This window comes from Amycolatopsis pretoriensis (assembly GCF_900107925.1).
GTDB classification, from domain to species: Bacteria; Actinomycetota; Actinomycetes; order Mycobacteriales; family Pseudonocardiaceae; genus Amycolatopsis; species Amycolatopsis pretoriensis.
This window is the reverse complement of sequence record NZ_FNUJ01000009.1, coordinates 111,725-338,825: the sequence shown is the minus strand read 5'-3', so window position 1 is coordinate 338,825 and position 227,101 is coordinate 111,725. Positions and strand designations below refer to the sequence as shown.

The 227,101-nt window shown below is 71.4% G+C and carries 218 protein-coding genes and 1 pseudogene (2 of these 219 cut by a window edge); 101 read left to right on the top strand and 118 right to left on the bottom strand.

All coding sequences use genetic code 11. The features are described from left to right. The 3 genes from BLV96_RS37205 to BLV96_RS37195 all read right to left on the bottom strand — a co-directional run. Positions 1-300: the 5' portion of a M16 family metallopeptidase gene (locus BLV96_RS37205; protein WP_086671929.1), read on the bottom strand. It extends 993 nt beyond the left edge of the window; 300 of the gene's 1,293 nt are visible here — the first part of the coding sequence; the start codon lies at positions 298-300; its stop codon lies beyond the left edge, outside the window. Positions 301-369: 69 nt separating this feature from the next. Beyond that, positions 370-1,893, bottom strand: a complete 1,524-nt coding sequence (locus BLV96_RS37200) for a DUF2207 family protein (RefSeq protein WP_086671927.1) — start codon at positions 1,891-1,893, stop codon at positions 370-372. Between the two features lie 2 nt (positions 1,894-1,895). Further along, positions 1,896-3,608: a DUF2207 domain-containing protein gene (locus BLV96_RS37195; protein WP_167379869.1), complete on the bottom strand. Its 1,713-nt coding sequence runs from the start codon at positions 3,606-3,608 to the stop codon at positions 1,896-1,898. 177 nt (positions 3,609-3,785) lie between these two features. Here BLV96_RS37195 and BLV96_RS37190 point away from each other — a divergent pair, with 177 nt between their 5' ends. The 3 genes from BLV96_RS37190 to BLV96_RS37180 are packed head-to-tail and all read left to right on the top strand — an operon-like array spanning position 3,786 to position 5,761. Then, positions 3,786-5,225 (top strand): neutral zinc metallopeptidase, encoded by a 1,440-nt coding sequence (locus BLV96_RS37190; protein ID WP_244180751.1) that lies wholly within the window; start codon positions 3,786-3,788, stop codon positions 5,223-5,225. A gap of 24 nt (positions 5,226-5,249) precedes the next feature. Next, a complete protein-coding gene (locus tag BLV96_RS37185; protein ID WP_086684402.1) occupies positions 5,250-5,438 on the top strand; it encodes an SMI1/KNR4 family protein in 189 nt (62 codons plus the stop codon). Further along, a complete protein-coding gene (locus BLV96_RS37180) occupies positions 5,435-5,761 on the top strand; it encodes a hypothetical protein (protein WP_086684405.1) in 327 nt (108 codons plus the stop codon). Before BLV96_RS37185 ends, BLV96_RS37180 begins: the two co-directional genes overlap by 4 nt. Positions 5,762-5,767: 6 nt before the next feature. Here BLV96_RS37180 and BLV96_RS37175 read toward each other — a convergent pair whose 3' ends face one another. Continuing rightward, a complete protein-coding gene (locus BLV96_RS37175; protein ID WP_086684408.1) occupies positions 5,768-6,799 on the bottom strand; it encodes an RDD family protein in 1,032 nt (343 codons plus the stop codon). A 34-nt stretch (positions 6,800-6,833) separates the two neighbouring features. On the opposite strand from BLV96_RS37175, the gene BLV96_RS37170 reads away from it, so the two are divergent. Further along, positions 6,834-7,841: a stage II sporulation protein M gene (locus tag BLV96_RS37170; RefSeq protein WP_167379860.1), complete on the top strand. Its 1,008-nt coding sequence runs from the start codon at positions 6,834-6,836 to the stop codon at positions 7,839-7,841. A gap of 2 nt (positions 7,842-7,843) precedes the next feature. After that, positions 7,844-8,071, top strand: a complete 228-nt coding sequence (locus BLV96_RS37165) for a hypothetical protein (protein ID WP_086684414.1) — start codon at positions 7,844-7,846, stop codon at positions 8,069-8,071. Positions 8,072-8,087: 16 nt separating this feature from the next. On the opposite strand, the gene BLV96_RS37160 is transcribed toward BLV96_RS37165, so the two are convergent. From BLV96_RS37160 to BLV96_RS37140, 5 genes are read right to left on the bottom strand one after another with little or no spacing between them, the layout of a single operon-like run. Further along, positions 8,088-9,380: a DUF58 domain-containing protein gene (locus tag BLV96_RS37160; RefSeq protein WP_086684417.1), complete on the bottom strand. Its 1,293-nt coding sequence runs from the start codon at positions 9,378-9,380 to the stop codon at positions 8,088-8,090. A 1-nt stretch (position 9,381) separates the two neighbouring features. After that, a complete protein-coding gene (locus BLV96_RS37155) occupies positions 9,382-10,347 on the bottom strand; it encodes an AAA family ATPase (protein WP_086684420.1) in 966 nt (321 codons plus the stop codon). Continuing rightward, positions 10,344-11,483 (bottom strand): DUF4350 domain-containing protein, encoded by a 1,140-nt coding sequence (locus BLV96_RS37150; RefSeq protein ID WP_086684423.1) that lies wholly within the window; start codon positions 11,481-11,483, stop codon positions 10,344-10,346. The genes BLV96_RS37155 and BLV96_RS37150 overlap by 4 nt, the downstream gene beginning before the upstream one ends. After that, the gene (locus tag BLV96_RS37145) at positions 11,480-12,121 is read right to left on the bottom strand and encodes a DUF4129 domain-containing protein (RefSeq protein ID WP_086684426.1); all 642 of its coding nucleotides are present in this window, start codon (positions 12,119-12,121) and stop codon (positions 11,480-11,482) included. Before BLV96_RS37145 ends, BLV96_RS37150 begins: the two co-directional genes overlap by 4 nt. Continuing rightward, on the bottom strand, positions 12,115-13,326 hold the full coding sequence (locus BLV96_RS37140; protein ID WP_086684429.1) for a glycerophosphoryl diester phosphodiesterase membrane domain-containing protein: 1,212 nt from the start codon (positions 13,324-13,326) through the stop codon (positions 12,115-12,117). The genes BLV96_RS37145 and BLV96_RS37140 overlap by 7 nt, the downstream gene beginning before the upstream one ends. 250 nt (positions 13,327-13,576) lie before the next feature. On the opposite strand from BLV96_RS37140, the gene BLV96_RS37135 reads away from it, so the two are divergent. Continuing rightward, entirely contained in the window at positions 13,577-14,593 is a 1,017-nt protein-coding gene (locus tag BLV96_RS37135; RefSeq protein ID WP_086684432.1) for a neutral zinc metallopeptidase, read from the top strand. Here the strand turns inward: BLV96_RS37135 and BLV96_RS37130 are convergent. Together BLV96_RS37130 and BLV96_RS37125 are read right to left on the bottom strand one after the other, a co-directional pair. After that, entirely contained in the window at positions 14,586-15,014 is a 429-nt protein-coding gene (locus BLV96_RS37130) for a hypothetical protein (protein ID WP_091390071.1), read from the bottom strand. The genes BLV96_RS37135 and BLV96_RS37130 overlap by 8 nt on opposite strands. A gap of 81 nt (positions 15,015-15,095) precedes the next feature. Beyond that, positions 15,096-16,175, bottom strand: a complete 1,080-nt coding sequence (locus tag BLV96_RS37125; protein WP_086670752.1) for a potassium channel family protein — start codon at positions 16,173-16,175, stop codon at positions 15,096-15,098. Between the two features lie 79 nt (positions 16,176-16,254). Between BLV96_RS37125 and BLV96_RS37120 the strand changes: the two genes are divergently transcribed. After that, positions 16,255-16,623 (top strand): DoxX family protein, encoded by a 369-nt coding sequence (locus BLV96_RS37120; protein ID WP_086670755.1) that lies wholly within the window; start codon positions 16,255-16,257, stop codon positions 16,621-16,623. An 86-nt stretch (positions 16,624-16,709) separates the two neighbouring features. On the opposite strand, the gene BLV96_RS37115 is transcribed toward BLV96_RS37120, so the two are convergent. Further along, entirely contained in the window at positions 16,710-19,952 is a 3,243-nt protein-coding gene (locus BLV96_RS37115; protein WP_086670757.1) for an ATP-dependent helicase, read from the bottom strand. 94 nt (positions 19,953-20,046) lie between these two features. Next, positions 20,047-23,220, bottom strand: a complete 3,174-nt coding sequence (locus BLV96_RS37110; RefSeq protein WP_086670759.1) for an ATP-dependent helicase — start codon at positions 23,218-23,220, stop codon at positions 20,047-20,049. A gap of 172 nt (positions 23,221-23,392) precedes the next feature. Between BLV96_RS37110 and BLV96_RS37105 the strand changes: the two genes are divergently transcribed. From BLV96_RS37105 to BLV96_RS37085, 5 genes are all read left to right on the top strand, one after another. Continuing rightward, positions 23,393-23,716, top strand: coding sequence for an MGMT family protein (locus BLV96_RS37105; protein WP_086670761.1), 324 nt, complete (start codon positions 23,393-23,395; stop codon positions 23,714-23,716). A 28-nt stretch (positions 23,717-23,744) separates the two neighbouring features. Then, a complete protein-coding gene (locus BLV96_RS37100) occupies positions 23,745-24,602 on the top strand; it encodes a siderophore-interacting protein (protein ID WP_086670763.1) in 858 nt (285 codons plus the stop codon). A gap of 72 nt (positions 24,603-24,674) precedes the next feature. Next, positions 24,675-25,100 carry an SRPBCC domain-containing protein gene (locus tag BLV96_RS37095; protein ID WP_086670765.1) on the top strand — a complete coding sequence of 142 codons (426 nt, stop codon included), beginning with the start codon at positions 24,675-24,677 and terminating at the stop codon, positions 25,098-25,100. After that, positions 25,100-25,420, top strand: a complete 321-nt coding sequence (locus BLV96_RS37090) for an ArsR/SmtB family transcription factor (protein ID WP_086670767.1) — start codon at positions 25,100-25,102, stop codon at positions 25,418-25,420. Before BLV96_RS37095 ends, BLV96_RS37090 begins: the two co-directional genes overlap by 1 nt. Beyond that, positions 25,420-26,154 carry a DUF899 family protein gene (locus BLV96_RS37085; RefSeq protein WP_086670769.1) on the top strand — a complete coding sequence of 245 codons (735 nt, stop codon included), beginning with the start codon at positions 25,420-25,422 and terminating at the stop codon, positions 26,152-26,154. Before BLV96_RS37090 ends, BLV96_RS37085 begins: the two co-directional genes overlap by 1 nt. 71 nt (positions 26,155-26,225) lie before the next feature. Here the strand turns inward: BLV96_RS37085 and BLV96_RS37080 are convergent, their stop codons facing one another. Then, complete coding sequence (locus BLV96_RS37080; protein WP_086670771.1) at positions 26,226-27,029, bottom strand: uroporphyrinogen-III synthase; 804 nt, start codon at positions 27,027-27,029, stop codon at positions 26,226-26,228. Continuing rightward, on the bottom strand, positions 27,022-27,990 hold the full coding sequence (locus tag BLV96_RS37075; protein ID WP_086670772.1) for a helix-turn-helix transcriptional regulator: 969 nt from the start codon (positions 27,988-27,990) through the stop codon (positions 27,022-27,024). The genes BLV96_RS37080 and BLV96_RS37075 overlap by 8 nt, the downstream gene beginning before the upstream one ends. 63 nt (positions 27,991-28,053) lie before the next feature. On the opposite strand from BLV96_RS37075, the gene BLV96_RS37070 reads away from it, so the two are divergent. Then, positions 28,054-28,449 carry a DUF3224 domain-containing protein gene (locus BLV96_RS37070; protein ID WP_167379859.1) on the top strand — a complete coding sequence of 132 codons (396 nt, stop codon included), beginning with the start codon at positions 28,054-28,056 and terminating at the stop codon, positions 28,447-28,449. Between the two features lie 9 nt (positions 28,450-28,458). Continuing rightward, positions 28,459-29,562, top strand: a complete 1,104-nt coding sequence (locus BLV96_RS37065; RefSeq protein WP_086670776.1) for a DNA glycosylase AlkZ-like family protein — start codon at positions 28,459-28,461, stop codon at positions 29,560-29,562. A gap of 125 nt (positions 29,563-29,687) precedes the next feature. Here BLV96_RS37065 and BLV96_RS37060 read toward each other — a convergent pair whose 3' ends face one another. The 10 genes from BLV96_RS37060 to BLV96_RS37015 all read right to left on the bottom strand — a co-directional run bounded on the left by BLV96_RS37060 (position 29,688) and on the right by BLV96_RS37015 (position 43,064). Then, positions 29,688-30,785 carry a uroporphyrinogen-III synthase gene (locus tag BLV96_RS37060; RefSeq protein WP_086670778.1) on the bottom strand — a complete coding sequence of 366 codons (1,098 nt, stop codon included), beginning with the start codon at positions 30,783-30,785 and terminating at the stop codon, positions 29,688-29,690. After that, positions 30,782-31,120 carry a nitrite reductase small subunit NirD gene (nirD, locus tag BLV96_RS37055; protein WP_086670780.1) on the bottom strand — a complete coding sequence of 113 codons (339 nt, stop codon included), beginning with the start codon at positions 31,118-31,120 and terminating at the stop codon, positions 30,782-30,784. Before nirD ends, BLV96_RS37060 begins: the two co-directional genes overlap by 4 nt. Beyond that, positions 31,117-33,624, bottom strand: a complete 2,508-nt coding sequence (nirB, locus tag BLV96_RS37050; RefSeq protein WP_086670782.1) for a nitrite reductase large subunit NirB — start codon at positions 33,622-33,624, stop codon at positions 31,117-31,119. The genes nirD and nirB overlap by 4 nt, the downstream gene beginning before the upstream one ends. Before the next feature lies 1 nt (position 33,625). Further along, positions 33,626-35,017, bottom strand: coding sequence for a nitrate/nitrite transporter (locus tag BLV96_RS37045; protein WP_086670784.1), 1,392 nt, complete (start codon positions 35,015-35,017; stop codon positions 33,626-33,628). Continuing rightward, the gene (locus BLV96_RS37040; RefSeq protein WP_086670786.1) at positions 35,014-36,441 is read right to left on the bottom strand and encodes an FAD-dependent oxidoreductase; all 1,428 of its coding nucleotides are present in this window, start codon (positions 36,439-36,441) and stop codon (positions 35,014-35,016) included. The genes BLV96_RS37045 and BLV96_RS37040 overlap by 4 nt, the downstream gene beginning before the upstream one ends. Then, entirely contained in the window at positions 36,438-38,480 is a 2,043-nt protein-coding gene (locus BLV96_RS37035; protein WP_086670789.1) for a molybdopterin oxidoreductase family protein, read from the bottom strand. Before BLV96_RS37035 ends, BLV96_RS37040 begins: the two co-directional genes overlap by 4 nt. A 133-nt stretch (positions 38,481-38,613) precedes the next feature. After that, positions 38,614-39,411, bottom strand: coding sequence for a TIGR02569 family protein (locus BLV96_RS37030; RefSeq protein WP_086670791.1), 798 nt, complete (start codon positions 39,409-39,411; stop codon positions 38,614-38,616). A 132-nt stretch (positions 39,412-39,543) separates the two neighbouring features. Beyond that, positions 39,544-40,719 carry an adenylyltransferase/sulfurtransferase MoeZ gene (gene moeZ, locus BLV96_RS37025; RefSeq protein WP_086670793.1) on the bottom strand — a complete coding sequence of 392 codons (1,176 nt, stop codon included), beginning with the start codon at positions 40,717-40,719 and terminating at the stop codon, positions 39,544-39,546. A 93-nt stretch (positions 40,720-40,812) separates the two neighbouring features. Next, positions 40,813-41,970, bottom strand: coding sequence for a DUF3152 domain-containing protein (locus tag BLV96_RS37020; protein ID WP_086670795.1), 1,158 nt, complete (start codon positions 41,968-41,970; stop codon positions 40,813-40,815). A gap of 80 nt (positions 41,971-42,050) precedes the next feature. Then, entirely contained in the window at positions 42,051-43,064 is a 1,014-nt protein-coding gene (locus BLV96_RS37015) for an alpha/beta fold hydrolase (RefSeq protein WP_086670797.1), read from the bottom strand. Positions 43,065-43,141: 77 nt separating this feature from the next. Between BLV96_RS37015 and BLV96_RS37010 the strand changes: the two genes are divergently transcribed. Next, a complete protein-coding gene (locus tag BLV96_RS37010; RefSeq protein WP_086670799.1) occupies positions 43,142-43,768 on the top strand; it encodes a TetR/AcrR family transcriptional regulator in 627 nt (208 codons plus the stop codon). 62 nt (positions 43,769-43,830) lie between these two features. Here the strand turns inward: BLV96_RS37010 and BLV96_RS37005 are convergent, their stop codons facing one another. Both BLV96_RS37005 and BLV96_RS37000 read right to left on the bottom strand, forming a co-directional pair. Next, positions 43,831-44,742 (bottom strand): alpha/beta fold hydrolase, encoded by a 912-nt coding sequence (locus BLV96_RS37005; RefSeq protein ID WP_086670802.1) that lies wholly within the window; start codon positions 44,740-44,742, stop codon positions 43,831-43,833. Further along, positions 44,739-45,647 (bottom strand): AurF N-oxygenase family protein, encoded by a 909-nt coding sequence (locus BLV96_RS37000; RefSeq protein WP_167379858.1) that lies wholly within the window; start codon positions 45,645-45,647, stop codon positions 44,739-44,741. Before BLV96_RS37000 ends, BLV96_RS37005 begins: the two co-directional genes overlap by 4 nt. A gap of 55 nt (positions 45,648-45,702) precedes the next feature. Between BLV96_RS37000 and BLV96_RS36995 the strand changes: the two genes are divergently transcribed. Together BLV96_RS36995 and BLV96_RS36990 are read left to right on the top strand one after the other, a co-directional pair. Next, the gene (locus BLV96_RS36995) at positions 45,703-46,473 is read left to right on the top strand and encodes a TetR/AcrR family transcriptional regulator (protein WP_086670806.1); all 771 of its coding nucleotides are present in this window, start codon (positions 45,703-45,705) and stop codon (positions 46,471-46,473) included. Continuing rightward, positions 46,470-46,787, top strand: coding sequence for a DUF4873 domain-containing protein (locus tag BLV96_RS36990; protein WP_086670808.1), 318 nt, complete (start codon positions 46,470-46,472; stop codon positions 46,785-46,787). Before BLV96_RS36995 ends, BLV96_RS36990 begins: the two co-directional genes overlap by 4 nt. On the opposite strand, the gene BLV96_RS36985 is transcribed toward BLV96_RS36990, so the two are convergent. The 3 genes from BLV96_RS36985 to BLV96_RS36975 all read right to left on the bottom strand — a co-directional run bounded on the left by BLV96_RS36985 (position 46,784) and on the right by BLV96_RS36975 (position 48,290). Further along, positions 46,784-47,197: a pyridoxamine 5'-phosphate oxidase family protein gene (locus BLV96_RS36985; RefSeq protein ID WP_086670811.1), complete on the bottom strand. Its 414-nt coding sequence runs from the start codon at positions 47,195-47,197 to the stop codon at positions 46,784-46,786. The two genes, BLV96_RS36990 and BLV96_RS36985, sit on opposite strands and share 4 nt — an antisense overlap. An 89-nt stretch (positions 47,198-47,286) precedes the next feature. Continuing rightward, positions 47,287-47,517 carry a DUF3107 domain-containing protein gene (locus tag BLV96_RS36980; protein WP_086670813.1) on the bottom strand — a complete coding sequence of 77 codons (231 nt, stop codon included), beginning with the start codon at positions 47,515-47,517 and terminating at the stop codon, positions 47,287-47,289. A gap of 119 nt (positions 47,518-47,636) precedes the next feature. Continuing rightward, positions 47,637-48,290 carry a ferritin-like fold-containing protein gene (locus BLV96_RS36975; RefSeq protein WP_086670815.1) on the bottom strand — a complete coding sequence of 218 codons (654 nt, stop codon included), beginning with the start codon at positions 48,288-48,290 and terminating at the stop codon, positions 47,637-47,639. 553 nt (positions 48,291-48,843) lie between these two features. Between BLV96_RS36975 and BLV96_RS36970 the strand changes: the two genes are divergently transcribed. Next, positions 48,844-50,319, top strand: a complete 1,476-nt coding sequence (locus BLV96_RS36970; RefSeq protein ID WP_244180749.1) for a DEAD/DEAH box helicase — start codon at positions 48,844-48,846, stop codon at positions 50,317-50,319. A 24-nt stretch (positions 50,320-50,343) separates the two neighbouring features. Then, positions 50,344-51,684 carry an Rv3212 family protein gene (locus BLV96_RS36965; protein WP_208608420.1) on the top strand — a complete coding sequence of 447 codons (1,341 nt, stop codon included), beginning with the start codon at positions 50,344-50,346 and terminating at the stop codon, positions 51,682-51,684. 54 nt (positions 51,685-51,738) lie between these two features. Here BLV96_RS36965 and BLV96_RS36960 read toward each other — a convergent pair whose 3' ends face one another. The 10 genes from BLV96_RS36960 to BLV96_RS36915 form a co-directional block, all read right to left on the bottom strand. Further along, complete coding sequence (locus BLV96_RS36960) at positions 51,739-56,535, bottom strand: hypothetical protein (protein WP_086677211.1); 4,797 nt, start codon at positions 56,533-56,535, stop codon at positions 51,739-51,741. Between the two features lie 57 nt (positions 56,536-56,592). Continuing rightward, positions 56,593-56,991 (bottom strand): hypothetical protein, encoded by a 399-nt coding sequence (locus BLV96_RS36955; RefSeq protein ID WP_143051073.1) that lies wholly within the window; start codon positions 56,989-56,991, stop codon positions 56,593-56,595. A gap of 14 nt (positions 56,992-57,005) precedes the next feature. After that, on the bottom strand, positions 57,006-63,371 hold the full coding sequence (locus tag BLV96_RS36950; protein WP_143051072.1) for an RHS repeat domain-containing protein: 6,366 nt from the start codon (positions 63,369-63,371) through the stop codon (positions 57,006-57,008). Between the two features lie 324 nt (positions 63,372-63,695). Next, complete coding sequence (locus BLV96_RS51495; RefSeq protein WP_341866133.1) at positions 63,696-64,262, bottom strand: hypothetical protein; 567 nt, start codon at positions 64,260-64,262, stop codon at positions 63,696-63,698. Between the two features lie 353 nt (positions 64,263-64,615). Next, positions 64,616-65,467 (bottom strand): RecB family exonuclease, encoded by an 852-nt coding sequence (locus tag BLV96_RS36940; protein WP_167379867.1) that lies wholly within the window; start codon positions 65,465-65,467, stop codon positions 64,616-64,618. A 184-nt stretch (positions 65,468-65,651) separates the two neighbouring features. Beyond that, positions 65,652-68,114 carry an alpha-L-rhamnosidase-related protein gene (locus tag BLV96_RS36935; protein WP_086677215.1) on the bottom strand — a complete coding sequence of 821 codons (2,463 nt, stop codon included), beginning with the start codon at positions 68,112-68,114 and terminating at the stop codon, positions 65,652-65,654. A gap of 137 nt (positions 68,115-68,251) precedes the next feature. Continuing rightward, positions 68,252-68,881 carry a MarC family protein gene (locus BLV96_RS36930; protein ID WP_086677216.1) on the bottom strand — a complete coding sequence of 210 codons (630 nt, stop codon included), beginning with the start codon at positions 68,879-68,881 and terminating at the stop codon, positions 68,252-68,254. Between the two features lies 1 nt (position 68,882). Next, the gene (locus BLV96_RS36925) at positions 68,883-69,746 is read right to left on the bottom strand and encodes a PHP domain-containing protein (RefSeq protein WP_425266208.1); all 864 of its coding nucleotides are present in this window, start codon (positions 69,744-69,746) and stop codon (positions 68,883-68,885) included. Positions 69,747-69,793: 47 nt separating this feature from the next. Continuing rightward, the gene (locus BLV96_RS36920) at positions 69,794-70,354 is read right to left on the bottom strand and encodes a PH domain-containing protein (protein WP_086677218.1); all 561 of its coding nucleotides are present in this window, start codon (positions 70,352-70,354) and stop codon (positions 69,794-69,796) included. A gap of 20 nt (positions 70,355-70,374) precedes the next feature. After that, complete coding sequence (locus BLV96_RS36915) at positions 70,375-70,539, bottom strand: hypothetical protein (RefSeq protein WP_167379843.1); 165 nt, start codon at positions 70,537-70,539, stop codon at positions 70,375-70,377. Between the two features lie 196 nt (positions 70,540-70,735). Here BLV96_RS36915 and BLV96_RS36910 point away from each other — a divergent pair, with 196 nt between their 5' ends. Continuing rightward, positions 70,736-71,149, top strand: coding sequence for an NUDIX hydrolase (locus BLV96_RS36910; RefSeq protein WP_086677220.1), 414 nt, complete (start codon positions 70,736-70,738; stop codon positions 71,147-71,149). Here the strand turns inward: BLV96_RS36910 and BLV96_RS36905 are convergent, their stop codons facing one another. Both BLV96_RS36905 and BLV96_RS36900 read right to left on the bottom strand, forming a co-directional pair. Then, positions 71,150-72,244, bottom strand: coding sequence for a DUF2332 domain-containing protein (locus BLV96_RS36905; protein ID WP_086677221.1), 1,095 nt, complete (start codon positions 72,242-72,244; stop codon positions 71,150-71,152). Between the two features lie 7 nt (positions 72,245-72,251). Next, entirely contained in the window at positions 72,252-72,755 is a 504-nt protein-coding gene (locus tag BLV96_RS36900) for a MaoC family dehydratase (protein WP_043784350.1), read from the bottom strand. Positions 72,756-73,063: 308 nt separating this feature from the next. Between BLV96_RS36900 and corA the strand changes: the two genes are divergently transcribed. The 3 genes from corA (at position 73,064) to BLV96_RS36885 (ending at position 75,806) form a co-directional block, all read left to right on the top strand. Beyond that, the gene (corA, locus tag BLV96_RS36895; RefSeq protein ID WP_086677222.1) at positions 73,064-74,146 is read left to right on the top strand and encodes a magnesium/cobalt transporter CorA; all 1,083 of its coding nucleotides are present in this window, start codon (positions 73,064-73,066) and stop codon (positions 74,144-74,146) included. Between the two features lie 173 nt (positions 74,147-74,319). Beyond that, on the top strand, positions 74,320-74,970 hold the full coding sequence (locus BLV96_RS36890; RefSeq protein ID WP_086677223.1) for a metallophosphoesterase family protein: 651 nt from the start codon (positions 74,320-74,322) through the stop codon (positions 74,968-74,970). Continuing rightward, positions 74,967-75,806 carry a ParB N-terminal domain-containing protein gene (locus BLV96_RS36885; protein WP_091390066.1) on the top strand — a complete coding sequence of 280 codons (840 nt, stop codon included), beginning with the start codon at positions 74,967-74,969 and terminating at the stop codon, positions 75,804-75,806. Before BLV96_RS36890 ends, BLV96_RS36885 begins: the two co-directional genes overlap by 4 nt. Here BLV96_RS36885 and BLV96_RS36880 read toward each other — a convergent pair. From BLV96_RS36880 to BLV96_RS36870, 3 genes are read right to left on the bottom strand one after another with little or no spacing between them, the layout of a single operon-like run. Continuing rightward, a complete protein-coding gene (locus BLV96_RS36880; protein ID WP_086676196.1) occupies positions 75,775-76,536 on the bottom strand; it encodes a hypothetical protein in 762 nt (253 codons plus the stop codon). The two genes, BLV96_RS36885 and BLV96_RS36880, sit on opposite strands and share 32 nt — an antisense overlap. Then, positions 76,536-77,030 (bottom strand): SigE family RNA polymerase sigma factor, encoded by a 495-nt coding sequence (locus tag BLV96_RS36875; protein ID WP_086676198.1) that lies wholly within the window; start codon positions 77,028-77,030, stop codon positions 76,536-76,538. Before BLV96_RS36875 ends, BLV96_RS36880 begins: the two co-directional genes overlap by 1 nt. A gap of 60 nt (positions 77,031-77,090) precedes the next feature. After that, a complete protein-coding gene (locus BLV96_RS36870; RefSeq protein ID WP_086676200.1) occupies positions 77,091-78,590 on the bottom strand; it encodes an MFS transporter in 1,500 nt (499 codons plus the stop codon). A 119-nt stretch (positions 78,591-78,709) separates the two neighbouring features. Here BLV96_RS36870 and BLV96_RS36865 point away from each other — a divergent pair, with 119 nt between their 5' ends. From BLV96_RS36865 to BLV96_RS50060, 3 genes are all read left to right on the top strand, one after another. Further along, on the top strand, positions 78,710-79,375 hold the full coding sequence (locus BLV96_RS36865) for a TetR/AcrR family transcriptional regulator (RefSeq protein ID WP_086676202.1): 666 nt from the start codon (positions 78,710-78,712) through the stop codon (positions 79,373-79,375). An 82-nt stretch (positions 79,376-79,457) separates the two neighbouring features. Beyond that, positions 79,458-80,294: a helix-turn-helix domain-containing protein gene (locus tag BLV96_RS50065; protein ID WP_167379857.1), complete on the top strand. Its 837-nt coding sequence runs from the start codon at positions 79,458-79,460 to the stop codon at positions 80,292-80,294. A gap of 9 nt (positions 80,295-80,303) precedes the next feature. Beyond that, entirely contained in the window at positions 80,304-80,534 is a 231-nt protein-coding gene (locus BLV96_RS50060) for a DUF397 domain-containing protein (protein ID WP_167379856.1), read from the top strand. Here BLV96_RS50060 and BLV96_RS51340 read toward each other — a convergent pair. Continuing rightward, positions 80,527-82,338, bottom strand: coding sequence for a HEAT repeat domain-containing protein (locus tag BLV96_RS51340; RefSeq protein WP_086676203.1), 1,812 nt, complete (start codon positions 82,336-82,338; stop codon positions 80,527-80,529). The genes BLV96_RS50060 and BLV96_RS51340 overlap by 8 nt on opposite strands. 40 nt (positions 82,339-82,378) lie before the next feature. Then, entirely contained in the window at positions 82,379-82,573 is a 195-nt protein-coding gene (locus BLV96_RS36850) for a PspC domain-containing protein (RefSeq protein ID WP_086676205.1), read from the bottom strand. A 285-nt stretch (positions 82,574-82,858) separates the two neighbouring features. Between BLV96_RS36850 and BLV96_RS36845 the strand changes: the two genes are divergently transcribed. Next, complete coding sequence (locus BLV96_RS36845) at positions 82,859-83,722, top strand: hypothetical protein (RefSeq protein WP_086676207.1); 864 nt, start codon at positions 82,859-82,861, stop codon at positions 83,720-83,722. A 62-nt stretch (positions 83,723-83,784) separates the two neighbouring features. Then, positions 83,785-84,280: pseudogene (locus tag BLV96_RS51580) on the top strand (dihydrofolate reductase family protein). A gap of 53 nt (positions 84,281-84,333) precedes the next feature. On the opposite strand, the gene BLV96_RS36835 reads toward BLV96_RS51580, so the two are convergent. From BLV96_RS36835 to BLV96_RS36810, 6 genes are all read right to left on the bottom strand, one after another. Next, on the bottom strand, positions 84,334-85,515 hold the full coding sequence (locus BLV96_RS36835) for an ABC transporter ATP-binding protein (RefSeq protein ID WP_086676208.1): 1,182 nt from the start codon (positions 85,513-85,515) through the stop codon (positions 84,334-84,336). A gap of 2 nt (positions 85,516-85,517) precedes the next feature. Continuing rightward, positions 85,518-86,357, bottom strand: a complete 840-nt coding sequence (locus tag BLV96_RS36830) for a carbohydrate ABC transporter permease (protein ID WP_086676210.1) — start codon at positions 86,355-86,357, stop codon at positions 85,518-85,520. After that, positions 86,357-87,322: a carbohydrate ABC transporter permease gene (locus tag BLV96_RS36825; RefSeq protein ID WP_086676212.1), complete on the bottom strand. Its 966-nt coding sequence runs from the start codon at positions 87,320-87,322 to the stop codon at positions 86,357-86,359. Before BLV96_RS36825 ends, BLV96_RS36830 begins: the two co-directional genes overlap by 1 nt. Continuing rightward, entirely contained in the window at positions 87,319-88,641 is a 1,323-nt protein-coding gene (locus tag BLV96_RS36820; protein WP_086676214.1) for an ABC transporter substrate-binding protein, read from the bottom strand. Before BLV96_RS36820 ends, BLV96_RS36825 begins: the two co-directional genes overlap by 4 nt. Before the next feature lie 245 nt (positions 88,642-88,886). Next, a complete protein-coding gene (locus BLV96_RS36815; RefSeq protein WP_167379855.1) occupies positions 88,887-89,411 on the bottom strand; it encodes a YflT domain-containing protein in 525 nt (174 codons plus the stop codon). 118 nt (positions 89,412-89,529) lie between these two features. Continuing rightward, entirely contained in the window at positions 89,530-90,726 is a 1,197-nt protein-coding gene (locus tag BLV96_RS36810) for an acyl-CoA dehydrogenase family protein (RefSeq protein WP_086676218.1), read from the bottom strand. Positions 90,727-90,859: 133 nt separating this feature from the next. Here BLV96_RS36810 and BLV96_RS36805 point away from each other — a divergent pair, with 133 nt between their 5' ends. Continuing rightward, positions 90,860-91,255: a DUF4190 domain-containing protein gene (locus BLV96_RS36805; RefSeq protein ID WP_086676220.1), complete on the top strand. Its 396-nt coding sequence runs from the start codon at positions 90,860-90,862 to the stop codon at positions 91,253-91,255. Positions 91,256-91,296: 41 nt separating this feature from the next. Beyond that, on the top strand, positions 91,297-91,875 hold the full coding sequence (locus BLV96_RS36800) for a DUF4190 domain-containing protein (protein WP_086676222.1): 579 nt from the start codon (positions 91,297-91,299) through the stop codon (positions 91,873-91,875). Here the strand turns inward: BLV96_RS36800 and BLV96_RS36795 are convergent. Next, entirely contained in the window at positions 91,872-92,756 is an 885-nt protein-coding gene (locus tag BLV96_RS36795; protein WP_086676223.1) for a slipin family protein, read from the bottom strand. The genes BLV96_RS36800 and BLV96_RS36795 overlap by 4 nt on opposite strands. 94 nt (positions 92,757-92,850) lie before the next feature. Here BLV96_RS36795 and BLV96_RS36790 point away from each other — a divergent pair, with 94 nt between their 5' ends. From BLV96_RS36790 to BLV96_RS36775, 4 genes are read left to right on the top strand one after another with little or no spacing between them, the layout of a single operon-like run. Then, the gene (locus BLV96_RS36790; RefSeq protein ID WP_086676225.1) at positions 92,851-93,762 is read left to right on the top strand and encodes an aminoglycoside phosphotransferase family protein; all 912 of its coding nucleotides are present in this window, start codon (positions 92,851-92,853) and stop codon (positions 93,760-93,762) included. 10 nt (positions 93,763-93,772) lie between these two features. Beyond that, positions 93,773-95,050, top strand: a complete 1,278-nt coding sequence (locus BLV96_RS36785; RefSeq protein WP_086676227.1) for a magnesium transporter MgtE N-terminal domain-containing protein — start codon at positions 93,773-93,775, stop codon at positions 95,048-95,050. Next, positions 95,043-95,543 (top strand): DUF1003 domain-containing protein, encoded by a 501-nt coding sequence (locus tag BLV96_RS36780; RefSeq protein ID WP_086676229.1) that lies wholly within the window; start codon positions 95,043-95,045, stop codon positions 95,541-95,543. The genes BLV96_RS36785 and BLV96_RS36780 overlap by 8 nt, the downstream gene beginning before the upstream one ends. Before the next feature lie 10 nt (positions 95,544-95,553). Continuing rightward, entirely contained in the window at positions 95,554-96,699 is a 1,146-nt protein-coding gene (locus tag BLV96_RS36775; RefSeq protein ID WP_167379854.1) for an Mrp/NBP35 family ATP-binding protein, read from the top strand. 9 nt (positions 96,700-96,708) lie between these two features. On the opposite strand, the gene BLV96_RS50055 is transcribed toward BLV96_RS36775, so the two are convergent. From BLV96_RS50055 to sigE, 5 genes are all read right to left on the bottom strand, one after another. Beyond that, entirely contained in the window at positions 96,709-97,743 is a 1,035-nt protein-coding gene (locus tag BLV96_RS50055) for a hypothetical protein (protein WP_158104130.1), read from the bottom strand. Between the two features lie 108 nt (positions 97,744-97,851). Beyond that, positions 97,852-98,286, bottom strand: a complete 435-nt coding sequence (tatB, locus tag BLV96_RS36765) for a Sec-independent protein translocase protein TatB (RefSeq protein WP_086676235.1) — start codon at positions 98,284-98,286, stop codon at positions 97,852-97,854. A gap of 77 nt (positions 98,287-98,363) precedes the next feature. Continuing rightward, on the bottom strand, positions 98,364-99,881 hold the full coding sequence (locus tag BLV96_RS36760) for a trypsin-like peptidase domain-containing protein (RefSeq protein ID WP_167379853.1): 1,518 nt from the start codon (positions 99,879-99,881) through the stop codon (positions 98,364-98,366). Between the two features lie 326 nt (positions 99,882-100,207). Continuing rightward, positions 100,208-100,858 carry an anti-sigma factor family protein gene (locus tag BLV96_RS36755; protein WP_086676238.1) on the bottom strand — a complete coding sequence of 217 codons (651 nt, stop codon included), beginning with the start codon at positions 100,856-100,858 and terminating at the stop codon, positions 100,208-100,210. Continuing rightward, entirely contained in the window at positions 100,855-101,454 is a 600-nt protein-coding gene (gene sigE / locus BLV96_RS36750; protein WP_208608424.1) for an RNA polymerase sigma factor SigE, read from the bottom strand. The genes BLV96_RS36755 and sigE overlap by 4 nt, the downstream gene beginning before the upstream one ends. A gap of 209 nt (positions 101,455-101,663) precedes the next feature. On the opposite strand from sigE, the gene BLV96_RS36745 reads away from it, so the two are divergent. Beyond that, on the top strand, positions 101,664-102,308 hold the full coding sequence (locus BLV96_RS36745; protein ID WP_086676242.1) for an O-methyltransferase: 645 nt from the start codon (positions 101,664-101,666) through the stop codon (positions 102,306-102,308). A gap of 527 nt (positions 102,309-102,835) precedes the next feature. On the opposite strand, the gene BLV96_RS36740 is transcribed toward BLV96_RS36745, so the two are convergent. After that, positions 102,836-104,023, bottom strand: coding sequence for an MFS transporter (locus tag BLV96_RS36740; RefSeq protein WP_091390064.1), 1,188 nt, complete (start codon positions 104,021-104,023; stop codon positions 102,836-102,838). Between the two features lie 62 nt (positions 104,024-104,085). Here BLV96_RS36740 and BLV96_RS36735 point away from each other — a divergent pair, with 62 nt between their 5' ends. After that, positions 104,086-104,988: a LysR family transcriptional regulator gene (locus tag BLV96_RS36735; protein ID WP_091390061.1), complete on the top strand. Its 903-nt coding sequence runs from the start codon at positions 104,086-104,088 to the stop codon at positions 104,986-104,988. 718 nt (positions 104,989-105,706) lie between these two features. Here the strand turns inward: BLV96_RS36735 and BLV96_RS36730 are convergent. Next, positions 105,707-107,161: a leucyl aminopeptidase family protein gene (locus BLV96_RS36730; RefSeq protein ID WP_086681680.1), complete on the bottom strand. Its 1,455-nt coding sequence runs from the start codon at positions 107,159-107,161 to the stop codon at positions 105,707-105,709. Positions 107,162-107,250: 89 nt separating this feature from the next. Continuing rightward, positions 107,251-107,418 (bottom strand): DUF3117 domain-containing protein, encoded by a 168-nt coding sequence (locus BLV96_RS36725; RefSeq protein ID WP_086681677.1) that lies wholly within the window; start codon positions 107,416-107,418, stop codon positions 107,251-107,253. A 197-nt stretch (positions 107,419-107,615) separates the two neighbouring features. On the opposite strand from BLV96_RS36725, the gene BLV96_RS36720 reads away from it, so the two are divergent. After that, complete coding sequence (locus BLV96_RS36720; RefSeq protein ID WP_086681674.1) at positions 107,616-108,410, top strand: enoyl-CoA hydratase-related protein; 795 nt, start codon at positions 107,616-107,618, stop codon at positions 108,408-108,410. Positions 108,411-108,431: 21 nt separating this feature from the next. Here BLV96_RS36720 and BLV96_RS36715 read toward each other — a convergent pair whose 3' ends face one another. Genes BLV96_RS36715 through BLV96_RS36695 form a run of 5 tightly spaced genes read right to left on the bottom strand, consistent with a single transcriptional unit; the run spans position 108,432 to position 110,745 of the window. Continuing rightward, a complete protein-coding gene (locus BLV96_RS36715) occupies positions 108,432-108,995 on the bottom strand; it encodes a DNA-3-methyladenine glycosylase I (protein ID WP_086681671.1) in 564 nt (187 codons plus the stop codon). Beyond that, positions 108,988-109,446, bottom strand: coding sequence for an SRPBCC family protein (locus BLV96_RS36710; RefSeq protein ID WP_086681668.1), 459 nt, complete (start codon positions 109,444-109,446; stop codon positions 108,988-108,990). The genes BLV96_RS36715 and BLV96_RS36710 overlap by 8 nt, the downstream gene beginning before the upstream one ends. Next, a complete protein-coding gene (locus BLV96_RS36705) occupies positions 109,443-109,766 on the bottom strand; it encodes a DivIVA domain-containing protein (protein WP_086681665.1) in 324 nt (107 codons plus the stop codon). Before BLV96_RS36705 ends, BLV96_RS36710 begins: the two co-directional genes overlap by 4 nt. Then, a complete protein-coding gene (locus BLV96_RS36700) occupies positions 109,763-110,431 on the bottom strand; it encodes a permease prefix domain 1-containing protein (RefSeq protein WP_086681662.1) in 669 nt (222 codons plus the stop codon). The genes BLV96_RS36705 and BLV96_RS36700 overlap by 4 nt, the downstream gene beginning before the upstream one ends. After that, positions 110,428-110,745 carry a helix-turn-helix transcriptional regulator gene (locus BLV96_RS36695; RefSeq protein WP_086681660.1) on the bottom strand — a complete coding sequence of 106 codons (318 nt, stop codon included), beginning with the start codon at positions 110,743-110,745 and terminating at the stop codon, positions 110,428-110,430. The genes BLV96_RS36700 and BLV96_RS36695 overlap by 4 nt, the downstream gene beginning before the upstream one ends. 60 nt (positions 110,746-110,805) lie before the next feature. On the opposite strand from BLV96_RS36695, the gene BLV96_RS36690 reads away from it, so the two are divergent. The 4 genes from BLV96_RS36690 to cydC are packed head-to-tail and all read left to right on the top strand — an operon-like array spanning position 110,806 to position 116,095. Beyond that, entirely contained in the window at positions 110,806-111,966 is a 1,161-nt protein-coding gene (locus BLV96_RS36690; protein ID WP_086681657.1) for a cytochrome ubiquinol oxidase subunit I, read from the top strand. A 3-nt stretch (positions 111,967-111,969) separates the two neighbouring features. Next, the gene (locus BLV96_RS36685; RefSeq protein WP_086681654.1) at positions 111,970-112,938 is read left to right on the top strand and encodes a cytochrome d ubiquinol oxidase subunit II; all 969 of its coding nucleotides are present in this window, start codon (positions 111,970-111,972) and stop codon (positions 112,936-112,938) included. 8 nt (positions 112,939-112,946) lie between these two features. Continuing rightward, positions 112,947-114,506 (top strand): thiol reductant ABC exporter subunit CydD, encoded by a 1,560-nt coding sequence (gene cydD / locus BLV96_RS36680; protein WP_167379852.1) that lies wholly within the window; start codon positions 112,947-112,949, stop codon positions 114,504-114,506. Then, positions 114,503-116,095, top strand: a complete 1,593-nt coding sequence (gene cydC, locus BLV96_RS36675; protein WP_086681650.1) for a thiol reductant ABC exporter subunit CydC — start codon at positions 114,503-114,505, stop codon at positions 116,093-116,095. Before cydD ends, cydC begins: the two co-directional genes overlap by 4 nt. Here the strand turns inward: cydC and BLV96_RS36670 are convergent. After that, positions 116,031-116,933: a glucosyl-3-phosphoglycerate synthase gene (locus BLV96_RS36670; protein WP_086681647.1), complete on the bottom strand. Its 903-nt coding sequence runs from the start codon at positions 116,931-116,933 to the stop codon at positions 116,031-116,033. The genes cydC and BLV96_RS36670 overlap by 65 nt on opposite strands. Before the next feature lie 51 nt (positions 116,934-116,984). Here BLV96_RS36670 and BLV96_RS36665 point away from each other — a divergent pair, with 51 nt between their 5' ends. After that, positions 116,985-117,659: a lysophospholipid acyltransferase family protein gene (locus BLV96_RS36665; RefSeq protein ID WP_086681644.1), complete on the top strand. Its 675-nt coding sequence runs from the start codon at positions 116,985-116,987 to the stop codon at positions 117,657-117,659. Here BLV96_RS36665 and BLV96_RS36660 read toward each other — a convergent pair. Together BLV96_RS36660 and BLV96_RS36655 are read right to left on the bottom strand one after the other, a co-directional pair. Continuing rightward, complete coding sequence (locus BLV96_RS36660; RefSeq protein WP_086681641.1) at positions 117,656-118,084, bottom strand: peptidase inhibitor family I36 protein; 429 nt, start codon at positions 118,082-118,084, stop codon at positions 117,656-117,658. The two genes, BLV96_RS36665 and BLV96_RS36660, sit on opposite strands and share 4 nt — an antisense overlap. A gap of 62 nt (positions 118,085-118,146) precedes the next feature. Then, entirely contained in the window at positions 118,147-118,863 is a 717-nt protein-coding gene (locus tag BLV96_RS36655) for an SDR family oxidoreductase (protein WP_086681638.1), read from the bottom strand. A 70-nt stretch (positions 118,864-118,933) separates the two neighbouring features. Here BLV96_RS36655 and BLV96_RS36650 point away from each other — a divergent pair, with 70 nt between their 5' ends. The 3 genes from BLV96_RS36650 to BLV96_RS36645 all read left to right on the top strand — a co-directional run bounded on the left by BLV96_RS36650 (position 118,934) and on the right by BLV96_RS36645 (position 123,318). Further along, positions 118,934-119,785: a LysR family transcriptional regulator gene (locus BLV96_RS36650; protein WP_086681635.1), complete on the top strand. Its 852-nt coding sequence runs from the start codon at positions 118,934-118,936 to the stop codon at positions 119,783-119,785. 90 nt (positions 119,786-119,875) lie between these two features. Next, entirely contained in the window at positions 119,876-120,823 is a 948-nt protein-coding gene (locus BLV96_RS50935; RefSeq protein ID WP_244180745.1) for a hypothetical protein, read from the top strand. A gap of 11 nt (positions 120,824-120,834) precedes the next feature. Beyond that, positions 120,835-123,318, top strand: coding sequence for a DEAD/DEAH box helicase (locus BLV96_RS36645; RefSeq protein ID WP_244180744.1), 2,484 nt, complete (start codon positions 120,835-120,837; stop codon positions 123,316-123,318). Positions 123,319-123,381: 63 nt separating this feature from the next. Here BLV96_RS36645 and BLV96_RS36640 read toward each other — a convergent pair whose 3' ends face one another. The 3 genes from BLV96_RS36640 to BLV96_RS36630 are packed head-to-tail and all read right to left on the bottom strand — an operon-like array spanning position 123,382 to position 126,593. Further along, positions 123,382-123,966: an LOG family protein gene (locus BLV96_RS36640; RefSeq protein WP_086678966.1), complete on the bottom strand. Its 585-nt coding sequence runs from the start codon at positions 123,964-123,966 to the stop codon at positions 123,382-123,384. Continuing rightward, entirely contained in the window at positions 123,966-124,751 is a 786-nt protein-coding gene (locus BLV96_RS36635) for an LOG family protein (protein ID WP_086678967.1), read from the bottom strand. Before BLV96_RS36635 ends, BLV96_RS36640 begins: the two co-directional genes overlap by 1 nt. Before the next feature lie 9 nt (positions 124,752-124,760). Then, positions 124,761-126,593, bottom strand: coding sequence for a glycoside hydrolase family 9 protein (locus BLV96_RS36630; RefSeq protein ID WP_086678968.1), 1,833 nt, complete (start codon positions 126,591-126,593; stop codon positions 124,761-124,763). Positions 126,594-126,742: 149 nt separating this feature from the next. Between BLV96_RS36630 and BLV96_RS36625 the strand changes: the two genes are divergently transcribed. The 6 genes from BLV96_RS36625 (at position 126,743) to BLV96_RS36600 (ending at position 137,545) form a co-directional block, all read left to right on the top strand. After that, positions 126,743-128,035, top strand: a complete 1,293-nt coding sequence (locus tag BLV96_RS36625; RefSeq protein ID WP_091390058.1) for a helix-turn-helix domain-containing protein — start codon at positions 126,743-126,745, stop codon at positions 128,033-128,035. 648 nt (positions 128,036-128,683) lie between these two features. Further along, positions 128,684-130,708, top strand: coding sequence for a M4 family metallopeptidase (locus tag BLV96_RS36620; RefSeq protein WP_091390055.1), 2,025 nt, complete (start codon positions 128,684-128,686; stop codon positions 130,706-130,708). A gap of 74 nt (positions 130,709-130,782) precedes the next feature. Further along, positions 130,783-132,048 carry a helix-turn-helix domain-containing protein gene (locus tag BLV96_RS36615; RefSeq protein ID WP_086680342.1) on the top strand — a complete coding sequence of 422 codons (1,266 nt, stop codon included), beginning with the start codon at positions 130,783-130,785 and terminating at the stop codon, positions 132,046-132,048. Positions 132,049-132,352: 304 nt separating this feature from the next. Continuing rightward, the gene (locus BLV96_RS36610) at positions 132,353-134,617 is read left to right on the top strand and encodes a M4 family metallopeptidase (protein ID WP_208608419.1); all 2,265 of its coding nucleotides are present in this window, start codon (positions 132,353-132,355) and stop codon (positions 134,615-134,617) included. A gap of 100 nt (positions 134,618-134,717) precedes the next feature. Beyond that, complete coding sequence (locus tag BLV96_RS36605; RefSeq protein WP_086680341.1) at positions 134,718-136,322, top strand: M28 family peptidase; 1,605 nt, start codon at positions 134,718-134,720, stop codon at positions 136,320-136,322. 170 nt (positions 136,323-136,492) lie between these two features. Next, on the top strand, positions 136,493-137,545 hold the full coding sequence (locus BLV96_RS36600; protein ID WP_086680339.1) for a chitinase: 1,053 nt from the start codon (positions 136,493-136,495) through the stop codon (positions 137,543-137,545). A 43-nt stretch (positions 137,546-137,588) separates the two neighbouring features. On the opposite strand, the gene BLV96_RS36595 is transcribed toward BLV96_RS36600, so the two are convergent. From BLV96_RS36595 to dapE, 3 genes are all read right to left on the bottom strand, one after another. Further along, on the bottom strand, positions 137,589-138,686 hold the full coding sequence (locus BLV96_RS36595; RefSeq protein ID WP_086680338.1) for an NADAR family protein: 1,098 nt from the start codon (positions 138,684-138,686) through the stop codon (positions 137,589-137,591). A gap of 10 nt (positions 138,687-138,696) precedes the next feature. Next, positions 138,697-139,497: a DUF3152 domain-containing protein gene (locus BLV96_RS36590; RefSeq protein WP_086680336.1), complete on the bottom strand. Its 801-nt coding sequence runs from the start codon at positions 139,495-139,497 to the stop codon at positions 138,697-138,699. Positions 139,498-139,615: 118 nt separating this feature from the next. Next, complete coding sequence (dapE, locus tag BLV96_RS36585) at positions 139,616-140,686, bottom strand: succinyl-diaminopimelate desuccinylase (protein WP_086680334.1); 1,071 nt, start codon at positions 140,684-140,686, stop codon at positions 139,616-139,618. Positions 140,687-140,709: 23 nt separating this feature from the next. Here dapE and BLV96_RS36580 point away from each other — a divergent pair, with 23 nt between their 5' ends. The 4 genes from BLV96_RS36580 to BLV96_RS50050 all read left to right on the top strand — a co-directional run bounded on the left by BLV96_RS36580 (position 140,710) and on the right by BLV96_RS50050 (position 143,428). Next, positions 140,710-141,138 carry a hypothetical protein gene (locus BLV96_RS36580; RefSeq protein WP_086680332.1) on the top strand — a complete coding sequence of 143 codons (429 nt, stop codon included), beginning with the start codon at positions 140,710-140,712 and terminating at the stop codon, positions 141,136-141,138. 28 nt (positions 141,139-141,166) lie between these two features. Next, positions 141,167-142,150: a 2,3,4,5-tetrahydropyridine-2,6-dicarboxylate N-succinyltransferase gene (dapD, locus tag BLV96_RS36575; protein ID WP_086680346.1), complete on the top strand. Its 984-nt coding sequence runs from the start codon at positions 141,167-141,169 to the stop codon at positions 142,148-142,150. Between the two features lie 28 nt (positions 142,151-142,178). Beyond that, entirely contained in the window at positions 142,179-143,108 is a 930-nt protein-coding gene (locus BLV96_RS36570) for a CHAD domain-containing protein (protein ID WP_086680330.1), read from the top strand. Between the two features lie 143 nt (positions 143,109-143,251). Further along, on the top strand, positions 143,252-143,428 hold the full coding sequence (locus BLV96_RS50050) for a hypothetical protein (protein ID WP_167379851.1): 177 nt from the start codon (positions 143,252-143,254) through the stop codon (positions 143,426-143,428). Here the strand turns inward: BLV96_RS50050 and BLV96_RS36560 are convergent, their stop codons facing one another. Next, a complete protein-coding gene (locus BLV96_RS36560; protein ID WP_086680326.1) occupies positions 143,429-144,835 on the bottom strand; it encodes an FAD-dependent monooxygenase in 1,407 nt (468 codons plus the stop codon). A 44-nt stretch (positions 144,836-144,879) separates the two neighbouring features. On the opposite strand from BLV96_RS36560, the gene BLV96_RS36555 reads away from it, so the two are divergent. Beyond that, positions 144,880-145,527, top strand: coding sequence for a TetR/AcrR family transcriptional regulator (locus tag BLV96_RS36555; protein WP_086680324.1), 648 nt, complete (start codon positions 144,880-144,882; stop codon positions 145,525-145,527). Here the strand turns inward: BLV96_RS36555 and dapC are convergent. The 3 genes from dapC to BLV96_RS36540 all read right to left on the bottom strand — a co-directional run bounded on the left by dapC (position 145,521) and on the right by BLV96_RS36540 (position 147,216). Beyond that, positions 145,521-146,612: a succinyldiaminopimelate transaminase gene (gene dapC, locus BLV96_RS36550; protein WP_086680322.1), complete on the bottom strand. Its 1,092-nt coding sequence runs from the start codon at positions 146,610-146,612 to the stop codon at positions 145,521-145,523. The two genes, BLV96_RS36555 and dapC, sit on opposite strands and share 7 nt — an antisense overlap. Further along, positions 146,609-146,929, bottom strand: a complete 321-nt coding sequence (gene fdxA, locus BLV96_RS36545) for a ferredoxin (RefSeq protein ID WP_086680320.1) — start codon at positions 146,927-146,929, stop codon at positions 146,609-146,611. The genes dapC and fdxA overlap by 4 nt, the downstream gene beginning before the upstream one ends. Positions 146,930-147,042: 113 nt before the next feature. Beyond that, positions 147,043-147,216, bottom strand: a complete 174-nt coding sequence (locus BLV96_RS36540; protein ID WP_086680318.1) for a hypothetical protein — start codon at positions 147,214-147,216, stop codon at positions 147,043-147,045. A 64-nt stretch (positions 147,217-147,280) separates the two neighbouring features. Between BLV96_RS36540 and BLV96_RS36535 the strand changes: the two genes are divergently transcribed. Genes BLV96_RS36535 through BLV96_RS51335 form a run of 7 tightly spaced genes read left to right on the top strand, consistent with a single transcriptional unit; the run spans position 147,281 to position 152,023 of the window. Next, on the top strand, positions 147,281-148,063 hold the full coding sequence (locus BLV96_RS36535; RefSeq protein WP_086680316.1) for a GNAT family N-acetyltransferase: 783 nt from the start codon (positions 147,281-147,283) through the stop codon (positions 148,061-148,063). Continuing rightward, positions 148,060-149,049, top strand: a complete 990-nt coding sequence (cofD, locus tag BLV96_RS36530) for a 2-phospho-L-lactate transferase (protein WP_086680314.1) — start codon at positions 148,060-148,062, stop codon at positions 149,047-149,049. The genes BLV96_RS36535 and cofD overlap by 4 nt, the downstream gene beginning before the upstream one ends. Beyond that, entirely contained in the window at positions 148,985-150,379 is a 1,395-nt protein-coding gene (locus BLV96_RS36525; protein ID WP_425266207.1) for a coenzyme F420-0:L-glutamate ligase, read from the top strand. Before cofD ends, BLV96_RS36525 begins: the two co-directional genes overlap by 65 nt. Further along, positions 150,376-150,921, top strand: coding sequence for an NUDIX hydrolase (locus BLV96_RS36520; RefSeq protein ID WP_086680309.1), 546 nt, complete (start codon positions 150,376-150,378; stop codon positions 150,919-150,921). Before BLV96_RS36525 ends, BLV96_RS36520 begins: the two co-directional genes overlap by 4 nt. Positions 150,922-150,948: 27 nt before the next feature. Then, positions 150,949-151,365, top strand: a complete 417-nt coding sequence (locus tag BLV96_RS36515) for a hypothetical protein (RefSeq protein WP_086680307.1) — start codon at positions 150,949-150,951, stop codon at positions 151,363-151,365. Further along, positions 151,362-151,727, top strand: a complete 366-nt coding sequence (locus BLV96_RS36510) for a GntR family transcriptional regulator (protein WP_086680305.1) — start codon at positions 151,362-151,364, stop codon at positions 151,725-151,727. The genes BLV96_RS36515 and BLV96_RS36510 overlap by 4 nt, the downstream gene beginning before the upstream one ends. A gap of 2 nt (positions 151,728-151,729) precedes the next feature. Further along, entirely contained in the window at positions 151,730-152,023 is a 294-nt protein-coding gene (locus tag BLV96_RS51335) for a hypothetical protein (protein ID WP_279627568.1), read from the top strand. 70 nt (positions 152,024-152,093) lie between these two features. Here BLV96_RS51335 and BLV96_RS36500 read toward each other — a convergent pair whose 3' ends face one another. Together BLV96_RS36500 and manB are read right to left on the bottom strand one after the other, a co-directional pair. Next, on the bottom strand, positions 152,094-152,990 hold the full coding sequence (locus tag BLV96_RS36500) for a DNA-3-methyladenine glycosylase family protein (protein WP_086680301.1): 897 nt from the start codon (positions 152,988-152,990) through the stop codon (positions 152,094-152,096). A gap of 3 nt (positions 152,991-152,993) precedes the next feature. Then, positions 152,994-154,073, bottom strand: coding sequence for a mannose-1-phosphate guanylyltransferase (gene manB, locus BLV96_RS36495; protein ID WP_086680299.1), 1,080 nt, complete (start codon positions 154,071-154,073; stop codon positions 152,994-152,996). Between the two features lie 141 nt (positions 154,074-154,214). Here manB and BLV96_RS36490 point away from each other — a divergent pair, with 141 nt between their 5' ends. Beyond that, a complete protein-coding gene (locus tag BLV96_RS36490; RefSeq protein ID WP_086680297.1) occupies positions 154,215-154,691 on the top strand; it encodes a hypothetical protein in 477 nt (158 codons plus the stop codon). Here BLV96_RS36490 and BLV96_RS36485 read toward each other — a convergent pair. From BLV96_RS36485 to BLV96_RS36475, 3 genes are read right to left on the bottom strand one after another with little or no spacing between them, the layout of a single operon-like run. Then, on the bottom strand, positions 154,688-155,548 hold the full coding sequence (locus tag BLV96_RS36485) for a glycosyltransferase family 2 protein (protein ID WP_208608418.1): 861 nt from the start codon (positions 155,546-155,548) through the stop codon (positions 154,688-154,690). The two genes, BLV96_RS36490 and BLV96_RS36485, sit on opposite strands and share 4 nt — an antisense overlap. 54 nt (positions 155,549-155,602) lie before the next feature. Then, positions 155,603-156,733 carry a glycosyltransferase family 4 protein gene (locus tag BLV96_RS36480; protein ID WP_086680293.1) on the bottom strand — a complete coding sequence of 377 codons (1,131 nt, stop codon included), beginning with the start codon at positions 156,731-156,733 and terminating at the stop codon, positions 155,603-155,605. A gap of 46 nt (positions 156,734-156,779) precedes the next feature. Next, the gene (locus BLV96_RS36475; RefSeq protein WP_086680291.1) at positions 156,780-157,871 is read right to left on the bottom strand and encodes a glycosyltransferase family 4 protein; all 1,092 of its coding nucleotides are present in this window, start codon (positions 157,869-157,871) and stop codon (positions 156,780-156,782) included. Positions 157,872-157,880: 9 nt separating this feature from the next. On the opposite strand from BLV96_RS36475, the gene BLV96_RS36470 reads away from it, so the two are divergent. The 3 genes from BLV96_RS36470 to BLV96_RS36460 are packed head-to-tail and all read left to right on the top strand — an operon-like array spanning position 157,881 to position 162,436. After that, on the top strand, positions 157,881-158,816 hold the full coding sequence (locus BLV96_RS36470) for a glycosyltransferase family 2 protein (protein ID WP_167379850.1): 936 nt from the start codon (positions 157,881-157,883) through the stop codon (positions 158,814-158,816). Positions 158,817-158,847: 31 nt separating this feature from the next. Next, positions 158,848-161,358, top strand: coding sequence for a glycosyltransferase (locus BLV96_RS36465; RefSeq protein WP_086680290.1), 2,511 nt, complete (start codon positions 158,848-158,850; stop codon positions 161,356-161,358). Beyond that, complete coding sequence (locus tag BLV96_RS36460; RefSeq protein ID WP_086680288.1) at positions 161,351-162,436, top strand: glycosyltransferase family 4 protein; 1,086 nt, start codon at positions 161,351-161,353, stop codon at positions 162,434-162,436. The genes BLV96_RS36465 and BLV96_RS36460 overlap by 8 nt, the downstream gene beginning before the upstream one ends. Here BLV96_RS36460 and BLV96_RS36455 read toward each other — a convergent pair. The 3 genes from BLV96_RS36455 to rfbB form a co-directional block, all read right to left on the bottom strand. Then, positions 162,430-164,346 carry a restriction endonuclease gene (locus BLV96_RS36455; protein WP_158104208.1) on the bottom strand — a complete coding sequence of 639 codons (1,917 nt, stop codon included), beginning with the start codon at positions 164,344-164,346 and terminating at the stop codon, positions 162,430-162,432. The genes BLV96_RS36460 and BLV96_RS36455 overlap by 7 nt on opposite strands. A gap of 197 nt (positions 164,347-164,543) precedes the next feature. Then, on the bottom strand, positions 164,544-165,434 hold the full coding sequence (gene rfbD, locus BLV96_RS36450) for a dTDP-4-dehydrorhamnose reductase (RefSeq protein ID WP_086680284.1): 891 nt from the start codon (positions 165,432-165,434) through the stop codon (positions 164,544-164,546). Positions 165,435-165,443: 9 nt separating this feature from the next. Further along, positions 165,444-166,433, bottom strand: a complete 990-nt coding sequence (gene rfbB, locus BLV96_RS36445) for a dTDP-glucose 4,6-dehydratase (protein WP_086680283.1) — start codon at positions 166,431-166,433, stop codon at positions 165,444-165,446. A 139-nt stretch (positions 166,434-166,572) separates the two neighbouring features. Between rfbB and BLV96_RS36440 the strand changes: the two genes are divergently transcribed. Both BLV96_RS36440 and BLV96_RS36435 read left to right on the top strand, forming a co-directional pair. After that, on the top strand, positions 166,573-168,099 hold the full coding sequence (locus BLV96_RS36440) for an LCP family protein (RefSeq protein ID WP_086680281.1): 1,527 nt from the start codon (positions 166,573-166,575) through the stop codon (positions 168,097-168,099). Positions 168,100-168,137: 38 nt separating this feature from the next. Continuing rightward, a complete protein-coding gene (locus BLV96_RS36435; protein WP_091390053.1) occupies positions 168,138-169,436 on the top strand; it encodes an LCP family protein in 1,299 nt (432 codons plus the stop codon). A 42-nt stretch (positions 169,437-169,478) separates the two neighbouring features. Here BLV96_RS36435 and BLV96_RS36430 read toward each other — a convergent pair whose 3' ends face one another. Then, positions 169,479-170,309 carry an NmrA family NAD(P)-binding protein gene (locus BLV96_RS36430; RefSeq protein WP_086680277.1) on the bottom strand — a complete coding sequence of 277 codons (831 nt, stop codon included), beginning with the start codon at positions 170,307-170,309 and terminating at the stop codon, positions 169,479-169,481. 108 nt (positions 170,310-170,417) lie between these two features. On the opposite strand from BLV96_RS36430, the gene BLV96_RS36425 reads away from it, so the two are divergent. Next, positions 170,418-171,122, top strand: coding sequence for a TIGR03089 family protein (locus BLV96_RS36425; RefSeq protein ID WP_086680275.1), 705 nt, complete (start codon positions 170,418-170,420; stop codon positions 171,120-171,122). Here the strand turns inward: BLV96_RS36425 and BLV96_RS36420 are convergent. Continuing rightward, positions 171,119-171,559, bottom strand: a complete 441-nt coding sequence (locus BLV96_RS36420; protein WP_091390050.1) for a DoxX family protein — start codon at positions 171,557-171,559, stop codon at positions 171,119-171,121. The genes BLV96_RS36425 and BLV96_RS36420 overlap by 4 nt on opposite strands. Positions 171,560-171,805: 246 nt before the next feature. Here BLV96_RS36420 and BLV96_RS36415 point away from each other — a divergent pair, with 246 nt between their 5' ends. Further along, a complete protein-coding gene (locus BLV96_RS36415; protein WP_086683054.1) occupies positions 171,806-173,650 on the top strand; it encodes an elongation factor G in 1,845 nt (614 codons plus the stop codon). On the opposite strand, the gene BLV96_RS36410 is transcribed toward BLV96_RS36415, so the two are convergent. Continuing rightward, positions 173,647-174,462, bottom strand: a complete 816-nt coding sequence (locus BLV96_RS36410) for a DUF1206 domain-containing protein (protein WP_086683064.1) — start codon at positions 174,460-174,462, stop codon at positions 173,647-173,649. The two genes, BLV96_RS36415 and BLV96_RS36410, sit on opposite strands and share 4 nt — an antisense overlap. A 137-nt stretch (positions 174,463-174,599) precedes the next feature. Between BLV96_RS36410 and BLV96_RS36405 the strand changes: the two genes are divergently transcribed. Next, positions 174,600-174,995, top strand: a complete 396-nt coding sequence (locus BLV96_RS36405; protein WP_086683051.1) for a hypothetical protein — start codon at positions 174,600-174,602, stop codon at positions 174,993-174,995. On the opposite strand, the gene BLV96_RS36400 is transcribed toward BLV96_RS36405, so the two are convergent. From BLV96_RS36400 to BLV96_RS36385, 4 genes are all read right to left on the bottom strand, one after another. Beyond that, on the bottom strand, positions 174,992-175,417 hold the full coding sequence (locus BLV96_RS36400) for a hypothetical protein (RefSeq protein ID WP_086683048.1): 426 nt from the start codon (positions 175,415-175,417) through the stop codon (positions 174,992-174,994). The two genes, BLV96_RS36405 and BLV96_RS36400, sit on opposite strands and share 4 nt — an antisense overlap. Before the next feature lie 68 nt (positions 175,418-175,485). Then, positions 175,486-176,415 carry an esterase/lipase family protein gene (locus BLV96_RS36395; RefSeq protein ID WP_086683045.1) on the bottom strand — a complete coding sequence of 310 codons (930 nt, stop codon included), beginning with the start codon at positions 176,413-176,415 and terminating at the stop codon, positions 175,486-175,488. Between the two features lie 419 nt (positions 176,416-176,834). Next, positions 176,835-177,233, bottom strand: a complete 399-nt coding sequence (locus tag BLV96_RS36390; protein WP_086683042.1) for a RidA family protein — start codon at positions 177,231-177,233, stop codon at positions 176,835-176,837. Positions 177,234-177,298: 65 nt separating this feature from the next. Then, entirely contained in the window at positions 177,299-178,456 is a 1,158-nt protein-coding gene (locus BLV96_RS36385) for an acyl-CoA dehydrogenase family protein (RefSeq protein WP_086683039.1), read from the bottom strand. Positions 178,457-178,566: 110 nt separating this feature from the next. Here BLV96_RS36385 and BLV96_RS36380 point away from each other — a divergent pair, with 110 nt between their 5' ends. Next, the gene (locus BLV96_RS36380; protein WP_208608417.1) at positions 178,567-180,231 is read left to right on the top strand and encodes a class I adenylate-forming enzyme family protein; all 1,665 of its coding nucleotides are present in this window, start codon (positions 178,567-178,569) and stop codon (positions 180,229-180,231) included. Here BLV96_RS36380 and BLV96_RS36375 read toward each other — a convergent pair. Further along, on the bottom strand, positions 180,223-181,230 hold the full coding sequence (locus BLV96_RS36375) for an Lrp/AsnC family transcriptional regulator (protein WP_086683061.1): 1,008 nt from the start codon (positions 181,228-181,230) through the stop codon (positions 180,223-180,225). The two genes, BLV96_RS36380 and BLV96_RS36375, sit on opposite strands and share 9 nt — an antisense overlap. A 108-nt stretch (positions 181,231-181,338) precedes the next feature. Here BLV96_RS36375 and BLV96_RS36370 point away from each other — a divergent pair, with 108 nt between their 5' ends. Next, the gene (locus BLV96_RS36370) at positions 181,339-182,022 is read left to right on the top strand and encodes an SDR family NAD(P)-dependent oxidoreductase (RefSeq protein WP_086683033.1); all 684 of its coding nucleotides are present in this window, start codon (positions 181,339-181,341) and stop codon (positions 182,020-182,022) included. A 4-nt stretch (positions 182,023-182,026) separates the two neighbouring features. Here BLV96_RS36370 and purE read toward each other — a convergent pair whose 3' ends face one another. The 5 genes from purE to BLV96_RS36345 all read right to left on the bottom strand — a co-directional run bounded on the left by purE (position 182,027) and on the right by BLV96_RS36345 (position 187,174). Next, positions 182,027-182,524, bottom strand: a complete 498-nt coding sequence (purE, locus tag BLV96_RS36365) for a 5-(carboxyamino)imidazole ribonucleotide mutase (protein ID WP_086683030.1) — start codon at positions 182,522-182,524, stop codon at positions 182,027-182,029. Between the two features lie 14 nt (positions 182,525-182,538). Further along, positions 182,539-183,723, bottom strand: coding sequence for a 5-(carboxyamino)imidazole ribonucleotide synthase (locus BLV96_RS36360; RefSeq protein WP_086683028.1), 1,185 nt, complete (start codon positions 183,721-183,723; stop codon positions 182,539-182,541). Positions 183,724-183,736: 13 nt separating this feature from the next. After that, positions 183,737-184,945 carry a glycosyltransferase 87 family protein gene (locus BLV96_RS36355; protein WP_086683025.1) on the bottom strand — a complete coding sequence of 403 codons (1,209 nt, stop codon included), beginning with the start codon at positions 184,943-184,945 and terminating at the stop codon, positions 183,737-183,739. Next, entirely contained in the window at positions 184,920-186,269 is a 1,350-nt protein-coding gene (locus tag BLV96_RS36350; RefSeq protein ID WP_086683022.1) for a glycosyltransferase 87 family protein, read from the bottom strand. Before BLV96_RS36350 ends, BLV96_RS36355 begins: the two co-directional genes overlap by 26 nt. Positions 186,270-186,340: 71 nt before the next feature. Beyond that, on the bottom strand, positions 186,341-187,174 hold the full coding sequence (locus BLV96_RS36345; protein WP_086683019.1) for a GGDEF domain-containing protein: 834 nt from the start codon (positions 187,172-187,174) through the stop codon (positions 186,341-186,343). Positions 187,175-187,443: 269 nt separating this feature from the next. On the opposite strand from BLV96_RS36345, the gene BLV96_RS36340 reads away from it, so the two are divergent. From BLV96_RS36340 to BLV96_RS36305, 8 genes are all read left to right on the top strand, one after another. After that, a complete protein-coding gene (locus BLV96_RS36340) occupies positions 187,444-189,639 on the top strand; it encodes a sigma-70 family RNA polymerase sigma factor (protein ID WP_091390048.1) in 2,196 nt (731 codons plus the stop codon). Positions 189,640-189,649: 10 nt separating this feature from the next. Continuing rightward, the gene (locus BLV96_RS36335; protein ID WP_086684607.1) at positions 189,650-190,147 is read left to right on the top strand and encodes a GtrA family protein; all 498 of its coding nucleotides are present in this window, start codon (positions 189,650-189,652) and stop codon (positions 190,145-190,147) included. 38 nt (positions 190,148-190,185) lie between these two features. Then, positions 190,186-190,713, top strand: a complete 528-nt coding sequence (locus BLV96_RS36330) for a GtrA family protein (protein ID WP_167379849.1) — start codon at positions 190,186-190,188, stop codon at positions 190,711-190,713. A 232-nt stretch (positions 190,714-190,945) separates the two neighbouring features. Next, positions 190,946-192,250, top strand: a complete 1,305-nt coding sequence (locus BLV96_RS36325) for an MFS transporter (RefSeq protein WP_167379848.1) — start codon at positions 190,946-190,948, stop codon at positions 192,248-192,250. Then, complete coding sequence (locus BLV96_RS36320) at positions 192,247-193,101, top strand: NAD(P)H-binding protein (protein ID WP_086677050.1); 855 nt, start codon at positions 192,247-192,249, stop codon at positions 193,099-193,101. The genes BLV96_RS36325 and BLV96_RS36320 overlap by 4 nt, the downstream gene beginning before the upstream one ends. Positions 193,102-193,119: 18 nt before the next feature. Then, the gene (locus BLV96_RS36315; protein ID WP_086677051.1) at positions 193,120-193,764 is read left to right on the top strand and encodes a response regulator; all 645 of its coding nucleotides are present in this window, start codon (positions 193,120-193,122) and stop codon (positions 193,762-193,764) included. Between the two features lie 118 nt (positions 193,765-193,882). Continuing rightward, complete coding sequence (locus BLV96_RS36310; RefSeq protein WP_086677081.1) at positions 193,883-194,515, top strand: response regulator transcription factor; 633 nt, start codon at positions 193,883-193,885, stop codon at positions 194,513-194,515. Between the two features lie 3 nt (positions 194,516-194,518). Then, positions 194,519-194,944, top strand: a complete 426-nt coding sequence (locus tag BLV96_RS36305; protein WP_086677052.1) for a Pvc16 family protein — start codon at positions 194,519-194,521, stop codon at positions 194,942-194,944. Here the strand turns inward: BLV96_RS36305 and BLV96_RS36300 are convergent. Beyond that, entirely contained in the window at positions 194,941-196,224 is a 1,284-nt protein-coding gene (locus tag BLV96_RS36300; RefSeq protein ID WP_086677053.1) for an ATP-binding protein, read from the bottom strand. The genes BLV96_RS36305 and BLV96_RS36300 overlap by 4 nt on opposite strands. Before the next feature lie 3 nt (positions 196,225-196,227). Then, entirely contained in the window at positions 196,228-196,923 is a 696-nt protein-coding gene (locus BLV96_RS36295; protein WP_086677054.1) for a response regulator transcription factor, read from the bottom strand. Positions 196,924-196,965: 42 nt separating this feature from the next. Between BLV96_RS36295 and hisN the strand changes: the two genes are divergently transcribed. Both hisN and BLV96_RS36285 read left to right on the top strand, forming a co-directional pair. Further along, positions 196,966-197,751 carry a histidinol-phosphatase gene (gene hisN / locus BLV96_RS36290; protein ID WP_086677055.1) on the top strand — a complete coding sequence of 262 codons (786 nt, stop codon included), beginning with the start codon at positions 196,966-196,968 and terminating at the stop codon, positions 197,749-197,751. A 134-nt stretch (positions 197,752-197,885) separates the two neighbouring features. After that, positions 197,886-201,125, top strand: coding sequence for a GH92 family glycosyl hydrolase (locus tag BLV96_RS36285; RefSeq protein WP_086677056.1), 3,240 nt, complete (start codon positions 197,886-197,888; stop codon positions 201,123-201,125). A 63-nt stretch (positions 201,126-201,188) separates the two neighbouring features. On the opposite strand, the gene BLV96_RS36280 is transcribed toward BLV96_RS36285, so the two are convergent. From BLV96_RS36280 to BLV96_RS36260, 5 genes are all read right to left on the bottom strand, one after another. Further along, a complete protein-coding gene (locus BLV96_RS36280; RefSeq protein ID WP_003105220.1) occupies positions 201,189-201,449 on the bottom strand; it encodes a hypothetical protein in 261 nt (86 codons plus the stop codon). Beyond that, a complete protein-coding gene (locus tag BLV96_RS36275) occupies positions 201,449-202,420 on the bottom strand; it encodes a TNT domain-containing protein (RefSeq protein ID WP_244180740.1) in 972 nt (323 codons plus the stop codon). The genes BLV96_RS36280 and BLV96_RS36275 overlap by 1 nt, the downstream gene beginning before the upstream one ends. Before the next feature lie 103 nt (positions 202,421-202,523). Beyond that, complete coding sequence (locus BLV96_RS36270; protein WP_086677057.1) at positions 202,524-203,453, bottom strand: hydroxymethylglutaryl-CoA lyase; 930 nt, start codon at positions 203,451-203,453, stop codon at positions 202,524-202,526. Then, entirely contained in the window at positions 203,453-204,040 is a 588-nt protein-coding gene (locus BLV96_RS36265) for a PH domain-containing protein (RefSeq protein ID WP_086677083.1), read from the bottom strand. The genes BLV96_RS36270 and BLV96_RS36265 overlap by 1 nt, the downstream gene beginning before the upstream one ends. 85 nt (positions 204,041-204,125) lie before the next feature. After that, positions 204,126-204,923, bottom strand: a complete 798-nt coding sequence (locus tag BLV96_RS36260; protein WP_086677058.1) for a biotin--[acetyl-CoA-carboxylase] ligase — start codon at positions 204,921-204,923, stop codon at positions 204,126-204,128. 81 nt (positions 204,924-205,004) lie between these two features. On the opposite strand from BLV96_RS36260, the gene BLV96_RS36255 reads away from it, so the two are divergent. Together BLV96_RS36255 and BLV96_RS36250 are read left to right on the top strand one after the other, a co-directional pair. Beyond that, positions 205,005-206,027, top strand: coding sequence for a C40 family peptidase (locus BLV96_RS36255; protein WP_086677059.1), 1,023 nt, complete (start codon positions 205,005-205,007; stop codon positions 206,025-206,027). Between the two features lie 33 nt (positions 206,028-206,060). Then, entirely contained in the window at positions 206,061-206,849 is a 789-nt protein-coding gene (locus BLV96_RS36250) for a hypothetical protein (RefSeq protein ID WP_244180738.1), read from the top strand. Here the strand turns inward: BLV96_RS36250 and BLV96_RS36245 are convergent. Then, a complete protein-coding gene (locus BLV96_RS36245) occupies positions 206,812-207,483 on the bottom strand; it encodes a response regulator (protein ID WP_086677061.1) in 672 nt (223 codons plus the stop codon). The two genes, BLV96_RS36250 and BLV96_RS36245, sit on opposite strands and share 38 nt — an antisense overlap. Beyond that, positions 207,480-208,574: a sensor histidine kinase gene (locus tag BLV96_RS36240; RefSeq protein ID WP_086677062.1), complete on the bottom strand. Its 1,095-nt coding sequence runs from the start codon at positions 208,572-208,574 to the stop codon at positions 207,480-207,482. Before BLV96_RS36240 ends, BLV96_RS36245 begins: the two co-directional genes overlap by 4 nt. 186 nt (positions 208,575-208,760) lie before the next feature. Between BLV96_RS36240 and BLV96_RS36235 the strand changes: the two genes are divergently transcribed. From BLV96_RS36235 to BLV96_RS36225, 3 genes are read left to right on the top strand one after another with little or no spacing between them, the layout of a single operon-like run. After that, entirely contained in the window at positions 208,761-209,072 is a 312-nt protein-coding gene (locus tag BLV96_RS36235; RefSeq protein ID WP_086677063.1) for a DUF6223 family protein, read from the top strand. 9 nt (positions 209,073-209,081) lie between these two features. Next, entirely contained in the window at positions 209,082-209,417 is a 336-nt protein-coding gene (locus tag BLV96_RS36230; protein ID WP_086677064.1) for a VOC family protein, read from the top strand. 55 nt (positions 209,418-209,472) lie between these two features. Continuing rightward, the gene (locus BLV96_RS36225; RefSeq protein WP_244180736.1) at positions 209,473-209,871 is read left to right on the top strand and encodes a nuclear transport factor 2 family protein; all 399 of its coding nucleotides are present in this window, start codon (positions 209,473-209,475) and stop codon (positions 209,869-209,871) included. On the opposite strand, the gene BLV96_RS36220 is transcribed toward BLV96_RS36225, so the two are convergent. Further along, positions 209,829-210,872 (bottom strand): alkene reductase, encoded by a 1,044-nt coding sequence (locus BLV96_RS36220; RefSeq protein ID WP_086677065.1) that lies wholly within the window; start codon positions 210,870-210,872, stop codon positions 209,829-209,831. The two genes, BLV96_RS36225 and BLV96_RS36220, sit on opposite strands and share 43 nt — an antisense overlap. Before the next feature lie 64 nt (positions 210,873-210,936). Here BLV96_RS36220 and BLV96_RS36215 point away from each other — a divergent pair, with 64 nt between their 5' ends. Continuing rightward, a complete protein-coding gene (locus tag BLV96_RS36215; protein ID WP_086677066.1) occupies positions 210,937-211,788 on the top strand; it encodes a sigma-70 family RNA polymerase sigma factor in 852 nt (283 codons plus the stop codon). Here the strand turns inward: BLV96_RS36215 and BLV96_RS36210 are convergent. Next, positions 211,772-212,365 (bottom strand): dihydrofolate reductase family protein, encoded by a 594-nt coding sequence (locus tag BLV96_RS36210; RefSeq protein WP_086677067.1) that lies wholly within the window; start codon positions 212,363-212,365, stop codon positions 211,772-211,774. The genes BLV96_RS36215 and BLV96_RS36210 overlap by 17 nt on opposite strands. Positions 212,366-212,555: 190 nt before the next feature. On the opposite strand from BLV96_RS36210, the gene BLV96_RS36205 reads away from it, so the two are divergent. The 3 genes from BLV96_RS36205 to BLV96_RS36195 all read left to right on the top strand — a co-directional run bounded on the left by BLV96_RS36205 (position 212,556) and on the right by BLV96_RS36195 (position 215,329). After that, positions 212,556-213,374 carry a class I SAM-dependent methyltransferase gene (locus BLV96_RS36205; RefSeq protein ID WP_086677068.1) on the top strand — a complete coding sequence of 273 codons (819 nt, stop codon included), beginning with the start codon at positions 212,556-212,558 and terminating at the stop codon, positions 213,372-213,374. A gap of 10 nt (positions 213,375-213,384) precedes the next feature. Next, positions 213,385-213,996, top strand: coding sequence for a TetR/AcrR family transcriptional regulator (locus BLV96_RS36200; protein ID WP_086677069.1), 612 nt, complete (start codon positions 213,385-213,387; stop codon positions 213,994-213,996). Positions 213,997-214,429: 433 nt separating this feature from the next. Next, positions 214,430-215,329, top strand: coding sequence for a LysR family transcriptional regulator (locus BLV96_RS36195; RefSeq protein ID WP_086677070.1), 900 nt, complete (start codon positions 214,430-214,432; stop codon positions 215,327-215,329). Between the two features lie 9 nt (positions 215,330-215,338). Here the strand turns inward: BLV96_RS36195 and BLV96_RS36190 are convergent, their stop codons facing one another. After that, entirely contained in the window at positions 215,339-216,337 is a 999-nt protein-coding gene (locus tag BLV96_RS36190; RefSeq protein WP_086677071.1) for a GlxA family transcriptional regulator, read from the bottom strand. A 71-nt stretch (positions 216,338-216,408) separates the two neighbouring features. Here BLV96_RS36190 and BLV96_RS36185 point away from each other — a divergent pair, with 71 nt between their 5' ends. Continuing rightward, positions 216,409-217,185: an NAD(P)H-dependent oxidoreductase gene (locus tag BLV96_RS36185; protein ID WP_086677085.1), complete on the top strand. Its 777-nt coding sequence runs from the start codon at positions 216,409-216,411 to the stop codon at positions 217,183-217,185. Here BLV96_RS36185 and BLV96_RS36180 read toward each other — a convergent pair. Continuing rightward, entirely contained in the window at positions 217,169-217,909 is a 741-nt protein-coding gene (locus tag BLV96_RS36180; protein WP_086677072.1) for an SDR family oxidoreductase, read from the bottom strand. The two genes, BLV96_RS36185 and BLV96_RS36180, sit on opposite strands and share 17 nt — an antisense overlap. Next, positions 217,906-218,757: an NAD(P)-dependent oxidoreductase gene (locus BLV96_RS36175; protein WP_244180732.1), complete on the bottom strand. Its 852-nt coding sequence runs from the start codon at positions 218,755-218,757 to the stop codon at positions 217,906-217,908. Before BLV96_RS36175 ends, BLV96_RS36180 begins: the two co-directional genes overlap by 4 nt. Positions 218,758-218,839: 82 nt before the next feature. Between BLV96_RS36175 and BLV96_RS36170 the strand changes: the two genes are divergently transcribed. Continuing rightward, positions 218,840-219,205, top strand: a complete 366-nt coding sequence (locus tag BLV96_RS36170) for a winged helix-turn-helix transcriptional regulator (protein WP_208608416.1) — start codon at positions 218,840-218,842, stop codon at positions 219,203-219,205. Here BLV96_RS36170 and BLV96_RS36165 read toward each other — a convergent pair. After that, positions 219,171-220,355: an FAD-dependent monooxygenase gene (locus BLV96_RS36165; RefSeq protein WP_143051071.1), complete on the bottom strand. Its 1,185-nt coding sequence runs from the start codon at positions 220,353-220,355 to the stop codon at positions 219,171-219,173. The genes BLV96_RS36170 and BLV96_RS36165 overlap by 35 nt on opposite strands. An 86-nt stretch (positions 220,356-220,441) precedes the next feature. Between BLV96_RS36165 and BLV96_RS36160 the strand changes: the two genes are divergently transcribed. Continuing rightward, entirely contained in the window at positions 220,442-221,017 is a 576-nt protein-coding gene (locus BLV96_RS36160) for a TetR/AcrR family transcriptional regulator (protein ID WP_086677074.1), read from the top strand. Here the strand turns inward: BLV96_RS36160 and BLV96_RS36155 are convergent. Next, the gene (locus BLV96_RS36155) at positions 221,007-221,567 is read right to left on the bottom strand and encodes an NAD(P)H-dependent oxidoreductase (RefSeq protein WP_086677075.1); all 561 of its coding nucleotides are present in this window, start codon (positions 221,565-221,567) and stop codon (positions 221,007-221,009) included. The genes BLV96_RS36160 and BLV96_RS36155 overlap by 11 nt on opposite strands. Before the next feature lie 78 nt (positions 221,568-221,645). Here BLV96_RS36155 and BLV96_RS36150 point away from each other — a divergent pair, with 78 nt between their 5' ends. Genes BLV96_RS36150 through BLV96_RS36135 form a run of 4 tightly spaced genes read left to right on the top strand, consistent with a single transcriptional unit; the run spans position 221,646 to position 224,670 of the window. Continuing rightward, positions 221,646-222,062, top strand: coding sequence for a MarR family winged helix-turn-helix transcriptional regulator (locus BLV96_RS36150; protein WP_086677076.1), 417 nt, complete (start codon positions 221,646-221,648; stop codon positions 222,060-222,062). A 31-nt stretch (positions 222,063-222,093) separates the two neighbouring features. Continuing rightward, positions 222,094-222,885: an SRPBCC family protein gene (locus BLV96_RS36145; protein WP_086677077.1), complete on the top strand. Its 792-nt coding sequence runs from the start codon at positions 222,094-222,096 to the stop codon at positions 222,883-222,885. Between the two features lie 34 nt (positions 222,886-222,919). Further along, positions 222,920-224,023, top strand: coding sequence for a sensor histidine kinase (locus tag BLV96_RS36140; protein WP_086677078.1), 1,104 nt, complete (start codon positions 222,920-222,922; stop codon positions 224,021-224,023). Further along, positions 224,020-224,670: a response regulator gene (locus BLV96_RS36135; RefSeq protein ID WP_086677079.1), complete on the top strand. Its 651-nt coding sequence runs from the start codon at positions 224,020-224,022 to the stop codon at positions 224,668-224,670. The genes BLV96_RS36140 and BLV96_RS36135 overlap by 4 nt, the downstream gene beginning before the upstream one ends. 43 nt (positions 224,671-224,713) lie before the next feature. Here the strand turns inward: BLV96_RS36135 and BLV96_RS36130 are convergent, their stop codons facing one another. After that, on the bottom strand, positions 224,714-225,496 hold the full coding sequence (locus tag BLV96_RS36130) for a GNAT family N-acetyltransferase (RefSeq protein ID WP_086677080.1): 783 nt from the start codon (positions 225,494-225,496) through the stop codon (positions 224,714-224,716). Positions 225,497-225,551: 55 nt separating this feature from the next. Here BLV96_RS36130 and BLV96_RS36125 point away from each other — a divergent pair, with 55 nt between their 5' ends. Beyond that, positions 225,552-227,101, top strand: partial view of an acyl-CoA carboxylase subunit beta gene (locus BLV96_RS36125; RefSeq protein ID WP_091390043.1) — the 5' portion only. Its footprint extends 88 nt past the window's final position; the window shows 1,550 of its 1,638 coding nt (coding positions 1-1,550); its start codon is at positions 225,552-225,554; its stop codon lies off the right edge, out of view.

Genomic DNA, 227,101 nt, shown 5'->3' with positions numbered 1-227,101 from the left:
TTCGAGCGCGGCGCTCGGCAGCACCTCGAAGTAGTCCGTGTAGTCCGGGTGGGTGGACCCGTTGAAGGTGCCGCCGCTGGACTGGACGTGCCGGAAGTGGGCGAGCTTCTCGAGGCTCTCCGAGCCCTGGAACATCAAGTGCTCGAAGAGGTGCGCGAAACCGGTGCGCCCCTCGGGCTCGGAGCGGAAGCCCACGTCGTAGTGGACACTGACGCCGACCACCGGCGCGGTCGCGTCGGGGGCGAGGACCACCCGCAGACCGTTGTCGAGGGTGTATCGGACGAGCTCGGGATCGGCCATGGCCCCACCCTACGACGACCCACCGGCTGTCGGCTGCCCGGCTCGTGAGTGGTATTTCGGGTTAGAACCCTAATTGCCACTCACGACATCTCGGAAACGGGCGCGGTGGGCGGCGGCGAAGGTGCCCGCCAACGCCGTCGCGAAGGATCCGGCCTGGTCAGGGCTGATGTCGCCGTCGTGCCAGTAGACCGGCGGCGGGTGCTCGAGCCCGTCGAACGCGGCCACCCACGGGCTCAGTTCGCCCAGAGCGAGCGCGTACGGGAGGCCACGCGAGAACACCACTTCACGTTGGGTTTTGTCGAAGTCCTTCGCCCGGGTGGTGGCCAGTTCTTCGGCGACGCCGCGCAGCCGCCGCGCGACCTCGGCGCCCGCGTGCCGGCGCGCGGGCAGCGTCGCCGAGACGACGACGGCGGCGGCCCCGGCCAGCGCGAGGATCACGCCGAGCTGGGCGTACCCGGCGGTCAGCGCCAGGAGCACGGTGAGGAACACGCCGTAGCAGACGACCCGGATCCCGGCCCGCCCGAGCCGCCGCGTCGCGAACCAGCCGCGCCGGACGACGTCGGCGCGCAGCTCGGCCCGGGGGACTTCGACGTGCCGCTGCCGCAGCTCGGCGAGGGTCACCGGCTCCTCGGGCAGGACGGCGTCGAAGACCGCATGCTCGAAGGTCGTCAAGTGCTCGTCGGCGGGGTTGCGGCGGGTCAGCGTGGGGCCGTCGCTCACCCAGAGGTAGTTGCGGACGGCGAGGTCCAGCACGGTCGCGGCCAGGTCGACGGGCCCGGCCCGGTCGTGCAGCAGCAGGCCGACGTGGCCAGGCAGCACCCCGGCCGGCGACGCGAACTCCCCCGTAGCTTTCACGTGAAAGCTCCCACCTGGGGCCGGAGCTTTCACGTGAAAGCTCCGCCGGGCGAGCAGGACCCACGCGGCCGCGGCCAGCAGGAGCGCGCCGAAGCCCGCCCACGCCCAGCCGACCGGGGCCGTGAGCACGAACGCGCCGGCGATCGTCTGGGCGGGAACCAGGACTTCGTTCGCGGGGACCGTGCCGGCGGGCAGTTCGACCGTCGCCGTCATCCGGTCGCCCGCCGCGAGGTTCTGCTGGCTGAACCGGGTCAGCCCGGCGTGGTCGATCTGCGCGGCGCCGCACGGGAAGTCGCCGACCAGGCAGTCCACGGCGGTCGGGATCTCGGGTGCCGCGAACGACGCCCGGATGAACTTGAGGTCGGTGCTCCAGCCGCCGGCCAGTTCCCACGTGACGCGGTCGCCGGCGACGGCACCGTCCACTGTGTACCGGACGACCGACGTGCCGGACGTCAGGTGGACGGTCAGCGCGTCCGCGTCCACCTGGGCGGTCCCGCTGTCTTCGAGGACGACGTCGCGGACGCCGTAGACGCGGTCGCGGTGGTGCGGGGCGGCGACCCGCAGCGGGACCCGGCGGTCCATGGTGACGCCGTTCGGCACCGAGATCGCCTCGGCGACCGAGAGCGAGCCGTCGCGCTCGACCTTGAGCTGGATCTCGGCGCTCTGCGGCACCGTCGGCAGCGGCGGCTGGTCCGGCGCCGCGGCCAGGACCAGCGCCAGCACCGCCCCGGCGAGCACGGTCAGCGGGCGGTGCGGCCGGCCGCGGTGAGCAGCCCGTCGAGCGCGGTGAGGAAGGACGGGAAGTGCGTGCCGAACCGGCGCAGGTCGTGGTCGGCTTCCATGCCGCCGTACCAGTAGAGGCCGGCCGCGCCGTCGGACGCAGGGTTGAGCGCGGCGAAGGCGCCGAGCCAGCGTTCGGTGTCGCCCAGCACGACCGCGTACGGCAGCGAGCGCGAGAACACCATTTCGCGGTCGGCGGGCGGGATGTCCTCGGCCTTCGCGGTGTGCAGGTAGTCGAGCAGGCCGCGGACCTGGCCGACGAGGGCCCGGCCGCGCGCGGTGCGCGAGGGCAGCAGCGCGGCCGCCGCGGCGACGGCGAGGCCGGCCAGCGCGACCGCGACGCCGAGCAGCGCTTCGCCGACCGTGAAGGTGAGGACGGCGGTGGCGGCCGCGCCGAGCGCGAAGATGCCGGCGCCGAGCCAGGTCAGCCGGCCGCGGGCGGTGTCGGGGCGGCGGGAGAACCAGCGCTTGGTGACGACGTCGGCGTACATCGCGTCGCTGATCTTGCGCAGGTCGAGGGCGCCGCGGGCCCGCAGCTGCGACACGAGGACGGCGTCGGTGCCGGCCGGCAGCAGCGTCTCGTAGACGGCGCGTTCGAAGTCGTGGAGGTGCTCGTCCGGCGGGTTGCGGCGGGCGATCTGCCAGTCGGGCCCCGGTACTTCGGCGAGCCAGAGGTAGTTGCGAACGGCGAGGTCGACGACGGTGGCGCTGATGTCGACGACGTCGACGGTCTCGTCGACGACCGTGCCGACCTGGCCGGGCAGGACGCCGTCCGGGCTGGCGAAGAAGACGCGGTCGCCGTCGCGCAGCAGCACCTCGACCCGGCCGGTGGTGGCGGTGAGGGCGCCCGCGTCCTCCTTGCGACGCCGGCGGACGTAGAGCCCGCCGGCGACGAGGAAGACGAGCAGGAGCGCGAAGGCGATCGCGATCAGCGGCGTGAAGGCGAAGGCGGTGGCGAAGAGGCCGACGTCGGCGAACTTCGCGGTGGCCGGGACGGTGTCCGCGGGCAGCCCGACGAGGAGGTCGACGCGGTCGCCGGGGCGGACGTCGTTCTGTTCGAGGCGCACGACGCCGGTGTGGTCGAGCTCGGCGAGCGTGCAGCGCTGGCTCGAGCCGATGGGGCCGGCGAAGCAGTCCACAGGGGACAGTCGCGGCGACGGCGCGAGGAAGGAGGCGGTGAGCTTCGCGAGCGGGGTGTCGAAGCCGCTGGCGACCTGCCAGCGGGCCTGCTGGCGGCCGCTCTGGTCGGCGACGGCGCCGTCGACGGTGTACGTGACGGTGGACGGGCCGCCGCCGAAGGTGAGGACGAGCTGGTCACCGGTCAGCTGGCTGGTCGCGGCGCCCTCGGTCTTGATGTTCCGGACGGCGAAGACGCGGTCCTGGTCGTCGCTCGCGGAGACCTTGAGGGGGACGCGCGAGGTGAGCTGCTTGCCACCGGGGACGGTGACGTGCTCGGTGACTTCGAGGGAGCCGTCCCGCAGGATCTTGAGGGCGACGTCGGCGGTGGCGCCCTCGGGCGGCTGGATGTCCTGGCCGTTCAGTTCCTGGGGTTTCTTGACCTGGTCGGAAGGCGCGTTCGGCAGCACGGGCCCGGCCGACGGCCCCTGCGCGGCGGCGGGCCCCGCGGAGAGCAGGACTATGACGGCGGCCGCGGCCGCCGTCCCCCATTTCATCGACACAGCACCACACCCTAGAGCACTCGATCTATGCTGACGCCCGGAACGGCGAGATCACCGCAGGTACGCCGGTTCCGACGGGGAAATCGCACGGGGGGTTCCGCTTTCATGACGCACGGCCCGCAGGGTCCTGGTTCCGGTCCTGGTCCTGGTCCGCAGGACCCGCGGCGGCCGGTGCCGCCGCCGGGAGCGCGGCCGTTGCCGCCGCCCGGGGTTCGGCCGCTGCCGCAGGGGCAGCCCGGCGGACCTCCGCAGCAGGGCCCGGGCCCCGGCGGGCAGGCGCCCGGCGGCGCTCCCCAGCCAGGCCCCGCACCGCAGTGGCAGGGCGGCGCCCCCGGCGGCCCGGCGCAACCACCGCACACCCAGCCCAACCCAGCGCCCGGCGGCCCTCCGCAGTGGCAAGGCGCGCCCGGCGGGCCGGCCCGAGGTCCGCAGGGCACGCAAGGCTTCCCCGGCCCGCCGTCCGGCCCCTACCCGCGTCCCGGCTTCCCCGCCCGCGCGCCGCTCCCCCCGCCGGCCGCCGCCGCGCCGCCCGTCTTCACCCCGGCCTACGCCGGCCCGCCGCCCGGAGCCCCCTTCGGCCCGCGGTTCGCTCCCGGGTACCGGCCCTACGTCGCCAAGAAGTCGAACACCGGGGTCATCGTCGCCGTCGCGATCATCGGGATCGTCGCCGTGGTCGGGGGGCTCGTCGCGGCCGTCGCGCTGATCGGCGGCAACACCCGGCACGTCGCCGACGCCGGCTACTCGAGCACCTACCCCTCGGACACCTACGAGACCACCTCCGCCCGCGAGACCACCGAAACCACGTCGTCCACCGAGGAAACGACCACCAGCCGGACCACCGAGCGCACGACCCGCACGTCCGAACAACCGAGCGGCCCGCGTTCGGTCGTCGCGACCGGGAACAACCCGATGTTCGCCAGCGCCGACTACGGCCTGCAGAACGTCCCCTGCTCGCTGAGCCGCTGGGCGACCGACCAGGGCAGCGCCACCCGCTTCTTCCAGTCCGGGATCGCCTGCCTCGACGCAATGTGGTCGCGCATGCTCGGCGCCGTCGACCTGCCGTTCCGGTCGCCGAAGCTGTCGGTGCCGCAGTCGCTTTCGGAGTCGTCGACGCCGTGCGGCAGCGGCGGCACGACGACCGGGGTCACGCCGTTCTACTGCCCGTCGAACGACACGATCTACATGCCGATGGACCGCATCGAGATCGACGTGTGGGGCAACCACCCCGGCCCGTACCTGTCGATCCTGGCCCACGAGTACGGCCACCACGTGCAGAACCTGGCCGGCATCACCGAGGCGTACGGCGACCAGCGCTACGACGCGGGCGCCGACTCGGCGGTCGGCCTGGAGCTGTCGCGCCGGATGGAACTCGAGGCGCAGTGCTTCTCGGGGATGTTCCTCGGCTCGGCGTCGGTGTCCGGCGGCTCGGTCGACAAGAACATCTACAACGAGGCGTGGAACGCCCAGGACCGCGGCGACGACTACGCCCGCAACGGCAAGCGCGACCACGGCAGCGCCAGGCACAACATCTCGTGGTGGCAACACGGCGCGACGAAGAACCGCAACCAGCAGTGCAACACGTGGCTGTCGGCTTCGGGAGACGTCTCCTAGCCCGGCGGACGGAAGGGAAGCGCGATGACCGATTTCCGCGCGGTGTTCGGCGACGAGCCGCGAGAGCCTCAAGTCGTCGACTGGGCGGAAGTCGAGGGTTCGCTCGGCATCGGCCTGCCCGACGACTACAAGTCCTACGCCGAGCAGTACCCCGCGCTCTACGTCGGCTCGCTGATCACCATCCTGCACCCGGCCACCCCGACCCCGTCATGAACCTGCTCGCCTCCGGCGAACGGATCCGCAACGCGTGGCGCGCCTTCGGAGCGACCTTCGGACCGCCCGCGTTGTCCTTGGCGATGTACCCCGCCGACGGCGGCCTGCTCCCCTGGGGCTTCGACGACGACTTGGGGCACTACTTCTGGCGAACCCGCGGAGGGCCGTCCGAGTGGACGGTCCTCGTCGAGGAGAGCTCACAGTGGTGGGAGTTCGACGGCGGCTTCGGCGAATTCTGGACCGGCCTGACCAAGGGCGAGATCAGCGCGCCGGTCATCCCCGAAGGCTTCCCGGGCGACGATTACGTCGTCGAAAGGGCTTGAACTCGGTCAGCTCGGCGGCGCGAACGGGTTCTCGGCGGCCGGCGCCGGTGTACCGGACGGCGGGGTCGGCGGATCCACCTCGACCGGGCCGGGAGCCGCCGGTCCGGTTGCCGCGGCCGACCACGGCGAGGGCGCGGGCGGCTGCGCGCCGGTGGCGTAGGCGGCCTCCCCGTACCCAGGCGCGGCCGGCTGCGCGCCGGTGCCGTAGGCAGCCTGCCCGTATCCCGGGCCGGCCGGCACGTTCCCCCGCGCCGCTTCCACCTGCGCCGCGTACGCCTGCATCGCCCGCGCGTGGTCCCGGTTCCGCCGTTCCGCCAGCACCGCCGCCAGGAACGCCCACGGCGGGACCCCCGGCGGCACCGGCGTTCCCAGCGCGTTGCCCACCTGCTGCGCCAGGCTCCAGCCCAGCGCGTGCGCCGCCTCCGGGGCCAGCTGGCCGAACCGGCCCAGGAACTGGCGGCTCGCCAGCGCGAGGTCGTCCGGGAGCCGGGTCAGGTCGAGCTGGGCCGCCCAGCCCTCGAGGCCCGGCGGCATGCCGATCGCCGGGTAGCCCGCGCTTTCCGGGACGCGGTCGCGGATCACCAGCGTGCCCGCCAGGAAGTCGCCCACGCGGCGGCCGTCGGACGAACACAGCGACACGATCACCGCCACCGCCCCGAACACCCCGAGCGCCCAGAAGTCGATGACGAACCCCGCCAGCCCGCGGGTCAGGGCGTGCCGGAAGCGGATCGGGCCGCCGTCGACGCGCACCACGCGCAGGCCCACCGCCATCTTGCCCAGCGACCGGCCGCGCGAGAGCGTCTCGGACAGCACCGGGTAGCCGACCAGGATCAGCACCAGGAACACCAGGATCAGGGTCAGCGCGAGCGATTCGTCCTCGCCCGGGACCGTGAGCGTCAGGACGAAGAACGCGCCGAGCAGCAGCGCGAACTGCACGAGGACGTCCAGCAGCATCGCCAGCGCGCGGCTCGCGAGTTTCGCGACGCGCAGGTCCAGGACGACGGCTTCCCCGGTGACCAGCTCCGATTCCTCGTGCACCAGGCCAGCGTAGCGACCGGTTAGGGTGGTCGGCGTGGATGTGGACGTGTTCGTCGCGACGCACTCGGCGGAGTGGAACCGGCTCGGCGAGCTGACCCACCGCGGCGGCAAGCTGACCGGTGCCGAGGCCGACGAACTGGTGACGCTCTACCAGCGCACCGCGACGCACTTGTCGATCGTCCGCTCGGTCGCGCCCGACCCGGCGCTCGTGAGCCGGCTGTCCGGACTGGTCGCACGCGGCCGGAGCGCGATCTCCGGGTCGCACAACCCCGCGTGGCGCGAGGTCGCGCTGTTCTTCACGCGCCGCTTCCCCGCCGCCGTCTACCTCTCGCGGCGCTGGTGGATCCCGGCGGCGCTGGTGTCGATCGCGGTGATGGCGGTGATCGCCGTCTGGGTCGCGGGCGACCCGAACGTCCGCGCGTCGATCGGCAGCGCGGACGAGCTGAACCAGCTGACCAAGCCCGGCGGCGACGCGGAGGCGTACTACTCGACGGGCCCGGCGACCTCGTTCGCGGCGCGCGTGTGGACGAACAACGCCTGGGTGGCGGCGACGTGCCTGTTCCTGGGAGTCGCGCTGGGCCTGCCGGTGATCGGCGCGTTGTGGATGAACGCGCTCAACGCGGGCGTGATCATCGGCGCGATGAGCGCGGCCGGCCGCGGCGACGTGATGATCGGCCTCCTGCTCCCCCACGGTCTGCTGGAGCTGACGGCGGTGTTCGTCGCGGCGGGCACGGGGCTGAAGCTCGGCTGGACGGTGGTGGATCCCGGCCGCCGGTCCCGTACCGCCGCGTTGGCCGAGCAGGGCCGGTCGGTGGTGGTCATGGCGCTCGGGCTGGCGTGCGTGCTGTTCGTGACGGGGCTCATCGAGGCGTTCGTGACACCGTCGGGCTGGCCGACGTGGCTCCGGGTGGGCATCGGGGTGCTGGTCGAGGTGCTGTTCCTGGTGTACGTGTTCACGCTGGGCCGGCGGGCGGCGAAGGAGGGCGAGGTCGGCGACCTCGATGCCCGCGACGCCGGGGACTTCCTGCCCGAAGCGGCGTAGGTATGACGCCGCGCACGATCAAGACCCGCGAGCCGCTGACGGCGATCTTGCACCTGATCCACCTACTGATCACGCTGGCCACCTGCGGGCTGTGGCTTCCCGGCTGGATCGCGGTCACGATCATCGGCAAGCGGACGACGACCACCGTCACGCCCGTGTGGGGTCTGCCCGAGGAGTTCAACGTCAACGGCGCTTTGTGGCGTTGGGACGGACAAAGGTGGGTCGCTTGACAGGGTCCGAAGCTGCTTAGAGCCGCCCCGCCGCCTTCAGCGCCAAGTACCGGTCCGCCAACGCCGGCGGCAGTTCCTCCGGCACCGCGTCCACCACGCTGACCCCGTGCCGCCCCAAGCGTTCCGTCACGCGCCGGCGCTCCGCCACCGTGCGGGACGCCGCCGCCGCGTCGTACACCGCCTCCGCGTCCTCGCGTCCCGACAGCATCTCCGCCACCCGCGGGTCCGCCACCGACGCCACGATCAGCTCGTGCCGCGCGGTCAGCGAACCCAACACCGGGAACAGCCCCTCCTCCAGCGGCGCCGCGTCGAGCCCCGTCAGCAACACGACCAGTGCCCGCCGCCGGGTCCGCTGCAACACCTCCGCGACCATCCCCCGCGAGTCCGTCTCGACCAGAGAAGGTTCCAGGGGCGCCATCGCGTTCACCAAGGACGTCAGCAAAGAAGCCCCCGACGAACCCTGCACCGCCGCGCGCAGCCGCCGGTCGTACGCCAGCAGGTCGACGCGGTCGCCGGCGCGGGATGCCAACGCCGCCAGCAACAACGCCGCGTCCATCGCCGCGTCCAGGCGCGGGGCGTCGCCGACGCGGCCGGCCGACACGCGGCCCGTGTCGAGCACCAGCACCACGTGCCGGTCGCGCTCGGGACGCCACGTGCGGACCATGACGTCCGCCGCCCGGGCCGTCGCGCGCCAGTCGATCGAACGGACGTCGTCGCCGATCACGTACTCGCGCAGCGAGTCGAATTCCGTGCCCTGGCCCCGGATCAGGACCGCGTTGCGGCCGTCGAGCTGCTGCAAACGCGCCAGCCGGGACGGCAAGTGCTTGCGGCTGTGGAACGGCGGCAGCACCCGCACGGTCCAGGGCACCGAGTGCGAACCTTGCCGCGCCGCCAGACCCAGCGGCCCCACCGACCGGACCGTCACGCGCGCCGCCGTCCGGTCACCGCGCCGTGACGGCCGCAACGCCGTCACCAGCGCCCGGCGCTCCCCCGGCGGGACGCGCACCGAATGCCGATCGGAAGCACCGGCGCTGGGCGGCCAGGCGTCCCGCAGCAACCCGCGCACCGCACGACGACCGGGATTGGCGACGACCAGCGTCACCTCGCACGGCTCGCCGAGCCGCACCGAGGTATCACCTGACCTCTGAAATGTCAGTGGCCGAACACCCCCGGCCAGCACCAGGTCGACGACCACGAGCAGCAGGAGCACGCCGCCGACCGCGGCGATCCCGAGGTCCGACGGCGCGAGCAGCCCGACCACCAGCGCGCCGAACAGCGCGAGCAGCCCGAGCCTTCCGGTGACCGCCATGTCAGCGCGGCACGGGCACGGACGCGAGCACGCGGTCGAGGACGCCGTCCGCGGTGACGCCTTCCAGCTCGGCCTCGGGCCGGACGTCCAGGCGGTGCCGCAACGCGGGGCGCGCCAACGCCTTCACGTCGTCCGGGGTCGCGTAGTCGCGCCCCGCCAGCCACGCCCACGCCCGCGTCACCGCGAGCAAAGCCGTTGCCCCGCGGGGAGAAACGCCGATCCGCACCGACGGCAGCTGCCGCGTCGCCCGGCACAGGTCGACGACGTACCCGATCACCTCGGGCCCGACCGTCACGCGCGCCACGGCTTCCCGCGCGGCCGCCAGCTCCGGCGCGCCCGCGACCGCCTTGAGGCCCGCCGCGGCGAGGTTGCGCGGGTCGAAACCCTGCGCGTGCCGCCACAGGATGCCGATCTCGTCCTCGCGCGACGGCGCCGGCATCGTCAGCTTCAGCAGGAACCGGTCCAGCTGCGCCTCCGGCAGCGGGTAGGTGCCCTCGTACTCCACCGGGTTCTGCGTGGCGATCACGATGAACGGGTCGGGCAGCGGCCGCGTCTTGCCGTCGAGCGAAACCTGCCGCTCCTCCATCGCCTCCAGCAGCGACGACTGCGTCTTCGGCGGCGTCCGGTTGATCTCGTCGGCGAGCAGCAGGTTCGTGAACACCGGGCCCTCGCGGAAGGAGAACTCGCCGCTGTGGGCGTCGTAGACGATCGAGCCGGTGACGTCGCCGGGCATCAGGTCCGGCGTGAACTGCACGCGCGTGGTCTCCAGGTCCAGCGCCGCGGCCAATGCCCGCACCAGCAGCGTCTTCGCCACGCCCGGGACGCCTTCGAGCAGCACGTGCCCCCGGCACAGCAGGGCCAGGATCAGCCCGGTGACGGCGGCGTCGTTGCCGACGACGGCCTTGCCGACCTCGGCGCGCAGCGCGATCAGCGCGTCACGGGCCCCGGTCGCGTTCTCGCTGGTCAAGTTCGCCCTGCCTCTCGTTCCACCCTGTCCAGTTCGCCGGCCAGCCGGACCAGCGCCGGGTCGTCCGGCACCGGCGGGCCGTAGAGCACCGCGCCGATTTCGTTCGCCGGCCGCCCGGTCCGCTCGCTCACCGAGTGCACCAGCGCGGCCGCGTCGGCGTCACGCGGCAGGCCGAGCACGGTCCGCAGCCGCGTCCGCGCCGCCTCCCGCAGTGTCTCGCCCGCGTGGTCCGCGGCCTTCGCCCGCCGGTACAGCCGGGCGCGGCCCTCCGCGGTTTCGGCCGCGCGGACGACGATCGGCAGCGGCTCGGTGACGACCGGGCCGAGCCGGCGCGCCCGCCACAGCGCCAGCAGCGCCACGGCGATGAACGCCTGCGCCGCACCGTAGTACCAGCCGTCCGGGATCAGCTCGAAGATCGATTTGCGGGTGTCGTCGAGCCCGGGGTCGGCGATCGACGGCAGGTACCAGACCAGCGTCTTGTGCTGCCCGAGCAGGTGCAGGCCCAGCGCCGCGTTGCCCTCGTCGGCGAGCCGCGCGTTGGTCAGCGGCGCCGGCGAGCCGAGCAGCGTCGTCGTGCCGCCGGAGTCGGCGAGCTGCAGCAGCGTGCCGCCGCCGTCTTCGCCGGGGTAGCACGACCGCGCGCCGGGCGAGGCGTAGCCGACCCCGCCGAGCGTGACGTCGCCGGCCGCGACCGCCGCGGCGACCGTGCACTCCGGGCGCAGTGTGGCGACGTCGCTCTGGCCGGCCGGGTGCACCAGCGGCAGCGAGTCCTGCAGCGTCGGCGCTCCCGGCGTCACGAGGACGACGTCGGCGGCGTGCTGGCGCAGCGCGTCGAGCCGCTTGGCGGGAACCAGGTCCGGCTGCGTGACCAGCAGCGTCGCGTCTTCGCGGACGGCCGCGTCGGCTTCGTCCATCGAGTGCGCGGGGCGGACGTCGACGCCTTGGTCCGCCAGGAGTTTCGCGAGCGCGTGCGCGCCGCCGGGTTCGTAGGAGCCGGGTTCGAGCGCGCCGTGGGTCTGCTCGCCGCGGCCGAGCAGGAGCAGCGCGCCCGCGGCGAAGATCAGCGCGACCAGGGCGAGCGGAATCCGTGCGCCGCGCCAAATCCGGTGTACGTCCGGCGAGACGGAGGTGCTCACGAGGCCGCCATGGCGACCGGACGTTCACGGCGGCAGCGTTCGTCCAGGTCGGTCAGCGTGCGGTAAGCGGCTTCGGTGCCTTCGCGGCCGCCGTAGTGGACGTCGTCGAAGAGCCGCGCGCCGTCGCGCAGGTCCGCGGCGACGTTGGGCAGCAGCACCCCGGCCTCGGCCGCGGCTTCGTCGGCCGTCCGGCCGGAGCGGGTGTCGAGCAGCGCGCGTTCTTCCAGGGCCCGCACGACGGCGCGGAAGCGGTCGCGGACGGCGTCGTCGTACCGGCCGGCCGCGGCGGCTTCGGCGGCCGCGCGGCGGTAGTCGTCCGCGCTCTGCCGCTTGCCGCCGAAGACGACCCGGTCGGCCCGGGACGCGCGGGCGATCTTGCCGGTGCGCAGCCGGATCACCACTACGAGCACGATCAGCACGACCAGGACCAGCAGCACGCCGAAAATCCCGCCCGGGACCACGTTCGACACGCCGTTCAGCAGCTTCGCGACCTGCTCGGCGAGCCACTGGCCGAACTCCTGCAGCGCGCCCGGCCGGGCGGATTGGTACTTCGGGTCGGACAGCTCTTCGGCCGCCGCGCGCCGCGCTGAGTCCCGGTCGATGTCGACCGGGACGTCGGTGAGCAGCAGCGTCACCATGCCTGCGGCGGCTGGACCCCGGCCGCGCGGGCCAGCTCGATGTCCATGCCCTCGCGGCGCATCCGCTGGTCGAGGTAGACGATCACGGTGACCAGCGCGACGAACGGCATGGCGATGGTCTCGGAGATGATCTGGCCCGCCGACTGCAGCAGCAGGTCGCCGGTGCTGGGCACGAAGACCTGCGCCGACGGGTTGAACAGCCCGTTGAACACGCCGCTGCCGACGCTGAACGGCACCTGGATGATGCTGTTGAACAGGTACGCGATCAGCCCGGCCAGCAGCAGGATGCCGAACACGCGCCAGAACGAGCCGCTGACCAGCCGCACCGACCGCGAGAACGCCTGCTTGAACGTGCCGCGCTCGAGCACGAGCGCCGGGCTGGCCAGCGCCCAGAAGACGTAGGCGACGACACCCGGGATGATGCACAGCAGGACGCCGATGGTCGTCAGGATCGAGTAGGCGAACCCGACGCCCAGCAGCGGCAGCAGCCGCGGCTGCACCTCGCGCCAGGCGACGCCGAAGGTGACCTCGCGCCCGAGCGCCGCGCGGCCCATCACCGCGGCCAGCAGCCCGTTCGCCACCGTCGTCAGCAACGTCGTGAGGAGCGCCGTCGGCAGGAGCGCGAGCAGCACGTCGCCGAACGCGCCGAACACGGCGTTGCGCAGCTCCTCCTCCGTCGCACCCGGCCCGAGCTCGGCCGTCGCGGCCAGGTGCTGCAGGTCGTCGAGGACGAACTTCTGCACGAGGAACGTGACGGCGGCCGTGACCACCGCGAGCACCGCGCCGATGCCGAGGACGAGCAGCGCGTGGCGGCGGATCGTCGTGATCGCGCCGTCGAGGATGTCGCCGATGTTGAGCGGCCGCAGCGCGATCACGCCCGGCTTGCCGAGCCCGTGCGGGCTCCTGGGCGGCTGCTGCCGGTAGTAGGGCTGCTGCTGGTACTGCGGCGGGGCGCCCCACTGCGGTTGCCCGCCGGGTGGGGGCGGCGCGGCACCCGGGCGTTCCCAGCCCGGCGGGGTCGCCGGTCCCGGGACCGCCTGGGCGTCCGGCGGCTGCCACCCGCGCGGCGGCGTCGCCGGTGACGCGGAGTGGTCTTCGGCGGGCTTCGGATCACCCGTTCCGGGGGCGGGAATCCGCGGGACGCCCTGGCTGGGTGTCGGCGTGTCGTCGCCCTGGCCGCCGGGCGCGCCACCGGTGTCTGTCATCGAAGCCCCTCGCCTGCAGTACCTGGTTGCCCACACTCTTTCAGAGCCGGTTGCACCCGGCCAGACCTGGGGTGACGTCCGGACGCGGTGACGCCGCGCGCACGGACGGGTGCGAGAGGCCCCGTTCCCCCGATATGCTGAATGGCGGGATCGGGTACCCCCGGTCCGTACCGAGACCCTTCGGGACTGCCTAGTGACGCAACCGCCCCACGGCCGGGTACCCCCTCGCGGGACCGTCCAGCCGCCGCCGGTGCCGGATGCGCAACCGGATCTTCCCTGGCTGGGCCGTCCCCACACCGTCGCCGCGCCGCGCCGCCGCTCCCCGGCGGCCGTGATCGGCGTGTGCCTCGGGGCCGTGGCCGTGCTGGTGCTCGGGCTGGTCGCGATCGTGGTCCTCAACCGCGGCGAGACGCCGGCGGCCAACGCGAACTTCCGCGACACGCCGACGTCCCAGGACCTCCCCTCGCAGCTGCCCGGTGGCGCAGGCGCCCCCGCGTCGGCGTCGCCCCCGACGAGCGAACTGTCGACGCCCAGCCCGACCGGGCCGCAGAAGATCCTCAAGCTGGCCGACCACCCGATCCTGCAGGACCCGAACGCCGGCCTGCAGAACCGCGTCTGCAACCTCCCCGCCTGGCAGAGCACGCAGGACGGCGCGGAGGCCTTCTTCACCGCCGCCAGCAAGTGCCTCGACGCGGCGTGGGGGCCGTTCCTCGAGGCCTACCACCTGCCGTTCACCCCGCCGGCGCTGCACTTCCCGACGGGCGCGAGCTTCGAGACCGAGTGCGGCACCATCCAGGTCGGCATCGCGACGGCCGCGTACTACTGCGAAAACAACCTGTACGTCCCGTTCCGTGGGCTGCAGACCGACCAGTACGGCAACAACCCCGGCGTCTACCTGGCCCTGTTCGCCCACGAGTACGGCCACCACGTCCAGGAGGTCGCCGGGCTGATGGACGCGGCCTGGCAGAAGATCTACGAGGCCGGCCAGAACAGCCCGGCCGGGCTGGAGATGTCGCGGCGCAAGGAACTGCAGGCCCAGTGCTTCTCGGGCATGTTCCTCGGCGCGCACGTCGACCAGGGCGGCACGATCAGCCGCGATATGTACAACAAGGCCTGGAACGACCAGGAGACCCGCGGCGACAACACCTCCCGCAGCCACGACCACGGGACGAACGCGCACTACGCGTCCTGGTGGCGGGCGGGCGCGACGAGCAACCGGATCGCCGACTGCAACACCTTCGCGGCGCCGTCGTCCGAGGTCAGCTGACCTTCGGGGCGGGCTTCGGCCGCAGCGGGATGCTCAGCCAGAGGTAGACGAACATCCCGCCGGAGAAGCAGGCGAACACGAGCAGGAACAGGCCGATCGGACGTCGTGCGTCCGAGGCTCCCGCCGACGTGTCCGCGGCCCGTACGGTCACCGTGCCCTGATCGGGCAGCACGTCCGGCACACCGATCTCGACGCGCTCGCCCTGGCCGTGCCCGCAGCCGTTGAGCGTGCCCTCGTGGGTCTTCCCGGCGACCGTGAACTTGACTGTTTCGGCGGCGTCCGGCTTGTCGCACGCCGCCGGCTTGGTGACCTCGGCCTGGACGGGCGCACCGAGGTCGTCGTTCGAGATGCCCAGCAGCCCCGGCCCCGCCAGCCAGGCCAGCAGCACGACGAGCAAGCCCGCCGCGGCGGGGATCGCCACCGTGGGCCACTTGAGATCGAGTGATCGCGGGGGCACTTCGCCATGGTTCCAGATCCGGCGGGCAAAACCCAGGCGCCCCGGTTACCGCTCGATCTTCTCCGCCTGCGTCACCTTCCGGACGTAGAGCAGCTTGTCGCCGGGCTCGATCGCGTCGGCTTGCGGGGCGTCGACGCGGTACAGGACGCCGTCGCGGACCAGGCCGAGCACCAGGTCGGACAGGTGCCGCGGCGACCCGCCCTCTTCGGACGGCTCGACCGGCCGCTCGGCGATCGCCAGACCCGACTCGGGCGTGAGCAGGTCCTCCATGATGTCGACGACCAGCGGCGTCGACGTCGCCATGCCGAGCAGCCGCCCGGCCGTCTCGCTGGAGACGACGACCTGGTTGGCGCCCGACTGCTTGAGCAGGTGGACGTTCTCCGCCTCCCGCACCGACGCCACGATGTGCGCCTTGGGCGCCAGCTCGCGGGCGGTGAGCGTGACGAGCACCGCCGTGTCGTCGCGGTTCGGGGCGACGACGACCGCGCGGGCGTGCTGCACCGCGGCGACGCGCAGGACGTCGGACCGGGTGGCCGAGCCGTGCACGGCGACGAGGCCGAGCGCGCTCGCCGCGTCGAGGGCCTGCTGGTCGGTGTCGACGACGACGATCTGCCCGGGTTCGATGTTCTCGTCGCCGAGCAGGGCGTTGACGGCGGACCGGCCCTTGGTGCCGAACCCGACGACGACCGTGTGGTCGCGCACCTTCGTCCTCCACTTCTGGATCTTGAACGCCTGCCGGGAGCGCTCGGTGAGCACCTCCAGGGTGGTCCCGACCAGGACGATCAGGAAGAGCACCCGCAACGGGGTGATCACCAGAACGTTCACCAGGCGGGCGGACGACGTGGCGGGCGCGATGTCGCCGTAGCCGGTCGTCGAGAGCGAAACGGTGGCGTAGTACAGGCTGTCGAGCAGGGACAGGCCGTCGCCGTTGGCGTCGCGGTAGCCGTCGCGGTCGACGTACACGATGATCACGGTCAGCAGCAGCGCCAGTGTCGCACCGATGATCCGCTTCACGATGGAGCGGAGCGGGCTGACCGTGAGTTCGGGCATCTTGAGGACGCCGACGAGCTCGTGGTCCGGCCGATCGGTGAGACTGCCCAGCGGCAACCGCCTCAGGGCCTTCATGCTGGCTGGTGTCGAGCGTCACTCACGCCCGGAGGATAGCCGAACGGAGTACCCGGCCGCCGCGTGGAACGATCAGGTCATGGCCAACTCACAACGACCGGCCCACTTCCTGGCCGGTGCGCTGGGCGTGATGGGCGTCCTGCACTTCGCGGTCCCGAAGCCGTTCGACGGGCTGATCCCGGCTTCGCTGCCGGGGTCCCGGCGGGCGTGGACGTACGGTTCGGGCGTCGCGGAGCTGGCGGTGGGGGCCGCGGTGGCTCATCCGCGCACCCGCCGGCTCGGCGGTCTGGCGGCGGCGCTGCTGTTCCTGGGGGTGTTCCCGGGCAACGTGAAGATGGCGATGGACGCTTCCGCCGCACCGGCGCCCCAGCGGGCGATCGCGTGGGGGCGGCTGCCGCTGCAGTGGCCGCTGATCGCGTGGGCGCTGAAGGTCCGCGACCGGGGCTGAGCTGAAGGGCCCCTTCAGTGCATCTGACGCGCTGAAGGGCACCTTCGTCGCATTACATCTTACGAAGGTGCCCTTCAGCTGATCGCTCACGCCTCGGGGATGTCCCGAAGCAGCCGGCCCAGGCCCTCGGGGTCCAGGAGGTCCGCCGGGCGGATCGTGCGGTTCGCGCGGACGTAGTGGAACGCCGCGCGGACCCGCTCCACCGGGACGTTCTTCATCGCCGCCCACGCCATCCGGTACGCCGCCAGCTGGACCGCCAGCGCCGGCTGCCTGGACTCCGGCGGCACCGAGCCCGTCTTCCAGTCGACGATCGTCCAGCCGCCGTCCGGGTCGACGAACACCGCGTCCATCCGGCCGCGCAGGGTGATGCCCTCGACGTCGGCCGTGAAGGACACCTCGACCGCGTGCGGCACCCGCGTGGCCCACTCGCTCTTCTCGAACTCCGCTTGCAGCTCTTCGAAATCCGCGTCGGGGGCCTCGCCGAAGTCGGCCGCGCCCGGGAGGTCGTCGATCTCGATGAGCTGGTCGCCCGAGAAGCGGCGCTCCAGCCAGCCGTGGAACTCCGTGCCGCGGCGGGCGAAGCTGTTGGGCTCCATCGGGAGCGGACGCCGCAGGTCCGCCGCCAGCTTGCCCGCGTCGTCGGCCAGCGAGACCAGCTGGCTCACCGTCAGCCGCGACGGCAGCGGGACCCGGTGGACGTGGTCGTCCTTGCGCGCCCACTCCTCGAGCAGGACGTCGGTGTCGGTCAGCCAGCCGTCCGGATCGTCCTCTTCGGACTCTTCCTCCTCGTCCACAGTGGACATAGCCTCGGAGACGAGCTCCACCCCGGTCTGCACGCCGGTGCGGCGGTCGGCCAGCGGATCGACCGGCCAGCGAGCCTTCCGCGAGTCCGAGACCAGCGGGTTCTCGTCCTCCTTCTCCGGCTCCGGCGCCCACTCCGCGAGCTGCCCGACACTCGTCTCGCGCAGGACGTCACCGATTTCCGTCAGGAACTCCGACGGCCCCTTGTACCGGCTGCTGCTTTCGTTCCACCAGTGCCCGGACACGATGAGCGCGTGCTCGGACCGCGTCAGCGCGACGTAGCAGAGCCGCCGTTCTTCCGCCTGCTCCCGCTCGACGAACCCGGCTTCGTGCAGCTCCAGTCCTTCTTGGACTTCCTTGCGGTCGTAGCCTTCGGCGATCCGCAGTTCCGGCAGGTCCTGCGAGTCACCGCGCAACGCGGCCGGCAGCGACGTCGCCGTCCGCAGCCACGACGACGACCGCCGCCGGCCCGGGAAGACGTCCTGCACCAGGTGCGGGACGGCGACGACCTCCCATTCGAGGCCCTTCGCCGAGTGCACGGTCAGCACCTGCACGCGGTCCGGCACGACCTCGACCTCGCCCGGGGTCAGCCCGTCTTCGGCGTGCGCGGCGGTGTTCAGGTAGTCCACAAAGGACAGCAGGGTCGCCGTCGGCGCCGTTTCGGCGTAGTCGGTGACGACCTCGGCGAACGCGTCCAGGTGCGCGCGCCCGGCGGATCCCGGGCGCGCCAACGATTCGACGTCGAGGAGCATCGTGCGTTCGACGTCGGCGACGAGCTCCGGCAGCGACTGGTCGAGCCGCCGCCGCAGCGCCGCGAGCTCCCAGCCGATCCGCCGGATCCGTTTGAAGCCCTCTTCGGAGTACCGCTCCGGCGCACCCGGCTCGTCGATCGCGTCGATCAGCCCGGCCTGTTCGACGCGCTCCACGACCAGTTCCGGCTCGTCCGACGCCTTCTCCGGGCTGGACAGTTCGCCGGCCCGGCGCCACAGCGCGGCGACGTCGGCGGCCGCGAGCCGCCAGCGCGCGCCGGTCAGCAGCCGGGCCGCCGCGCTGCCGGACAACGGGTCGGCGAGCACCTTCAGCGTCGACACGAGGTCCGCGACCTCGGGTTCGTCGAGCAGGCCGCCGAGCCCGACGACCTCGACCGGCAGCCCGCGCGCTCGCAGTTCGGCGGCGATGGGCGCCATGTCGGCGCGGCGCCGCACGAGCACGGCGGCCGTCGGCGGTTTGCCCGTCTCTTCCTGCTGGGTGTGCCAGCGCCGCGCCATCGCGTCGGCCACCCACTCGCGCTCGGCGCGGATGTCCGGCAGCAGCGCGGCCGCGATGTCCGCCGGACCGGCGCCTTCGCGCGCCCGAAGCCGTTCGACGCCGAGCCCGCGCGCCCGCAGCGGTTCGGCGATCGCGTTGGCGAGGTCGAGGATCTCCGGCGGGTTGCGGAAGCTGGTCAGCAGGCCGAATTCATGTGCGGGAACGAGTTTTTCCCCGTCGTGGCGGGGAAAATCCGTAGTGAAGCGGGGCAGGTTGGCCGCGCTGGCGCCGCGCCAGCCGTAGATGGCCTGCGCGGGATCGCCGACCGCGGTGACCGGCATCGGCTGGTTTTCGACGCCGCCGAACAGCGCCCGCAGCAGGACGCGCTGGGCGTGCCCGGTGTCCTGGTACTCGTCGAGCAGGACGGCGCCGTAGCGTTCCCGCTCCCCGCGCACGACCGACGGGTAGTTGCCGGCGAGCTGGGCGGCCAGGGACATCTGGTCGGCGAAGTCGAGCGCGCCTTCGTTGCGCTTGCGGCGGTGGTAGTCCTCGACGAGCGGGAGCAGCGCGAGCCGGAAGTGCTGCGCGGCCATGATTTCGGTGAGCTTCTGCGGGAGTGCGGCCCGCTGTCCCTTGGCGCGCGGGGCGTTCTCGATGACGCGGCACATCCACGTCGTGTACTCGGCTAGCTGGTCGACCGAGATGAGGTGCTCGCCCAGTTCGCCCGCGAGCTGCAGGAGGTCCGCGGTGACGGTGGGTGGGACGCGATCGGTGTCGAGCTCGTTGTCCCAAGTGGACACGACCCGGTGCGCGATCTGCCACGACGACGTTTCCGACAGCAGCCGCACACCCGGCTGGACGGGGAGGCGGAGGCCGTGTTCGGAGAGCAGGCGGCCGGCGTAGGCGTGGTAGGTGAGGACGGTCGGCTCGCCGGCGACCACAGTGGACCGCAGGCCGCCGGAGGGGTCGAGCCGGTCGAGCAGCCCGGACCCGGCGAGCCGCCGCAGCCGCGCGCGGACGCGTTCCCCGAGCTGGCGCGCAGCTTTCCTGGTGAAGGTGAGGCCGAGGACGCGGTCGGGGCTGACGATCCCGTTGGCCACCAGCCAGACCACCCGCGCGGCCATGGTTTCGGTCTTCCCGGCCCCTGCCCCGGCGACGACCAGAGAAGGTTCGACAGGCGCGGCGATCACCGTGGCTTGCTCAGGGGTGGGCCGGTGCAGCCCGAGGGCATCGGCAAGCTCGGCAGGCTCCACAGGATTGGCGACGACAAGCGGACTCACCCGCCCACCCCCCAAGCGGAGCTTTCACGTGAAAGCTCCGCTTTGCCGCGCAAAGCGGCACTTTCACGTGAAAGTGCCGCCGTGGTCGAGTCGGTCACGGGCCCGGCACCTGCCTGCCTTCGGGGCGCAGCGGGCAGCAGCCGCGGGCCGGGCAGCGGTCACAGTCGGGGTTCTCCTGGGCCTGGTAGTCCGGCCCCGCCGCCGAAGCCGCCGCGTCGCGGACCAGCTCCAGCCACTGCTTGCCGCCCACCTCGTCCAACGGCGGCTGCGACCGTTCGGTCGATCCCGTCTGCTTGTTGGACTTCGCGACGTACACCAGCCGCGCCCCGCCGGGCTCGTTGCTGCCCTTGATCGCGCCCAGCAGCACCGCCAGCTGGTACGCCGCCAGCTGCGGGTGCTCCTCCGCGTCCTTCCCGGACACCGGGACCTTGCCCGTCTTGATGTCGACGATCACCGGCCGCCCCTCGGCGTCCAGCTCCACCCGGTCGACCCGGCCGCGCAGCAGCACCCGGACCTCGTCCTCGCCGCCGGCCGGCAGCTCGACCTCGATGTCCTGCTCGACCCCCGCCGCCTTCAGCTCCGCGCGGCTGCGTTCCAGCCACGTCACGAAGTTCTGCAGCATCTGCTCGACCCGCCGCCGCTCGCGCCGGGAGAACCACGGCGCCCCGGCGTCGACGCGCACCCAGGCCTCGTCCAGCGCCGCCTGCAGCTCGGCTTCCGTACGCCCCGAGGCCACCGCTTGCGCCAGCCCGTGCACCAGCGTCCCGGTGACCGCGGCGAGCTGCGCCGGGTCGGAACCGCCGTGGCGCTCGATCATCCAGCGCAGCGGGCACTTCGTCAGGATTTCCACTGTGGACGGTGAGATCCGGACCAGGTCGCCCGGCCGGTGCACCGGCTCGTCGGTCGACGCCGGCAGCAGGCCGTACCAAGTGGACGGGTGCGCGCCCGGCACCTTCGCGTCCGCCAGCCGGGCCAGCTGCTTGGCCGCGCGGCGCCGGCGCACGGGGTCGGCCTTGTCGTCGCAGACGACCTCGCGCAGCTCCCCCACCAGCTCGGCCAGCACGAGCGACCGCCCCGGCGGCTTCATCCGCGAGTCGAGGCCGCCGTCGTCGGCGCCGTTCTCCTCGAGGTCGTCGAGGAACCGCGACGGCTGTTCGTCCTCTCCGGACACCGCCGTGACGAGCAACGTCTGCTTCGCCCGGCTCATCGCCAGGTAGAACAGCCGCCGCTCTTCGGCGAGGATCGGCGCGGTCTGCGACACGGCGTCGTCGTCCACACCGGACATCAGGTCCTTGAGCCGTTCCACACCCAGCACGGATCCGCGCAGCCGCAGGTCCGGCCACGCTCCTTCCTGGACGCCCGCGACGGCGACGACCGTCCACTCGCGACCCGCGGCGGCATGCGCGGTGAGCAGCGAGACACCGTCCGAAGGCACGGCCGCCGGGGCGAGCGTGTCACCCGCGATCTGTTGCGCCCCCAGGTAATCCGCGAAGGACGCGACACTCGCGCGCGGCAGCCGGTCGACGTACCGGCCGGCGGCGTCGAACAGCGCCACGACGGCGTCGAGGTCGCGGTCGGCCTGCGCGCCCAGCGATCCCCCGCGTTCGACCTGCTTCAGCAGCTTCTCCTGCAGCCGGCTTTCCGTCCACAGCTGCCACAGCACCTGCTCGACGCCGTCGCCGCGCGCCACGGCCTGGTGCGTGACGCGCAGCAGGCCGCCGACGCGCCGCACCGGTTCGGACTCGGCGTCGGCGAGCCCGGCGAGGATGTCCCCGCCCCGCAACGCTTCGACGAGCAGTTCGTCGCTCGACCGCTGACCGCCGCCGGCCAGCTCGAGCCGCCGCAGACCGCGACGCAACCGCCGCAGCGCCAGCGGATCCGCGCCGCCGAGCGCCGACGACAGCAGCATCTCGGCGAGGTCGACGTCGAGGAGGTCCGGTGCGGGCGCGAGCTTCAGCACGGCCAGCAACGGCCGCACCGCGGGCTGGCGCGCCAGCGGCAGCTCTTCGGTCGCCGACCCGATCGGCACGCCGGCCGCGCGCAAAGCGCGTTGCAGCACCAGGAAAGTCCGCGCCGGCGACCGGACGAGCACCGCGATCTCCGACCACGGCACGCCGTCGACGAGGTGCGCGCGGCGCAGCTGGTCGGCGATCCAGCTGGCCTCCGCGGCCGGGGTCGGCATCACGCGGACCCGCACGTTGCCGCCGGAAGCGCCCGCGGGCGGGAGGATCTTGCGGTGCTGCGACGCACCCGGCAGGGTCGCGCCGATCTTCGCCACGGCCAGGCGGACCGCCGGGGCGAGCCGGTGGGCCGTGGTGAGCGTGACGGTCCGGCTGCCGTCCGGGTCGGCGTCGGCGAACAGGCTCGCGTCGGCGCCGCGGAAGGAGAACACGTTCTGGTCGGGGTCGCCGGCGACGACGAACTCCGCCGCGGTGTGCCCGATCACCCGGACCAGGCTGGTCTGCAGCGGGTCGAGGTGGTGGGCGTCGTCGACGAAGAGGTGCCGCACGCGGGTGCGCTCGCGCATCCGCAGCTCGTCGTCGTCCTCGAGGGCGAGCAGCGCGGAGGTGACCAGCTCGGCGGCGTCCAGCGCGGGCGAGCTCGCCACGCCGAGGGCGTTGCCGCCCGCGCCCTGCAGCTGCGTGACCTCTTCGTACTGGGCCCAGAACTGCCCGGCGGCGATCCACTCCTCGCGGCCGCGGCGCCGGCCCAGCTCGGCGAGGTCCTCCGGCCCCAGCCCGCGCTCGGCGGCGCGCATCAGCAGGTCGCGCAGCTCCTCGGCGAACCCGGGGACCATCAGCGCCGGCCGCAGCTGCTCGGGCCAGTACCCGGCCTCCTCGTCGAGGTCGCCGGCCAGCAGCTCGCGGACGACGACGTCCTGCTCGGCGCCGGCCAGCAGCCGGGGCGGCGGGAGCTCCTCGGCCATCGCTTCCAGGCGCAGCAGCGAATACGCGTACGAGTGGACCGTGCGGACGAGCGGTTCGCGGACGGTCCGGGGCAGCGGCCGCGCCGACTCGGGGTCGAAGGTGAGCCGGCGGGTGATGTCGGCGCGCAGCGCGTCCGCGGCCTTGCGGGACGTGGTGAGCACCAGCACGCTCTCCGGGTCGGCTCCCTCGGCGATGCGGCGGGTGGCGGCCGACGCGAGCAGCGACGTCTTCCCGGTGCCGGGACCGCCGAGCACGCGACGGAATCCCCCGGGTGCGGAGAGCACGCGGCGGGCACCGTCGTCCCAGGTGAACGTGGGTGCGTCGGTGAGCGGCGGGCGCACCAGCCGCGCGTCCGCCCGCCCCGTTCGCCTCGCGTTCACCCAGCGATGGAACCACGCCCGCTCACCCGGGTGGCGCACCGGCACGGCTTATCGGGCGCGTGTTCGGTGAAGGCCCTCGCTCGTGCGGCGGACGGCTACCAAAAGTGTCGTACCCATCCGGCAGAGTGTCGGTATGGACGACGTTCTGCACGAGCGCGTGCGGGAGATCATCGAGTCGGTGCCGGCCGGCACGGTGGCCACGTACGGCGACATCGCGGCGCTCGCCGGCGCGCCCTCGCCGCGGATGGTCGGCGCCATCCTGGCCGAGGACGGGCACGACCTGCCGTGGCACCGGATCCTGCGCGCGAACGGGACCCCGGCGCCGCACCTGGTGCACGACCAGCTCGAGCGGCTGCGTGCGGAAGGCGTGCTGGCCGACGGTCAGCGCGTCGACTTGAGGAAGTACCGCTGGAGGCCCGACGGTGACGAAGATCCCGGTGAGGAGGGACTGTTCTGACCGCTGAATTTTAGGTTAGCCTCGCCTAATGACGACACAGGTGGAGCGGCCGGCTTTGACGTACCACCGGGCCCGGGTGACCGCGGTCCGGCCGATCACGCCGCAGATGGTGCGCGTGACGTTCGAAGCGGCGAGCTTCCGCGAAGTGCCGGCCGGGGCGCCGGACCAGTACGTCAAGGCGTTCTTCCCGCAGCGCGGCCAGGAGGAGCCGCGGCTGCCGGAGGGCGGCTCCGACGTCATGTCGTGGTACCGCACGTACCTGGCGATGCCGGACGACGTCCGGCCGCCGATGCGCACGTACACGGTGCGGGCGCACCGGCCCGAGGCGGCGGAGATCGACGTCGACTTCGCGCTGCACGGCGACACCGGGCCGGCTTCGGCGTGGGCGTCGCGCGCGGCCCCGGGCGACCGGGTGGCGTTCACCGGGCCGTACGGGCTGTACGACGTGCCCGGCGGCACCGACTGGCAGCTGCTGGTCGGCGACGAAACGGCGTTGCCCGCCATCGGCGCGATCATCGAGCGGCTCCCGGCGGGCACGCGCGCTTCGGCGTACATCGAGGTGTCCGAGCGAGGCGAGCGTCAGACGTTCGAGACGCGCGGAGCGGTCGAAGTCCACTGGCTGGTCCGCGGGGCGCGCCCGATGGGCGAGGCGCTGCTCGACGCGGTGCGCGCGGCGAGCTTCCCCGGCGGAGCGCCGTACGCGTGGGTGTCGGGCGAAGCGGGCGTCGTGAAGCTGGTGCGGCGGCACCTGGTGCGCGAGCGGGAAGTCGACAAGCGGCGGATCTGCTTCACCGGCTACTGGCGCGCGGGGATCAGCGAGGAAGCGGCGAGCCGGGAGGCGGTCCGCGCGGCGGACGCGGGCGAGACGCCGCCGTCCGACGACTGAACGCGCAACCACGGGGTTGCACCTGACCCTCCGATGTGCAACCCTGGAGTTGCACAGGAGAGGAGTTCGCCGATGCCGATCGAGCGCGAGATCCTGATCGCCGCCGCCCCGGAGAAGGTCTGGCCGCTGGTGGCCGAGCCCGGGTTCTGGGCGACGGACGACGAGACCGTCCACGGCACGCTCGCCGAAGAAGGCCGGACCCTGGTGGTCACGCACTCGGAGCACGGCGGCTTCCCGATCCGCGTCGAGAAGGTCGACCCGCCGCACTACCTGGCCTACCGCTGGGTGAGCGCGTTCCCCGGCGAGGAGCTGCGGGACGGCAACTCGACGCTCGTCGAGTTCACGCTGACCCCCGAAGGCGACGGCACGCGGCTGCGCGTGGTCGAGAGCGGGTTCACCGAGCTGCCGACGTCCGACGCGAACCGCGCCAACGTGGTCAAGGACCACACGGCGGGCTGGGAGCAGTGCCTGCCCGCACTGGCCGCACGCGTCGGCTGATGTCCACCGAAGTCGTCGACGGCGTGCTCGCCGCGTTGGCCGACCCGACCCGCCGCCGGCTGCTCGACCTGCTCGCCGCCCACGGCCAAGCCACGGCGACGACCTTGGCGGCCGGGCTGCCGGTGTCGCGCCAGGCGGTGGTCAAGCACCTGACCGTCCTCGACGCGGCCGGCCTGGTTTCAGCTGTGAAGGCGGGCCGAGAGGTCCGCTACGCGGTGCGTCCCGAGGCGCTGGACGCAACGGCTCGCTGGATGGCGGCGCTCGCGGCCGAGTGGGACCGCCGCCTGGCCAAGATCAAACGCTTCGCCGAGGAGTCCTGATGGAGATCGTCGACCGCGAAACTTTCGAAGCTTCCCTGGATCGCTTACGTGCCAGGGAAAAGGCCCACACCCGAGAAGGCGACGCGATCGCGGCGGCCCGCCGGCGTCTCCCGGCGGTCGAGGTGGACGCGACGCTTCCGCTGCTCGGCCCGGAGGGTCCGGTCACGCTGCTGGACGCGTTCGAGGGCCGCCGTCAGCTGATCGCGTACTACTTCATGTGGAACCCGGGCCGCCCGGCGGCGGAGCAGTGCGAGGGCTGCACGTTCTACGCGAACCAGGTGGCGGAGCTGTCGGCGTTGCACTCGCGGGACATCACTTATGCGGTGTTTTCCCAGGGCCGCAACGTCAGTGTCGAGCCGGCCGACGCGCGGACGTCGTACGAGGAGAGCTTGCGTTATCGGGGGTTCATGGGTTGGCGGATGCCTTGGTACTCGGCGCAATCGTCGCTGCGGGAGCTGCTGGTCGGGCGCGAGATCGGACTGTTCCATCTGGTCTGTTACGTGCGCGACGGCGGGCGCGTGTTCGAGACGTACTGGACGAAACGCCGTGGCGTGGAGGCGATGGACTACAGCTACGCACTGATGGATTTGACGGCGTTCGGCCGCCAGGAAGCTTGGGAGGACTCCCCGGAGGGGTGGCCGCTTCTGCCCACCGCCGAGGACCAACGCCCCGCCACACCCAGGGGGGCCGTGCCCTGTCCCAGTCTACCGGCAGAGGCCGCCCCGACCGGGTGATGCAGCAAATCTGTGGATGGCCGAACCCGATGTGGACAACTCCGGCCGAAAGCCGCCCGCGCACTTGACAGCTAAGCCCCCAGCGTCGTCACCAGCAGCTTCACCAACGCTCCCAGTCGCTGACGCTCCGGTTGGACCGTCTCCACCCCGACAGCTTCCAACGGCGCCGCCGTCACCGGGCCCACACAGGCGACCACGATCCCGGGCAACGCCCTCAGCAGCTGCTGGTACCGGCCGGACGTGCGGGCCAACGTCAAGAAGTTCGCCGCCGCCGGCGCGCTCGTGAAGGCGATCGCCTGGAGCTTCCCGGCCACGGCCGCGTCGATCAGCTCGTACACCGGTGTCACGTCCGGCGGCGAAGTCCACCGGTACGGCTGCACCTCAGTCAGCCAGGCGCCGGCCTCCACGAGTGGCGCCGTCAACTCCGGCAGCGCAGTTCCGTGCAGCTGGACCGCCGTCCGCTGCCCGAGCAGGTCCGCCGCCATGACGGCTTCGAAGAGCTCGGCGTTGCTCTCCGACTCGGCCGAGAACGTCTCGCGCAGGCCCGCGCCGCGGACCGCGCCCACCGCTTTGGGGCCGCGGGCGTAGATCCGGGAATCCCGGAGGTGGTCCAGCAGGGGCTGCCGGAGGCCCCAGCCCTCGGCCGCGTCGAGCCAGCCGCGGAAGCCCGCGCCGGTGGTCACGATGGTGATGTCGACCGGCGACATCACGAGTTTCAGGGTGGCGGCCTTCAGTTCCGGGTCGGTGTCCAGCGGCACGATCGTGATCGTCGGTGCGTGGCGGACCTCGGCGCCGTGGCGTTCGAGGGCCGCGATGAAGTCCTCCGCGCGGCGCTCGGCCGTCACCCCGATCGTGATCCCGCTCAGCTCACCCATAGAACGCGCCCATCTCCTCGATCGCTTGCGCCAGCTCCGCGCGCAGGTCCGCCGGTTCCAGGACCTCCAGGTGCGGCCCGAACCGCAGCAGCTCGCCGATCGCCGGTTCGCCCGGCTCCACCGGCAGCTCCACGGTGAGCCAGCCGTCCGCGTCCGGTTCGCCGGTCGCCGCACGCAGCGCGCGGGCGCCGACCGAACCCGCGTAGAACGGTACGAGAGCCTGCGCCCGCGGTGACAGCCGCACCACGGCCACCCGCGGGAACATCCGGCGTTCGAACTGCTCGGACCACTCCTGCCAATAGGCGGCGAGGTCGAACCCCGCCGGCCGCTCGAACTCCTCCCCCAGGTCCGTCAGCTCCAGCACCCGCGAGATTCGGTAGGTACGGTCCGTACCCTCGCAGCGCCCCGCGAGGTACCAGTTGCCCGCTTTGAGGATCAGGCCCAGCGGCTCGACGTCCCGCTCGACCACGCGCTGCCCCCACCGCTCGTAGCGGATCCGGATCCGGTGCGACGACCACACGGCGTCGGCGATCGCCGACAGCGCCGGCAGGCTTTCGATGCCCCGGTGCCAGCCGGGGACGTCCAGGTAGAACCGTTCGGCGACGCGCCCGGCGCGGTCGCGCAGCTCCTGCGGCAGCGCGGCGTACAGCTTGAGCTGGGCCGCGGCCAGGACGGTGCCCAGCCCCAGCTCGGCCGCCGCGACGGGCAGCCCCGCCAGCGACAGCGACTGCGCCTCCTCCTCGGTCATCCCCGTGAGCCGCGTGCGGTAGCCGTCGACCAGGCGATATCCGCCGGTCCGGCCGCGGTCGGCGTACACCGGGACGCCGGACGCCGAGAGCGCGTCGATGTCCCGGTAGACCGTGCGCACCGAGACCTCGAGCTCCTCGGCCAGCTCTTCGGCCGTCATCCGGCCGCGGTTCTGCAGCAGCAGGAGGACGGACAGGAGCCGGCTGGCGCGCATGAAATCCAGTTTGGCAGAAAAACCTGACACAAGCTGACAGGTATGTCCGGCAGGGTGGCTCCCATGAACGGATTCACGACGAAGAACTGGGAAGAAAAGATCGTCAGCGGCACCGACGGCGGCCCGCGCGTGGCCTACGCGCACGCCACGTTCGCGTATGAAGGCGTCATCGAGGGTGAGTCGATCTGCGACCTTCTGCTGTACTACGCGGGCGAGGGCTACGACAGCGGGCAGACGACGTCGCCGAGCTTCGAGCGCATCGAGGGCAAGGTCGACGGTCGCGAAGGGACGTTCATCGTGCGCCACGAGTACACGTTCGACGCCAAGGGCATCGCTTCGACGTTCACCGTCGTCCCCGGCTCGGGCACCGGCGGGCTCGCCGGGCTGACCGGCAGCGGCACCGCCGGCGGCGCGCTGGGCGAGGACAAGGTGGGCTACACGTTCGAGTACGCTTTCTAGGAGTCGCAAGTGGACCGTCGTCAGGTACTCGCCTACCGCATCGCCGAGCACGGCTTGCACCGCACCGCGAAGGACGTGGCCGACCTCGCGGTCGTCCGGGCCGGGCTGCAGGACAGCATGCGCGACACCGCGCTGCTCGCCCTCGCCGCCCGGCTCGACGGCGACGTGTCCCTTGTGGACGACGAGCGGCTGGTCCTCGCCTGGACGCTGCGCGGCGCGCCGCACTACCACCTCCGCACGGACCTGCCGGAGGTGATCCGGGCGCTCGTCCCGCTGGACGACGCGGACGCGCTGGCCCGGATGTTGTGGCAGCGCAAGGAACTGGCGGCGACCGGCCTGGCGGCGTCCGAAGTGGTCTTCACGGCGGCGGCGGCCCTGCGCGCGGTGGTCAAGGAGCCGATGACGAAGGGCGCGGTGTCGACAGCGGTGACGAAGAAGCTGCCGCCGGAGTTCGCCCGCTGGTGCCGCGGCTGCAACGCGACGCACATCCACGAGCAGCTGATGCGCATCGCGACACCCCACGCGGGCGTCCGGCTGGTGGCCGGCGCGTCCCCGGCGACGCTGGCGCCGCTGGAGGGCCGGGGCCGCGCGCGCCGCACGCCGGACCCGGCGGCCGCGGAGAAGGTGGTGCTGGACTACCTGCGGTTGAACGGCCCGGCGTCCCCGGGGGAAGCGGCGGAGTACGTCGGGACGGCTCGCGCGGTGGTCGACAAGACGTGGCCGGCGGACCTGGCGTCGGTGAAGGTCGAAGGCAAGACGCGCTACTTGCCGGAGGACCGCTTGGCGGCGCTGGAAAACCCGCCGGAGCCGGAGGTGGTGCGGCTGCTGCCGCCGCTGGACCCGTTCATCCAGGCCCGCGACAAGGCGTTGCTGGTCCCGGATCCGGCGCGCCGCAAGGAAGTCTGGAAGATGCTGGGCAACCCGGGGGTGCTCGTCGCGGACGGCGACATCGCGGGCACGTGGCGCACGAAGGGCAGCGGCGCGAAGCTGACGTTCACGGTGACGGCGTTCGACCCGCTCCGCCCGGCCGTCCGCGAGGAAGCGGAGGCCGAGGCGGCGCGGGTCGCGGCGACGCGGGGGTTCGAGAAGCACGCCGTCTCCTGGGTCGGCTGACGGTCACCGCCCGGCGGCATCGATGTCGCCGTAGGCGGTGGTCGCGTGGATGGTCAGGTCGTCTCCGGTGCCGGCCGACCGACAAGCATCAGCCGGGATCGCCCGTCCGGCCGAACCGAACGAGTTCAGGCGTCCACCGCCAACCGGTACCCCCGCTTGACCACCGTCTGCACCACCCGACCGCCCCCGAGGGAAGTCCGCAGCCGGCCGATCGCCGTCTCCACCGCGTGCTCCTCCCCGCCTCCCGGCAACGCCGATATCAACTCCCGTCGCGACACCACCCGCCCCGGGGACGCTGCCAGCGCCCTCAACAACGCCATCGGCGCCGGGGCCACCTCGCGCCACTCGCCGTCCACCACCGCGGCCTGACCCCGCAGCTCGATCGACAACCCTCCCGCCGAAAACCGGGGCGACCGGGCCAGCAACGTCTCCGACACCGTCCGGGCCAACGCTCCGATCCGCGCCCGGTGCGGCTGGACCGTCGGCACCCCCAGCGCCGCCAGCGGGCCCGCCGTGATCGGCCCGACGCACGCCGCGACGCAAGGACCCGACAACGCCGAAACCAACCCCGGCAGCCTGCCCGTCCGCCGGGCCAACGCCAGCAGCGATGCCACCGCCGGGGCGCTCGTGAACGGCAGCGCGTGGATCGATCCGTCCAATACTCCGTCCAGCAACCGGTCCACCGGGCCCGGATCCGCCGGGCCGACCCAGCGGTACACCGACACCTCGACGACTTCCGCCCCCGCCGCGCGCAGGGCGTCCACGAAGTACGGCAACGGCTCGCCGTGCAGCTGCACCGCGATCCGCTTGCCCGACACGTCCGAAGAGAGCAAGTGCTGCAACAACTCCGCGTTGCTCTCCGACGCCGGCGAGTACGCCTCCGACAGGCCCGCCGCGCGGATCGCTCCCGTTACCTTCGGTCCACGCGCCAGCAGCGAAGCCGACGAAAGGCGCGCCAGCAGCGCGTCTCCCAGCCCCCAGCCCTCGGCCGCCTCGAGCCAGCCGCGGAAGCCGATGCCCGTCGTCGCCACCACGGTGTCCACCTGCGACTCCAGCAGCCGCGACGTCGCCTTGTGCAGCTCCGTATCGTCCGTCAGCGGGACGATCCGGATCGCCGGGCCGTAGCGGACGCTCGCCCCTTTGCGCACCAGCAGCGCGCCGAGCTCGTCCGCCCGGCGCGCCGCGGTGATGCCGACCACGAACCCGGTCAGCGGCAGGATCACGGGCTCTCCACTTCGACCACGCCCCCTCGCACGCGCACGCCGTACACCGCGACCGTCACACCCGGATCGTCCAGGCACTGTCCACTGTCGAGCGCGAACCGTTCCTTGTAGACCGGCGACGCGACCACCGGCAGGCCACCGGCGTCACCGACGATGCCGCGCGAGAGCACCGCCGCGCCGCTGCACGGGTCCCAATTGGACAGTGCGTACCAGCGGTCGCCCGGCAGGTGGAAGATCGCCACCTGCACGCCGTCGAGCAGCGCCGCCACCCCCGCGTACTCCGGCACCGCGTCGGCGGCGCAGACCGCCGTCCATGTTCGAACCGACGTCGTCATCGCCGCACCTCCGGAACTCCCAGCATGACCGGGACCTTCTGCTCCCGCTCCGAGCGGAACGAGATCGCCGGGTCGGGCGTGCCCGGCGCGTTGACGAAGGAGGTGAACCGGGCCAGCTTCTCCGGGTCCTCCAGCACGCCCTTCCACTCGTCGGCGTAGTTGTCGACGTGCTTGGCCATCGCCGCGTCGAGGTCCTCGCAGATGCCGAGCGAGTCGTCGACGATCACCGCGCGCAGGTGGTCGAGGCCGCCGTCGAGCTCCTCGATCCAGGGCGCCGTCCGCTGCAGCCGGTCGGCGGTGCGGACGTAGAACATGAGGAACCGGTCGATCGTGCGAATCAACGTCGATGTGTCCACATCGGACACCAGAAGGTCGGCGTGCCGCGGGGTCGTGCCGCCGTTGCCGCCGACGTAGAGGTTCCAGCCGTTCTCCGTGGCGATGATGCCGAAGTCCTTGCTCCGCGCCTCCGCGCACTCCCGCGCGCACCCGGAGACCGCCGACTTGAGCTTGTGCGGCGACCGCAAACCGCGGTAGCGCAGCTCCAGCTCGATCGCCAGCCCGACGCTGTCCTGCACGCCGTAGCGGCACCACGTCGACCCGACGCACGACTTGACCGTCCGCAACGCCTTGCCGTACGCGTGCCCGGACTCGAACCCGGCGTCCACCAGCCGGCGCCAGATCAGCGGCAGCTGGTCCACGGTGGCTCCGAACAGGTCGATCCGCTGACCGCCGGTGATCTTGGTGTACAGCCCGAAGTCGCGGGCCACCTCACCGATCACGATCAGCTTGTCCGGCGTGATCTCGCCGCCCGGGATCCGGGGCACCACCGAATACGTGCCGTTGCGCTGCAGGTTCGCCAGGTACCGGTCGTTGGTGTCCTGCAACGTCATCTGCTCGCCGCCGAGCACGTGGCCGTTGCCGAGAGTGGCCAAAATGGACGCCACCACCGGCTTGCAGATCGCGCACCCGCTGCCCGAGCCGTACCGGCCGATCAGCTCGCTGAACGTCGTGATCCGCGTCGCCTGCACGATCTCGAACAGCTCCGCCCGCGACTGCGGGAAGTGCTCGCAGACGGCCTTGGACTGCTCGACGCCGGCCGCGCTCAGCAGCTTGCCGAGCAGCGGGACGCACGAGCCGCACGCGGTTCCGGCGCGCGTGCACGCCTTGAGCTTCGGAACGCTGTCGCAGCCGTCCTCGTGGATCGCGCGGGTGATCGCGCCCTTGGAAACCGCGTTGCACGAACAGATCTGCGCGGCGTCGGGCAGCGCGTCGACGCCGACCGCGGCGCCGCCACCCGCCGGCGCGAGGATCGCGCCCGGCTCGGCCGGCAGCGGACGGCCGACCAGCGCCCGCAGCGTGTTGTACTCGGTCGCGTCGCCGACGAGCACCCCGCCGAGCAGCGTCTTGCCGTCGTCGGTGACCACGAGCTTCTTGTACGTCCCGGCGACCGCGTCGTTGACCGCGACCTCCAGCGCACCCTCGGTGGCCGCGTGCGCGTCCCCGAAGGACGCCACGTCGACGCCCATCAGCTTCAGCTTCGTGGACGTGTCCGGCTCCGGGAACTCCCCGGCACCGCCGGTCAGCTGGGCCGCGACGATCTCGGCCATCGCGTAGCCGGGCGCGACGATGCCGTACACGCGGCCGTCGACCGCCGCGCACTCGCCGATCGCGAACACCGCCGGGTCGCTGGTGCGGCACGACGAGTCCGTCAGCACCCCGCCGCGCGGACCGACCTCGAGCCCGGACTGCCGGGCGAGGTCGTCGCGCGGCCGGACACCGGCGGAGAACACGACGAGGTCGACGTCGAGCTCGGTTCCGTTGCCCAGCTTGGCCAGCAGCCGGGAGCCGTCCGCTTCGATGGCGTCGGTCGACGTTCCCGTGTGGACGGTCACGTCGAGGTTCGTGATGAGCCGCCGCAGCAGCGACCCGCCGCCCTCGTCGACCTGCAGCGGCATCAGCCGCGGCGCCATCTCGACGACGTGGGGCGAGAGTCCCATGTCCCGCAACGCCTTCGCGGCCTCCAGGCCGAGCAGGCCACCACCGATGACGACCGCCGAGCGGCGCCCGCGGCCCGGCTTGTCGACCGCGGCCGCGCGGATCGCGTCGAGGTCCTCGATCGTCCGGTAGACGAAGCAGCCGGGCAGGTCGTGACCCGGCACCGGCGGCACGAACGGCCGCGAGCCGGTGGCCAGCACCAAAGCGTCGTAGGAGACGACGTCACCGGAGGCCGTGGTGACCGTCTTCGAAGCCCGGTCCACCGAAACCGCCAGCTGGCCGAGCCGGAGATCCACAAAGGAATCGCCCGCGTAGTCCGAGCCGGGCAGCGCCAGCGAAGCCGGGTCCCAGGTGTCCACGTAGGACGTGAGCGCCACCCGGTCGTACGCCGGGCGCGGCTCCTCGGACAGGACGACGACGTGCCAGTTGCCGGAAGGGTCTTCCGCGCGCACCGCCTCCACGAGCCGGTGGGCGACCATGCCGTGTCCGGCGACGACCAGGGTGGGCATCTCAGACCTCCGCTCCCGCGAGCGCCAGACCGCGCTCACTCGTGGGCTGTTCGGCGGGCTTGCGCAGGTAAACCGCCCAGGTGACGGCGAAGCACAACCCGTAGAAGACGAGGAATCCGATGAACGCGGGAACGCCGCTGTGCGCGTCGGCGAACGACTGCCGGAAGGCGAGGTTGATGAACAGCCCGCCCTCGGCGCCGATCGCGCCGGCCAGGCCGATCAGCGCACCCGACAGGCGTCGCGCCTTCAGCAGCTCGGCCGCCTCTTCGGCACCGTTCGAGATCGCGACCTTCGCCTTGGCGCGGAAGATCGCCGGGATCATCTTGTAGGTCGAGCCGTTGCCGACGCCGGTGAGCACGAACAACACGATGAACGCGATCGTGAACAGTGCGAGGGACTTCGACGTCGACGCGAGGATCAGCACGACCGTGGCCAGCGCCATCCCGATGAACGTGAAGAAGGTGATCTTGCCCCCGCCGATCCGGTCGGCCAGCCAGCCGCCGGTCGGCCGCGAGAGCGAGCCGAGCAGCGGGCCGAGGAACGTCACCGCGGCCGCCTGCAACGGCGTGCGGCCGAACTGGTTCTGCAGCACCAGGCCGAAGGCGAAGCTGTAGCCGATGAACGAGCCGAACGTGCCGACGTAGAGGAACGACATGACCCAGGTGTGCGGGTCCTTGACGACCTCGCGCATCGCCTTGGTGTCGCCCTTCATCGTGGCGAGGTTGTCCATGTAGAAGTACGCGCACACCGCTGCGACGACGATCAGCGGCAGGTAGACGAAGAGCACCACCCGTGGCGCGGTCGCCCCCGCCGTGCCGATCACCAGCAACCCGACGAGCTGGATCGCGGCGACGCCGAGGTTTCCGCCGCCGGCGTTGAGGCCGAGGGCCCAGCCCTTGTGCTTCTCGGGGTAGAAGGCGTTGATGTTCGTCATCGACGACGCGAAGTTGCCGCCGCCGACGCCGCCGAGCGCCGCGACCAGCAGGAACGTGCCGAGCGACGTACCGGGGTGCAGCACGACGGCCGCGAGGATCGTCGGGATCAGCAGCAGGACGGCGCTGACGATCGTCCAGTTGCGACCGCCGAACTTCGCCACGGCGAAGGTGTAGGGCAGCCGCATCAGGCCGCCGATCAGCGTCGGCGTCGAGACGAGGAGGAACTTGTCGGCGGCGGAGAAACCGTAGTCCTTGCCCATGAACAGGACGATGACCGACCACAGTGTCCAGACCGAGAAGCCGATGTGCTCGGCCAGCACCGAGAACCAGAGGTTCCGGCGCGCGACCTTCTTGCCGGTCGCCTCCCAGAACTCCTCGTTCTCCGGCTCCCAGTGCTCGATCCAGTGCTTTCCTTGGTGTGCCACGGGGTTCTCCTCAGAGCGGGTCGGGTCGGTCATTGCGCCGCGAGCCAGTTGGCGATGCCGCCGACGGTGTCGGTGCACCCGCCGCAGCCCGTCGTCGCTCGCGTGGCCCGCGCCAGTGCGGGAGTGTCGGTGGCCCCGGCCTTCCAGGCCTCGATCAGCCGGCCCTTGGTGACGTTGTTGCAGCGGCAGATGACCGCCGCCGCGGGCAGGTCGGCCGGGCTGGCCGCCGGGGTCGCACCACCGGCCAGCGCGCGGCCCAGCAGGACCGACAGCCGGTCCTCGGGCAACGGCGTGCCACGGTCGTGGAACTGGGTGATCGACGCGGCCGCGTCCGGCAGGCCGAGCAGGATCGCGCCGGTGACACGGTTTTCGCGGACGACGAGCTTGCCGTAGCGCCCGCCGGTGGGGTCGTTGAAGGTGAGCACCTCGACGTCCGGGGTACCGGCGTCGAGCTGCGTCTCGCCGAGTGCGGCGAGGTCGATGCCGCGGGCCTTCAGCCGGGTGACGGCCGTCGTGCCGCGGTAGCGGGCGGCCGCGTTCGTCCCGGTCAGGACGTCGGCGAGGACCTCGGCCTGCTCCCACGCGGGCTGGATCAGCCCGGCCGGCGCGCCGGGGTGGCGGGCGCAGTCGCCGAGGGCGTGGATGCGGCCGTCGCTGGTGCGCAGGACGTCGTCGACGAGGATCCCCATGTCGACGTCCAGCCCGGCGTCGGCGGCCAGGGCCGTCTCGGCGCGGACGCCGGCGGCGACCACGACGAGGTCGGCCGGGACGAGCGTGCCGTCGTCGAGCTTGAGGCCGTCGCCGGGCAGGTAGCGGGCGGCGGTGGCGCCGAACTTGAACGTGACGCCCATGTCGGTGAGCTGCCGGGCCAGTACGTGCCCGGCGGCCGGGTCGAGCTGGCGTTCCATGACGTGCCCGAGCGGGTGCACGACGGTCACCTGGTTGCCGCGCCCGGCCAGCCCGCGGGCGGCTTCGAGGCCGAGCAGGCCGCCGCCGAGGACGGCGACCGGCGCGCCGAAGCGGGCGGCGTCGAGGATCTTGGCGCAGTCGTCGAGGCTGCGGAAGGCGACCACACCCGGCCCGGCTTCGAGGCCTTCGACGGGCGGGATCCACGGGTTGGCGCCGGTCGCGAGGACCAGGGCGTCGTAGTCCACTGTGGATCCGTCGGCGAGTTCGACGCAGCGCTTCCCGCGGTCGATGCGGGTGACGTCGACCCCGAGCCGCAGGTCGATGTTGTGGCGCGCGGCCCATTCGTCGTCGTGCAGGCGGACGCTTTCGGCGCTCATCCCGCCGGCGACGACGGCGGAGAGGAGGACGCGGTTGTAGGCGGCGTGCTTTTCGGCGCCGAGGACGGTCAGGCGGACACGTTCGGCGATCGGGTCGCGGCGGCGGATCTCGTCGGCCAGCCGGGCGCCGGCCATGCCGTACCCGACGATGACGACTTCACGGGGGCTCATGCGGCACCATCCACAGTAGACAAGGACACGGCACACACCTTGAACTCCGGCATCCGGCTGACCGGGTCGAGCGCCGGGTTGGTGAACAGGTTGGCGCGCTGCTCACCGGGGAAGTGGAACGGCAGGAAGACGAGATCCGGCCTGAGCGACTGCACGAACCGGACCTTGGCGATCGTCTCGCCCCGGCGCGACCGGATGCGGGCAGGATCGCCTTCTTCGAGACCGGCCCGCTTGGCCGTGTCCGGGTGGACTTCGACGAAGGCTTCGGGGACGACGTCGTTGAGCTCCTTGATCAGCCGCGTCTGCGCGCCGGACTGGTACTGCTGCAGGACGCGCCCGGTGGTGGCCTGCAACGGGAACTCGTCGTCGGGCAGCTCGGCCGGGCCGGTGTGCTCGACCGGCACGAACCGCGCGCGCCCGTCGGGGTGGGCGAACGACTCGAGGAACATCCGCGGCGTACCGGGGTGGTCGTTTTCGGGGACCGGCCAGTGCAGGGCCTCGCCATCGCGGAGACGCTGGTAGCTGACACCGGAGTAGTCGGCGATCCCGCCCTTGGACGCGATCCGCAGCTCCTCGAACACCGTCTCGGCGTCCGCCGGGAAACCCGGTCGTCCCAGTCGTCGCGCGAGTCCGTTGAGGACGTCCAGATCGGACCGGACACCCGGCGGTGGGTCGATGGCTTTGCGGCGCAGCAGGACGCGGCCTTCGAGGTTGGTGAGCGTGCCGTCCTCCTCGGCCCACTGGGTGACCGGCAGGACGACGTCGGCCAGCGCGGCGGTCTCCGACAGCACGAAGTCGGCGACAACGAGGAAGTCCAAAGCGGACAGTCGATCCTGGACCCGCTGAGACCGCGGCGCTGAGACGACGACGTTGCTGCCGAACACCATCAGCGCCTTCGGGCCGTCCTCCTGGCCGAGCGCTTCGAGCAGCTCACTGGTCGAGCGGCCGGGGCCGGGCAGGCTGTCCGGGTCGACGCCCCAGACGCCGGCGACGTACTCGCGCGCGGCGGGGTCGTCGAGCTTGCGGTAGCCGGGCAGCTGGTCGGCCTTCTGGCCGTGCTCTCGCCCGCCCTGGCCGTTGCCCTGCCCGGTCAGGCAGCCGTAACCGGAGCCGGCGCGGCCGGGCAGGCCCAGCGCGAGGGCGAGGTTGATCCAGCCGCCGACGGTCGCGGTGCCGGTGGCGTGCTGCTCGGCGCCGCGGGCGGTCAGGATGTAGACGTTGCGGGCGTTGGCGAGTTTCGCGGCGGCGAGGCGCATGTCGGCGGCCGAGACCCCGGTGACGCGCTCGGCGCGTTCGGGCCACCAGCTCGCGGCGATCCGCCAGGCGTCCTCGAACCCGTTCGTTCGGGCGTCCACATAGGACTGGGCGAGGTGGCCGCCTTCGACGACGGCGTGCAGGATGCCCAGCGCCAGCGCGAGGTCCGTGCCGGGCGCGGGGGCGAGGTGCAGGCTCGCGAGCTCGGCGGTGGGGGTGCGCCGCGGGTCGACGACGATCAGGTCGGCCCCGCGCAGGTGCTGGGTGAACGGCGGCATGGTCTCGGCCGGGTTGGCCCCGGCGAGCAGCACGACGTCGGCGTTCTTGAGATCGGTGACGGGGAAGGGCATCCCGCGATCGGCCCCGAAGGCCTTGGTCCCGGCCGCGGCGGCCGACGACATGCAGAAGCGGCCGTTGTAGTCGATCTGAGAGGTGCCGAGCGCGACGCGGGCGAACTTGCCGAGCAGGTAAGCCTTCTCGTTGGTGAGGCCACCGCCGCCGAAGATCGCGACGGCGTCGGGACCGTGTCGTTCCTGCAGCTCCGTGAGTTTCCGGGCCACGAAGTCGAGGGCGAAGTCCCAGCTGACGGGCTCGAGAGCCCCGTCGACGCGGATCATCGGGGTGGTCAGGCGCCGCGGGCTCGTGAGGAGACTGCCGGAGGTCCAGCCCTTCTGGCACAGGCCCCCGGCGTTGACGGGAAAGTCCCGCGGCGCGACGCGCGAGCCGTCGAGGGTCATGCCGCACTGCAGCGCGCAGTACGGGCAGTGGGTGTCGACCTGCGGCACGGGCACCTCCTCGGCGGTTCGGGGATGCCCTGACGCTAAGGAGGCCGTGTTAAGCGGATTCGACGGAATGTTTCAGGCAGTTGACATTGCGGCGGGAATCACGGGTCCCCGGCGGTGAGGTACGTGACCGGGGTTACAGAATCCCGCTGACTTCTCGGGCCGCCGCCCGCAGGCCGTCCAACGAGGCTTGCGTCGAACGGGGGTTCAGCGCGTTCGATGCCAACCGGAACAACACCGCGCGCAACAGCAGCTGCGGCCACTCCGGCAGGTGCGCCCATCGCTCCAGCAGCTCCCGCGATGCTCCGCCCCACGCCAGCGCGTCCACCGCCACGATCGCCGCGCCGTACTCGCCCGGGCGGTAGTACGGGACGAAGTCCACCACCCCCGGGGCCGCGTCGCCGTCGAACAGCAATCCCGCCAGGAGCTCTCCGTGCGCCACCTGCAGCGGCAGCTTGATCGGGCGGCGGGCGGCGGCCAGGACCTCGAACCAGCGGCCGCCCTTCGTTTCCTCCAGGGGAACTTCGAGTTCCTCCCACGCGACCCGGTCGGCGGTCGCGTCCACGTCACGCCGGCTCGCGAGGAACTCCGGGCGGGGCAGCCCCATCGTTGCGCGGTGCAGCTTCACCGCCGCCAGCACCGACGCGTCGCCGCGGTGCTCGGGCGTTCCGGACACGAACCGGGACGCCGTCCAGCCGCCGACGATCCAGCGGCCGTCGGTCGAGCGGACCGGCTTCGCGACGCGCAGGCCCGGCTCGTCCGCGTAGTCGAGCGCGCGGGCCGTCCACAGTGTCCTGGCCTTGTCCGTGACCGGCTTGAACACGAGGTCGCCGCCGCGCCACGCCGTCGAGTCCGGCAGCGGTTCGGCGGCGTCGCCGAGACCGCCGAAGGCCGCACAGACGTGCTCCGGAGGGCGTTCGAGGGTTGTCCGCACAACTGCCGACGGTACCCGGCCGGACGGTCCACGAACGAGAAGACGCGCTGGTCACAGAGTGTTTTAGAACTCGGACGAAACACGCGGAAGGCCGCCTCCGATGCCGGAGACGGCCTTCCCGGGAGACAACTGTCAGTAGGTCGGCAGGCTCGGGTCGATCTGCTTGGCCCAGGCCAGCACGCCACCGCCGAGGTGCGTCGCGTCCTTGAAACCGGCCGCGTGCAGGGCCGCGAGGGCCTCCGCCGACCGCGCGCCCGACTTGCAGTGCAGGACGATCGGCTTGTCCTGCGGCAGCTCGGCCAGCGCCTCGCCCGACAGGATCCGGTCCTTCGGGATCAGCGTCGCGCCCTTGATGTTGACGATCTCGTACTCGTGCGGCTCCCGGACGTCGATCAGGGCGAAGTTCTCACCGCTGTCGAACTTGGCCTTGAGCTCCGCCGGCGTGATCGTGCTGCCGGACGCCGCGGAAGCCGCCTCGTCCGAAACCACGCCGCAGAACGCCTCGTAGTCGATCAGCTCGGTGATCTTCGGGGTCTCCGGGTCCTTGCGGATCTTGACCTCACGGTACTTCATCTCCAGCGCGTCGTAGCTGATGAGCCGCCCGAGCAGCGTCTCGCCGATGCCGGTGATGAGCTTGATCGCCTCGGTCACCATGATCGAGCCGATCGACGCGCACAGCACGCCCAGCACGCCACCCTCGGCGCAGGAGGGGACCATGCCCGGGGGCGGCGGCTCCGGGTAGAGGTCGCGGTAGTTGAGGCCCTTGCCGTTCGGCGCGTCCTCCCAGAAGACGCTGACCTGGCCCTCGAACCGGAAGATCGAGCCCCAGACGTACGGCTTGCCCAGCAGCACCGCGGCGTCGTTCACCAGGTAGCGCGTGGCGAAGTTGTCGGTGCCGTCGACGATGAGGTCGTACTGCTCGAAGATCTCGAGCGCGTTCGAGGAGTCCAGCCGGTCGGTGTGCAGGTGCACCTTGACCAGCGGGTTGATCTCCGCGATCGACTCCTGCGCGGACGCGGCCTTCAGCTTGTCGATGTCCGACTGGCCGTGGATGACCTGGCGCTGCAGGTTCGACTCGTCCACGACGTCGAAGTCGACGATGCCGAGCGTGCCGACGCCGGCCGCGGCCAGGTACAGCAGCGCGGGGCTGCCGAGGCCGCCCGCGCCGATCACCAGGACCTTGGCGTTCTTCAGCCGCTTCTGCCCGTTCACCCCGACGTCGGGGATGATCAGGTGCCGGCTGTACCGGGCCACCTCTTCCTTGGTGAGCTCGGCAGCCGGCTCGACGAGCGGCGGCAGTGCTGACATGGGTCCTCCATCTCGCGCGCGGATCGCGTCCATCCCACTATGCACAACGCCCGCAGGCAAATAAGCCTTCCCGCGTCCAGATGGTGAGAAGAGCTACTGCTTCTTCGGAGTCGGGTTCGGCCAGGCGTTGGGGACGCAGACGCGGCCGTCCTTGGCGACCTTGCCCTTGTCGCCGCCGGGGATGTCGTTGAGCATCGACACGTAGTCGTCGGACACGCCGAACGACTGCTGCATCATCACCGGCGCGGGCTGGCCGTTGCCGCCGCAGCCGACGTGCTGGTTGCCCAGGGCGTGCCCGACCTCGTGGTTGATGGCGTACTGCCGGTACCCGGTCATGTCGGCGCCGAACGCCTTCGCGCCGCGCACCCAGCGGGCCAGGTTGATCAGCACGCGGCTGAGGCTCTTGCGGTAGCAGGAGGCCTCGAAGGTGATCTGGAACCCGCAGGCGTCGGCGCGGTGCGTCGTCTCGGGCGTGGTGAGGCTCACCTTGAACGACGGGTTCGGGAAGTTGGCGTCGACGCGCTGCAGCGCGATCTTGCCGTCCCACGTCCAGCTCTTGGGATCGGACAGCGTGCCCTGGACGGCGGTCGCGAAAGCGTCGTCACCCGCGTAGCTCGCCGGGTCGATCCCGTCCTCCACCTCGACGGTGTAGGTGTAGAGCTTCCCGCTGCCGACCTTCGGGCCGGTGCCCGGCACGACGTGCCACTTGCCGGCGCCGGCCTGGGTGAACGGGGTGCCCTCGGGCAGGTCGGCGGTCGGCACCTTGAGGTCGACCGGCGTGGCCGGGTTCTCCGGGATGGCCTGCTCGCCGTTGCCGTCGATCGCGCCGCCCGCGGCGTCGCCGCCCGCCGACTCGACGTCGGCCGGGGCGCTCTGCTCGGCGATCGGCTCGGCCGGGCTGTTCGCGGTGTTGACCAGGACGAGCACGGTCAGCACCACGAGGATCGGCAGCGCGTAGACGCGCCAGCCGTAGGTCTTGGTGAGCTTCGCGATGCCGGTGGCTTTCGCCGGCTCCGGCTTCTCGCTCGGCGTGTCGACGTGCGGCTTCCAGGACGCGCTCAGCGGCTCGGCGCTGGTCCGCCGCCCGCCGGGGCGGTAGCGGTCCTCGCCGACGCGCTGTGCGGCCGACGGCCGGGAAGGGCGGTACTGACCGGTCCGCGGCGCGTCACCGGAATCCGGGGTACGACGGCTGGAGGCGCGGTGGGGAGCCCGCCGATCTTCGCCTCGCGCGTCGTTCTTCACCCGGTCCACCGCACCAGGGTGCCACAGCGCCACCGAACCGTTATCGGCGACTGGCGGACCACCCGGGGAATCCTTCTCACCCGATCGGGCTACCAAGACCCGGCTTCGACGTGCTCCCACATGCCGAGGACGGCCTTCGCTACGACGATCGGGCGTTCCATCTGGGCCACGTGCCCGGTCCGGGGCAGCACGAGCAGCCGGGCCTTCGGGATCACGCGGGCCGTCCGCATGGCGCGTCTCACGGAAATGACGCGGTCCTCGCGCCCCCAGACCACCAGCGTGGGCGCCTGGACGCGCGGCGCCGACGACCACAGCGACGCCTTCCCGAGCGTCGACCACGCGCGGAAGATCGCGAACGTGCTGCGCGCCATGGCCGGCGCGGCCCAGGCGAAGCCGGCGCGGGCGCCGTGCTCGTCGGCCAGCTCGTCGAGCCGTTCGGCCGGGAAGCGCGCCGGGTCGGCGAAGCACAGCTTGATCACCTGCTCGGCGCGCTCGCGCGGGCCGAGGGCGGCCAGCTGGGCCCGCACCCGGGCGCCGACCAGCGGCAGGTACGCCAGCGCCATCCGCGGGTCGGACAGCCGCCGCGGGTCGAGGCGGCGGTCCGGCATCGCGGGCGAGATGAGCGTCAGCGTCTTGACGAGCTCGGGACGGCGTTCGGCGATGAGCAGCGCGATGGCGCCGCCCATCGAGTTGCCGAGCAGGTGGACGGGCGCCCCGACGTCCTCGATGTGCCGCGCGACGACCTCGGCGTGGGCCTGGAGGCTGAAGTCGAAACCTGCTTCGGGCTCGGAGTAGCCGAAGCCGGGCAGGTCGGGCGCGGTCCCGCCGGCGACCGGCGCGAGCAGCGCGGCCAGGTCGGTCCAGTTCGTCGACGAACCGCCCAGGCCGTGCACGTAGACCGCGGGCACGCCGTCCGGCCCCGGCGTGCGGCGGACGTGGAGGCGGGCCGTCCCGACTTCTTCGAAGGACGCGGGCCAGGGCGGGATTATCGGCTCGAGCGAGGGCAATTCCCTGGTCGAGAGGGGCACGTGCGTCAGCGGCGCCCGCGTGGTCGCGGCGGTGTTCACGGATTCAGGATGCCCGACCCGTGGCACGGCATACATACCGGCGAGTAATCTTCAGGTCGACTTCACGCGGTGGCGACCCCGCCCGTCGAAGGGGCGATGACGGGAGGAAGAGCATGACGGAGATGACGCGGCTGCAGCAACGTGGGGTGCGCCTGCCCCGGACGGAACGGCGGGCCCAGCTCCTCGCCGCGGCGCAGCGGGTCTTCGCCGAGAACGGCTACCACGCCGCCGCGATGGACGAGATCGCCGAAGTGGCCGGTGTCAGCAAGCCGGTGCTCTACCAGCACTTCCCCGGCAAGCTCGATCTGTACATCGCGCTGCTGGAGAGCCACGTCGACGAGCTGGTGAAGCGCGTGCAGACGGCGTTGGACTCGACGACGGAGAACCGCCAGCGCGTCCCGGCGACGGTCGGCGCGTTCTTCGACTTCGTCAGCGAGGACGCGGGCGCGTTCCGGATGGTGTTCGAGTCCGACCTGCGCGGCGAGCCGGCGGTGCAGGAAGCGGTCGACCGGGCGACGTCGGCGAGCGTGGACGCGATCACCGAGACGATCACGGCGGACGCGGGACTCGACGAGGACAAGGCGCGGCTGCTGGCGGTGGGACTGGTCGGGATGAGCCAGGTCAGTGCCCGGTTCTGGCTGCAGCACCACCAGTCGATGAGCCGCGAAGAGGCGGTGGCGTTGACGGCCAACCTGGCCTGGCGAGGAATCGGCGGCGGCTTCCCCCTCAAGGACTCCTGAAAGTCCGTGAATGGCACATTGAGGGACCTAGTGTCCGTCAATGTGCCATTCACGGCCTTCGGTCAGCGGGTGGCGGCGACGCGGACCAGCGCCGAGATGCGGCGGGCGACCTCGAAGGGGCGTTCCTGCGGGAGCATGTGACCCGCGCCCGGGAACCGGACGAACTCCGCGTGCGGCAGCTCGTCCGCGATCACCTTCGCGTGGGACAGGGGGCACAGCCGGTCCTTCTCCCCCGCCAGCACCACCGACGGTACGTCGCACAGCGCGCCCAGCCCGCCGACGCCGCGGTGGGCCGCGATCGCGTCCAGGAACCTCCCCGCGCTCGCCGGGTGCGCCGCCAGGAGCTGCTCGACGACGCTGTCCACCTGCTCGCGTCCCGGCCGGACGCCGAAGACGAGCCGCCGCGCGCCCGAGCGGACCATCCCCGGCCGCAGCCGCAGCGTGTCCGAGCGCAGCCGGGCCAGCAGGCGGGCCACCCGCGGCTCGAAGCGCGTCACGCCCCGGCCCACCAGGCCCGGGAACCCGAGCGTCAGCTTGTCCATGTCGCCTGACGACGTCGCGACGAACGCCGCGCCCGCCAGCCGCTCCCGGACCAGCGCCGGGTGCCGTTCGGCCAGCACCATCAGCGTCATGCCGCCCATCGAGTGCCCGGCCAGGACGAGAGGCCCGGACGGGACACGCGAAGCGATCAGCTCGGCGAGGTCGTCGGCCAGGCGCGCGATCGTGGCGCCGCCGGGCCGGGCGTGCGCCGAACCGCCGTGCCCGCGCAGGTCGTAGCGCAGCACGCGCACGCCGGGGTCGAGGTGCGGCAGCACGAAGTCCCACGTCCGGTGGTCCTGCGTCCAGCCGTGGACGAGCACCAGCGTCACCGCCGAGTCGGCCGGCCCGGACTGCGAGACGTGCAGCGCGGCGCCGTCGCTCGCGACGAACCGGTGCTCGACCGAGGGGTCGCGCAGCCGCGACGCGGTGGTCACCGGCCCGCCGGGAGCAGGAACGACTTGCGCCAGAAGTACTTCCCGGGCAGCCCGACCAGGCCGGACTCCTGCAGGAACGGCATGATCTTCTCCCCGGCCCACGCGATCGTCCCCTGCCAGTGCGGGTTGTTCAGGGCGGCTTCGACGCCGTCGCGCGGCCGGATGCCGACCGCCTTGTAGACGTTCGGGTTGATGAACGCCCGCGTCACGAAGTACGAGATCAGCGCGATGATGAACTGCTGGTAGGCGATCTCGGGCTTCGACAGCTTCGCCATGCCGCGCGTGACCTCTTCGCGGGCGAAGGTGACGTGCCGGGCCTCTTCGAGCACGTGGATCCGGTTGACCATCCGGACCAGCGGCTGGACGCCTTCGTCGTTCATCTGCTCGCGCTGCAGCCGGTCGAGGACCTCCTCGGCGACCAGGATGGCGCCGTAGCGCGCCGGGCCGTAGGAGATCGACGGCATCAGCTTCGCCAGCTTCCGCAGCCACGGCACCGGGCCGTAGGCGGGGCAGCCGATGCGCGACGCCATCCGCGCGAACATCGTCGAGTGCCGGCACTCGTCGGCGATCTCGGTGAGCGCGAACTGGGCGTGCGCGGACGTCGGGTCCTCTTCGTAGACCTCCTTGAGCAGCATCTGCATCAAGAGGATCTCGAACCACAGCCCGGTCGTCGCGACGCTCGCGACCTCGTGCTTGCCCAGCTCGATGCGCTGCTCGGGGGTCAGCTTGTCCCAGAGCTCGGTGCCGTACAGCGAGGAGCGCTCGTCGAGGATGAAGCGCTTGCCCTCGACCAGGGGCGCCGTCCAGTCGATGTCGACGTCGGGGTCGTAGAACTTGTTCGCCGACGACTTCAGCAGGCGGTCCGCGGTCTTTTCGCGATCCGGTTCCTTCAGCGTCCGCGTCATTGCCGACACCCCTTCCGCAATGTGTAACTTGAGGTAACAGTTACCTGTGCGTAGCATGAGCCCCGTGATCGAACGTGTCAAGCGCTCCGGCAAGCAGTCCAGGTCCGCCTCCCGAGACGAGGAGGCGACCGGCGACGCGCGCCGCGACCGCTGGCGCAAGCACCGGATCGCGCGGCGCAAGGAATTCGTCGAGGCCGCGCTGCGGGCGCTCGACACGCACGGCCCGGACCTCGGCATGGAGGACGTCGCCGCGGAAGCCGGCGTCACGAAGCCCGTGCTGTACCGGCACTTCGACGACAAGGCCGACCTCTACGTGGCGCTCGGCCAGCGCGGCACGGAGATCCTGTTCGAGCGGCTGATCCCGGCGATCAACGCCGAGCTCGCGCCGGTCCCGCGGATCCGGATGGCGCTCGACGCGTTCTTCACGGTCATCGAGGAGCACCCGAACCTGTACCGGCTGCTGGCGCACGGACGGCCGGAGAAGCCGGTGTCGTCGGACGTCGTGGCCGAGGACAAGGAACTGATCGCGACGGCGCTGACGGCGCTGCTCGGCGACTACATGCGGATGTTCAACATGGACTCCGGCGCGGCCGAGCCGTGGGCGCACGGCATCGTCGGCATGGTCCAGAACACCGGCGAGTGGTGGCTGGACCGCCGGTCCATGGGCCGCGACGCCGTGGTCGAGTACCTGACGCAGATCATCTGGGCGGCGATCGACGGGCTGACCCGCCAGAACGGCGTGGTCATCGACCCGAACCTGCCCCTGGAAGCCAACAAGGTGGTCCAGCTGGGCCGCGCCTCGGAGCAGGTGGAGGAGACGTCATGAGCGAGCACGACGAAGACGGCTACAGCGGCGAAGCGACCCTCGTGGTCGACGGCGTCTCGCTGACGACCACGGTCGAGCTGCGCGGCTACTTCCAGCCGATCGACGGGTTCTACCGCTGGTACGGCCGGGTCGCGGTGAACGAGGAGCTGACCGAGCTGGCCGGCGGCAAGAAGAAGCCGGTGACGATCCAGGCGGGCGCCTACACCGCCACCGGCGAACTCTCCGACCCGGACCCGTGGGGCCGCTACCGGATCATGGGCACGAGCACGCCACCGTTCCACGTGCCCACGACCCTGGAAGAGCTGAACGCCTAGGGCAGGCGCGGGCCCGGCAGCTCGACGCCGGGCAGCAGGCCGTTCGCGATGTCCGTCGCGCGCCACTTCCGCACGGTCAGCCGGACCGCCGTGACCGGCTGGGACAGGAACGGCGCCGCCTCCGGGACCTTCGCCACGAGCAGCTCGCGCACCCGCGCGTCCTCCTCCGCGCCGACGACCTCGGCGAGCGCCTGGGCCTGCAGGAACGGCTGCATCGGCGAGCCCGTCGAGACGACCACCGACACCACCGGGTTCTCCCGGATCGCGGCCAGCGTCCGGCCGCGGTCCTCGAGGACGAGGTTCAGCGTGAACTCGCCGGTCTCGGCGAAGTACACCCCGCCGACCCACGGCCCGGTGCTGCCCGAAGTGGCGAGGAACAACGACTTGTGCGCGGAAAGGGTGTTCCGCACGAGGTCCGCGACGGCGGCCTGCCCACCAGGGGGACAACACGCGAAAGGCCACCCCGGGAAGGTCCCGGAGTGGCCTCGGCCGCGATGGGTCAGTCGCCGACGCCGAACCCGACCTTGCGGACGTCGGACGGGGCGATCTCGACGTACGCGATGCGGTCGGACGGGACGAGGTACTTGCGTCCCTTCTCGTCGTTGATGCGGAAGAGCCCGTCACCGGCCGTCAGGGCCTCGGCGACCAGCTTCTCCACCTCTTCGGGAGACTGGCCACTGGACACCACCAGCTCGCGCGGCGTGTCCTTGATGCCGATCTTGACCTCCACGTGGGACCTCCGCTGGAAATTCGTAAGGGATGTGCCGGCCAAGGCTAACCGAACCGGCTCGTTCCGGTGGCGCATGTCCGCGCCCGACCGCGTCGTCACTTCCGGGTACTCCATCGAGATCAGCCCAGGCCGAGCGCCTGCATGCGCTTCGTGTGCCCCTGTTGCAACCGCCGGAACAGCGCCGCAATTCCGGAGAGGTCACCCGAACCGCCGATGATCAGCTCGGCCAGCCCGTCGCGCTCGGCGACGACGTACTGGGCCTGCGTGAGCGCCTCGCCGAGCAGGCGGCGCCCCCACAGAGCGAGCTTGTCACGGGTCTTGGGGTCGGCTTCGATACCGGCCGCGACTTCGCGTTCGGCGAACGCGGAGTGGCCGGTGTCGGCCAGCACGGTCAGCACGAGGTCCTTGGTTTCGGGGTCGAGCCAGCTGGCGATCTCGCGGTAGAGGTCGGCGGCCAGCCCGTCGCCGACGTAGGCCTTGACCAGCGACTCGAGCCACGACTTCGGCGGCGTCGACGCGTGCCAGGCGTCGACCTGGGCCACGAACGGCGTCATCGCGTCTTCGATCTTGACGTCGTGGGCGGCCAGGTGGTCGGCCAGCAGGCCGTAGTGACCGATCTCCGCGGCCGCCATCCGCGCCAGTGCCGCCCGCCCGGCGAGGGTCGGGGCGCTGCGCGCGTCTTCGGCCATCCGGTCGAACGCGGAAAGTTCGAGGTAGGCGATCACACCCAGAAGGTCGACGAGGCCCTCTGAGATCTCTTTCGGCTCGGTCACCCGGGCAGGGTATCGCCGAAGCACCCGGGCGTGCCGCGACGAGACCGATCCCACTGGTTCCGGCGCGCCGGGTACTGTCGAAAAACTGCTGACCAGGTACACTGCGAATGATATCGAAGCTTCCGTACGCCATACCGGCGTCGGGAACAGGCAGGTCACGCGGCTTGCCGACGTACTGCAATGTGCGTGCACGCCTCTTCCGGCATTCCCGGGACGGACCGGTTCCGCGCTCCAGATCAGCGCCAGGGACCAGGGTTTACTCCCGGTCGAGTGTCGAGCGGACCCAGGGCTGTGCGCGCTGGTCACGAGAGAGGCGATCACCCTGACCGCAGAAATTCCCACAACCGAACAGACCCCCGCCGTCGCGCTGGAACACAGCGAGACCGGCCCGGCCGCGCTCGACACCTCGCACCCGCTGCAGGCGGGCGTCGAGGTCGAGCCCGAGGCCCCGACCTTCGCGTCCTTCGGCGTCAAGCCGGAGATCGTCAAGGCCCTCGGCGAGGCCGGCATCGAGCGGACCTTCGCGATCCAGGCGCTCACGCTGCCGCTCGCGATGGCCGGCGACGACCTCATCGGCCAGGCCCGCACCGGCATGGGCAAGACCCTCGGCTTCGGCGTCCCGCTGCTGCACCGCGTGCAGGTCCCCGGCGACGGCACCCCGCAGGTGCTCGTCGTGGTCCCGACCCGCGAGCTGTGCATCCAGGTCGCGAACGACCTCAAGGGCGCCGGCAAGCACCTCGGCATCCGCACCCTGGCGATCTACGGCGGCCGCCCGTACGAGCCGCAGATCGAGGCGCTCCGCAAGGGCATCGACGTCGTGATCGGCACCCCGGGCCGCCTGCTCGACCTGGCCGAGCAGCAGCACCTGGTGCTGGGCAAGGTCCGCGGGCTCGTGCTCGACGAGGCCGACGAGATGCTCGACCTGGGCTTCCTGCCCGACATCGAGCGCATCCTCCGGATGGTGCCGGACGAGCGGCAGACCATGCTGTTCTCGGCCACCATGCCCGGCCCGATCATCACGCTGGCCCGCACGTTCCTGAAGCAGCCGACGCACATCCGCGCCGAAGAGAACGACGCGAGCGCCATCCACGAGCGCACCACCCAGTTCGTCTACCGGGCGCACTCGATGGACAAGCCCGAGGTCATCGCCCGCGTCCTGCAGGCGAAGGACCGCGGCCTCACGATGATCTTCAGCCGCACCAAGCGCACCGCGCAGAAGGTGGCCGACGACCTGGTCGAGCGCGGCTTCGCGGCCGCCGCCGTGCACGGTGACCTGGGCCAGGGCGCCCGCGAGCAGGCGCTGCGCGCGTTCCGCTCCGGCAAGGTCGACGTGCTGGTCGCCACCGACGTCGCCGCCCGCGGCATCGACATCGACGACGTCACGCACGTGATCAACTACCAGTGCCCGGACGACGAGAAGACCTACGTCCACCGGATCGGCCGCACCGGCCGCGCCGGGCGCACCGGCGTCGCGGTCACGCTCGTCGACTGGGACGAAGAGCCGCGCTGGAAGCTGATCTCGGACACCCTCGGCCTCGACAAGCCGGAGCCGGTCGAGACGTACTCGTCGTCGCCGCACCTGTTCTCCGACCTGGGCATCCCCGAGGGCACGAAGGGCCGGCTGCCGCTGGCCAACCGCACCCGGGCCGGCCTGGCCGCCGAAGAGGAAGAAGACCTCGGCGGCAAGAAGCGCGGCCCGCGTGGCCGGGGCAAGCCCGGCGAGACTGCCGGGTCTTCGGAAGACGCGCCGCGCAAGCGCAGCCGTGCCCCGCGCAAGCGCACCCGCGGCGGTTCGCGAGCGGCCGAAGCTGTCGAGGCGGCGGACAAGGCCGCTGCTTCGTCGCCGGAAGACGCTCCCGCGTCGTCGGAAAGCCGCACCCGGACGCGTCGCCGCACCCGCGGGACGGCGCCCGAGACGACCGGCCCGGTGGCCGAGAAGGAAGCCGGCGAGAACGCCGAGCGGCCCGCTCGGCGGCGCCGCCGTCGCCGTCCCGCGGCGACGTCTGATACACCTGCGTCGGCAGACTGAGGCCTACGCACGGGGGTCGGGTAAGTGAGCGAAGACGAGAAGGCGCCCGAAAGCGCGCCTGAAGAGGTCACGCCCGCGGCTGAACCGGCCCCCGAGTACGGCTCCGAGGACGTCCTGGAGGACGTCGCTCCCACCCCTCCCGCCCCGCGCGTCAAGGCACGGCGGTCGCCGTGGAACCGCGGGCGGGACCGGGTGCTGGCCGCGCTGATCGCGGTCGCCGTGGTCGCCGTCGCGCTGGTCATCGGCGTGACGAGCGACAGCGCGGCCACCGACCGGACCGAGGCCGCGGCGCCCCCGCCGTTGCCGGCGGCGCCGGACAAGGTGCCGGGTTCGCTGACCGAGATCTGGAGCGCCCGCAGCGGCGCGACGCCGGTCCCGGTGGTGGCGGGCGACACGGTGGCGACGGCCGACGGCGGCGAGGTCGACGCGCGCGACCCGCTGACCGGCCAGATCCGCTGGCACTACACGCGTGACCTGCCGCTGTGCACGGTGAACGAGACGTGGGGCCGGCTCAACACGGTCTTCTCGAAAGACACGTGCAGCGAGGTCACGCAGCTGGACCCGGGCACGGGCCGGATCACGGCGCAGCGCAACGGCAACGCGGAGCTGGGCACGCAGCTGGTCAGCGACGGCTCCCACGTGACGGCGACGGGCAAGAAGCTCCTGACGACCTGGCGCGACGACCTGGTGCAGAGCGCCGAGTACGGCCAGGTCCCGGCGCTGGTCAACGCGGGCAAGCAGCCGCGAACCGGGTGCACGTACGGCACGGTCGCGGCGGCGTCGGGCAAGATCGGCGTGATCGAGCGCTGCCCGGGCGACCCGGCGGACCGGTTGACGGTCTACAAGGCGGCGCCGGAGAAGGACGACGAGCCGCAGGTGACGTTCAGCAGCGTGCTGGCGGGCAAGCGAGCCCGGGTGATCGCGATGTCGGGCGACCTGACGGCGGTGGTGCTGCCGGACCAGAAGCTCCTGGTGATCTACAACGGCGACGGTTCCCAGCGCGCGGCGTACCCGCTGGACGTGCCGCCATCGGACCTGGCGACGGACCCACCGGCGGGTGTCGAGGCGACGACCCAGACAACGCAGAACGTGTACTGGTTCAGCGGGTCGAAGGTGGTGGCGCTGTCGCGCGACGACTTGTCGCCGAGGTGGACGTTGAGCAGCGCGTCGGGGCCGGGGATCGTGTTCGCTTCGCAGCTGGTGGTGCCGATCAAGGGCGGGCTGGCGGTGCTGAACGAGAACGACGGCTCGACGATCCGGACGGTCGGGGTCGACCGCCGCGGTTACGCGGGCGTGGTCCGGTTGGGAGCGGCGGGCCCGGTGCTGCTGGAGGAGCGCGGCGGAACGTTGACCGCCCTGAAGTAAGCGAAGGCCACCTCGAGGAGCTGATCCTCGAGGTGGCCTTCGCGGTCGAACAGGTCAGAGCGTCAGTGACGGGAAGCCGTCCACGGCGTCGGACACGGCCTGGGCCAGCCGCCGGTCGTACGCCTCGTTCGGAACTCCTTCGTCGTTCAGCAGGGCGGCCTGGGCCTTGTTCGGTGCCGCGGGGTCCCGGACCGCGGCGTCGAAGTCGATGAAGTTGTCCGCGCCCAGGTTGGTGTAGTTCGCGCGGATTTCGTCGTTGACCTGCCGGCGCAGCGTCTCCTGCGCGTCGGTCGGGTCCCCGCCGCGCGGGGGGATGGTGGTGAGCACGATCGACAGCGGGGTGCCGTCGGCGCGGGAGAACTTGCGCAGGCCCACCGGGCTGCTCGCGGACATCAGGTTCGTCAGCTTCTGCCGGACCGTCGTCAGCGTGTCGTCCTCGTCGAGGTAGCCCATGTTGACGATCACCGTCCGCACGTTGGGCTCGTCGAACACGTACCGCTCCCGGGAAGCGGCCGCGGTGCCGGGGGACGGGTACCCGCCGTGGGTGATGCTGCCGGGGAGCTTGCTGCCCAGCGTCTCCGCGATGAAGTCGGTCCAGATCGGCGACCAGTCCGGGTACCGCGTGCGGTACCCGTAGCCGGTGTCGCTCAGCACCACGACCGTGCCTTCGTTCGCGTCGGTGGTCGAGACCTCGACCCCGGCGGCGAAGAACGAGTGCCCGTACAGGGGCCCCAGGTCGTCGCTGCCGAACGGACCGCCGTCCGAGTTGCCGGTGGCGTCCCCCGGTGCCCGGTAGGCGACGCTGTCGGCGTCGTCGTTGTCCGCGGCCGGCGGGGCGTTCGCCGGGATCGCCACGCTGACCAGGAGATTCCCCGAGCCACCCGCCGTGCTCGGGAACGGCATCGGATCGCTCCAGACTTCGCCGCCGGCGGGGATCGTCACGCTTTCGGCACCGTTGAACTTCAGCGGCACGGGAGCCGAGAGGGTCGTCGCGACCGTTCCCGACTGCGCGGCGACCGTCGTGCGCGGCACGGTGGCCGGTACGCCCGACTGGCTGTTGGACAGCCGGATGCGCATGTTCGGCCCCGTCTTGGTCGGGTGCACGACCATCCGCAGCGTCGTCCCGGTCGGCGTGCTCACGTCGGTGGTCACCGTGGGCGGCGAGCTCCACGCGCCGAGCCAGCCGGCGGCGACCGGCGCCGGCGCGATCGCGAGGACGTGCATCGACGGCGCCGGTCCGCAGGTGTTCGTCAGGAAGCCGGTGCCCGTGTTCGGCAGGGTGACCGACGCGATCGTCTTGGTCGGGTCAGCCGGCGCGAGCACCATGTAGAGCTTCACTTCCGCCGCGCCCGGCGTCGCGCCGTTGTTCAGGTGGGACAACGTGATCGCGGCGGACCGGTCCGGCCCGTTCACCCAGTCCGGCACCGTGGGCACCACCGGGTCGGACGTGGTGCCGTCGGTGTAGGTGACGGTCATCGTGCTGGGCGCGGTGTCGCCGCACGTGCTGGTGGCGAGGAGCCCGATCGCCGTTGCCTTGACCCGGTCCACCGCCGGCAACGGGATCTTCTGCCCCATCGCCACCACGTTGTCGTTCCCGGTCGCGGCGTTCGCGGCCGGCATGGTGAACGTGGCCCGACCGATCGTCACCTTGGTTCCCGGCCGCAGCCCGGCGGCCGCCAGAGTGTTCGTCGACAGCGCGCTGCCGTTGAAGTCCAGGTCGGCGGCCGTGGTGTTGTCGGTCGCGTACCCGCGGTTGTTCATGGCGTCGGTGAAGCTCGCCGACGTGACGCTGTTGACCGGGACCGCGGTCAGGTAGTCCACTCCGGCCGCGTAACCGGACGACGCGTCGTTCTTGCCGACCACCGTGATGGTCAGCTTGTGGCGCCCCTGCCCCAGGTGCGCGCCACCCAGTGCGAGCTGCACGGTACGGCCGTTCGCCGCCTGGTAGCCGTCCCACGGCACGGTGTCGGTGCGCATCAGCGCGGTGCCGTCGACGGCGATCCGCACCTTGCCCCGGTTTTCGCGCTTGCCCATCGCGATGCCCAGTGCGTAGTCGGCTTCCACCGGCACCGTGAAGGCCAGGTCGAACGACTTGTCCTTGTCCCCGGCCGCGAAGAGCAGCTGTGCCCCCTGCGACCACGGACCGCCGTTCGCGGCGGTCTGCGTCTCGACGGTGAGCGGGACGTTCTGCCCGGCCGGCTGGCCCGGCGTCACCTGGGCCGGCAGCTCGGCCTCGTACCGGGTGGTCCGGGTGATCGTGAGGTGGTCGAGCCCGGCGAGGTAGCGCTGGCCGATCGACCGGGCGTTGGTGCCGGTCACCGTGACCGTGAAGGTGTGCGTGCCCGTGGCCAGGTGGGTGATCCCGAGCGGGGTCAGCGCGTTGATCACCTTCGGGCTGTACGCGTCGATGGAGCCCACCGGCTGGTCGATGTCCGGGCGGCCGACGGCCTGGCCGTCCAGCTTGAAGGCGACCTGACCGTAGTCGGCGGCCTTGGTGAGCCCGACGTCCAGCTGGTAGTCGGCCTCCGTGGTGACGTCGAACGCGATGGAGAACGCCTGCCCGGCCGCGTTGCCCTGGAAGAACAGCTGCTTGTGCCCGGACCAGGTCGTGACGCAGCAGTTGCTGTCCTCCTGGGTGACGAGTGGCTGCGTCTGGCCCGCGGGCTGGGACGCGACCAGCGACTCGGCCTCGTACCGGCGGGTGGTCTGCCCGGTGTTGGGGGCGACGTAGAAGACGTGCGCCGCGGTCTCGGGCGAGAGGTTGTGCGCGTCGTCGAAGCTGCGGACGTTCAGCGTGTGGTAGCCCGCCGTCAAGCCGGCCGGGATGGGCAGCCAGGTGGGGCCGGACGCGCTCGCGGGCGCCCAGCCGCCGTCGACGGCGCCGGTGGGCGTGTAGTCGCACGACCCGGTGTTCGGCACCGGCTCGGTGCCCGAGCCGGCGAACGTATAGGTGTACCCCGAGATGTTCGGGGACCCGCCGGAGTTCACCGCGACGGCGCCGGCGGCGCCCCGCGGCGCACCCCAGTAGTTCGCCGGGTAGTCGACCGACGACGTCAGCGCCGGGGCCGCGGGTGGCGGGGTCGCCTGGATCCGGAAGGCGTACCACGGCGACCAGCCGGGACTCCACAGGTTCCGGCTGCCGTCACCGGGGAAGTTGTTGTGCACGGTGATCCGGTACTTGTAGTCGCCGTCGCCGAGCGCGGCGGGGATCGTCCACGCGGCCTGCGTGCCGGACGCCACCGTGGCCTCCCCCGCGGCCTTCCGCACGGAACCGGCGCTGTCCCACACCTCGTAGTTCAGGGTCACGGTGAGCGGCGGGTTGTTGTTGTCCACCGCCGTGCCGTAGAGCGTCGGCCGGGCGTCGGGGGTGATCGCGAGGCCGGTGCAGGTGACGGCCCGCGACACGTGCTGGTTCGTGGCGTCACTGGGCTGGAAGCTGAACGTCACGTCGAAGTGCGGTGCGACCGACCCGCCACTGCCGAACTTCTTCCACTGCAGGGTGTTGCCTTCGTCGGCCGCGAGCAGTGCCAGGTGGACGTTCGGCCAGTTGTTGTTGGCGCTGGCCTGCGCGTAGTCCTTGACCGCCTGGTTCGCGAACCGGACCCCGGCGGCGCCCGAGCACTGGATGCCCGCGCCGGAGCTCTCCGTGTCGAGTGCCGAGCCGAGCGGCTGGTTGCCCCACGCGAGGCCACCGTCGAAGTAGCTTGCCGAGTACAACGTCACCGGCTCCGCGACGCACTTGTGCGCACCCCAGACCTGGGTGAACCACATCTCCGCGGAGAAGACGACCGCCGTGAACCCGTTGCGCTTCTGCAGGGGACCGGTGTCGAGCCGGAAGTACGAGCGGGCCACGGTGAGCGACCCGCACTGCCCGTCCCCGTTCCAGCAGCGGCCGACCTGCGCGTCCATGGCGGCGTTGAAGTAGTGGTACCCGTTCGCCGTGACCTCGCCCCACGCCTGTTGCTGCCCGGACATCCCTGGGTCGATGTAGACGGGGTAGTGCACGTCGTTCCCGGTCAGCGCCCGCGAGTCGGGCGCGACGGTCAGGTCGGTCGTCTTGGCACCGGCCGCGGTGGCCGTGAGGCCCAGCTGCGTGACCTTGCCGGGAACGGACTCGCTCGGCGCCGGGGAACTCTGGTCCTGGTGCGTGCTGTCCCACATGACCGGCGTCGAGCCCGAGAAGACCCGCGCACCCCGGGTGTCGCGCGCGGTGAGGGCACCGTCCTTCGCGTCGAGAGCCACGCCTTCGGTCGTCGCGCGGAGCTTGATCGCCCGCAGCGCGGGGTTCGCCGCCGCTTCGGCGTCGTGCACGACCAGGACGTAGGAATAGCCCGTGGCGTCGGCCGAGACGACGAGGTCGACACCGGGGAAGACGCCGGCGTAGGTGGCCTTGTTGGCCGTGACGGCCGGCTTCGGCAGCGGCGCGGGCCAGGTGAACGCCACCTTGCCGCCCGGCTCGGCCAGCGTGATCACCGGCCCGGTGCCACCGCCGGAGAGCCGCAGGTCGGTCAGCGTCGCCGCCGGTGCCAGCGAGCCGTCGGGGTTGGTGCGCAGCGAGGTGTCGACCGGGATCCACCGGCCGTCGCGGCGAACCCGTTGCGGCGCCGCCGAACTGCGCATGGTGAAGGTGCCGTCGGGGTTGACCAGCACCTCGCGCGTCTCCGTGGTCTGGTCCGGCAGGACCACCGGTCTGCCCGTCGCCACCGCGGTGTCGAGCGCGGTTCTTTCGGCGGGTGTGGTCGGTGCGGACGAGGTGCCCGGCACCGCGGGCGCCGGTGCGGCGGCGGCCGGCAGCGCCGTGCTCGTGGCGACGGCCGCGGCGAGCACGGTCGTGAAAAGGGCGCGAAGCATTGGAGTCCCCCCGTAGAGATGAATGGTGCGGTGCTCAGGCGGCGGCGAAGAACGTGCTCATCGCAGCCGCTTGACCAGGAAGCCGTCGATGGCCACCACCGACGCCTGCGGCACCGCGGGCGCCTGCCAGCCCGCCCGTTCCATGTGATCCACAATGGACTGTTCCAGCGCGATGCCGTAGGCCTGCACGTACTCGGCGGCGTCGCACCGCCAGAAGTACGTGCCGTCCGTCATCACCCCGGACCCGCCGGAGACGCCGAACCGGCCCTCCAGCACGTCCTCGGTGTACTCCATGAGCGCGATCACCACGGTGCCGCCCCGGAGGTAGCCCGCCACCTTCTTCCGCAGGCCGGCGTCCAGTGCGCCGACGAGCGGCCGCAGGTCTTCGGGCTGGAGGTCGAAGGGGGTGTCGCCGCCGGGTCCGAACACCCCGAGTGGCTCGACAAGATCACGCACCGCTGGCTCCTTCTTCATCGCGGCCACTCCCGCAGCACGCCGGTCGCCGGGTCCAGGTCGACCCGGAACGGGCTGGAGGTGATCGGGCCGCCGAGCAGCTCCCGGAGGTCCTGGGCCGCCCCGCACGAGCCGTGGCAAGTTACCAGGTTGATCGGCCCGCCGTTGTAGTACGGATTCTCCATGACCGCGTCGGCGATCTGCTGGGGGTGGGTGATCATGCCGTCGACGCGGAAGTTCCCGTCCCGGTCGCCGTGCACGATCACGTCGTGCCCTTCCGTGCCCCGCGAGCGGTAGAAGTTCTGCAGCGTGTTGGCGTCGTCACCGATGGCTGTGGCGGTGGGCCCGTGCCGGACGGTCGCCCCGCCGGCGAGGAAGCTGTCCATCTCCGCCGCGCGGCCGGCGCCACGCATCGCCAGCCCGGCCGCACCCTTGGCCAGCGGGCCCGCCACCAGCGGGCCGAACCCCTTGATGCAGTCGCCCACCGCGCCTTCGCGGATGCAGTTGACCATCTTGTCGGCGCCGGTCAGCGCGACCAGCAGGTCGGCGATCTGCTCCCGGACGGACTTCTGCGCCGGCGCCGGGGTGGGCGGCGGGTGGGCCTTGTTGTAGGCCGCTCGTTCGGCGCGCGTCAGCGGGTCGGGGCCCATGGTCGGGGTGTTGCCGCGCGGCTTCGCCGTCGGGCAGCTCGGCATGGTGCTGAACCAGATGGTGATCAGCACCGCGGGCAGCCACACCGGCAGCTGCGGGCCGATGAAGCCGGCCCGCCAGACCGGCAGGTAACCCCAGAAGATCGAGATGTGCGCCTGGTGGTACGTGCGGGACGCCGTCACCTGGATGTCGTGCGCCATGCCGAGCGCTTCGCTGATGCCCCCTTCGCCGACGCCGACGATCGTCAGCATCCCCGACGGGTCGCTGCGGGAGACGGGGTTGTTCTCCGCGTAGGAGTACCCGCACAGCTGGTCCGGGTCCTTCGGGTCGAGCACCGGGTCGACGGAGATGAAGCGGCCCGTGACGCTGTCGTACTTGCGCGCGCCGATGTCGGTCAGTCCCGAGTCGGCGCTGACCGGCTTGTCGAGGAACCCGTGCGCGTCGGGCCACGGGCCGTTCTCGACCGCGCCGAGGACGTTGCCGTACGGGTCCATCGTGCGGCGGGTGACCGCGAAGGTGACGGAGTCGACGGCGACCGTCGCGGTGTTGTGCTGGTCCGACACGAGGTACGACGGGTTGGCGCCGCCGACGCGGACCGCGACGGTCACACCGTTGTGCGTGTAGTACCGCGTGCCGGTGACCGCGCCGGTCGTGGTGTTGCGGGCGAGCTCCTCGCCGGGCAGGAACAGGGTCACCTTGCCGGGGTCGCGGCGCAGCAGCTGGCCACCGTCGGCGTCGTAGACGTAGCCGGTGAGCCCCCTCGGGGTCTGGACGGACGCGAGCCGGTTGTTCCGGTCCCACGTCAGCGTCTGCGCACCGTCCGGGACGTCACGGGAGACGGTGTTGCCCGCCTCGTCGTAGCCGAACGCCGACGTCTTGGTGCCGTTCGGGCCCGTCGTCGTGGTCCCGGCCAGCGCGTGCGGCCGCGCCCCGCCCGCGGCGGGGTAGGTGTAGGTCGTGGTCGTGTCACCGGCCGCGGCGTGCTGGGTCTGCGTGTCCCGCAGGCCGCCCGGCTTGAACGTCCAGGACGTCCAGTACGGGTTCGGTCCCCCGATGGTCCCCGTCGCCGCCGGGGCGGCGCAGTCGTCGGTCGCGGTCCACGCGGCGGTGAGCCTGCTCAGCGGGTCGTAGCCGAAGCACTGCGTGCGCACCGGCGCCGTCCCGGCCGGCCCCTGCGTGTCGACCGACTTGGTGATGTTGCCGACCGCGTCGTAGCTGTACCGCACGTCGTCGATCTGCGACTGGGCCTGCTGCGCCGACAGGTTGACGTCGGTCAGGCGGCGCGTCTGCGCGTCGTAGTCGTACGAGAGCCACGCCTGGTTGTTCGACGGTCCCAGCGTGAACTGGGAGTTCTCGCCGAACGGCGTGTACTTCGACGCCGACACGTAGGCGTTGTACCCGAGCGTGGTCAGCGGTTTGCCGAACTTGTCGTACGTGATGCCGATGGCCTCGCCGGGGAGCCCGCCGCCGGACGCGGGCTGCACCATGTTCAGCTGGCCGGTGCTGGTGTACCCGAGCAACGTGTAATAGGTGCCGGCGAGGCCGGTTTCGGAAGTCGGCACCTGGGTGAGCTGCTTGGCCGGCAGGCCTTGCCCGTTGTACGCCGCGACCCCGGTGATCCAGTTGCCCGTGGACGTGTACCGGGTCGAGTAGAACAGCTTGCCGGCTCCGCCCGGCGCGCCGTCCCACGTCCACGACGCGCGTTTGAACCCCGCCGTCGAGTCGTCGAACTCGGCGGTCTTGCGACCGAGTTCGTCGTAGGTGTAGGCCAGCACCTGCCCACGAGCGTCCTTTGTGGACGAAATGAGGCCGGCGAGGTCGTAGCTCGTCGTGCTGGTCCCGGAGTCCGGGTCGGTCTGCGAGTTCTTCCGCCCGAGGAAGTCGTACCCGTAGACCCACTTGTTGCCCACCGGGTCGGTGATGGAGTCCTGCAGGCCCGTCGCCGTGAAGTGGTAGAGCGTCGCCTCGTAAGCGCCGCCGGACACGGCGGTGCCGTCGACGGCGGGCAGGCTCGTGTACCGGCGCAGCTCGACGGTGCGGCCGCGCGCGTCGTTGATCTTGGTGGTGGTCACGCCGCCCGGCGGCGGGAACTCGGTCACCCGGTCGCCGCCGTAGACCGTGCGCGTCTCCCAGGTCCGGGTGAGTCCCCGGTAGGCGGCGGCGGTGACCGCGCGGCCGGCGCCGTCGTAGGCGTAGACGGTGCGGTCGTCCACGGCGCTCGGCGCTACCGCCACCATCGACGTGGCCGGCGCACCGGTGGTCAGGTAGCGGTTGTCGGTCGCGCGCTGCCAGCCGTGGGAGTCGTACACGACGTCCTTGACGATCCGGCCGCCGTCACCGGCGTCGGTCTGGGTCTGCCGGATCTGCCCGAACGAGTCGCGCAACTCGACGTTGGTGACGTAGTTGGTCCCGGTGCCGAAGTCGACGAGGGCGCGGCTGGTGATCGCCAGCGGCCCGTCCGTGCGCAGGAGGTAGTCGTAGGTGGACGACGCGGGGGTGCTTCCCTTGACCTGACCGGGTTTCCAGACCGCAGTCAGCCGTCCGAGGGCGTCGTAGGTCGCGTCGGTCCGCAGGCCCGCCACGTCGATCGTGGCGGTCGTCTTGCCGCGCGCGGGCTCCACCTCGACGGTCTCGTTCTGCCCCTTCGGGTTCGTGGTGACCGTCTTGCTCAGCACGCCGCCGTCGGTGGGCGTGTGCGCCATGGTCGTCGTGAAGTTGCGCGCGTCGGTGGTCGACAGGGTGCGCCCGGCCGCGTCGAACGCCGCCTTGCCCGTCGTCTCGAACGTCAACGTGCCGTGGTCGTTGCCGGTCGCGGTGTCGACCCGGGTCGCGTTGCCCGGGCCAGGGACCGCGCCCAGCTCGCCCTGGTTGTCGTAGTAGGTCCGCACCGCGGTGGTCACCAGCGAGGCGGTGGGATCGCCGGCGGGACACACTTCGGTGGAAGTGGTGACCTGCTTGGCCTTGTCCCGGATCCACGCCGTCGTGTTGTCCGCGTACTGCGTGCTGACGCACAGGTCGGCGACGCCGTCACCGGAGTCGGTCTTCGCGACCAGCCTGCCGAGGTCGTCGTACCGGTTGGTGACCGTGGTGGTCCGGGTGCCGCCCGCGGCGAGATCGGTGACCGACCTCGTCCGGGCCGTCTTGACGACGTCCGCGGTCAGCGCGGCCAGGCCGGAGCGGTTCCGCGTCGCGGTCGTCGCGACCTTGACCGGGTCGTTGACGGCACTGGTCAGCCGGGCGCCACCGTCGCCGTCGAACGCCTGCGTCTCCCGCGCGGCGCCCGCGAACGTGTTGTCGTCGGTGATCGAGTCGCCGAGGGAGCTGGCGACCGACACCGACCGGTGCCCGCCACCGGGCAGCGTGTCGCCGTCCATGCCGCGGAAGTACTTGGTGCGCACCAGTGTCTTCCGGTCGGCGACGCCGTCGAAGCTGCTGTTCGGGTCACCGGTGCGGGTCTCGACCTCGCTGTACCCGCGGAACTGGCCGTACGTGCGGTTCTTCGGCTTGACGACTTCGTTGTCGTCGTAGTGCCACGCGGGCGAGCCCAGGTACGTGTAGGCCGTCACCTGCTTGGGTGACAACGCGTTGGCGTCCTGCACCTCGACCTTCTCGGTGACGTACTTGTGGAAGTAGTCGAGGATCGGGTCCTTGTTCAGCGGCGGCGTCCAGTAGACCGGGTAGCAGCGCTTGGTGTTCTGCGCCGGGTCGGCCGGCATCGAGGAGGCGCTGCAGTCCGGTGTGCTGTAGGTGACGTCGATGACCGAGCCGGTGTCGGTGGTGATGTCGGTGACGCGCCAGTGCGCCATGGCGGGCTGGTTGTTGTAGCCGCTGACGCGGTTGTCGAACACCTGGCCGGTGAACTTGATCGGCGGCAGGGTGATCGACGTGCTGCCGCTGAAGCCGGTGCGGACGATCGAGTCGAGCCACAGCTCCTTGTCGGCGGCGCTGGGGAACTGCTGCGCCAGGTCGTAGGTGTCGACCTTCACCGGCCCGGAGCCGAGGTTGTACTGCGTGGTGATCGAGGTGAGCCGCTTGGTCGACCAGAACGTGGGCGAGTGGTTGTCACAGGTCGCGCCGGCGAGGCACTGCTGGTCCTGCGGGGTGTCCGGCCAGGAACTCGCGTTGGCCTTGGTGAACTGGGCCGGATCGCAGGTGATCGCCCCGGACGGCAGGCAGCGTTCCGCCACCGAGAACACGACCTGGCCGGGGGCGACCCCGCCGTACACGCTGCCGTTGGTCTTGCGGAGGCCGTAGTCGACGCGTTTGAGCGTGCCGCCGCGCGTGTACGCCACCCCCGCGGTGCCGTTGGCTACGCCGTAGTAGTTGGTCTCGGTGTTGTAGTAATAGGCGGTCGCGTTGCCGTAGGGGTCCTCGACGTAGTCGAGGTTCCAGCGCCAAGCCTGCGCGCACGACGACTGGGCGAAGCCCGCCGGGTTGTTGCACGGATCTCCCGCGTAGGCCCCGTAAACCGGGACCGTCCAGGCGGAGTTCGTCTGCTCCTGGTTCGAGTACCCGGGCGGCCGGTTGAGGCCGAAGAAGTACTGGACGCCGTCGGTGGTCGTGACCTTCCAGTGCTCGCCGCCGTGCACGCCGTTGGTGGCACCGGTCAGCAGCTCCACGCGGGCGCCGTTGTCGTCGGCCGAGCGCCAGAGGTTCTTGCCCTGGTCGTACACGAGCGCGACGGTCTTCCCGCCGAGGAACATGGTCATGATCGGGCCGGCCCAGCACAGGTCGCCGGTCTTGCTCGCCTGGGGCAGGCTGTCGTCTTCGGCGCAGGCGCGGTACGTGCGTTCGACGAACCCGGGCTCGTACTGCCAGCCCTGCCCGATCCACGACGACTGGTTGTTGGTCGCGGCGGTGCGGCCGTCGACCACGGCGGAGTTGTACGACAGCGCGACCTTGGGTTCGACGGCCTTGCCCGTCGCGGCCGGCGGCAGCTCGATCGGGTAGGACCAGGTGAACGCGCCGGTGTTGTCGGTGACCCCCCAGCTGCCGGACGGGGCGAGCGAGCTCGCGGCGAAGGAGCCCGAAGAACCGGAGCTGTCCGCGGTCGCAGCCAGCACCTGCTCGGACCCGGCCAGTGCGACTTCGGCGGTGACCACGTGCGCGGCGGTGTCGTTGCCCGACCGCAGCGGCGTGCGGGTCCGGCACTCGGCGCGTTCCGGCGTGGCGAGCACGCAGGCGGGGAGCCGGACGAGTCCCAGCCGCGAAGCGAACGAGCCGCCGACCGCATCACGGAAGGCCGAGTAGTCGACGCCGACCGAAACCTGGTCCGCGCCACCGCTGCGCGGGGCGACGGACAGCACGACCCCGCTGATCCCGGCCCGGCGCGCGAGGTCCTGGTCCGCCACGCGCACGTGCACGGACGTATCTTGCGTCCGCGCCCGGCCCGGAGCGGCGACGAGGACGGGCAGGCCGCCGGCCCGGCGAGGCGCGTCGAAGTTCGTCTCGCCGGCGTCCGCGGGCCGGCGGGGCTTCACCGGGTCCGCCGCCGCGATGACGACGTCGGCGACCCCGGCCGACGGCCAGGTAGCGGCGGGAGCGCGTCCGGCGGCCATGACCGGAGCGGTCACGTGCTTGAGCTGCTGCTCACCGTGGGGGATGACCTTGGTCGGCGCGACCGGAGGAGCCTTGACCGTCGCCGCGAGGGCCGGAGTCGTGGCCGCGGGTACGAAGGCGAGCAACGCGAGGACGAGCCCGAAGACGGTCAGTCTTCGCAGAGCCGTTCTCAACGCGCGCGAGCATGACGACATCGATCCCCCCAGGTCACAGACCACCCCACTCGATGAGCCGGCGAACTGTATCCGCGAGTCCAGGTCCAGCGAAATCCACCGAACAGCGCTGGTGCGGTTGCGCTGTTCGGCCCAGCCGGTGCCCGGCCACTCGTCGGCTCGTTGTCTGCCGTTGACCATCTGACCTGCAGGAACGACGAATCGTCACGGGCGTGGGTGCGCTACTGCGCGGGGTCCGACGGGCCCCGTCCGCACTGGTTCGAAACCAGACGGGTGGTGATGATCACCCGAACAGGCGCAGGACGGTCGAACTCGGCCGGATGATCAGTTCAGCCAGAAGAGGGTGAGCGCGGAGACAGCGAAGAGCACAACGGCCACGCCCGCTCCTGCCGCGGCGAGGCCGTTCCGGCGGTCGGCAACCCGCTGGGCGACCAGGGCGAGCGCGGCCGCGACGGGATGCCCGATCAGCAGCGCCGCACCCGGGCCCGGCGCGCCGGTGTAGAGGTCAATCCCGGCGACCACGAGGACTCCGACCGCGAGGACCGTGAGGCCCGCAGCGAGTGAGCCGGTGAACCCGCGCCACCAGCGGCCCCGCTCCTTGGCCGGTCGGGTGGGTTCTTCGGCCGCGGCATCGGCGGGCTCGATCCACTCCGGGTCGACGCGTTCCTGCGGGACGGTCTGCGTCTCCGCCATCGCAAGCGCTTCGGCCGCGCTGGTCCCGGTCGGCTCGGTCATCGGCGCCTCGGCGGCGCCGCGCTCACCACCGGCCAACCCGCCACGCTCCCCCGCGCCGGTCCCGGTCGCGAGCAGCTCGGTCTTCGCTGCCCCTGCAGCGCCGCGCTCACCACCAACCGACCGGCCACGCTCGGCCGCGCCGGTCCCGGTCGCCATTGGCTCCGCATGGCCAGGCGCAGCAGCCGTGCCACGCCCACCCGCGACAGGCCCGGTCGCGAGCGGCTCGGTCTTCGGCGCCTCCGCAGCGCTGGCCGACCGGCCACGCTCGGCCGCGCCGGTCCCGGTCGCCATTGGCTCCGCATGGCCAGGCGCAGCAGCCCTGCCACGCCCACCCGCGACAGGCCCGGTCGCGAGCGGCTCGGTCTTCGGCGCCTCGGCAGCGCCGCCCTCACCACCCGCCGACCTGCCACGCTCCCCGGTGGGGCGCGAGGGTTCCGGCGGTCCCGCGGGTGCGGGCACCGTGGCCAGGTCGTCGGTGTCCGGTGAAGCCAACCTCTTCCTCTCCCCTGTCAAGGCGCGAGCAGCTCCCACGGCTGCGCCTGGGGGGCGGCCTCCTGGCCCACCGCGCAGCTCGGCCGGAAGTCGCACCAGGCGCAACGGCGGTCCGGGCGGGCTGGGAACAGCACGTCCGCGTCGCCGCCCGCGTCCAGGGTATCCGTGGCCAACCTCAGGTCCGCGGCGGTCTCGCCCGCGCGTTGCAGGTGCCGCTGGAGGCTCTCCGGCGTGTGCTCGGCTGCCGCGATCGTGCCCGTCGGGAGGTGGTGCAGCTCGACCGCCGTGCACGGCATCCGCAGCGTTCGCGCCGCCGCCACCGCGTACAACGCCAGCGCTTGCGACGCTCGCGCCTCGTACTCGTCCGGTGGCCGCTTGCCCGTCTTGTAGTCGACGATCACCAGCTCACCGGAGCGGGCGTCGATGCGGTCCGCGCGGCCCTCGATGATCATCGACGGCCGCTCCCCCGGCGACGGGCTCACCGGCGCCGACACCCACCGCTCGAGCCCGACCGGGTCGTGCGTGACGTCGTTGTCCTCGACGTACTCCGCCACCCACCCCTTCGCGCGCGCCCGGTAGCGGGCCGCCTGCTCGTCGCTCTCGAAACCCGCGTCCTTCCAGAACTCCGCCACCAGCGCCACCGCCCGCTGCGGCACCCGCTTGAGCACCGGCAGGTCGAACAGCGCCCGCAACGCGTTGTGCACCACCGCGCCCAGCGTGCTGTGCGCCCACGGCCCGGTGCGCTGCGGGGTCGGCCGTTCGAGGTACGCGAGCCGGTACCGGCGCGGGCAGTCGTCGAAGGTGGCCAGCCGCGCCGGCGACACCTTCGTGAGCCGCACCGGTTGCGCGACGCCGAAGTCGAACCCCATCTGCTCCTTCACGGGTGCCACGCTACGCACCACCACCGACAGTTTTTCCGGGGGTTCGGGTGGCGGAGCCCCCGACCTGGGGCGAAGCCCCAGATGTCACCGACACTTTCCGCGCGGCACCCGGAAGTCCGTGAATGGCACATTCACGGACGCTAAGTCCCTCAATGTGCCATTTACGGACTTCCTACCGCACCACCAGGACCGTGTGGGTGCCGCCGGCGACCGTGAGCGGGCCCGCAGCGCGCAGCGGCCGCCCGTCCAGCAAGACCAGCCGGCCACCAGGGACCACCAGCGAACCCGAAGTCCCGCGAGGAGCCGAAACCGTCAGCGAGAACACCGAACCCTTCTGAGACCACGAAGCCGACAACGCACCCTTCGGCGTCGGCACCGCCCCTCGCGCCCACGAGACCGAACCCGGGTGCGGCGCGACGGTCCACGTCGCGAAGCCCGGCGAAGCGGGCGAGACGCCCAGCAGCTCGTTCGTCAACGCCGGCACCACACCCGTCGACCACCCGTGCGCCGCCGACGTGTACCCCTGCTCGTAGTGCGAACCGCCTTCACCGATGCCTTCCCACGCCGTGATGCCCGGGTCGTGCGAGGCCATCCAGCCGTACATCCGCTTGATCTGGTCAATCGCCGAGTCCGGCTGCCCGCTCCGGAACCGCGCCTGCAACTCGGGGAACGACGTGAACGCGTACACGCGCTTCGTGCCGTCGGAGACCAGCGTGTCGTTGTCCATGAACGGGTTCCCGTACGGCAACGCGCCCGCCGCGAGCCGCGCCAGCGCCGAAGTGGCCTGCGAAGGCGACGCGATCCCGGCCAGGATCGCCTGGCTGTTGCCGTCTTGGCCGTGCCGCACCGCGCCCGTCCCGGAGTCGAGGTACGCCCCCGCCGCCGGGTCCCACAAGTAGGCGTTCACCGCCGACGCCACGCCGGAAGCCCGCGCGAGCCACCGATCGGCGTCCGCCGGATGCCCGGTCGCCCGCGCCAGCCCGGCCGCACCCTGGAGCGCCCGGACGTACAACGCGTTGTAGTACGTCACTTCGCCCGTACGCGGCAGGAACGCGTAGTCGCCGTAGCCGCCGGTACCGTTGAGCCCCTTCGCGAGCAACCCGCGCGAATCGGTGACCGACGGGTACCACGAGTCGAGCGTCTTCACGAGGTTCGAGTAGTACGAAGCCGCGTACGCGGTGTCGCCCGTGTAGAGCACGTAGTCCCAGCTCGACGTCACCCACCAGAGCGGATAGTCGAACAGCGGCAACGTGTAGTTGTTGATCGACGCGGGCGGGATCCAGCCGTCGGCCCGCTGGTGGTCGGCCAGATCGGCGAGCACGTTGCGCGCCGCCGTGCCGTCCTGGTGCGTCAGGTACTCAGTCAGGCCGGAGACAGCGACATCGCCGACGTACGGGTCGCGGTCGCGCTTCGCGCCGTCGTGCAGCACCAGTTTCCCGTCCAGCGAAGGCGAAAACGCGCCGCGTGGGTCCACATCGGACTCCCGGAAGGTGTCCATGCCCAGCTCATTGGTGTACGAAGCCGCGTACCAGTACTTGTTCAGCTCGGAGTCCGACGACTCGAACCAGCCGCGGTAGGTGTCCGGCGTGCCGAGGAACGGCGTGAAGTCGAGCGAGACGCCGGTGATCCGCACCTCGCCGGACGGCTGCGTGAGCGGCGCGTCCGACGCGAGCGCGTCGAGGCTGATCCGCAGGTAGCGGAAGCCGCGCAGGCCGTCCGCGCACACCTGCGTCCTGGCCGCGCAGCCCTTCGTGTCCCGCCAGACGGTCGGGGTAGCGGGCACGGCGATCTGGTCGCTGCCCGGCCCGCCGGAGAAGTCCGAGCGCGAGAAGTCCGAGCGTTCGCCCAGGTACTGCTGGGTTTCCGAGGTCGACACCCGGATGCCGGGGTGGTTCGCCGACGCGCCCGCGAAGGAGATCTTCGGGTACCCGGCGACGACCTTGCCGAAGTCCACCACCGCGACCGGCACCGGCGGGTCGGCGACCACGCCGGGCCAGACCTCGGTGACGCGGCTGAACTCCCCCGAAGGCGTGTTCTGGTCCTTCGTGACGGTGATCCGGACCTGCGTGGTCGTCACCGCCCGGTCGAACGCGACCGCGCGCTGGACCGCGGTGTTGCCGGTGACCGTGGCCGCGACGCGCCACGCGCCCGCGTCCAGCACCTCGACGGTGTAGTCCTGCGGCACACCGTCCACACTGGACAGCAGCGTGACGCCGGGCAACGTGACCGGCGCGGCCGAGGTGATGGTCAGGACGTCCGGGTAGGCCCCGATCGTGTCGTCGTTCCAGAACGTCTCGGTGTTGCCGTCGACGGCGTTGCCGGGGTCGTAGGTCCGCGGCTGGCCGTTCCCGCCGTTGTTCGGGGCGTGGAACGACGACGCGGCCGCGGTCGTCCCCGCCGGCCAGGCCGGCTTCGGCGGCGGCGCCTGCCGCTTGAACGTCGTGACACCCCGTCCGAGCAGGCCGGCCGGGTTCGTGACGTCGCCACTGGTGGACAGCACCTTCACCGGCCGTACGTCCCGCGAAGCAGGCGCGACGACGTACTTCTGCCAGCTCGGCGCGGCGTCGGCGGGCGCGGCGACCACGCCGCTCGCCACCAGCACCGTGACCGGCAGGACTGCTCTGAGCCACTTCATCGAGGCCTCCACGGAAACATTTGCGGGGCGATTGAATCGTTTCAAGCGCTGAGCTGAGGTTCAGGCTGCGCGAGCGGTGCCAACGATGTCAACGAACGAGGGAGTTCCTGTCCGGCAGGACAACCCGAACGGCGGGGTCAGTTCCCGCCGGCGATGAAGCCGCGCACGGAGTTCGCGACGAGCTCGACGGCGATGGCCGCGAGCAGCAGGCCGGCCACCTTGGCCAGCAGCGTGATGCCGCTTTCCTTGATCAGCCGGATGACGACGCCGGAGTAGCGCATGCAGATGTAGATCACGAAGTGCGTCATGACGATCGCCAGCGCCAGCGCGATGTACGCGCCGATGTGGCCGTCGGCCTGGCGGACGAACACGATCGTCGCGGCGATCGCGCCGGGCCCGGCCAGCAGCGGCGTGCCGAGCGGGACGAGTGCGACGTTGACGTCCTCCGCGGCCGCCTCGGGTTCGTGGCCGCTGCCGGTGAGCAGCTGCAGCGCGATGAGCAGGAGCAGCAGGCCGCCGGCGCCCTGCAGCGCCGGGATGCCGATGCCGAGGTAGGCGAGGATCGCCTGGCCGGCGACCGCGAAGAGGCTGATGACCAGCAAAGACACCAGGACGGCCTGCCGCGCGGCGCGGGCGCGCACGGCCATCGGCTTGCGGCCGACCAGGCTCAGGAACACCGGCACGGTGCCGGGCGGGTCCATGATGACGACCAGGGTGATCGTCGCGCTCATGAAGAGCTTCGCGTCGAAGACGTCGGCGATCGCCATGTCAGCCCTTCACGACCTGGAACCCCGTCGCTCGGGAAACGAGCTCCTCGAGCTGCCCGGGGTCGGTGGTGCACTCGCCGAGGGCGATCGTCTTGTTGGTGCCGTGGTAGTCACTCGACCCGGTGACGAGCAGGCCGAGCTCGCCGGCCAGCGCGCGGGTGCGGGCCCGCGTCGGCGCGTCGTGGTTCGGGTGGTCGGCCTCGACGCCGGTGAGGCCGTGTTCGGCCAGGCCCGCGAGGGTGTCTTCACTGATCGTGGCACCGCGGCTGAAGGCGAAGGGGTGCGCGATGACCGTGACGCCGCCGGCCGCGCTGATCATGTCGATGGCTTCTTCGACCGGGGTGTCGCGGCGGGCGACGTAGTAGCCGCGGCGCGGGCTGAGGTAGTCGGCGAAGGCCTCGTCGACGGACTTGACCAAGCCGGCGCGGACCAGCGCCTGGGCGAGGTGCGGGCGTCCGGGCGGGGAGTCCTCGGGCAGCAGGCCGAAGATCTCGTCGGCGTCGATCGGCAGGCCGTCGGCGGCCATCCGCTCGGCCATCCGGCGCAGCCGCGTGCGGCGCTCGACGCGCAGCCGGGTCTGCTCGGTGACGACCGGCTCCGACGTCGGGTCGAAGAGGTACGCGAGCAGGTGGACGCTGATCTGGCGGCCGGTTTCGGGGTTGATCGACACCGTGGAGAGCTCGGCGCCGGGCACGAGGGTCAGCCCCGGCGGAATGGCCTCGGTGGCGGGCGCCCAGCCCGCGGTGGTGTCGTGGTCGGTGATGGCGACGACGTCGAGCCCGGCTCTCGCCGCCGCGGCGACGAGACCGGCCGGCGTGTCGGTGCCGTCGGAAGCGGTGGAATGGGCGTGCAGGTCGATGCGCATCGGGTCCATTGTCGACGATGCGCTGGGTCACACGCCCGGCGGGGACGTCAGCCGACCGGCTTCTTTCCGCGGGCCGCCCGCTGGGCCTTGATCATGGAGAAGCGTTCGGCCTGCTTCTGCTTGTCGCCGAAGACCAGCTCCGAGATCGTGTCGTAGAACTCTTCGGGCCGCGGCAGGTAGTCGATCCGGTTCAGCGCCTGGATCTGACCGGCCGACTCGACGACCATCGTGCCGTAGCCCATCATGCGCCCGGTGGCGGTGCGCACGTAGCTGAGGTCGGTGACCTTGCTGATCGGCATCATCAGCACCTTGGTGGTGAAGACGCCGGTGGTCATGACGAACCGCTTGTCGGTGACCACCAGCCGTTCGACCCACCACTCCATCACCTGGTAGGCGAACCGCAGCACGACGATCAGCGCCACGTACCAGAGGATGTTCTGGCCGATGTACAGCGCCGGTGGCAGCAGGTAGGACACCAGGACGCAGACGGCCAGCAGTGCGGCCGCCTCGAAGGTGTCCCACAGCAGCACCGCCCAGTGGCGGCGGATCCGGATGACCCGCCGCTCGGTGTCGAGGAGGTACTCGTCGGGGTCGCGTGGCGCGAACATGGTTCGAGGGTAGCCCCCGATCAGCCCTTGAACACGTTGCTGACGAAGGTGATCACCGATTCGGCCGAGCTGCGCAGGAAGTCGACGATGTTGCCGACAAGGCCCGCGGCCTGACCCGGCTGGGCAATGACGAAGAACAGCACCAACGCGATACCGGCGAGGCCCGCAATCTTCTTCACGTTCACCGCGATCAAATCCCGTCTCTTACGGTGACACCGGACAACAGCAAAAATCCTGACTTTTTACGTTGTACCGCACTGAACAGGCACAGGGGAGGTAAGTCCCGCGCTTGGGTCAGCACGCGGTCCGAAGTGTACCGTACGGCTACTCTCCGTGTACAGGACATCCGTTTTCAGTTCGGTCACGTCTACCCTTCGGGACATGAACGGCCCCACCAGCACCACGATCCGCTGCGTAGGCGGTATCGCCTTCGACGCTCACGGCCGACTGCTGCTCATCCGCCGCCGGAATGACCCCGGTTCGGGGCAGTGGTCGCTGCCGGGTGGCCGAGTCGAACCGGGCGAAACAGACAAAAAGGCTGTCATCAGGGAGCTTTTCGAGGAGACCGGGCTCGACGTGATTCCCGGCACACTGGTGGGGTCGGTGACCAGGGGCCCCTACGAAATCTTCGACTACGAGTGCGCGGTGGCCGGCGGGGTGCTCACGGCGGGTGACGACGCGACGGACGCGCGTTGGTCCGATGCGGCAGACCTGGAAGCCCTGGAAGCGGCGGGGGAGCTGGTGGATCTTCTGTACGTGACGCTGCGCGACTGGAAAGCGCTCCCCCGCGCCTGACTACAGCGGCAACCAGGTCATCCGCTGCCCGTGCGGCGCCGTCCGGGCCAAAGCGTGCGCCTCCGCCTTGCCGTTTTCCCACCGCACGACGCCCAACGTCGCCAGCCCGTCGGCCCCCGCGAGGTCCGAGCGGCCGGGCAGCACCGTCTCGAGGCCGGCCCCGTAGAACTCCTCCGAGACCCACCACACCGGTCGCGAAGCCGCCAGCGAAGCCAGCTCGGAAACGAACTCCGCACGCCGCTCAGGAGCGAAGTACGCCAGCGCGTGGCTCGTCACCACGACCAGCGGCCCCTCCAACGTGGCGGCCGCGGAGGCCAAGTCGGCGACCCCGTCGCCCTCGATCAGCCGGGGGCGGTGCTTCGCCTGCTCCGCCGCCGCCGTGCGCAGGAGCCGGATGCGGTCCGGCTGGTCGGCCCAGACGCACGCCTCCAGCCACGCCAGCTCGTCCTCGTCCGTCAGGTCCACCGGCGCGCGGTCCAGCCCCGCCCGGTCCAGCAGAGCGAGCTTCTTCGGCAGCTTCGGCGCCACCGCGCCCGGCGCCAGGTCCAGCGCGCAGTGCAGGCCGACCGCGGACTTCGCCGGGCCCGCCGTCAGCTGCTCGCCGCCGTCGCACTGGTAGCGGTAGCCGAAGCGGTCCAGCCCGAGCAGGAGCCCCGCGCTGCAGCCGACCTCCAGCAACGACACCTTGCCGCCCGCTTCGCGAGCCGCCCGCGCCACGCCCGGGTACAGCAGCGCCGCCCGGCGGACCTCGTTCGTCTGGGTGTACCGCGCCGAGATCAAGGCCCGGGCCTTCTCGGAACGCTCCAGCAGGAACGACCGGAACAGCGGCCAGGTCTCCGAGTCGACGCCGTCGAAGCCGCCCAGAGACGGGTAGTAGCGCGACAGCGGGTGGATCGGGTCGGCCTGGACCAGCCGGTGCGCGGTCGCCATCAGCAGCGTCGCCCGCACCTCGCCGTCCCGCGCCGACGTCAGCAGGCCCGCCACGTCGTCATCGGCGGCCGCCTGCAGCGCCAGGTGCTCGTACAGCGGCGACACCCCGCGCGCTTCGACTTCCGCGAACGTGCGCAGTACGCCCTTGATCCCGTCCAAGTCCATCAGAACCTCATTCGTGCGGAACCGGCCGGCCCGGCTGCTCCCCGCCCCGGGTCTCGCCGTACGAGCGCTTCGGGACCATCACCTTCCGCCGGAAGGTGCACACGATCAGGCCGTCCTGCTTGTACCCGCGCGTCTCGACGTACACGACGCCGCGGTCGTCCTTGGACTTCGACGGCGTCTTGTCCAGCACCTCGGTCTCGCCGTAGATGGTGTCGCCGTGGAACGTCGGCTTGACGTGCTTGAGGGACTCGACCTCGAGGTTCGCGATGGCCTTGCCGGAGACGTCGGGCACGGACATGCCCAGCAGCAGCGAGTAGACGTAGTTGCCGACCACGACGTTCTTGCCGAAGTCGGTGGTCTCCTCCGCGTAGTGCGCGTCGAGGTGCAGCGGATGGTGGTTCATGGTGAGCAGGCAGAACATGTGGTCGTCGTATTCGGTGACCGTTTTGCCCGGCCAGTGCTTGTAGACCGCACCGACCTCGAACTCCTCGTAGTACCGACCGAACTGCACTCGTCTCTCCTGTCCGCGTAACACCGCGTGAGCCTGGTACGACACGCATCCGTAGTGAGGAGTACCCTCAACCATTGGTTCTCGCGCGTCAACGCGAGCCCCACCACTCTCCACCCCGGCCCGAAGGAGGTGAGGAACCCCGATGAGTAGTGGCGATAGTCCGCTCCCTAGTAGTCCCAGCGTTCCCACCTCACGGGTCGTCTCCAGGTAGGCCTTTTCTTCCGGGGAACGCTGGTGTCGCCGGGCGGACGTGTTCCGCCCCTGGTCAGTCGTCTCGCACGACCAACGCACGACGCCCAGGAGATCCCATGCCTGCCATTCCCTCGCTCGGCGGCCTGCGCGGCCGCGGCAACAAGGGCGCCGTCCCCGTCCGTCCGGTTCCGGTGCCGCTGTCCGCGTACGTCGTGGACTGCGCGGTGTACGTCTCGGGTGAGCGCCTGTCCGGCCGCTGGACGCACATCGAAGCGATCAAAGAGGTCCGGAAGCGGCACGAGGGGTTCGTCTGGATCGGGCTGCACGAGCCCGACTCCGAGCAGATCCAGGGCATCGCGGAGACGTTCGGGCTGCACGAGCTGGCCGTCGAGGACGCGCTCGAGGCGCACCAGCGGCCGAAGCTGGAGCGCTACGACGACACGCTGTTCCTCGTGGTGAAGACCGTCCGGTACGTCGAACACGAATCACCCACCACGGCGAACGAAATCGTCGAGACCGGTGAACTCATGGTGTTCCTCGGGCGGGACTTCGTGATCACCGTCCGCCACGGGAACCACTCGGGCCTCGCGCGCCTGCGCCGTGAGCTGGACGACGACCCCGAGCGCCTGCAGCTGGGGCCGGCCGCGGTCGTGCACGCGATCGCCGACCACGTCGTCGACCACTACCTCGACGTCACGGGCCGGATCGAGAACGACATCGACGTCATGGAGGCGCAGGTCTTCGCGCCCCGCTCGCAGATCAGCGCCGAGCAGATCTACCTGATGAAGCGGGAGGTCCTCGAGCTGCGCCGGGCGGTGATGCCGCTGGCGACGCCGGTCCAGCGCCTGGCCGAGGGCTACACGCGGCTGGTGCCGGACGAGGTCCGCTCGTACTTCCGCGACGTCGCCGACCACCTCACGACCGTGTCCGAGCGGGTGGCGGCGTTCGACGAGCTGCTGTCCACCCTGGTCGACGCGACCGTCGCGAAGATCTCCCTGCAGCAGAACACCGACATGCGCAAGATCACGTCGTGGGCGGCGATCATCACCGTGCCGACGATGATCGCGGGCATCTACGGGATGAACTTCGACTACCTGCCCGAGCTGCACTGGAAGTTCGGGTACCCGCTGGTGATCACGGTCATCCTCGGGATCTGCCTGTTGCTGTACCGAATATTCCGGAAGAACGGCTGGCTCTAGGTCCCCCTCTTCCCCCATCGGAGTGTTCGCCATGTCCCGGATGCTGTCCAACCTCAAGTTCTGGGCGCTCGCGCTCAGCCTCGTGTGGATCTTCGTCATCACTTTCGTCATCGTCGCCGACCCCGGGTTCGCGCACGGGATGAAATAACGGCACGGCGTCCTATCCTGGGCGCATGCCGAAAGCGCTGGTCGTCTCCGACGAGGTCGACGAGCGGTTGTGGACCGACGCGGTCCGCACCGTCTCCGTCGACCTCGTCATCGGCGCCGGCGACCTCCCGTACGACTACCTCGCGTTCCTGGCCGGCGCGCTCGACGTGCCGTGCGTGTTCGTGCCCGGCAACCACGACCCCGACCTGAGTGGCTACACGCGTTACGGCGGGCTGTCCATGAAGGACGGTTTCCCGACGCCCTGGCCGGGGCCGGCGGGCGGCATCAACGCCGACGGCCGCGTCGTCGACGTCGCCGGCCTGCGCTTCGCCGGCCTCGGCGGTTCGATCCGCTACAACGACGGCCCGAACCAGTGGACCCAGCGCCAGCAGGCGCGCCGGGCCCGCGGCCTGGTGCGGCGGGCGAAGTGGCGGCGTCGTCGCGACGGCCGGGACGTCGACGTCCTGCTGACGCATTCGCCGCCGCTGGACCTCGGCGACCGGGCGGACCCGCCGCACCGCGGGTTCGCGTGCCTGCACCGCACGATCGACGTGCTGCGGCCGAAGTGGCTGCTGCACGGGCACATCCACCCCCACGGCGAGCCGGTGCCGGACCGGGTCGTCGGCCAAACCCGGATCCGCAACGTGGTGGGCCACCGGATCATGGAGTTCTCATGAAAGAGACGGGGTTTCCCCGCGCGGACGCGGAAAACGACTTCCTCCGCGCGCGCCGGGGCCAAGTGCTTTCGCGGCTTTCGACGTGGCTGCGTCGCGAGCCCGACGACGTCAACATCATGCTGCCGTTCCACGAGGTCGTGGAGGCGCTCGGGTACGCGGGCGAGCACCGCATCGGGCTGCGGGTGATCAAGCTCGACTCGATCGTCGGCACGGTCGACCGCAGCCGCGACTTCGACCGCCACTTCCGCCCGACCTCGGCCCGGGTACGCGAGCGCTGGGAGCGGCTGGCCCTGGCGGCCCGCCGCGGCGAGGAGATCCCGCCGATCGAGGTGTACCGGGTGGGCGAGCTGCACTTCATCATCGACGGCCACCACCGCGTTTCGGTCGCGATCGCGCAAGGACTGTCCACAATAGAGGCGTTCGTGACTGTGGTCCGGACCAAACTGGACCCGAGCGGCATCCGCCACCGCGGCGACCTGATCGTCAAGGACTATCGAAGGCTGTTCCTGGAGCGAGTACCGCTGACGGGGCACGCGCGGGCGTCGGTGATCGTGTCGGACCCGTGGGACTACGCGAAGCTGGGCGAGCACGTGGAGGCGTGGGGCTTCCGGCTGATGCAGGACGAGGGCAAGTTCTGCGACCGCGCGAGCGTGGCCCAGCGGTGGTTCGACGAGGAGTTCGTGCCGGTGGTGGGGATGCTGCGGCAGGCGGGGTTGATCGGGGACCGCACGGACGCCGAGGCGTACATGTGGGTGGCGGCGGAGCGGTACCGGCTGATCCGGACCCACCGCTGGGACGACGACGTCATCGAGACCCTCCGCTCCCGCCGGTCGTGAGCCCGGGGGTCAACGCCAGTGCCCGCACCTGGTCCAGCGTCAACGTCGGCTCCGGACGTTGCTTCGGCAACCGCACGTCCTTCTGCTCCAGCACCCCGCTGTCGGTCGACCAGAACTGGACCAGCGCGTCCGGCGCCGCCAGCGCCACGCGGTTCTTCACCGCGTCCCCGGTGCGCAGCGTCGACAGCCACAACCCGCCCTGGGGTGTCTGCTCCGATCGGCAGCTGATCTCGTCCACCTCGCCGCACGGGGGGCCGCTCGCGCCGCCCGGCAGGATCAGCACGTACACCGATCCCGAGCCGCGGGCGTCCGTCACCCGCACCCCCATGTGGAAGATCGCGTCCCGGGGCGCGGGGCCGATCTCGTCGGCGATCAGGTGGAACGGGTCGGCCGGCGGAGTCTCCCCCGCGATCGTCAACCGCGAAATCCCGGCGTCGGAAGGCAACAGCGCGCGCACCGCGTTGCCCACCAGGCAGCTCAGCCGGTCGACCAGCGCCGAGCGCGTGTCCACCGCGGTGGGACACGGCCGCGCCGCCACCGGAGCGCGACCCGGGAGCACCACCACCGCCAGTCCCAACGCCAGCACCACCACGATCACCGCCACCGCCCCCGTCAGCAGGTGCCGGCGGCGGGACAGGCGGGCCGCCGAAAGAACAGCTTCGCCGGTCAGGCCGAGCGGCGGTTCGCCTTCGGTCACGTACTCCGTCAAAGCGGTCCGGACGTCTTCCATCACCGCTCCTCGCTCGTCGGAAAAGGCAGGGCCGCGCGCAGGGCTTCGACCCCGCGGGCCGTCTGGGACTTGACCGTGCCTTCGGCGATGCCGAGCAGCGACGCGACCTCCGCCACCGGGAGGTCTTCGAGGAACCGGAGCACGACCATCGCGCGCTGCCGGGGCGTCAACCCGGACAGCGCGCGCTCCACGTCGAGGCGCAGGGGCGTGTCCCGGCCCGGCGGCGACTCCGTCTCCGGGACGACAGCCGTCACGTACTCGCGGCCGGACTTGCGCCGCCCGGCGAGGAAGAGGTTCAGCAGGATGCGGCGCGCGTACGCGTCGGCCGTGTCCGGGCGGACCCGGCGCCAGCGCCGGTACAGCTGCACGAACATGGCCTGGACCAGGTCCTCGGCCGCGTGCCAGTCGCCGCAGAACGCGAACGCGACCCGGCGGAACCGCTGCACCCGCGCGGCGAAGTACTCGCTGAAATCGGAGTCTCTCGACGCCCCCACCCGGCCCTCCTTCGCACGGTTTCAGTCTTACTAGTGCGCGGAGGGCCGGGAAGGTTCAACTCACATGTGGATGGCGCCGGGAGCGGCTTCGCCCTTCGGGACGCCCGGACGCAGCAGCAGACCGCTGAGCAGCGCGCCGGCCGCGAAGATCACCGCCGCCCACGTGAACGCCGTCGTGTAGCTCTCGATCGCCGCCTCGGCCGCCAGTTGCGGGGTCGGGACCTTGCCCGCGAGGTACGACGTCGCCGCGTTGCCGGCCAGCGTCGACAGCAGCGCCGTGCCGATCGAGCCGCCCACCTGCTGCATCGTGTTGACCGCCGCCGACGCGACCCCCGCGTCGTGCGCCTCGACGCCGAACGTCGCGACGCTCATCGCCGGCGCCATCGCCAGCCCGATGCCGAAGCCCATCACCAGCAGCGGGCCGAGGACGCCGGACGCGTACGTGCTCTCCAGACCGATGCCGCTCAGCCAGAACAGGCCGACCGCCGCGATCGCCATGCCGGTCGGGACCAGCGGACGCGGGCCGAAGCGCGGCAGCAGCACGGCTGTCGCCGTCGTCGCCGACAGCATCAGCGTCGCCACCATCGGCAGGAACCCGACGCCGCTCTGGATCGGCGTGAACTGCAGGTTCTGCTGCACGTAGAACGTCAGGAACAGGAAGATCGCGAACATGCCGATGGCCAGCAGGAACATCGCCAGGTACGAGCCGCCGCGGTTGCGGTCGAGCAGGACGCGCAGCGGGAGCAGCGGGTGTGAGACGCGCTGCTGCAGCCACACGAAGACGCCCAGCAACACGACACCGCCGGCCAGGAAGCCCCACACCGACGCCGACGACCACGAGTCCGACTCCGCGTTCGCGAAGCCGTAGACCAGCGCGAACAGACCGGCGGACGCGGTGATCGTGCCCGGCAGGTCGAGCTTCGGGCGCGGGCCGGCGTCGCGCTGGTTCTGCAGCAGGGCCGAGCTGCCCACGAACGCGACGACCGCGAAGATGATGTTCACGAACATGCACCAGCGCCAGTCGAGGTACTCGGTGAGCACGCCGCCGAGCAGCAGCCCGACCGCCGCGCCGCCACCGCCGATGGCGCCGAACACGCCGAACGCGCGGCCGCGTTCCTTCGGGTCGGTGAACGTCGTGGTGAGCAGCGAAAGCGTGGCGGGCGCGAGCAGCGCGCCGAAGACACCCTGGGCCGCGCGGGCGATCAGCAGCATCTCGATGTTGGTCGCGAAGCCACCGAGAGCGGACACCGCGGCGAAGCCGGCCAGGCCGACGAGCAGCGCGTTCTTGCGGCCGAAGAGGTCGGCGAGCCGGCCGCCGAGCAGCAGCAGGCTGCCGAACGCGAGCGCGTACGCCGTGACGACCCACTGCCGCGCGTCGTTCGAGAAGCCCAGGTCGACCTGCGCGGACGGCAGCGCGATGTTCACGACGGTCGCGTCCAGCACGACCATCAGCTGCGCGATGCCGATCATCACCAGGATCAGCCATCTGCGGCTGTGGTGCGGGTTCTCGGCGGCGCGCACGTCCCCCGGCGGCGCGACCTCGAGAGTGGATTCGGACATGGGTGTCCCCTCACTGGGAGTGATCAGGAGGCTATGTGGAGTAGGTATCTCCCCTTACGCGACCCAAGGTACACACAAACCGGAGATGGTGCCTCTACTTTGTGAGCTAGACTGACGGGATGACACGGGACGCAGGTCCCGCCGCACCGGCGCGGCCGCTGCGGCGCGACGCCGAGCTCAACCGCCGTCGCATCCTCGCGTCGGCTCGCGAAGTGTTCGGCCAGCGCGGGCTCGACGCAACGCTGGACGACATCGCCCACCACGCCGGCCTCGGCGTCGGCACGGTCTACCGCCGGTTCCCCAGCAAGGAACACCTGGTCGAGGCCATGTTCGCCGAGCGGATGGAAGAGATCGGCGATCTCGCCGTGGAAGCGCTGAAGGCGGCGGACCCGTGGCAGGCGTTCGTCGACTTCACCTGGAAAGCGGCCGAGATGCACTCCGCCGACCGCGGGCTGCGCGAGATCATGCTGTCCAACAAGTTCGGCCACGAGCACGTCGCCGAAGAGAAAGCCCGCATGGTGCCGTTGATCACACAGCTCGTCGAGCGGGCCCAGGCTTCCGGTGGCCTACGGGCGGATTTCGCCCCGTCGGACATGGCGCTCGTGCACATGATGGTCGGCTCGGTGGTCGAGTTCACGTGCGCGGTCGACCCGGACCTGTGGCGCCGCAGCCTCGGCATGCTCCTCGACGGGCTCCGCGCCGAGCCCGGCAAGCCCTCGGAACTGCCCCGCCCGCCGCTCGACGAGCAGGAGATCGACCGCGCGATGTCCTGCTGGCGCCCCTGATGGGGTGATCGGCGCGGGATCCCGGCGCCGACCTCCCGCCCGGACACTGCACCCCGCGCGATCATGGCGACGGGGAGGTGCGGTGGCGTACTACAGCGTTCCGGCGATCAGGCGGTTGCAGCTCGGGCGCGAGCTGAAGGCCTGGCGGGAGAAGGCCGGGCTGACGTTGGAACAGGCGGGCGGCGATCTCGACATTTCGAAAAGCACGCTTTCGCGGTTGGAGAAGGGGCAGGGCGCGATTCATCCGCTGCACGCCCGGGCGATGGCGGAGCTGTATCGGCTGCCCGAGGACGATCTCGTGCGGGTGGTCGATATCGCGCGGGAGGCGAAGCGGCCGAATCAGAACCGGATCGAGGGGGTGTCGGTCAACAGCTACCCGGCGTTGGAAGCGGAGGCGGTTTCGGTCCGCAACTTCGAGCTGGCATGGGTGCCCGGACTTCTGCAGACCGAGTCCTTCACACGAGCGCTCTACGCCGACAGCGGCACTCGCGAACGCAACCACAAGCTGCACGTGCGGATGCGCCGCTGTGAGCGGCTTCGGGCCGAGAACCCCCTGAAGCTGCACGCGATCGTCGATGAGACCGCCCTGGTGCGCCGGGTCGCCGAGCCGCACGTGCTCGTGGCGCAGATGCTGCACATTGTCGAGCTCTCCGAGCTCGATAATGTGCAGGTGCAGCTGCTGCCTGCCGATATCGGAGTGCATCCCGGTCTTCGCGGCGCGTTCTCGCTGCTGCGGTTCCCGGAGGACACGATCGGAGACCTCGGCTATGTCGATCACGCCGCGGGCAACCTGCAGTTGGTCAAGCCGACGCAAATCTCACAGCTGGCCAGGCGGTTCAGCACGCTTGCTAAGCTTGCGCTGAGCGAAAAAGAGTCCTGCGAGCTGCTTCTTCGGCTGGCGGACCAGCTGAGCGCATAGGGGTGAGCCGTGAAGGAAGCTTGGCGCAAGAGCAGCTACAGCCAGGGCGAGAACACCGCATGTGTCGAGGTGGCGTTCGCCTGGCGGAAGAGCAGCTACAGCGGCAACGAAAACACCGCTTGCGTCGAAGTCGCCTTCACCACACCGACCGTCGCGGTCCGTGACTCGAAGGATCCCTCCGGCCCGCACCTCACCGTCGCCCCCTCCTCCTGGCGCGGCTTCCTCCGCTCCCTCAACTAGCGCAGTTCGCCAGCGCCCGGGCCACGTCCCGGCGAAAGGCGTCGTCCTCCCTGAACAGGTCGCAGCCGTCCGAGCGGGAAAACCGGCCGTCGGTCGCCAGCAAGTCCCGCAGCGCCGGGGCGGCCGATGCCGGCAGCGGCCCCAGCTTCGCGAGCGAGCGCGCGGCGTCGGTCGTGTGCGCCTCGACCAGGTCGGGCTCCACACCCTCCAGCGCCCGCAGGAGCACCGGCAGCGCTTCTTCCACCACGCCCGTGACCTGGCCCAGCGCCGCCGCGATGGCCACCTCCGTCCGCTGGTCGTCCGCGTGGCACGCGCGCAGCACGTCCGCCAGGGGTGCGCCCTTCTCCCCCAGGGCCGCCGCCCACCCGACCGCCGACGTTTCGCCCGCCTCGAGCGCGCTCTCCAGCAGTTCCACCGCCAACCCCGGGTCACCGCCGAGGCGGGCGCAGGCCGTCGCCGCCGCCACACGCGTGCGCCATGGCCTCCTGCGGCCCTTCGCGACCTTCTTCAGCTCCGGGACCGCCGCCGAACCGCCGATGTCCGCGAGCGTGTCCGCGCACCACTCCACGGTGTGCGGGTCGTCGTCGCGGAGCAGGCGCGTCAGGTGCGGGGCCGCCGGCGCGCCCGCCGGGCCCCACTCCCGCAACAACCTGGTCAACGGCCACACCGTGTGCCGGTGGGCGCCGGGGTGCAGCACCTGGCCCACCCACGGCAAAAAGTCAGGCGCGAACTCCGGGGCGTCCATCAGCATCTGGTGCGCCCCGGGCGCCCGGAACGGGCTCCAGTTCCCCCGTCCGCGGCCGCCGACACCACCCGTCATCAGCACGTGCTCGCGCGTGCGGAACCGCGCGAGCAGCGGCTCGACGCACCGGGCGTCCTTCAGCCGCAGCAACGCCCACAGCGCGTAGTCGCGGGCCTGTGGGTCGTCCGCGAGCGCGAACAGCTGGTCGGCGTACGCCGCCGACGCCGGCGCCACGCCCCCGAGCACCGCGGCCGCCGCGCCGCGCTCCGGCGTGTCCAGCAACGCGCCGACCAGCGGGAGCAGCCCCTCGACGGCCGACCGCCGGTCCGCGATCTCGCCCAGCACGACGCGCATCGCCGCCGCATGCCGGTTCGGACGCGCGGCCAGGGCGACCAGGAGGTCCTCGCGCGGTCCGGGAGCCAGCCGCCCGGCGGCCCAGCGGACCGGGGCCGGCCGCTCGTGGCCGTGCAGGCCCGCGAACGCCGTCATGTCCCGGCTCAGCAGGCCGGCGAGCCGCTCGACCGGCGCCACGCCGGTGATCCGGGCGGCCGTGGTCAGGGCCGCGGCGTGAATCGCGTCGGTCTCGTCGCGCTCGGCCAGCCACGGCAGCACGTCCTCGCCGCCCAGCTCCCCGACCGCGATCACGAAACCCAGCCGGACCGCTTCGGACGTCTCCTCCGGCCAGCGGTCCAGCAGCGCGGCCAGCACCGCCGGGTCCGGGTGTTCGCCCAGGACCAGCACCGCGGCCCGCCGCACGTCGGCGTCGTCGTCTTCCACCAGGGCGAGCAGCCGCGGCACGACGGCCGGCCACGCCGCCCGCCACCCCTCGTCCGACACCGCACGGGCCCGGTGGGCGAGGTCGTGGACGATCTCGGCCACGTCGGCCCGCTCCGGCGAGTCCGGGTGCTCGAGGTAGGTCAGCAGCGCGGGCAGCGCCTCGGCCGCGTCCGCGTTCCAGCCCGACGGGGGCACGAGCGTGTCCGACAGCTGCTCGTAAGCCTCGCTGAACGAGTCCCCGGACAGGTCACGGAGCATCAGGCTCCAGTGGTCATCCCAGGCCATCGGCGCAGCGTAGCGATCTTTTCGTTGCGCACCAACGGCTTTACTCGGACGGGATGACCGCCCACAGGATCAGGTACGCCACGAACTGCGGCCCGGGCAGCAGGCACGACAGCACGGCCAGCAGCCGCACGGTGCCGGTCTTCATGCCCCACCGCTGGGCGAGACCCGCGCACACCCCGCCGATCATGCGGCCGTAGCGGGGGCGGGACAGCCGTCGAGTGACCGGTGCGCTCATCGTTTTTCCCTTTCCTCGAACTTCCGATATCTCCACTTCACCACCGGAGTACCCGCTTCCGCATCGCCCGCGGGAAGGATCGCTCCCTTAGGGGACGGCAAATGCGAAAAACGTTCGGACGACCGCGCGAAACCCGGGAAATCGGGCCGTACTCCGATGACCTGCGCGTTCTCCGGCCAATGCTGGGAAAATACTGAGAGATGTCCCCGTCAGGGCTGGTTTTTCCGGCCGATGTGGCGATACTTGCACACCGTGTACCCGCGTCTGAACCCCTTGGTTGCCGTCATGCTCTGCGCCCTCTTCGCCGCCGGGTGCGCGAGCACCCAGGCCGCGCCGGAGCAGACGTCCGGGCCGACGCCGCTCACCGCGTCCGCCGCGCTCGGGGACTACGCCACCGTCGACTACTGCAGCCTGCTCGACGTGCCCGCCGTCGCACCCGGCGCCGTCGAGACGCCGACGTTCGAGACCTGCCGGGCCGATGCCGCCGGGCGCACGATCCTCGTCGGCCCGCTGGCCTTCGACTCCGACCCCAACATCCGGCCCTACCCCTATCCCGGGCCGGTTCCGGACGGCGTCGCGGTGCAGCAGTCGATGTTCAACGACCGCAGCGCGTGCACCCGCGCGATCACCTTCGCCGACGGCAACCGGCTCGACCTGTCGGTCACCGACGCCGGCGACGACCAGGCCTCGCGCTGCGGAATCGCCGACGCGGCGGTCGGCTCGGCGCTGACCGCGATCACCGCGGGCAAGGTCGGCCGGCTGACGTTCCCGGACCGCTCGTGGGGCCAGGTCGCCCCCTGCGTCCTGCTCGACCAGCCCGACCTCGAAGCGGTCGCGGGGCGGGGCAGCCGGCCGGCGACGGGCCTGTCCGGCCACAGCTGCATCCGCGGCAAGGTGGGCTTCAAGCTGACGGTGCAGACGGACGAGCCGTCGGCCCCGTCCGAGACGCTCGGCGGGCGGCCGGCGGTCGTCCGGCCGGCGGGCGCGTTCTGCCTGGTGGACACGACGCAGCCGGCGCAGGGCCTGCCGGGCCGCCGCGAGCTGGCGGAGCTCAGCGTGGTGGAGACGGCGGGCACGGCGGGCGACGGAACGTGCGCCCAGGCCCGCACCGCGGCGAACACGATCTTCCCGCTGCTCCCGACGCCGTAGGATCACGGCCAGCCGGTTCGTAGCCCAGGTGAGAACACCCCCTGAGCCGGAACGGAGTCACCATGACCGCGACCTACACCTTCGACGTCTTCGGCTACTGGGGCAAGCAGGGCCCCGAACTGCTCGCCCACCGCCTCGAGCAGTACCGCGAAGACCAGCGGATGGTCTTCGGTGCCAAGACTTTCCGGGTGAACAGCGAGATGCTCGCCGGCGACGACGAAGCGTTCGACCCGTGGGTCCGCCGACTGCGGGCGCTGCCGGCCACGGTCGTCTCGAACACCCTGCGCGGCCCGCTGGGCTGGCCGGACGCGACCGTCGTGAGCGTGCCGCCGTGGACGTCGTCGCGCGGCTCAAGGAAGAGTCCGACGTGCCGTTGCGCTGCTGGCCGCCGGGCTCGTCGACCGCGTCCAGGTGACACTGTTCCCGGTGCTCACCGGCAAGACCGGCGCCGCACCGGTCTTCGCGGGTGCGGAGGACTTCGACCTCGAGCTGCTGGAGACCCGCACGCTCGACGGCCACATCCAGGAGCTCGTCTACCGCCCCACCCGCCACCCCTGACCGGGTCGTGGGTGTTCGGGGCGGTTCCCACCGCCCCGAACACCCACGACCGGCTAGCCCTCGTAGGTGAGGTTCTTGCCGTTCGATGGGTCGAACAGCTTGATCTTGTCCGCGTCGTACCAGACTTCGAGGTCCGCGTTCTCCGCCGCGGACGACTCCGCCGACAGCCGGGCCACGATCTGGGACTCCGCGCCCGGGACGTCGGACGAACCGCTGTCCGCGGCCAGCTCCGCCAGCTCCTCGGACGTCGCCACGTCACCTTCCAGCGTGAAGTGGGCGAACTTCTCCGAACCCATCGACTCCAGGACGTCGATGTGCGCGGTGAACGTGCCGCCGCCGGACTTCTGGCCGGCCTCGACCAGCGCTGCGTCCTCGAAGTGCTCCGGCCGGATGCCGACCAGCACCTCCCGCGGCGCGTTCGCCTTCTCCACCAGCTGCCGGACGCGGTCCGTCAGCGGTGTCGTGCCGAGAGCACTGCGCAGCTCGTTGTTCTCCAGCGTCGCCGGGACGAAGTTCATCGACGGCGAGCCGATGAACCCGGCCACGAACAGGTTCGCCGGGTTGTCGTAGAGGAACTGCGGCGCGCCGATCTGCTGCACGTACCCGCCGCGCAGCACCACGACCCGGTCGCCCAGGGTCATGGCTTCGGTCTGGTCGTGCGTGACGTACAGCGTCGTCGTGCCGAGCTGCTTCTGGATCTTCGACACCGAGGTGCGCATCTGGCCGCGCAGCTTGGCGTCCAGGTTGGACAGTGGTTCGTCCATCAGGAACGCCTTGGGGCTGCGGACGATCGCCCGCCCCATCGCGACGCGCTGCCGCTGGCCACCGGAGAGGTTGGCCGGCTTGCGGTCCAGGTGCTGGGTCAGGTCGAGGATCGTCGCCGCCTCTTCGACCTTCGCCCGGACCGTCTTGTCGTCGACCTTCGCCAGCCGCAGCGGGAAGGCCATGTTCTCCCGGACGCTCATGTGCGGGTAGAGCGCGTAGGACTGGAACACCATCGCGATGTCCCGGTCCTTCGGGGCCTTTTCGTTGACGCGCTGGCCGTCGATGCGCAGCTCGCCGGAGGAGATGTCCTCCAGCCCCGCCACCATGTTCAGCGTCGTCGACTTCCCGCAGCCGGACGGGCCGACCAGGATGATGAACTCGCCGTCGGCGATGGTGATGTCCACTTCGGACACCGCGAGCGCGCCGTCAGGGTACTTCTTCGACACCTTGTCGAGGACGATTTCAGCCATGACTACCCCTTCACCGCACCGGAGGTCAGCCCCGCCACGATGCGACGCTGGAAGAACAACACGAACACAATGATCGGGATGGTGATCACGACCGCGGCCGCGCTCACCTGTCCCGTCGGGTCCTCGAACTGCGAGGACCCGGTGAAGAACGACAGCGCCGCCGGCACCGTGCGCGACGCCGTGGTCGACGTCAGCGAGATGGCGAACAGGAAGTCGTTCCAGCAGAAGATGAACACCAGGATCGCGGTGGTGAACACACCCGGCGCGGCCAGCGGCGCGATCACCCGCCGGAACGCCTGGGCCGGCGTCGCGCCGTCCATCTTCGCCGCCTTTTCCAGCTCCCACGGGATTTCGCGGAAGAACGCCGACAGCGTGTAGATCGACAGCGGCAGGGCGAACGTGATGTAGGGCAGGATCAGGCCGGGCCAGGTGTCGAACAGCCCGAGGTTCCGCTCGATGTTGAACAGCGGCGTCACCAGCGACACCTGCGGGAACATCGCGATCAGCAGCGAGAGCCCGACGAGAAGCTGCTTGCCGGGGAACTCCAGCCGCGCGATCGCGTACGCGGCCATCGTGCCCAGCACCACCGCGATCACGGTCGAGATGATCGCGATGCCGATCGAGTTCACCAGCGCCAGCAGGAACTCCGACGTCTGGAAGATGTCCGCGTAGTTCTGCCAGGTCCACGACTGCGGGATGAACGACCCGTCGGTCAGCGTGTCCTTGGTCTTGAACGACAGCGAAACGACCCAGAGCACCGGCACCAGCGCGAACACCAGCACGAGGATGTCGACCAGGCCCCACCTGACTTTGCGGCCCGTCGTGACGGTTCCCATCACCATCAGCGCTTACCCCCGTCGTCCGAGCCAGGTGCGGCCGTGCCGAACACCTTGATGAAGATGAAGGCGATGATCGCCACGGTGATGAAGATCAGCACCGCCATCGTCGACCCGATCCCGAGGTTGAGGCCCTTGACCAGGTTGTCGTAGGTCTGCATGGACACCGAGCCGGTGTCCTGCGCGCCACCGGTGAGCACGTAGATGTTGTCGAAGATCCGGAACGCGTCGAGCGTGCGGAACAGCAGCGCCACCAGGATCGCCGGCTTCATCACCGGCAGCATCACCTTCGTGAACCGCTGCCACGCGCTCGCGCCGTCCATCGCCGCGGCCTTGAGCAGGTCGTCCGGCACCAGCGCGAGGCCGGCCATCAGCAGCAGCGCCATGAACGGCGTGGTCTTCCACACCTCGGCGCCGATGATGATGAACATCGACGGCCACTGGTCGGTCAGCGGCGCCGCGTCCGCGGCCAGCCAGTTCGCCAGGTAGCCGGTCTTCGGCGTCCACGCGTAGTACCACGAGAACGCCGCGACGACCGTGACGATGCCGTACGGGATCAGGGCGACCGTGCGGACGAGGCCGCGCCCGACGAGCGTCCGGTGCATGATCAGCGCCAGCGCCATGCCGAGCACGAACTCGATGGCCACCGACACGACGGTCAGGAACATCGTCGTGCCGAACGCCGTCCACCAGTACGAATTGGACAGCACGGCCCCGTAGTTGTCGAAGCCGACGAACTGCTGCTGCGCCGGGAAACGCAGGTCGTAGCGCTGCAGCGACAGCCAGATCGAGTAGACGATCGGGTAGCCGGTGACGGCGATCATCACGACGAACGCGGGCGCGCACAGCCACAGCCCGAGCCGCCGCTCGGCCTTCTTCCCTTCGGAGAGGGCGGGTTTGCCCTTCTTCTCGCGCGACACGGGTTCCGGTGCCGCGGTGGCTCCCGCCGTGGTCGGGTCCTGGACGGTCACGGGATCACTCCCTTCGACTGGAGAGCGTCGTTGAGCTGCTCGCGCAGCTTCGAAGCGGTGGCCTGCGGGTCGATTTCGCCCGGCGGGGAAAGGACTTTCGACATCACGGTCGACATGTTCTGGTACGCCGGGGTCAGCGGCCGCACCGCGGCGTCCTTCAGCGCGTCCAGGATGGAGTCGCGCATCGGGTACTTGATCGCCATGTTCGGGTTGTCGTCACCGGCCGGCTTCGAGGGGTCGAGCGGGGTGTCGTTGTGGTACACCGATTCGATGGTCGGTGGCACGCCGTCGTTGATCGCCGAGAACTTCTGGTTCTCCGCGCTCCGCAGGCACAACGCCGCTTCGTACGCCTCGGGCTTGTGCGCCGACAACGAGCTGACCGCGAGGTCGTACCCGCCGATGGTGGTCTTGGCCGGGGTCCCGGCTTGCGCCTCGGGGTAGACAGCCCACTTCATGTGCGAGACGTCCTGCGGCTTGTCCTTGGCGTAGGAGGCGTAGACGAACGGCCAGTTCAGCTCGAACGCGGCGTCGCCGCGCTGGAACGTCTGCCGGACGTCGTCCTCCTTCGAGTTGGTCAGCGACGGGTCGGTGATCCCCGACGCGGTGATCTGCTTCAGCAGCGCGAGCGCCTTCACCGCGCCGTCGTCCATGACGACGGACTTGCCGTCGTCGGACAGGATGTGCCCGCCCATCGACTCGACGAGGGTGTTGTAGAAGACGACGAGGCCTTCATACTGCGCGCCGGTGAAGACGATGCTGTACGGCTTGCCCTGCGCCTTCAGCTCCTTCGACTTCTGGATCATCTCGTCCCACGTCTTGGGCGCGGACGGGGTGATCCGGTCGTCGTACCAGAGCAGCTGGATGTTCGTGTTCTTCGGGGCCGCGTAGAGCTTGCCGTTGTAGGTCGCGGTTTCCAGCGGTCCCTGCAGGACGCCTTCGGACGCCGCGGTCTTGTTCTGATCCTTCCACTCGTCGATCCACCCGGCTTCGGCGAACTCCGAAACCCAGGTCACGTCGAGGCCGAGGACGTCCATCGCGGTGTCACCCGCGGCGAGCCGCCTGGCCATCTGCAGGCGCTGGTCGTCCGAACCGCGCTGCAGCTTGTTGTAGACGATTTCGTACTTCCCGCCGGCTGCCTTGTTGCAGTTGTCGACGACTTTCTGGAAGCTGTCCTCGGGCGCGTAGTAGACGTTGATCTTGAGCCCGCCGCCCGATCCGCAACCGGCCAGCATGCCGGTCACCAAAGCCCCTGCCCCCAGCAGGACCGCGGTACGGCCGGGCGAGCGTCCCCGTTTGCCCGCGCCGATCCTCTTCCCCATAAGGCCTCCTCACCCGCGTGCACGCCGGATACCGCGGTGCCCCGGTGGGCACCACGACGCGATGAGGCGAAACCGCGCCAGCACCCCGACGTGCTAGTGCTCGGGCCGCCGCGCTGGTTGGGCGAGGCCGCCCGACTGGTGTCGGACAACTTATGCCGGGCGATCACACCCCGCAAGCAGTATCGGTAACGATTCAGCCCACTGCAGCTCGAACCGTGATTTTCCCCTGATAATGGCGGCTTTTTTCAGGTCATCGCGGGCGGCGGTTTGAGGGCGAGCTTGGCGAGCAGCTCCCGGCCCTGCTCGGCGGTGCGCGGCTGGCACAGGACGTCGTACCGGCCGGCGACGAGCTGGCTCGCCGAGGAGAAGTCCCGCCGCCCGCGCGACATGCTGTACCCGATGGCGGCGAACATCAGCCCGGACAGGACGCCGAGCACGAGCCCGGTCAGCAGCTGCAGCACGAAGCCCTGGTTGACGAACAGGCCGAGCAGCAACCCGGCGAAGAGGCCGAACCACGCGCCGGAGACGGCACCGGTACCGAGCACGCGGCCCCACGACAGCTTCCCGATGACCCGTTCGACGAGCATCAGGTCCACCCCGACGATCGTGACGTCGCTGACGGCGAACTCGCTTTCGGCGAGGAAATCGACGGCCTGCTGCGCCTCGCCGTAGGTCGCGTACGACCCGATCGGCCAGCCGGTCGGCGGGGTCGGCAGCCGAGGCAGGTTGCCGGGCGCCCGGCTCCCGCCGAAGGGACTACTCACCATCATCACCTGCGCACTCGTGGGTCTGGGCGTCCATCTTGTCAAGAACGCCCGGACCGTGCGAGCCGCTTACCCCGAAAGGCCGGAGCCGGTTGTCGCCGTATCGACAAAGCGGCCCCGAGCGTCAGCCGCGGGACTTGTACTCGCGCAGCAACCCGCGCGAGATGATCGTCTTCTGGATCTCGCTCGTGCCCTCGCCGATCAGCAGGAACGGGGCCTCGCGCATGAGCCGCTCGATCTCGTACTCCTTCGAGTACCCGTAGCCGCCGTGGATCCGGAACGAGTCCTGCGTGACCTCCGCGCAGTACTCCGACGCGATCAGCTTCGCCATCCCCGCCTCGACGTCGTTGCGCTCGCCCGAGTCCTTCAGCCGGGCCGCGTTCACCATCATCAGGTGGGCCGCCTCGACCTTCGTCGCCATCTCGGCCAGCTTGAACGCCACGGCCTGGTGCTCCGCGATCGCCTTGCCGAACGTCTTGCGCTGCTGGGCGTACTCCACCGCCAGCTCGAACGCCCGGATCGCGATGCCGCACGCCCGCGCCGCGACGTTCACGCGGCCGACCTCGACACCGTCCATCATGTACGCGAACCCGCGGCCCGGGGTCTCACCGAGCACCATGTCCGACCCGATGCGATAGCCGTCGAAGACCGCTTCGGTCGTGTCGACGCCCTTGTAGCCCATCTTGTCGATCTTGCCCGGGATGGTCAGGCCCGGCGCCACCTCGCCGAAGCCCTCCGGCTTCTCCACGAGGAACGTCGTCAGGTTCTGGTGGGCCTTCTCGGCACCTTCGTCGGTCTTGACGAGCAGCGCGATCAGGTTGGACGAACCGCCGTTCGTCAGCCACATCTTCGAGCCGTCGATGACGTAACCGTCACCGTCACGGCGAGCGCGGGTCTTGATCGCGGCGACGTCCGAGCCGAGGTCCGGCTCCGACATCGAGAACGAGCCGCGGACCTCGCCGGTCGCCATCCGGGGCAGGAAGTGCTGCTTCTGCGCTTCCGTGCCGTGGCGGGAGATCATGTGCGCCACGATGAAGTGGGTGTTGATCACGCCGGACACGCTCATCCAGCCGCGGGCGATCTCCTCGACGACCAGCGCGTAGGTCAGCAGCGACTCGCCGAGCCCCCCGTACTCCTCCGGGATCGTGATCCCGAACAGGCCCATCTCCTTCATGCCCTCGACGATGTCCGCCGGGTAGGTGTCGGAGTGCTCGAGCTCCTGCGCGTGCGGGATGACCTCCTTGTCCACGAACGAGCGGACGGTCGCGAGGATCTCCGACTGCACGTCGGTCAGGCCGGCGGTCTGGGCGAGACGGGCCATCACGGCTCCCTTTCCGTTGCGACGCCGGCTCCCGGCGCTGGGTTACCGGTGAGTATGACCCGAATCCCCCAACCCTGCTATGAGGGCGCTCACGCTTCGCGTCGTACAGTGCGGTTCGACAGGGGAGGGCACCATGACTTATCCGCAGGACCCGAACAACCCGTACGGCCAGCAGCCGCAGTCGGGCGGCTACCAGCAGCCCGGCTACGGCCAGCAGTACCCGAGCGGCGGCTTCCCGCAGTACCCGCCGCAGTACCCGGGCGGCATGCAGGCGCCGCCGCCGGAGGGACCGGGTCTCGCCATCGGCGCGCTGATCTGCTCCATCCTCGGCATCTTCCTCTGCGTCCTCGTGACGATCGCGGGCATCGTGATGGGCCACATCGCCCTCGCCAAGGCCAAGCGCGGCGAAGCGGAAGGCCAGGGCGTCGCGCTCGCGGCGGTCATCGTGGGGTACATCGGGATCGGGCTCAACGTCCTGGCGCTGATCCTGCTCTTCGGGTTCGGCTTCGCCCACGAGCTCTTCCGCTGACCGGTTAAATTGGGGCCCAGCACGCATCGAGGGGACCCGCCATGACCGACCCGTCCGGGGACAACGACCGTCCGGCCGTGTCCTACGACCCGCCGCCCACCGCGGAGCCGGCGCCGTACGCGCCGGAGAACTACGACCCGCCGGCGGGCGACAGCACGGTCACCGAGCCGCCGAAGCCGGAACCGGAACCGGTCGCGCCCGCCCCCGAGCTGCCGCCCGGGTCGTTCGAGACGCCGGCCGCGCACATCCCCGGCACGCCGTACGCGGCACCGGGGCAGCCGGTGTACCAGCAGCCGTACCCGCCGGTCTACGCGCAGCCGTACGGCGGCGGCCCGGCGCCGTACGTCCAGCCGCCGTACGTGCCGGGTCCGCCGCGGGGGCAGGACAACGCGCTCGCCATCGGCGCGCTGGTCTGCTCCATCCTCGGCTTCTGCTCGGGCATCACGGCGATCGCCGGGCTGATCATGGGCCACGTCGCGCTGGGCAAGACGAACCGCGGCGAAGGGGGCGGCCGCGGCGTGGCCACGGCCGCCGTGATCATCGGCTACGTCGTGATCGCGCTGTGGTTCGGCTTCTTCACGACGCTGATCGTCCTGGGCGCGAACGGCCAGCTGGACTAGTCGGCCGGCAGCACCGCGTCGCCGGGGCTGCGCGGTGCCGGCGTCGCGTGGCCGTTCGCCTCCGGCTTGGCGTCCGTCAGCTCGGGTTCCGGCTCGGGAGCCGCGGGAGCCGGTGCCGGAGCGGCCGGCTTGGGGGTCTGCGCGTCCAGGAACCGCAGGAGCTCCACCGGGAACGGCAGCACCAGCGTCGAGTTCTTCTCCGACGACACCTGCACGACCGTCTCCAGCAGCCGCAGCTGCAGGGCCGACGGGGTGTCGGCCATCCGGGCCGCGGCCTGCGCGAGCTTGTGCGACGCCTGCAGCTCACCATCGGCGGAGATGACGCGCGCACGCCGTTCCCGCTCCGCCTCGGCCTGGCGCGACATCGAGCGCTTCATCGCCTCCGGCAGCGCGACGTCCTTGATCTCGACGCGGTCGATGTGGATGCCCCAGTCCAGCGCCGGGCTGTCGATCATCAGCTCCAGGCCCTCGTTGAGGCGCTCGCGGTTGGAGAGCAGGTCGTCGAGGTCGCTCTTGCCGATGATCGAGCGCAGCGACGTCTGCGCGACCTGGCCGACCGCCGACCGGTAGTCCTGGACGTTGACCGCCGCGACGACCGGGTCGATGACCTTGAAGTAGACGACCGCGTCGACCCGGACCGTGACGTTGTCCCGGGTGATGCCGTCCTGGGCGGGCACCGGCATGGTCACGATCTGCATGTTGACCTTCTGCAGCCGGTCCGCGAACGGCACCAGCAGCATCAACCCGGGTTCCGCGACCCGGGACCGCACCCGTCCGAACCGGTAGACCAGTCCGCGTTCGTACTGCTTGACGACGCGCACGCTCGACGCGAGCCAGGCTCCACCCGCGACGACGACGGCGCTGAGGATCTCCACCAGCATGGCTGCCTCCGGGGGTTGCTTTTACCCCTGAAAAACCCAGCGTACGCCCGCGGCGACCATGACGAAACGCGCTGGACCGCACCGCCAGACTGGGGTGGTGAACGATCTCCGCGTCCCGCCCCTGTTCGCCGCCCGCGCGCCCCGGGTGCTCGGCCCCGGCGCCGTCCCGTGGCTGGCGGCACTGCCCGACCTCGCCGCCTCCTACGCGCGGAAGTGGGACCTGACGTTCGAGGGCGCGGCGATGCACGGTTACGTCGGCGTGGTGCAGCCCGCGCGGCTGCCCGACGGGACGCCGGTGGTGCTGAAACTGGGCTGGCGCGACGAAGAATCCGCCGACGAGCCGCTCGCACTGTCCACATGGGCCGGCCGGGGTGCGGTGCTGCTGCTGGAGTCCGCACCGGACGACGGCGTCCTGCTGCTCGAACGGCTCGACGCCGGACGCACCCTCGACGACCTCCCGCTGCGCTCGGCGATCCCGCTCATCGGCGGCTTGGCGCGGCGCCTGGCCGTCCCCGCGCCGGCGTCGATGCGGCGGCGGCTGCGCACCGAAGCCGCGGAACTGGCCGAGGAACTCCCCCGCCGCTGGGCCGAGCTCGGCGAGCCGTTCGAGCGGCGGCTGGTCGACGACGCCGTCGCGATCTGCCGCGAGCTGGGCCCGTCGGCGGGCGAGCTGCTGGTGAACGAGGACCTGCACTTCCAGAACGTCCTGGCCGGCACCAGGGAACCGTGGCTGGTCATCGACCCGAAGCCGCTCGCCGGTGACCTCGAGTGGGGCGTGATCCCGTTGTTCTGGAACCGCTTCACGGAGTCCACACTGGACGAACGGTTCGCGCTGATCGTCGAATCGCACGAACTGGACGCGTCCAAGGCGCGCGCGTGGACGCTCGTGCGGGCCGTGCAGAACTGGATCTGGATGATCGAGGAGCACCTCGAGTCCGGCGAGGAGAGCGACGACCCGGCGTTCGTCACAGTGGCGGAAATCGCCCCCTGGGCAGCCAGCCGATAGTGTCAGCGGCATGGCCGCGGTCAACAGGGTTTTCGCAGCTCAGCTGTCCGGGTTGCCCGTGTTCGGGCCGGACGGCGAGTCCATCGGCCGGGTCCGCGACCTGGTCGCCGGCCTGCGCCTCGACGCCCAGCCGCCGCGGCTCCTCGGCCTGGTCGTCGAGCTGGCCACCCGGCGGCGGGTCTTCGTGCCGATGCTGCGCGTCACCGCGATCGAGCCCAGCGCCGTGACGCTCGCGACCGGCTCGGTCAACATGCGCCAGTTCAACCAGCGCCCCAACGAGGTCCTGGTGCTCGGGCAGCTGCTCGACGCGCACGCCACGCTCGCCGGCTCGGACACGCGGATCACCGTCGTCGACGCCGGGATGGAACCGACCCGCACCCGCGACTGGGTGCTCGCCAAGCTCGCCATCCGCGAGCGGCGGGTCGGGCTGGGCCGCCGCCGCGCGGCGATGCAGGTGCTGCCCTGGTCGGAGGTGGCCGGGCTGGGCCTGGCCGACCTCGGCGCGCAGCCGCAGGGCGCCGGCCAGCTGCTCATGCTCTTCGACACGATGCGCCCGGCCGACATCGCCGCGACCGTGCGCGACCTGCCGCTCAAGCGCCGGCACGAGGTCGCCGACGCGATGGACGACGAGCGCCTCGCCGACGTCATCGAAGAGCTGCCGGACGACGACCAGAAGGAGCTGCTGGCCTACCTGGCCGAGGAGCGCGCGGCCGACGTCCTCGAGGCGATGAACCCCGACGACGCCGCCGACCTGCTGGCCGAGCTGGCCCCGGCCGAGCAGAGCCGGCTGCTGGAGCTGATGGAGCCCGAGGAGTCCGCGCCGGTCAAGCGGCTGCTGGAGTACTCGTCGGACACCGCGGGCGGCCTGATGACGCCGGAGCCGGTGGTGCTGACCCCGGACACGACGATCGCCGAAGCGCTGGCCCACATCCGCAACGCCGAGCTGCCGCCCGCGCTGGCCAGCATGGTGTTCGTCTGCCGCCCGCCGACCGCGACGCCGACCGGGCGCTACGTCGGCGTCGTCCACTTCCAGCGGCTCCTGCGCGAGCCGCCCGCCGAGCTGGTCGCCAGCGCCGTGGACACCGGGCTGCCACCGCTGAAACCGGGTGCCTCGCTGGCCGAGGTCACGCGGTACTTCGCGGCCTACAACCTGACCTGCGGACCGGTCGTCGACACCGAGGACCACCTGATCGGCGCGGTGACCGTCGACGACGTCCTCGACCACCTGCTGCCGGAGGACTGGCGCGAGACCGGGCTGCACGACACCTTGGAGGAAGACCGTGCCTGAACCGACTTCGGGACGGCGGCTCGACCAGCCCCGCAGCCAGAACCGGTTCAGGCTGAACATCGACCCGGACACCTTCGGCCGGTTCACCGAGCGGATCGCCCGGTTCCTGGGCACCGGGAAGTACCTGTTCTGGCAGACGCTGATCGTCATCGTCTGGATCGTGCTGAACCTCACAGCGCTGTCGCTGCGGTGGGACCCGTACCCGTTCATCCTGCTCAACCTGGCCTTTTCGACGCAGGCGGCGTACGCGGCGCCGCTGATCCTGCTGGCGCAGAACCGGCAGGACGACCGCGACCGCGTCTCCCTGGAAGAGGACCGGAACCGGGCCGCGCAGACGAAAGCGGACACGGAGTACCTGGCCAGGGAGCTGGCGGCGCTGCGGCTGGCGATCGGTGAGGTCGCGACGCGCGACTACCTGCGCAGCGAGCTGGACCGGCTGCGAGACGACCTGGACGTAAAGCCCAAGAAATCCCGTACCCCTACCAGTACGTAACATGGACTGGGTGACCAGCACCCAGCAGCTCCCCAGCGTCGACGACGTCCGCAGCGCGCTGAAGAGCGTGCAAGACCCGGAGATCCGGAAACCCATCACGGACCTGGGGATGGTCAAGGACGTGGTCGTCGGCGACGACGGCGTCGTGACGGTCGGGATCTACCTGACGGTGGCCGGCTGCCCGCTCAAGGCGACGCTGACCAACGACACGAAGGAAGCCGTCTCGAAGCTCCCCGGCGTCGCGGACGTGCGCGTGGAGCTCGACGTCATGAGTGACGAGCAGCGCTCCGAGCTGCGGAAGTCCCTGCGCGGCGACGCGGCCGAGCCGGTGATCCCGTTCGCCCAGCCGGGCTCGATGACGCGGGTGTACTGCGTGGCGTCGGGCAAGGGCGGCGTCGGCAAGTCGTCGGTGACGGTCAACCTGGCGGCGGCGATGGCCGCGCGCGGGCTGTCGGTGGGTGTCGTGGACGCGGACATCTACGGCCACTCGATCCCCCGCATGCTGGGCGCGCGCGAGAAGCCGACCAAGGTCGACACGATGATCATGCCGCCGCAGGCGCACGGCGTGAAGGTGATCTCGATCGGCATGTTCACCCCGGGCAACACGCCTGTCGTGTGGCGCGGGCCGATGCTGCACCGCGCGCTGCAGCAGTTCCTGGCGGACGTCTTCTGGGGCGACCTGGACATCCTGCTGCTGGACCTCCCGCCGGGCACCGGCGACATCGCGATCTCGGTGGCCCAGCTGATCCCGAACGCGGAGATCCTGGTGGTCACGACCCCGCAGCAGGCGGCGGCCGAGGTGGCCGAGCGCGCGGGGGCGATCGCGCTGCAGACGCGTCAGCGCGTCGCCGGGGTCATCGAGAACATGTCGTGGCTGGAGACGCCGTCCGGGGAACGCATGGAGATCTTCGGCTCGGGCGGCGGTGAGGCGGTGGCTTCGTCGCTGACCAAGTCGATCGGGTCGGAGGTGCCGCTGCTCGGGCAGGTCCCGATGGACCCGCGCATGGTCGCCCAGGGCGACGCGGGCGAGCCGCTGGTGCTGACCGAGCCGGAGGCGCCGGCGTCGGTGGTGCTGAAGGACGCGGCGAAGAAGCTGACGGTCAAGGCCCGCGGCCTGGCCGGGATGATGCTGAACGTCACCCCGGCCGGCCGCTGAGCCGTCCGGTCAGGAGCAGCGCCAGGAGTACGCGGTCGAGTTCTCCGTGGTGGAGTCGTAGCGGTAGCCGCCCGCGGTGCCGTCGTCGCCGATGACCACGGGCAGGTCGGCCGCCAGGTCGCCGAACTTCGCGACGAAGGTGCCCTGGTTCCAGACGCCGTAGCCGGTGCCGGCGGAGTCGTTGCCGCCGTTCGCGTTGTCGATGCGGCCGGTGATCAGGCCGGCGGCGTTGATCGAGAACCCCGGGTTGGCGGTGGACAGGTTGTAGCTGGACTTCGGCAGGACGTGGGCCGCGTGCTGCTGGTCCCAGTAGACGCCGACGTTCTTGCCGTTGTAGACGCCGTAGCCGACGACGCGGCCGTTCTTGATGGCTTCGGGCCACTTGAACTCCAGGCCCGGCAGGGTGCCGAGGTGGGTCAGCGTCCCGTCGCGCCAAAGATCGGAGCTGTTCAGCACGATCGTCCCGTCGGTGTCGACCGCGACCGGGCCGACGCCGGACGAGGGCGCGCCGGGCAGCAGCGTCACGCTGTCCGGCTGGGTGGCGGGCCAGCGGGCGGCGATCCGGCCGGTCCCGTCCTGCTTGGCGACGGTGCCGATGACGTCGCCGGAGTCGGTGATGCCGACGGCGTCCGACCGCGCGTAGCCCCCGGACGCCGGGAGCGGCAGCTCGACGAGCCCGCCGCCGGAGCTCTTGAACGCCTTCTCGACGACGTATCCGGAGATCGAGGTGCGCGCGGTCCCGGCGACGGCACCCGCGCGGTTCTCGGCGGTCACCCGCGGGTTCATGGCGCGGGCGACGCCGAGGTCGGTGTACCCGCCGCCGGTCCAGGCCGCGGCCCGGGTGCCGGCCGAGCCGGCGGGCCGGGTCCAGCCGGCGAAGCCGCCCTTGTCGTCGGTCGCGGTCACCTGCGCGCTGACGGAGGTGCCGGCGGCGAGCACGGTGGGCTTCCAGGTGCAGGCGGCTTCGGTGGCGGCGGACGCGGTCTGACCGGATCCCAGCAGGCCCAGGGCGAGCAGCGCGCAGCCCAGCGATCTGAGTTTCATCATCTCCCCTTCGTTCGCGGGCGGCGGCCGGCCGCCCCCGCTCGAACGTAGCGAGGAGAACGGTCGCCGCTCAGGAACTGAGGGGGACCCGGGAAACGGACAAAGGGGTCAGGTGGCGTCGGGGTCGATCGGCGGGCGCTCCCCCGGCTTCAGGGGTTCCGGCGTCTTCGCCTGGGTCGCCGGGTGCCCGTTCGAGCCGTTCGTCCCGTTCGAACCGTTGGCACCGCCCAGGTTCGGGCTGCCGTTCGTGATGCCCTTGATGCCGAGCGGGTCCGCGTCGCCGTCGAACAGGTGCTGCGTCACCACCCGCTTCGGGTCGAAGTTGCGCAGCCCGCGCAGGTCTTCGAGTGGCTTGCGGAGCTGGTCGAACTCCGGGCCCATCTCCTCGCGCAGCTGTTCCCGCGCGCCGGTCGCGAAGTCGCGGACCTTCTTCACGCTCTTCGCCATCCAGGACGCCGCTTCGGGAAGCCGTTCCGGGCCGAGGATGAAGAGACCGGCGATGATGAGGACGAGGATTTCCCCCCATCCGACACTGTCGAACACCCGTCTACCTCCGCTCGGAACCTACCCGCCCAGGGTACCCGCCCCCTGCCGCGTTCCGGCAGGCCGAACGCGGGAACTCAGTCGGAAGCCAGGGTTACGTCCACGACGAAGCTGGCGCCGTCGCGGGCCAGCTGCACCGGCACGACCTCGCCGACGTCGTGGGCGCGCACGGCGACCGTCATCTCGGCCGAGTCGCGCACCAGGCGGCCGCCGATCTTCGTGATGACGTCGCCCTCCTTGATGCCGGCGTTCGCGGCCGGGCCGCCGGGGGCGACGTTCTTCACCTGGGCGCCCATGGTCGAGGAGCCGGCGACCGTCGACGAGGCGTTGATGCCGATGTCGGCGTGCTGGACCTTGCCGTCCTTGATCAGCGCCTTCGCGATCTTGATCGCGTAGTCGCTGGGGATGGCGAAGCCGATGCCGATGCTGCCGCCGTCGGCGCCGGAGGAGCGGATCGAGGAGTTGATCCCGACGAGCGCGCCGGTGGCGTCGACGAGCGCGCCGCCGGAGTTGCCGTGGTTGATGGCGGCGTCGGTCTGGATGGCTTCGTAGGTGACCGGCGGGGCGCCGTTGTCGCCGCCCGCGGTGATCGGCCGGTTGAGGGCGCTGACGATGCCGGCGGTCACCGAGTTCTGCAGCGCCAGCGGCGAGCCGATGGCCATCACGGTGTCGCCGACCTGCAGGTCCGCGGACTTGCCGATCTGCAGGACGGTCGGGTTGGTGACGTTGACCTTGACGACGGCGAGGTCGGTCTTCTGGTCGGAGCCGACGAGCTTGGCCTCGGTGCGGGTGCCGTCGATGAAGATCGCGGTGACCTTGACGCCGGGGTCGGCGCTCGCGGAGGAGATCACGTGCTCGTTGGTGAGGATGTAGCCCTGCGGGTCGATCATGACGCCGGAGCCCTGCTCCCCGGAGTCGGCGCCGGGCTTGTAGACCTCGAGCGAGACGACGGCGGGCGCGACGCGCTTGGCGATCTCGGCGACCGAGCCGGCGGGCCGTTCCTTGGCGGCCTCGGCTTCGGAGATGGTGGCGGAGCCGGTGAGCTCGTTCCCGGTGTCGGCGACCCACCACCCGACGAGCCCCCCGACGGCCCCGACGAGCAGCGCGACGACCCCGAGCAGCGCGAGCGCCTTCGGCTGCACGCGGCGGCCGAAGAGCACCTCGGGCAGGCTGAGCAGCGCGCCGGGAGGGCGTTTCGCGGGCTTTTCCTCGTCTTCGGCGGGCATCGCGGGCCCGGCGAGGACGGCCCCGGCGCCGGGATCGCGCCAGGGGTCGCTGGTGCTGTTCCAGAGGGGCGGGTCCGGGGTTTCCGGGTCCCCGGTGGCTTCCCGCGGCCGTTCGAGCAGCACGCCTTCGGCCCCGGGCGGCCGCCGGAAGGCCTCGGCCAGCGACTCGGGAGCGGGCGGCGCGAGCCGGACGCCGTTGGGCTTCTGCGGGGTGTAGAGCTTGTCGAACGCACCATCGACCCCGGTGGGCCTGCCGAAGACGGCGGCCTGAGCGGGATCGACGGCCGGCCGCGCGAGCGGCCGCGGACCCAGCCGGTCGGCATCGCGCGCGCCGGGCTGCTCGGGATTCACGTTCGGCTCGGTCATCATTCCCCGGTGCAGAAGATCAGGTGGCTGGGCGTGACGATACCCAAGCCCAGTGCTCGGAGTCTGCCGGTCCGGCGGTGAAATGGCTGTTGCTTGGGTTCGTGGCGCCGGTCGGGCCGCGGCGGTGTCCCGAATGACTCATTCCGGTCTTCGGAGGTCCCGAATGGGTCATTCGCGACCTCCCAGGCCGCCGCCGAGCCGTCGCCGGATCCGGCCGCACCCGGCAGCGTCCCCGGCCGCCGCCGAGCCCGTCCAGCGCCGGCCGCGCCCCGGACATGCCGAAGGCCGCCACGAGGAATCCCTCATGACGGCCTTCGTGGAACGAAGTCTCAGCGCATCCCGGCCGGCACCGCGGCCGGCGTCGTGCTCACCGGGGTCGAAGGCGGCACCACCTGCTGCTGCGGGACCGCCATCTGGGCCGGCAGCAGGTTGGCCTGCTGCGGCGCCCCGCCACCGGTCTCCGGCGCGCCGTCACCGCTGTCCGCTGTCGTCCCCACCAGCGCCAGTGCGCTCAGCACCAGGCCCGAGACGACCACGCCGGCCCCCTGGGCCGCGCGGCGCTTGAAGCCGCCGACGACGTTCGGCGACTGGCCCAGCGGCGCCGATGATCCCAACGGCGCGACACCACCCAGCACGCCCGTTTCGCGCAGGCCCGCCACCCGGTCCGGGCGCTGGACCGCGACCAGCTGGCCGTCGGCGGTGATCGCCAGGTTGTCCGGGGTGCTCGGGAGCTCCGTGTGCTGCGGGATCGACTGCAGGCTCGCCAGGAACCCGGCCGACATCGACGGCGCCGACGCGCGGCGGATCGCCTCCACCGTCTGGCGCTGGGCGCGCACCTCGGCCGCGCACGCCGCGCAGCGCGTGATGTGCGAAGCCGCGCGGTCGCGCGGGCCGTGCGGAAGCTCTCCGTCGACGAACGCCACCACGGCGTCCGGCATCAGGTGCGACTCGGGGAGTCCCCAGCCTCGCGGTGCGGTCATACCGACACCTTCGCAGACTCCGGTGCGTAAGCGCGCCGGCGCTCGAGTGAAGCCCGCAGCGCCTGGCGCCCGCGGTGGATCCGGCTGCGGACGGTGCCCAGCTTGACCCCGAGCGTCGCGCCGATCTCCTCGTACGACAGGCCTTCGACGTCACACAGCACCACGGCGGCGCGGAACTCCGGGGGCAGCTCGTCGAGCGCCGCCTGCAGGTCCGGGTCCAGGTGGGTGTCGGAGAAGACCTGCTCGGGGCTCGGGTCGTCGCCCACGATGCGGTCGGTGTCCTCGGGCAGGCCTTCCATCCGCACGCGCGAGCGGCGGCGGGCCATGTCGAGGAACAGGTTGGTGGTGATCCGGTGCAGCCAGCCCTCGAACGTGCCGGGCTTGTAGGACGCCAGCGACCGGAAGACCCGGATGAAGGTCTCCTGGGTGAGGTCCTCGGCGTCGTGCGTGTTGCCGGTCAGGCGGTAGGCGAGCCGGTAGACCCGGTCGCTGTGCTCGCGGACGACCTCGTCCCAGGACGGCGGCGTCCAGACCGCCTCGTCCAGGGACACGGGCTGAGCCGCGTCGGCGTCGTTTTCGGCAACGGCGTTCTGCATCGCGGGAGCAGGCACCTCCATCTGTGTTTCTCCTGTCTGCTCCACCCAACGCGGGTCCTCGGCACGGTGTTCCCGTGTTCCTCACTGAGTCTGTCCGGACTCCTTATGGTTCTAGTGAGACTGGACTGAGAGCAGGCTGAGAACTTCTCCCCGGGTGCTTACCAGGGAGCCTGCGCTGATTTATCGACAACCAACGCTAACCTCCGTGCGTGAACACGCCCACCCCTGCGGCCGCACCGGCCGATTCCGGGTTCGTCGACGGGTACCTGCCCGACGACGAGGTGCTGGCCACGGCCCGGGCGCGGGCCGAGGACCTGGGCTGCACCCCGCTCAGCGCGGGTGCGGGCGCGACGTTGCGGTTCTTGGCCGCGACGCTGTGCGCGAAGGCGGTCGTCGAGGTCGGCACGGGGGCCGGGGTGAGCGGGCTGAGCCTGCTGCGCGGCATGGCGTCCGACGGCATCCTGACCTCGATCGACGTCGAGCCGGAGTACCAGCGGGCAGCGCGCGCGACGTTCCGCGAGGCCGGCTACGCCCCAGGCCGCACGCGGCTGATCATCGGGCGCGCGCTGGACGTGCTGCAGCGGCTCACGCCGGGCGGGTACGACCTGGTGTTCGTCGATTCCGCGCACATCGAGTACCCGGGGTGCTACGAGCTGGGCGTGTCGCTGCTGCGGCGGGGCGGGATCATCGCGTTCCACAACGTTTTGGCCGGTGGGAGGGTGATCGACCCATCGCACCGGGACCCGGAGACGCTGGCGTTGCGCGAGGTCGCGCGGGCGTTCCGGGAGGACGAGCGGCTGGTCCCGGCGTTGTTGCCGGTGGGCGGCGGCCTGCTGGTCGCGGCGGCGGTTTGAGCTGTTGTCCACAGGTCGCGCCGGCTGTGGACAACTGGGCTTCGGCGGGGTCTGTTGTCGGTGGGGGCCGGTAGACTGGCCAAGGGGACGCCCCCCTGGGTGAGGCGGGGGCCCGGCAAAGTCGGATCGTGCGACCCAACCCCGGCGACTCGGACGTCATGAACGACCCTTTCACCGCGTCTGGCGAGGTGAAAGGGTCGTTCATGACGTCCGCTCCCGGGAATCATGGCCGCGTGCCCGGCCTGTCCGGCGACTTTGCCGGAGCCCTGCCTGGGAGTGACGGCGGCCCGGCAAGTCGCGCCGGCCCGCTCCGCAGCAGCTCCGCCGGCCATCGGCGAACGGCGGCCTGCCCCCCGACTTCGCCGGAGCCCCGCCTGGGAGTGGCGGGGGTCGGCCGCGGACGTCGGCGGCCGGGTTTGGTCCAGCGGCTTCGCACTCGAGTCGAGGAGGTGGCCGGCTCAGGCGCGGACCGGTCGCCAAAGCCATGACGAATTTCGCCGGAACCCTGCCAGCGAGGCGGGCGCAGCTCAGGCGGCGCTGACCAGCTCACGCCGCTCTTCGCGAACCCGCGTCCCCACGCTCACCGCGGCCGCCGCCAGCAGGAGCCACGCCGCCACCAGCGCGATCAGCCACGGCCAGCCCGCGTGCCCGTACACCCACGCCCCCGCTGCCCCTCCGACGCTGCTCCCCAAGTAGTACGTCGCCGTGTACATGCCGCCCACCTGGCCGCGCGCGTTCTCCGGCGCGTCGGCCGCCGCCCAGCCGTTCGCCACCGCGTGCGCGGCGAAGAACGCGCACGTCAGGACCAGGAAACCGGCGATCACCAGCGGCAACGAGTCCGGCAACGTCAGCGTCGCGCCAACCGCCGTCAGCAGCAGAGCGCCGATCAGCGCCCGGCGGCGGCCCACTCGCGCGACCAGCCGGCCGGCCGCGGCCGACGACACCGAGCCCGTCGCGTACGCCAGGAACACCAGCGACGCGATCGCCGGCGACAGGTCCAGCGGGTCGCCGGTCAGCCGGAACCCGGCCGCGTTGTACAGCGCGACGAACGAGCCCATCGCCAGCAGCGCGACCGCGTACTGGGCCAGTAGGACCGGCTTGCTCAACGCCGTGACCAGGCCTTTCGCGACGGCGCGGAGCTGGGCGTCCCCACGGGCGCGGGTGCCCGGCGGCAGCGTCACGACGGTGATCGCCGAGCAGATCGCGCCCACGCCCGCGACGACGAACAGCGCGCCGCGCCAGCCCAGCGGCCCGGCGGTGAACCCGCTGGCCAGCCGGCCGAGCATGCCGCCGATCGTGTTGCCCGCGATCATCGCGCCGACGGCCGCCGCGACGCCCGCGCGGCCGAGCCGTTCGGCCAGGTACGCCGCCGCGACGCCGGGGAAGCCGGCGATGGCGACGCCCTGCAGCGCGCGCAGGACGAGCAGCGCCGGGTAGGTCGGCATCAACGGCAGCAGCAGCCCGAACACGACGGACGCGATCACCGACGTCAGGATCACCGGCCGCCGGCCGACGACCTCGGACAGCGCGGCGATCGGCAGGACGGCGATGGAGAGCGCACCGGTCGCGACGCTGACCGCGAGCGCCGCGCCGCCAGGGTCGAGGTGGTACTGCGCGGCGAGCTGGGGCAGCACCGGCTGCGGCGCGTAGAGCAGGGCGAAGGAGGAGATCCCGGCCGCGGCGACGGCGGTCTTGACTCGGCGCGTGGAAGTCACGGTTCGAAAGTAAGCAGGCCTAACCAATACGTCTAATGCACTCAGCTGGCAGAATCGATGCGGTGACGTATGACTCGCTGTCGGCGCAGGTGGCGCCGCACCTGCCGCTGCTGGCCGCCCTGCGCGAGACGAGGAACGTCACACGCGCGGCGGAGCTGCTGGGCGTACCGCAGCCGACGGTGAGCCGCCGGCTCGCGGCACTGGCAGACGCGCTGGGGGCGCCGCTGACGGTCCCGGACGGCCGCGGAATCCGCCTCACGCGCGCGGCGGAACTGCTGGCGGAGGCGGCCGAACGCGGGTTGGCAGCGGTCGAGAGCGGCGTCCGGCTGGCGCGCGAGGAGGTGGCGCCGGAGTCGGGGCACGTGGTGCTGGGGTTCCTGCACCTGCTCGGGCGGTCGCTGGTGCCTTCGCTGCTGCGCGGGTACCGGGCGCGGTTCCCGGGGGTGCGGTTCACGCTGGTGCAGGGGTCGCGGCAGGACATGGTCGCCCGGCTGGTGGACGGCGAGCTGGACCTGGCGCTGGTGGCGCCGCTGCCATCGGTGCCGTCGCTGGCTTCGGCGGGTCTGGTGGACGAGGAGATCCTGCTGTCGGTCCCGGCGGGCCACCACTTGGCGGGCCGGCGCTCGGTGCGGGTGGCGGAGCTGGCGGCGGAGGAGTTCGTACTGCTGGAGCAGGGGTACGGAGTTCGCACGTTGACGGACGAACTGTGCGCGGCGGCGGGCTTCACACCGCGGATCGCGTTCGAGGGGCAGGAGTCGGACACGGTGCGGGGCTTGGTGGCGGCGGGGCTGGGGGTGGCTTTGCTGCCGCGGTTCGGGCCGGGGACGCCGGCGGGGGTGGCGGAGGTGCCTTTGGAGCCGCGGCCTTATCGGAAGATCGGGTTGGTGTGGCGGGCGGAGGAGCCGATGACCCCGGCGGTGGCGGGGTTCCGCGACCACGTCCTGGCGACGGCTGCTAAGGGTTGAACCAGCGGACGGGCCCCGCACGGGGTGTGACGGGCGGACGAGCCGATCACCCGGGCCGTGGCAGGGTTACCCAACTGCGGCCTGGCGGCGACCGCCGGACAGCCCGCCCAAGCGTGGCGGGCCGACGAGCCAACGACCCCGGCGGGAGCCGAACTCCTCGACCGCGGCCCGGCAACGGCCGCCGGTGTTAACACCAGGAACCCCGCCCAGGCGGGGTTACCCAACCGCGGCCTGGCGGCGACCGCCAGATAGTCCGCCCAAGCGTGGCGGGCCGACGATCCGATGGCGCCGGCGGTAGCGGCGTTCGACCTCGCCAACGGCTGAGTCACCGGCGCTGGACATGCCCTGGACCCGGTAGCCACCGGGGTGAGTCCACGAGGGCAGCCGGATCGGTGGGCCGACCGCCGACCTGCCATGTCCCGAATGACTCATTCAGGACCCCCGATGTCTTGAATGACTCATTCAAGACATCGGAGCCGGCGGCGGCGGGATTCCGCGACCACGTCCAGGCGAGCGCGGCCGGGGTTGAGCCACCGGGGGCCGCCGCCGGACAGGCCCCCACCCAACCCGGGGGGCGTCCCTGGTCCAGTCTATCGGCCCCCACCGACAACACCGGTCCTGACCAGCGGGGTGTCCACAGCCGACCGGACTTGTGGACAACCACCCCGCCTCTTGCGTGCCTGGCTTCGGCAACACCAGCGGGCCTGCGGAAACCGCGTCAAGCCAGCGAAGCTGCCAGCTCCACCAAAGTCCGGGCCGCGAACCCCGTCGCTCCCGGGACCACCTCGTCGTAGTTCTTCTCCGACCGAGCCGGCCCCGCGATGTCCATGTGCGCCCACGGCAAGCCCTCGGTGAACTCGCGAAGGAACAACGCCGCCGTGATCCCGCCGGGCCCGGCCGGCGTCTGGCGCACGTCGCCGAACTCGCCCCTGACGTTCTCCGCGTAGTCCTCCACCAGCGGCATGCGCCACCACGCCTCGCCCACCCGCGCGCCCGCCGCGATCACCTCGGCGGCCAGCGAAGCGTCCGAAGCGAACAACCCGCCCGTTCGCAACCCCAGGGACACCTTCATCGCGCCCGTCAGCGTTGCCGCGTCCACCACCACGTCCGGGCTGAACCGGCGGATTCCGTACGCCAGCGCGTCCGCCAGGACCATCCGGCCCTCCGCGTCCGTGTTGCCGACCTCCGTCGTCTTGCCTCCGTAGTGGCGGACGATGTCGCCCGGCCGGTACGCGGACCCGGACACGTGGTTCTCCGCGCACGGGACCAACGCCGTCACGCGGATCGGGAGCCCGAGCGCCGCGATCGCGCGCGTTGCCGCGATCACCGCCGCGCCTCCTGCCATGTCCGTGCGCATCAGGTGCATGCCGTCGGCCGGCTTGATCGACAGGCCGCCCGTGTCGAACGTGATGCCCTTGCCGACCAGCAGCAGGTGCTTCGATGCGCCCGCCGGCTTGTACGCCATCTCGATCAGCCGCGGCGGCCGCGAAGAACCGCCGCCGACCGCCAGCACGCCGCCGAAGCCCTGCGTCGCCAGCCACTTCTCGTCGCGGACCGACACCTCGACGCGGGGGCCGGCCACCCGGGCGGCCGTGTCCGCCAGCCACGCCGGCGTCTTCACGTTGGACGGCGTGTTCGCCAGGTCGCGGGTCAACGCCGTCGCGGCCGCCAGCGCCGAAGCCCGGGCGACCGAGTCCGCCGCGACCGCGTTCGCCGTCACCAACCGGACCGTCCGCACGGACGCCGCGGGATCGGAACCCGTCACCTTGAACTTGTAGCCACCCAGCAGCAGGCCCAGCGCCAGCTCGGTGACGTGCTCACCGGACGCCTCTTCCGGCAGCTCCAGCTGCACCGCGCGAAACGCCTTACCTCCGCTGTCGACGTCGTCCGCCAGCGCCGCGTTGACCGCGCGGACCAGCGCCGCGCCCGCCTTCCGGTACTGCTTCGGCTCGCCGTCGCCGAGGCCCGCGACCCAGCGGGGACCGTCGGCCGGGACCGTCTGCACGTCGCCCGCCTTGCCGGTGATCCGGACGCCGCCGATCTCCAAGGGCTCGGACTCGACGTCGGCGGCGGGTGCGGTCACCAGCCGGGCCGTCGGGGTGCCGCGGCGGAGGTCGCCCGCGACCTCGATGTCGAGCAGGTTGGTCGGAACGGGGGGTAGCGGATTACGCACAGTGAGCAACCTTCGGGCGCAGAGGAACCGCGACCCCGGCCTCCGAAGGGAGACCGGGGTGCGACGGAAGGACGGTTCGGGGGGATCGGCTAGCCGGTGACCTCCGCCAAAGCGGCGCCGAGGTCCTTCGCTTCATCCGCGGAGAGTTCGACGACGAGTCGCCCACCACCCTCGAGCGGTACGCGCATCACGAGGCCCCGCCCCTCCTTAGTCACTTCGAGGGGACCATCTCCGGTCCGGGGCTTCATGGCCGCCATAGCGTGCTCCCTCCGTCTCAACCGGCGCGCCCGGGTCGCGCTCGCGTGAAAGCCAGCCGGGTCTGGTGTCCATTGTCCCTCATCAGCGGCCGGGCGCATCAGCGGACCGATCTTTTGCCGCCGTATCGGTGCTGGTATGCGGCTCGCGCGAGGTGAAAGACTGTCGAACGACCGATGCATCCGCGCAAGGAGAAGACGTGACCACATCCGACGTCCTGTTGACCGCCGACGCCGACGGGGTGCGCACCCTGACCCTCAACCGGCCGCAGGCGTACAACTCGCTGACCGTCGAGCTGAAGGAAGCACTGCTCGCGGCACTGCGCGAGGCGGCGGGCGACGAGGCGGTCCGCGCGGTCGTGCTGACCGGTTCCGGCAAGGCGTTCTGCGCCGGCCAGGATCTGAAGGAGCACGTGGGACTGCTGCAAGCGGGTGACCCCGCCCCGCTACACACGGTGAAGGAGCACTACAACCCGATCGTCCAGGCGATCGTGTCGATGGAGAAGCCGGTCATCGCGGCGATCAACGGCACCGCCGCCGGTGCCGGGGCCGCGTTCGCCTACGCCAGCGACCTGCGGATCGCCGCCGAGTCGTCGTCGTTCCTGATGGCGTTCGCCAACGTCGGGCTCGGCCCGGACTCGGGCGCGTCGTGGACGCTGCAGCGGCTGGTCGGCTACGGCCGCGCGGCCGAGCTGATGCTGCTCGCCCGGACCGTCGACGCGGCCGAGGCACTGCGGCTCGGCCTGGTCGGCGAGGTCGTGCCGGACGAAGAGCTGCCGGGCCGCGCCCAGAAGATCGCCGCGAAGCTGGCCAATGGGCCGACGGTCGCCTACGCGAAGATCAAGAGCGTGCTCAACCTGGCTGCGCAGTCGACGTTCGAGGAAGCCCTCGACGCCGAGGACGCCGCCCAGACCGCGCTCGGCGCGACCGCCGACCACACCGAGGCCGTCGAGGCCTTCGTCGGCAAGCGCAAGCCGAACTTCCAGGGAAAGTAGCCGCCGGGGGCTGCTTCCGGGTCAGGCGGCCCGGAAGCAGCCCTTGACGTGGTCGTCGACCATGCCGGTGGCCTGCATCAGCGCGTAGCACGTCGTCGGGCCGAGGAAGACGAACCCGCGTTTCTTCAGCTCCTTGGCCATCGCCTTGGACTCGTCGGTGATGGCCGGGACGTCCGCCATGGAGGCGGGACGCCGATGAGACGAAGGCGCGAACGACCACAGCAGGTCGTCCAGCGGCGTGTCCAGCGAAGCGATCGCGCGAGCGTTGTTGATCGCCGCCAGGATCTTGGCCCGGTTCCGCACGATCGACGCGTCCTGCATCAGCCGCTCGACGTCGGCGTCGCCGAACTTCGCCACCTTCGCCGGCTTGAACTGCTTGAACGCCTTCCGGAAGCCCTCCCGCTTGCGCAGGATCGTGATCCACGAGAGCCCCGACTGGAACGACTCGAGGCACAGCCGCTCGTACAGCTCGTCCTGTCCGTGGAGCGGAACGCCCCACTCCTCGTCGTGGTACGCCGCGTAGTCCGGCGTCGAATTGCCCCAGCCGCACCGCGCGACGCCGTCGGCGCCGAGAAGCTCACTCATCCCCACCCACCGAATAGTCCTCCGCGAACCGCGCGAACCGCCGCAGCGACAGGCGCACCCCCAGCGCGAACGCCGGCCGCACGACCGGCCAGCCGAGCCGGCCCAGCGGCCCGAACGGCAGCCGCAGGTGCTCGGCCCAGACGAACGTCGAGCGCGTCGCGCCCTTGGCCACCACCTGGAACGTGCCCGTGCCCTGGACGACGCTGCCGAGGTGGCGGACGCCGCACCGCACCGGCGGCTCCCAGCTGGTGATCTCCATCGTGTCCGTGAACCCGAGGCCGGCCAGCCCGGTGAACGCCGCGATCCGCGAGCCGACGCTGCGGCCGTTGCCCTCGACGACCTCGACCTCGGTGCCGAGCATCCACTCGCCCTGGCGGGTCCAGTCGGTCAGCGCGAGCCAGGTCGTCCCGGCCGGCGCGCGGACGTCGACCGAAAGGATCAGATCGGTCACTGGGCGCCTTCGGGCGAGCTCTCCCGCTCGCGTTCGCGCTGCTCCAGCTCGGCGACCCGGGTGCGCAGCTCGTCGAGCTCGACGCCGAGGCGGCGCATCACCCAGTCCACTTCGGACATCTTGTAGCCGCGCAGCACCAGCTGGAAGCGGACCTCGGTCAGGTCCTCGCCGGTGATGTCCTCGGCGGGCAGCCGCGTCGGCGAGCTGCCCGGCGGCAGCGGGGCGAGCTCCTCACCCCGGCCGAAGACCACCGCGGCCAGCAGGAACACCACGGCGGCCACCAGCAGCATGACTACGAGGTAGATCAGCGCGGTCGTCACGCGACGATCGTGGCATACCCACCCCAGGAACGTCTCGCGAGCACGACGAGCCGCAGCGAAAGCAGCACCCAGGCGACCATCAACAGGACGCACGGGACGCTCAAGAACAGCCTCGAGACGTCGACCAGGCCGGTCGAGCCGATGACCAGCCCGACCGAGGCGAGGTTGATGCCGACGGCCAGCGCGATCAGGACGCCGCAGAACCGGGCGAGCCGGACGGCGTCGAGGCGGCGGCTGAGCCAGCGGGTGCCCAGCAGGGCGATCAGGCCGATCACCGGCACCACGAAGACGGCGCCGTGGGTGGTGTGGGCGACCACCTTGTACCACTCCGGCGTGGGCGTCGACAGCTTCGTCCACTCGCCGAAGGTGAGGATCCGGGCGTAGTCCCAGGACGCCTGCATCAGCGGGACGCCGATGACGAGCTTCCACAGCGTCCGGACGCCGCTGAGCATGCCCAGCTCGGCCTGGTAGTCGCGGGCGACGACGGCCGCCGGGCCGAAGTCGGCGACCGCGCGGCGCTCGGCGTCCTCGTCGCTCCAGCCGCCCGCGCGGTAGGCGTCGGCGGCGTCGTGCAGCCCGTCGCGGGCTTCGTCCAGCAGGTCGGCCTTGAACCGGCCGCAGCCGTGCAGCCTGCGGTCCAAGTCGCCCAGGTATTCGTCGATCATGTCCCCAGCACTCCCCCGATGACCGTGGTGAACTCCCGCCACTCGGCGCGTTCGGCGGCCAGGGCCTGCTGCCCGGAGCGGGTGAGGCGGTAGGTCCGGCGCTTGCGGCCGGACACGACGTCCCACTCGCTGGCCAGCCAGCCGGCCCGCTCGAGCCGGCGCAGCGCCGGGTAGACGGTGCCGGTGGGCAGGTCGAGCGCGCCGTCGCTGCGCAGCTGGAGCGCCTCGATGATCGCGTAGCCGTGCAGCTTGCGGCCGTCGAGCACGGCCAGCAGCAGCGCGTCGAGGTGACCGCGCAGGGTGTCCGCCTTCATGAGTACGCAGTCTACACGTCGGCTCGCTACATGTAGGCAGACTATGTGTAGCCTGTCTACATGAACGCACTTCCGGTCGCGAGACTCCAGTTCGCGACGACGACCTCGTTCCACTTCCTGTTCGTGCTGCTCACACTGGGGTTGGTCACGCTGGTGGCCGTGATGCAGACGCGCTGGACGCTCGGCGGCAAGCCGGAGCTGCTGCGGATGACCCGCTTCTGGGGCCGCCTGTACGTGATCAACTACGCGCTGGGGATCGTCACCGGAATCGTGATGGAATTCCAGTTCGGGCTGACCTGGACCGGGCTTTCCGCATTCGCCGGCGACGTCTTCGGCGCACCGCTGGCCATCGAGACGCTCGTCGCGTTCTTCCTCGAGTCGACGTTCCTCGGCCTGTGGATCTTCGGCTTCGGGCGCCTGAACAAATGGCTGCACCTGACCCTGATCTGGCTGGTGACGCTGACCGCGTACGCGTCGGCGCTGTTCATCATGCTGGCCAACTCGTTCCTGCAGAACCCGGTCGGCAGCCGGCTCGAAGGCGGCACGCTGCACCTCGACGACTTCGGCGCGCTGTTCTCGAACCCGGCGCTGGCCGCGTCGCTGCCGCACGTGCTCAGCGCGGCGCTGGTGACCGGCGGGTTCTTCGTGGTCGGCGTCAGCGCGTACCACTTCCTGAAGCGCACGACCGAGGTCGAGTTCTTCGGCCGCTCGATGCGGATCGGCGTCGTCGCGGCGCTCGTCGGCTCGATCTTCGTCGTCAACCAGGGTTTCGCGCAGTTCGGCCAGCTGAAGATGTACCAGCCGGACAAGCTGGACGAGAGCGTCGTCGGCATGCCGCTGGGCGCCATGATCGGGCTCGGGTTCCTGATGTTCCTCTGCGCGCTCCTCGGCACGCTGCTGCTGGTCAAGAACTGGATCACCAAGGCCCGGTTCCTGCACTACCTGATGGTCGCGGCGATCCCGCTGCCGTTCGTCGCCGCGATCATGGGCTGGCTGGTGCGCGAGCTCGGCCGGCAGCCGTGGCTGGTCTGGGGGAAGCTGCGCACCGCGGACGCGATCGCGGGCGTCCCGGCGGGCCAGATCCTGTTCTCCTTCATCGCCTTTTCCGTGCTGTTCGCCGCGCTCGCGGTGGCCGACTGGGTGCTCATGGCGCGCGTCGCCAAGCGCGGCCCGGAACCGGCCGAAGAGCCCGCCGAACTGCCCGTCCTGAGCGGAGTCTGACCGGTGGCGACTTTCTGGTGGTGCGTGCTCGGCCTGCTGACCTGCGGGTACTTCGCGCTGGCGGGCTACGACTACGGCGTCGGGATGCTGCTGCCCGCGTTCGAGGCCGACGAGCGGAAGCGGCGGCAGACGCTCGGCGCGCTCGGGCCGTTCTTCCTGGCCAACGAGGTGTGGCTGGTGGCCGCGGTCGGCCTGCTCTTCGGGGCGTTCCCGCACCTGGAGGGCAAGGTGTTCGCCGGGGCGTACGTCCTGGTCGTGACGCTGCTGCTCGGCCTGGTCACGTTCACGGCGTCGATGCAGCTGCGCAGCCGCCGCCCGGACGCGCGGCGCGGTGCCTGGACGGCGGGCATCGTCGGCGGCGCGCTGGTGACGGCGCTGTCGTGGGGCCTGTTCCTCGGCAACGTGGTGCTCGGGCTGCCGCCGATCGCCGACGTGCTCGCGTTCTTCAACCCGTACGCGGCGCTGTGGGCGCTCGGGTTCGTCGCGTTGTTCTGCTTGCAGGGGGCGGCGTTCCTCGCGGTCCGCGCGCCGGCGGAGCTGACCCGCCGCGCGGTGCGGCTGGCGCGTTCGTTGACCGCGCCCGTCTTCGCGTTCCTGGTGATCGCGACGGGCTGGGGGTTCTTCGCGCTGGACGGTGTGACGGCGCTCGGCGCGGGTGTCGCCGTGCTGGCCTTCGGGGCTTTCGCCGCCTGCTGGCTGGGGTTGCGGACCCGGCGGTACCGGGTGGCGCTCGTCGGGTCGATGGTGCTGTCGGCGAGCCCGGCACTGCTGGCCGGGACGCTGCGGTTCCCGACGGTGCTCGCGTCGCCGGGCTCGACGCTGACCGTCGGCGACGCGGCGACGGCGTCCGGGACGTTCGGAATTCTGGGCTGGTTCGCCGCGCCGGCGCTGGTCTTGCTGCTCGTGGTGCAGTGGCTGACCTGGCGCGCGCACCGGAACCCCGTCGACCAGCGTTCGCTGCTGCACTTCTAGGAGTTCCCGTGCCTGCTCTGCCCGGACTCCGGCGGTACCTGTCCGTACTGGCCGCGCTCGGTGTTCTTTCCGCGGCCGCGGTGCTGCTGCAAGCCGAAGGGCTGGCCACGCTGCTCACCGGCGGCGGGGTGTCCCTGTTCCTGGTCGTGGCTTTGCTCGGGCGGGTCGCGCTCACCTGGGGTCAGGGTGTCCTCAGTGGACGCTTCGCGGCCGCGGTGCGCAGTGGACTTCGGCGACGGCTGCTCGGCTCGTCACCGGACCGCGCCGGCGTCGTCGCGACGCAGGTCACGCGGGGTGTCGACGCGACGGACAGCTACCTGACCGGGTACCTGCCGTCGCTGGTCGTCTCGGTCGTGGTGCCGATCGCGGTGGTCGTGCGGCTGTTCACGACGGACCTGGTGTCGGCGCTGGTGGTGACGGCGACGCTGCCGCTGATCCCGGTGTTCGCGATCCTCGTCGGGAAGCACACGGCCGCGCGGACTTCGCGGCAGTGGTCGTTGCTGCTGAAGCTGGGCGGGCACTTCCTCGACGTCGTGCGCGGGCTCGGGACGCTTCGCGTTTTCGGCCGGGCGTCCGCCCAGGCCTCGACGGTCCGCTCGATGGCCGCCGCCCACGCCGACGCGACGCTGAAGACGCTGCGCGTGGCGTTCCTGTCGTCGCTGGTGCTGGAGCTGGTCGCGACGCTGTCGGTCGCGCTGGTCGCGGTGCCGATCGGGTTCCGGCTGCTGGCGGGCGAACTCGACGCCCGGACGGCGCTGCTGATCCTGGTGCTGGCACCGGAGGCGTACTTGCCGCTGCGCGCGGCAGGCGCGAAGTTCCACGCGGCGGCGGAAGGGTTGACGGCATTGCGCGAGGTCCTCGCCGTGCCGGTGGTTTCGCCGCGCTCGGCTGCCCGCACTCGACGTCGAGGGGCGCCTTCGGTCGTCTTCGAGCGGGTATCGGTTTCCTACGAGGGCGTTCCGGCTTTGTCCGAAGTGGACTTCTCGGTGCCTGCCGGTTCGCGGGTGGCGCTGGTCGGGCCCAGCGGGTCGGGAAAGAGCACGGTGCTGGCTGTCCTGCTGGGGTTCGTGACGCCTGCTTCGGGGCGGGTGCTCGTGGACGGCGTGGACCTGCGATCCCTGTCCCCCGCGGACTGGCTGGCCGACGTTGCCTGGGTCCCGCAGCGGCCCACGTTGTTCCGGGGATCGTTGGCGTCGAACATCGCCCTGGGCTCGCCCGCCGACGTTCCCGCGGCGGCCCGGGCGGCGGCGCTGGATTCGGTGGCCGCGGGGTTGCCCGGTGGGTTCGACACGCCGATCGGCGAGCTGGGCGAGGTTCTCTCGGCGGGCCAACGTCAGCGCGTCGGCTTGGCTCGGGCGCTGGCGCGAACTTCGGCGGGACTGGTGCTGCTCGACGAGCCGACCGCGCGGCTGGATTCCCGCACGGAGTCGGCAGTGCTGTCCGCCACGCGGCGGTTGCTGCCGGGGCGTACGGCGCTGCTGGTCGCGCACCGGCCGGCGATGGTTTCGCTGGCGGACCGGGTGATCGAGCTGCGGGATGGGCGCGTTTGTGCGGAGGTGGCGGCGTGAACATCTGGGCTTTGTCCACAAGGGACTTCCTGCGACTTCTCCGTGCCGCCCTTCTCGGGGCCGGCGCCGAACTCGCCGCCCTCGCGCTCATGGCCACCGCCGCCTGGCTGCTCCTGCGCGCCGCCGAACAGCCGCCGCTCGGGGCCCTGACCGTCGCCATCGTCGGCGTCCGGACCCTCGCCCTCCTTCGCGGCGGTCTCCGGTACGCCGAACGGCTCGCCGGGCACGAGGTCGTCCTGCGGTGGCTCGGCGCCCTCCGAACCCGCGTCTATCAGGCCCTCGTTCCCGGCTCGCGGTTCTCCGGCGGCGACCTCGTCACGCGGCTCGTGTCCGATGTGGACGCCCTGCAGGACGCCGTCCTGCGGTGGCTGCTGCCCGCGGGCGTCGCCGCGCTGGTCGGAACCTCCGCCGTCGCGATCACGCTGACCGCGTCCGTGTCCGCCGCCATCGTGCTCGGTGCCGGACTGCTCGTCGCCGGGGTCCTGCTGCCGTGGCTGGTCGTCCGGATCACCCGCCGGGCCGCTCGGGAAGACGCTCCAAGACGAGCCGAACTCGCCGAACGCGCGGTCGAACTCGTCACCGGACATCGCGAACTCGTCGCTGCCGGAGCCCTCGACGAACACCGCGCACGGGCCACCGCAGTGGTCGACGAGATCGCCGCGACCGACCGGAAAGCGTCGGCCAAGACCGCCGTGGCGACCGCCGCCGGGACGCTCGTCCAGCTGGTCACCACGGTCGCCGTCGCCTTGCTCTGCCACGCCTCCGTGCCGTGGACCGCCGCCCTCACCCTCGCCGCCTTGACGAGCTTCGAGGTCGTCCTCCCCTTGATCGGGGCCGCCCGCCGCGTCCCCGAGATCCAGGCGTCGGCCGCCCGCGTGAAGGCCGTCCTCGAAACGCCCGTCAAGCCCACCGGCACCCGACGAGTCCAAAGTGGACACTTCCGGCTCGCGAACGCCGGCGTCCGGTACCCGGGCCGCGCGCCCGCGTTGCAGCACATCGACCTCGACCTGCCGCCCGGCAAGCGCGTCGGCATCCTCGGCCCGAGCGGCGCCGGGAAGACCACCCTGCTGCGGCTCCTGCTCGGCAGCGAAACCCCGACGGACGGCCAGGTCCTCCTCGACGGCCACCCGCTCGGCGAGTACGCCGACCTGCCGCGGATCATCTCGGGCGCCGAAGCCGACGCGCACATCTTCCACACGACCGTCCGCGAAAACCTGCTGCTCGCCAAGCCGGACGCGACCGACGGCGAACTGGCGGCAGCCTGCGCGACCGCCGGTTTCGACCTCGGCCTGGACCGCGAAACCGGCCCGGACGGCGACGCGCTCTCCGGCGGTCAGCGGCAACGGCTGATCCTCGCCCGGGCCGTCCTGGCTGACCCGAAAGTGCTGGTCCTCGACGAGCCGGTCGAAGGCCTCGATCCCGCCCACGGCGACGCCGTCCTGCAGAACGTCCTCGCGCACGCCAAAGGCACGGTCGTCCTCGTCACCCACCGGCCCGAGCACCTGGCCGGCTTCGACGAGGTCCTCACCCTCGAGGACGGGCGAGCACTTCCCGCATCGGCGGCCGGTCGGCGACCCGCACGTCCGTGACGTCCGGCAGCCACTCCTCGTCGACCTGCACGAACTGCGTGAACGGCGCGTCCGCGGCCGGGACGCCGCAGCGGTCCAGGGCCGTGCCCAGAATCTGCCGGGACATCGCGCCCAGCTGCAGGAGCGACCGGTTGCGGTGCTTGCGGACACCCAGGTTGACCTGGGCGAGCCCGTCGAGGCCGTAGCGGGCCTCGGCGTCGAGCAGCAGCCCGATCTCGACGCCGTACCCGGCCGCGAACGGCACCGACTCGAGGAACTCGCGGGTGCCCGCGTACTCGCCGCCGAGGGGCTGGACCAGCCCGCCGAGCGCCGGGCGCAGCGCCGAGAGCACCGGCCGCGCCAGCAGCTCCGTGACGCGGCCGCCGCCGGTGCTCTCCAGTCGCAGCGGACGCCGGTAGAAGCCCTTGACCAGGTGGACGCCGTTTTCGGTGAGCAGCGGCCCGAGCAGCGACGGCACGAACGCCGGGTCCGGGTCGACGAGGTCGGAGTCGAGGAACACGACGACGTCGCCGCTGGTCGCGGCCAGCGAGCGCCACAGGACCTCGCCCTTGCCGGGCACCGGCGGCAGGTCCGGCAGGACGTCCTCGCGGCGCACCACCCGCGCGCCGGCGGCCTCGGCCGTTTCGACGGTGGCGTCCGTGGAACCCGAGTCCATGACGACGAGCTCGTCGACGACACTCCCCAGGTGGGGCCGTACCGACGCGACGACGTCACCCACGGTCCGCTCTTCGTCCAGTGCCGGTAGCACGACCGAAACCGTCCGGTCACCCTTCGCGGTCACGATGTCCCCGGGCGTCCACCCGGGCTCCTGCCACGTACGCCGCTCGAACCAACTCACGAGTAACGATCGTGCCATGCTGGTGGCACCGCACCCGAGGAGGAGGACCACTTGATCGCGCTGCTTGTCCGGTTCGTGCTGGGCCCGCTGGCCAGGGCGGTGTACCGGCCCGAGGTGCGGGGCGTGGAGAACGTGCCCGCCGACGGCCCGGTGCTGCTGGCCGCCAACCACCGCGCCGCGCTCGACACCGGCGTGATCACGTTCGCGACCCCGCGGCAGGTCAAGTTCCTCGGCAAGGCGGAGTACTTCACCGGCAAGGGCCTCAAGGGCAAGCTGATGGCCGGGTTCGTCGGCGGCCTCGGCTACATCCCGGTCGAGCGCGGCAACGCCCAGGCCGGGCTCGCGGCCCTGGAGGCGGCCCGCAAGGTGCTGGACGCGGGCGGCGTCTTCGCGATCTACCCCGAGGGCACGCGCTCCCTGGACGGCCGGCTCCACCGCGGCCACACGGGCGTCGCGGCGCTGGCGCTGGCGACGGGGGCGAAGGTGGTGCCGGTCGCGCTGACCGGCACCGAGGGCCTCCAGCCCGGCGGGGCTCGCATCCCGCGTCTGGCCAAGATCGGCATCACGTTCGGCAAGCCACTCGATTTTTCGCGGTACGAGGGCCAGGACTACGCGCCGGCGATCCGCCGGTCGGTGACCGACGAGGTCATGTACGCGATCTTGGAGATCTCGGGGCAGGAGTACGTGGACACCTACCACAAGCGGCCCAGCGAGGGCGTCGCCTAGTTGGGGATCCAGAGCAGCGAGCTGGTGATGTTCGCGAAGCTGTACTTCGGCGCCAGCGGGCCCCGCCAGCCGCGGCCGATCAGCAGCTTGCGCCCGGGCTGGTAGTAGTTGTAGCCGATGTTCTCGTAGAGGGCCCAGACGTTGCCCGTCCGGTTGTAGGCGTACTGGAACTTGTCGTTGAACACGTAGCCGTTGATCGCCTTCGTCAGATCGGACGACCCGTCCTGGAAGCGGGCCCAGTGGCCGGTGGCGTCGGCGTTCTCCCAAGCGCAGAACCACCCTTCGGGGCAGTCCTGCCAGGAGCTGACGGTCGCGAAGCCGCTGGTCGCCGCCGAGGCGGGCGTCGCGGCCAGCGCCAGGGCCGCTACGGGCGCCAGCAGCACGGCCGCGAGCCGCCGGACCACGCGCTTGCTCTTCCGGACCATATTGGGCTCCTTCCCTCGGTTCGCCACCCTCCACGCGTGGCCCGGCCCGGCGGTTTAGGCCGTCACCAGGGCACCACGCCCTCGTCGTCGACGAAGGTGCCCGTCGGACCGTCCGCGCCGATCGTCGCCATCCGGACCGCTGCCACCGCGCCCTGCGCCGGGGTCCGGAAGCCGGCGTGGCCGTTGAGGTCCGTGGCGCAGTAGCCCGGGCAGACCGCGTTGACCAGGATCCCGTCGGGCCGCAGCTCCCGCGCGTACTGCAGGGTCAACGACGTCAACGCGGTCTTCGACGGCGTGTACCCCGCCGAAATGGGCAGCTCGGTGTCGAGGTCGGCGTTCCGGGTCAGCGACGCGGCGCTGCTGGCGACGTTGACGATGCGCGGCGCGGCCGACCGGCGCAGCAGCGGCAGCAGCGCGTTCGTGACCGTGATGACGCCGAAGAAGTTCGTCTCGAAGATCGTGCGCAGGGTGCCCAGGTCGGCGGTGCTCGGGCTCTGGTGGGCCGGTTCGGTGCCCGGCGGGCGGGCGATCGCGGCGTTGTTGACCAGCACGTCGAGCCGGCCGTAGCGCTCCTCGACCAGGGCGGCGGCCGCGGTGACCGACGCCGGGTCCGTCACGTCGAGGACCACCGAATCCGCGCCCAGTTCCGCGGCCGCCTTCTCGCCCAGTTCCGCGCTGCGGGCGCCGATGACGACGGTGTGCCCGAGGGCGGCGAGCTGCGCGGCGATCTCCCGGCCGATGCCCTTGTTCGCGCCGGTGACCAAAGTGATTTCGTCCATGGCCCCAGCACACCAGCGGGCCGCCCGCGCGAGCCAACACCGATGCCGCATCGGCCGATACTCTGGCGGTATGGAGACGCGGGAGCTCGCGTATTTCGTGGCCGTCGCCGAGGAACTGCACTTCGGCCGGGCCGCGCGGCGCCTCGGCATGGCGCAGCCGCCGCTGTCGCGCGCCATCCAGCAGCTCGAACGCCGCATGGGCGTGCCGCTGCTGAACCGCACGAGCCGCGGCGTCAGCCTGACCCCCGCGGGCGCGGTTTTCCTTGCGGAGAGCCGAAAAGCGCTCGACGCGGTGGACGCGGCCGTGCGCCGTGCACAGCGCGCGGGGCAGGAGGTGCCGAAGCTGCTCGTGGCGATGAAACCGGACGGCGACGCCGGCCTGCTCGAACGGATCCTCCCCGGTTACCGGGCCGACCCGGACGCGACCGAGGTCGAGGTCGTCGTGGGCGGGGTCGGCGAGCAGTCCCGCATGCTGCGCGACGGCCGCGTCGACCTGGCGTTCCTGCACGGCCCCCACGACGACTGCGTCGGGTTCGACACCGAGCTGCTGCTGGAGCAGGACCAGGTGGCGATGCTCGCGCGCGGGCACCGGCTGGCCGGCCGGTCGGCACTGGTGCTCACCGACCTGGACGGCGAGCCGTTCCCCCGCTGGCCCGGCAGCGACGTGGACGGGTCCGAGGTGCGGGACGCGGGGCAGCTGCTCCAGCTCGTGGCGCTGGGCCAGGTGGTGGCGATCGTCCCGGAGTCGGCCCGCCGCCACGCGCGCGCGGACATCGCGTGCGTGCCGGTGCTCGACGCGCCCCGGACGTCGGTGCTGCTGGCCTGGCCCGACCGGACACGATCCCGGGCGGTGGCGGCGTTCGTCCGCGCCGCCACCGCAGATGTGCGAATCGACGCCATTTCTCCGATAACGCGCGATTAATCCAAATCAAGCACGCTCGGCAACTTGATATTGAACCCTCGGTAACCCTAGTACTCTTCCTGGCGCCAGGGAGGGTGCGACAGGGGGACCATGAGGGACGAAAACCAAGCCAGCCGGATACTGCGTTTCTGGCGGTCGATAGAAATACTCAGCCCGCAAAAAGCGCCCAAGCCGACCGCGTTGGGTGCGCGGAATACCCGTGAGTGGGTTCTCGACCTCCCGCCGGGTGCGGTGTGCCCCTGGGACCAACAGCATCCGATCAGCAAGAAACCGCTGAGCCCGGGGTTTACCAGGCAGTACACCGTCTACGGTGGCTTGTTCGACCTCGCCGGGGTGCAATCGGTTCTGAAGCGGCACTTCGGCGACGACGGTAGGTACGTCGATCAGCCCCTCCGGGGTGAAGCCGCCTCGTTCGCCTTCACTCTCGACGCGCGAGGCGCGCTGATCGAGAACTCCGGAACACTGTCGGCCTGCGCCTGGGCGATCGGGCGAACGGCGAAGGTGAATCCGGAGACGCCGGAATGGCTGGAAGGCTTCCAGCAGGAGGAGCGGGACTTCGCGACCGCCCTGAACGCGTTGACCGCCTCCACGACGCTGAAGTCACGAGCCGCAGGGGTCGCCCGTGCGGCTGGGCACGCGATCGCGGCCAAGGCCAAGGCCGCCGCGATCGAAGCGGGCACCGAGGGAGCCAAATCCGCCGGAGCAGCCGTCACCACCGCGGCGGCGGCGACGGTCGGAGCCGTGGCCGGTCCGATCGTGGGTGGCGTCGCCGGAGCGGTCGCCGGGAAGTTCGCGGAAGCACTGCTCACCCCCAAGAAGCAGGACGCGTCCGAGGCCCCGGAAAAGGACGAGTACGAGGAAGCAGCCGAATCGAGTGCGCCCCGATTCGTCATCACCTCGCGCGCGTTGCATTGGTTCGCCGGGAAGCTGGGACCGAACTGGGCATCAAGGACCTGCTCGGAACTGGCGGGATCCGCGTCAAGATTTCGGTCGTCCGAGCTCGCGACGCAGCCGAGCCCGTCGAGCAGAACTTCTTGAACAGTTACCTCATGGACGACCTGGCACGCGTCGCCGACGCGGTCGCGAGTGAGAAAACCGGAACCGCACTCGCCGAGTACCTCCGAGCCGACCGAACGATCCCGGCCGGCGACCGGATCGACGTCCGATCGGACACCGCGGCGGTCGTCCGGAGTGTCGAGCCCGCACGGATCCCGCCGGGAAGGTGGCCGCAAGACCCGAAGCGGTCGCTGGTGGTGAGCCAGCAGTTCGCCGTCGACCGGGTCATCGGCGACCTCGGCCCGGATGGCGGTGTCTTCGCGGTCAACGGCCCTCCAGGTACCGGCAAGACGACTCTCCTGCGCGACGTGCTCGCCGCGATCGTGGTCCAGCGCGCCGAAGCGTTGTCCACGCTGCACCACCCCGTCGACGGCTTCTCCGGGCCGCCACGCAGGGTCGTTCTTTCCGACCGCTACACCGCGACCGTCCGTGCGCCACGCGCCGACCTCACCGGTTTCGAGATCCTGCTGGCGACGACGGGTAACGACGCCGCGGAGAACGTCACGGCCGAGATCCCCGGCATCGGCGCGGTACGCGGTGGGGAAGAAGCCGCTCTGGCCACCGACTACTTCACCGAACTGGCCACCCACGTGCTCGGCGCCGAGGCGTGGGGCCTCGTGGCGGCGAAACTCGGGAGGAAGTCCCACTGCGCGGCCTTCGTCAAGAGCTTCTGGTGGGGCGACAGCCGGCCGTCGTCGAACACCGACCAGCAGGACCAAGCCGAACCGGAGCAGATCAAGGGAATGCGCGCGCTCCTGGACGACGCCGCGCGAGAACCACTCGACGCTGCCGACTGGGCACGTTCGGTAGCTCGGTTCAAGACAGCTTTGGAGAAGGTCCGGAAGCTCGCCGACGAACGCCAGCTCATCGCCGAAGCGATAACTCGTCTGGCGCTCGAGCGAGCCGATCTCGAAAGAGTCGAGAAGAACCTCTCGGAAGCGCAGGGCCACTGGCGCCGGACCCACCAGTACGTGCCCGCGGTCTCGGCGCGGCTGCACCGAGCTCGACGCGCCTTCGCCGAGGCCGATCGGGAATACGAGCTACACCTGCGACGCAAACCGGGATTCTGGGAACAGGTGTTCAGCTTGTTCCGCCGGCTCAACGAGTGGCGCCAACGCGACGACGGGCTCGCCCAGACCCGTGAGTTCGCCCGCCGAGAGCTCCGAGAAAGCCAGTTCCACCAGGACAACCTCCACGCCGAGCTGAATCGGCTGGCTGAGCAGTGCCGGCACTACGACCAGCGACGGCGCGAAGAGCGCCGGAAGGTGACGGCCACGACGCAGATCGTCGACTCGGCTCGCGCACGGTGGCCGGACGTGCTTCCGGTGGCCGAGAGCTTCCGCGACCCGGACGACTTCCAGCTGTGGACGCCGTGGGCCGACCCCGAGTTCACCCGCGCGAGGAACGACGTCTTCCTCGAAGCCCTCCGCCTGCACAAGGCGTTCGTGCTCGGTTCCGAGGCTCGACTGAAAGACAACCTGAACACCGTCATGACCGCTCTCCGCGAGCGCCTGACGATCGCGACGGACGAGCTCCTGGCCGCGTGGCAGTCGCTGTTCCTCGTAGTCCCGATCATCTCGACGACGTTCGCGTCGCTCCCCCGCTTGTTCGGGCAGTTCAAGGCCGACACGTTCGGCTGGTTGTTCGTCGACGAAGCCGGGCAGGCGGCTCCACAGCAGGTGGTTGGCGGGATGTGGCGTGCTCGGCGTGCCCTGATCGTCGGTGACCCGCGGCAACTCGAGCCCATCGTCTCCTTGCCCCAGACAACGCAGGACGCCTTGGGCCGGCATCTTCGCGTGGACCGGAGGTGGGCACCCGGACGAGCCTCGGCCCAGCAGATCGCCGACCGGCTGGCCCGCTTCGGCACCGCGCTTCCGCAGGACGACGACAGCCCGCCGCTGTGGGTGGGTTCACCGTTGCGGGTGCATCGCAGGTGCGACCGGCCCATGTTCGAGATCTCCAACCGGATCGCCTACGGCGGCACGGTGATGGTCTACGGGACGGGTGACCGCGGTCCGTACCCCGGTTCGAACCAGTGGATCGACGTCGCGTCCGGTGAGTCGGAGGACAAGTGGATCCCCGAGGAAGGCCGCGTCTTGGTACGTCTGCTGCACGACCTGATCGCCGACGGCGTCCCGTTGAGGGACATCCGAATCATCAGCCCCTTCCGGAAGGTGATCCAGGGCAGCCAGCGGGTCGTCGGGTCGCAGCTCGGGTGGGACTTCGCCACGGAGCACATCGGGACCGTACACACCGTTCAAGGGAAGGAAGCCGATGTGGTGATCCTCGTCCTGGGTGGCGGGCCGGGCAAGCAGCGAGCCCGCTCCTGGGCGGCGGAAAAGCCCAACCTGCTCAACGTTGCCGTCTCTCGCGCGAAGCGCAGGCTGATCGTCATCGGCAACCGAGCCGACTGGGGCCGTGAACAGTACTTCGACGTCCTCCGTGCCACCCTCCCCCGGACCCTGCCCGATACGTGAAGCACCGAGGCCGCCGGTCCCGAGCCCACCGTGGCTCGGGACCGGAGCCGGACGCCACCGACGTCAGATCCCCGGCGGCTCCGTCGCCCACTTGGGCGGGGCCGGCGGTTCATACGTCTCGAACCGGTCCAGCAGCACCGCCGGGTCCGCGTCCGCCATCAGCAGCTGCCGGTAGTCCGCCTTGACGAACCCCTCCGCCACCATGTGGTCGGCGAACGCGAGCAGCGGCCCGTAGTAGCCGTCGACGTCGACCAGGCCGATCGGCTTGCCGTGCAGGCCCAGCTGGGCCCACGTCCAGACCTCGAACAGCTCTTCCAGGGTGCCCGCGCCGCCCGGCAGGGCCAGGAAACCGTCGGACAGCCCGGCCATCTTGGCCTTGCGCTCGTGCATGTCGCGGACGACGTGCAGTTCGGACAGCCCCGCGTGCGAGATCTCCACCGAAGAAAGCGCCTCCGGGATCACGCCGACCACCTCGCCGCCCGCCGCCAGCGCCGCGTCCGCGACCACGCCCATCGTGCCGACGCTCGCGCCGCCGTACACCAGGCCGATGCCGCGTTGCGCCAGGAGCTTGCCCAGTGCCGCCGCCTGCTCGGCGTAGCGCGGGGAGAACCCCATCGACGAACCGCAGAACACGCAGATCCGGGTCATCAGTGGGTGTCCTCCCAGGCCTGGTAGGACTCCTGGACCACGCGGACGGCGTCGTCGATGTCGTCGGTGACGTGCAGCAGGTCGAGGTCGTGCGGGCTGATCTTGCCCTCGGCCATGACCGAGTTCTTGATCCACTCGTACAGCCCGCCCCAGTAGGCGCTGCCGAACAGCACCACCGGGAACTTCGTGACCTTCTTGGTCTGCACCAGCGTCAGCGCCTCGAACAGCTCGTCGAGCGTGCCGAAGCCGCCGGGCAGGCAGATGAAGGCCTGCGAATACTTGATGAACATCGTCTTCCGGGCGAAGAAGTACCGGAAGTTGACGCCGAGGTCGACCCACGGGTTCAGGCCCTGCTCGAACGGCAGCTCGATGCCGAGCCCGACGGAGAAGCCGCCGGCCTCGGCCGCACCGCGGTTGACCGCCTCCATCGCGCCCGGGCCGCCGCCGGTCATCACGGCGAAGCCGGCGTTGGCCAGCGCGCCGCCGATCTTGCGGCCGAGCTCGTACTCGGGGTTGTCGCGCTTGGTGCGCGCCGAGCCGAACACGGTGACCGCGCGCGGGACCTCGGCGAGCGCGCCGAAGCCCTCGACGAACTCGGCCTGGATCCGCAGGACGCGCCACGGGTCGGTGTGCACCCAGTCGCTCGGGCCGCGCGCGTCCAGGAGCCGCTGGTCGGTGGTGCTGCCCTGGTCGCGGCGGTCGCGGCGCAGCACGACCGGGCCCTTGTGCCGCTCCACCGGGCGTTCGGGGTACTGGCCGTCCGGCCATTCAGACTGTTCGCTCACTTCCCCATGCTACGGCCTCGCCGCCAGCGAAAAAGCGAGCAGCGCCGTGGAGGTGAAGTCGATGGCGGGCTCGTTGCTGGGCCATGAACTGAGGTCGTCGGCGTAGCGACTTCCCTGGCCGTCGAAGGATTCATACGGACGGGTGCATTCCTTCGCGCCCGCCGGGAACGGCAGATCGGCGAAGTTGTCCGCGCCGTTCGGGCCGTTCACGACGGCGCCGTACAGCACTTTGGAAGGGCCGGCGAGGTTCGCGGCCTGGTGGTGCGGGCACTGCGGGAACGTCGAGCCGACACCGACCACGAGCGACACGCCCCAGGCGTTCGCGCCGAGCGTGAAGTCACGCTGTTGCGCGCCGAAGGCCGCGTACCGGGTGTCGCCGGTGACGCGCTGGTAGAGCCGCGCCGTGGCCGCGAAGCCGAAGCTCTTGCTGGCGGCGTCGAAGTCGGTGATGTCGACCGCGGTCCGGAATGGACTCTTCTTCGCCTGCTCGACCCCGGCGTCCAGCTGCCGGCGCAGGTCCGCGGCCAGGTCCCGGACGCCGAGCGCGGCGCCGGGGACGCCGGCGCGCAGGAGCCCGGCGAGGTCGGCGTGGGCGAGCGCGCTGGTGTCGTAGAGGTTCAACGTGCTCGTGTCGTCGCTGCCGATGTAGGCCTTCGCCCACTTCGCCGCGTCGCGGACCCAGCCGTTCGCGCGGGGGTCGTTCAGCTTGCGGGCGGCCAGCGCGAGCTGCGTCGCGCCGAGCTCCAGGTCGTCCTCCCAGGACGACTCCGGGTAGTAGGCGTGCGGGAACGCGCTGACGAGCTCGCCGACGCCCGTCGTCTTGGCCTGCGCGAACACCGCGGCGGCTTCGGCCAGGTAGTGCCGGGCCAGGCGCGGGTCGCGGTGGGCCTGGGTTTGCGCGCCCAGCGCGAAGGCGGCCGCGACGCGACCGGCGAGGTTCGGGGACAGCGGTGCGCCCGCCGGGGCGGCCGGGAACACCGGGCGGTACTTGACGAAGTACGCGGGGTCGCCGGGCTTGACGTCCAACGCGTCGTCGTCCTGCGGCTCGCGCCAGACGTCGTGGTCGCCGAGGAAGCCGAACTCCTCGCTGCCGGTGCCGATGCCGACCTGGGCGTAGAGGGTCCTGGTCTTGCCGTCCCACATCTTGTCGAGCCAGTCGAGGCCGAACCGGACTTCCTTCGCCAGCACCGGATCGGGGTCGTCACGCAGCACGAAACCGAGTTCGGCCAGCGAATACGCGGTGTTGGAGGTGAACTTGACGAAGTCGCCCGCGTCGACCCAGCCGCCTTCGACGTCGACCGGGCCGCCTTGAGGCTTCAGCGGTTCGACGATTTCGTCGCCGCCCTCGCCCTGGAACTTCGGTTCCGCGTAGACGGTCGCCTGCTTGTCGGCGAGGTGCGATGGCTTGCGGTCGAGCCGGCCGGGGACGACGTCGTGGCCGTCGCGCTGGGCCTGGAAGAACTCGGTCGTGGCGCGCACGAGCGGGCGGAACAGGCGGCTCGCGGTGTCGATCCGGAACGGCGGCGACGTCGCTCCCGCGGCCTTCACGCGGTAGGTGCCCGGTCGGTCCAGAGTGGACAGGTCGAGGTCGAACACGGCCGGGTAGCGGGTGTTCCAGGCGCCGAGGCTCGCGCCGGTGCGGCCCTCCCGGACGGTGCGGCCGCGCTCGTCGACAACGCTGAACTTCCCGGGCGCGCCGCCGAGCAGGTACGCGTGCTTCGCCTCGCCCAGCGCGTAGCCGACTTGGTCGACGCGCACCTGCGCCGGGGTCGCGGCTTCGGCCGGGGCGGCGGCGAGGGGCACGGCAAGCGCGGCCGCCGTCGCGAGGGGAAGCAGGCGCATGATCGGCCTCCGCTTTGTTAGGAAAGTTTCCTATTTAACGCTAGCCTGACGGCGGCCGGGGCGTCAATATGTCCGTTTCGGTTCATGCGGACACGCGTGGTGCCCGACCGGACCGGCCGTGGTCTCCGGTGCGGCGGCCCGGCGGGGCGATGACCTACCGTGGGGAGATGACCGAACCGCTCGGCGCGCGGATCCGGCGGTTGCGCACCGACCGGGGGTGGACCCAGCGCGAGCTGGCCGAGCCGGGCTACGACCGCGGTTTCCTCGCGAAGGTCGAGACGGGCAGCCGGCCACCGTCGGAGGAGATGCTGGCCTACCTGGCGCGCCGGCTCAGCCTGACCGTCGACGAGCTGCGGTTCGGCCGGCCACCCGGCATCGCCGAGGAGCTGCGCGCGGCGCTCGACGAGGGGTACCGCGACCTCGAACAGGGCCGGGTCGCCGCGGCGGAGGAGCGGTTCGCGACGGTCGCGCAGCAGGCCGCGGGCTACCGCCTCGACGACGTCGAGTGCTACGCGCGGTTCTGCCGGGCCGAGGTGAAGTGGCAGCTGTTCGACGTCTCGGGGGCGCAGAAGGAGCTGGAACACGCTTCGGAGCTGGAAGGTGCGGCGCCGCCGTGGCTGCGGGCGATGATCGTGCACCGCTGGTCGGGCTGCCGATACCTGAGCGGCGACGCCGGGACGGCGATCGCCCGCGTCGAATCGGCTTTGAGTTCGTCCGAGCTCGATCCCGACGCCGAGTTGTGCCTGCTCAGCGCGTTGATCCACCCGTTGATGGAGATGGGCGGGCTGCACCGCGCCGAGCGCGCGGCCCACGACGGTGTCCGGCTGACCCGGGTGGCCACGCGGCCGGATTTCGTCGCGCGGTTCCACCGGCAGGCGTCGCAGGTGTGGCAGGCGATCGGGCAGCCGGAGCGGGCCGAGCAGGATTTGATCGAGGCGTGCCGGCTGTTCGCGTCGGTGGGGTTCGACCGCGACGCGGCCCGTTGCCGCTGGGCGCGGGGGTACCTGCTGCGCCGCCTGGGCCGGTTGGCGGAGGCACGCGCGGAGCTGACGGCGGCCCGCGACCAGCTGGCGGCGATCGGGTCGGAGGAGGGCGTCGCGGGGGCGACGGTCGAGCTGGCCGAGGTCCGGCTCCGCCAGGGGGCGTCCGCGGAGGCGGCTTCGCTGGTGTCGGAGGTGTGGCCATTGCTGGCGCGCGATGTGGAGGCGCTGGGGGAAGCGACGGGGTTGCGCGGGCAGATCGCCCAGGCCGAGGGGGATTTGGAGAAGGCGACGCGGTTGTTGCGCGAGGCGGCGGAGATCCAGACACGGGCCTCACTGCACGGGGCGGCGGTTTCGACGGCGTTGAGGTTGGGTGACGTGCTCCGACAACGTGGTCATGTGGCGGAGGCCATCGAGGCGTATAGGCGGGGCTTGGACTCGGCGGCGGGGACCGAGGGGTAGGACGGGCGGCCGGGCGGCTCGCCGAGGCAACACCCGCGCTCGGCCGCCGGGCACCGCCGCGAACTCCGCCCAAGCGCCAAGCCCGCGCGCGCCCGCCGGGCACCGCCGCGAACTCCACTCAAGCGCAAGCCCGCGCGCGCCCACCCACGCGCCCCCGGCGAACCAGAGCCAAGCGCCAAGCCCGCGCCCGCGAACAGCGCCCAAGCGCCGGGCGGCGACCGCCCACCCACGCGCCGCCCGCCAACCCCACCCAAGCCCCAAGCCCACGCCCGCCGGCCGGGCACCGCCGCGAATCCCACCCAAGCCCCCAGCCCACGCGCGCCCACCAACACCCGAGAACTCCCGCCCCCGCCACCGCGAACCATCCCCGCCCGCGCCGAGCACCCACCCCGATCCGCCGGACCACTGGGCTCACTGGTCCGAACCATCCCCAACTCCCTACCAAAGTTGGTGAATTGGTTCAGACCAGTCGCCAACCCCGCCATTTCCTGCGGTTTCGCCCACGAGACCGTGATCTTGAACCCGCCCCACTAGGCCATTCAGCCCATTGACCAGCACACGACCGGAACCTTTACTCGGACGCGTCCGGCGCAATAACAGCAGTTATTCCGCCGGTCACACTCCCCGCGTTCCCCGGAAAGGTGCCCCATGAGATCCCCACGAGGGCTGGCGGCGATCGCCGGCCTGGCCCTGACCTTCGCCGCGGTGCCGGCGATCCCGGCCGCCGCCGCTCCCACGCCCGCCGCTCCCCCCGAAGCGCTTGCCGCGCGGGCCGCCGACCAGGCCGCGCTCAACGGCGTCGACCGGCTTGCCAAGGGTGCCGGTGAGACCTTCCTCCGCACCGGCGTCACCCCCGGTGGCGGTGGCCTCTTCTACGCCTCCTACCAGCGCACCTACCACGGCCTGCCGGTCGTCGGCGGGGATGCCGTCGTCGTCGCCGACGGGGCCGGGCACGTCCGCGGCACCGAAGCCGCGCGCACCGCACCCATCACCGTCAAGACCCAGGCCACCCTCGACGCCGGGCAAGCGACGAAGATCGCGCGCACGAAGGTGTCCCAAGTGGACAGCACGACCGCGCCCAAGCTCGTCGTGCTCGCCGGGGACGCCCCGAAGCTCGCCTACGAGGTCGTCGTCTCGGGCCACAACCAAGCCCACCCGACCAAGCTGCACGTCTTCGTCGACAGCGCGACCGGCCAGGTCCTCGACACCCGCGACGACGTCCGCGAAGCCGGCACCGGCAACTCCTACTACGCCGGCACCGTCTCGATCGACACGTCCGGCTCCGGCAGCTCCTACTCGATGACCGACCCGAGCCGCCGCGGGATCGCCTGCGGCCGCGAAGGCGGCGCGATCTTCACCAAGAGCAGCAACACCTGGGGCAACGGCTCCGGCACCGACCTCGAAACCGGCTGCGTCGACACGCTCTACAGCGTCCAGACCGAGTGGAAGATGCTCGGCGACTGGCTGGGCCGCAACGGCATCGACGGCGCCGGCGGCGGCTTCCGCGCCAGCGTCGGCCTCAACGACGTCAACGCCTACTGGGACGGCTCCTCGACCCACTTCGGGCACTCGCAGGACAACCGCCGCCAGGCCACGCCGATGGACGTCGTCGGCCACGAGTTCGGGCACGCCATCTTCCAGACCACGCCCGGCGGCGCCGGCTCCGGCAACGAGAACGGCGGGCTCAACGAGTCCACCGGCGACATCTTCGGCGCGCTGACCGAGGCCTACGCCAACAACCCCGTCGACCGGCCGGACTTCACCGTCGGCGAGGGCGTCAACCTCGTGGGCCAGGGCCCGATCCGCTACATGTACAACCCGAGCCAGGTCGGCGACCCGAACTGCTACTCGTCGTCGATCCCGAGCACCGAGGTGCACGCCGCCGCGGGGCCGCAGAACCACTGGTTCTACCTGCTTTCCCAGGGCAGCAACGCTTCCCCGGCCAGCCCGACGTGCAACGGCAGCACCGTCACCGGCATCGGCATCCAGAAGGCCGGCAAGATCTTCTACAACGGCCTCCTCAAGAAGACGTCGTCGTGGAACCACCGCGCGGCCCGCAAGGCCACGCTCGAAGCCGCGGTCGCGCTCTTCCCGGGCAGCTGCACGGAGTTCAACGCCACCAAGGCCGCGTGGGACGCCGTGAGCGTCCCGGCCGTCAGCGGTGAGCCGACCTGCAGCGGCCAGCCGCCGGCCGGCAACGACTACTCGCTGACGCTGTCGCCGACGTCCGCGTCCGTCCAACCCGGACAGACCGCGACCACGACCATCACCACGCGGGTCACCTCGGGCAACGCCCAGACCGTCCAGCTGCTCGCCACCGGCCTGCCCGAGGGCGCGAAGGCGACGATCAGCCCGGCGAGCGTCCAGTCCGGCGGCACCGCGACGCTGACCATCACCACCTCGGCCACCACGCCGCAGGGCACCAGCCAGGTGACGGTCACCGGCGACGGCACCGACGCCGACCACACCGCGCAGTTCTCGCTGACGGTCGGCACCGGCACCCCGCCGACCGGCTGCGACGGCATCGCCGAGTGGGATTCCGCGAAGGGCTACGTGCCCAACGACGTCGTCGGGCACAACGGTCACAAGTGGACGTCCACGTGGTACTCGACCGGTGCCGAGCCCGGCGCGCCCGGCTCGTGGGCCGTGTGGAGCGACGCCGGCGCCTGCTGATCCCCGCCGCGCGGCGGCGGGCGACTCCCCCGCCGCCGCGCGGCCTACCCTGAACCGGTGGAAGGGCGACCCGAGTGAGCGAGAGCGTCGGCGAACGCCTGCGTGAGCTGCGTACCGAGCGCGGGCTCACGCAGCGCGAACTGGCCGGACCGCAGTACTCGGCGGCGTACGTGTCGTCGGTCGAGACCGGCGCTCGGACGCCGTCGGGCGACGCGCTGCGGTTCTTCGCCCAGCAGCTGGGCATCGACCCCGACGAGCTGCTCGGCGGCAGCTCGCCGCGCGAGCTGATCGAGCTCGACCTCGAGCTCATCGAGACGGCGGAACGGTTCCTGGCCGGCGACGCCCGCCGCGCGATCCCGCGGATGCAGCGGCTCCGCCGTCAGGCCGAACGCCTGGACCGGCCGCGGCAGGCCGGGATCGCGTTGCTGTGGCTGGCCGGGTACTCGACCGGTGAGATCCGCACGAAGTACGTCTCGGAGGCCGAAACGACGTTGTCGGGCGAGCCACCGCCGGTGCGGGCGATGGTCGTGCCGCTGCGCGCGGCGGTGCTGTCCGGCTGGGGCGAGGCGCAGTATTCCCTGCACCTGCTGGAAACCTGCCACGCGGAGCTGCTGCGTGACGGGTACCCGCAGCCGTCGATGCTGCTGACGCTGCGCGCCTGCCTGGCCGAGCGGCACCTGCGCCAGGGCGACCTGGAACGGGCCGCGGAGTACGCCGAGTCGGCGTTGCGGCTCGCCCGGGGCGGCCCGGGCGTGCTGGCCGAGCTGACCCGCAGCCACCTCGAGGTGTGCCGCAGCCACCTGGCGGCCGACCGGTTCGCCGACGCGACCGCGTCGATCACCGCGGCCTACGACCTCATGCAGGAACGCGCGCTGCACCCGGCGATGGCGCACTGCCTGCTGGCCCGGGCCCGGGTCCGGGGCCGCGCGGGCGACGTCGAGGGCGCGCTGGCCGACCTCGGCGCCGCGCGGGAAACGGCGTGGCCGGACGACGTCCCGGCGATCACCGTCGAGCTGGCGGCGGAGTACCTGGCGGCGGGCCGGCTGCAGACGGCGGCCGCGCTGCTCGACCAGGTCCGCCCGGCCGTCGTCGCGGGCACGCCGCTGGCCGCGGAACTGCGGCTGCAGCTGGGGTCGCTGGCCCGGGCGCGCGGCGACGCCCGCGGCGCGGCGGAGTACCTGCGGGCGGCGGTCGAGCTCGCCACCGGGCTCGGCGCGCGCGGTGTGCTGGTGCGCGCTCTGCGGCCGTTGAGCGAGCTGCTCGGCGAGACCGGAAAGCAGGAAGAAGCCGCGAACGTGCTGCGGAACGGGCTGATCGCGCTGGGCGCCGAAGCCGACTGACATCGTTTTCCTGAGCAGTACTAACGATTCCCGATGATCGAGATCGTCCGGCGTTCGGATGGTGTCCGGAACAGTCCCTACGAAAGTCGTTCCGGTGCGGAATGCGCGGCGAATCCCCAGCACCGGCGGGGTTTGTACGAATTGACCGGCGAATCCGGAACGTGGTGTTGGTCCGTTCGGCGCATTGACGCCCGGAACCGCTGATCCTTTACTCGGATGCGTCCGGACGCATACCTCCTGTTGATCCCCGGGACACGTCCCCTTTTCCTTCACCACACCCATCCTTCGTGGAAGGAAGACCTCGATGACCCATCGTGGGTTCAGAACGGGCTTGGCGGCCGCCGCCGGGCTCGCCATGACGCTCGCGCTGCCGGTGGCCCCGGCGAGCGCGTCACCCCAGGCCCAGCCCGCCGCCCCGGACGTGGCCGCGGCCCGCGCGGCCGACCAGGCCGCCGCTTCCGGGCTCGACGCCCTCAAGCGGGGCCCGGCCGAGTCGTTCCGGCGCGTCGGCCTCACCGCCGGTGGCGGTGGCCTCTTCTACGGCGCCTACCAGCGCACCTACCAGGGCCTGCGGGTCGTGGGCGGCGACGCGGTCGTCGTCGCCGACGGGGCCGGGCGGGTGCGCGGCACCAGCGCCGCCGAGACCGCGCCGATCACCGTCGGTACGCGGGTGACGCTGGACGCCGCGAAGGCCGCGGCCACCGCGCGCGCTCAACTGCCCACTGTGGACAGTTTGAGCACGCCGGAGAAGGTCGTGCTGGCCGGGGCGAACCCGAAGCTGGCGTACGAGGTCGTCGTCGCCGGGCGCACCGCGACCGCGCCGAGCAACCTGCACGTGTTCGTCGACGCGGCGACCGGCGCGGTGCTCGACAAGCGCGACGACGTGCGCACGTTCGCCTCGGGCGCGCGGACCCAGGCCCAGCCCTCGACGGTGAACGTGGCCGGCACCGGCAACAGCTACTACGTCGGCAACGTCTCCATCGACACCACGCAGTCCGGCAGCACGTACACGCTGCGCGACCCGGGCCGCACCGGCATCAGCTGCGGCCGCGAGGGCGGTTCCGTCTACAGTGGACCGGACAACAACTGGGGCAACGGCTCCGGCACGGACCTCGAGACCGGCTGCGTCGACGTCCTCTACAGCGTCCAGACCGAGTGGAAGATGCTCGCCGACTGGCTGGGCCGCAACGGCATCAACGGCAGCGGCACCGGCTACCCGGCGTCCGTCGGCCTGAACGACGTCAACGCGTACTGGAACGGTTCGTCGACGCACTTCGGGCACTCGCAGGACAACCAGCGCCAGGCCACCTCGATGGACGTCGTCGGCCACGAGTTCGGGCACGGCATCTTCCAGTTCACCCCGGGCGGTGCCGGTTCCGGCAACGAGAACGGCGGCATGAACGAGTCGACCGGTGACATCTTCGGCGCGCTGACCGAGGCGTACGCGAACAACGCCAAGGACACGCCGGACTACGAGGTCGGCGAGGGCGTCAACCTGGTCGGCCAGGGGCCGATCCGCTACATGTACCAGCCGTCGAAGGTCGGCGACCCGAACTGCTACTCGTCGTCGATCCCGAGCACCGAGGTGCACGCGGCGGCCGGCCCGCAGAACCACTGGTTCTACCTGCTGGCCGAGGGCTCGAACCCGGGCGGCGGCAAGCCCACGAGCCCGACCTGCAACAACTCCAGCGTCACCGGCGTCGGCATCCAGAAGGCCGGCAAGATCTTCTACAACGGCCTGCTGAAGAAGACCTCGTCGTGGAACCACAAGGCCGCCCGCAAGGCGACCCTCGAAGCCGCGATCGCGCTCTTCCCGGGCAGCTGCACCGAGTACAACGCCACCAAGGCCGCGTGGGACGCCGTCTCCGTCACCACCGTCAGCGGTGAGCCGACCTCGTGCAGCGGCGGCGGCGCGGACTACTCGGTCGCGCTGAACCCGGCTTCGGGTTCGGTGCAGCCGGGCGCCTCGGCGACGACGACGCTCAGCACCACGATCACCTCCGGTGCGGCGCAGTCGATCACGCTGTCGGCGTCGGGCCTCCCGGCCGGCGCGACCGCGACGTTCAGCCCGGCGACGATCCAGTCCGGCGGCAGCTCGACGCTGACCATCGCGACGACCGCGTCGACCCCGACCGGCAGCTACCCGATCACCATCACGACCGACGGGGCCACCACCGACCACACCGCGCAGTACACGCTGAGCGTCGGGACCACGGGCTCGTGCGCCGCGGTGACCAACTCGACGCGGCTGAACATCCCGGACTACCCGGCGAGCGCGGTCAACAGCCCCAACACCGTCAGCGGCTGCGCGCGCAACGCGTCGAACGCCACCAAGGTCGAGGTGCACATCACCCACACCTACCGCGGTGACCTGGTCCTCGACCTGGTCGCGCCGGACGGCACCGCCTACCGGCTGAAGAACTCCAGCAGCGACTCCACCCCGAACATCGACACCACCTACACCGTGAACGCTTCTTCGGAAGCCGCGAACGGCGCGTGGCAGCTCCGCATCCGAGACGTCGGCCCCGCCGACACCGGTTACCTGTCCTCCTGGACGTTGACCGTGTAGCACCGCCCCGAAGTCCGTGAATGGCACATTGAGGGACTTTACGTCCGTCAATGTGCCATTCACGGCGTTTCCCCAACCCCCACCGAAGGAACTCACCGCCATGAAGTGGAAGACCAGATTCGGAGCCGGGGTCACCGCCCTGGCCGCCGTCTTGGGCGTCGTGTCCGTGCCCGCGGCGACCGCCGCGCCCGCCACGGCGCTCGCCGCGCCGGACATCTCGCTGGCCAACATCAAGACCCACCTCAACCAGCTGCAGACCATCGCCAACAACAACGGCGGCACGCGGTCGCCGCGCGGCAACGGTTACGCGGCCTCGGTGTCCTATGTGGAAAACCTGCTGAAGAACGCCGGGTTCACGACCACGCGGCAGACGTGCACCAGCTGCATCGGGCAGTCGCAGAACCTGATCGCCGAGTGGCCGCAGGGTGACGCGAGCCAGGTCATCATGCTCGGCGCGCACCTCGACTCGGTGAGCGCCGGCCCCGGCATCAACGACAACGGCTCCGGCAGCGCGTCGATCCTCGAAACCGCGCTGACGCTGGCCCGCACCAACCCCACGATGGCCAAGCGCGTCCGGTTCGCCTGGTGGGCCGACGAGGAGTCCGGCCTGGTCGGCTCCAAGTACTACGTCAACAACCTGCCGAGCAGTGAGCGCACGAAGATCAAAACCTACCTCAACTTCGACATGATCGGCTCGAAGAACTGGGGCTACTTCGTCTACGACGACGTCGCTTCGGTCAAGGCGATCTTCGACGAGTACTTCTCCTCCATCGGCATCCAGACCGAGGGCGACAGCGAAGGCGACGGCCGGTCCGACCACGCGTCGTTCAAGAGCGCAGGCATCCCGGTCGGCGGCCTCGCGACCGGCGCCGGCGACATCAAGAGCTCGGCGCAGGCGCAGAAGTGGGGCGGCACCGCGGGTGCGGCGTTCGACAACTGCTACCACCGCGCGTGCGACACGACGTCCAACATCCCGGACACACCGCTGGAGAAGAACTCCGACGCCATCGGGTACGCGCTGTGGAAGCTGGCCGTCGCGACGACGACGGGCAACGACTACTCCGTCGCACTGAACCCCACCGCCGGGACCGTCCAACCGGGACAGTCGCTGCAGGTCGCGGTGAACACCACGACGACGTCCGGGTCCGCGCAGTCGATCTCGCTGTCGGCGTCCGGCCTGCCCGCGGGCGCGACGGCGTCGTTCAGCCCGGCGACGATCTCCTCCGGCGGCTCGTCGACGCTGACCATCTCGACGTCGTCGACCACCCCGACCGGCACGTTCCCGGTCACCGTGACGGCCGACGGCGCGAACGTCGACCACACGGCGTCGTTCTCGCTCGGAGTCGGGACGTCGTCGTGCGCGCCGGTGACCAACTCGACGCGCCTCGACATCCCGGACTACCCGGGGGCCGCGGTGAACAGCCCGGCGACCGTCGGCGGCTGCGCGCGCAACGCGTCCAACGCCACCAAGGTCGAGGTGCACATCACCCACACCTACCGCGGTGACCTGGTGATCGACCTCGTCGCCCCGGACGGCACGGCGTACCGGCTGAAGAACTCCAGCAGCGACTCGACGCCGAACCTCGACACGACCTACACCGTCAACGCCTCTTCGGAGGTCGCGAACGGGGCCTGGCAGCTGCGGCTGCGGGACGTCGGCCCGGCCGACACGGGGTACCTGTCCTCCTGGACCCTGACCGTCTGACCCCCCTCCGGGGGCGGCACTTTCACGTGAAAGTGCCGCCCCCAGGTGGGAGCTTTCACGTGAAAGCCACGGTTGTCTAGACCACCCGATCGTAGGTAGTCAACGGTTCCCCGCGGCGCTTATGTTGATCGGACACGCCGCGTTCGCCCTCAACGACGATGGGAATCGGTATGTCCGGTCGCAGAAACCGCCTGTTCGGAACACTTCTGGCAGCGGCTTTGGCCGTCCCGCTGCTCGTGTCGGCCCCCGCGCAGGGGGCGGTGCAGGCCGACACGTGCGCGGTGAAACCGCGGCCCGCGGGCAAGGTTCTCCAGGGCTACTGGGAGAACTGGGACGGCGCCGCCAACGGCGTCCACCCCGGGATGGGGTGGGTCCCGATCACCGACAGCCGCATGGCCCAGCACGGCTACAACGTCATCAACGCCGCCTTCCCGGTGATCCGGTCCGACGGGACCGTGTTGTGGGAGAACGGGATGGACGCCGGCGTCAAGGTGTCCACGCCCGCCGAGATGTGCGCGGCGAAGGCCGCGGGCGCCACGATCCTGATGTCCATCGGCGGCGCGGCGGCTGGTATAGACCTGTCGTCCTCGACGGTGGCGGACAAGTTCGTCGCGACGGTCGTGCCGATCCTGAAGCAGTACAACTTCGACGGGATCGACATCGACATCGAGACCGGCCTCACCGGCAGCGGCAATATCAAGACGCTCTCGGCGTCGCAGTCGAACCTGATCCGCATCATCGACGGCGTGCTCGCGCAGATGCCGGCGGGCTTCGGGCTGACGATGGCGCCGGAGACCGCGTACGTGACCGGCGGCAGCATCACCTACGGCTCGATCTGGGGCGCGTACCTGCCGATCATCAAGAAGTACGCGGACAACGGCCGCCTGTGGTGGCTGAACATGCAGTACTACAACGGCTCGATGTACGGCTGCTCCGGCGACTCGTACCAGGCCGGGACCGTGCAGGGCTTCACTGTGCAGACGCAGTGCCTGAACAACGGCCTGGTCGTGCAGGGCACGACGATCCGGGTGCCGTACGACAAGCAGGTCCCGGGGTTGCCGGCGCAGCCAGGTGCCGGCGGCGGGTACATGTCGCCGAGCCTGGTTTCCCAGGCGTGGCGGTCGGTCCCGGGGCTGAAGGGCCTGATGGACTGGTCGATCAACTGGGACGGCTCGAAGGGCTGGACGTTCGGCAACAACGTCAAGTCCCTGCAGGGCCGCTGACGCGGTCGTGAGTGGTAATTCGGGTTAGAACCCGAATTACCACTCACGAGCCGGCGTGTTCCGACCGCACCAGCTCCAGCAAGCGCCCCACCCAGTTGGTGCCGCGGGAGCTCCAGTACCGCGAACCCCAGTCGTCGTAGAGCAGCCGGGCGTCGCCGGTTTCCTTCAGGTGCTGTGCCATCGCCGGGTGCCGGTCGAACTTGTCCCGCAGGAGCGCGGCCATCACGCCGAGCCGCACCGCGGACCAGCCGTCGCGGCGAGGTGCCTGCTCGCCCAGCTTCCGGGCGTCGAGGCCCTTTTCGGCCGCGGCGATCCGCTCGTGCCAGGCGTCGTCGTCGGTGGACAGCGCCCAGTAGGCGTGCATGACCGACCGGTACTCCCGGCCGTCGTGCACGACCGGTGCCGGGTAGTCGAGCTGCAACACCTCGGGGCCCGGCGGCTCCGGCCAGCCGCTCGGGTAGACCCCGACATCGATCCACAGCGGGAGCGCGGTCTCCGGCCCGTCCGCCGCGTACCGCTGCCGCGACTCGGCGATGTCGCGTTCGCTGCGGCGGAAGTAGTCCACCGCCCACTCCCGCGTCTCCGGCGTCACGGTGAGGGTGCGGTCCGGGTGCCGGGCCGGGATCGTCTCGCCCGGCTCGGCGAGCAGGATCCGCACCGGCACGTCGTTGTGGTCCATGTCGCCGAGCACGTAGATCCGCCGGTGTTCGGGCACCGCGTGGTACCGCTCTCGGACGATCTCCAGGTTGGCGGGGCTCGGCTCGGCGGCATACGCGACGAGTGCGTCCCAGCAGCGTGCGGAGGAATCCGGCCGGTCGTTGAGCCGGTCCACCTCGTCGGCGAGGTCGGCGATGAGCAACTCGGGCGTCAGCCAGGACTCCAGCCGCGCGGTGCCGGCGGCGGTGCCGTTGACGATGACCCGCGCGTCCTCGGGCGGCGTCAGGGTCAGGGTGCCGTCGGCGAACGCGGTGCGAAGGCCGTCGAAGTCGGTCTTGTCCCACTGCCAGGCGACGACACCGTCGGCGTAGACGGCGAGCGCGGTCAGGGCGTAGCCGTCATGTTCGCGGACGAAGATCAGGCGTTGCCGCCCCTGGACGACGTCGTCCTCGACGGGACGCCAGGTCGGAGTGGTGTCCGGCATGCGGGCAAGCCTACGAGTCGCCGGCCGGGATCGGGTCGTCGTACTCGCCCGAGGGGCCGGCGTAGGACTTGCCGTTCGGGAACGGCCACGGGTTCGGGACGCAGCCGTGCAGCCCGAGGGTCTGCTGCTCCATCACCGGCGCCGGCCGGCCCGCGCCCGGGCACAGCTCGTGGCCGTGGCCGAGCCGGTGCCCGGTTTCGTGGGTGACCATGTACTGGCGGTAGACGTCGAGCGGCGCGCCGTAGCCCGGGACGGCGTTGGCCCAGCGGGCGACGTTGAGCACGACGTTGCTGCCGTTGCGGCAGGAGGTGTAGCCGTCCGCGGTGCCGCCGCACAGCTTGTCGCGGCTGGCGGGGGTGGCCAGGTAGATGGTGAAGTCGGCGTCGTCGCCCGGGCCGACCTGCTGCAGCCGCCACTCGCCGCCGCCGGTCCAGCCGCGCGGGTCGCCGAGGATGCCGCGGATGGCCTTGGCGAAGGTGGCGGGGCCGACGCCGTCGATGTCGGTCTCCAGGGCGATCCGGTACCGCATGAGCTTGCCGGACTTGCCGGCCACCTCGTCACTGCCGGGGGTGAACATCCACTGGCCCGAGCCGGTGCGCGGGAAGGTGATGGCGACCTCGACGGGCGCGGCCTGGGTGACGGGCGCGGCTTCCGCGGGCGGCGGCGGAACGGAGGTGGCCTCCCCGATGGCCATGACGACCGGCCCGGCCGCGGGCGCGGCGACGGGCTGCTGTTCACAGGCGGTGAGCGCCCCGGCCACCGCCAGCGCGAGCACGGCGACGGCCGCGGCCCGTCCAGCGGTTTCGGGCATGGCTCCTCCAGGGTGCGGCTTCACCAGGGGATACGGCCGGGAACCCGGAAAAGTTGCGGTGACGACCGGTGCCGGAGCGTCACCGCAGCTCAGCGCCCGCGGGTGTGACGAGGACCACTCAGGACAGGAACTTGCGCAGGACCTCGGCGACCTGCCGGATCTCCGCGGTCCGGACGTTCTCCTGCTTCGTGTGCGCCAAGGTCGGGTTGCCCGGGCCGAAGTTCACCGCCGGCATGCCCAACGCCGCGAAGCGGGCCACGTCCGTCCAGCCCAGCTTGGCCGCCGCGCGGCCGCCCGCCGCCGTCACCAGCTCGGCCGCCGCCGGGGCCGACAGCCCCGGCAGTGCCCCCGGGGACATGTCCACAACGGACAGTTCGTACCCGTCGAACACCTCGCGCACGTGCCGCTCCGCCGCCTCCGGGGTGCGGTCGGGCGCGAAGCGGAAGTTGACCGTCAGCACCGCCGAATCCGGGACCACGTTGCCCGCGACCCCGCCGCCGATCTTCGTCGCCTGCAGGCCCTCGCGGTAGGTCAGCCCGTCGATGTCGACGATCCGCGGCGCGTACTCCGCCAGCCGCCGCAGGGGCTCGGCCAGCGCGTGGATCGCGTTCTCCCCCATCCACGCCCGCGCGGTGTGGGCCCGCCTCCCGGAGAGCCGCAGCTCGACGCGCATGGTGCCCTGGCAGCCGGCCTCGATCACGCCGTTCGACGGCTCGCCCACGATCGCCAGGTCGCCCGCCAGCCACTCCGGCAGCTCGCGCTCGATGCGGCCGAGGCCGTTCTTGACCGCTTCGACTTCTTCGTTGTCGTAGAAGATGAACGTGACGTCGTGCCGGGGCGACGGCAGCGTCGCCGCGAGGTGCAGGAAGACGGCGTCGCCGCCCTTCATGTCGACCGTGCCCAGGCCGTGCAGGATCTCGTCGTCGCCGCTGCCTTCCCGCCGCGAAGGCAGGTTGCCGTTCTCCGGCACGGTGTCCAGGTGCCCGGCGAGCACGACCCGCGACGGGCGGCCGAGGTTCGTGCGCGCGAGGACGGCGTCGCCGTTGCGGACGACCTCGAGGTGGGATGCCTGCTCCTGAAGCGCTTTCTGCACGGCCGCCGCGATTTCGGCCTCCGCGCCCGACACGCTGAAGGTGTCCACGAGCGCGGCGGTCAGGTCGACGGGGTCGGCGTGCAGGTCGAGGCTCATGCCCGGCACGCTACCGTGGGCGGGTGCGTAGGTTCGGAGTCGCCGCGGGCGGCGCGGTGCTGGTCCTGGTCCTGTCCGGCTGCGGCAACGAAGCCGGCCCGACGCCCAAGCAGGGCGGCGAGCCGGGTCCGGACGCGCTCCCGACGAAGCTCGACGCGCTGACCGTCGACCAGTGCTTCGCGAGCCCGCGCACGCAGCTGCCGAAGGGCTGTGAGAAGTACGTCACGGAGGTCGGCAACGTCCCCGGCACGGCCCGCAAGCGCGCGAACGACCGCGACCCGCAGCTGGTCGCCGAAGCGGACAAGCTCGACACCGCCGTGAAGGCCTTCCGGGCCGCCGGCTGCACGACCGTGCCCGATCCGGGTGGCCCGTGCACCCAGGCGCTCGTCGACATCGCCGGTGCGCTGACCGACCTGAAGAAGCAGGTGGCGGCTCAGCCCACGAGTGGTTGATCCGCGTCACTCGACTACCGTGTCGGGCGTGAGCGAGCAGAGCCCGAACCCCGAAACGACCGGCGCCAGCGGCGTCGGGCTGGCCACCGTCGCGACCGACGGGACCGTCCTGGACACCTGGTTCCCGCACCCCAAGCTCGTCGAAGCCGGCACCCCCGGCACCGAGCGCCTGAGCGCGGACGAGGCCACCGAGCTGCTGGGCGAAGCCGCCGCGGCGCTGCTCGGCCCGGACACCGACCGCGGGGTCGAGGTCGTCGCCGTCCGCACCACGATCGGCAAGCTCGCCGACGCGCCCGCGGACACCCACGACATGTACCTGCGGCTGCACCTGCTCTCGCACCGCCTGGTCCGCCCGCACGGCCAGAACCTCGACGGCATGTTCGGCCTGCTGGCCAACGTCGTGTGGACCAACCACGGCCCGTGCCCGGTCGAGGGCTTCGAGACGACCCGCCTGCGGCTGCGCTCGCGTGGCGCGGTGACCGTCTACAGCGTCGACAAGTTCCCCCGGATGGTCGACTACGTCATGCCGGCCGGGGTCCGGATCGGCGACGCGGACCGCGTCCGGCTCGGCGCGCACCTGGCGTCCGGCACGACCGTGATGCACGAGGGTTTCGTCAACTTCAACGCCGGCACGCTCGGCGCGTCGATGGTCGAGGGCCGGATCTCGGCCGGCGTGGTCGTCGGCGACGGCTCGGACGTCGGCGGCGGCGCGTCGATCATGGGCACGCTCTCGGGTGGCGGCAAGGAGACGATCTCGCTGGGCGAGCGCTGCCTGATCGGCGCGAACGGCGGCGTCGGGATCTCGCTGGGCGACGACACGGTCGTCGAGGCCGGCCTGTACGTCACGGCGGGGACGAAGGTCGTCGTCGAGGGCAAGGTCGTCAAGGCCCGCGAGCTCAACGGCATTTCGGGCGCGGTTTTCCGCCGCAACTCGGCGACCGGCGCGGTCGAGGTCGTGCCGCGGACCGGCTCCGGTGTCGAGCTGAACTCGATGCTGCACGCGAACGACTGAGACCGGTTGTTCACTTAGTATTCATGAGGTGACCGCCGAATCGTTGCCTCGCACCCCGGTGGAGCTGGGCCTGCCGGAGCTCCCGGTCGAGGTGGGCCCGGCCGATCCGGCGGACCACCACGTGCGCGCCAAGCTCGACCGGGAGATCCGCGCCCTGCTCGCGCACGAAGCCGGGACGCGCTCCGGCGCCGACCCCGAGGACCTGCACCAGATGCGCGTCGCGCTGCGGCGGATGCGCAGCGTGCTGAAGCTGTCGGGCCGGCTGGTCGGGGACGGCGCCGAGCCGGTGCGCGCGGAGCTGGGCTGGCTCGGGCAGTCGCTCGGTGAGGTGCGCGACCACGACGTGCTGATCGGGCACCTGCGCGAGGTCATCGCCGACTTCGAGGTCCGCGACCAGCAGGCCGGCCGCCGCCTGGTGTCCCGCTTCGTCACCGAGCGCGCGACGGCGAAGCGGCGCCTGACGCGGGCGCTGTCGAGCGCGCGGTACTCGACGTTGCTGCGGGAGGTCAGCCTGCTGACCCGGACGTCCGGCGACGCGCCCGGCGAGCCGCACGACCTGGTGACCGGGCTGGCGAAGCCGCACCGCAAGCTGGCCAAGGCGGTCCGCGCGCTGCCGGCCGACCCGCCGGACGACGACCTGCACGCGCTGCGCATCCACGGCAAGAAGCTGCGGTACGCGGCCGAGCTGGCCCAGACGTCGGCGAAGAAGAAGCGCGCGAAGCGGATCAAGAAGCTGATCCAGGCGACGAAGGACTTCCAGACGGTGCTGGGCGACCACCAGGACGCGGTCATCGCGGCCGAGCGGATGCGCACGGTCCTGGCGACGGCGGACGGCGAGCTGGGGTTCGTGGCGGGCCGGATAGCCGAGCGCGAGCTGGGCCGCCGAGCCGAGGCCCGCGCGGCTTGGGGCAAGGCGTGGGCCAAGGTCGACAAGGCCGCGAAAGCCCTGCACGCCTGACCCGCCCCGCCCGCGGCCTACGAGACGCCCGGGCCCGCCCCGACGTCATGAACGAGTCGTTCATGACGCCCGACGCGCTGAACGAGTCGTTCATGGCATTTCGGCCGTCCCCGACCCGGCGCCGCGGACCCCAGACTCGGCCGATGGAGACCGCGCTGACCCTGGCCATCGGCGGAGTGATCCTGCTCGTCCTGGTCATCCTCACCATCGGCGTCCTCGCCGGCCGCCGGGTGCGGCGGGGGCGGAAGGCCGGCCGCTACCCCTACCGCGCCAAGCCGAACGGGACCTACGACAACTCCACGCACACCGGCATGTCGTGATCAGGCCACCGACCAGACGTACCCGTCCGGCCGGACCAGCACCTCGGCACCCGGCTTGACGTCGTAAGCCGCGTACGCGTACCCACCCTCGTCCACCAGCGCGCCCGGCTCCGCGACACTCCCCGCCGGCAGGATCCGGACCCCCTCGGCAGGCCCGTCGCCGAAGACCAGCCGCGTCGCGTGCGGGCCGCGGAACAGCTCGAACAGCCGGACCCGGGTGCCGTCGAAAGAAACCAACGGCGAGTCCGGCGCGCGGTCGCCGGGCCGCAGCGCGCCGTCACCCGGAGGGGACAGCGGGCCGCCGCGGTAGCTGATGTCCAGCTGCTGCGTCTCCTCGCCGCGGTGGTGCGCGTCTTCGTCGCCGTCGACGTACTTCTGCATCAGCCCGGTCGAGACCCCCAGCACCCGCGCCGCCACCGTGCGGCGCTCCACCTCGTAGCTGTCGAGCAGCTCGGGTGACCCGTCCGCGAGCTTCCAGCCCAGGTTGTACGCGTCCTGGACGCCGGTGTTCAGGCCCTGGCCGCCGGTCGGCGGGTGGACGTGCGCCGAGTCGCCCGCCAGGAACACCCGGCCGGCGCGGAACCGCGCGGCCAGCCGGACGTTCGGCCGCCACACCGTCGACCACGCCAGGTCCGACAGCGTGATCCCGCCGCCGCTCAGCGCGTCGAGCCGGGCCTGGATCGCCGGCAGCGCCGTCTCGGCGTCGAGGTCGCCGTCGCCCAGCGGCGAGCCGAACTGGAACCACGGCGTGCCCGGCAGCGGGCTGAACATCATGCCGCGCATCGGGTTCTCCGCGTCGCCGAACCAGTGGCCGTAGCCGCGGTCGAGGCCTTCGGCGTGGACGTCGCCGAGCAGCATCCGGATCGACTCGTCGGTGGTGCCCTCGAACGCGATCCCCAGCGCCTTGCGCACGAAGCTCTTGCCGCCGTCGGCGCCGACCAGGTACGCGGCCCGGACGGTCTCGCCGGTGCTCAGCGTGGCCGTGACGCCGTCGGCGTCCTGCTCGAAGCCGGCCAGCGCGGTCGCCGGTTCGACGTGGACGCCGAACTCGGCCAGCCGGTCGCGCAGGATCCCCTCGGTCTGCGACTGGCCGAGGAACCAGCCGGTCGGGTACGGCTTCTCCGGCGTCGGCTCGACCAGGTCGAACATCATCCGCTCGTCGACGACCTCGCCGCCGACGTGGATCCGCATCGGCACCGGCGCGGCTCCCCGCGCCAGCACCTCGTCGAGCACACCGAGGTCCTCGAAGACCTCCAGGGTCCGCGGCTGGAGCCCGTCGCCGCGCGAGCCGACGAAGAACGTCTCGGCCTTGTCGATGATCCGCACGGCGACGTCGCGCCGCGCCAGCTCGATGGCCAGGGTCAGCCCGGTCGGTCCCGCCCCCGCGATCAGCACCTGTGTGTCCATGTCGGCCTCCCAGTGAATTATCATTCAGTGAATCTGGATTCAGAATGACACTGCTAGCGTCCCGCGTCAAGGAGGTGCCGGTGAACCGCAAGGAGATGGCCGCGGAGACCGAGGCCGCGCTGAAGGCGGCCGCCCGGCGCGTGTTCGCGCGCAAGGGCTACCTGAACACCAAGATCACGGACATCACCGCCGAGGCGGGCCGGGCCGCGGGGTCGTTTTACAACCACTTCGCGAGTAAGGAAGAGCTGCTCGAGGCGCTACTGGGCGACATCGCGGCGTCCGGCGACGAAAGCGCGCTGTCCGAGAGTCACCTGTCCGACTTCAGCGACCCGGCGGCGGTGCGCTGGCACGTGGCCCAGTACTGGGACTTCTATAAGGAGCACGCGTCGACGATGCAGGCGCTGCACCAGGCGGCGATGGTCAACGACGCCTTCGCCCGGACGCTGGCGAGCTTCGGGGCGACCCAGTCGGCGGACCTCAACGGCCACTTGGCGCACGTGACGGCGGCCGGGATGCGGCTGCCGGCGAGCACGGAGCTGTCGATCTCGATGATGTACCAGCTGGTCGACAGCTTCGCGCAGATGTGGCTGCTCGACCCGGTGCCGGCCGGGTGGACGCCGCCGACCGACGACGAGGCGATCGAGGCGCTCACCCGGTTCGTCTACCGCGGTTTCACCGGCCGGGACTACTGAGTCAGGCGTTCCACGGCGGCGTCGACGCGCTCGTCGGTCGCGGTCAGCGCGACCCGGACGTGCTTGCCGCCCCGGGGTCCGTAGAACGTGCCCGGCGCCACCAGGATCCCGCGGTCGGCCAGCCACTCGACCGTCGCCGCGGCGTCCTCGTCGCGCGTGGCCCACAGGTAGAGCCCCGCCTCGGAGTGGTCGACGCGGAAGCCGTTGTCCAGCAACGCCTTCCGCAGCGAAAGCCGGCGCCGGGCGTAGCGCTCGCGCTGGGCGGCCAGGGCCTCGTCGTCGGTCAGGGCGGCGACCATCGCCTCCTGGACCGGGCGCGGCACGATCATGCCCGCGTGCTTGCGGATGTCGAGCAACTGCCTGATCAGCCGCGGGTCACCGGTCAGGAACCCGGCGCGGTAGCTGGCCAGGTTCGCCGACTTGGACAGCGAGTGCACGGCGATCAGGCCGTCCGTGCGGCCGTCGCAGACGTCCGGGTGCAGGACCGACAGCGGTTCGGCGTCCCAGCCCAGGGCCAGGTAGCACTCGTCGGACACCACGACGACGTCGCGTTCGCGCGCCCACTCGACGACCTTGCGCAGGTGCTCCACCGGGAGCACCTTGCCGGTCGGGTTGGACGGCGAGTTGATCCAGATCATCGCCGGCCTCTGCGGGCCGATCGCGACCGTGCTGTCCGCGCGCAGGATCGACGCGCCCGCCAGGAGCGCGCCGACCTCGTACGTCGGGTAGGCCAGCTCCGGGATGACGACCAGGTCGCCGGGGCCGAAGCCGAGCAGGCGCGGCAGCCAGGCCACGGCCTCCTTCGACCCGATCGTCGGCAGCACCGCGTCCGGCTCGATGCCGGTGACACCGTGCCGGCGGCCCAGGGCGGCGATGGCCGCCGCGCGCAGGGCCGGGATGCCGTGGGTCGTCGGGTAGCCCGGGATCTCCGACACCGACGCGAGCGCGTCGCGGATGCCGGCCGGGACCGGGTCGACCGGCGTGCCGATGGAAAGGTCGACCACCCCGCCGGGATGCGCCTGCGCCTTGGCCTTGACCGCGGCGAGCGAATCCCAGGGGAAGTCGGGCAGCGCGACCGGGCTCATTCGCCCTGCGGGGGCAGGGCCTTGATGAACCCCGGGTCGTGCGCGGTCTTGCCCACCTTGGAGGCGCCGCCGGGCGAGCCCAGCTCGTCGAAGAAGTCGACGTTGGCCTTGGTGTAGTCCGACCAGTTGTCCGGGACGTCGTCCTCGTAGTAGATCGCCTCGACCGGGCAGACCGGCTCGCAGGCGCCGCAGTCGACGCACTCGTCCGGGTGGATGTACAGCATCCGCTCGCCCTCGTAGATGCAGTCCACGGGGCACTCGTCGATACACGCCTTGTCGAGCACGTCGACGCAGGGCTCGGCGATCACGTAGGTCACTGCGCACTCCTGCTTTTCTCTGCAAACAGCCAGTCGTGGCCGACACTACGCGGTTCGGCCACCCGTTCGGTTGGTGAGGCAAGCCTTAGCCATACCCGGGGTATGGCGGGTGCTCACCTCGGCCGGCGGCGCGGGGGCGGGGTCGCCCGGGCGTCACCGGTGATGACGAAGCGCGGCTTGGGCGCCTCGTCTTCTTCCTTCTTCTCCCCCACAGCTCGGTTGAACCCCTCGGAGATCTCGTCGACGAGCTTCTCGTTGTGCCGCTCGTCCTTGCGCTGGATGCCCACGGCCCACCTCCTCCTCGGGGGAAATCCGCTCCACGCCTGTCACTGTCTCGGTCACAATCTAGTCGTGAACGCACGTGAAGCGCTCGAAGTCGTCTGCAGCAGAGCATGGCCGCCCCTGGTCGAGGAACCCCTGAAAGACTGGCGGCTGCGCTGGGCAGGGGGCTTCACCGGCCGCGCGAACAGCGCTCTCGCGGTCGGCGACCCCGGCCGGCCGATCCCGGACGCCCTGCGCGCGGTGTGTGACTTCGCCCACGATCGGGGGATCCAGCCGATGGTGCAGGTGATCCGCGATAGCCCCAACGAGCGCGCGGTCGTCGCCGAGGGCTGGTTCCAGGCGACCCGCCACCACCGCGGCCACGAGGTCACCGTCCTCACTGTGGACAACCTCAGCTTTCACGTGAAAGCTCCGCCCCCGGGTGTGGACAACCGCCACTTTCACGTGAAAGTGGCGGATGAGCCGACGGCCGACTGGTGGGAACTCACGTTGGGGCCCGGCGAGGACATCCCGGCTGCACGCAGCGTCCTGACCGGCGGGAAGGTCGGCTACGGCGTCGCGACGCTCGACGGTGTCGTGGCCGGGGTTGTCCGCGGGGCCTTGGTCGACGGCTGGCTGCACGTCGGGCGCCTGGAGGTCGACCCCGCCTTCCGCCGCCGCGGGCTCGCGAAAACCCTGATGGGCGCCCTGCACACGTGGGGCGCGGAACACGGGGCCGACCACGCGGTGTTGCAGGTGGCGGAGGGGAACGCGGGCGCGCTCGCGCTCTACGCGGGGCTCGGCTACGCCCCGCACCACAGATACCGGTACTGGGTTCCTGAACCCGGCTCGTGCGAGGATTCGACGTCGTGAAGATCGTGGTGATGGTCGGCGGAGTGGGCGGGGCCCGCTTCCTGCTGGGTTTGAAGTCGGCGCTGGGCATGTCCCCCGAAGGCGCGAGCGAGTCGGAGCACGAGGTGACGGCGCTGGTCAACACCGGCGACGACGTCTGGATGCACGGGCTGCGGATCTGTCCGGACCTGGACACCTGCATGTACACGCTCGGCGGCGGGATCGACAAAGAACGCGGCTGGGGGCACTCGGGCGAGACCTGGGTCGTCAAGGAGGAGCTGGCGGCCTACGGCGCCGAGCCGACGTGGTTCGGCCTCGGCGACAAGGACATCGCCACCCACCTCATCCGATCGCGGATGCTGCGCGCGGGCTACCCGCTTTCGGCGGTGACCGAGGCCATGTGCGACCGCTGGCAGCCCGGCGTCCGGCTGCTGCCGATGTCGGACGACCGCGTCGAGACGCACGTCGTGATCGACGACCCGGAGCAGGACGGCCAGCAGAAGGCCGTGCACTTCCAGGAGTGGTGGGTGCGCTACCGCGCCGAGCCGAAGGCCCATTCGATCGTCGCGGTCGGCAACGACGAGGCCAAGCCCGCGCCGGGCGTGCTCGACGCCATCAAGGACGCCGACGCGGTGCTGTTCGCGCCGTCGAACCCGGTGGTGTCGATCGGCACCACACTGGGCGTGCCGGGGATCCGGGACGCGCTGCGCAAGACGTCCGCGGGCGTCGTCGGGGTGTCGCCGATCATCGGCGGCAAGGCGCTGCGCGGGATGGCCGACGCGTGCCTGACCGCGATCGGCGTCGAGACGTCGGCGGAGGCGGTGGGCCGGCACTACGGCTCGCGCAAGGACGGCGGGGTGCTCGACGGCTGGCTGATCGCCGAAGGCGAGACGGCGGACGTGCCGGGCGTGACCGTCCGCGACGTCCCGCTGCTGATGTCCGATGTGGACGCGACCGCGGCGATGGCCCGCGCCGCCCTCGACCTCGCGGGAGCCCCCGTTGCCTGACCACGCTTCCCCCAAGCTGGAGATCCTGCCCGTCACCGGGCTGCCGGAGTTCCGCCCCGGCGACGACCTGACCGGCGCGATCGTCAAGGCCGCGCCGTGGCTGCGCTCGGGTGACGTCCTGGTCGTGACCAGCAAGATCGTCTCGAAGGCCGAGGGCCGGCTCGTCAAGGTGCCCAAGGATCCCGAAGTCCGCGACGCCGAACGCCGGAAGCTCGTCGACCGCGAGGCCATCCGGGTGGTCGCGCGGATCGCGCGCACGGTGATCACCCAGAACCACCTGGGGATCGTGCAGGCGGCGTCGGGCATCGACGCGTCGAACGTCGAGGGCGACGAAGTCGCGCTGCTGCCGGCCGACCCGGACGCGTCCGCGCTGGCGCTGCGCAACGGGCTGCGCGAGCGGCTCGGCGTCGAGGTCGCCGTGGTCGTCACGGACACGATGGGCCGCGCGTGGCGGGTCGGGCAGACCGACGCCGCGATCGGCTCGTCCGGCCTGCGCGTGCTGCACGCCTACCGCGGCGAGGTGGACGGGCAGGGCAACGAGCTGGCCGTCACCGAGGTCGCCGTCGCCGACGAACTGGCCGCGGCCGCCGACCTGGTCAAGGGCAAGCTCGGCGGCACGCCGGTCGCGGTCGTGCGCGGGCTCGACCTCTTCGACGACGGCTCGACCGCGCGGAACCTCGTCCGGCCGCTGGAGGAGGACCTCTTCCGGCTGGGCACGAACGAAGCGATCGCGCAGGGCCGGCGGGCGGCCGTGCCGTCGCGGCGGTCGGTGCGGCAGTTCGCGGACGAGCCCGTCGACCCGGCCGCGATGCGCCGGGCGGTGGCGTCCGCGCTGACCGCGCCCGCGCCGCACCACACGCACCCGGTGCGGTTCGTCTGGCTGCGCGACGCCGGGCTGCGCCACAAGCTGCTCGACGCGATGCGCGAGTCCTGGCGGGCCGATCTCGAACGCGACGAGTTCACCCAGGACCAGATCGCGAAGCGGCTCAGCCGCGGCGACATCCTTTACCGCGCCCCGGAAGTCGTCATCCCGTTCCTGGTCCCGGACGGCGCGCACACCTACCGCGACGAGCGCCGCAACGACTGCGAGAAGACGATGTTCACCGTCGCGGGCGGCGCCGCGGTGCAGGGCCTGCTCGTGTCGCTGGCGGCCGAGGGGCTCGGCTCGTGCTGGATCGGGTCGACGATCTTCGCCGCCGACATCGTCCGGGACGTCCTGGGCCTCGACGAGCGCTGGCAGCCGCTGGGTTCGGTCGCGATCGGCGTCCCGGCGGCTGATCCCGGCCCGCGGGGGCCGATCACGCCCGGAGAGGGGCTTCTGGAGCTGTGAGCCTGCACGCGGAAGCCGTCGCGACGCTGGGTTCGTGGCGGCCTGCTCTCGCTTCCCAGGAGTCCCTGCGCCAGGCGTTCCTCGGGTTCCTGGCGGCGCGCGAGGACTCGTGTCAGCGGTCGTGCGCGGCCGGGCACCTCACGGCGTCGGCGGTGGTCCTGGACCACACCGGGACGCGGGTGCTGCTGACGCTGCACCCGCGCGTCGGCCGGTGGCTGCAACTGGGCGGGCACTGCGAGCCCGAGGACGCGTCGCTGGCCGATGCGGCGCTGCGGGAGGCGACCGAAGAGTCCGGCATGGCCGGGCTGCGGATCGACCCGCAGCCGGTGCACCTCGACGTCCACCCGATCACGTGCTCGCTCGGCGTGCCGACGCGGCACTTCGACGTCCGGTTCGCGGTGCACGCGCCGGAAGGTGCGTCGCCGGTGCGCAGCGACGAGTCCGACGACCTGCGGTGGTGGCCGGCGGACGCGCTGCCGGCGGGGTCGGAAGATCTCGCCGATCTGGTGAAAGCGGCCGTTCCTGTCGGTACCGGGCACTAGCCTGGGGTGTGGACAGGGAGGGACCACATGGCTACGCAGTTTCCGCAGCGCGTGCACTACCACTCGGGAGGGGGCGGCGGCGACGGTGTGTTCGGCTACATCGTCGTCGGCCTGCTGATCCTGGCGATCATCGTGTTCGTGGTCGTCGTCGCGGTGCGGGTGTCGAAGATGCGCCGCGAAGAGGCGATGAAGAACGGCGGGCAGTTCCCGCCGCGGCAGAACTTCCCGCCGCAGCAAGGGTTCCCGCAGCAGGGTTTTCCGCCGCAGCAGGGGTTCCAGCAGCAGGCGTACCCGCCGCAGGGGTTCGCGCCGGGGCCGCAGGCCGGCTTCCCGCCGTCGCAGCCGGTGCCGCAGCAGCCGAGCTTCCCGCCGTCGCAACCGGTTCCGCAGGGGCCGTACGGGCAGCGGCCACCGGGCCCGGGAGCGGGTCCGCAGAGCTGGTGATCATCCCCTTCGACAGCGCTTCGCCGGTCCCGCCGTTCGAACAGGTGCGGTCCGGGTTCGCGACGCGGATCAACGACCGGAGCCTGCCGGTCGGCACGAAGCTGCCCACCGTCCGCGCCCTGGCGGCCGACCTGGGCATCGCGCCGAACACGGTGGCCCGCGCGTACCGCGAGCTGGAGGAAGCCGGGCTGATCGAGACGCGCGGCCGGGCGGGCAGCTTCGTCGCGGCGGCGGGCGACCAGAGCCGCCGCCGCGCCCAGCAGGCGGCGGCGGAATACGCTGCGCTGACCCGCAAACTGGGTTTGGACGACGCGGAAGCACTCGCGATCGCCCGGGCCGCACTCGACGAGGGGAAGAACTGATCGTGAGCGTGCTGATGCTGCTGATCATCGTGGTGGTGCTCGGGGGCCTCACCGGAGCGGTGCTGCTGATCATCAACATGAACAAGCCGAAGCAGCCGCCGTACCCGCCGCAGCAGTACCCGGGCTACCCGCCCCAGCAGGGCTACCCGGGCCAGCAGCCGGGCTACCCGCCGCAGGGCTACCCGCAGCAGGGTTACCCCGGTCAGCAGCCGCCGGGATACCCGCCGCAGCAGGGCTATCCGGGCCAGCAGCCGCCGTACCCGCCCCAGCAGGGCGGCTACCCCCCGCAGCAGTGACGAAGTCCGTGAATGGCACATTCACGGACACTTGGTCCCTCGATGTGCCATTCACGGCTCACGGCCGGAGTCACATCGCGCGGTAGTCGCGCAGCTCGATCCGGGGTCCGAACCGCGGCCGCCGGTGGCCCGCCGCTTCCAGGTACCGCACCGCCCGCTGCCGCTGCGGGGCGTACGGCGCCAGGACCTCCGCCATCCCCGCGTCGTCGAGTTTCGTGCCCAGCACGGCGTTCCCGACCATCGACGGGATGTTGTAGTCGCCGAAGCTGACCGCGTCCGGGTCGCCCCAGGCGCGCTGGGCGATCTCCGCCGCCGTCCACACGCCGATGCCCGGGACGTTCCGCAGCAGGTGCCGCCCCGCCAGCCCGCGCAGCTCGACCGCCCGCTCCAGGTGGTGCGCGACGCGCGCCGCGTTCAGCAATGCCGTGCGTCGCTTGATGTCGACGCCCGCGCGGTGCCAGTGCCAGTCCGGCAACGACCGCAGCGCCACCGGCGTCGGCGGCACCCGCAGCCGCTCAGGCGCCGGTCCCGGGGCCGGCGCGCCGAACCGGCGGCACAGCTCGGCCCACGACCGGATCGCCTCCTTGCCGGTCACCTTCTGCTCCAGCACGGCCAGCACCAGCCAGTCCCACACGACACCCGTCGAGCCGAGCCGCAGCCCCGGGTTCTCCCGCCGGGCGCGCGCGACGACGTCGTGGTGCGCGACGAACTCCGCGTCGTCGTCGTCCGCTCCCAGCAGCGCCGGGACGCCGGTGAGCAGCCGGTCCGCGCCGTCGCCCCAGGCCGCCGCCTCGATCCGGCCGTCGGCGAGGCGGCGCAACGCCAGCGTGCCCGGACCGTCGGGCGTGTTCGACGCGAGCCACGTGATCCCGCGCTCGTCGGTGAGGATGTTGAGCGACCCGCGCCCGCGCTTCAGCGGACTCAGGACACTGCCCAAGTCGACTTCGAACGCGGGTCGCCAGAACATCGGCTACGCGTCGCTCGAGAAGCGGACGGAACCGTCGGGCAGCACGGTGTCGGGCCAGATCCGGGCGCCGTCCAGGAGTTCGCAGCCGGCGCCGACGGACACGCCGTCGCCCAGCACGACGCCGCGCAGCACCGCGCCGGCGCCGACGCGCGCGCCGTGCCCGAGCACCGAACGCTCGACGATCGCGCCTTCGGAGACGGCCGCGCCGTCGAACAGCACCGAGCCGTCGATCTTCGCGCCGGAGCCGACGACCGCGCCGCCGCCGATGGTCGAACCACCGCACAGGTGGGCGTCTTCGGCGACGGAAGCGCCGTCGAGCACCAGGAAGTCGCCGGGCCGCCCGGGCAGCGCCGACGTCGGCGCGACACCGCGCACCAGGTCCGCCGAGCCGCGCACGAACGCTTCCGGCGTGCCGACGTCCAGCCAGTAGGACTCGTCGACGAAGCCGTGGATGTGCGCGCCCTGCTCCAGCAGCTGCGGGAACGTCTCGCGCTCGACCGACACCCGGCGCCCGGTCGGGATGGCCTCGATCACCGGGCGGCGGAAGACGTAGCAGCCGGCGTTGATCTGGTCGGTCGGCGGGTTCGGCGTCTTCTCGAGGAACGCCTGGACGCGGCCGGTTTCGTCGGTCGGCACCGAGCCGAACCGGCTCGGGTCGGGCACCCGCTGCAGGTGCAGCGTGACGTCGGCCTCGGACTCGCGGTGCACGCGCAGCTGCTCGCCGAGGTCGGAGCCGGAGATGATGTCGCCGTTGAAGACGATCACGTGCTCGGCGCGCAGCTTGTCGTAGACGTTGCGGATGGCGCCGGCCGTGTCGAGCGGCTCCTCCTCGACGACGTACTCGAGGTCCAGACCGATCGACTTCCCGTCGCCGAAGTACTCCTCGAACACCTCCGCACGGTAGCTCGTGCCCAGCACGACGTGCCGGATCCCGGCCTCGCGGATGCGGGAGAACAGGTGGCTCAGGTACGGCGTCCCGGCTGTCGGGAGCATCGGCTTCGGTGCCGAAAGGGTCAGTGGCCGCAGGCGCGTGCCCTTGCCCCCGACCAGCACGACGGCGTCGATCTCGACCTCGGACGTCACGGAAATCTCCTCTTGTATCACGCACCGCTGAGCGACAAGCCGCGGGAAACCCTGACGGAGGTCGCCCGGAGGGCCTACCCTAGACAGGAAACAGGCGGGCCTTTCCCCAGAGGGCCCCGGGTCAGTCGGGAGGCCGAGGGGATGGACCCCCGCGATCGGGCGGACGCCCTGCTCGCACGAGCCCAGGCGCGCGGTGTGTTCGTCGTGACACCCGACAGCGCGACGTCACCGATGGACTCGTCGAACACCCAGCAGATACCCCGGGCGCAGATCGACGGGCTCGACCGCGGCCAGGACCCCGACACGACCACGCAGCTGCCGGCGTCGCTGATCGAGGAGAACGACCACCCGCTCGCGGGCGCGTCGCCGACCCGGCGGCTGGAGGCCACCGGTGGCTCGCGCCGTCCGCAGCCGACCACGCCGCTGAGCACGCCGACACCGACGACACCGCTGCACAAACCGGGCACGCAGGTGACGGCCCCGCTGTCCCGTCGTCCCCAGGCCGAGCCGATCACGAGCCCGTTGAAGGAGCCCGACCCGGAGGACACCGGCCTGGTGCCGACGGTAACGCAGAACAACGGCAGGTCCGACCTTTCGCGCCGGCTCGACGGGATCTAGCGGGTCTCGAGCTTCAGCCGGAGGGCCAGCCCGAGCTTCACGGCGGCGAGCACCGGCTTCCAGGCGAGGCCCGGGTGGCGGTCGGCGAGGTAGCGGTAAGCGCTGTCGTGGTGGGCCTTGAGCATCTTCGCCGAGGCCTGCGACGTCGAGTGGCCGCCTTCGTGCGTGACGCTCGCCGAGGGCGCGTAGACGTTCAACCAGCCGGCCTGCGCGAGGCGGTCACCGAGGTCGACGTCCTCGAAGTACATGAAGTAGCGCGTGTCGAAGCCCCCGACGGAGTCGAAGGCCTCCCGGCGGATCAGCTGGCAGGAGCCGGACAGCCAGCCGGACGTGCGCTCGACGGGGGTGCCGGTCTCCTGGCGGTACTGCTTGGTCCACGGGTTGCCCGGCCAGACCTTCGCGAAGACGGCGTGCCCGATGCCGCGCCCGAAGGAGGGCAGCAGGCGGGCGGAGGGGTAGACGGTGCCGTCGAGATCGTGGATGAGCGGCCCGAAGGCCCCACCCCGCGGCCACCGGCTCGCGGCGTCGAGCAGGGCGTCGAGCGACCCGGGCTCCCATTCGAGGTCCGGGTTGACGACGACGACCCAGCCGTAGCGGTCCTCGAGCTCGGCGGCCCCCCGGTTGGCGGCGGCCCCGTAGCCGACGTTCTCGCCGATGCTGAGCAGCTGAACGTTCTTCCGGTGCGCGGTGGCCTTCTCGAGGGCGCCTTCGACGGACGCGTTGTCCGCGACGACCACCTTGACCTCGCGCTCGGTGGCCTTCTCCAGGGTGTCGAGGAACCGTTCGATGGTGTCCTCGGAGAAGTAGGTCACGGTCACGACGCCGACATCGTCGCCATAGCGGGAGTGCTCAGTCACCCGGCCATTGTCCACCGGTCACAGACGGCGACCCCGCCACCCCACAGGGCGTGGTCAGCGGGTCCGGAGGTGCCGTGACCAGGCCTTGGCGTAAGCCTCCCGATGCCGTTCAGCGGTGGTAGCCCAGGAAAACTCTTTGGCCCGCTGCTGAGCCGCCATGGCCAGCTCCGCCCGCCGACCCGGGTCCGCCAACAGCTCCGCCAACCCCGCGGCGACATCCCCCGCCCCGACCCCGCAGTAAGCCACGGCGTCGCCGCCCACCTCGGGCAGCGACAACCGCCGGGTCGTCAACACGCAGGCCCCGCAAGCCATCGCTTCCAGCACCGGCAGCCCGAACCCCTCGCCCAGCGACGGGTAAGCCACCAGCTCGGCACCGCCGAGGAACCCCGCGAGTGTCCCGAAGGGCAGATATCCTGCCCGAATAACGCGAAGCCGATGGGGGACGGCGTCCAGCGCCCGCTCCACCTGCGTGTCCCAGCCCGGCTGCCCGGCCAGCACCAACGCCGGCGCGTCACGCCGGCCCGCCACCGCCCGGGCGAACCCGCGGATCAGCGCCGGCACGTTCTTGCGCGGCTCCAACGCCCCCAGGAACGCCACGTACGGCGTCCGGCCGAGGCCCACCGCCGAACGGGCGGCCGCGACCTCCGCTGGTGACGGTGGGTGAAAGCGCTCGCTGTCGACGCCGTGGTGAATGACTTCCAGGGACGCGTGCCGGACCGGGCCCACGCGGGCCAGTTCCGCCGCCGTCGCCGCCGAGGGGACCACGCACAACGTCGCGCGGCGCAACGCCGTCGCCGTCCACGCCCGGAAGAACCGCGCCTTCACCGACGAGTGCAGCACGGCGTCGGTGAAGAAGGTCGCGTCGTGGAGCGTGACGACCGATGCCGCCGACGTGGCCAGCGGCATCGTGTAGTGCGGCGAGTGGACGACGTCCGCGCCGAGGCGGCGCACCAACCGGGGCAGGGTGGCCTGTTCCCAGGTCAGCCGCGCGGTGCGGGTGGTCGTCGACGGCGACGCGGGCACCACGCGCGAACGCGGCGCCAGCCGATCGTAAAGCTGCAGGTCCCGGGGCTGGCACACGACGGTGAGCCGCGCCCCGTCCGCGTCGAGCGCGGCGACGAGCGAATCCACGTACCGGCCGACCCCGCCGCGGTCCGCGGGAACCGCGGTCGCGTCGATCAGCACCCGGGGGTCATCGCTCACCCCTGCAGGGTACGGCGGTGACCCCGCGTCATGGTGGGGAACTGGCAAACCGGTCACGCGTGTGAATGGCCCAGACGGCTTCCGCGGCGCGGCGCCAGGTGAACGTCCGCGCGCGCGCCCTCCCCGATCGTGTGAGATCAGCCGCCACGGAGGGTGATCCCAGCACCTCTCGCAACGCCGCGGCCAACGCCCGGGCGTCGCCGCGCGGGACCGTGATCCCCGCGCCGCCCGCCACCTCGGCCAGGGCCGGGACGTCCGTGTGCACCACCGGGACCCCGGCCGCCATCGCTTCGAGCAGGCCCATCCCGAACCCCTCGGCCAGGCTCGGCACGGCCAGCACGTCGGCCTGGCGCAACGCCGTCGCCAGCTCGGCGTCCGACACCTTCCCCAGCACCCGCAGCCGGTCCGCGGGGAGCCCGCGATCGGCCGCCAGCGCGGCCGGGTCGATGCCGCCCCAGCCGGGCTGCCCGGCGAGCACCAGCACCACGCCGTCGAGCGCCGCGACCGCGTCGACCAGCACGTCGATGCCCTTGCGCGGCTCGATCGTCCCGACGGCCAGCACGTACCGCGGCGGCAGGTCCAGCGGCGCCGACCCGGCCGGGACCCGCACGCCGTGCGGCACCACGCGCACCGGGACGTCGACGTCGATCAGCACCGCCAGCTCGTCGGCGACCGCCCGCGTCGGCACGACCAGCCCGGACGCCCGCCGCGCGGCCCGCGCGATCATCGACCGGTGCCAGCTGACCCCGCGCGCGGTGAGCGTCTCGGGGTGGGTCCACGGCACGGTGTCGTGCACCGTGACGCTCAACGTCTTCCCGGCCGGCGCGCGCGGCGGCGCGAACGGCGTCGGCGCGTGCACCGCGTCGCCACCCGGCCACCACGGCAACCCCAGCTGCCAGGCGCCGACCAGCACCCGCGGCGGCGAACGCAGCACCCGCGGGCCTTCGACGCCGTCCAGCCGGGCCGCGCCGACGTCGGCGTGCCGCGCGACGACGCTGGAGACCGTCCACCCCTTCGGCGCGGTCCGCGCGAGGGCGGGCAGCAGCTCGGCCGTGTAGCGCCCGGTGCCACCGGGCACGGGCGCGAGGAGCTGCTCGGCGAGCACGACCAGTTCGGGCACGCGGCTATTGTGCGGGACGTGACCGCGAATCCCGCCACCACGGTGGTCGTCGTGACCTGGCGGGGTGCCGGGCACGTCACCGCCTGCCTCGACGCGCTCGCCGCGCAGACGCGTCCACATCGGACGCTCGTGGTGGACAACGCCTCCGACGACGGCACCGCCGCCCTGCTCGCGGCCCATCCTTCGCGTCCGCAAGTAATCCGCCTGCCGCGCAACACGGGGTACGCGGGCGCGCTCGCCGTCGCCGCGAAACGCGTCGAAACCCCGTTGATGGCGTGGCTGAACGACGACGCCGAACCCGAGCCGGACTGGCTCGCGACACTCGAAGACACCCTGGAGAAAGCACCCCTGGCCGGCGCGGCGACGTCGTTGCTCGTGCGGGGTGACGGCAGCACGCAGTCCGCCGGCGTCCGGCTGACCGCCGACGGCCACGGCGCCGACCTCACCGAGCCCGCCGCCGAGGTGTTCGGCTTCTGCGGCGGCGCGGCGCTGCTGCGGACGGACGTGCTGACGAGCGTGCACGGCGTCCCGGCCGGGTTCTTCTGCTACTACGAGGACACCGACACGGCGTGGCGGCTGCGGCTGGCCGGCTGGGACGTCGTCGCGGCGCCCGAGGCCCGCGTCCGGCACGCCCACGGCGTCAGTACCGAGCTGGGTTCGCCGCTGTTCCACCGCTGGAACGAGCGCAACCGGCTGCTCATGCTGCTGCGCTGCGCGCCCCGCGCGGTCGCGGTGAACCAGCTGGTGAAGTTCGCCGTGTTGACAGCGGTGCTGCCGCTGCGCCCGGGCCGTCCGGCCGCGGCGAACTTCCGCTTCGGCCTGCGCTGCCGGGTGCTGGCCGAGGTGGTGACGCGGCTGCCCGCGACGCTCGCGGCCCGCCGCGAGATCGGCCGCGAGGCCGCGCTGAGCCGAGGCGCGGTCTGGGAGGCTTGGGCTGGCCTTTAAGCTGGCGCAATTCCCGACGAAGGAGCTGGCTTTGGCGCAGGGGGAACCGCAACCGCTCGTCTCGGTGATCGTGGTCAATTACCGCGGTGCCGACGACACGATCGCCTGCCTGCGCGCGCTCGCCGAGCACGACTACCCCGAGCTCGAGCTGATCTGCGTGGACAACTCCGTCGACTCCGACGAAGCCGCGCTCATCCGCGAAGCCGTTCCGCGGGCCAACGTCGTCGAGGCCGGGCGCAACACCGGGTTCGCCGGCGGCTGCAACCTCGGCGCGAAGCACGCGAAGGGCACTGTCCTCGCCTTCCTCAACAACGACGCCCGCCCGGCCCTCGGCTGGGTCTCCGCCGCGGTCGCCGAGCTGCGCGCGCAGCCCCGCGTCGCCGCCGTGGCCAGCAAGGTCCTCGACTGGGAGGGCACCGGCGCCGACTTCGTCGACGGCGGCCTGACCTGGTTCGGCATGGGCTACAAGCGTCACGCGGGCTCGCCGCTGGCCGACGTCCCGGCCGCCGAGCACGAGGTCGCCAAGGACGTCCTGTTCGGCACCGGCTCGGCGATGTTCGTCCGCTCTTCGGTGTTCGCCGAGCTGGGCGGCTTCGACGAGCGGTTCTTCATGTTCTACGAGGACGTCGACCTCGGCTGGCGGCTCAACCTGCGCGGCTGGCGCCTCCGGTACGTCCCCGAATCGCTGACCTACCACCGCCACCACGGCACGATGGCCGCCGTCGACACGCCGGAAACCGGCCGCGAGACCTTCCTCCTGGAGCGCAACGCCCTCGCCGCGCTCTACAAGAACCTTTCCGACGAGACGCTCGCCCGCGCGCTGCCCGCGGCGCTCGCCCTGGCCGTGCGCCGGGCCACCGCCCGCGGCGAACTCGACGCGACGCAGCTGGACCTCGAAAAAGGTGTCGGCCCGATCGAGTCCGGCGACGTCGCCATCCCGCGGACGACGCTCGCCGGGCTGCTCGCGATCGACCAGTTCGTCGAGCAGCTGCCGTCGCTGGCCGAGTCGCGCGCGGTCGAGCAGGCCGCCCGCGTCCGCACCGACGCCGACCTGCTTCCCTTGCTGCGCAAGGCTTTGGAGCCCGCGTACCCGCTGCCGCGCTACCTCGCCGCGCACGACATCCTCGTCGAGGCGTTCGGCATCGAGAAGGCGTTCGGGCAGCGTCGCAAGATCCTGGTGATCACCGGCGACGCGCTCACCGAGCGGATGGCCGGCCCGGCGATCCGCGCCTGGAACATCGCGCTGGCGCTGTCCGCCGAGCACGACGTCCACCTCGTCACCACCAACCCGCTCGCCACGCCGCCGCCGGCGCCGTTCCGCGTCAGCGCGGGCAAGCACCGCGAGCTGGAAGCGCCGGTCGCCTGGGCCGACGTCGTCGTCCTGCAGGGGCACGTGCTCGAACTGGCGCCGTCGCTGAAGAAGGAGCACAGCGGCAAGATCGTCGTCGCGGACCTCTACGACCCGATGCACCTGGAGCTGCTGGAGCAGGGCAAGGGCATCGCCGACGACCGGCGCGCGGCCGACCTCGCCGGCGTCACCCGCGTGCTGGACGCCCAGATCGAGCGCGGCGACTTCTTCCTCTGCGCGTCCGAACGGCAGCGCCACCTCTGGCTCGGCCACCTCGCCGCGCTCGGCCGGCTTTCCCCGCGGCTCTACGACGCCGACCCGACGACGCAGTCGCTGCTCGCGGTCGTCCCCTTCGGACTGTCGCCGCAGGCGCCGGTGCGCACCGGGCCCGGGCTGCGCTCGTCGCTGGGCATCGGCGGCACCGACCACGTCATCCTGTGGGCCGGCGGGGTCTACAGCTGGTTCGACCCGCTGACGCTGATCCGCGCGATGGACGAGCTGCGCCGCCGCCGTGCCGACGTCCGGCTGGTGTTCCTCGGCATGAAGCACCCGAACCCCGAGGTCGCCGAGATGGACATCGGCACGCGCACGATCCGGCTCGCGGATTCGCTGGGGCTGACCGGGAAGCACGTCTACTTCAACGAGCAGTGGGTGCCCTACCACGAGCGCCAGAACTGGCTGCTGGACGCGAACTGCGGTGTCACGACGCACTACGAGCACGTCGAGACGACGTTCGCGTTCCGCACCCGCGTCCTCGACTACCTGTGGGCCGGGCTGCCGATCGTCACCACCGACGGCGACTCGTTCGCCGACCTCGTGCGGGCCGAACGGCTGGGCGTCGTCGTCCCGGCCGAGGACGCGTCCGCGCTGGCCGAAGCGCTCGAGAAGTGCTTGTACGACGAGGAGTTCGCCGCGGGCTGCGTCGAGCGGATCGCCGCCGTCGCGCAGCGCTACACCTGGCCGGAGGCGCTGAAGCCGCTGGTGGAGTTCTGCCGCGACCCGCGTCCGGCGGCCGACCGGCTGCCCGGCTCGGCGGACCTGACGACGACGGCGCCGGCGCGCGGCCGCGCGATGCTGCGCCGCGACGCCGACCTGATCCGCGAGTACCTCGCCGCGGGCGGTCCGTCGGAGCTGGCGCGGCGCGCGGGCGGCCGGGCGTTGAAGCTCGTGAAGCAGCGGCTCCGCCGTGGCTAGGTCCCTGAGCGTCCTCCTCGACGGCACCCCGCTGCTCGGCGCGCGCACCGGCATCGGCCGGTACACCTCGGCGCTGATCGAAGAGCTGGTGTCGATCCCCGAGGTGGACACGCGCGCGGTGGCGTTCACGCTGCGCGGCTGGCGCCGGCTGCGCCACGTGCTCCCGTACGGCGCCCGGGCGCGCGGGATGCCGGTGGCGGCCCGGCTTCTGCGGGCGGCGTGGGAGCGCTCGGACTTCCCGCCGGTGGAGCTGTTCGCCGGCCCGACGGACGTCGTGCACGGCACGAACTTCGTGCTGCCGGGCCGGTTCCGCGCGGCGGGCGTGGTGACGATCCACGACCTGGCCTTTTTGGACAATCCCGCGGAGCTGGCCCCGAGCGACCGCGGTCTGCCGGAACTGGTCCGCCGCGGCGCCCGCCGCGCGAACGTGATCTGCACCCCGACGTCGGCGGTGGCCGACTCGGTGGCGGAGCGCCTGGACGTCTCGCGCGACAAGATCGTGGTGACACCGCTGGGCGTCAACCCGGCGTGGTTCACGGCGCGCCCGCCCGACGACGAGCGTCGCGCGCGTCTCGGGCTGCCGTCGCGGTACTTGTTGTTCGCCGGGGCCGCGGGGCCGCGCAAGGGTCTGGACTGGCTGACCCGCACGCACGAGGCCGCGCCGGACCTGCCGGACCTGGTGTTCGCCGGCCCGGGCCCGTTCCCGCGCACGGCCCGGACTTCGCAGACCGGCTATCTGTCCGATGTGGACCTGCGCACGGTGGTGGCCGGGGCATCGGCGCTGGTGCTGCCGTCCCGGGACGAGGGGTTCGGGCTGCCGGTCCTGGAGGCGATGGCGTCGGACGTCCCGGTGGTGTGCACGGACATCCCGGCGTTGCGCGAAGTCGCGGGCGACTGCGCGAGCCTGGTCCAGTACGGCGACGTGGACGGGTTGGCGGAGGCGTTGCGAACGGCGGTGACGGACCCGCACGCGGTGGCAACGTCGGCTTCGCGTCGCGCGCACGCGGCGAACTTCACGTGGCGGACGTGCGCCGAGCTGACGGTCGGCGCCTACCGGATGGCCTCAGGCCGTCACTGAGCCGGTCCTGTCGCTCCGTTCACTGCTGCACTGAGGAAGCGCAACCGCGCTGCTACCGACTCGGCCGGAAACCCTGGCAAATACCCGTTCCTACCGTCAGCTTTGATTCCTTGAATCAACGGCGAAGCAAGTAGGTTCAAAGCCTCTTGGACTTCAGTCATGTCCGGCGATGGATCAACTGATCGCCTCAACGACCGGTGGATGTCCCGTGTCGAGAAACTTCCGCCGGTTTCCGCGACGTACTCCGACTCGTCTTCAACGGCCACGATCACGGCTGCCATGACCTCAGCTCGTCGGTCGGCGTCGGACCACAGCTTCTCTTTCATCGCCGGGATGAACAGATTGACGAGTTCGACAGGGGCCAGCGGCTCGACCCGACAACGCTCGATCACACTTACGAGTTCGTCCACCGTGATCAGGGCAATCCCCGTGGCTGCAGCCCGGCTCTTGACGCGCCCAGAATCGAATCCGACCGCCACCAACGCAGCGTGGTCGGCCTGGTGCTGGCCACGATGCTCAACCAGCGTGGAAAAGTCGACGGCTCCCTCATGAATGGCCTGGTTCTTGGTGGCCTTAGCGTCAACGATGATCCTGACCAGCTCGGTCGGACTTCGCCTGACCGTGATCACGATGTCGGTGCGTCCAGCACCACCGAGATGCTCCGCATCCAACCCGATCGACTGGAAAGCGACCGTCAGTGCGCGCTCGAAGTTGTCGGAATGAGCAGTGTCGGCTGCGGCATCGATAAGATCTTGGACGACGCTGTCCACGGTTCCAACGGTATTCTCGCTGGCCTTCTCCTCATTCGCAGAATTCTCGACCTCAAGAGGAAGTGTGCACGCGAAGACACGTCCCTTGGACGTGGCTCGGTATGAACTGAACGAAGGCTGCATTACCAGCCCTGCTTCACGGAGCAACTGCAGGCGGTTCCGCAAAACCGGCGTCTTCAGCACCAAGCCACCGAACCGCACACGTGCCATTTCCGCAAGCTCCCCGATAGTCCGGTTTTCTTCCAGCAGGGGGAGCAGTTCGCCGACACAACGAATATTGGCATGCACGATTCCCACCAAGTCCAGGACGGTGTTCGAGGTGCGCCAGGCGCGGGCGGCTTCGGTCGCCGCGAAAGTATCCCGTCCGATCTGAGTGAGCAGTCCAGTATTGCGCACGGTGTCGAGCGCGGAAGTGGATGAACTCGGCTTGGCCGTGAACTCTCGAGAACAGAATTCCACGAATTCACCGCGCTCGATGGCGGGCGTCGCCGCATCCACCTGCGCGGCCAGCGACTCTACGGTGTTGTATTGGCCCCCTTTGGGGACGTAACTCATACCTGCAGCTACTCGTCCGGCCAAGCCTCGCCGGGCGGCATCTTCGAGCAACGCGACCACCACTGGAGACAACTGATCGAGTGCGCCCGAATCCGGCTCATCATCGATGAGCCCGAATTCGTCACGTCCGACGACCACTAGTCGAGCGAGAACCTCGCGACCACGCTCGGTGAGCACTACTTTTCCCGTGAAGAGGAGTTCCACGACGCCTGTGGCGCGTAGCCAGTACGTGCGCCGGTTGACCTGATCGAGCGTTGCCCAATCCAGTTGATAGTGCAGGCGTGCCACTTCAGCGATCTCAGCAGTCGTCAGCCCGCCACCATCGACCTCGACCAACAATTCCCCAACGAACCGTAGATTGCGGTGAAAGATCTCAACCAAAACCGCAACGTCGTCTGTTTCCAACCAGCGACGAGCTTCTGCAGCGACTTCGACGGTGCCGTCGGAATTTCGCAGCACGAGACCCGCCGGAGCAAGTTGCTTCACGGCTTCCAAGGCTGAAATCAGAGAGTCTGTACCACCCCAAGGAATGAGCGTCTCTTTGGCAACCGGCGTGGCCATCGCCTCGAGCGCGGTCCGCAGCACCGCCAGATAGTTCTCGTGCCCACCCCGCAAGAAAGGAAAACTCCCCTTTCGAGGACCCCAAGGAGTACCGAAGCCACCAGACAAGGCCCTGCTCACCATGTCGGACAGCCTACCAATACCACCCGAGTCATCCTGCCTGCCGATCGAACTGCACGAGCGGGACTTTTGCACAGGCAGAGGCCTGATTCACTAACCTGCTAGCGGTCAGCCTCGAAGTAAGCGGCCAGGGCTTCTTCCCACGGCCGCAGCGGGGTCAGCCACGCCTCTTTCCACGACGCCGGCGACAACACCGAGTAGGCCGGCCGCGTCGCCGCCTGCGGGTACTCCGCCGACGTGCACGGCTTCACCCTCGATGGATCCGCGCCCAACTGGGAAAAGATCGCCCGGGCGAACCCACACCAGCTCACCGAACCACCGTTCGTGCAGTGCAGGATCCGCCGCTCGGGCCCATCGCCGGCAGCCGCGCGCGAAGCCAGCTCGAGAAGCCCCGACGCCAGATCGGCAGTCCACGTAGGACCCCCGACCTGATCGTCCACAACGGACAACTCCGGCCGCGAAGACTCCAACCGCGCCATGGTCTTCACGAAGTTCGAACCCGAATGCCCGTAGAGCCACCCCGTGCGCACGACCCACGACGAAGCCCCCGAACCGAGCACGGCGTCCTCACCGGCCGCCTTGGTCCGGCCGTAAGCCGAACGCGGCCCCAGCTCGTCCGAAGGCTCATACGGCTTAGAAGCGTCCCCCGGAAACACGTAGTCCGTGGAAACGTGGATCAACGGCACCTGACGGGAAGCGCACGCCGCCGCCAACACGCGCGGCCCGTCCGCGTTCACCGCGAACGCCCGCTCCTCGTCCGTCTCCGCCTGGTCGACCGCCGTGTACGCCGCCGCGTTGATCACCACCGGCGACGAGCCGTTCTCGCGGGCCCGGTCGGCCAGTGCGCCGACCGCGGCCAGGACCTGGCCCGTCGAAGTCACGTCCAGCTCGGCCGAACCGGGAGCGACGACGTCGACACCGGGCGCGGCCAGCGCGGCCAGGTCGCGGCCGAGCTGCCCGGAACCCCCGGGCACCAGCACCGTCAGCGGCACGAAAAACCCCTACTTCTTCAGCGCGGCCCGCTCCGCCAGGGGCTCCCACCACGCGCGATTGTCCGTGTACCAGGCCACTGTCGCGGCCAGACCGTCCTCGAAGGACACGCGCGGAGCGTACCCCAGCTCCGAACCGATCTTCGTGATGTCCACCGAGTACCGGCGGTCGTGGCCCTTGCGGTCCTCGACCGGCTCGACGCTGTCCCAGCCCGCGCCCACCGCCGCCAGCAGCTTCTCCGTCAGAACCCGGTTCGTCAGCTCGGTGCCGCCGCCGATGTTGTAGATCTCGCCCGGCCGCCCGCCGTCGGCGACCAGCTGGATGCCGTGGCAGTGGTCGTCCACGTGCAGCCAGTCACGGACGTTGAGCCCGTCGCCGTACAGCGGCACCTTCCGGCCGTCGAGCAGGTTCGTCACGAACAGCGGGATGACCTTCTCCGGGAACTGGTACGGACCGTAGTTGTTGGAACACCGCGTGACGCACACCGGAAGCCCGTGGGTGCGGAAGAACGACCGCGCCACCAGGTCGGACGACGCCTTCGACGCCGAATACGGCGAGTTCGGCTCCAGCACGTGGTCCTCGGTCCAGGATCCGGACTCGATCGAGCCGTACACCTCGTCGGTGGACACGTGCACGAACTTCGAGACGCCCGCTTCGAGGGCCGCCTGCAGCAGGTTCTGCGTGCCCAGCACGTTCGTCAGCACGAAGTCGGCGGAACCGAGGATCGAGCGGTCCACATGCGACTCCGCCGCGAAGTGGACGACCAGGTCGACCCCGCGCATGACGTCGGCGACCTTGCGCGCGTCGCAGATGTCGCCGCGGACGAACCGCAGCCGCGGGTCGGCGGCGACCGGGGCCAGGTTGGCCTCGTTGCCGGCGTAGGTGAGTTTGTCCAGCACGACCACCTCGGCGTCGCGCAGCGCCGGGTAAGCGCCGCTCAGCGCCTGCCGGACGTAGTGCGACCCGATGAAGCCGGCGCCCCCGGTGACCAGGACCCGCATCTTTTCGCCTTTCCCTCGACCCCCGACCGGGGCAATCGGCCCCCAGCCTACGGAGGCCTGACAACACCCTCAGTAGAGTCATGGTGGAGGCACATCGGTGCCCTGGGGGAAGCACGGGGTTTCACAGGGGAGGAAGCGCGTGACCGAATGGCCTGCGCCGACCATCCCGGCGCGACGGAGCCACGGCGCCGCGGTCCTGGCCCGCCGCGGCGGCAAGGTCGTCGTGTCCCTGCTGTCCGTCGCGATCCTGGCCCTGACCTGGTACGGCTGGCACTTCATCGGTGACCCGAACACCGGCCTGACCACCACGAACGTCTTCGCCGACACCGAGGCCCACGCCAAGCCGCTCGACGGCGCGATCGACATCCTCCTGGTCGGCCAGGACAGCCGCACCGACGCGCAGGGCAACCCGCTGCCCCGCGAGGTGCTGGACATGCTGCACGCCGGCGTCTCCGACGGCGAGCTGAACACCGACACGATGATCCTCGTGCACATCCCCCAGAACGGGAAGCACGCGATCGCGATCTCGTTCCCCCGCGACTCCTGGGTGGAGCTGACCGGCGGCTACGGCAAGCACAAGCTCAACAGCGCCTTTGTCTACGCGTACACGGACACTTACAAAACGTTGCAGCGCCAGGGTATGACCGACCTGAAGCAGGCCGACCAGGAAGCGAAGGTCGCCGGGCGGAAGAACCTGATCGCGACGATCGAGAAGTTCATCGGCAAGCCGGGCATGATCGACCGCTACGCCGAGGTCAACCTGGCGAGCTTCTACGAGATCACCAAGTCGATCGGCGGCGTCGAGGTCTGCCTCAACGGACCGGTCAAAGAGGTGAAGTCCGGCGTGGACCTGCCGGGCGGGCGCCAGACGATCGAGGGCGTGCAGGCGCTCGCGTTCGTCCGCCAGCGCTACGGCCTGCCGAACTACGACCTCGACCGGATCGCGCGCCAGCAGGCGTTCCTCTCCGGGCTGGCCCGCAAGGTGATCTCGTCCGACGTCCTGACGAGCCCGACGAAGATCGCCGACCTCGTCTCGGCCGTGAAGAAGTCCGTCGTGGTCTCGCAGGGCTGGGACCTGACCGAGTTCGCCGAGCAGATGCGCGGCCTGACCGGCGGCAACATCGAGTTCCACACGATCCCGACGCTGGGCAACGCGGTGATCGGCGGCGCCGACGTGCTGCGCGTCGACCAGGCCGCGGTCCAGGCCGAAGTCGCGCGGCTGACATCGGACGGCGACGCCCCGGCCCAGCCGACGTCGACGCAGCTGCCGGGTGCGAAGGCCGTCACGATCGAGCTGTTCGACGGCTCCGGTTCGCCGTCGCTGGCCGGGCAGACGCACACGCTGCTCCAGGGCAAGGGCTTCACGCTCGCCGCCGACCAGAAGCTGAGCACCCGCAACACCACCGTCGTCCGGTACAACCCGGCCGACTCCGCCGCGCTGGAGCTGGTCAAGCAGGCGCTGGGCACGACGGTCCAGGCCGAGCCGGACCGCGACGTCACCGCCGGGCACGTGCGCGTCCTGCTGGGCAAGGACTTCCGCAGCTCGGCCGCCGGCGCGGGCGGCGCGCCGACGTCGTCGGCCCCGAAGGCCCCGCCGTCGACCGCGGCTTCGTCCGCCCCCGCCGCGCCGCCGATCACCGCGGGCGACGTTCCCTGCGTCAACTAGACTGAGCACGCAGGGTGGTCGGGGGAGGTAAGCAGGGGATGGAAGACGAGCAGGACCAGGCGGAACCGGCGGCGACGCCGGTGACGGAGCGCGACGATCCGGAGTGGAAGCCGTCGCCGTTCCCGCGGACGGCCACGGTGGCCGAGGCCCCTTCACGGGCGCGCCGCGCCGGGCGAGCGACGCGCCGGATCGCGGTCGGGCTCGTCTCGCTGCTCGCGCTCGGCGCCAGCGGCTACGCCTACGTCACCAAGGACCAGCTGCAGGAGAACGTCCCGACGACCGACGCGCTCACCCCGCGGGCCGGCGAGCCCGCGCCGCCGCCCGCCGACGACGGCGCCGACGACATCCTGCTCGTCGGCAGCGACGCGCGGACGGACGCGCAGGGCAACCAGCTCCCGCTGCGGGTGCTGAAGGAGCTGCGGACCGAGGCCAACAGCGGCGCGGTGAACACCGACACGGTGATCCTGCTGCGGGTGCCGAAGGACGGCTCGAAGCCGTCGGCGGTGTCCGTGCCGCGGGACACGTGGACCGAGGTCCCCGGCCGCGGCATGGCGAAGATCAACTCGGCGTACGGCATCGCGAAGGCCCGCTTCGCGCAGCAGCTGCGTGCGCAGGGCGAGCGCGACCAGGCGAAGATCGAGCGCGACTCGGACACCGAGGGCCGCCGCGTGCTGGTGCAGACCGTGCAGGACCTCACGCAGGTGCGCGTCGACCACTACGCCGAGATCAACCTGCTGGGCTTCTACCTGCTCACCGAGGCGCTCGGCGGGGTCAAGGTGTGCCTGAACCACTCGACCGAGGACAAGGACTCGGGCGCGAACTTCCGCCGCGGCCAGCAGACGGTCTCCGGCGGTGAAGCGCTTTCGTTCGTCCGGCAGCGCAAGAACCTGCCGCGCGGCGACCTCGACCGGATCGTGCGGCAGCAGGCGTTCCTGTCCTCGGCACTGCACCAGGTGCTCTCGGCGGGCACGCTGACCAGCCCGGGCACGCTGAACAAACTGATGGACGCGGTGCACCGGTCACTGGTCCTCGACCCGGGGCTCGACCTGCTGCAGTTCGCGCAGCAGGCGAAGGGCATCGCATCGGGCGACCTGTCGTTCGCGACGATCCCGGTGATCACCGCGAACGGGCGCAGCGAAGACGGCCAGAGCATCGTGGAGATCGACCCGAACGCGGTCCGCACGTTCGTGGCGGGCCTGGCCGGCCGCCCGGCCCCGGGCGGCTCCCCGGCGGCCGGCGGCGCGCTCCCCGCGGGCGGCGGTGGCTCGGGCAGCGGCGCCGCCCCCGCCGCGGCACCGCTGCGCCAAGCCTCCGACGGAGTCCCCTGCGTCAACTGACCGGAGCTTTCACGTGAAAGTTCCGCCCCCTGGTCGCAGCTTTCACGTGAAAGCTCCGCGGTGGTCCTCCACCCACTGCCGGAACGTGCGTGGTGCGTGGCCGGTCACCTCGCGCACGACGTCCGTCACCACCGAAGGCTCCCCCGCCGTCCGCGCCCAGGCGCGCAGGATCTCCGGCGGCACCTCGGGCGGCCACCCGAGCGCGACCATCCGCTCGGCGGCCTGCTCCGGCGTCAGCTCCTCGACCGGCAGCGGCTTGCCGAGGACGTCGGCGAGCACGGCCGCCTGCTCCCGGAAGCTGATCGGCTCGGGTCCGCTGAGCTGCAGCGCCTCGCCGGTGTGCGAGCCGTCGACGAGGATCTTCGCCGCGACGGCGGCGATGTCCTTCTCGTGGATGGCGCCGACCCGCGAGTCCGGGTACGCGGTGCGGACGACGCCCTCGGCGATGTCCGCGCGCCAGCCCAGGACGTTCGTCGCGAACGCGCCCGGGTTGAGCCGCGTTTCCGCGAACGGCGCCGCGATCAGCGCCCGCTCCACGGCGTGGTGGAGCGCGGCGATGCGGCTCTGCGCGGACTCCGGTTCGAGCGTCGCGCCCGACGACAGCAGCACGACGTGCCGCACGCCGGCCGCTTCGGCCGCCTTCACGAAGCCCTCGATCCCCGACGGCCGTGTGTACAGGAACACCGACTCGACCCCGTCGAGCGCGGCGTCCAGTGTGGACGGATCTTCGAGGTCGGCGCTCACCTTGGCCGTCGGCACGTCGAGCGTGGCGGCGTCACGGCTCGACGCTCGCACGTCCTGACCTGCGGCGACGAGCACGTCGAGCACCGCGCGGCCGACGTGTCCGCGCGCACCGGTGACGAGAATGGTCATGGCTGTCCCCCAGCTCTCATTTTACATTTGCTTGCAAAGCAAACGTACTGAGCGGGGCGAGGTGGTGTCAACCGGCGAAGCGCGTGGTCCGCGCTTTAGCCTGTGCGCATGAGCCTGACCGACGAGCTGCTGCGCCCGCTGCCGGCCGCCCGACCGTTGATCACCCACTACGACGACCAGCTGGGCAGCCGCGTCGAGCTGTCCGTGGCGACGACCGCCAACTGGGCGGCCAAGACGGCCAACTGGCTGACCGAGGAGTTCGACGTCGAGCCCGGGGACGCCGTGGCCGTGCAGCTGCCGGCGCACTGGCAGACGGTCGGTGTGCTGCTCGGCGCGTGGTGGTGCGGCGCGCGCGTCGTGACCGAGGGCGCCGGCGCGCGGGTGGCGTTCGTCGGGCCGGACGACCCGGAACCGACCGGCGCCGCGGCGACGGCCGTCGTCACGCTCGACCCGATGGGCCGCGGGCTGGCCGAGCCGCCCGGCGGCGGCGCGTTCGACTACCTGACGGAGTCCCGCACGGCGGGCGACCAGTACAGCCCGCTCTTCCCGATCCCCGGCGACACGGCCGCGCTCTTCGAGTCCACTGTGGACGAGGTGCTGGCCGAAGCCCGTGCGCGGGCGGCGAAACTGGGCCTCACCGCGGACGACCGGGTGCTGTCCACCCGGGACTGGAGCGCGCCGGAGGGCATCCTCGACGGCCTGCTCGTCCCGCTCGCTGCGGGCGCCCACCTGGTCCACATCAGCAACGCCGACCAGGCCAAGCTGCAGGCCCGCCGTGATGCCGAGCGCACCACGGCGGACCTCCCGGCCTAGGCGTTCTGCAGCTCGCCGACCTCGGCTTCGCGGCGCGCCCGCCTGCGGCCCCACAGCAGGTGGTCCAGCGACAGGCGGCCGCCGTTGAAGCCGAGGGCGAGCCCGGCCAGCGCCAGCACCAGGACGAGCTCGTAGCCGCCCTGGCCGGTCAGGCCGTTGTCGATGTGCACCGAGAGCAGCGCACCGACCGAGATCACGACGTACCCGATGCCCACCAGCGGCATCAGGAACCCGACGATGAAGGCGATCGAGCCGAGGATTTCGACCGTCATCGCGAAGACCGCGGCGACCGTGGGCAGCGGGATGCCCGTCATCTCGAAGAACTTCGCCGTGCCGTCGATGCCGTTGTTCCACTTCTGGAGCCCGTGCGCGAGGAAGACGACCGCGACGCCGATCCTCCCCAGCAGCAGCGCCACGTCCTTGACTCGTCCGAACATCGGTTTCAGCTCCCCGGTGGGTGAATTTTCAACTGACAGCCCCAAGCTAGGGGCCCGGAACGCCCGATCGAAGCTCCGGAGGGTGATCGACAGGGAACCGACAGGGACCGAAAACTCACTTGGCGACCGCCGGAACGAGCGCTACGTTCGCCCTGACCTGCGTCAACGACCGTGAGGAGACCCCGATGCGCCGACAGACCGTCCTGCCCGGCCTGTCACCCGCATCACAAAGGACTCCTCGCCATCGTGAAAACCCTGAACATCGGCATCCTGGCGCACGTCGACGCCGGTAAGACCAGCCTGACCGAACGCCTGCTCTTCGAAGCGGGCGCGATCGACCACCTCGGCAGTGTCGACGGCGGCGACACCCAGACCGACTCCCTGGAGCTGGAACGCCGGCGCGGCATCACCATCCGTTCCGCGGTGGTCTCGTTCCTGGCCGGCGACACCCGGATCACGCTGATCGACACCCCGGGCCACTCGGACTTCATCGCCGAGGTCGAACGCGCGCTGCGCGTGCTCGACGGCGCCGTCCTCGTGGTGTCCGCCGTCGAAGGCGTCCAGGTCCAGACCCGCGTGCTGATGCGCACGCTGCGCCGGCTCGGCATCCCGACGCTGGTCTTCGTCAACAAGGTCGACCGGATGGGCGCCCGCGACCAGCTCCCCGACATCCGTGCGAAGCTGGCGCCGCGGGCGGTCGCGGGGCCCGACGCGACGTCACCCGAATTCCTCGCCGACGGCGACGACGACTTTCTTCAGTCCTATGTAGACGGTCGCGTCGACGAAGCCGCGTGCCGGGCCGAGCTGGCCCGCCAGGTCGCGCGGGGCCTGGCCCACCCCGTCCTGACCGGCTCGGCGATCACCGGCGCCGGCGTCGCGGACCTGGTGACGGCGATGACGGAACTGCTTCCGTCGACCGAACGCACCGGCACCGGCCGGCTGGCCGCGACGGTGTTCAAGATCGACCGCGGCCGCGCCGGCGAGAAGATCGCCTACGCTCGCCTGCACTCGGGCTCGCTCGCCCCGCGGCAGCGGATTCCCGTCTATCGCGGCGAAACCGAGCTGACCGGCCGGGTCTCGGCGGTCGAGGTCGCGGGCGGCGGCGCGGCGCTCGCCGGGGACGTCGCGCGCGTGCGCGGGTTGCGCGAGGTCCGGATCGGCGACCGGCTCGGCTCCCCCGGCACGGCCCGCGACGGCGTGTTCGCGCCACCCAGCCTGGAAACCGTGGTGCGGCCGGTCCGGCCCGAGCAGGCGGCCGCGCTGTTCACGGCGTTGACGCGACTGTCCGAAGAGGACCCGCTGATCGACGTCCGCCGCCGCGGCCACGACGTTTCGGTCCGGCTCTACGGCGAAGTGCAGAAGGAGGTGCTGCGCTCGATGCTGGCCGAGGGCGCCGGCATCGACGTCACCTTCGAAGAAACGCGCACGCTGTACGTCGAGAAGCCGATCGGTACCGGGGAGGCGGTCCAGGGACTGGATCCCGCGCAGCGGCTGTACTTCTTCGCGACGGTCGGGCTGCGCGTGGAGCCCGGTCCCGGGGTGTCGTTCGGGCTGTCGGTCGAGCTGGGCTCGTTGCCGCCGGCGTTCCACAAGGCGATCGAGGAGACCGTCCACAGCACGCTCGAGCAGGGGCTGTACGGCTGGGAGGTGCTCGACGTCGCCGTCACGTTGACGCACACGGCGTTCTTCAGCCCGCTCAGCGCGGCGGGCGACTTCCGCAAGATGACGCCGCTGGTGCTGATGGCCGCGTTGCAGGAGGCGGGGACGCGGGTGCACGAGCCGGTGCACCGCTTCGAGCTGGAGATCCCGGCGAACGCCGTCAGCGCGGTGCTGCTCAAGCTCTGGCAGCTGCGCGCGGTGCCCGGCGAACCCGCCGTCGGGCCGTCGTCGTGCACGCTGCACGGCACGATCCCGGCCGAGCACGTCCACGCGTTCGAGCAGGCGCTGCCCGCCCTGAGCCAGGGCGAGGGCGTCTTCCTCAGCGAGTTCGCCGACTACCGGCCGTACCCCGGTCCGCCGCCGACGCGGCCGCGGACCGGCGAAAGCCCGTTGGACCGCAAGGAATACCTCGCGCGGGTGGCGCGGCGTTAGCGCTTGTGCGCCCAGGCCGCGCCGAAGCAGTACGCGCCGAACGCGGCGAGGCCGAGCGCGACGACGGTCAGCAGCACGGTGCCGAAGGGCTGGGCGGCGAGCGTCTTGAGGGCGCTGTCCAGCCCACCGGCCTTGTTCGGATCGGCCTGGAACCCGGCGATGGCGAGGAGGATCGCGACGATCGCGAGGACGACACCCTTGGCGAGGTAGCCGACCCGGCCGACGCCGCCGATCCACCGCTTGGTCTTGCCCGGCAGCTCGGTCGTGTTCAGGTCTTCGAGGAACTTCTTCTTGAAGCCCTTCACCCCGGCGGCGATGGCGACCCCGAGGACAGCCGCCGCGGCGATGACCACCAGCGCCGGCCCGGCGGGCAGCTTCAGCAGCTCGGCGGTGAACTCCTGCTGCTTCTGGCTGCTCGAGCCGCCGCCCCCGCTGCCGGTGGCGATCCGGAAGGCGGTGAAGCCCAGCACGATGACGACGACCCCGCGGGCGACGGCGCCGATCCGCTTGCGCGTCCGCTTCCCGCCGCTGACCCACTCGTAGCCGGTGGCGGCCATCATGAACTGCCAGAGGCCGAACAGGACGAGCCCGATGGCCACGATCCACAGCAGGACCTGGCCGAACGCCGTCGAGCCGATCTGCTGCAGCGCACCCTTCTGGTCGGCCTGTTCACTGTCGCCGAAGGCGACCTGGACGGCGAGGTAGGCGATGACGAGGTGCACGACGCCGTAGCAGGCCATGCCGATCCGGCCGAGCAGCTGCGCGGTGTCGCTCTTCTCGCCCCGCTGGGCGTCGGCCTCGGTCCGGTGCACGCCTCTTTCGGCCTTCGCCTCGGCCCGGTTCGCGCCGTCTGATGTCCGGTTCATGCCTGCTCGGGTACCCACTCCGGGTCGTGGTCGGCTGGGCCAACCGGCCTAATCACTTGCTGTGCCTGTGGAACGATCCCCGGGTGAACACGCGATTGGTCGGCTACTGGTCGGAGTCGGAGCTGTACCCCGGCTCGCCCGAGTACACCGAGCTCGGCTTCCGCGCCGACGGGACGGGCTGGCAGTACTGGTCCAGCTGGAGCACCGGTTTCTGCGTCCACCGCTTCGACTGGACGGAGCCGAAACCGGGCCGGCTCGCCGTGCGGCTGCGGATGGAGCTGGACGGCACGTGGTCACTGGTGGAGGGGGAGGTCGCCCACCGCATCGAGCGCCGGCAGCACGTCGACACGCTGATCGAGCTCGCGTGGACCCTCGAGCCGGGCCCCGACCTGACGCTCGACCGCCCGCTCGAGCAGTACCTGGGCGGCACGCGCTTCCGCCTCGTCGAGGGCGGCGGCACGGACCCGACGCTGGCCTAAGCGGGCCGGCGCCGGACTTCGTCGAGACGTGCCCAGCCGCCGTTGACCGCGAGCAGCGTCAGCACCTCCTCGGCCTGTTCGGCGAAGCGCGCGAGGTCGTCGTGCAGCAGGGCGGCGCGTTCGCCGTCGAGCTGGTCGAAGTCGTCGAACCAGAGCGAGATGGCCGAGCCGGCGGTGACGGCGAGGCCCTGGGTCAGGCTGAGGAACCCGGGCGAAGGTTCGACGGAGGCGGCCCGATAGGCCGTCTCGATCTCATCACAGGCGGCGAGCAGTTCCCGCAGCTGGAGGACCGCACCGGCGGGCGTGCCATCCCAGGCGGCCGTCGGCCAGGCGCGATCGGACAGCTCGAGCCACAGCCGCCAGCCGGCGACCAGCTCGGCTTCGTCGTGGGGCGTCCAGGACGCCGGAACCGGCCAGTACATGCTTCGAGAGTGACACCGCCGGGGCGCGAATCCGCCCCGGCGGTGGGTTATGTCTCATGTGGCAAAGCTCAGCTGATCACCGGCGGCACGGGCACGCACGGAGGCGTCTTGGCGTGGGCCGGGTCGAGCGCGTTGAGGACGAGCCCCTCGGCGACGGGGTCGTAGGTGATGCCGAGGTGGTCGGTGAAGTCGAGCCCGCAGACGTTCTGCAGCAGGATGTTCTTGACGTTGGGTCCGGCTTTGAGGAACGCACTGGTGTAGGGCGTGACGACATCGTCGTACCGGGTCTGGATGACGGTGTACTGGATGCCATCGACGGTTTCGCCCCCGGAGTTGAGCTGGGTGAGGAAGTCCGAGCCGACGGCCTGTTCGTTGCAGGCTTGGCAGACGGTCCCGAGAGCGGCGGGCACACCGGGGATCATTTCGAGGGTGCTGAGCAGGCCGAAGAGATCGGTCCCGTGGTTGGAGGGCGAGAGCCCCACGAGCCGGCTGATCTTGGTCGCGCCGCCGAGGTACTTGATCCAGTACCGCACGTTCATCCCGCCTTGGGAGTGCCCGACAACGTCGAGCTTCGCGGCCCCGGTCGTCGCCAGGATCTTGTCCCCGAAGGCGGCAAGCGCTTTCGTGGTGTCGGCAACGGGCCCGACGGTCTGCAGGAAGGAGCCGGGAGCCCCGCCGAAGTTCCCGGCGAAGACGCAGTAGCCGGCGTTGGCGAGTTTCCAGGAGAGGTTGGCCCAGTTTTCGTAGGCGTTGGCGGTGGTCCCGTTGGAGAGCAGGACGGGATTGGGATGAGCGGCGCTGGGTTTGCAGTCCCAGTCGTTGGCGCCGGGAGGAGCGATGGTCGGGTTGCCGAGCGAGTAGACCGCGGCGGTGAGAATGTTGGGCTGAACGGGCCCGGTGGGTTCTTTGCCGGAAGCTTGAGCGGTCCCGGCCCCCAGCAGGAGAGCCGCCCCCAGGGAGACGGCCGCCGTGAGCCACCTGCGCGTAGTCGCACCCATCTCGTTTCACCTCTCTGTGAACCGATGGTGATCCGCGTCACCGATGAGTTAACGCGCGGGTAACATGTCCGGACACTCCCCCTGGTGGGTCATTTTCTTCCCGAGTTCGACCTGGTAGAAGCCGTGCGGCACCGCACGTGACGTGGTGTCGACAAGGTGCCGGCAAGCCAAAGCCCCCGGTGAGGTCCCACCGGGGGCCGAGGCACAAAAGGAACCGGCCCGAGAACCAGACCTCCCCGCAACCCCGATCCAAAGCCCCAACACGGCCGGCGGTGCCGGGTCAAGGCATCTTTCCCGCCTTGACGCGGTACCGCCGGCCGTAGTTACAATCAGGCATCGGGGTGGCGGAGACCAAAGCGAGTTTCAGGGGGTCGCGAAGCCACCTGAACTTCTCGCAAAAATCCCGCGCCCGGCTTCAATCACTTACCGGTGACCGCAATCGCCTCAACCTCGATCAAATACCCGGGCGACAAACGATGCACCCCGATCAGCGAGTCAGCCGGCTTGTGCCCCCCGAACAGCGAAACCCGCGCCTCTTCGATCACCGGCAAGTGCTCATCCCGCTCGTAGCCGACAACGTAGATCGTGATCCGGGCGACCTGATCAGGCGCAGCCCCGGCAGCGGTCAGCGCCCGGCCGAGGTTGACGAACACCTGCCGGGCCTGGACAGCAAAGTCTCCAGGGCCGACGAGGCGCCCTTCCGCGTCCTCGGGCTCCTGGCCGGCGATGAACACCAATCTGCTCCCGGTCGCCACCACGACCTGCGTGTAGGTGTCGGGCACGGGCAAGCCGGACGGGTTGATGAGCTCAAGTGTCATGACCGGAGTCTGTCAAAAACGGCCCCCGGTGCGTATCGCACCGGAGGCCGTTTCGATTTCCGAGATCAACCCTTGAGCAGCGCCCGGGCCATAACAACCTTCTGAATCTGGTTGGTGCCCTCGTAAATCTGCGTGATCTTCGCGTCCCGCATCATGCGCTCGACCGGGAAGTCCCGCGTGTAGCCGGCCCCACCGAACAGCTGCACGGCATCCGTGGTCACCTCCATGGCGATATCGGACGCGTAAGCCTTCGCAGCCGAAGCCATGAACCCGGCCCGCTTGTCCCCGCGCTCGGAAGCCGCCGCCGAGGCGTAAACCAAATGACGAGCGGCCTCGATCTTGGTCCCCATGTCGGCCAGCATGAACTGAACACCCTGGAACTCGGCGATCGACTTCCCGAACTGCCGGCGGTCCTTCACGTAAGCCACCGCGGCGTCCAAAGCACCCTGGGCGATACCCAACGCCTGCGCACCGATCGTCGGCCGGGTGTGGTCCAGCGTCCGCAGCGCCGTCTTCAACCCCGTGCCCGGCTCGCCGATGATGCGGTCCTCCGGGATCGTGCAGTTCTCGAAGTAGATCTCACGCGTCGGCGAGCCCTTGATGCCGAGCTTCTTCTCCTTCGGGCCCACCGAGAAGCCCGGGTCGTCCTTGTGCACGACGAACGCCGAGATGCCGTTGGCCTTCTTCTCCGCGTCCGGGTCGGTCACCGCCATCACCGTGTACCAGGACGACTCGCCCGCGTTGGTGATCCAGCACTTGGTGCCGTTGAGCACCCAGTGGTCGCCGTCGAGGCGGGCGCGCGTGCGCATCGAGGCCGTGTCCGAGCCGGCCTCGCGCTCCGACAGCGCGTACGACGCCGAAGCCTCGCCCGACGCGATCGAGGGCAGCACCAGCTTCTTCACGCTCTCCGAACCGGACAGGATGATCGGCTGCGTGCCGAGCTTGTTGACCGCCGGGATCAGCGACGCCGACGCGTCGACGCGCGCGACCTCTTCGATCACGATGCAGGCGCCGACGGCGTCCGCGCCCTGGCCGTCGTACTCCTCGCCGATGTGGACGGCGTTGAACCCGGACTTGACCAGCGCGTTGTACGCCTCGATCGGGTAGCGCTCGTTCTCGTCGACCTCGGCCGCGTACGGCGCGATCTCCTTCTCGGCCAGGGCCCGGACCGCGGCCCGCAGCTCCTCGTGCTCCTCGGCAAGCTGGTACAGGCCGTCGGTCACTTCGGGTCACCTTCTCTACGACGTCGGGAGAGTCCTGCTCGATGTTAGCGCTCGTTCACCGAGCGGCTGCGTCCTTGTGTCGTGGACCGCAGAATTCGTAAGGTCGAGTGATGCCGCTCACCGCGCCGACGACGCCGCCCGGTTTGCCCGCCTCCCTCGACTACCCCGAAGTCCCGGTCGGTTCGATCCTCGCCGCGGGCGCCGCGCGCTGGGGCGACCGGACCGCCTTCGCCCACGACGGCCGCAGCCTCACCTTCGCCGAGACCTACCGCGCGGCCTGCCGCTTCGCCCACGCACTGCGGGCGCAAGGCATCGGCCGCGGCGACGTCGTCGCGCTGCACCTGCCCAACTGCCTCGCCTTCCCGGTCGCCTACTACGGCACCCTGCTGGCCGGGGCCACCTTCAGCCCGGCCAACCCGCTGCTCCCGCCGGACGACCTCGCCTTCCAGCTCACCGACTGCGAGGCCGCCGCCGTCGTGACGTTCGGGCCGGTCGCGGGCGCGCTGGCGAGCGTCGCCGACCGGATCCCGGCGCGGCTGACCGTCGTGGTCGAGCCGACCGGCGACCTGCCCTACGGCGGGTTCGAGTTCGAGGCGTTCCAGGCCGGCCACCCGGAGACGCGTCCGGACGCCGGCACGGTGATCCACGAAGACCTCGCGCACCTCGCCTACACCGGCGGCACCACCGGCCGATCGAAGGGCGTCCGGCTCACGCACCGCAACGTCGTGGTCAACACCCTGCAGCACTCGTGCTGGGGCAGCGGCTCGGTCCCGGCGCTCGACGACCACGGCGACATCACCCTCGACCAGATCGGCAGCGAGGACGAGTGGCCGACGCGCCTGGGCACCGGCGTCGCGATCAACCTGACGCCGTGGTTCCACGCGATGGGCATCATCGGCGGCCTGAACGCGGCGGTGATGGCCGGCACGACGATCGTCCTCCACTCGCGCTTCGACCCGCCCGCGTACGTCGCCGACGCCGAACGGCTGCGCATCACCGGCATCGGCGGCGCGCCCGCGCTGTTCGCCGCGCTGCTCGCGACGCCGTCGTTCCACACGGCGGACCTGTCTTCGGTGCGCTCGATCGGCTCGGGCGCCGCGCCGATGAACCACGCGATGATCAACGCGCTGCGCGAGCGCTTCCCGGGCGTGGTGGTCAGCGAGGGCTACGGCCTCACCGAGGCGACGATGGGCGCGGTCATCTCGCCGACGTACACCTCCGGCACGCGCAAGGTCGGCTCGGTGGGCGTCCCGATCTTCGACACCGAGGTCAAGGTCGTCCCGGCCGAGGGCGGCGAGGAGCCGCTCCCGGCGGGCGAGAAGGGCGAGGTCTGCCTGCGCGGCCCGCAGATCATGCAGGGCTACCGCAACCGTCCCGAGGAGACGGCGGCCGCGCTCGTCGACGGCTGGCTCCACACTGGCGACATCGGCATCCTCGACGCCGACGGCTACCTGTCCATCGTGGACCGCAAGAAGGACATGCTGCTGTACAAGGGGTACAACGTCTTCCCGCGCGAGCTGGAGGAGCTGCTGATCACGATGCCCGGCGTCGCGGCGGCGGCCGTGGTGGGCCGCCCGGACGTCGAGGTCGGCGAGCTGCCGGTGGCGTTCGTCGTCCCGCGCGGCCCGCTGGACGCCGACGAGCTGATGGCCGCCGTGAACGAGAAGGTGCTGCCGTACAAGCGGTTGCGGGAGGTGCACGTCGTCGAGCAGATCCCGGTGTCCGCCGCCGGGAAGGTGCTCAAGCGGCAGCTGCGCGACCAGCTCTCAAGCTAGCCGGTCACCGGAGAGCCGGGTGCCGGCCTGCTTGACGTGCCGCAGCAGCGGGGAAACCTCCATGCTCTGCACGCCGGCCAGCGAACCGATGCGGTCGGACGTGAACTCGAACAGCTCGTCCAGGTCGTGGCAGTGCGCGACGGCGTGGAGGTTGTGCGGTCCGGACACCGCCGCGGCGAACGCGATCTCGGGCTCCCGGGCCAGCGCGCGCCCGACGCTCTTGACCGCCGACGGGTGCACGCGCAACCACAGGTTCGCCCCGGCGTGGTAGCCCAGCGCCGTCGCCGCCAGCTCGACGTCGATGTGGACCACCCGGCGGTCGACCAGCGTCCGCAGCCGGCGTGAGACGCGGCCCGGGGTCAGGTTCGCCGCCTCGGCGAGGTCGACCAAGGGCGCCCGGCCGTCCTCGGCCAGGACGGCCAGCACCCGCTCGTCCTCGGCGGTCAGCCGGACGGGGTCGCGGGCCACCACGGGCGACTCCGTGAACGGCGCGTCGCCGCCGAGTGCCGCCTCCTGCTCCTCGGTCAGCGTGCCGCGCAGGGCGACCCAGTAGTGGCCCCGGCCGCCGACGAACTGCCGCAGCATCGCGGCCGCGTGGATGTCCAGGACCGCCGCCGTCCGCGGGAGGCGCCGGCCGAGCAGGTCGTCCCGCGCCTCCCGGGACCGCGAGCGGACCGCGCAGGTGATCTCCGAGCCCCCCGCGCACAGCGCCACCCAGCTGACGTCCTCCCGCTTCGCGAGCCCGTCGGCGATCGCCTCGACGGCACCCGGCCGGCAGCGCAGCCGGAGCATCCACTTGCTCTGCCCCAGCGCCCCCGGGTCGACGATGCCCGCCACCCGGACGACGCCGTCCGCCCGCAGCCGCCGGTACCGCCGGGCGACGGCCGCCTCGGTGACGCCGAGCACGGCCGCGATCGAGGCGAACGACGCCCGCGGAGCGACCTGCAGCGCCCGGATGAGACGCACATCGTCGGGCTGCACATCGATGGATTCGGTCATGAGCACCCCCGAAATCGGGGCAATCCTACAGAACCGAGCCGGGCACGCACCCCGGCGACGCGACCGGGGCAACACTCGGCACGCAACCGCAACGAAGGGAACCAGCCCATGAAAACCGCCCTCATCGTCGGAGCGTCGCGCGGTCTGGGGTACGCGATCGCCGCCGAACTGGTCACCCGCGGGTGGCAGGTGATCGGCACGGTCCGCGACCCGGACGCCCGGACGCCGCTGCACGACCTGGCGGACGCCTCGGACGGCCGCGTCGAGGTGGAACACCTCGACACCACCACGCCCGAGCAGCTGCCGCCCCTGCGCGCGCGGCTCGCCGGCCGCCGGCTCGACGTGCTCTTCGTCAACGCCGGCACCGCGAGCAACCAGGACACCCCGATCGGCGCGGTCCCGGCCGCCGACTTCGTCGACGTGATGGTCACCAACGCCCTCGGCCCCCTGCGCGTCATCGAGGCGCTCGAAGACTTCGTGCGCACCGACGGGCTCATCGGGGTCATGTCGTCCGGACAGGGCAGCATCACGAACAACGTGACCGGCTCCCGCGAGCTCTACCGCGGCAGCAAAGCGGCGCTGAACATGTTCGTGCGCGGCTACGCGGCCCGGCGGACCGAACGGGCGCTGCTGCTCCTGGCCCCCGGCTGGATCCGCACCGCCCTCGGCGGTGACCAAGCTCCGTTCACCGTCGAGGAGTCCGCGCCGCTGCTCGTGGACGTCCTGCTGGGCAAGGTCGGCAAGCCCGGCCTCGACTACCTGGACCGCGACGGCGAGACCGTCCCCTGGTGACGCCTCAGCGGCCGGCCTTGGCGCGCAGGGCCGCGTCCTTGTCCAGGACCAGCTTTTCCAGGTCCTGCTGGAACTTCGCCATCTTCGAGCGCAGGCCCTCGTCGGACGCCGCCAGGACGCGGACCGCCAGCAGGCCCGCGTTGCGCGCGCCGCCCACCGACACCGTGGCCACCGGGACGCCCGCCGGCATCTGGACGATCGACAGCAGCGAGTCCATCCCGTCCAGGTACTTCAGCGGGACCGGCACACCGATCACCGGCAGCACCGTCGCCGACGCCACCATGCCCGGGAGGTGGGCCGCGCCGCCCGCGCCCGCGATGATCACCCGGATGCCCCGGGCCACCGCCGACGTCGCGTAGTCCAGCATGCGCTGCGGGGTCCGGTGCGCCGAATACACGCCGACCTCGTACTCGACGCCGAACTCGTCCAGCGCCGCGCCGGCCGCTTCCAGCACCGGCCAGTCCGAGTCGCTGCCCATGATCACGCCCACCTGCGGCGCCATACCCGATACTCCCGTCAGTGGATCTCGTAGCCGTCGAGCCAGACGGCGTGGGACAGCCAGTGCGCCGACAGCAGCGCGCGGTTGCGCAGGTCGTCCATGCGCTCGCCCGTGAAGTTGACGTGCCCGAGCTTGCGCCCCGGCCGCTCCTGCTTGCCGTACAGGTGCACGCGCACCTCCGGGTACCGCGCGAACAGGTGGTGCAGCCGCTCGTCCGGACCCATCTCCGGCAGCTCCGGCGCACCCAGCACGTTCGCCATCACGCACGCCGGCGCGATCAGGTCCGTCCGGCCCAGCGGGTAGTCGAGCACCGCCCGCAGGTGCTGCTCGAACTGGGACGTGCGCGAGCCGTCCATCGTCCAGTGCCCGGAGTTGTGCGGGCGCATCGCCAGCTCGTTCACCAGCAGCCCGGTGTCGGTCTCGAACAGCTCGACGGCGAGCAGCCCGGTGACGTCCAGCGTCGACGCGACCCGCAGCGCCAGGTCCTGGGCCTCGTGCACGCGCGAGTCGGACAGCCCCGGCGCCGGGGCCAGCACCTCGGTGTTGATGCCGGCGGACTGCACCGTCTCGACCACCGGATAGGCCGCGCCCTGGCCGAAGGGCGAGCGGGCGACGAGCGCGGCCAGCTCCCGCCGCATCGCCACCTTCTCCTCCACCAGCAGCGCCGTGCCCGCTTCGAGCAGCGCCGGCACCGTTTCCCGGGCGTGCTGCGCGGTGTCGAGCATCCAGACGCCGCGGCCGTCGTAGCCGCCGCTCGACGCCTTGAGCACCACCGGCCAGCCGTGCTCGCCGCCGAACGCCACCACGTCGTCCACAGTGGACACCTCGGCGAAGGCGGGGCCGGGCACGCCGAGCCCGGCCATCATCTCGCGCATCACCAGCTTGTTCTGCGCGAAGCCCAGCGCGGACGGCGCCGGCCGGATCGCGTAGCCCTCCATCGCCAGCGTCAGCAGGTGCTCGCCCGGCACGTGCTCGTGGTCGAACGTGAGCACGTCGACCGAGGCCGCGAACTTCCGCAGCGCGTCGAGGTCGGTGTGGTGCCCCAGGGTGACGTCGCCCGCGACGAGCCCCGCCGCTTCGTTCTCGCTCGCGGCGAGCACGCGCAGCGACTGGCCGAGGGAGATCGCCGCCTGGTGGGTCATCCGGGCCAACTGGCCGCCGCCCACCATGCCCACGACGGGCAGACCGGTGTGTTTGTCCATAGCGCCGATCAGCCTAAACGGTCACAAGGCGGGTCGAGCGCCGGACCAGGCGAAGCTCACGCGCCGCCAGCCCGAGGATCGCGGCGGCCGCCGCGAGCACGTAGACGTTGCCGAGGACCGACCAGCCCAGACCCCAGCCGAACTCTCGATCACCGCCGTTGGGCACCAGCATCACGATCTGCGACGCGAACAGCAGTGTGACCGCCGCCGCGGCCCACCACCGCGCCTTCACCACCAGCAGCGTGAGCAACGGCACGCACCACACCCAGTGGTGCGACCACGACACGGGCGACAGCAACAGCCCGTAGAACGCCGTCACGAGCAACGCGCCCGCGTCCTCGCCGCGCCGGTGCAGCCGCACGACCAGCCACACCGCGGGCACGGCCAGCACCGCCGCCACCCCGACCGCCACCGCCAGCGACCAGGGGGCCAGCGCCGAAGCCCGGTTGACCAGCCCGTTGAGCGACTGGTTGAAGATCCAGTGCACCGACCCGACCCGGCTCGGGTCGGTCGCCGAATCCCGCCAGAACCGCGCCGCGTCGACCGGGATGACCGCGAACATCACCGCTTCGAGCGCCACGAACGTGCCCAGGGCCCGCAGCCCGTCCTTCCACCGGCCCGTGAAGAACAGGTGCGGCACGAAGATCAGCGGGGTCAGCTTGATCGCCGCCGCCACGCCGATCAGCACGCCCGCCCAGCGCGACCCCCGCGCGGACAGCACCAGGACGTCCAGCACCACGAACGCCATCAGTATCAAGTTGATCTGACCCAGGAACAGCGTCTTCCACACCGGTTCCAGGACCAGAGCGATGGCCGTTCCCGCCGGCAGCGCCCACCACCTTCTTCCCAGAAGGGATGCGCGCCCCGGCGACGACGAGACCACCGTGATGACGACGATAAGGGCGACCACCGACAAAAACGCGATCACGCCCCACACCAGGCCGGACGGCACGAGCGCGAGCGGCAGGAACAGCGGTGCGGCGGCGGGCGTGTAGGTGAACGGCAGCCGCACCCAGTCCGGCAGCGCGGTCAGCACGTCCCGCGTGTACAGCGGATCGCCGTGCACCAGCGTCAACGCACCGGCGCGGTAGACGGCGCTGTCTGCGCCCAGGTGCCACCGGGCCAGCCAGACGACGACCCCGAACCCCAGCACCAGCAGCGCGATCCCGCCGGCCAGGAGCCGGCCGCGCCGCGCCTCAGACGCCGGTCGCGACGTCGACATGCTCGTCCGAAGCCGCCTTCTTCCGCGCCCGCCGCTGCAGGCCCCAGCGCAGGATCAGCGCCGCGGCCAGCACGACCGGCATCAGGATGTAGGCGTCCCCCAGTACGTTCTGCCACACCTTCCAGTGCAGCTCGACGTTGCGGCCGTTCGGCAGGATCAGCAGCACGCAGCTGACGAACACGAACGCCACCAGCCCGGTCCCCACCCAGCGCTTCCACGCCGTCTTCGGGGTGGTCTTCGGCAGCCGCGAGACCAGCAGCACGATCAGCGGGATCACCCACACCCAGTGGTGGGTCCACGAGATCGGCGAGATCAGCAGCGTCCAGAACGCCGTGACGAGCAGCGCCGCCAGCGCCTGGCCCTTGCGGTGGAAGCGGATCAGCAGCCACAGCGCCGGGATCGCGAGCAGGAACCCGATGCCCATCGCCGCCTTCGACGCCCACGGCGCCAGGTCGGTGGCCCGGTTCATCAGCGCGTTCAGCGACTGGTTGCCCGCCCAGTGCACCGGCCCGATCCGGCCGGTGTCCGGCAGCGTCACGGTCCAGTACTTGGCGGCGTCGTGCGAGTTGATCAGGAACATCAGGCCCTGCAGCACGATGAACGTCGCGAAGCCGCGGATGGCGTCCATCCGCCGGCCGGTGATGAACAGGTGCCCCAGGAACACCAGCGGCGTCAGCTTGATCGCCGCGGCGACCCCGACCAGCACGCCGCCCCAGCGGCTCCCCCGCGCGCCGATGACCAGCATGTCCAGCAGGATCATGGCCATCAGGACCAGGTTGATCTGGCCGAGGAAGATCGTCCGCCACACCGGTTCGAGGCCGAGGAAGACCAGGAAGAACACGATGGTCGAGCGGGCGGGCGAGGCCCACCAGCGCGGGCCGTCGTTCGCCGGGCGGGGCAGCGCGCCGATCGCGATCCGGATCGACAGCGCCATCGCCGCCAGCGAGATCGCGGTGATCAGGCCCCAGGAGATCTGCGTCGGGAACGCGGCGAGCGGCACGAAGATCAGCGCCGCCGTCGGCGGGTAGGTGAACGGCAGCAGCGCCCACCACGGCTCGGGGGCCAGCGTGTTCGCGTCGTAGAGCGAGTCGCCGTGCAGCAGCGTCAGCGCGCCGGCCCGGTAGACCGCGCTGTCGACGCCGAGCACCCAGTCGTGCTGCCAGCCCCAGATGCCGTACCCGATCGCGACCAGCGGGATCACCGCGAGGATCAGGATCGACCGCGGGCGCACGGACAGGCGGGCGAGCGACTTCCGCAGGGCCAGGCGGTGCTGGGGTCCGGCCGCGATCGCGCCGTCGACGTCGGTGGGTACGGTCCGGGTCACCTCACCAGGAAATCATGAGCCACGCGATCCCGGTCGGAAGGGTCCGGGGCAAACCGGACTTTTCGCGCGTTCTACGCCCGGGCGAGCCGCGCCAGCAGGTCGCAGGCCATTTCGTGGGTGGCGGGCAGCCGCACGGCCGACACCCGCGGCCGGCCGGCGTCGGCGAGCTGCGAATCGACCGACAGCCGCTCGTGCAACGCCCTTCGCAGCGCGACGCCGTGCGAAGCGACTCCCTCGTCCTTCGGGACCAGCGCCGCGACGACGGACGGCCCCAGCGAAGCGAGGCTCTGCCCGCGGTCGAACACCGCCCGCAGCGCGTCGGCGACCAGGATCATCCCGGTCAGCCGCGGGAACCCGGCGATCGCGCTCAGGTCGAGCGAGACGACCAGCAGGACGTGGTCCTCGGCGGCGGGCCGCTCGCGCGCGGCCGCGGCCTGGTAGACCTCGGCGAGCCGGGTGCGCAGGTAGGCGGCCGAGGGCAGGCCGGTCAGCGGGTCCGTGACCTCGGTGTGCGCGAGCTGGTCGGTGGCGACGTCGGCCCAGGCCAGCGCCGTCGTCCGGAGCAGCCGCGCCGGCGTGGCGTCGACGTCCGGGGAGACGAAGCCGTCCTCGCCGTGACCGAACACCGCGTGCAGCGCGGCGAGGTCGGCGAGGGTTTCCGCGAGGCCGGCGCCGGCGGCCGCGCGCGCCCTGGCCAGCCCGGCCAGCGCGGTTTCGGCGGCTTCGACGCGGCCCTTGGCCATCACCGCCGCGCAGACGGCGTCGACCTCGGGCAGGGCCCAGTCGCTGGGGAAGCGCCAGCCCGCGGCCAGGCTGGCCGCGCGCCAGCGGGCCCGCAGCGCGAGCAGGGCGCGGTCGGCGAGCGGAGCGTCACCGGGACCGGAACGCGTAGCCGGAACGTCCACTGGCCCCCTGTCCCTTTCATCCGGTGCGTGTCGATCTTGCTCGGTGCTTCACGGTGAGGACGTGCCCCACCGGATCCCGTGACGCGTACTCGCGAGTTTTGTTAAGAAGCTTTTCCACGGCGCGACCCGGGGATGGGTGATTTTGCTCCGCCGACGGAGTCAACACCCTGCCCACCGCGTGACGGCCCGGGGTGGGTCAGTCACACTTGTCTCGCGCCCCGGACCGGCCTGTAATGGCAGGTCCTGGCCCTAACCGACCGAGGAGTGCCGTGTCCACCGTTCCCGCCGATCTCAGCGGAAAGAGTGACGCCGAGCTGATCGCCGAGGTCCGCGCCGGGAAGATCGAGTCGTACGGGCCGCTCTACGAACGCCACACCGGCGCGGCGCACAACCTCGCTCGTCAGCTGGCCCGGTCGAGCTCGGAAGCCGACGATCTCGTGTCCGAGGCGTTCGCCAAGGTGCTGGACACGCTGCGTGGTGGCAAGGGGCCGGACACAGCCTTCCGGGCGTACCTGCTGACTGCGCTGCGTCACACCGCGTACGACCGCACGCGCAAGGAACGCCGGGTCGACCTCAACGAGGACATGACCGACGTCTCGGCCGAAGCGCTGACCGTGCCGTTCTCGGACACCGCCGTCGCCGGGCTCGAGCGGACGATGGCCGCCAAGGCGTTCGCGCGGCTGCCCGAACGCTGGCAGGCGGTGCTCTGGCACACCGAGATCGAGCAGCAGAGCCCGGCCGAGGTCGCGCCGCTGCTGGGCCTGACCGCGAACGGCGTCTCGGCACTCGCCTACCGCGCTCGCGAGGGCCTGCGCCAGGCGTACCTGCAGGTCCACCTGCAGGAGAACGCCGAGGAACGCTGCCGCGCCTGCGCCGAGCGGCTCGGCGCCTGGACCCGCGACGGGCTGTCGAAGCGCGAACGCAACCAGGTCGAGAACCACCTCGACGAGTGCGACAACTGCCGCGCGCTGGCCGCGGAGCTCGCCGACGTCAACGGCGGCCTGCGCGCGATCATCGCCCCGATCGTCCTGGGCGGCGCGGCACTCGGCTACCTCGCGACCGTCGGCGCCGCGAAGGCGAGCGCGGCCACCGCGGCGGCGGCCGGTGCGGCCGCCGCCGGAGCCGCGGCCGGGGGCAAGGCCGGCGCGGCCGCGGGAGCCGCCGCCGCGGGACCCCGCCAGTTCGCCGGGGTCGCGGCCTCGGGCACGGCGATCGTCGCGGCCGTCGTCATCGCCCTCACCGCCGGCGGTGGCGCGCAGGAGATCCCGGTCGCGGCCCAGCAGCCGCCGCCCGCGGCCCAGCCCGTCCAGCCGCCCCCGGCGCCGCCGAAGCCCGTACCGCCGGCCCCGCCCGCGCCTCCGCAGCCGCCGCCTCCGCCGGTGGCGCCGCCGGTCGAGCCGCCGCCGCCCGCGGTCCAGCCGCCCGCACCCGCGCCCGCGCCGCCGACCCCGGCCCCGCCCGCCCCGGTCCCGCCGTCGATGTCCGCGACGACCCCGCCGGACGGCGTCGAGCTCAGCCCCGGCTCCGCGACGAACCTGCCGATCACCGTCCGCAACGACGGCGGCAGCCCGTCCGAGCCGGTGGCCGTCGCGCTGAAGCTGCCCCCGGGCGTGCACGCGGTCGACACCGGTGGCGGCGGCGCGCCGATGGCGTTCGCGCAGGACGGCACCCCGATCTCGGTGAACTGCCCCGGCGGCGACGGCACGGTGACGTGCAAGACCGGCGCCGGCCTGCAGCCCGGCCAGAGCGCGACGCTGAACTTCCGGCTCCAGGCCGACGAAGACGCCGAAGGCGGCACGGTGACCGGGGCGGTCACCGCGGGCGTGCAGATCAACGTCGAGGTGAGCGTCAAGGTCACCGTGAAGCAGCCGCCGGACGCGGTGGTCCTCGAAGCCCAGGGCGACGGGCTCTCGGCGTTCCCGTGGACCCGCAACCCGCTGGTCTACGTGCGGGTCCGCAACACCGGCGAGACGACGAGGCCGGTCACGGTCACCTTCGACCACCCGCTGTGGCAGTGGTGGAGCCTGCGCGGCTTCCCCTGCACGACAACGTCCGACGGCGCGACCTGCACGACGAAGAGCGCCCTCGCCCCCGGCCAGCACGTCAACCTGTGGGTGCGGCTGAAGGGCCGGCCCGACGACGGGCGCGTCACGATCGGCGCGAAGCTCGGCAAGGCGTCGGCGGAACCGGTGACGATCGACTTCGGCTGCTACCACCACTGGTGCGGCAAGGATCCGCTGCCGACGACGTCTGCTTCGCCGTCGACGACCCCGTCGAAGCCGACTCCGACGAAGCCCTCGAAGCCCACGTCGACCCCGCCGACCACGACCTCGGAGACCGAGCCGACGGTCGAGCCGCCGACGTCGTCGACCACGACGAGCGCGCCGCCGCGGCCGGGCACCAAGCCGGGCAACCAGCCGCCGACCGTCACCCCCGAGAAGGGATTCGGCTGGCTGACCGGGTAGCGTCCGCGCGGTGCGCGAGCTGCTGAAGAAGCATCGCGAGCTCCTCCGCTTCGCCGTCGTCGGCGGGATCAGCTTCGTGATCACCATGTCCGTCAACTACGGCCTGAAGTTCACCGTGCTGCGGACCCACCCGGTGACGGCCCTGATCGTCGGCGTCCTCGTCGCGACGATCTTCTCGTACGTCGCCAACCGCGAGTGGTCGTTCCGCACCCGCGGCGGCCGTGAGCGGACGCACGAGGCCGCGCTGTTCTTCCTGTTCAGCGGCATCGCGCTGGGGCTGAACGCGCTGCCGCAGTGGTTCTCGCGGTACGTGCTCGACCTGCAGGCGCCGCGGCTGTCGCCGTTCGGCGTCGAGGTGGCCGACTTCGTCAGCGGCATCATCATCGGAACCCTGCTCGGCACGGTGTTCCGCTGGTGGGCGTTCAAGAAGTGGGTGTTCCCGGCCGAAGGGGCGCGGGTGCTCGAGGTCGCCGAAGATCCGGACATTCAGGACCGCAAGGCCGCCTGAACCACAGGTCAACGCGGTGTGCTCCTAGACTGCGTGGTGTGACCGTTGTGGAAACCGTCCTCAAACGCACGCCGGAACCACTGCGTTCGGTGCTGATCAAGCACCGGGAGCTGCTGAAGTTCGCGATCGTGGGCGGCACGACGTTCGTGGTCGACAACGGCGTCTGGTACTTCCTGAAGCTGTCGGTGCTGGAGTCGAAGCCGACCACGGCGAAGGCGATCGCGATCATCGTCGCGACGATCGTGTCGTACATCCTCAACCGCGAGTGGTCGTTCCGCACCCGCGGCGGCCGCGAACGCCACCACGAGGCCGCGCTGTTCTTCGTGATCAGCGGGATCGCGGTCGTGGTGAACCTGATTCCGCTGTACGTGTCCCGGTACGTGCTGGACCTGGAAGTCCCACACGTGACGCGGCTGGTGCAGGAGGTCGCGGACTTCGCGAGCGGGTCGATCATCGGCATGCTGCTGGCGATGTTCTTCCGCTTCTGGGGGTTCAAGAAGTGGGTGTTCCCGGATGAGCTGGGCGAACGTCGGCGCGACAGCGGCGACGTGACCCGCCTCCACTGAAAACTACTTGTCTTCTGACATGTAGTTGTCTACAGTCAACTTCGTCAGTGTTCTTTCGTGAGGACGCCGTCCGGGTTCGGCCGGGCGAGCGGGACGATTCGAGGTGGTTTCCGAGCGCGAAGAGGTCGCACCTGCTCCGCGGGTGACGATGGAACCTTTTCCCGACTCGACGGGACGTGCGTAAAAGCACGTCCGCATCTCTCGTCCCTCCTGACGAAACAAGGACATTCTCTTGAGCACCACCGCGCTGAAACGCGCCCAAAAACCAGCCCTGATCGGGCTTTTCCTGTCCGTCTTCCTCGCGATGCTCGACGCCCAGGTCGTCGCCACCGCACTCCCCCGCGTCGCCGCCGACTTCGGTACCACCGGGACCTACGCCTGGGTCACCACCGCCTACCTGCTCGCCGGGAGCGTCACCGCTCCCCTCTACGGCAAGCTCGGCGACGTCTTCGGCCGCAAGCGCGTGCTCCTCGGCGCGCTGGCTCTGTTCCTGCTCGGTTCGCTCGCCTGCGGGCTCGCGCCGTCGGCAACCGCGCTCATCGTCGGCCGGGTTCTGCAGGGCGCCGGCTCTGGAGGCCTCTTCGTCTCCGTAGGCGCTTCGCTCGGCGAGATGTTCTCGCCCCGCGAAGGCGCGAAGTACTTCGGGTGGTTCTCGATCTGCTTCGCCGTCGCGTCACTCGCCGGGCCCGTCGCGGGCGGTCTGCTCACTGGTGTCGCCGGGTGGCGGTCGATCTTCCTCGTCAACCTGCCGCTCGGCCTGGTCGCCGTCGTGCTCCTGCTGAAACTCGACCTGCCGAGACGGCGACGGGAAGCGCCCTTCGACTTCGCCGGAGTCGTCCTGCTCGGCTGCGCCATCACCGGGTTCACCCTGCTCACGCCGTGGTCGGCCGCGCTCGGTGCCGTCGCCGCCGTCGCGTTCGTGCTCGTCGAACGCCGAGCCGAAGCGCCCGTGCTGCCGCTGAGGCTCTTCAAGGACCGGACGTTCACCGCGTCCGTCCTGCTCAGCGTGTTCGCCGGGTTCGCGTTCCTCGGCTCGGTCAACTACATCGCCGTCCTCCTCCAGCAGGACGCCGGACCGGCGGAAGGCGGGCTCCTGCTCGCACCCATGACGCTCGCCGTGGCCGCGTCCTCCGTGGTCGCGAGCAAGGTCATCGCCAAGACCGGCCGGTACCGCTGGGCCCCGCGGCTCAGCATGGCGCTCGGCTTGCTCGCCGTCCTCGGCCTGCTGACCGTCGACGGGCTCCCGCAGATCGTCGCCTGCCTGGTCGTCTTCGGGCTCGCGGCCGGGCTGAACCTGCAGGTGCTCGCCCTCGCCACGCAGAACACCGCGCCACCCGAAGACCGTGGCGCGGTCGCCGCCGGCGTCAACCTCGCCCGCGCGCTCGGCTCGAGCCTCGGCCCGGTCGCGCTCGGCTTCGCCTACACCGCCGGCACCCACGGCGTCTTCCTCGCCCTGCTGCCGGTGCTCGCGCTCGCCCTCGTCACGGCGTTCGCGCTCCCCCACGTCCCGCTTCGCGGAAAAGGAAACCACCGATGATCTTCGTCCTCGGCGCCACCGGCAAGGTCGGCCGCGCCCTCGTCCCCGCCCTGCTCGACGCCGGCGCCGCCGTCCGCGCGCTGACCCGCGACCCGGCCAAGGCCCGCATCGATCCGCGCGCCGAAGTCGTGCAAGGCGACCTCGACACCGCCGACCTGCCCGCCCTGCTCGACGGCGCCGACCGCGTCTTCGTGCTGACCCAAGGCCACAGCACCGAACGCGAAACCGCGGTCGCCCAAGCCGCCGCGCACGCCGGGGTCACCCACCTCGTCAAGCTGTCCACCACCGGTGTCTACTTCGGACAGACGGACCCGATCACCCGCGCCCACGCCGAAGCCGAGCAGGCGATCCGCGAAGCCGGGCCGGCCTGGACGATCCTGCGGCCCGGCGCGTTCATGGACAACCGGTTCGCCTGGCTCGGCTCGATCCGCGACGAGAACGCCGTGTACGTGCCCGAAGGCGACCCCGCGTCGGCACTGGTCCACGTCCGGGACATCGCCGCGGTCGCGACGCTCGCCCTCACGACGTCCGGGCACGAAGGCGCGACCTACGAACTCACCGGCGGTGAAGCCCTCACGACCGCCCAGCAGGTCGCGATCCTCGCCGACGCGATCGGCCGTCCGGTTGAATTCGTCGAAGAACCGGAAACCGCCGCGCGGGAACGCATGGTGCGCCGATTCGGCTGGCCCGCCGAAGCCGTCGACGGATTCTTCGCCCTGAAGCGGGAATCCGCCGAGCGCGAACACGTCGTGTTCGACACCGTCGAACGCGTGCTCGGCCGGCCGCCGCTGACCTTCGCGAAATGGGCACGTGAGAACGCGGCCGCCTTCACTTACCATTACGGGGGGTGACAGCGGGGAGGTGACCGGATGGGTCTGCGCGTGCTCGTCGTGGACGACCACCCGTTGTTCCGGTTCGGCGTGTGCACGCTGCTGGACGCCGAGCCCGAGATCGAAATCGTGGGTGAGGCGGCCAGCGGCGCCGCGGCGATCGAGGCCGCGGGCGCGCTGCTCCCCGACGTCGTGGTGATGGACCTGCACCTGCCCGACCTGTCCGGGATCCAGGCGACCCGGCACATCGCGGCCGTCAGCCCGGACACCGGCGTGCTGATGCTGACGATGGCCGACGAAAGCGAGTCGGTCTTCGCGGCGATGCGCGCCGGTGCCCGCGGCTACCTGCTCAAGGACGCCGAGCCGGACGAGATCATCCGCGCCGTCCAGGCGGTCGCCCGGCGCGAGGCCATCTTCGGTCCCGACATCGCGAACCGCGTGCTCGGCTTCTTCAACCAGCCGCCGCCCACGAGCGAGCCGGTGTTCCCGGAGCTGACCGGGCGTGAGCGCGAGGTCCTGTCCCTGATCGCGGCCGGGCACAGCAACGGCGTCATCGCGAACACGCTCTGCCTGAGCCCGAAGACGGTGCGCAACCACATCTCGAACGTTTTCGCGAAACTGCACGTCGCCGACCGCGCCGAAGCGATCGTCCGGGCGCGCGACGCGGGACTCGGCCGGTCCTGACGGGCAGTATTCCGGGCAATTCGGGACGCCGGTCCCATGCGCCCGGGACACCTTTCCGGGCACTGTGGATGGGGTGAGGGGTGGAAACCCTCGCACCGTTCGAGGGGAATGGGTGACGATGTTCGAATCCGACAGGACGCCGGTGGTGGTCCGCGCCACCGATCCGATCCTGCACAACGGCGTCTGCATGGCGCTGCGTTCGCGCGACGAGGTCCGGGTGGTCGACGGGGAGGCGGCCGACTCGGCCATGGTCGCGCTGCTGGTCGCCGACCGGCTCGACGAGACGATGACCCAGCTGCTGTCCGCGCTGCACCACCAGGGCTTCACCCGCATCGTGCTGGTCGCGGGCGAAGTCGACGACAACGAGATCCTCAACGCCGTCGAGCACGGGGTCTGCGCGGTCGCCCGCCGCGCCGACGCCGGGCCGGAGGTGCTCGTCCGGCTGATCAAGGCGGCCGCGGCCGGGGAGGGCGCGCTGCCGCCCGACCTGCTCGGCCGGCTGCTGACCCGGGTGTCCCGCCTGCAGCGCCAGGTGCTCCAGCCGCGTGGCCTGCACCTGGGCGGGATGAGCAACCGGGAGACGGAGGTGCTGCGGCTCGTCGCGGCGGGGTATTCGACGCAGGAGATCGCCGACCAGCTGTGCTACTCGCAGCGCACGGTGAAGAGCATCCTGCACGACGTGACCAACCGGTTCCAGCTGCGCAACCGGTCGCACGCGGTCGCGTACGCACTGCGTGAAGGGTTGATCTGACCCATGATCGCCCAGGTCGACGACGCTTTGTGCCGGCTGTTGCGGCCCCGCCTGCCGGCGGGCACGCAGATCCGGCTCGATCCGCCGAAGCCGACCTGGCAGACGGAGTCGCAGGTGCGGAGCGTGGAGCTGTTCCTCTTCGCGCTGCGCGACGCCGTCGGGGAGGGAAACGAGGGGGAAGGGAAGCGCGCGGCCCGGCGCTGCGCGCTTTCCTACCTCGTCACCGCGCGGGCCGGAGCGGTCCAGGACGAGCACGCCCTGCTCGACGCCGCGCTGCACGCGGTGCTGGACGCCGGGCGGCTGCCCGCGGAAAGCGCTTCCCCGGTGCGGATATCCTTGGCCGCAACGGATCCGACGGGACTGTGGACGAGCCTGGGTATGCCCGCGCGAGCCGGGTTCGTCCTGCTCGTCACGGCCGACGCGGACTAACGCGGGACGCGCTCCGCGGGCCACCGGACCTCGGGCACGTCGCTCGGGCGCGGCACCTTGAGGAAGAGGCTGAACACCGCCGGCCGCCGGTTCGACAGCTCCAGCCGGCCGCCGTCCGCTTCCACCAGGGCGCGCGCCAGGGCCAGCCCGACGCCGGTCGACCCGCCGCCCGAAAAGCCGCGTTCGAAGATGTGCGGGGCCAGCTCGTCCGGGACGCCCGAGCCCGTGTCGCTGACCTCGATCACCACCGTGCCCTCGGCGTCCCCGCGGCGGGCGGCCACCATGACCGTGCCCGAACCGTGACGCAGGGCGTTGTCCAGCAGCACGCCGACGACTTCGCGAAGACGCCCGGGGGTCGCGCGGGCCATCAGGCCGTCGGCCACCCGCATCCGGAGGTTGCGGCCTTCGGCGCGCAGCAGCTCGCGCCACTCCTGCGCCATCTCGGGCAGCTGGGTCGGCAGGTCCACCGGTTCCGCGCCGACCTCGCGCGCCGCCCGGGCCGCCGCCAGCAGCTCGTCCAGCGCTTCGGCGAGCCGGTCAGCCTGTTCCTGGGCCGCCTTCGACTCGTCGGCCACCTCTTCGTCCGGGTGCACGGTGAGCGGTTCCAGCCGCAGCTGCAACGCCGTCAGCCGGCTGCGCAGCTGGTGCGAGACGTCGCCGACGAGCTGGCGTTCCCGTTGCACGAGCTGGGCGAGCGCGGTGCCGGACGCGTCCAGGGCCTCGGCGACCATGTCGAGCTCGCCGACGCCGTAGCGGCTCGGGTCGGGCCGGAAGTCGCCGCCGCCGAGGCGGGACGCGCGTTCGGCGACGTGCCGCAGCGGCTTCGCGAGCCGCCGGGCCGTCGCGATCGCGACCACCGCGCCGGTGGCCACCGACAGCAGCACCAGCAGCACGACGACCAGCGTCACGGTCGTCTGCCGTTCGTGCATCGGACCGGCCGGGACGGCGATCGCGACCTTGCCGTCGCGGGCCAGGTCGGCCGTCTCGGTGACGGTGTCCGGCCCGGGGTCGTTGCCGTAGCGCTTTTCCTGCTGGTCGGGGACCTGCACGGTGAGCAGGCCGTTCGCCGGCACCGCCGCGCGAACCTGGTCGAGGTCGATCGGCTGGCCGTTGGCGATCTCGGTGTCCAGGATCGCCGCCGCCGCGCGGGCGTTCTCGGCGAGCGTCTCGCGGTAGCTCGACTCGATCTGCCAGCTCGCCACGATGCCCAGCGGGATGCCGAGGACCGCCGCGGTGACGGCGACGGCCAGCAGGATGGCCAGCAGGATGCGGCGGCGCACGGCTTATTCGGCGTTGAACCGGAAGCCGACGCCGCGGACGGTCGCGATCCGCCGCTCGCCGTCGTGGGCCTTGCTGGTGCGCCCGGCGGCCTCGTCCGCGGCGATGGCGAGCTTCCGCCGCAGCCACGACATGTGCATGTCGAGGGTCTTGGACGTCTTCGACTCGAGGTCGTTCCAGACCTCGGCGAGGATCTCGTCGCGGCTGACGACCTGCCCGGCGCGGCTCATCAGCACGCGCAGCAGCTCGAACTCCTTGTTCGCGAGCTGGACCTCGTGCAGGTCGACGGTGACCAGCCGCGCACCCAGGTCCATCCGCACGCCGCCGGCCTCCAGCACCTCGGGCACCCGGCGGCGCAGCAGCGCGCGGATCCGGGCGAGCAGCTCGGCGAGGCGGAACGGCTTGGCGACGTAGTCGTCGGCGCCCGCGTCCAGGCCGACGACGAAGTCGACCTCGTCGGTGCGAGCGGTGAGCATCAGGACGGGCAGCTCGGTGCCGTTGGCCCGCAGGCGCCGGCAGACCTCCAGGCCGTCCATGCCGGGCAGCCCGAGGTCGAGCACGAGCAGGTCGACTCTCTGGGCGGCGGTCGCGTCGAGGACCGAAGGGCCGTCGGTGACGACGTGGATCTCGTATCCCTCGCGTTCGAGGGCGCGGGAGAGCGGTTCGGCGATGGCCGGATCGTCTTCGGCAAGTAGGACCATGCTCACCTGGCCAACTCTACGGCGCACGGGCGTGAAACCATCGTGACCGTGCCTGGCTACGAAGATGATCTGGCCCTCGCCACCCGGCTGGCCGACGCCGCCGACGCGATCACGACGGCGCGGTTCCGCGCCCTGGACCTCGCGGTGGAGCGCAAGCCCGACCGCACGCCGGTGACCGACGCGGACACCGCGGTGGAGGACGCGATCCGGTCCGTGCTCGCTTCGGAACGCCCCGCGGACGCGGTTCTGGGCGAGGAGCGCGGCGGCTCGGCGGCGACCGGCCGGGCGTGGGTGCTCGACCCGATCGACGGCACCAAGAACTTCCTCCGAGGTGTACCCGTCTGGGCGACCCTCATCGCCCTGGTGGCGGACGGCGACCCGGTCGTCGGCATGATCAGCGCGCCGTTGCTGGGCCGCCGCTGGTGGGCGGCGACCGGTTCCGGCGCCTTCTCGTCGGACACCGCCGGGACCCGGCAGCTGGCGGTTTCGAAGGTTTCGTCCCTTTCGGACGCTTATCTGTCCACTACGGACTTGAACTCGTGGACCGAGTACCACTCGCGCGAGAAGTACCTCGGCCTGGTGGACGCGTGCTGGGAGACGCGCGCGTTCGGCGACTTCTGGCACCACGTCCTGGTGGCCGAAGGCGCCCTCGACGTCGCGGCGGAGTGCATCGTGAACCCGTGGGACGTCGCGGCCGCGCAGGTCATCGTCACCGAGGCCGGCGGCCGGTTCAGCGACCTCGACGGCGTCGCGCGGTACGACAACGGGAGCGCGCTGTCGACGAACGGCCTCCTCCACGACGACGCGCTCGCGGTCCTCAAGCGGTAACCGGGTAGGCCGCTCGGCGGGAACTTCTTGACCGGCCTGAACCACCGGTGCTTCACTCCCAGTGCTCACCGGGTCACCCGGTCCGTTGACAACGTTGTCAGCACGGGCGGCCCGCTCACCCCGGGAGGAAGAGCATGCGCAGAGTCGTCACCGCGGCTTTGGTCATTCCCCTGTTCACAGCCGTCGCGGCCACTCCGGCGGCCGCCCACGAGACCGACCTCGCGTCCTACGTCAACCCGTTCGTCGGCGCGAAGGCCGGCGACACCCCCGAGACCAACACCTACGCCGGCGACACGTTCCCCGGCGCCGACGTCCCGTTCGGCATGGTGCAGTGGAGCCCCGACACGCCGCTGCAGCCCAAACCGCCCGCCGGGCAGGGCCGGTACTACGCCCGCGACCGCGACGGCGGCTACGCCTGGGAAGAGAACAAGCTCCGCGGCTTCAGCCTCACCCACTTCAACGGCGCCGGCTGCGGTGGCGCGGCCGGCGACGTCCCGTTCCTGCCGTTCGCCGGGAACATCACGACGTCACCCGCCGTCGACGCGACGAAGTACTTCCCCACCTTCAGCCACGCCAACGAATCCGCGTCGCCCGGCTACTACAAGGTGACGACGGACTCCGGCATCACGACCGAGCTGACCGCGACCCAGCGCTCCGGCCTGGGCCGCTTCACCTTCCCGAAGGACTCCCCCGCCACGCTGCTCATCGACGTCGCGCAGTCGGCGATGGGCAGCGACGACGCCTCGGTGACGGTCGACCCCGCGAACCGGACCGTTTCCGGCTGGGTGTCCAGCGGTCACTTCTGCCGCGGTCCCAACACGTACAAGCTCTACTTCAGCGCGTCGTTCGACCAGCCCTTCACGACGTCCGGGACCTGGCAGGACGCCGTCGTGACACCCGGTGGCACCAGCGCCCGCGGTGGTGACCTGAGCAAGACGACCTGGGACAAGCAGGTCGTCACCGCCGACGGCGGTTCCGGCGCCTACCTGACGTTCGACCCCGCCAAGCCGGTCCAGGTGCGCGTCGGCGTGTCCTATGTGGACGCGCAGGGCGCCCGGCTGAACTCCCTGCTGGAACAGCGGCACGACTCCTTCGACACGGTCAAGGCGCGGGCACGGCAGGCCTGGAACGACCGGCTGCGGCAGATCACCGTCGAAGGCGGCACGGACGCGGCGACCCGGACGTTCTGCACCGCGCTCTACCACACGCTCCTGCAGCCGAACGTCTTTTCCGATGTGGACGGTCGCTACGCGGGCTTCGACAAGAAGATCCACCTCACGAAGCCGGGACACGCGCAGTACGCCAACTTCTCCGGCTGGGACACCTACCGCGACGAAGTCCAGCTGCTGTCGATGCTCGCGCCGCACGAAGCCGCCGACATGGCGCAGTCGATGCTCAACCAGGCGGACCAGGCCGGCGGGATCTGGGACCGCTGGTCGCAGAACAACGACTTCATGGGCGTGATGGGCGGCGACCCGTACCACTCGATCATCGCCAGCACGTACGCCTTCGGTGCCACGGACTTCGACGCGTCCCACGCGCTGAAGTCGATGGTCACCGGCGCCACCCGTGTCCAGCAGGCCGGTGAACGCGCCCTCGAACGGCCGGGCCTGTCGGACTACCTGGCGCTGGGGTACCACCCCAACAACGTCTCCGACATGCTCGAGGACACGACCGCGGACTTCGGCATCGCGCAGCTGGCCCAGCGGCTCGGTGCTTCGGATACCTACCACCACTTCATGTCCCGGGCCCAGTACTGGGAAAACGTCTACAACCCCGCCACGGGCTACCTGCAGACGCGGCTGCGCGACGGCCAGTTCCTCTCGCCGTTCGACCCCGCGAAGTACGAGGAAATGCGTTACCAGGAAGGGAACGCGGCGCAGTACACGTGGATGGTGCCCTACGACGTCCGCGGGCTCTTCGACGCGATGGGCGGCGACGACGCGGCGAAGAAGCGGCTCGACTTCTTCTTCACGAAGCTGAACAGTGACGCCAGTTCGCCGTACGCGTTCATGTCGAACGAGCCGTCGTTCGAGGTGCCGTGGGAGTACGCGTACGCGGGGGCGCCGGCGAAGACGCAGGACATCGTGCGCCGCTCGGCGGAACTGCTCTTCAAGCCGACCGAGGACGGCCTGCCCGGCAACGACGACCTCGGCGCGACGTCGGCGTGGTACGTCTTCGCCGCGCTCGGCATGTACCCGGAAGCGCCCGGGCGCGCCGAAATGGTGCTGGCGAGCCCGATGTTCCCGAAGATCACGCTGACCCGCGCGACCGGGCAGCAAATCACGATCACCGCGCCCGGCGCGTCCAGCTCGGTGAAGTACGTTCAGGCCCTTCGGGTGAACGGAAAGTCGAGCACCAAGCCGTGGCTGCCGGAGTCCTTCGCGGTGAACGGCGGACGACTCGACTTCACGCTCGGTGCGTCGCCGACGTCGTGGGGCTCGGGTGCTTCCGACGTCCCACCGTCCTTCCGTGACGGTGAGGTCCCGGTGCGCGGGCGCGTCGGGCCCGGCCGGGTCGTCGTCGCTCCCGGTTCCGCGACCACGGCCACGGTCATCGCGGAAGGCATCACGGGCGGCGGCACGGTGACGTGGCAGGCGAAACCGCCGGCCGGGATCACCGTGACGCCGTCGAGCGGGACGCTCACCGTGGGCGCGCACGGATCCGCGTCGCAGCAGGTTCGTGTAACCGCGGCGGCCGGGACGCAGGACGCGTACACGAGCGTGCCGGTGGAGTTCGGCGGTCAAGTGCCCGCGCAGCTGCCGGTGACGGTCGGGACACCGGGGTCACTGCACGCGGCGAACACGAACGTCGGCGTCACGGACGACAAGTTCGTCCAGTACGGCGACTTCGGCGAGACCGACCTCTACCCGGGCCAGTTCGCCTACTCCGCGCAGGGGCTGGCCGCGAGCGGCGTCACGCCGGGCGCGAAGGTGCGGGAGTTCACCTGGCCGTCGAGCCCGGCGGGGGCGCCGGACAACGTGATCGCCTCGGGGCAAACGCTTGCGGTGAACGCGGCCAAGGGGGCGACGAAGCTGTCGTTCCTCGGTTCGGCGACCGGCGGCGACGCCCAGGGCACCGTGACGGTCACCTACACCGACGGCACGACCCTGGCGGCGCCCTTGGGCCTGTCGGAGTGGTTGCTGAGGGGTGGTGAGGAGACGCCGCAGTTCGGGAACACCGTCGTCGCATCGGTGCCGTACGTGAATTCGGCGTTCCCGAGGTACATGTTCCGGCTGTCGCGGCCGTACACGTCGTACCTGTTCGCGACGGCGCCGGTAGCCCTGGACCCGGCGAAGCAGGTCCGCAGCATCACCCTGCCGACGTCCACCGGCGCCGGCCAAGCCCACATCTTCACCTTCGCGGTGAGTTGACCGGCCACAGCTTTCACGTGAAAGCTCCCACCTGCGGGCGGAGCTTTCACGTGAAAGCTCCGTTCAGGAGCCGGGGAGCAGGCCGACGGCGCCGCGGGCGACCTGCGCCCAGGCCAGCCGGCCGAAGAGGTAGTGGCACGCCACCTGCTCGCTGGTGAACCGCGCCCAGTCGTAGCGGTTGCCCTGCTCCCGCCAGAAGACCTCCCACGCCTCGTCCTCGCCCTGCATCAGGCACCAGGCGTTGTCGACCTCGGCGCCGAGCGAGACGACCTCCGGCGGCACGCCCAGCACGCCGAGCCAGCGCTGGATCGACTGCGTGTTCATCAGTCCTCATCCCCCTTGGCCTCGGCGAGGTAGCCGAGGGTCACCAGTTCGTCGGCCGCCAGCAGCGCACGGTACCGGCTGCCGCCGCCGACCTGGCCGAACCAGTTCGCCGTCTCCGCCCGCCACATCGGCACCGCGCGCACCACGACGTACCGGCGGTACTCGGCGTCGAGCATCCCGGGCGGCAGCGAGCGTTCCGCGAAGGGCGTCCCGTCGGCGAAGAACACGCGGCCGTGCGCCGGGCCGAAGCGGTCGAGCACGGTGTTCATCGGGACCATCACCGGCTCGCCGTGGTCGACGCAGCCTTCGGGGTAGTAGTCGCCCGGCGGCCACGCGTATTCGGGCCCGAGTTCGCTGTGCCCGACGACGAACCGGCGGATCCACACCGCCTGCGTCGCGTGGGCGTACGGCACGTACCCGTTGGTCAGGTGCCGAGGCACCGGCCGCGACGGCGCCGTCGGCGAGCGCCGGAACCCGGCGGTGACGTTGGTGAGCGCCTGGTCGTCGAAGATCAGCCGGGCGTCCGGGTGGTCGTTCGGGCCGAAGCCGTCCGGGTCGTCGGGCAGCGGCAGCTGCAGCGCCGGCCTGTCCATGGCGACCGGCAGGTGCCCGATCGGGAACATGTGCACGAGGAACAGCGCGACAACGCTTTCCCGTTCCGTGCGCGGCGACCCGAGCGGCGGCACCGGCGCCGGCGAACCGGGGCTGAGCGGCGGCCCGGCGACCGGCGGGGGCGCCGCGACCGGCGCAGGAGCCGACACCGGAGCCGGCGGGGCCGGCGGCAGCGGGAACGGCGGCAGCAGCGGCGACACCGCGTGCGGCCACGCCGCGGGGTTGCCCGAGGGCGGGGTCGGCGCCTCCTCGAAGGCACCGGAATCCGTCAGCCCGTACTCGGGCAGCCGGATCGGCCCCGTGTCGAGGTCGGCCTCGACCGGTTCGGAGCCCGCCTCGGAAGGCTCGGTCACACCCATCCTCCGGCTCGGTCGGTGCCCGCGGGCACACATCGTTCGACGCGGCCGCGGTGCTGCCGGTCCCCCTTGATACCGCACCCCCCGGGCGCGGGTGCGGGCGAGGTCAGCTGAGCGCGGCGACCACTCGGGACGGGCTCGGTCGGCCGAGCTGTCCCGCCATCCAGGTGCTGACCGCCACCAGCGCGTCCAGGTCGGCTCCGTGAGCGATACCCAGACCGTCGAGCATCCACACCAGGTCTTCGGTGGCCAGGTTCCCCGTCGCCGACTCGGCGTACGGGCAGCCCCCGAGCCCGCCCGCCGAAGAGTCCACAGTCGACACTCCACATCGGAGCGCCGCGAGCGTGTTGGCGAGAGCCTGACCGTAGGTGTCGTGGAAGTGCACGGCCAAAGTACCGACATCGCCGAACAGCCCGATCAGGTTCTCCACCTGGCCCGCGGTCGCGACGCCGATGGTGTCGCCCAGCGAAAGCTGCGAGCACCCCATGTCGAGCAGGCGGCGGCCGGCGTCGGCGACCTGCTTGGCCGGCACGGCGCCCTCCCACGGGTCGCCGAAGCACATCGAGAGGTAGCCGCGCACGTCGACGCCCGCCTCCCGCGCCCGCGTCACGACCGGCTCGAACATCCCGAACTGCTCGTCCAGCGAGGAGTTGAGGTTCTTCTGCGCGAACGTCTCCGTCGCGCTGGCGAAGATCGCGATGTGCTCGACACCGGCGTCGAGAGCCCGGTTGAGGCCCTTCTCGTTCGGCACGAGCACCGGGTAGCGGACGCCCGCGCGGCGATCCAGCCCGGCGAGCAGCTGCTCGGCGTCGGCCAGCTGCGGCACCCACTTCGGGTGCACGAAGCTCGTCGCCTCCAGCGTCGTCAGGCCCGCGCCCGCGAGCCGGTCGAGGAACTCCAGCTTGACCTCGACCGGCACGATCGTCTTCTCGTTCTGCAGGCCGTCCCGCGGGCCGACCTCCCAGATCGTGACGCGCTCGGGCAGTTCGCTCGCCGAGGGGACCCGCTCCGGCAGGCCCAGTTCACGCGTGCCCATCAGCGGCGTCGATCGCCGCGCGGCGGGTGCCCGCCCTGGGGCGGCAGCGGCTCGGTCCGCTGGGGCTGCTGCTGGGTGCCCGGCCGGTAGTCGTCGTACGGGTTGTCGTTGACCTCGCGGTAGATGACCGTGTGCACCTTCTCGACGTGCGGGATGTCCTCGAACCGCAGCGGCTCGTCCGACGCCGACTCGATGATCAGGGTGCCGCAGCCGAAGACCCGGTCGAGCAGGCCGTGCTCGAACTGGACGCTGTTGATGCGGCCCATCGGGATGTCGATGCCGGTGCGCTTCAGCACGCCTTCGCGGGCGATGAGGCGGTCGGTGGTCACGATGAAGTGGGTGGTCCGCCAGCGGACGAGCGGCGCCAGGAACAGCCACACGATCAGCACGAGGGCGACGACCGCGATGGCGATCAGCCCGACCGTGTTCCACGGCGAGCCGGCGTCCTTCGCCAGGATCGCGAGCCAGATCCCCGCGCCCAGGGTGACCAGGAACGCGAGCGTCGGGAAGATCAGCATCTTGAAGTGGGGGTGACTGTGCACCACGACGTGCTCTTGCTCGCTGAGCAAATCGTCCGGATAAGCCACGGCGGACACTCCCAAGGTCGGTGCGGCGGTGTCGCCTCACCGTACCGGCGAGACGCCCGGCCGGTGAGTGCAACGCCCCGAAGAATCAGGCCGGGCGGACGTGCACCACGTCACCCGCGAACACGGTGTGCCGCTGGCCGCCCACCATGTCGACCTGGAGCTGGCCGGCGGCGTCGATGTCGGCGGCGCGCCCGGTGAGCGACGTGCCGTCCGGCAGCTGCACCTCGACGTCCTGGCCGAGGGTCGAGCAGTGGGCGCGGTAGTCGCCGAGCAGGCCCGCCTCGGTGAGGTCGCCACCGGCGAGCCGCCAGCGCTTCTCGAGCTCGTCGAACTCGGTGAGCAGCGCGATCGCGACGTCGGTGCGGTCGGTGTTCGTGGCACCGAGCTCGGCGAGCGACGTCGCGGGCAGGCCGCCCGGGCCCGGCTGGACGTCGCCGAGCGGCAGGACGTTGAGGCCGATGCCGAGCACGATCGACGGCGGGTTCCCGGCGACGGCCTCGGCGAGGATCCCGGCGCACTTGGCGCCCCCGCAGAGGACGTCGTTGGGCCATTTGAGCGCGGCGTCGACCCCGACGGAGGCCGCGGCCGCCCGGACGGCGAGCCCGGCGACGACGGAGAGTGAGCCCAGCGCCGTGAACGGGACGTCCGGCCGCAGCGCGACGCTCAGGTACAGCCCCGCGCCCTTCGGGGAGCTCCACTGACGCGCCCGGCGGCCGACGCCCGCGGTCTGCTCCTCGGCCAGCAGAACGGTCCGGTCCGCGGCGCCGTCTTCGAGGCCTTTCCGCAGGTCGGCGTTGGTGGAGCCGGTGCGCTCGACGACGTCGATCTTCGCGTACCGATCCTGGAGTGCCGCACTCAGCCGGGCAGCGTCGATCTCAGTCATGTGTCCACCATATGAGAGTCCCCCTAACGTGCAAGCTACTCAGTCGTTCACCAAGAGGTGCGCTCTTCTAAGTTGGATCCCGTGACGACCAAGCCGACCTCCTGGGCTCGTGGCGCGGCCCTGCGCGGCCTCGTCGCGCTGCCGCTCGTGGCGGGTCTGGTCACCGCGGGCTTCCTCTTGGCCGACCGCGCGCCCGAACCCCCGCCCGCCCCGCTCCCGGTGGCGCGCGACGCGGCGTCGGGCCCGTCGGTCCTCGAGGTCAGCGCACCGGTGAAGGCGCAGGAGCCGGGTCAGGGCGCGTCCGGCCAGGGTGGCAAGAGCCCGTTGCAGCAGTGGGCCGAGCAGCTGGCGGGGCCGTTGGACATCCCCGCCGACGCGCTGATCGGCTACGCGAACGGCGAGCTGACGCTGCGGAGCGAAGACCCGTCGTGCCACCTCTCGTGGGTCACGCTGGCGGGCGTCGGCTCGGCGGCGTCGAACCACGGCCGCGCCGGCGGGAACGCACTGGGGCTGACGGCGGCACAGGCCAAGAAGTACGGCGGTGAGGCCCCGATCGCGGCCGGCCGTGCGCTGTGCGCGGGCGGCACGGACCTCGGCGCGGGCCAGGGCTGGTGGAAGGCGATCGCGGCGTACCACCCGGGCAACGACACGGAGCTGTTCCGCCAGCGCGTCCTGGGCATGGCCCAGCTGTACGCGACGCTCTCCCTGGACCCGGCGTCGGCTTCGTCACCGCGCGTCCAGGCGACGCGGTTCGCCCTGGGCCAGCTCGGCCTCCCGTACGTGTGGGGCGGCAACGGCCCGGACGCGGGGGCGGCGGGCTTCGACTGCTCGGGCCTGACGAAGGCGTCGTACGACAGCGCGGGGGTGTCGTTGCCGCGGACGGCGGACAGCCAGTTCCGCGCGCTGCCGCCGGTCCCGGCCACGCAGGAGCCCCGCCTGGGCGACCTGGTGTTCTACGGCAGCCCGGCGACGCGCATCCACCACGTGGGGCTGTACCTGGGCAACGGCCTGATGATCAACGCGCCGACCGAGGGCCAGGCGATCCAGATCCACACGTACCACTCGAAGGGCGACGACTACGCGGGCGCGGGCCGCCCGGCCTGAATCACCGGAGCCGATCAGCAGCGAGGAAATCCGTTGGCCAGTGACGAGGCTCGCCCAGGACTGGCGCCGGGTTCCCGCGGTATCGCGGGAACCCTGTTCGCCGCGCTCCACGGTGAGCTGACGCCGCGCCCGGACCGGTTGCCGGACACCGATCGCGACCCCTGCATCCAGTTCCACGACCGAGCGCGGGCCATGGGCTGGCTCGACAGCCTGTGGGGCATGAACGACGCCGGGCGGGAGCATCCGCTCGCCGGCCCTTCGCTGGTCTCGTGGTTCCAGGTGGGGGTGGATCCGGTGTCCGGCGACCGGCCGTTGCCGGTGCAGCCGTTCCTCCGCTGCGCCGGCGACGTCACGGCCCGGCTCGGTGCGCTGGAGCTCCGGACGGCGCAGGTGCTGGTGCCGGCGCAGAGCCTGGACGTCTCGGCACGCCCTCAGCACGCGCGCATGCCGTCGTTGTCCACCGCTGCCTGGTTCGACGACGTGGCGTCCCCGACCCCGGTGCACGTCACCGTGGACAGCGGCCAGCACCCGGCCGTACCCACTGCGGCACACCGGATCCGCCACTGGCTGGGCGAGCTGCCCCAGAACGTTTTCCGCTGCGGGGAGCTGTCCGAGCGGGCTCCCCTGGCACCACCGCTGCCCGACGCGCTCTGGGACGGCCCGCCGCGTCACCGCGTGACGTTCGAAGGCAGGTTGAGCGAGTGGTCGCTGGATGCTGTCGGCTGGCTCGGCGGTTTCCTCGCCGACCTGGCCGCTCGGGAGGGCGCGGGGGTGCCGCTGCTGCTCACCGTGAGCCGATCGACGGGTTCACCGGCGAGCTGAGGCCGGACTCGTAGGCGAACACGACCAGCTGCGCCCGATCCCGCGCCCGCAGCTTCGCCATCGCCCGGTTGACGTGCGTCTTCGCCGTCAACGGGCTGATCACCATCCGCGCCGCGATCTCGTCGTTGGACAGGCCCCGCGCGACCAGCACCACGGCCTCCCGCTCCCGGTTGGTCAGCTCCGCCAGCCGCGCTCCGGGCACCGGCGGCTGCGTCACGTACCGGTCGATCAGCTTGCGGGTGATCGACGGCGCGAGCAGCGCGTCGCCGCGGGCCGCGACGCGCACGGCGTGCAGGAAGTCCTCCGGGCGGATGTCCTTCACCAGGAACCCCGCCGCACCGGCGCGCAGGGCTTCGAAGACGTACTCGTCGAAGCCGTAGTTGGTCAGGATGACGACGTGCACCGCGGCCAGCGCCGGGTCCGCGGCGATGCGGCGAGTCGCCTCGAGGCCGTCGACGCCCGGCATCCGGACGTCGAGGAGCACGACGTCCGGCAAGTGCTCCAACGCGAGCGTCACGGCTTCGCCGCCGTCGGCCGCTTCGGCCACCACCTCGACGTCGGCCTCGGCGTCGAGCAGCGCGCGGAACCCGCTGCGGATGAGGGGCTGGTCGTCGGCCAGCAGGACGCGGATCACGCCTGGCCGTCCACGGGCAGCTCGGCTTGGACGCTGAAGCCACCTTCGCGACGCGGCCCGGCTTCGAGCCGGCCGCCCAACGCCATGACGCGTTCGCGCATCCCGGTCAGGCCGACGCCGGGAGCGCTGTCCACAGTGGACCTACCGTCGTCGTCGACGCGGACGACCAGCGTGCCGGGCCGGTGGTCGATCCGGACCGACGCGGTGGCCGCGACGGCGTGCCGGGCGACGTTGGTCAGCGACTCCTGGACGATCCGGTAGGCGGTCCGGCCGACCGCCACCGGCACGTCGTCGCACCGGCCCTCGATCGTCAACCGCGCGTCGAGACCGCCGGAGCGGGCCCGGTCCACCAGCTCCGGGACGTCGTCGAGCCCGTGCGGCGGGTTCTTGCCGTCGTCGCGGAGCGCCTCCAGCGTCGCCCGCAGTTCGCGCGCGGCGTCACGGCCCGCGTCGCGGATCGCGAGCAGGGCCTCCGGCACGTCTTCGCCGCGCTTGGCGGCGAGGTGGACCGCCACTTCGGCCTGCAGCTTGATGACGGAGATCTGGTGGGTGAGCGAGTCGTGCAGCTCCCGCGCGATGTGCAGCCGCTCCTCGCCGGCCCGCCGTCGTGCGGTCTGCTCGCGGGTCCGTTCGGCTTCGTCGGCGCGACGCTCGGCCTGGCGCAACGCCTCTCCCGCGGCGCCGGCGGCGATCAGCCACGCGATCTGGAGGACGTCACGGGACTGCGTGAACGCTTCGCCGGTGGAGTGCAGGCCCGTGGCAAGGATCGCGAGTGGAACCGCGCCGAGCATGAGCACCGACGCCACCACGGCGGCGACGCGGTGACCAGCCCGGACGGCGGCGTACACCGCGAACAGGTAGGCGACGACGGGCACTTCGAACCCGGCGGCCTGGTAGCCCAGCGCGCACGCCGCGGTCACCACGAGTACGACGACCGGCGCCCGGCGGCGCGCCACCAGCGCCAGCCCGCCGGCCACGAGGAGCGCGTATCCCAGCACGTCGAGGTCCGTGGGCGCGTGGCGCGCCGATAGCCCGGCGACCAGCAACGCCGCCGCCACCCCGACGGCGACCACCCCGTCCACGACCCGCATCCCCGCACCCTAACCGGATGTTCCGGACGGCGAATCCGGCTTGGAGAGCATTCGCGGACTACCGCGGACGCGGTACACCGGCGGTTTCTGCGGCGGCCGCGGCAGCGGGAAGTGCCCACGTCCGCACGACGACGGGCGGCGGGTCCGGCGGACATGCTTCCCGGACACCGGAGATGGGAGTACGCCATGAACGTTGCCGCTGCTTACGCCTTGACGCCGGGGCGCGTGTGGTCAGTGATCGCCGCCGTGGTGGGACTGGCCGGCGTCGTCGCCGGCGTGCTGGCCCTGACCCGCGGCCGGGGAGCCGTCGTCGCACTGGGTTCGGGGATCGCCGGCGCGGCGGGCGGCGCGGTCGTCGTGGCCGCGGCGAAGGGCGGTCCCGGCACGGGGTACGGGATCGTCGGAGGCTGGGCGGCGCTGGTGATCGGGGTGGTCGCCGCCGTGCTGGGCGGGCTGGCGCTGGCTCGCTCGCGCGGTTTTGTCGGTGGTGGCCGCTAGCGTCGAGGCATGTTCGAAGTCGACTTCGTCGAGTTCCCGTCCACGTCGGCCACCGCGTCCGGCGAGTTCTTCACGCGCGCCTTCGGCTGGCAGGTGACGCCGTACGGCCCGGGCTACGCGGACGTCCGGGCCGCCGGCCTCACGTTCGGCTTCCAAGCGAACGCGGCCGAGCAAGCCCGCGCGCCGCTGGTCACGGTCCGCACGGACGACCTGGCGGCGGCCCGCACCGCGGTCGAGGCGGCCGGCGGGGAGGTGACGAAGGAACCGTTCTCCTTCCCGGGAGGGCGGCGCTTCCACTTCCGCGAGCCGGGCGGCAGCGAGCTGGCGGTGTGGTGCCCGGAGTAGCGCGACGACCGCTTTCCGCCGGTGACCCGCCCACCGGCCCGCCACGATGACCGTCATGAGCGTCTCCGTTCTCGAAGGCATGTACGCCGCCGAAGCCGAGTACTTCGCCACCGGTGATTTCGAGCCGTTGCGGTCGTACTTCGCCGCGGACTTCGTGTTGCGCCAGGCCGAAGGGCTGCCGTTCGGCGGTGTCTGGCGCGGTCACGACGGTCTGCGGCGGTTCTTCGCGGAGATGAGCCGCACGTGGGCCGTCTTCGAGCTGGGCGAGCAGGCGTTCCTCAGCACCACGTCCCCGCTCGTGGTGCTGACGAACGTGCGCGCCCGGGCGCGGGCGACCGGGCGCGAGCTGGAATTCCCGATCCTGCAGGCGATCACGGTGGCGGACGGCCGCATCACCGAAGTCCGCCCGTTCTACTGGGACACGGCGGCGATCGCGGCCGCCTGCTCGACGTAACCGGCGGCCCCACCGCCGTAGTAGGTCGCGGGATCCCCGGCGTCCAGCGGCAGCCCGAGCGCGAACCGCGTCACCAGATCGGGGTTGGCGACGAAGTGCCGGGCGTACGACACCGCGTCCGCGATCCCGGCGTCGACCACGGCATCCCCGGACTCGCGGTCGAACCCGTTGTTCACGATCAGCGACCCGCGGAACAGCCGCCGATACCGGGCGAAGCCGGCGAAGTCCGGTCCGGCGTCGGGCCCGCGGAGATGGAGGTAAGCGACATCGAGTGAAGCCACCAGCTCGTCGTACTCGGCGCGCAGGGATTCGTCCACAGTGAACAGTCCGCCGGACCACCACGGCGAAAGCCGTACCCCGACGGCGATCCCGGCCGCGCGCACCGCGTCGACGACGTCCAGCAGCAGCTTGCCCCGGTACCGCCCGTACGCGTCGGTGCGCCGGTTCAGCCGCGGGTGCAGGAACTGCGCGAGCAGGTACACGCCGTTGGCGGCCAGCTCGACGCCGTCGAAGCCGGCGCGCCGCGCGTTCTCCGCCGCGTGGCCGTAATCCGCGACGACGTCACGGATCTCGGCGGCGCCCAGCTCGCGCGGGGTCACGGTCGGCCGCCGGCCCGAAGCGGTGTGCACCGTCTCCCCCGGGTTCACCGCCGACGGTCCGGCCGGCCGGTCGCCGAGGAAGTGCGGGTGGGACACCGCGCCGGTGTGCCACAGCTGCGCCACGATCCGGCCGCCGAGCGCGTGCACGACGTCGGTGACCGGCCGCCACCCGGCCACCTGGGCGTCGGTGTGCAACCCGGGAACGCCGTGGAATCCCACGGCCTTCTCGCTCACCCACGTGCCCTCGGTGACGATCAGCCCGGCGCCGGCACGCTGCGCGTAGTAGGCGGCCTGCAGCCCGCCGGGCACGCCGTCCGGGACGCGCGCGCGGGTCGTCGGGGCGAGCACCACGCGGTTCGGCAGGCGCCACGCGCCCAGGTCGACGGGGGTCAGCAAGCTCATCGGTCACCTCTGGTCGCCGGGATACGTCGGGAGTGCGACGGTGGGTGCGGGCGAAAGGTGACCGATGGACGAGCTGGCCGGGGCGTTCGAGGCCGAACGCGGCAGGCTTCGCGGGTTGGCGTTCCGGATGCTCGGTTCACTGACCGAGGCGGACGACGCCGTCCAGGAGGCCTGGCTGCGGCTGAACCGCGTGGACTCGGTCGACAACCTGGCGGCCTGGCTGACGACGGTCGTCTCCCGCGTCTGCCTCGACGTCCTGCGCTCGCGGAAGGCCCGTCGCGAGGATCCCTTCGAGGTCCTGCCGGAACCGGCGGCCGACGCGGACCCGGCGGGCGAGGTCGAGCTGGCCGACTCGGTGGGCCGCGCACTGCTCGTCGTGCTGGACGCGCTGGGCCCGGCCGAGCGGATCGCGTTCGTGCTGCACGACCTGTTCGCGGTGCCGTTCGAGCGGATCGCGCCGGTGCTGGACCGCACGCCCGTCGCGGCGAAGAAGCTAGCGAGCCGGGCAAGGCAGCGGGTCCGGGGCACGTCCCCGCTGCCGCCGGCCGACCTGGCGCGGCACCGCCGGGTGGTCGACGCGTTCCTGGCCGCGGCCCGCGGTGGTGACCTCGGTGAGCTCCTGGACGTGCTCGCCCCCGACGTCGTCCGCCGCGCCGACGCGGCCGCGTTGCCCGTCGGCGCGGCTCTCGAAGTGCGCGGGGCGCGTGCGGTGGCCCGGGAGACCCAGGTGTTCGGGAAACGGGCCCACTTCGCCGAAGCGGCCCTGGTGGACGGCGCGGTCGGCGTCGTCGTGGCCCCGCGCGGCCGGCTGCTGCTCGCGCTCGCCGTGGCGGTCGAAGGCGAGCGGGTGGCGGCGTACGAAGTGATCGCCGATCCCGCCCGCCTGGCCGCGCTGCACGTCACGCTCCTCGGGTGACCCGGTAGGACAGGTGCGTCACGCCGGTGCCCTCGACGACCTCGGGACCGGTCAGGGTGATGGTCTTGTCCAAGTTGCCGAAGAAGCGGACGCCGTCGCCGAGGAGCACCGGGATCAGGTCGACCTGGATGCCGTCGAGCAGCCCGAGGTCGAGGCACTGCTGCGCGATCGTCGTGCTGGCGACCGCGACGTTCTTGTCGCCGGCGACCTTCTTGGCCTGCTCGACGGCGCTTTCGAGGCCGTCGGTGACGAAGGTGAACGGCGCGTCGGGGTGCGGCCAGTCCGCGGGCTCCTCGTGGGTGACGACGAAGACCGGGACGCCCATCGGGTGCGCGCCGCCCCAGCCTTGGGTGAGGTTGAAGAGGCGGCGGCCGGTGATCAGCGCGCCGACGTTGTCCATGGCGTCGCGCAGCATCTTCGCGCTGGCTTCGGAGGTCTTGAAGGTCGCCCACTCGACGGCGGTGGGGACCTCGACGTCGCCGTTGCCGAACCACCCGAACAGGTGGTCGATGCCGTCCTGCGGGTCGGCGACGAAGCCGTCGATTGACATGGACATGTTGGCGATGACGTCGGCCATTTCGAGCTCCTTTGTGCTGGTCGGAGGCGGTTTGCCTCGATGGGGGAAGTCTTGCGCGATCGCCCGGCCGGAAGATCTGCCACCTGGCCGACATCCGGTGGCGGGGTGGCCGATGCCTTGACAGCCGGCGCGGTTCCCGGGAGCATGAACGAGTGTTCATGAACGCATGTTCACAATGGAGGAGATGGGGATGACCGGGATCGTCAACACCGCCCAGGCCGAGGCGTGGAACGGGTACGAGGGCGAACATTGGGCGTCGCACGCCGATCGGTACGACGCCGTGAACAGCGGGTTCAACGGCTATCTGCTCGACCTGGCCGGTGCCGGCGACCGGGTGCTGGACATCGGCTGTGGCAATGGCCAGCTGACCCGGCTGGTGGCGGCGCGGGCCCGGTCCGCGACCGGCGTCGACCTGTCCGGGCCGATGCTGGCGACCGCGCGGGCGCGGGCGGCGGAGGTGCCGAACGTGGTGTTCGAGCAGGGTGACGTCCAGGTGCACCCGTTCGCCGAAGGCGGGTTCGACCTGGCGGTGAGCCGGTTCGGGGTGATGTTCTTCGCCGACCCGGTGGCGGCGTTCGCCAACGTCCGGCGGGCCCTGAGCCCCGGCGGCCGGCTGGCCTTCCTGTGCATGACGGCGCTGGCGGGCACCGACCTCGGCCGGGTGTTCGGCGCCCTGGCCGAGTACCTGCCCCAGCCCACCGGCCCCGACGGCAGCGGGCCGACGTCGTTCGCGGACCCGGACCACACGACGGCGGTCCTGACCGAAGCCGGCTTCTCGGACGTGGTGTGCACCCGCGTCGAGGCCGGCCAGGTCTGGGGGCACGACGTCCCGGACGCGGCGCGGTTCATCAGCGACTGGGGCCCGGTCCGCCACCACCTGGGCCTGGTCGACGCCGAGACCGCGGCCAAGGCGACCGAGGCCCTGACGGCGGCGCTGGCGCCGTACGCGGGCCCGGACGCGGTCCGCCTGCGCGGTACGGCGTGGCTGGTCACGGGAAGGAGGTCGTGAAGCCCTTACGATGGCGGTGATGTCACCGAGGAAAGCCGCGGCGCAGCGGGACGGCCAGTCGCTGCACGACCTGCTGGTCGAGACCGCCCAGAAGATGATCGCCACGCACGGGACGACCGGGATGACCGTGCGCGAGATCGCGCGCATGGCGGGCGTCGCCGACGGCGTGCTCTACAACCACTTCTCCGACAAGGAGGAGCTGGTGGCCCGGGCCTTGCTGGAGCACGTGCGCACGACGGAAGCGGAACTGGGCGACCTGCCGGTGGCGGGCGAAGGCACCGTCGAGGGGAACCTCCGCCGCCACCTGGAGTTCGGGCTGGCGCTGCACAAGGTGATCGTCCCGGCGTTCAGCGGCCTGCTCGGCCAGCCGAGGGTGCTGGAGCGCTTCGCGGAGATCAGCGAGCGATCGGGGTACTGGCGCGACCGCCTGGTGGCATACCTGAAGGAGGAGCGAACCCTCGGCAGGCTGCGACCGGAGTCCGAAGTGGACGCGGCGGCGGCCATGCTGGTCGGCTACTGCCACGCCTCGGTGCTGGCGGCGGTCTTCCCGCACACGGGTCCCCTCGAACCACCGACTCCGGAGTCGGTGGTGCGGGCGATGCTCGAGGGCGTCGCGCCGTAGCCCGCAACCCGGCCGCTCCAGCGCCCACCGGCCCACCGCCGCCCACGCCCGTGGATCCGGTGACGCAAGCAGCTCGCCGGCACCGCAACCGATCCCGGCCAAGTCCTTGCCCGGCAGACCTCTCCAACCACGCCCGCCTTACGTCGCCTACGCCAATCCTCCGCCGAAGCGCGCCCGCCATACCCGGCCTCCGCCACCCTCCACCGAAGCACGCCCGCCCACCCCGACCGAACCCCGTCACCCGAACTCGTCATACCGCGCCACCGCCGACCCCTCGACCCACACTTCCGCTCGGTTTCCGCAGCACGATCTCCTTGTCCCGCTGGGTTTCCGTCATCACTGTCCGTCCTTTGTGGAGTTGTCGACACCAACTCCACCATCCGCTGAAAAGAAAGGGAAAGACCGATGGACTCTGCCGCGATACCCTCGCGGTATGGACGACGTCGAGGTCCGTGAGCTGCGGTACTTCCGCGCGGTCGCCGAAGAGCTGAACTTCTCCCGCGCCGCCGAGCGGCTCGGGATGGCGCAGCCCCCGCTGTCGCGCGCGATCCGGTTGCTGGAGCGGCGGCTGGGTGTCCAGCTTTTCGAACGCACCAGCCGGCACGTCGAGCTGACGCCGGCGGGGAACGTCCTGTTCACGGAGTCGGCGAAGGCGCTGGACGCGGTCGCGAACGCCGTCCGGCGCACCCGGCGGGTGGCCCAGCAGCCACCGGCGCTCGTCGTCACCGCGAAACCCGGCGTGGCCACCGAACTGCTGCGGCGGATCGCCGACGCCTACCCCGGCCCGGTCGAGATCCGGGTCAGCGGGTTCGGCGAGCAGGTGAGCATGCTGCGCGACGGCCGGGCCGACGTGGCCCTGCTCGGCTGCCCGGGCGACCACGGCGACCTGGACGTCGAGGTGCTGTTCACCGAGCCGCGCGTCGCCGCGCTGTCGTTCCGGCACGAGCTTGCCGACCGGTCCGCGCTGACGTGCGCGGACTTCGCCGGGCGGCCGACGCCGTGCTGGCCGGACGCGTCGGCCGCGGACCGGGCCTACTGGGCGGGCCAGGACGTGACCGGCCGGCCGGTCACCCCGGGGCCGGTGGTACACGACAGCGCCCAGTTGCTGGAGACGGTCGCGCTCGGGCAGGCGATCGCGCTGCTGCCGGTGTCGTTCGCGGAGTGGCACCGGCGGGCCGACATCGTCTACCGGCCGGTCGGCGACGCGACGCCGTACTCGCTCGCCCTCGCCTGGCCGGCGGGTGCGCGGGACCTGCGGATCGCGGGGTTCGTGCGGACCGCCGCCGAGGTCAGCGACGCACAACCCCGGCCGGGAGCCGTCCAGGCCGGCTGACCGGGCGGATCAGCCCGCCTGCGCCGCCAGTTCGCCGCGGAACGTCGACCGGTACGCGCTCGGCGACACGCCGAGCGCGGCTTGGAAGTGCTGGCGCAGTGACGCCGCCGTGCCGAAGCCGGCTTCGGCCGCCACGCGGTCGACCGGCAGGTCCGACTCCTCCAGGAGCTGGCGGACGCGCTCGATCCGTTGCTGCGTCAGCCATTGCAGCGCTGAGACGCCGACCTCCTCGCGGAAGCGGCGGGTGAACGTCCGGGTGCTCATCGCCTCGCGGGCGGCGAGCTCGCGCAGCGTCAGCGGGCGGTGCAGGTTCTCCAGCGCCCACGCGCGCGCCGCCTTCGTCGACGACGTGCGCGGCTCCGGCACCGGCCGCCGGACGAACTGGGCCTGGCCGCCTTCGCGGTGCGGGGAAACGACCGTGCCGCGGGCGACTTCGTTGGCGACGGCCGCGCCGTGGTCGCGGCGGATCATGTGCAGCACGAGGTCGATCCCGGACGCGACGCCCGCGGAGGTCAGGACGTTGCCGTCGTCGGTGTAGAGGACGCACGGGTCGACCTCGACCTCCGGGAACCGGTTCTGGAGCTCGTCGGCGGAGCGCCAGTGGGTGGTCGCGCGGCGGCCGTCGAGGAGGCCGGCCGCGGCGAGGACGAACGCGCCGGTGCAGATCGAGGCGATCCGCGCGTCCGCGCGGAGGCGGTCCAACGCGGCGGCGAGGGGCGGGGTCAGCACGCGGGCCATGGGTTCGTACTCGGCCAGCGACGCGGGAACGATCACCGTGTCGGCCTCGGCCAGCATCTCGGGCCCGCGGTCGATCGGGATGGTGAAGTCCGAGTCGGTGCGGACCGGGCCGGGCTCGAGCGCGCAGGTCACGACCTCGTACAGCGGCTCGCCCGAGGCCGAACGCGCCTGGCCGAACAGCCGGTGGACGATGCCCAGCTCCATCACGAGCATGCCGTGCCGGACCAGTACGGCGACGTGGTGACGGTCCGGGTGCACGAATTCGGCCATGGCTCGATTCTTGCACATGTTGGCTATCAGGCCACTCGATCGAGCGGGCGGCCGGCGTGACCATCGAGGTCATGAACGTGTTGTGGGTTTTCGCGCATCCCGAACCGCGCTCCCTGAGCGGCGCCCTTCGCGACGACGGCCTCCGGACGCTCCGCGAGCTCGGTCACGACGTCCGGGAGTCGGACCTGTACGCGATGAAGTGGAACCCGGTCGTCGACGCGGCGGACTTCGGCGCCGAGGCGGGCGACGACCGGCTGATCGTCGGAGCGACGTCGGCCCGCGCGCACGCGAACGGCGAGCTGAGCCCGGACATCGTGGCGGAGCAGGAGAAACTCGACTGGGCGGACGCGCTCGTCGTGCAGTTCCCGCTGTGGTGGTACGGCTTGCCCGCGATCCTGAAGGGCTGGTTCGACCGCGTGTTCGTGAAGGGTTTCGGCTACGGCGTCCGCGGGGAGGACGGCCGTACCTCGCGCTACGGCGAAGGCCGGCTCGCGGGCAAGCGCGCGATGGTGGTGCTCACCGCGGGAGCCCGCGAGCCGGCCATGGGCCCGCGCGGCGTGAACGGCGCGCTGGACGAGGTCCTGTGGCCGTTGCAGCACGGGACGCTGTTCTACGCGGGAATGTCGGTCCTGCCGCCGGTCCCGGTGTACGGCGCCGACCGGGTCCCGGACGAGCAGTTCGCCGAAGCGAGGCAACGGCTACGAGAGCGCCTGCGAACGCTGGAGACGACGGAACCGATCCCGTTCCGCACGCAGAACGGCGGCGACTACGACGACGACCTGGTGCTGCGCCCCGAGCACGCCCCAGGCGCGACGGGGTTGGGTGTACACGTCAAGCCGGCAACGTGAGCCGCTGGCCCAGCCCTCCGTCCACCGGCAAATCCGCACCCGTCGTGAACGTCGCCTCGAAGGCCAAGAACAACACCGCGGCCGCCACCTCGGCCACCGTCGCGTGCCTCTTCAGCGGCGTCACCTCGTCGCCCGTCTCCTTGAACGCCGCCAGCACCTCGTCCGGCACTCCCGTCACCCCCATCGTCGGGGTGTCCGTGTAGCCCGGGCTGACGACGTTCACCCGGATCCCGCGCGGGGCCAGCTCGGCCGCGTACGTCAGCGCGAACGACCTCACCGCCGCCTTCGCCGCCGAATACGGGCCCATTCCCGCTATTCCCGCCCCCGCCGCCACCGAGGTCGTGAACACCAACGACCCTCCCGGCCGCACCAGGCCCGACAGCCGCTGGGCCGTGAAGTACGCGCCCTTCGCGTTCACGTCGAACGTGCGGTCGTAGATCTCCGGGGTCGCCTCCGCATACGGCGTCAGCGTGGCGAATCCGACGTTGAGGAACACCAGGTCCAGCGTCCCGAGCTTGTCCTCGGCCACCGCGGCCAGCGAGTCGATGTCGGTCAGCGACGCCGCGTCCGACGACAGCAGGTGCGCCCCCGGGATGTCCAGGCCCGAGACGTCACGGCCGGTCGCCAGGACCTCCGCGCCGCCGTCCAGCAGCGCGCGCACCACCGCCAGGCCCATCCCGTGCGTGCCGCCCGTGACGACCGCCTTCTTGCCCGAAAACCTCACCGGATCTCCTCGATGACACTCGCGATCGCGTGCGCGCCGTGGCCCGATGCCACCGCGCGGTCGAACAGCTCCCGCACCGCCGCGGGCACCGAAGCGTCGATGCCCTGGGCGCGGCTCGTCTCGACCAGCAGCCCCAGCCCCGCCGCGTTGATGTCCAGCGCCGACACGTCGGTCGCGTACTCGCCGCTCGCGACCTGCGCGCCGATCCCCGGCAGGAACCCGCCGACGGCCGAGAGCCACGACAACGCCATCGGGGTGAACGCCGCCGGCGCCACGCCCTCGGTGCCGACCAGTGCCAGCGCCTGCAGGTACCCCGCCATCGTCGACCACATGATGCCCAGCAGCGCCAGGTCGTACAGCGCCGCCAACCCGGCGTCCTCGCCGAGGAACACCGGCTCCCCCAGCACCGACAACACCTCGCGCTGCGCGGAAAACGCCGTCGGCGAGCCCCCGTAGAGGATTCGCGACTGCGCGGTCCCGATCCCCTGCGGAACGGCCATGATCACGCCGTCCACGTAGTCGATCCCCGCCGACGACGCCCACGCGGCAGCCGAACGGGCCTCCGCGGGCGTCCCCGAAGTCAGATTGACCAGCACCTTCGGCGAAGCCGCTTCCAGCACCGGCTGTTGAATGTCGTATGTGGACAGACAGCTGAGGACGACGTCCGCCGAGGCCGCCTCCGCGGGCGTCGCCGCGAGACGCGCGCCGCGGTCCACCAACGGTCCCGCCTTGAGCGGCGACCGGTTCCACACCACGACGTCGTGGCCCGCCCCCAGCAACGCGCCGGCGAGGGCGGCGCCCATCCGCCCCAGGCCGAGCACGCCCACCTGTTTCTTGCCTTCTCCCATGGCGATCATGCTGCTGACGCGCTTTACGATGGACAAGTACCGACTAATAAGTCAGGTACCCACCGAAACGTAAGGATCCTGGATGCTGGCGAGAACCTACCGCTGCGGACTGGACGCGGCGATCGACGTGGTCGGCGGCCGCTGGAAGGCGCTGATCCTCTGGGCGCTGCACGCCGAGCCGCTGCGGTTCGGCGAGCTGAAGCGGAAGGTGGCCGGCATCAGCGAAAAGATGCTCATCCAGGCCCTGCGGGAACTGGAGGCGGACGAAGTCGTGCACCGCGAGGTGTTCCACGAGATCCCGCCGAAGGTCGAATACTCGCTGACCGAGCTGGGTCAGCGGCTGAACACCGCGTTGCTGCCGCTGGGCGACTGGGGCGAGGAGAACATGGCCGGCATCGCGAAGCGCCGCGGCGTCACGCCGGCGCCCCCGCATACTCCTTCAGCGTGATCGCGTTGCCCGCCTTGAGCGGCAGCTCCTCGATCACCTTGCGCCACGGCAGGTACGGCAGCAGCTTGTAGTTGAGGTTGCGCAGCCGGATCCAGCCGCGCGTCGGCGGCACGAACCACTTCCCGTTGCCCTGGGCCAGTTTCTGGCACGCGTCGACGAAGCCGCGCATCTCGGATTCGTACGCGCGGAACGCCGAAACGTGGTCGCCGGCCGCCAGCTCGCCCGCCAGCACGTACGCGCCGACGATCGCCAGGCTCGTCCCCATGCCCGAAAGCGGCGAGGCGCAGTACGCGGCGTCGCCGACCAGCGCGACGCGGCCGCGTGAGTACGTGTCGAGCACGATCTGGCTGGCCGAGTCGAAGTAGAAGTCCGGCGCCTCGCGCATCGCCGAAAGCAGCTCCGCCGTTTCCCAGCCGACACCGGCGAACTTCTCCTCGACGATCCGGCGCTGCTGCCCGACATCGCGGTGGTCGTAGTCGAGCGAGTCCGCGCCGAACCAGAACAGCGCCTTGGCCTCGGCGTTGTCCCGCGCGCTGTAGACGCCGGCCGTGCGGTTCGGCTCGTTGTGGAACCGGCCCGCGTGGTCCAGGCCGAGGTGGTTGGGCACCGTGCAGATCGAGACGTAGTAGCCGAGGTCGCGGCGGTACCAGGACTCGTCGCCGAAGACCAGCGAGCGCACGGCCGAGTGCAGCCCGTCGGCGCCGACGACCAGGTCGAACTCGCGCGGCTCGCCGCGTTCGAACGTCACCGTGACCCCGTCCCGGTGGTCGAGGATGCCGGTGATCGCGTCGCCGAAGACGTACTCGACGTCGTCTTTCGTGGCGTCGAACAGGATCCGCGTCAGGTCACCGCGCAGGATTTCCAGCTCACCGCTCTGGAACGAGGCCGGCGTGACGGCGAGCGGGCGGTCGTCACCGTCCACATAGGTCACTTCGCCCATCCGGGTCGCGGCGGCTTCGACCTGCGCGAGCAGGCCCATCCGGTCGAGGACGCGCAGGGACGCGCCGCGGAAGTCGACCGCGTAGCCACCGTCGCGCGGCTCGGGAGCGCGCTCGACGACGGTGGGCGTGAAGCCGTGGCGGCACAGCCAGAAGGCGAGGGCGGGGCCGGCGACACCGGCGCCGGAGATGAGGACTCGTCGATTCGTCATGCCGAGAACCATAAGCGCGATTTGGGCGATCGCGCAAGGCGATCGCCTAAATCGATCGCCTAAGGCGTTCGTGCTAGGCTGCGGCCATGGGCAACAAGGAAGCACTGCTGGCCGGCGCGAAGCGCTGTCTCGACGAGAAGGGCTACGCCCGCACGACCGTGCGCGACCTCGCCTCGGCGGCGGACGTGAGCATGGCCGCCATCGGCTACCACTTCGGCTCGCGAGAAGCGCTGCTCAACACCGCGCTGATCGAGGCGAACGAGGAGTGGGGCGAGACGCTGGCCGGGGTGCTGCGGGTCGAGACGCCCGCGGGCGCGTCGCCGGCGGAGCGGTTCGAGCTGATCTGGCGCCGCGTGATCGAGACACTGGACGAGCACCGCCGGATGTGGGCGGTCAGCATGGAGGCCTGCTCCCAGCCCGACCTGGACCCCGAGGTGCGCACGCAGCTGGGCAACGCGCTGGAGCAGGCCCGCTTCGGCCTGGCGAACCTCTTCCAGGGCCTCGACGACGGGAGCGACGAGGCCCGGGCCGTCGGCACCGTGCACCAGGCCCTGCTCTCGGGCGTGGTGCTCCAGTGGCTGATCGACCCGGACCGCGCCCCCTCGGGCGCCGACCTGGTCCGCGGCCTCCGCCTGATCGCGGGCGACGTCCTTACGCGGTGACCAGGTCCGCGCCGGCGAAGAACGTCGAGGCCGCCGCCATCGCGTCGGCGTCCAGGAGCACGTCGCCGGGGCGGCTGCCGTTGCCCAGGAGCACGCCGCCCCAGTCCATGGCCAGGTACTCCGCGCACAGCTCCAGCGTGCCGATCAGCGGCTGGGCCTCGCGCGCCGTCTCGCTCAGCACGCTCACGCCCCACAGCGTCTTGCCGCGCATCTTCGGCTTGAACTCGACCGGCAGCCGCATCCAGCCCGACCAGTAGTCCAGGTAGAGCTTCACGCTCGCCGCGACCGAGTACCAGTACACCGGCGACACGATCACGATGTCGGTCGCCGCGAAGGTCGCGTCCATCAGCAGCTGCTCGTTCTCGCCGGGCTCGGGATGCGAACCGGCGCCGTGGCGGCGGTCCTCGAACGGCGGCAGCGGCAGCTCGGGCAGCCGGAGCCACCGCTGCTCGACGTCGCCGGGCAGCTCCTTCGCCGCCCGCCGGGCCAGCATCTCGGTGTTCCCGCCGGCCCGCGCCGCGCCGACCAGGAAGAGGAAGTTCCGCGTCATCGTCGATCCCCTCAGTTATTTGCATGTACATATAAAGACTGCCCATGGACTATCCTGGCGTCAAGAGGAGGGCGGGAAATGACCGTCGACGAACAGTCCTGGGGACGCATGCTCGTGCTGCACGCCCGCATCGAGCAGGATCTGGGGAAAGCGCTGCAACGGCGTCACGGGCTCGGCCTCTCCGAGTACCGCGCGCTCGGCAAGCTGGTCGCGGGCCCGCGCGGCGGCCTGCGGATGCAGGAGCTCGCCGAGGCGATCGGGCTCAACCAGAGCTCGGTCAGCCGGATGTGCGCACGCCTCGAAGACGCCGGCCTGACCGTCCGCGACCTGTGCGAAGACGACCGCCGCGGCGTCTACTCGGTGATCACCGACACCGGCCGCAAGCGCTACGCCGAGACCGAGCCGACGTACTGCGCGGTGCTGCGGACCTCGTTGGACAAGGCCGCGAGCGACCCGGAGCTGACCGCCGCGGTCGCCGCCGTCCGCGGCGCTTGACCCGCATATGCCTCGGTGGTTATATACGGGCATGCCCGCCGAACTGCTGACCGACGAGGAACGTCCCGCCCTCCGGCTGGAGCGCCGGCTGAAGCACGCGCCCGAGCACGTCTGGCGCGCCATCACCGAGCCGGCCGAACTCGAGCACTGGTTCCCGGCGAAGGTCGACGTCGAGCTGCGGGCCGGCGGCGCCATCCGGTTCACCTTCCCCGGCCAGGACACCTCGACGACCGGCCGGGTCGTCACGGCCGACCCGCCGCGCGAGTTCACCTTCGTCTGGAACGACGACACCCTGCGCTGGCTCATCACCCCGGACGGCGAGGGCAGCCTCCTGGAGTTCACGCACACGTTCGGCCGCGGCGAGCCGGCGATCGCGAAGCTGGCCGCGGGCCGCACCGCCGCCGGCTGGGACTTCTGCCTCGACGCCCTCGACGCGCGGCTGTCCGGGCGCGACTTCGAGCAGCCGGAGGACTGGCACGGCCCGATGGCGTCCTATGTGGACGAATTCGGCCTCGGCGACGGGGAGGTGCTCGAAGACGGCACGATCCGCTTCCGCCGCGACCTCGTCTGGAAGCCGGTGGACGAGGTCCGCGCGCTGCTCCCGGACGAACCCGGCTGGCACGTGCTCCAGGATCCCCTCGACGGCACCCGCGTCGAGCTCACCGAAGCGCCGGAAGCGGACGTCCCCGCGCAGCTGGCCCGGCGTCACGAGCAGCTCGACAAGCTCTTCGCCGCGACGCACGGCGTCGACCTGCCGGACTGGACGCCGGAGCACGTCGAGGCCGTGACGAAGCACTACGCGGAGCGTCCGACCCAGGGTTGACGCGCGGCGCCCGCGGGCGCATTACGTTCGGTTCATGCGAATTCGCGTGGTGCTGGACGCGCTCGCCGTCCTGGTGCTGGCGGTCGGGGCCGGCGGGAACCTCGCCGCCGGGGCGTGGGCGCTGCCGCCGTGGCTGCCCGGGTGGCTCGGCTGGACGATCATGCTGACGAGCGTCACGCCGATCCTGCTGCGGCGCTGGTGGCCGCGGCCCGCGTACGTCCTCGCGCTCGTGCTGACCGCGACGGCCATCCCGATCGGCGGGCCGGTGCTCGCGGTCGCCGTCGTGGGGGCCGGGTGCGCGCTCTACACGTTCGTCGTGGCGCGGGGCAGCCGCGCGTCGCGGGTCGGGTTCGCGGCCGGGCTGCTCGCGATCGGCCTGCTCGGCGTCGCCGTGCCGAACCCGAGCGTCGCCACCACGATGAACTTCGGGGCGTCGGCGCTGATCGTCGGGTTCGCGCTCGGCATCGCCGTCCACGGCCGCCGCGAGTACGCCGCGGCCGAGCGGGAAAACCACGCGCGGGAAGCGGTTTCCGCGGAACGGCTGCGCATCGCGCGCGAGATGCACGACGTCGTCGCGCACAGCATGAGCCTGATCGCGGTGAAGGCGGCGGTCGGCAACCACGTCGCGCTGGAGCAGCCCGCCGAAGCGCGCGAAGCGTTGCACGTCATCGAAGACACGAGCCGCGAGACGCTGGCCGAGCTGCGGCGGATGCTCGGCGTACTGCGCGACGGCACCGGCGTTCCGGCGCTGGCGCCCGCGCCGACGCTCGACGACCTGCGCGCGCTCGCCGACCGCGCGCAACTGGCGGGCCCGGCCGTCGACCTCGCCGTCGAGGGTCTCGCCGAGCTGCCGGGCGGGGTCGGCCAGTCGGTGTACCGGATCGTGCAGGAGGCGCTGACCAACGTGGTCAAGCACGCGGGGGCGGCGAAGTGCCGTGTCCGCGTCACGGGCGGCGAAGGCGAAGTGAGCATCGAGGTCCGCGACGACGGCCGGGGCGGCTCGGCGACCCCGGGCCACGGGCTGATCGGGATGCGCGAACGCGTGGCCGTCTACGGCGGCGAGTTCTCCGCGGAGCCCGCCGACGTCGGCTTCCGCGTCTTCGCGCGCCTCCCCTACGAGACGGCGGCGGCCCGATGACCCGCGTCCTCATCGCCGACGACCAGGCGCTGCTGCGCGGGAGCTTCCGGGTGCTGGTCGACAGCGCGCCGGGGCTGGAGGTGGTCGGCGAGGCGTCGGACGGCGTCGAGGCGGTGGCGCTGGCGCGGCGGTTCACGCCGGACGTCGTGCTGATGGACGTCCGCATGCCCTCGATGGACGGCATCGAGGCGACGCGCCGGATCTGCGCTTCCTCGGACGTCCGGGTGTTGATGCTGACGACGTTCGACCTGGACGAATACGTGTACTCGGCACTGCGCGCGGGGGCGAGCGGGTTCTTGCTGAAGGACACGCGGCCGGCGGACCTGCTGTCGGCGATCTCGATCGTGGCCGCGGGTGAGGCGCTGTTGGCGCCCTCGGTGACGCGCCGGCTGGTGGCCGAGTTCGCGCGGCTGCCGGCGGGCCCGGTGACGACCCGGCTGGACGGGATCACGGCGCGCGAGCAGGAGGTGCTGACGCTGATCGCGCGCGGGTTGTCGAACGACGAGATCGCCGCGCGCCTGCACCTGGGCATCGCGACGGTGAAGACCCACGTCGGGAGGCTGCTGCACAAGCTCGGCGCCCGCGACCGGGCCCAGCTGGTGATCGCGGCCTACGAGTCGGGCCTGGTCCACCCCACCGCGTCGTGAGTGGTAATTCGGGTCAGAACCCCAATTGCCACTCACGACAGCGTCAGCCGAGGGCGCGGGTGAACGGAGCGAAGCGGAGTGAGGCATCGCCCGGGAGCGGGCGGCCACCCAAGATCAGGCGCGGTGCCGAAACACCGGGCACCAGCCCGCGGTCCCGCAGCCACGTCGTGAACGACGGGAACCGGTAGTCCGGATCCACCCGCACCTCGCCCGGCACGGACCTCGCCACGCCGCGGACCACCGCCTTGGCCGCGTCCTCCGACTCCGCCACCACCGGACCGATCACCGTCACGTGCCCGATGTCGACCCCGAACGCGAACCCGCCGTCCGCCACGTACGGCGTCCCCAGCCGTTCCAGCAAGGGCCGCCGTCCGACGCCCTGGGCGCGCAGGTCCAGCGGCACCACCGAAGACAACGACCCCGGCGCCGCCCCCGGCCCGCCGTCGTCGGCGAACGTCCCGACGTGGCCCCGGCACCCGCCGTCGGCGACGAAACCCATCGACTCGTACAACGGCCGGCCGGACGCCGACGCGTGCAGCCACACCGCCCGGTCGCCCGCCGCCGCAAGCGCTTGCGCCGTGATCGCGCGGCCCAGCCCCCGCCGCTCGAACCGCCGCGCGACCAGCACCATCGAGATCGACGCCACCGTCCCGAATGGAACCACCGCCGCGCACGCCGCGAGCCCGCCGTCCGGGGCGTCCACCCCAAACACCTGCCCGACCTCGTGGAGCAACCGCCACTTCGGGGGCTCGCGCGGCCACGACCTGGACTCCGCCAGATCGGAGCAAGCCGGCAGGTCCGCGGCACCGAGCGTCCGGATCTCCATGGACGTTGCCTACGCCACACGCGAAGTGACTTGCAAGTAGCTAAGCTCCGATGCCATGAGCAGTGCGACGGAGCCGCTCGGGACGCCGCCCGAGGATGAACCGGACATCCACACCACGGCCGGCAAGCTGGCCGACCTGTACCGCCGGTACGACGAGGCGGTGCACGCGGGCTCGGCCCGCGCGGTGGAGAAGCAGCACGCCAAGGGCAAGAAAACCGCGCGGGAACGCATCGAGCTGCTGCTCGACGAGAACTCGTTCGTCGAGCTCGACGAGCTCGCCCGGCACCGCTCGACCAACTTCGGCCAGGAGAAGAACCGGCCCTACGGCGACGGCGTCGTCACCGGCTACGGCACCGTCGACGGCCGCCCGATCTGCGTCTTCAGCCAGGACGTCACCGTCTTCGGCGGCAGCCTCGGCGAGGTCTACGGCGAGAAGATCGTCAAGGTCATGGACCTGGCGATCAAGACCGGCCGCCCGATCGTCGGCATCAACGAGGGCGGCGGCGCGCGCATCCAGGAAGGCGTCGTCTCGCTGGGCCTCTACGGCGAGATCTTCAACCGGAACGTCAAGGCCTCCGGCGTCATCCCGCAGATCTCGCTGATCATGGGCGCCAACGCGGGTGGGCACGTCTACTCCCCCGCGCTGACCGACTTCGTCGTGATGGTCGACGAGACCTCGCAGATGTTCATCACCGGCCCGGACGTCGTCAAGACGGTCACCGGCGAGGACGTCACCTTCGAGGAGCTCGGCGGCGGCCGCACGCACAACACGAAGTCCGGCGTCGCGCACTACCTCGGCAATGACGACGAAGACGCCATCGCGTACGTCAAGGAACTGCTCTCCTACCTGCCGCAGAACAACCTCTCCGACGCGCCGGTGTTCGAACCGTCGGACAACCCGGCCGGCTTCTTCGACAACGTCACCGACGCCGACCGCGAGCTCGACACGATCATCCCGGACTCACCGAACACCCCGTACGACATGCACGAGGTCATCAACCGCGTCCTCGACGACGGCGAGTTCCTCGAGGTCCACGAGCTGTTCGCGCCGAACATCCTGGTCGGCTTCGGCCGCGTGGACGGCCAGAGCGTCGGCGTCGTCGCCAACCAGCCGACGCAGTTCGCCGGCTGCCTCGACATCGACGCGTCCGAGAAGGCCGCGCGGTTCGTCCGCACCTGCGACGCGTTCAACATCCCGGTGCTCACCTTCGTCGACGTCCCCGGTTTCCTCCCGGGCACCGACCAGGAGTGGAACGGCATCATCCGCCGCGGCGCGAAGCTGATCTACGCCTACGCGGAGGCGACGGTCCCGCTGGTCACGATCATCACGCGCAAGGCGTACGGCGGCGCGTACGACGTCATGGGCTCCAAGCACCTCGGCGCCGACATCAACCTCGCCTGGCCGACCGCGCAGGTGGCGGTGATGGGCGCCCAGGGCGCGGCGAACATCGTGCACCGCAAGACGCTCGCGAAGGCGGCTTCCGAAGGACAGGACGTCGACGCGTTGCGCGCCGAGCTGATCCAGGAGTACGAGGACACGCTGCTCAACCCGTACGCGGCGGCCGAGCGCGGTTACGTCGACTCGGTGATCGTGCCGGCGCACAC

Coding starts and splice junctions, on each gene's coding strand:
- BLV96_RS36130 (WP_086677080.1), bottom strand. CDS start 225,496: ATGGAGATCCGGACGCTCGGTGCCGCGGACCTGCCGGCTTGCTCCGAT.
- BLV96_RS36220 (WP_086677065.1), bottom strand. CDS start 210,872: ATGAGCTTGCTGACCCCCGTCGACCTGGGCGCGTGGCGCCTGCCGAAC.
- BLV96_RS36210 (WP_086677067.1), bottom strand. CDS start 212,365: ATGGCCGACGTCATCGCCAACATGTCCATGTCAATCGACGGCTTCGTC.
- BLV96_RS36850 (WP_086676205.1), bottom strand. CDS start 82,573: ATGAGCGCACCGGTCACTCGACGGCTGTCCCGCCCCCGCTACGGCCGC.
- BLV96_RS36185 (WP_086677085.1), top strand. CDS start 216,409: ATGAACGTGTTGTGGGTTTTCGCGCATCCCGAACCGCGCTCCCTGAGC.
- BLV96_RS36235 (WP_086677063.1), top strand. CDS start 208,761: ATGAACGTTGCCGCTGCTTACGCCTTGACGCCGGGGCGCGTGTGGTCA.
- BLV96_RS36230 (WP_086677064.1), top strand. CDS start 209,082: ATGTTCGAAGTCGACTTCGTCGAGTTCCCGTCCACGTCGGCCACCGCG.
- BLV96_RS36610 (WP_208608419.1), top strand. CDS start 132,353: ATGACCCATCGTGGGTTCAGAACGGGCTTGGCGGCCGCCGCCGGGCTC.
- nirB (WP_086670782.1), bottom strand. CDS start 33,624: ATGCCCACCCTGGTCGTCGCCGGACACGGCATGGTCGCCCACCGGCTC.
- BLV96_RS50935 (WP_244180745.1), top strand. CDS start 119,876: ATGAGGGACGAAAACCAAGCCAGCCGGATACTGCGTTTCTGGCGGTCG.
- BLV96_RS37165 (WP_086684414.1), top strand. CDS start 7,844: ATGACGCCGCGCACGATCAAGACCCGCGAGCCGCTGACGGCGATCTTG.
- BLV96_RS37160 (WP_086684417.1), bottom strand. CDS start 9,380: ATGGCGGTCACCGGAAGGCTCGGGCTGCTCGCGCTGTTCGGCGCGCTG.
- BLV96_RS37095 (WP_086670765.1), top strand. CDS start 24,675: ATGCCGATCGAGCGCGAGATCCTGATCGCCGCCGCCCCGGAGAAGGTC.
- BLV96_RS36930 (WP_086677216.1), bottom strand. CDS start 68,881: ATGGCGATCGCCGACGTCTTCGACGCGAAGCTCTTCATGAGCGCGACG.
- BLV96_RS36960 (WP_086677211.1), bottom strand. CDS start 56,535: ATGCTTCGCGCCCTTTTCACGACCGTGCTCGCCGCGGCCGTCGCCACG.
- dapC (WP_086680322.1), bottom strand. CDS start 146,612: ATGAGCCCGGTCGCGCTGCCCGACTTCCCCTGGGATTCGCTCGCCGCG.
- BLV96_RS36815 (WP_167379855.1), bottom strand. CDS start 89,411: ATGATGGTGAGTAGTCCCTTCGGCGGGAGCCGGGCGCCCGGCAACCTG.
- BLV96_RS36715 (WP_086681671.1), bottom strand. CDS start 108,995: ATGAGTGAGCTTCTCGGCGCCGACGGCGTCGCGCGGTGCGGCTGGGGC.
- BLV96_RS36270 (WP_086677057.1), bottom strand. CDS start 203,453: ATGGGCACGCGTGAACTGGGCCTGCCGGAGCGGGTCCCCTCGGCGAGC.
- BLV96_RS36280 (WP_003105220.1), bottom strand. CDS start 201,449: ATGAACACGCAGTCGATCCAGCGCTGGCTCGGCGTGCTGGGCGTGCCG.
- BLV96_RS36595 (WP_086680338.1), bottom strand. CDS start 138,686: ATGCCGGACACCACTCCGACCTGGCGTCCCGTCGAGGACGACGTCGTC.
- BLV96_RS36500 (WP_086680301.1), bottom strand. CDS start 152,990: ATGTTCTGGCGACCCGCGTTCGAAGTCGACTTGGGCAGTGTCCTGAGT.
- BLV96_RS36390 (WP_086683042.1), bottom strand. CDS start 177,233: ATGACACTTGAGCTCATCAACCCGTCCGGCTTGCCCGTGCCCGACACC.
- BLV96_RS36525 (WP_425266207.1), top strand. CDS start 148,985: ATGTGGACGCGACCGCGGCGATGGCCCGCGCCGCCCTCGACCTCGCGG.
- BLV96_RS37090 (WP_086670767.1), top strand. CDS start 25,100: ATGTCCACCGAAGTCGTCGACGGCGTGCTCGCCGCGTTGGCCGACCCG.
- BLV96_RS36170 (WP_208608416.1), top strand. CDS start 218,840: ATGCTGGCGAGAACCTACCGCTGCGGACTGGACGCGGCGATCGACGTG.
- BLV96_RS37195 (WP_167379869.1), bottom strand. CDS start 3,608: ATGAAATGGGGGACGGCGGCCGCGGCCGCCGTCATAGTCCTGCTCTCC.
- BLV96_RS36805 (WP_086676220.1), top strand. CDS start 90,860: ATGACTTATCCGCAGGACCCGAACAACCCGTACGGCCAGCAGCCGCAG.
- BLV96_RS36640 (WP_086678966.1), bottom strand. CDS start 123,966: ATGACCCGGATCTGCGTGTTCTGCGGTTCGTCGATGGGGTTCTCCCCG.
- BLV96_RS37080 (WP_086670771.1), bottom strand. CDS start 27,029: ATGGGTGAGCTGAGCGGGATCACGATCGGGGTGACGGCCGAGCGCCGC.
- BLV96_RS36215 (WP_086677066.1), top strand. CDS start 210,937: ATGGACGAGCTGGCCGGGGCGTTCGAGGCCGAACGCGGCAGGCTTCGC.
- BLV96_RS36135 (WP_086677079.1), top strand. CDS start 224,020: ATGACCCGCGTCCTCATCGCCGACGACCAGGCGCTGCTGCGCGGGAGC.
- BLV96_RS36205 (WP_086677068.1), top strand. CDS start 212,556: ATGACCGGGATCGTCAACACCGCCCAGGCCGAGGCGTGGAACGGGTAC.
- BLV96_RS36995 (WP_086670806.1), top strand. CDS start 45,703: ATGAGCCCCGTGATCGAACGTGTCAAGCGCTCCGGCAAGCAGTCCAGG.
- BLV96_RS36490 (WP_086680297.1), top strand. CDS start 154,215: ATGGACCCCCGCGATCGGGCGGACGCCCTGCTCGCACGAGCCCAGGCG.
- BLV96_RS37075 (WP_086670772.1), bottom strand. CDS start 27,990: ATGCGCGCCAGCCGGCTCCTGTCCGTCCTCCTGCTGCTGCAGAACCGC.
- BLV96_RS37100 (WP_086670763.1), top strand. CDS start 23,745: ATGACGACACAGGTGGAGCGGCCGGCTTTGACGTACCACCGGGCCCGG.
- dapE (WP_086680334.1), bottom strand. CDS start 140,686: ATGAGCCTCGACCTGCACGCCGACCCCGTCGACCTGACCGCCGCGCTC.
- BLV96_RS36935 (WP_086677215.1), bottom strand. CDS start 68,114: ATGAAGTGGCTCAGAGCAGTCCTGCCGGTCACGGTGCTGGTGGCGAGC.
- BLV96_RS36555 (WP_086680324.1), top strand. CDS start 144,880: ATGACACTGCTAGCGTCCCGCGTCAAGGAGGTGCCGGTGAACCGCAAG.
- BLV96_RS50050 (WP_167379851.1), top strand. CDS start 143,252: ATGGAGACCGCGCTGACCCTGGCCATCGGCGGAGTGATCCTGCTCGTC.
- BLV96_RS36990 (WP_086670808.1), top strand. CDS start 46,470: ATGAGCGAGCACGACGAAGACGGCTACAGCGGCGAAGCGACCCTCGTG.
- BLV96_RS37140 (WP_086684429.1), bottom strand. CDS start 13,326: ATGACAGACACCGGTGGCGCGCCCGGCGGCCAGGGCGACGACACGCCG.
- BLV96_RS36910 (WP_086677220.1), top strand. CDS start 70,736: ATGAACGGCCCCACCAGCACCACGATCCGCTGCGTAGGCGGTATCGCC.
- BLV96_RS36425 (WP_086680275.1), top strand. CDS start 170,418: ATGAGCCTGACCGACGAGCTGCTGCGCCCGCTGCCGGCCGCCCGACCG.
- BLV96_RS36630 (WP_086678968.1), bottom strand. CDS start 126,593: ATGCGCCTGCTTCCCCTCGCGACGGCGGCCGCGCTTGCCGTGCCCCTC.
- BLV96_RS36420 (WP_091390050.1), bottom strand. CDS start 171,559: ATGTTCGGACGAGTCAAGGACGTGGCGCTGCTGCTGGGGAGGATCGGC.
- BLV96_RS36920 (WP_086677218.1), bottom strand. CDS start 70,354: ATGTTCGCGCCACGCGACCCCGACGAGTACCTCCTCGACACCGAGCGG.
- BLV96_RS37010 (WP_086670799.1), top strand. CDS start 43,142: ATGACGGAGATGACGCGGCTGCAGCAACGTGGGGTGCGCCTGCCCCGG.
- BLV96_RS36240 (WP_086677062.1), bottom strand. CDS start 208,574: ATGCGGGTCGTGGACGGGGTGGTCGCCGTCGGGGTGGCGGCGGCGTTG.
- BLV96_RS36560 (WP_086680326.1), bottom strand. CDS start 144,835: ATGGACACACAGGTGCTGATCGCGGGGGCGGGACCGACCGGGCTGACC.
- BLV96_RS51495 (WP_341866133.1), bottom strand. CDS start 64,262: ATGGCGACCGGGACCGGCGCGGCCGAGCGTGGCCGGTCGGTTGGTGGT.
- BLV96_RS36315 (WP_086677051.1), top strand. CDS start 193,120: ATGGGTCTGCGCGTGCTCGTCGTGGACGACCACCCGTTGTTCCGGTTC.
- BLV96_RS36890 (WP_086677223.1), top strand. CDS start 74,320: ATGCCGAAAGCGCTGGTCGTCTCCGACGAGGTCGACGAGCGGTTGTGG.
- BLV96_RS36810 (WP_086676218.1), bottom strand. CDS start 90,726: ATGGCCCGTCTCGCCCAGACCGCCGGCCTGACCGACGTGCAGTCGGAG.
- moeZ (WP_086670793.1), bottom strand. CDS start 40,719: ATGTCAGCACTGCCGCCGCTCGTCGAGCCGGCTGCCGAGCTCACCAAG.
- sigE (WP_208608424.1), bottom strand. CDS start 101,454: ATGCAGAACGCCGTTGCCGAAAACGACGCCGACGCGGCTCAGCCCGTG.
- BLV96_RS37000 (WP_167379858.1), bottom strand. CDS start 45,647: ATGACGCGGACGCTGAAGGAACCGGATCGCGAAAAGACCGCGGACCGC.
- BLV96_RS36160 (WP_086677074.1), top strand. CDS start 220,442: ATGGGCAACAAGGAAGCACTGCTGGCCGGCGCGAAGCGCTGTCTCGAC.
- BLV96_RS36605 (WP_086680341.1), top strand. CDS start 134,718: ATGAAGTGGAAGACCAGATTCGGAGCCGGGGTCACCGCCCTGGCCGCC.
- BLV96_RS36320 (WP_086677050.1), top strand. CDS start 192,247: ATGATCTTCGTCCTCGGCGCCACCGGCAAGGTCGGCCGCGCCCTCGTC.
- BLV96_RS36785 (WP_086676227.1), top strand. CDS start 93,773: ATGGCCGCGGTCAACAGGGTTTTCGCAGCTCAGCTGTCCGGGTTGCCC.
- BLV96_RS36310 (WP_086677081.1), top strand. CDS start 193,883: ATGTTCGAATCCGACAGGACGCCGGTGGTGGTCCGCGCCACCGATCCG.
- BLV96_RS37120 (WP_086670755.1), top strand. CDS start 16,255: ATGGCCAACTCACAACGACCGGCCCACTTCCTGGCCGGTGCGCTGGGC.
- BLV96_RS36885 (WP_091390066.1), top strand. CDS start 74,967: ATGAAAGAGACGGGGTTTCCCCGCGCGGACGCGGAAAACGACTTCCTC.
- BLV96_RS36970 (WP_244180749.1), top strand. CDS start 48,844: ATGGCCGGCGACGACCTCATCGGCCAGGCCCGCACCGGCATGGGCAAG.
- BLV96_RS36590 (WP_086680336.1), bottom strand. CDS start 139,497: ATGCCCGAAACCGCTGGACGGGCCGCGGCCGTCGCCGTGCTCGCGCTG.
- BLV96_RS36435 (WP_091390053.1), top strand. CDS start 168,138: ATGGAAGACGAGCAGGACCAGGCGGAACCGGCGGCGACGCCGGTGACG.
- BLV96_RS37105 (WP_086670761.1), top strand. CDS start 23,393: ATGGACGACGTTCTGCACGAGCGCGTGCGGGAGATCATCGAGTCGGTG.
- BLV96_RS36140 (WP_086677078.1), top strand. CDS start 222,920: ATGCGAATTCGCGTGGTGCTGGACGCGCTCGCCGTCCTGGTGCTGGCG.
- BLV96_RS36295 (WP_086677054.1), bottom strand. CDS start 196,923: ATGGTCCTACTTGCCGAAGACGATCCGGCCATCGCCGAACCGCTCTCC.
- BLV96_RS36690 (WP_086681657.1), top strand. CDS start 110,806: ATGAACGCACTTCCGGTCGCGAGACTCCAGTTCGCGACGACGACCTCG.
- BLV96_RS36175 (WP_244180732.1), bottom strand. CDS start 218,757: ATGGGAGAAGGCAAGAAACAGGTGGGCGTGCTCGGCCTGGGGCGGATG.
- BLV96_RS36695 (WP_086681660.1), bottom strand. CDS start 110,745: ATGAAGGCGGACACCCTGCGCGGTCACCTCGACGCGCTGCTGCTGGCC.
- BLV96_RS37045 (WP_086670784.1), bottom strand. CDS start 35,017: ATGACCGACCCGACCCGCTCTGAGGAGAACCCCGTGGCACACCAAGGA.
- BLV96_RS36620 (WP_091390055.1), top strand. CDS start 128,684: ATGAGATCCCCACGAGGGCTGGCGGCGATCGCCGGCCTGGCCCTGACC.
- BLV96_RS37015 (WP_086670797.1), bottom strand. CDS start 43,064: ATGTATGCCGTGCCACGGGTCGGGCATCCTGAATCCGTGAACACCGCC.
- BLV96_RS37040 (WP_086670786.1), bottom strand. CDS start 36,441: ATGAGCCCCCGTGAAGTCGTCATCGTCGGGTACGGCATGGCCGGCGCC.
- BLV96_RS36925 (WP_425266208.1), bottom strand. CDS start 69,746: ATGCGCATCGACCTGCACGCCCATTCCACCGCTTCCGACGGCACCGAC.
- BLV96_RS36645 (WP_244180744.1), top strand. CDS start 120,835: ATGGACGACCTGGCACGCGTCGCCGACGCGGTCGCGAGTGAGAAAACC.
- BLV96_RS51340 (WP_086676203.1), bottom strand. CDS start 82,338: ATGGCCTGGGATGACCACTGGAGCCTGATGCTCCGTGACCTGTCCGGG.
- BLV96_RS36700 (WP_086681662.1), bottom strand. CDS start 110,431: ATGATCGACGAATACCTGGGCGACTTGGACCGCAGGCTGCACGGCTGC.
- BLV96_RS36430 (WP_086680277.1), bottom strand. CDS start 170,309: ATGACCATTCTCGTCACCGGTGCGCGCGGACACGTCGGCCGCGCGGTG.
- BLV96_RS36190 (WP_086677071.1), bottom strand. CDS start 216,337: ATGGCCGAATTCGTGCACCCGGACCGTCACCACGTCGCCGTACTGGTC.
- BLV96_RS36195 (WP_086677070.1), top strand. CDS start 214,430: ATGGACGACGTCGAGGTCCGTGAGCTGCGGTACTTCCGCGCGGTCGCC.
- BLV96_RS36625 (WP_091390058.1), top strand. CDS start 126,743: ATGACCTACCGTGGGGAGATGACCGAACCGCTCGGCGCGCGGATCCGG.
- BLV96_RS36395 (WP_086683045.1), bottom strand. CDS start 176,415: ATGGGTGCGACTACGCGCAGGTGGCTCACGGCGGCCGTCTCCCTGGGG.
- BLV96_RS36760 (WP_167379853.1), bottom strand. CDS start 99,881: ATGATGACCGAGCCGAACGTGAATCCCGAGCAGCCCGGCGCGCGCGAT.
- corA (WP_086677222.1), top strand. CDS start 73,064: ATGCCTGCCATTCCCTCGCTCGGCGGCCTGCGCGGCCGCGGCAACAAG.
- BLV96_RS36360 (WP_086683028.1), bottom strand. CDS start 183,723: ATGGACAAACACACCGGTCTGCCCGTCGTGGGCATGGTGGGCGGCGGC.
- BLV96_RS36725 (WP_086681677.1), bottom strand. CDS start 107,418: ATGGCGGCCATGAAGCCCCGGACCGGAGATGGTCCCCTCGAAGTGACT.
- BLV96_RS36940 (WP_167379867.1), bottom strand. CDS start 65,467: ATGGGGTTCGACTTCGGCGTCGCGCAACCGGTGCGGCTCACGAAGGTG.
- BLV96_RS36660 (WP_086681641.1), bottom strand. CDS start 118,084: ATGGTCCGGAAGAGCAAGCGCGTGGTCCGGCGGCTCGCGGCCGTGCTG.
- BLV96_RS37145 (WP_086684426.1), bottom strand. CDS start 12,121: ATGGTGACGCTGCTGCTCACCGACGTCCCGGTCGACATCGACCGGGAC.
- BLV96_RS36145 (WP_086677077.1), top strand. CDS start 222,094: ATGCCCGCCGAACTGCTGACCGACGAGGAACGTCCCGCCCTCCGGCTG.
- BLV96_RS36150 (WP_086677076.1), top strand. CDS start 221,646: ATGACCGTCGACGAACAGTCCTGGGGACGCATGCTCGTGCTGCACGCC.
- BLV96_RS36375 (WP_086683061.1), bottom strand. CDS start 181,230: ATGACCGAATCCATCGATGTGCAGCCCGACGATGTGCGTCTCATCCGG.
- BLV96_RS50055 (WP_158104130.1), bottom strand. CDS start 97,743: ATGAAACTCAGATCGCTGGGCTGCGCGCTGCTCGCCCTGGGCCTGCTG.
- BLV96_RS36305 (WP_086677052.1), top strand. CDS start 194,519: ATGATCGCCCAGGTCGACGACGCTTTGTGCCGGCTGTTGCGGCCCCGC.
- BLV96_RS36870 (WP_086676200.1), bottom strand. CDS start 78,590: ATGTCCGAATCCACTCTCGAGGTCGCGCCGCCGGGGGACGTGCGCGCC.
- BLV96_RS36835 (WP_086676208.1), bottom strand. CDS start 85,515: ATGGCTGAAATCGTCCTCGACAAGGTGTCGAAGAAGTACCCTGACGGC.
- BLV96_RS36755 (WP_086676238.1), bottom strand. CDS start 100,858: ATGACCGCACCGCGAGGCTGGGGACTCCCCGAGTCGCACCTGATGCCG.
- BLV96_RS36820 (WP_086676214.1), bottom strand. CDS start 88,641: ATGGGGAAGAGGATCGGCGCGGGCAAACGGGGACGCTCGCCCGGCCGT.
- BLV96_RS36400 (WP_086683048.1), bottom strand. CDS start 175,417: ATGTACTGGCCGGTTCCGGCGTCCTGGACGCCCCACGACGAAGCCGAG.
- BLV96_RS36200 (WP_086677069.1), top strand. CDS start 213,385: ATGGCGGTGATGTCACCGAGGAAAGCCGCGGCGCAGCGGGACGGCCAG.
- BLV96_RS36795 (WP_086676223.1), bottom strand. CDS start 92,756: ATGCTGGTGGAGATCCTCAGCGCCGTCGTCGTCGCGGGTGGAGCCTGG.
- BLV96_RS37070 (WP_167379859.1), top strand. CDS start 28,054: ATGAACGGATTCACGACGAAGAACTGGGAAGAAAAGATCGTCAGCGGC.
- BLV96_RS36905 (WP_086677221.1), bottom strand. CDS start 72,244: ATGGACTTGGACGGGATCAAGGGCGTACTGCGCACGTTCGCGGAAGTC.
- BLV96_RS36155 (WP_086677075.1), bottom strand. CDS start 221,567: ATGACGCGGAACTTCCTCTTCCTGGTCGGCGCGGCGCGGGCCGGCGGG.
- BLV96_RS36355 (WP_086683025.1), bottom strand. CDS start 184,945: ATGTCGACGTCGCGACCGGCGTCTGAGGCGCGGCGCGGCCGGCTCCTG.
- rfbB (WP_086680283.1), bottom strand. CDS start 166,433: ATGCGGGTCCTGGTCACCGGGGGCGCCGGCTTCATCGGGTCGCACTAC.
- BLV96_RS36275 (WP_244180740.1), bottom strand. CDS start 202,420: ATGGGTGTGACCGAGCCTTCCGAGGCGGGCTCCGAACCGGTCGAGGCC.
- BLV96_RS37125 (WP_086670752.1), bottom strand. CDS start 16,175: ATGAAGGCCCTGAGGCGGTTGCCGCTGGGCAGTCTCACCGATCGGCCG.
- BLV96_RS36600 (WP_086680339.1), top strand. CDS start 136,493: ATGTCCGGTCGCAGAAACCGCCTGTTCGGAACACTTCTGGCAGCGGCT.
- BLV96_RS36165 (WP_143051071.1), bottom strand. CDS start 220,355: ATGACGAATCGACGAGTCCTCATCTCCGGCGCCGGTGTCGCCGGCCCC.
- BLV96_RS36880 (WP_086676196.1), bottom strand. CDS start 76,536: ATGGAAGACGTCCGGACCGCTTTGACGGAGTACGTGACCGAAGGCGAA.
- nirD (WP_086670780.1), bottom strand. CDS start 31,120: ATGACGACGTCGGTTCGAACATGGACGGCGGTCTGCGCCGCCGACGCG.
- BLV96_RS36225 (WP_244180736.1), top strand. CDS start 209,473: ATGAGCGTCTCCGTTCTCGAAGGCATGTACGCCGCCGAAGCCGAGTAC.
- BLV96_RS36260 (WP_086677058.1), bottom strand. CDS start 204,923: ATGACTGAGATCGACGCTGCCCGGCTGAGTGCGGCACTCCAGGATCGG.
- BLV96_RS36800 (WP_086676222.1), top strand. CDS start 91,297: ATGACCGACCCGTCCGGGGACAACGACCGTCCGGCCGTGTCCTACGAC.
- BLV96_RS36830 (WP_086676210.1), bottom strand. CDS start 86,357: ATGGTGATGGGAACCGTCACGACGGGCCGCAAAGTCAGGTGGGGCCTG.
- BLV96_RS36865 (WP_086676202.1), top strand. CDS start 78,710: ATGACACGGGACGCAGGTCCCGCCGCACCGGCGCGGCCGCTGCGGCGC.
- BLV96_RS37085 (WP_086670769.1), top strand. CDS start 25,420: ATGGAGATCGTCGACCGCGAAACTTTCGAAGCTTCCCTGGATCGCTTA.
- BLV96_RS36285 (WP_086677056.1), top strand. CDS start 197,886: ATGCGCAGAGTCGTCACCGCGGCTTTGGTCATTCCCCTGTTCACAGCC.
- BLV96_RS36370 (WP_086683033.1), top strand. CDS start 181,339: ATGAAAACCGCCCTCATCGTCGGAGCGTCGCGCGGTCTGGGGTACGCG.
- BLV96_RS36845 (WP_086676207.1), top strand. CDS start 82,859: ATGCTCTGCGCCCTCTTCGCCGCCGGGTGCGCGAGCACCCAGGCCGCG.
- BLV96_RS37180 (WP_086684405.1), top strand. CDS start 5,435: ATGAACCTGCTCGCCTCCGGCGAACGGATCCGCAACGCGTGGCGCGCC.
- BLV96_RS36380 (WP_208608417.1), top strand. CDS start 178,567: ATGCCGCTCACCGCGCCGACGACGCCGCCCGGTTTGCCCGCCTCCCTC.
- BLV96_RS36655 (WP_086681638.1), bottom strand. CDS start 118,863: ATGGACGAAATCACTTTGGTCACCGGCGCGAACAAGGGCATCGGCCGG.
- purE (WP_086683030.1), bottom strand. CDS start 182,524: ATGGCGCCGCAGGTGGGCGTGATCATGGGCAGCGACTCGGACTGGCCG.
- BLV96_RS36515 (WP_086680307.1), top strand. CDS start 150,949: ATGGCTACGCAGTTTCCGCAGCGCGTGCACTACCACTCGGGAGGGGGC.
- BLV96_RS37185 (WP_086684402.1), top strand. CDS start 5,250: ATGACCGATTTCCGCGCGGTGTTCGGCGACGAGCCGCGAGAGCCTCAA.
- BLV96_RS36650 (WP_086681635.1), top strand. CDS start 118,934: ATGGAGACGCGGGAGCTCGCGTATTTCGTGGCCGTCGCCGAGGAACTG.